The following is a 186456-nucleotide window of genomic DNA, read 5'->3' on the forward strand; positions in this document are numbered from 1 at the left end:
CGCGCTCAATCCGAGTTCCTCCATGGCCGTCATGTGTCTTGCCTTGGCGCATATCTGGAACGGCGACGCAGCCGGCGCGCTGGCGCCGATCGACATGTCGATACGGCTCAGTCCAAAAGGCCCGTTTCACGAGTTCAAGCATATGATGAAGTGCATGTGCCTTTACATGCTTGGCGACATCGACGAGGCGGCAAGAGTGGGCCATCACGTCGCGACAGGACAGCAGACCGGCCCCGTCGGGCCCATGATCTATGCGGCGATTCTTGTCCGGCAGAAACGGCTCCGTGAGGCCGCAGACATCATCGCCAGGCTGCACGAAGCCTGGCCGGGCGTCACGCTCGATCACCTGAAGAAGAACTGGAAAAGCATGCACCCGGATTATCTCGCCGCCCTTGTGACGGACCTCGCTGCGGCCGGCTTGCCGGAGTAGCCTGCAGCAAGGAGGAGCAGACAATGACCGTTAAGGGCAGGACGAGCGATTTTCGCGACGTCGTTGAAAGTCGGCGCAGCACGCGCAAATTCGTCAAGGGCAAGGAAGTCGGCCGCGACGTGCTCGAGCGGATCGTCGAGTGCGGCCGCTGGGCGCCCTCCGGCGCCAATGTGCAATGCTGGGACTGCATCGTCGTTCACGACCCGGCCATGAGCGAGGAAGTCCGCCAGGTCTTCCTGCGTCAGGCGCAGCGGCTTCGCGACCATGCAAAGGGATTTCCGGCGGTCTCCAAAAACTATCTGTCCAACACCGTCGCGATCATCATCGTGATCGGCGATCCACGCTGGAAGGTCTGCTTTCCCCAGGCGACCAGCCCCGAATGGGACGAGGAATACCAGGACAACAATGAAGCGATCTTTCTCTGTTCGCTCGGCGCCGTGATCCAGAACATCCAGCTTGGCGTCACCGCCGAGGGTCTGACCTCCGCCTGGCTTTCCGGCGGCGGCGAAGACGCCACCAACCGCGAGCTCAGCGCCCTGCTCGGCTATCCGGCGTGGATGAAAGCCTACGGGACCATTCCGGTCGGCTTTCCCGTCGCCGAACAGGACCGGCGCTACCGCCGTCCGCTGGAACAGCTCTGCCACTGGGATCGCTACGAGCCGCGGCAGTACCGGACCCATGAGCAGATCGATTTCTACGAAAGCACGCTGCGGCCATTTACGATGTATCGCGACGACGAGGACATGCGCGACTGGCCGGATTTCGCCGAAAAACTCGGCGACTGGGCGGACGCCTTCACAACGGATGAACCCAATCCGTCGGGCAAGCTGGAAGACGAAGCCGACTTTTCGAAGCCGCGCACAGTCGGAAAAGCAACGAAGGCGCGCAATCGGTCCTGATTGCGCGCCTTCGAGCGAAATGTCTGAACGTCGGTCTGCGTCAGTATCCTGACGGACAGGCGTCGACGTAACGTCGGCCATACCGGTCGCGGTAGTAGCACCGGTTCGAGCCTTCGGACACCCGTCCGATCACAGCGCCCGCAACACCGCCAACAGCAGCGCCGACAGCCGCGCCCTGTACATTGCCGGTGGCGATGCCGCCCACGACGGCGCCGGTTCCAGCGCCAATCGCAGCGCCCTTCTCAGTCGGCGTGCAGCCTGCAATTGCGAATGCGGCGAACACCAGTATCAGCCATTGTTTCATTTGTCGGAGTCTCCTTCTTATCGGTGGTGATAACGAAGGGAGCGCGAGAGAGTTCCACGGGAGTTTGGGAAGGTGGCGAATCGCTCGGAGCGAACCGTGCTGGTGAGGAAGAGTCACGCAGGCATGACAACGGCTGCAGTTCACTGATTGTGCTTGCTCCTCCAGTCCCGAGCCATTGCTTCGGCTCTGGAGATTTGCTCCGGCGTCATGGTCTCGGCAAGTAGCGCGCGGTTTAGAGCAGCTTCGGCGTGATCCTGATCGATCGCCAGGGAATACCACATGTAACCCTCCACGCGATCGGCTGCGACACCCTCGCCGTCCTCGTAGCGATCCCCTAGCGTGAAATAGGCTTCGGAATTGTTCTGCTCTGCCGCCTCGAGCATCCAATTTAGGCTTGACACGTTGTCCTGTTTGACGCCAGCGCCATACAGATACATGACGGATAGTGACATTTAAGCTTCAGGCGATCCTTGATCAGCAGCCAATCGAAACCAGATTGCGGCGGCAGTTTCGTTGGCCGGCACGCCCTTGCCCAAGTAATACATCATGCCAAGCGCCAATTGCGCGATTGGTAGACCCTGATTTGCAGCGTTTCGATACCAGCGGACCGCTGCCACATCGTCTTGCTCCACACCTCTGCCGATCTCGTACGACAGAGCGAGACCGTATTGCGCGCGGTCAAAACCCTGATCGGCCGCTTTGCGGTACCATTTCGCCGCCGCCTTGTAGTCTTTCTCCACCCCTGCGCCACGTTCATACATGGTCGCCAGATTGTATTGCGCCGGCATGTCTCCCTTCTCCGCCGCCTTTTGATACCAGAATACGGCCTTGCGGTTGCTTTGCGGTGCCCCTATGCCGGAACCGTACATGAGCGCCAATCCGGTCATTGCATCCGCCGAGCCGTTTTCAGCGCCTTCCTCATAGAGTTGTCGCGCCAGTTCGTAGTCGCCGCGATTATAGGCGTCCGTTCCCTCCTCAAAGCTGCCTGCAAAACATACGTTCGAAGCCAGAAGAACCACTGGTAGCCCGACAAAAACACGAGAAGTAAACACCTGAGTTTACTCCTTGATCTCAATCCGGTCGCAAATACAGCAGAACTCGGACGGCGTACTGAAATCCATCGCTATGAACAATTTGCCGATAATCTCTTCCCTGCTGAAGATATACCTGAACCGGGATTTGACTGCGTCAACGTTGGCGTGATCAATCTTGGCGTGGAAGCAATCGAAGATGACGTTCAGCGGGTGCTCGACGCAGAAGGCTATCGCATGGACGCCAAACAGATCCATTCGCAGTTTCTTCCTCTCCCCCAGTTCGAGTTGGAGAGACACTCTCTCAAATGATCAGAAAACCTGCCTGATCTCGAAATCATGCAGACTGGGATTACGGAATTTGGTCAACTCCAATGGTGCGCCGGCGGCGTCTGCGTTCATCCCTCTCCCTTTCCTCATGCAACAGAGCATGTCAGACGGATTTTTGGACTGTAAACCGCACGACGATTCTAATTCCAGCGCTTAAATCGACCCGGCGTCAGGCAATCTCCTCAGCGCATAACATGGAACATATACGGAACATTGTTGCTGCATAAGCGATGCATTTGTGTTATGATTCAGAGGAAGCACAGACGCCACGACGACCAGATTCAGCGGCCAAGGATGGATTTTCCGGATTCCCGAAACAAAGCCAGATTTCACCGATCCAGGCGTTTCGTCGGCAAGATCCGAAAAAACACGGATTCCCGAAACAAACCCAAATCAGCAGAGGCGTGAGAACCCCAGACAAAGCCTGAATCGCAAATTACCGAAACGAAGCCAGATTTCGGCGTCGCCGGACATAAACGAAGCCGAAAACACAGATTCCCGAAACAAAGCCAGATTGACAGGATTAGCGGATTGAACAGCGCCAGCGCCGCTCCAAACGCGGCATTCTGAATCCAAATACAGTACCGATTTCAATGATTTAGGATGTCTACTTGAGACATTGGTGCGGTCGAGAAGACTCCCAGGCAGCCTTCATTCTTTTATTTTCAATAAGTTAGCCCAGCTTTGGGTCTAAAATGTAGCACAAAAAGTGGCACAAAAAACAGAGACAAACTAGGGGACCTTCACTGATATGATTTCACCCGCTTGTCTAACTTCTGGAGCATTCCAGCTCACTCCGTTGGTACATCATCACTGATGGTCATTAGAAAGTTCCGGACGATTGGGAACTACAAATAAAATTGTCGTCTATATGAGGTCGGCACACCGTTCTAGTGGCACCCATTCAGGATTTGTACGAATTCGCGCTTGGTCTAGGGATTCGGATTTGTATTTTTCCTGCTTGGACAATTTCAGGGCTGTTGTTAGATCCTGATTTGCCTGTTCAAGATTGTCTGCCGCCAAACCGACTACAACCACTTTTGCTCCATTTGCTAACCAAAGTGTTGGTGTTCGGCCAAAAGCTTCAGACCCATATTTTTCAATTTCCTCTTGTGCAGTGTCGCAGTATTGCGGGCTATATGAAGCCATTTGTAAAATAATCTGAGTGTCGTTGGATGAAATAACTGAAGCTCGCGGCTTGCTGTCTCGGCCAGGCACTGCGTATTCAATTTCGTCGTAAAGCCAAGCTAGCTCTACCTCAAGTAACCCACGCTTTATTTCGTCCCCTGCTTGAATTTCGCTCACTGGTTTGGTCATTAATAATCTTACTTCTTCCTCTTTCTCGAGAATTAATTTCTCTATCTCTTCTTTTCGCTCAATCAATGCCTTGTAATACCGAGTCCAGTTACCTTGAGTGGCATCTGGTGTAGTATTCCTGCCTTCAACTCCGCTTTCCGGATCATACCCATCGACAGTAAATGCGTAATATTCAGCAAACCGGGATCGCAAATCCAAACTCTCATTGATCGCCGTATTGAAGTGCTTCGTAAGAAATTCCTGCTGACGCGATTGGCTCTCGAAATTCAGTTTTGCGTCGTATTGCAATTGTTGGAATACAAGCCCCCAACCCTCAATCGCCGCCGGTATCAGGACTCCGGCAAGTCCAACTATCATGGTGCCATAGACTACCTTAAGCAGTCCCATCCGCGCTTCGTATCTTCGTAGCTCAAACTCTTCCGATTTGAGTCTTTGCTCGGGCTCATCCCGATGCCCTTGCCCCCGCCTATCAGGCTCAATTCCTTCTTCGTGAGCCATATACTCCTCCTTCAGATCACCTTGTTCAAATACCTGATATTACAAAATAATATCAGCCGGAGAGAAAATACCCGGGCTATTCCTACCTTGGGTCGCACGGGCAAAGCGGCGGATTGCTTCCTCGGTCAATTCCAGTGGAGAGCCTGATGCGCTCTCATACAACACGCCCCTCAAACCGGCCTCCGTAATCTCTGATCTAATATTGTTCCGACGGTCAAATAGCATCGGATCATACTTTCTCAGCGTCGAAAACGTCAGACCTGACAATACTTCAACCGTGGTGATCCGGACCTGCTCTAGTACGGGAGCGAATGGAAGCGGCTCCTCGGTGTCATAGTCACGTTGCCAGACCAAGAAAGCAGCTGCGCGCACTTTGTCTGAGACTAGGACAACAATTATTTTCCAGAAGCCAGCTGGAATTTTCACCGGCTTTTGTCCTGGAGCATTGGTGATTTCGGGGTCATCCGGGGTAAACACCGGACCCGTAAATACGCAGGCTTGGCTGGAGTTATCGTTAGCTAATTCAAGCATCCAGTCTTCAATCTTACCCCAAGCAATGTCATGAAGATTCTCGTGCTGAGGGCAGATGTTCGAAAAGTAATCGCTTTCCAACTCGGCTTGGCGCGCATCGTCCGGATTCCCCCATGACATGCTCTTACGGCGTGCCATGTGGCCTCGATCCCAATCGTTTTTCCAATAGCCGCGTTTGTCTCCCACTTGGAGGCTCGTAGGTTTGATTTTCGGATCTAGCTTGAAGTTTCTTTTCGTCCACTGCCCTTCGGGCAATGAAGAGCCATCAACATTGTGAGCCGAACAGGCTGTGAATCCTCGCCGCTTGTTGAATAGAACTGAGATTCTTGAATGATGGACAAATTGTCCACCTAGGTACAAATCCTCAACGATCGACGTGCTTGCCGTCGGCAATGGAATCCTGTGCCCCTGTAAAAAATTCTCATCGTATCCCATTCGCGCCCCCACCAAAATCGGATATGTGGATGCTACATACGCATGGCAATCAAATCTTCATGCCCGTAAAGCGGCCTGAGAGTTGTAAACGGATGAACCAGCCGAATTGGCGTGCCGTTTATTTCCGTCAATGCGCCACTCCACACCAAATTGTATAACTTCTTCAGATCATCACGATCTGTCGCTGTCATGAAGCTATCTTTCCCATAATTCATAATGGAAAAAGGCTTATGTTCGTTATGTTCGCCGAATACCTCACTTGCCCAGGTTTGCTCTTCAATCTGCGCAAAAAAGTGCCTGAGACCGAATACATGGCCAATCTCGTGCGCCATCGTTTCCGCTTGCTCCTTCGGGCTTACATCGAATAGGTCAGGATACAGAGTCAGCTCATGACGTCCGCCATCTGGCAAGAATGCGCTTGCCAACGTACAGCCCACGTTAGGGACGCATTTCTTGTGAGGGCTAACGACCAGTTCGAAATCCCAGGCATCTCCTGGTCCAACTTCCTTGAACTTAACTGGAGCAGCATCCTCCCAAAGCAGAATTCCTTCTGCCAAGATATTTCTTAAATAATCTCGCGCCTGGTCCGGATTCCTAAAGATCGTCATTGACCGTTCATTAAATCTCCATTTCAGAACGACCTCCTTCGCCCAAAGCGGGATGAACCCGTCTCTGGCATGCACAACCAGTTCAGTCGGAGAAAGGCCTGTTTGAGGATCCGAATGACCCAGTGAATCTGTTTCACATACTGCACCGTTAGCGTATATGTGTGTCACATCCTTGAAGTCCTTACCCAACCGCTTGGAGTACTTCATACTTACAGGGTTAGTCGCCATGAATTCAGATCCTCCTTTAGAAATACAAATTCTATATTTGCCAATACGTTTCAGTTCGATAGCGTGTCCTAACAAGACTGTCGCTTTGTCCTAATCAGGGAGGACATCCCCTGGCCTATCAAACTGTTGGGCTTTCTCCTCAACCTCATCGATGTCCTGAGTTTGAATTGAGACATTCGACAGCATCGCCTCTTCCGAATGCTCTGATTGATTTAAGAAGCCACGAAGCACCGCCCGGATCGGCCGGTGATCTGAGTATCCTTTTGGATCTCCGTCACAGTACGCTTCTTCAGGAAATAGTATGGTGGCCTGAGTTGCTTCCGCAGCCATCCGCGGAACATAGATTTGGTCAAGCATAGAATTAAAATTCTTGCTGCATTGGGTAGGCATCGGATTGTCAGGCGTCGCCCACGTGAGACCAGCGAATTTGGTGAGATTGGTGAAAGTGTCTAGATTAGCTCCCGTCAGCGGACTGCCGTCCGGATCAATCGGAATATTGCTGTCGCCGAGTAGAATTGTCGGGAGACTCTGATTTCGCAGCTCAGCAGCCAATACCTTTGTTTGGTGGCGCCTTACGGCTGGTTTATTGCAGCACTTTAAATGCATCGTTGCGATCTGAAACTCGGTTCCAGATTCGTAGTGAAGTAAACGCAGCATCAAAACGCCTCGCAGAGACCAATATGGGTCGCCATATGTGCCTGCTGCGTCCTGAGAACGAACCATGTGAAATTCGGTTGTAGCGAGTTGTCGGAAATCATCCGTGTTGTAGATTATTCCGAGTAAGTCGTCCTTGCGTGTTCTGTTTACACCACTTTCGCTTATGACATAGCGCCAACGGCCGCCGCGCTCTTCAGCGAGTGCTTTGGTGTACTGGTAAAGAGCCTGAGGACCTTCGACCTCCTGAACTGCAAGTACGTCAAGCGCACCCATCTCCCTTATTTGCTGTGCCACCAAACTTGGAGACGTGTCGGCATCAGATTCAGTATTGAAAGTCACAACAGTCAAATCAGCCGATATCGCGAGACCAGCGCAACACATGACCCAGCAGAATACTGCAATTCTAATCATTTTGCCCCCCCGGACTTGTCGCTGCCGTATGACTGTATTTGGATGTGCAACCCGTGGCCGTGAAAAATTCGTGAAAAACACAACCAATATAAGAATATTCTAGGGGAAATGCCGCCAGCAAAATAATCTAAGGTTGCATTTTTATTAATACTTATTAATTTCAGCGTTGGATTGGGGGCAATTCAAATGAGATTTCTTATCTTTTTGGCAATTGCGGGCGCCTTGTCAGCCTGCACTTCAGGGACTGTCATTGAGACGTTGGATAAAGTCGATCCTGCTGATTACTTAAATGGAGCAGTTACAGAGTATTATTTACCGGAAGGCAGGATAAAATTAGCTGTTAAGTACACGGATGAAGCGGAGAAAAAGAAAGCAAGCATTGAAATTTCCAAATTTGAAATGGAAATTGTGCCAGATCCTGCAACGCTATATAGACTAGTATATAAACAGAAATATAATTTTTCAGACAAAATCGATATTAAGCTGACTTCAAATCGGTTACTTGAGAAAGTCTCGACAACCGATGACGATCAAACCGTACCGATAATCAAGAACTTAGTTTCGATATTAGAACAATATTCCAATGTTCAAAAAGCTATTGACCAAAAAAATGAGGAAAGGCGGGATCAAATCACATCGCTCGTTGAAGGCGGCGAGAAAGAAGGCAACAAGACCAAAAAACCTGGTAAATGTGGGGACTTCAGCTTTAATCTGTACTACAAGATTAATAAAACTACTTTCAATGAAAACAACAAAAAAGGAAGTGCAGTTGAACTTATAAATGTTGACCCATTCAAGTTGAAGCCTACCAATCAAGAAGGCTTTAGTAAATTTGACGGCTTTGAATATTATCTAGGTGAACCGAACAACTGCAATATAAAATATCAAGTCCGCATATTGAAAAGAAATACAAAATTTAATTACAAGCACAAAGAATATTCTGCAAATTCTAATATTACAAATGATTTAGATAGCGTTAAACTTTCACTTCAGAGTGCCAATGTAAATAATTGTAAAACTGCGGTTTGCTTCAAGATACCAGAAGAATATATTATAACAGTCCTACTCAAAGCATCGAAAACGAAGACTCAAGATTCAAAGTTTTCAGGATCGTATCATGGTTTCTCTCAGGTAAGCAGCCAACCCGAAGCAGGTAAAGAGCCTCGCACACCAGATAAGAAAACCTGTTCAGGTTTGCCTACCGGCCATATCATATTCCGTAAAACAGCTACTATAAAAATCAAGGGCGCTATTGAGGAGGACGTACCAATTGACTTGTGTGCGACAAAATCAATCGTAACAGGTAAATTAAGCGGCAATGGATGGGAAAGGAGAATACAGGGGGAATTAAAGCAGACTTCAATTGGAGCTTGGGACTCTGAATTGATATTTGTAAAGGCAGAGGCACAAAAGGTAGAGGAGCAAAAGGTAGAGGAGCAAAAGGCAGAGGAACAAAAGGGGGAGAAACAAGAGAAATCAATTAAAAGTCTAAATGGATCGCTATCTTTCAACTCTACAGGTGAGACAATTGTTAAAGTTGATGGTTCAATCGCTGCGGTATCCGACGATGAAGAAGTAGCAAATGCGAAAACCGTCGCCAGTGTTTGGGCGCCATCAGATCAAGCCCTTGGAGTACTCTTTTTTTGGCGGAAGCAGTTCGTGGCAAATAGCACAACGGCGAGCTTTCAAAATGGAATGTTGACGGGATTGACCATAGACAACCCGAGTCAAATATCGGCATTTTTGACACTGCCAATTGAATTGTTGAAAGCGGTGCCAATCATCATTGCTCTGAATTAATGCTGTTTCCATTCGGCTTCCACCGCCCGAAGAATCCGCTTAAGCGTCTCGTTCTGCTGTTGCTGAGTAACCTCGATACCCTTTAGCCTTACCCCAACATCTCCTGCCCGTTCTTTGACACGCTGAAGACGACCGGACATCTGCACGATATAAGCCGGCTGGGACGACAGGTTTGTCTCCAGCACGGTCACCCACTCGCCGAGTCCGAACCACATGCTCATACCGCCGATGATCATGCCAAGAATGGTGATGATGTTGCCGACGGATAGGTGCCAATCGAAGAACCGGCGCACGTTGCCATTCATTAGACCACAAAAGCTCCCAATTTTTGTACGTTAATTGGTATGCTAACTCCGCCTCAATGGAGCAGTGCGGGTCATACTCCTGCAGGGCATGGATGCCGGCGAGACAAACCGTCTCTCCACTCAACCAGATCGCATAACCGTCGACTAACCAGGTAAAACACTCGTAACTGTCGCAGAACGAACGGTCTGTGCGCTGGCCCAGATTCCAGTCCCGATTCCAATGCTAACCGCCGATGGACACGCTAGTTAGCATTGAAGGAGTTTTGGACAGCGCCGGCCTCGAATGCAGCAGCAGTTGTGCCTGCGGAATTTACCTGCTTGGTATTTCCTACTTACGGAAAAACACAAATGTAATCGATGGCTTGTCGAATTAATTAGCCGGAATATTTTGATATTTCAGAACACTGAGAGTGCCGATATTTCGGCATTTCTTCCCTAGTTGCGCTGTCGCGATGTTATTTTCTTCTGCTACTTATTAGATATTGACTATCTATTGCAATTTATACGTTACTGGTGTTTTTATGTGTAAATCACTTATGTTGCAACTTTTGGTATTGGCTTCATAGCTTGTGGCGATGAGCCGGGATTATGACGGCACAACTCGATGCATACATGACGGCTGTAAGTTTTATAGAAGTTTGCAGGCTGTTCGATCTAGAATCAAACCACCTTTAAACAGGGAGCTGAAATAATGGAAAATCAAGCGTCTGAGGAAAAGCCAACTCAATATCGAGCTTATTGCCGTTCAGAAAATCGCTTTATCGGTCAGCCAGGCTCGCATCAACATGCTACTCGGCAAGCAAATCAGCACCTTAGCGGCAATCCATTTCACAATTGCGTTCCAGTTCCATACCGCTCAGAACTAACAGAAACAGAAAATTTGAATAGCAATCAACAACCGTGAGTTAGGCTTGCCGTAAATCTTCAGTGATTCCGATGTAGAGATGGTCACAATGAAAACGCCGTTTATGACTTTGCCATTTTTACTACTATTTGTTTTTACTGCGCACGCAGACACTCCACGTCTACGGTATATCCAAACGTTTAATTACTACTGGGATATGAAAGGCGAAAGACCTTACATAAATTTCGATGCTCCGTTTTTTGGTCGATTTGCCATGCATCAACCAGCGCTCTTCTATGAATGTGAGATGTTTGGTGATCGAGGCGAATGTCATTTCGGCAAGGATCTCGCGTCTCTGAAAGAGAACTGGATGTATAACCCTAATATTCATGAATGGTCCGAAGACGATACACCGTGGTTCACTATCAATCCCTATACTACCGAAGAATTGTTCAATGAAGATTCTGATTGGGCATATGTACCAATGTGTAACGAGCCGTTTAAAACGCTACCAGATGACTCTGTTCATTTCTCTGATTTTGATAATCCAGATTTCATCAAGAAATTTAATCTTGAGCTGCAGGCGTCGGAAACCGTTTTTACCGATCAGTTCTTGTCATGGATAGAAGCTGACGATCAGCTCACAGCAGAGATAGGAGATGTTGGCCTGTTGTCTATTCGCGCCAACCAAGCGTTCAGGCATGCTTGGAAACAAGGGCGACTGAAACGACCAGCCATTGTTCTTGCCGTAGGAGAGTGTGGGGCTGGTGAGGTTAGTGTTGATATCAAATTTCGCGAGCCTACAGAACGACTACAGCTGATTACAGATTTTGATTATCTGATTTGCGAGAGAGAAGGTCTTGATCCTTGGAATAGCAATGAATGCCCAGATGTTCGCGACTCTGTTCAGGAAACGGAACTACTTGCTGGAAAATATCGCGCCAAAATCACAAGGAACTCTGGCAAGGTACTATTTAGAGAAATTGAAATAGACGATTTTGAAGATGAAGTAGTTAACTTCTAGATAATCACCAGGATCGCTACGATGAATGGCATCGATGACTTCTATAAATTTTTTAAAACTTTCATTGGTTTGATTGTAGCGGGTGTAGCTACTACAGCTCTAGTTTTGGTCACTGCACTTATAGACATTGCTCCGCCTTGGCCAGTAGCGATTGTACAAATCACTGCAATAGTTCAACTTATAGCCCTCGTATTAGTATATCAAATGCTATCAAAAGCTAATCGAAATACAATTAATCGAAAAATGAAGAATAATCTATTATTTCTATTGATCTTTGCCATATTATATTTCTCATTGTTTTCTCTTTTAATATTTAAAATGCCAAATGAGGATATTGGCGTTAAGGGTTTATTCTGCTCAGTTGATGCATATAATCTATTTGCGGATACATGTCCTTTCCTCCAAGAAGCACAAATAGCAACAGCCAATTACGAGGCAGAGAAACTCTGGACACCTCTCGGTATAACTGCTTCGAGGATTTTACTTCTTATTGCTTGGATAGGTTCCTTTGCTACTCTTGTGAACCTATTCGCTTGTTTTGTGGTATATCAACACAACCAAGCGTCGGTAAAAAAGGCCGGTTAGTTTGAGGCCTCCACTGCCTGCAATATCCTTTTCAACGTCTCATTCTGCTGCTGCTGGGTAACCTCGATACCTTTCAACCTCTCTCGCACATCTCCAGCACGCTCTTCAACGCGCTGAAGGCGTCCTGATATCTGCATAATATCGGCCGCTTGCATGTTCAGATTGGTCTCCAGCACGGTCACGCGCTCTCCAAGTCCGAACCACATGCTCAGGCCGCCGATCATCATGCCGAGGATGGTGATGATGTTGCCGACGGAGAGGCGCCAGTCGATGAACCGGCGTCCGTTGGCGTTCGTGTCATTGTTCGCCATCACGTGGCCCCTGTCGTCTTCTCTTTGGTGCGCTGGCCGACATAGTAGCCGACAACGCCGGCCCAGGCGGTCATGATCGGCACGACAATGCCAATCAGCGGCAGGACAGAGGCGTCCACCGGGACCCGCGAGAGAAGCATCACGGATACGGTCGCGACAATCATCAGACAGCCGACGGGAAACAGAAAGCCGTTCATCGGCCGCCAGACCCTTGTCAGAATATCCGCGCTGTCGCGGTCACCCTTCACGAGTTCGATATAGGCCAGGTGCGCTTCGGCGCCGGCGCGGGCGATGGCCGCATAGTCGGTCTCGATCGTCCGCACCGTTTTCGTGAAGATCTCCGGATCGGCCTTGTAGGCGTCCTCGATCGCCTGCGGCGTTGCATCCGTGCCGAGACGATCAGCCACAGCCTCGATGACGTCGCCGGCGATCGCGCCGCCCTTTCCGCCTTTTGTTTTCAGGATTCCCGCCAGGATCGGCGCGCCGACGCTGAGCAGGATGGAAACAAGCGCGCCCATTAGGCAAGCACCTCTCGATAGGCTTCGACCCGCGCGCTCGCCGCTCGCGACTGGACGATCAAAACGATCGCGACCAGCACTGCGGCCGCAGCCACGCCGCCAACAACCCAGCTCGTCAGCATATCGAAGTCGGCCGGATCAACCGCAACGCCACCGCCAGTCAGAGAGCCGCCCGCGCCGCTCGCGGCCGACACCTTCTGTTTGAATGCCGTCTCGTCCTTGCCGTCGACGACCTCGCGCCGGGCGATCTCCTCGAGCTTCTGCGCCGTGCGCTGCTTTGCCTTTTCTCCCACGCCCTTGGTCATCGCTTCGGCCGCCATGGCGACGGCCTTGACCTCAATGTCGGCGACGCGGTTCGACCAGCCCTTGCCGAAGGTCTTCCAGATCTTCAGGCTCTGCATAAAGGAAAGCCGCTTACGGCAGATCGCCCGCGCCGTCACCGTATGATCGCTGGAGCCGACGCTCGCCTTCAGCCATTTCAGCCCGCGCGACACACCTGAATTCACCGCCGCGTCATAGACGGCAAGATCGACGCCCGGGACCAGATTGTATTTTACCGCCGTCGGATGCCAGTATTCGTCGCGATAGAGCCGCAGCGCCTCGGAATAAGAGATTTGCCGCACCGGCTTTGCCGCCAGCCTCCGCTTTTTGAGCCAAGCCTGATAGGTCGCCTCCGTCACGCCATACATCGTCTTGCCACCCGGATCGGCCGCATGGTTCGACCATCCGCCCTCCCACTTGGCCGTGATTGTATGGCAGATGTTAAAACGTTCGCTCTTTGAAATGGACATAGTCGCCTCAAAATGATTTCTGATTTCTCGGTAGAATCCTAAGAGACGGCCCCGCTTTGTGTCGCGGCCGTCAAATCGGTAAGCGCTGTGTGTTGGGGGTTAGTTGGGCGTCAAACGGGCGCTATTTCAGAGCTCTGGAGCTCGGCAAAGCTCTAAAGATTCCTCAACCAAATGGGGAAATCTTTCGAGAAGTGCCAAAAGATCCCGAACCGACGGGCTATCCGTGCAAGCCATTATCCAATGCAAATTAATGCAACTTTTGGGTTTATTGAAAGCCGGCTGATCTGATACGTAGGACAAATTCCTTAATCGATACTCGAACTAGATATGAAATTTGATTTTCACCCCTACATTGGCGCAGGCCCTTTGCGCTTCGGCATGACGGCCCATGAAATCACACGCATCCTCGGCGCTCCGAACACGACCGAGATCTGTCGCGAATATCCAGAACAAATTGGTGTCTCCGAATACGCCTACGATGAGAAAGGCATTTTCGTCTATTTCAGCAAGGACTCCGGCGTAGACACAATCTCGTTCACGAATAACGTTATTAACTTCGCAGGAATGAACCTGAGAACAGTTCCGATCCGGTCGTTGAGAGAATGGGTCTAGGAGTATGACTGCGAAGTGGAGTTTGCCAACGGTTTTGACTTTTGCTCATTCAGGTTCGGCTTTTGGGCCTTTTCACTCAATGCCAACCACAATCCCGAAATCCCTGCAAAGGTAATCACGATTTTCAGGCGTGGCTATGTCGAGGACATGCGGACTGCCATTAGCTTGATGTGGTGACCGTCCCCAATATGGTTACGGTCACAGAAGCCGGCTCGACATAGGCGCCGGTCTCGTCGACGAACTGGACGCGCACGTTCCAGTCGTTCTTACCCCGGATCACCGGGATGACCACACCCGGATAGCTCACCGGCATTGTGTCGACGAGGATCTGATAGTTCGTGTCCACCATGTCCCTGTCGAAGTTAATCGCAAAATCCCAGTCTGCATGACGGGTGATGCTTTCGACATTGGTCGAGGAGGAAATCGTCGGGTCGGCCCCGGTGTTGGTGGTGAAGGAGACATGCACCTCCACTTTTCCGAGCCCCTGATTGCCGAACACGTTCTCGACATCGCTTTCGATATTGTCTTCCGTAACGAGCCTGGAAGTATCGCCGGCAAACCCGTTCACGATCTGGTTGTCGCTGGTGTAGCAGTGGAAGATATTGCTCTTGGCGGTGAGCGAGCTTCCAGATTCGAGATAGACGGCCGTTGTGGTTGTCAGGCCGTTGTTCGGCAGATTGACAGTCGAGTTTGTCAGCACGTTCATCTCGCCGTCGAAATAGAAGCCGAACAGCGCGCAGTCGTCGGCATAGCACTCAACGAAGACATTCTGGTTCCCGGATATTCGGAAGGCGCTTTCCATCTCGCCGTCAGTGGAGGGATAGCTCCAGCAGTGAACGCGGGCGAACATGCCGGAATAGATTTCGCCGGCAATGCCACGCCAGCATCCCTTGATGATCATATCCGAGATCAGACAGTCCGAATTAGGTGCAGGAAAGTCGAAATGGATGCCCTTCGGCTGGGTCGTATCGCCGTCGAACGGATTGCCTGGCTCTCGCAGGATCAGCCCATCATGGATGATCGCCTCGCCGCACTGCGATGTGCCGCTGCTGGAGCCCAGGTGGATGTAATTGCCGTCACAGTCGACGAACTCGAAATCCGAGATATGGACGTGCTTGTAATCGTGAAAATAGATGATCCGTTCGGCCAGATAGTTGGCGTCGATCTTGCCGCCCTTGAAGAACACCCGCTTGGGAAGATCGTCTCCGGTCAACCCCTCGAACATGGCGACCATCGTTGCTGTTGCCCGCAGGTGAAATCCGTCCTCGAAGGAGAACGAGACCTTGGGCATCCATGTCAGGCCGCTTGCAAGCGCATATTGGCCGGTCAGTCCGTAGACCGTGCCGCCGTTGGCAAAGCTCGCCGCATAGTCGATGGCGCTCTGCATGGCGGCGCTACAGTCGGTCGCATTATCGGCCACGGCGCCGAAATGGTCGAAGGTGATCATCTCGCCTGCCGGCGCCCAAAGCCGGCCGTCGCCGGTCGTCAGCGCCGGAATGTCGGCGTCCTCATCCTCGAGGTAGGAAAGCACCCTGCCATTGTGCGCCACAAGTAATGTTACAGTGGAGGCTGAGATTGTCGCCTCCTCCGCCAGTTCACGACTGGCAAAGAAGGCCTGCAACGCATTGAGCGAGTCCCGGAAATCCTCTTTCGAGATGGCGTGGCCGCCGGAGGATGGAACACCGTCGATTTCGAAATCACGCAGAACGGTGTCAAATGGCAAAACCGCCATAGTCGATATCTCCCTTTCAGACCACAACAACAGCGCCAGTTGCGACGGCGGTTGATTCCACGCCGGCCGCATTGGCTGCATAAATCCAGTAGTAGTAAGTCCCGGCGTCGAGCTCCTCTTCGACGAGGTCCATGACCGTCGAAACCGGGCCATAGACCGGCGAAGCGGTCACTTCTTCCGAGCCGCCCTCATCGTTCGTCGTGTTGCGGCGGATCACCGTCCGACTGAAGTTGTCGTTGCCCGGTGTTGTCCACTGCAGTGCGACCTCTCCTACGCCGGGCGTGGCAGCTACGGAAGAGACAGGATCGGGTGCGGCCTCGTCGGTCGTCGATGTGATCGTGATTGAATCGGTCCAATCGCTTGGCCGGTTGCGAGCAGTGATATGCCGAACCTGGAACTCGTATTCCGTTTCGTCACTCAAGTTGGGGCTTTCGGCTTCCGTCGCGCCGCTCGACACGGAGATCGGTATCCACTGACTCACGGCCGTTCTTTTGTATTGAGCCTCAACGGAGACAGATTCCGCCGGCGGCGCATCGAACCCGATCAGCGCATAGGGCAGGTTTGCGGAAATCCGCTTGATTGTGACGACAAATCCGGTTGGCTCCGGAACGGTTGTATCTTCATCGATATCGGTCGTTTCAGGCTTGTCGCCCTCTTCGGTTGCTGGTGACCATGCCTCGGATTCTTCAGGAAGCGAGATCACGTCCAGAACCACGCCGAGCAGGATGCCGCCCTCCCCGAAATTGAATTCAAGATCCTGGATTTCGAAGACGTGATCGATCCCGAAGGCCTCCAGTCGAATGCGAACCAGATCCTCTCCGATCAGCGCCAGACCTCTCATGTTCGCCGCGAACCGCCCTGCCCATTCGGGATTGCGCCTGTACCAGCGCTTCTTCATCAGTCTGCGGCACTGCCCATGGCTCGGCGCCATCGGATAGGTCACATCGTCGACTTCTATGCCCCGCGCAACGATATCGTCTTCGTCCTCCCACGGATCGGCGTCGCCTGTTGCGTAGTCGGCGTCCGGATCGAGAAAGGTCGCCCGGATCGTGTTCGGCCGCTGCTCAATGTCGAGCCCACGCGTCAACTCGATCACGTCGATGATCGAGTCCTCGTCGAGCGTCACGTCCGGTTCAGTCCATGTGCCGATCTTCAGCGTCACGCCGCCATCTGCGGTTGGCACGATCCGACCGTCGGTGCAGGCAAGCATTCGACCGATCACATCGGCCGGCCTTTCCTGAAGGGAATAGCTGCCCCACAGGCGATAACGCTCCTCTGTACCGCCTGCCTTCAGGGATACCGCCTCGGCGCACCGCTCAAAGGCCTTCTCCCAGCCCAGCTGCGCCAGAGACGTCGTGAGGGCTGATTCCGGCAGGCGCATACCTTCCGCACTGATCAGGTAATCGCGGATCACGCTCGCGCCGTTATCATCCCAGGCAGTCGCACCGGTTGTCGGATTTTTGATCTTTGCGCCACGCAGCACAACGCGAAACAGCGTGTTGATGCCGTTGGGGAAGATCTCAGCGTAGTCCTCTTCACCGACCGGAAGCTGCACCGAGTACAGCATGGCGATGCCCTCGCCTCTGTGATCCTCCGTGAATGCATCGAAAGGGGGCGTAAACGGCTCGTCAGTCGACGCGCCGAGCCTTGTAATGATGCTGCACCGCGATCCGCCATAGGACGTGAAATACGGATCGGATTGCACGAATTCGCTGTCGTCCAACGTGACCTGGTTATCGTCAATCCAGTACTGTTCGATCCCGTCGATCTCGCCGTGAGAGATGGCGATGATCTTGTGGAACCCGCCTTGTTTGGTGGCGGCGAACAGCCATGGTCCGGATGTTTTCACGCGGCCATAGTGACGCACGCGCGCCGCCGTGTTTTGCCGGGTGCTTTGCTGGACATCCTCCGGCCGCGGTTCCTGCGGCCTCGTCAGGATGGAGCTGACATAGCTGATCCCGACCGAGATACCGGTATAGGCGGCGATCGTCACACCCCAGAAGATCGCATTGGCCGCCGCAGTGGTGGTGGCGACCGAGGCCGCGATGGTGGCAATCGCGGTTATTGCTCCCGGCACGGCACCCTCCACGCTCTCGCAAGCCCATTTGATGAAGCCGCCATAAACCCGTTCACATCACGGCCGATCCATAACCGACCCGAACAGATCGTCATCACCAGCTTGTTTCTGATCCGCACTAGGCCGACGTCGCCCGGCTGAGGATTGCGCGTCCGCCTCAGATCGGCGTGTTGCATGACCGCAAATACGGCGCGCGCCAGGTTTCGGGCGTCGTCATCAATCCAGGCAATCGCGTCTGCTCGGCAGCGATGCCGACGGCCATAGAGGTCGAGTGGCGAGAACCCGGCGCGCAAGCTCACCCATCGATCAGCCATGGCGCAGCAATCCGTCTCGCCCCAGGCGAACGGTTTCGCCGTTTCGATTTCGAGAAACGTTCTGAGATCCATTGGTCGGGACGGGTCAGTAGTCGGGATAGGTGAAGACCTTGTTCCGCAATGACGGAACAAACTGACAGATCAGATCGCCGGGAACGCGCGCCTGCTGATCGGTGTCGGTGTAGCGGCCCGCTGGCGGCAGAGACCGATTGTACCAGATGTTTTCCGCTGCGATTGCAATGCGGCGCACGCCGCCGGTTTCCTCATCGTGCCGAGTCCAGGTCACGCGCGGCTTGCGCATGTAGCCCCAGGCAATTGCGATCGGCGATCCGTAGGTCTGCCATTCCGCGTCGATCAGCTGCAGGAACACCGTAACGACCTGCCCTTCAACTTCTTCCGTCTCGGCAAGAGCTTTCGCAAAGATGTCGGGCGCCACACCCGCCACACCGTGAAGATACAGTTCGAAACGTTCCGACACAGGCTCTCTTGAAAACTGGATGCCGCTGACCTGACCGGTCCCGTAGAGCGGAGTCCAAATCTCGGCGGCGGCCATCAAATCGCGCTCGCCGTTCCAGACCCGCACGGTCTCCGACACGAAGTCGAATTGAGTCAGGATCGCACAACGCACTTCAGTCTGCGACAGCGCCTCAATCTCGTCGGCGGTGAAGAATGCCAAGGCTTACAAATCCTCGATAAATTCGACCGACGGGTAGCCATAGGCGGGCATCTGAAGGTCGAGCCGCATCGCGTCGTCGGAGCGCAATCGCATCCGACAGGTCGGCCTGTCGAAATTCAGTCTGGCGCCACTGGCCACGGCCTCGCGGAGCGGCGGCCGAAACGTCATCGCCGCGGTGTCCTCGTCCCAGGACCTGATCTGATACCAGCGCGGGCCCTTGCCAGCATGATCGATCGAAAACACCTGTCCGGGCTGCAGCCGAGGAGCATTGGCGACCGAAGCCGTCATCGCTGTCGCGCCAAGCGCTAGATCTCCTGAAACGGTCACGTCAACAATACCGCCGACATAGCCGCTTCCATCCGAGAAATAGGAGTCATCGCTGTGCGGCACTGCCGAGAACAATGTGGTGTAATCGAGACCGCTCGCGAAGGGAGCATAGGCCTGCTCATAGGCAGGCAATGGGACGTCGATCGCATTCAGCCGGCCATCGCACCAGGCCTCGATAGCGCGCCAGGTGAGCAGTGTGTCGCGGTCGTAAACTGGAACGCTCGACAATGTCGCAACCCAGACGCCGGCGTCGCTTGCGACGATCTGCGTCCGGCCCGATACCGAAGCGCCGCCCGATAGTGTTCTGGGCGCGAGACGCGGCAGCGTCGCCGCCTGAGGTTTCAGAACCGCCGAAGGCCAGGATGGTTTGGTCACTGGTAGCGCCTCTGCTTCTCGGCCATAGCCTGCGGGAGCTGCTTGTTCGTCTGCTGCACAGATCCGCCGATGATCGCCGGCGCGCTGGAGCGGACGGTCTGCACCGCCTGGTCTTTCACGAAGGATCGGAATCCGGCGTCACTGTCGAAGCTCACACCGATACTGGAGTTGAGATCGACGGCGATACGCTGTGCGGCGCCAGACTGCAGCCGCGGGCCGACCAGTTTCGACATCGGGATGACAGTAGCCGGGCCCTTGATGATTTCGGGTTCCCCCGCCTCGCCGGCAATCCCCCACTGTCCGGCCGGGATTTCGCCGCCCTCGGCAAACAAACCCGCAAACAGACCTCCGCCTGTTGTTCCGAACAGGCCGGCAAGAGGTCCTTGTCCGAGAAGAAGGGCTTGGGCAGCGAGTAAAACAACTTGCACGCCCAGCCTTTTGAGCTGCTCTTCCATGTCTTCAGCGCCCGACTGCCAGATCTCAAAGGCCTGGACGCCGTAGTCTGCAAGCGCCTGTAGCGAACCCGCAAAAGCTCTCTGCTGTTCTTCAAGCCGCTTCTGTTCTTCGGCCACGGCCGCAATTGCCTGGCGCTCTTGTTCGAGCCGGTCGACGAGCGCGATAATCTGCTGGCCCTGTTCGGAGGAAGCGTCAACGCCCGCGGCGCGAAGCTGGATCAGCTTTTCCTGCTCGACTTGCGTACGGCCGAGCAGCTCGATCTCCAACGTCAACGCATCAATGGTTTGCTGGGCGCTGGACGCACTGGAGCCTGATGAAGATCTGGCCGATCCTGTCCGATTGTTATTGGCCGGTTCCGGGATCATCGTTCTGGGTAAATCATATTGATAGTCGCCCGCGCCACCGAAAGGTTCGAGCGGATTAGCGGCCATCTGTTGCTGTTGCTGAATCTGCTTGATCTCATCCGGATCGGTGACAATGCCCCTGCCCGGCACGAACACGGCGTCCTGATTTGCGCCTACGAGCTTACCAAGTTTCTCGAAGATTGATGCATTTCCAAGATTGCCCAGCTTCTCCTCAATCCAGTCGACAGCGTCTCCTATCTCGTAGAAAGCATCCACGACGGTGAGAATGGCCTGCTGCATGTTAACCTCAAAGCGACGGCTGACCCGTGTCCAGTCATCGTCGAATTCCTCGGCCCTCCGCAGTAGCTGCTCCTCAATGACGCCACCGGCGTTCGCGGCTTCACCGGCCAGATCCCGCACGCCCTTGGCGCCGTTGCGCATTGCGAGCACCATATCGCCACCCGACCGGCCGAAGGCTTCCGTGGCTAGATAAAGCTTGTTCTGGGAGCTTTCCGCGCCGGCGATCAGGTCGGCATATTCAGCCAGCAGCTGATTGACCGATTTCATCTCGCCGTTCGCGTCGAAGAGCGAGATGTTGTTGGCGTCGAGGATTTTCTTCAGGTTGCCGGTTCCTGTCTGCGCCTCCGTCAGTCGCTTGTTGAACTGCTCCATTGCCATCGTGAACTTGTCGGCCTCGACGCCGGCAAGACCAAAACCGAACTGCAGGCGCTGGAATTCGTCTGTCAGCAGTCCAACCTTGTCCGCGTCCTTCGCAAGCCGTGACATGTCCTCCACGACAGAACGCACCGCTCCTGCACTCACGCCGATCCCGGCGAGAGCCGCGGCAGCTCCGGCTATATTGGTGCGGGCAGCGCCGACAGCATTCATCGAGACGCCGAGCCGGCGCACCCCGGCGTCAGATGTCCGCACCCGGCGATCGAATGAATTGAATGCGGCGTCCGAGCGGTCTCGCGCACGGATGTTCCAGCTAAGATCCGGCATGTTCGGTCCTATGTTTCCTTCGGCGCTGTTTCGCGGATGTATTCCAGCCAGCCCTGGAATTCCTCGATTGTCATGGCGCCGACCTCATCGAGCGTCTTGTTCAGGCGATCCGCCACCACGAAGGTGTTCCACAGCGCCGGATCGCGTTTTAGTTTTTTCGGATGGCGCCCGCGTCGCCCCAGCGCATGATCTCGGCGACGATCGATCCGATCACCAGAGGATCGGCGTCATTGCGAAGCAGCTTGTAGTCGTCGGTGGAGGCGGTGTCGAAGATCCGCGCCTTGCCCTTCTCATCATGCAGCCGGTCAATCACCAGCAGCACGCGCTCTCCAGGATCGCCGTCTTTCAACCGTTCCGACCACGACTTGTACTCATCGAGCGAGAGCGTCCTGACCTTTGCGATCAGCGGATTGTCCGGCTCGCCCCAGGCGGCGATCTCCAGGGTGCGCCACTTGATGCCACTCCCCTGGTCGCGGATACGTTTCTTTAGGGCGCTCATGCCGCGACACCCCGTGTCAGCTCACCCTTGCCGGTGAACTGGATGGTGATGCGGTTATCGGATTCCTGATCAACCGGCATGGAGATGCTGCTGACGCGCGCCAAGCCCGAGATCTCCAGATAATCTGAGATGTCGCCATCCGGAAAAGCGCTGATTGTGATCTCGCTACCGACCCGAAGCGCCGGCGCTCCAGTCGTGTCGCTCTGAAGCAGACGACCGCTGAGCGAACCCGACCATTTGGTCTTGTGCAGGACGGTGTCTTCCGACGTATCGCCCATCCCGTCGACCCGGCTTGTTGACCCCTCTTCCTCGGTGATCTCGAAGGAGATGATTTTCTGCAACGCGTTGCCATCAATCTGGAACACGCCGTCATTGCCCGAATGGACAACGGATGATGCCGCCATGGTCTTAGCCTTTCAATGATGTAGTGAAGTGTCAGGCCCGAAGGCCGGGATTGCCGTGCGCCGTGATAACTTCGCAGACAAAGTTGAGCCGGATAACGCCGGATCGTTTTCTGCCCTCGCCGGAGAGGCTCTGTTCCGCGCCGTCATAGTGGCATTTCATCACCACGCCGCCGAGGTTGCGATCCGCTTCAATCGAGGCCTGCGCAACACTGGCCATTTCGGCGAGCCAGTCGGTCACATCTGCGCCGGCATACCAGCACTCGACCACGAACTGCGGAGCGCGCCTTATATCGTCACGGGTTCGATCGAGGATGGATTCTGCGTTCCAGTAGACTGCATAGAGCGGCAGATCGTCGGGGTTCGGTTCATGCACCAGTTCCGTTTGCACGTCGGGTACAACGGTTTCCGTGCCAATCGTTACATCGAGTCCGGTCAACCGGTCGACGAAGACCTCGCGGATCTGAATCCAGATATGGTCGGTCATGCTGTTTCCAGAAGCAGCGTGACAAAACCCGTACCGTCCGGCTCGGCCGTCTTGCGAACCCAATCCACGCCGTCGATCGTCAGCGTATCGTCATTTGCGTGACCGATCGGCAAATCGGCTTCCGCAACGATCACCTGAGGCCCGCTGTCGGACAAATCGACAGCGCCGCCGAGCGTCACCTGCAGCGCCTCGCGATCGAAGATCCCAGCGATCGTTGTCGATCCGCCGCCTGCAAGCGTGTAGCCGATCGCCGCGCCCCATTCGTCAGGATCGGTGAAGATCGCGCGCTCGATGTCGTCCTCGATCGTCATCAGCGGGTCTCCAGTTCTGTGTCTGATCCGTCGCTGCCGGGCGATCGATTGCGCTTGCTCTTTTGAGGCGCCGTCACTCGTTCAGCATGACCGGCCCGCAGCCAGGCGCGCGCGATCGCGTCCGGCACATCCTTGCCAACTTGGAGCACCGCGCCGCGGGCAATCATGCCAGCGGCGCCCGCCAGCGTTCGAAGTGTTTTGATTTCAAACATAGTGTATCTCCAAGGCAGCCCGGCTGGACGCCGGGCCGCCGGTGTGAGCGTCAGGCCGGGGCCTTCGTCTTCTTCAGCTTGTCGGCTTCCGCCTTGTCGGTTGTGAACTTGCCGAGGTTCTTCAGGTAGTCGGCGTCGCCTTCCGGCACCGTGCAGGCTTCACCCGGCTCCACCACCTCGCCATCCACAAACATGCGCCGGAGCGCATAGCCCTTCTTCAGTTTTGTCGACATGTCTCAGTTCTCCTTTTTGACTGTCTTGGTCGCTATCAGGCCGTCAGAGCATCAAGCATGGCCGAGAAGCTCTCGGGCCTGCGCGCCTTGACGTCGACGTCCTGGTGAATGATTACCCGCAAGCCTCCGGCGAGCCCCTTGGTGTAGGGATCGATCAGAATGTCGACGCCCGACCAGGTCGCAATAATGAGATCCGCCCAGTTGCCGAAGAACATGGCAGAAGCCACATTGGTCGAGCTTCCCTTCGAGAGTGTCGAGGAAACCTGATTGGAAACACCCGCCCTGTAACCGTTGAGCGAGCCGAAGCCGTCGGTGTTGCGGCCCTCCGGCCAGATAAAGATCCCGTTGGTGCCGGCAGCCTTTTCGGTTTCCTTGAGCTTGCCGCGGACCTTCGCATTGGTCAGGTAGCCGAGACTGCCGATATCGGCATTGTCGACCGAGACCTCCGTCTCCAGATTGACGATATCCGACCAGGTGGGCGCGGCCCCGTTGGTGCCGCCGACGACAGCGCCGATGCCGGTCATATTGGCAATGCCGGTCGGCTCGTCTCCTGTTCCGCTGCCGTGGAGCGCGGCATAGTCGATGCCGAGCGCCATGGCGGTCGCCAGTTCCGTACGGGTGAAGGATTCGGCCGCAATCGAGGACTGGATGATGAACCGGCGGGTCAGATCGATGTAGGCGCTCGCCGTCGTCGGCGCGAAGGACACCTGATCGAAGGTGTAGCCGGTCTCCGCTGCGTCATCGCCCTCGCTGCCCCAGAAGATTCCGGCAGAACCCGACTGTCTGGGCAGATCGAACGTGCCGGCCATGTCGTTCATGACCGTCGCGCCGAGTTTGCGAACCATCATCTTGTTGCGAAGGATCTCGATAAAGGAGCCGGACATCAGCGTATTGGCGACCACATTACCGCCCGCCGTGGCCGTAGCCACCGACTGTTCGCGCGTGCCATTCATCGGCGCACTCAAGATATCCGACGGGATAAGGATGCCCTTCGCTGTTCGACCCGAACGACCGGATTCGGCCTCCGAAACTTCGAACTCGAAGGACGCCTCCTCCTGGGCGCGCCGGTCGGTCGGATTGGCAAGAGCACGGATCGCGCGGAGGAAGGAATAGTTCTTCTTTTCCCTCGGCGTCAGGCCGACTTCGGTGCGCGCGCTCGCGACCTCCGGCGCGCGTTCGCCAAGTTCAGTAATCACAAGCTGATTGAAGGCGGCGACGCTCGTGCCGCCGGCGATTGCTTCATTGGCGCGGTCTCCCATATTGAAGCGCGAGCCGATCGCGGTGATGGTGGCGACCCGCTCGCGCTCGGCGCGGCGGATCTCGTCGGCATTCACCGGCGGTTCGGATCGGGTCTCGACGGCGGGAGCTGCAGGTACGGGTTCGGGCGCCGGAACGGGGTTCTCGTTTGGCATGGATTGGTCTCCGTTAATTTCGATTGATTTGTTGGATTGTGCGTTGCGGCCGATGCCGACCGTGGGGTCGGCCGGAATTGTCACGATGCTGATCTCGTGCGGCTTCCAGGACGTGACGCGGTAGGTCTCCTCACCCTCTTCCTCGCCTTCCAGGCGCATTCGGAGGATCTCGTAGCCGACGGAGATATTCTTCAACTCTCCGTCCTGTACGCGCTCCAGGATCTCGACCGCGCGTCTCGCCTTTCCAAAGCGCACGCGGGCACGGCCCTTGCCGTTTTCGATCCAGACCCTGGTGATAATGCCGATTTGACTGTCGACATCGCGTTTGTGGTCGACCAGCAACGGCGCGTTGCCGCTGCCGACGAAGCCGGTATCGACCTCTCCGTCTCTGTGGCCGAGTATCTCGGTGCCCCACCATCGCCGGTAGGGCTCTTCGGAAGAGAATGAAAACTCGATCTCGTTAGAGGCTTCGGCTTCGCCTTCTCTTGTCGCATGGGTAATCTCGCCGGAGCGGAAGACCCGCTCCGGCACATCGATCGTCTTGGGCATGGGATTGTTTCCGCTATTCGGATTGCTGCTGGTTTGTGTCGAATATGGACTGCACGACCGGAGTAAAGGCGATGCCGAGGCTTTCGGCCTTTTCCTTCGCCGCGGCGATCTCCTCGTAGATCTGTTCGATATCCTCACCGTTCTGGGCTGCGACCCGCTGCGGCGAGGTGAAGCCGGATTCGACATTGGTGACGTTCGCCGTCGCTTCCTGCAGTGGATTGACCGCCCGCCAGCCGCGCGGCTGCCACTCGCATTCCAAGAATTTTTCCAGCTTCGAGAAGGGAAGATTGATAGCACCGGTCAGGATCGCCATCGGCAGCCATTGCTTGACGATCTCGTTGTGCATCGCGTCAGCAAGCCAGGCCTGCAGGATCTGCCACTCGTCGCGTTCTTCGCTTTTTCCCACATGCAATGAGGAGAAGTTCGTGCCTTCGAGATCGTTGGCAATGCCGTTGTAGGAAACGCCGAGACCGGAAGCGGCGCCACGCAGGATCGCCTTGATGAAAGACGGCATCTCATTGTTCGGGAAATCTGGATCGAAGGACTTGAAGTCGTGACCGATCGGCAGCGTTTCGACGGTGCCCGGTTCGAGATCCTCGACCTCCGGTTCCTTGTCAGTCGGGATGTCATTAACGTCCGCATCGAGGCCGCGCACCACGAAGCCCATCTTGGAGGCACCGACACGGGCATTGGTGAGAGCCGCCTCCTCGAAGCCATGAAACATGTTGAGGCGGCGCACTGCCGTATGCGCCCATGGCATGCGGAGCTGCACCGAATAGTCTTCCGGTAACGCCAGATAGACGATGTCGCTTGCCGGCACACGGACACGCTCGCCGGAGAGCTGATAGCCATTCACCTGGTTGCGTTTCAGGAAGTGCCAGGCGACCGGCCGGTCGTAGCGATCACATTCAACACCGCCGTGGACGTAAGCGCCATTGCCCAGTTCCGCATTGAAGCCGACATCCAGCCGGTCGACAGTAAGGAACTGGATCTGAAAGCCGAACGGACCGAAGTCGCGGCCGCGGAAAAAGCGGATGAAGACGCCGCCATCGCGTGGCGCCACCATCGCCGCGATCCACTGCATCTCCAGCCAATTGAAACGGCCGCAGACCGTGGCATTGCCCCGCTCACCCCACTTGGCGAAAGCCTTTGCAAGAAGCTTGTTGTCGGCCTTGTCGAGCTTGCCGGCTGCGTTTCTTGCCTGCGGATTGTACTTGATGCCGCGCGCGCCCACCATGTGACGCCGGCACATCATCAGGAAGGCCCGCATATAATCGTTGTTCTGGGCAAGCAGACGCGAATGCTGGACCATGCCCATCAGGTCGATGCGATGCTCCTCGGCGAGCATCGTCGTATTGCGAAGACCGAAGCCGCCGGCAAGCCGGTCCGGCCGCGCGCCGTTGAAGCGGCGGATCTTCGGCACAGGCGATGGCCGCTGAACCACGGTTCGCACTTTCGGTTTGAACAGTCCGAACATCAGGAAAAGCTCATAAGTGTGATCTTGCGGCCGTTGCCGCGCTCGCGCGCGACCTCGGAGCGATAGAAGCGACGCCAGCGCTGCAGCTCGTCGACTGTCAGTTTCGTGAGGTTCCGGCCGGCGATCGCATAGGATTGCACGTCCTTGGACGCACGGTTTTCCAGAAGCGCCTCGATCGCATCCAGCATCCGTTCGGCATGCGAGCGCGGATCGGCGAGCGCCGGATCAGGCGCAACGGTGATCACGCCGCGCTCCACCGTCATAGCCACATCGTCGGCGAGGCGTGTCGCCTTGATCGCATAGTGAAGCGCGCCTGGCGTTTGCGAGATCTGGAGCGTGCCGGAGTGCAGCCCGTCCGCATCTTCCAAATCAACAGTCACCGCATCACCCGATCCGACCCGTAAGCTGACCGTCAGGCTGTAATCGTCGATCGGATAGAGCGCCGACAGTTCGTCGAGTACGATCGGGATCGCGTCGCCGGCTGTCGCCACCGACGGCATCGCATCCAGAGTTTCAAAGCCCGCCATTCATGCCTCTTGCAACATAATTCTGTTTGCGTTTGCGACGTGATGTCCGCTTGACCGGAGCATAGATCTCTTCCATCTCTTGCCCGTCAGTCCGACGCGAAAAGGTGTTTTCGTCGAGTGGTCGGGCGAATGCCGGTGGCTTATCCCAATCGGGAATCTTGTCGGCCTTCAGCACGATCGTCAGCGCCTTTCCGTAGACGGCGAGATCCAGCGCTTCGTTGCGAATGCCGTGGCGCTTCTTCTCCCAGCCGCTGGGCATACGCACTTCCGCACAGAATTCCTCGAAGACATGGTCAGGCAGTTGCTCCGGCAGGTGATAGGCGCCTGGTCCCGGATCTTTGCGGGTAAGCGACAGAGCGATCTCGTCCTTCAGCAGATCAGTTCCCGCATAGACGAGTTCGATATCAGTGCGCCGCGTCCTGCGGCGCTTTTCCATTTTCTGCGGCTGGCCGAAGCGGGCGCGGTCCTTATCGAGGCCGCCCTGCCCCTTGACCAGAAAGACCCGTCTCGCATTGCCAGCCTTCTTCTGCCGGCGCAGGAACAGATAGGCGTTTTCCGTAACGCCTGGCTGACCACCGGAATCAATGATCATGGCTGCCGGCCGAATCTCGTATCCGCCGCCGGCAAGCGGGTAATAGCGCTCCAGAAGCGGCGAAAGCACTTCCCAGTCCTCGACATAACGGCCAGGATCGATCGATCGCGCCGCATTGCCCGCCGCGTCGCGCTGGCCACCCGGCGCCAGTTCTGGCGGCACCATCAGATCGAAACGGTCGATCAGCCAGCGTTCCAGGCCAACGCCCCAGGCGTCGACCTGCACAACGAAGCGGTTCGCCTGGATATCGACCTGCACCGTCAGAAAGCGTGTCGCGGCCGGAGCCATCTTCATCGGGAAGCGCTGGGCAAGTGCTCTCAGCATCTCGTCGGAAAGCCCGTCGCCGATGGTCAAGACCTTCGGCAGATAAGGCTTGCCCTGATCGACGTTGACTGTCGTTTTCAGCGCCTGCTCATCACCCTTGGTCTCGAATTCTTCCTTGGCCCTCAGATAACGAGCAACAAGCTGCTCCCAGCCCTGCATGACCGCCACTGGTCCCTCGCACCAGTAGGAAACAATCTCCGTATCGCGGACATTCGGATCATCGATCTCTACCGGCTGCCCCTGCCCGCTTTCGTGCAGCCAGAAACCGGATCGGTTCAGATCGTTGCGCGAAGCGGCCTCGATCACGCACCCGTTCGGGCAGGTCATCACCACTGTCTTGGCGCTTTCTCCGGGCGTGTCCTTCGTCTCCCACTCCAGCCGGTCGAACAGCGGCTGAAACGGTTCGTTGCAGGACGGGCAATTCCAGTAGTAGCGGCCCCGCGTTCCCTGATTGTAGATCGCCATGATGCCGGTCGCGGGCGGCGCTTCGTGCGGCGTCGAGGGTTTGAAGTCCGGATTGAGGATCGGCCGGCCGGGTGAGCCCTCGACGATCGTCATGCCCATCGATCCAAAAGTCTGGTTGCGTTTGATCGACAGATCGAAGGGCGAGCCCTCGCCGCCGACGTCATCGACCATGCGATCGTAGTCGGTGAGCAGCATGTCCGGGATGTCGAACATGGAAAGTTCGCCGATCACCGGCCAGGCTATCCGGAGGTTCATGCCGCCCCGAAACTGCTTGTCGTGCAGCGCGTCGGCGCTGCGACCAGGCAATTGCCGCTCGGCGACGGTCGGCGTCGCCCGGATCATCGGCGAGACCTTCTTGCGCGAGAACTCCTTTGCGGTCGCTTCCGTCGGGCAGATGATCTTCATCTCCCTCGGCATACAGCACACGCGATGACCGAAGGTGTTGAGGATCAGGCTGTCGGACTTCACGGTCCGCGCTGGTCCGGTAAAGGCCACCGCGCCGAAGCGTCGGCTCGTCGTCATCCGTGACGGCTCGACCATGTATGGTGCGAAGTCGTTCCTCCACGGCCCGGAGTAGGACGGCGTGCGTAACCGCCTTTCCTTGGCGGCCCAGTCCGGAACGTCGATCCGTCTCGGAGGCTTCAGCGTAGGAAGCGCCTCGGTCAGGAGATCCACCGGATCGCAATAGTCCGGCACCGGCAATGCGCCGAGATAACGTTCGACATCCAGCATCAGTTGAACAGGTCCGCGCGTTCTTCTCGGGTGACGATCGGCCGGTCGGCAAAGTAGCGCTCGATCGTCTGGTAGAGCTCTTCGAGCACCGTGTCGCAGTGCTGGATCGCGACCGCCACGGCCTTCGGTCCGAGATTGACTTCGCGCTCCAGCACGTCCGGCAACTGGTTGACGCCATCACGGCAGAGCCGCAGCACCTCGGTCATGACCTCGCTGACGTCCTCGCGCTGTAGCGTCTGGTTGCGCTCCCGGCAGAGCTTGAGGTGCGCTGCCTCGACATCGTAGAGCTGCTGGCGTTCCTTTGGCGGCAACGCGCGGATCGTGTCGCCCACCTCCCCGCCAATCAGCTTCAGGCGCATCGCCTCGATCGCCGCACGGGCTTCACTGCGTTGCTGTTCCTCGCCCGCCTTTTTCGACTGCCGCCAGGCCCAGCACTGCGAGGCCATGAACTTGTAGGACCGGCCGTTCGTGCCCTCCTCGACGAACGGCATGCCGTCGCGAATCCACGCCGCGATCGTCGGCTCCGAGACATGGAAGAACTCGGCCACTTCCGTCTTGTTCAACACCGCGTCCGGCACGCCCTCCGGCAACGGATAGGCCTTCACCAGGGCTTCGATGTCGAGAGGCTGGTCGGACATAGGACAACAACAATCAAAAGATTAACCGGCCGCGGAGCTCACAAAACCGGACACCCCGCGGTCGCGAATTACCCGCGCGGCTTCGATGCCAGGAAGGACCCGCGAGGAATATGGAAATCAGAAGCGGTAGGCGTCAGATGTAGTCGGCGCTTTGACCATCTCGAAGATAGCCAAACACCCGAAAACCTTCCGGCGTCTCTTCGCCAGGCACATGAATTTTTCTGAGTGCGGATCGGACGAGGTCGCGCTGATCGGTTGTTTCGATCAGAATATCGACGTGAACGATATGGTCGTACCCGCCTTCCCGGAAGTGTTCGAGCCAGTCGCAGTCAGGTCCGTAATTGTAGCCATTCGTTGCAAGAGACTTCCAATAAGGGCTTGGGATAACCTCATCCATCGCCAGTCTGAGCTCGTCCCATTTCGTGTTGTTCATCACCGGGTTGAGCATCTAGGAGACCTGTCGGAAAGCAGCGCTAAGTTGGTTACGATAGTGAATGGGCATCATACGCTGCGCGGTGCGGCGAACAATACTATCCGGGTTCCAGCGCTTACGGTAACGGGCTTCCGATTCGAAGGCTACAAGCAGCTTCATGCGGCCCGACTTCATGCGTTGATAGACTCCAGCCACACCGTTCACCTTCCCGCTGAAGACGTTCGGTTTAGCAAGCTGGTTCTTCAGATAGTTCCGGCTCAGATTGCCGTAGCGGTTGAGCCTGGCATTGACCGGCATGACGAGCGCTTTGCCTTTCGGCGTTCGCACCCCGCCCCTTGCCTGATAGATCAGATAGTCCGCCTGCCTATCCTTCACGAATACGCGCGCTACCGGTCTCGACTTGAGCGCCGGTCGGATGGCGATGGCGTTCTGCGTGTACTTGACCGGCCGGTCGAACTCACGGTCAATCGACCGCTCCAGTGCCCGTTTACAGTCGCCAGCCGTCTTCGTGGCCGTCGAGGCCTCAACGAAAGCTATCTGGCGTTGCAGGCTCTTCATTTGGCGACGCGTTTTGGCTATATTTGAAACAATCAATAAATGCATTTCGCAAGAGCTATTGAATGTCTGAGCTTTTCAGCAACGCAGTTACGTCTATCAGACTTGGTATTGAAGATTTCGAAACTGATGACAGCGATCGCATGCTTAGCGCAGCGCGAAATTACTATGCGGGGCTACTTTTGCTAGCAAAGGAATGTCTGATACGCGCCGCTCCCGAGGCAGAACCATCTCAGATTATCGGCGCCCGATTTAAACCTATACCCAATGGCGATGGTGGTGTTGAACACGTAATCGAAGGTTACACTACAGTCGACCTTTCACAGCTGCGTAGTCGATTTAAAGACTTCGGTCTAACTTGGCCGAAAACTGATATCAAGAAATTGCAAAGCTACCGCAATGACTTAGAGCACTATCATTTAAAAGAACCGTCGAGCGCTCTAAGTGAAGCGATTGCATCTTCCTTTTCCATGATGGTGGAGTTTTTTGGCATTCTCGGCGAAAACCCACAGGAACTCCTTGATGAGGTTTGGGAGACCATTTTAGAGCAAAAAGCAGCCTTCGATAAGATTCAGGCTGACTGTCTTGCCTCGTGGGAGGCGGTTCAATGGAAAGAAAGCGTAGAACGTCTGGATCTATTAGCCTGCCCTGAATGCGGCTCCTCGCTCGTAGCACAGCTTGATCGGGAAAACACCGAACATCATGAGATTATGTGTAAGTGCTTTAGGTGTGGAAACGAATCCAATCATGAGAAATCAATAGAGATGGTCGTGGAAGCCTGCTTTGAAGTAGACGCGTACTTGATGGCTAAAGAAGGCATGAATTCGCCCATCAATACCTGCCCTTCATGCGGCCTAGACACCTATGTTGAGACTGGCGACATTAGCTTTTGTTACAATTGCGAGGAATCGGTATCGGGTACGTGTGCACGGTGTGGCAACGGAATAGATATTCACGAATACAGTCCGGACCATGAGGAATTGTGTAGTTATTGCGCCTACCAATGGGAAAAAATGCGCGATGAATGAGCCAGTCGAGTAAAATAGCTACTTATTGCAAGACACAAACCAAGAAAGGGAATGGGCGCTGAAAACAAAAACAAGCCGCTCCATTCAGGGCCTGTGTCGCGCTCGGCGTGGAGGCTTTCGCCTCTCTCGTGAGTGATCCGACGTCACTCCCCTCATACGCTGCGTCAAGAGATCCACAGGTCGTCCTGACAAGAGTCGCTATTCGATCTTCCGAAGTTTGTCCAGAGGGATATTCAGCACCGCATTTCCACCAAAGAGTGTGGCGACGCACTTGGCCGAGTTGCCTCCGTTGAACTCTTTCACGATGGCTTTCGTGAAGGCGAAAGCGCCCTCGGTTATCTCGACCGACACACCTTCGCGGATGATGCGCTGACGATACTGCTTTGCCGAATCCTCAAAGACATTGCGATCCAACATCCTATTGAGATTTCTGATATTTTTATCGAACACAGGAACCGGACCCGCCTCGTTTCCGAGGATGGAAAAGACATGCTTGAAGCTGAGCAGACCGGCAAAGGCGGCGTTGCCCGGCACAACATTCACCAGCACATATCCATCGAAAATTGGGACCCGACGACGCACTGGTTTGCGCTTGCGTCTGAGCTGAATCCAAGTCCAGCGAAGCGGCACCCAGGCGCAGATATTTTCCTCCTGAAGCGCCCGTTCGATGTCCCTTTCGCTGCGTTTGAGAACCGAAAGCACATACCAGGCCGAATCACCAGGTACTGATTCGCTTGCGGCGGACAACAAAACCTGCCGCCGTTGCCGTGCAGCGACCAGCCTTTCAATTCGGGAATGCGCAGAAACAGGGTCATGAAAGTTCAGATCATTCAGCCGCGCATTCATGCATCCGCTCCTCGTTTTCGATCAATCCTGCCGCCCGCAACGCTGTCACGAAGGCATCGAGAGCTTGTTTCGGATTCTCTCCGTCTGGCATCCAGACGAACTGCGGCAGAGAGCCTTCGAACCACGGCCAGCCTCGCCTTTCGTGTTCGTTGCGCCACGCCGCCATCAGCAGCGAGTCCGACTGCACCTGCCGGAATTCCTCGACGACGTTTTCGAAGGCCTTTGGAACGGCGTCGCCGCGGCCGATCTGAGCATCGGCATGCATGCGCTTCACTGATGGCCAACCATGCTGGGCGAGAAAGTGCCGCTTCCATTTCTCGCCGTCAGGTCCACCGCCCTCGATCTTCAGCCTGATGAAATCCGGAGGCTTGGGCAGCTTTTCCGTGGGCGGATGCAGCAACCGCGAGAAGCGCCTGGCGCCCCAAAGCTTGCCATAGGCGGCTGCCCCGACATGCGTGCGCTCTTGCGGCAGAGGCTTTGCCGGCAGCCCCTCCCAGAAGCGTTTTCTCAGATAGGTCGAGAATGCCGGTAGATAACTTCGTCCTCCCGATTTCCAGACAGCGAGCTGTTCCGTCATCCGGCCGATCGCGTGATCCTGCTGTTCATCGGTCAGCAAATACCACTCCCGCTCCGCTTCGGATGCAGATCCGCTTTTTTCGGGATAGGCTTCGAGACCCCTTCGGAAGAGACGACGCGATTGGTCACGGCTTCGCTTCGATTTTCCCTCTTCCTCTTTCTCGCGCGCGCCCTCTCTCTCAGATGGAGGGTTAATGGGAGGGTTCCTTGGAGGGTTAGTGTGATCCTCGATCACAACCTTATGTGACGGAGGATCACAACCTTCCTGACTCTCGATCACAACCTTTTCCGATAAAGGTTGTGATCCTCCGTCACTACCTTCCTGCTCGATGACGGTTGAGAGCAGGTCGCGTTCCGGCCATCTGGCGACATATTCGTTGCGCCGCCATTTCTGGCCACGGAAGCCAAACTGACGCACCTCGATCCACCCGGCGTTCCTCGCTTTGGAAATGTGCCGATTGACAGTTTCTCGGCTGTAACCGGTTTCGTTTGCGAGCGTCTGCTCACTTGGGTAGCAGCCTTCGCCATGCTCGTTCATATGAAACGAGATCGCGTGGAGCACATGGCGGGTTGTCGGCGGCAGTCCGGACTGCGTGATAGCCTGTCGCCAACTCCAGCAACGGGATTCAGGCATGGTGACCAACCTCCCCACCCCAGACGTCCGCCATGGCGTCGGCGATACCGATAAAAAACCGTGACCGCTCCTTTGCCCTGTTTGGTCCTGGTGATGCCCGGTGGACCTTCGACCAGGCTTTGTGTTCATCGGTGCCCTTGAGAGGCGGCGTAAGCCGTTTCGTCGGCTGTAGAGGGTCCAGGTTCTTCAAATACAAACCTGTCGCCTTGAACACCGGCTCACCGAACCACCATGGCTGTACAATTTGTGCCGGCGGCTGGTAGTTGCGGATCAGCGCCTTTGCGTATTTGTGCATGATCGGATTTTCGATCGCGATCCTATCGATCGGCGCATTCCAGAAATCTGAAAACAGGCTAGCGCCTTGCTCCAGTTCTTCCCACATTTCAGCCAGAGTGCGCCCGGCCGGAGGCTTCTTCAGCCACCGCACACCGGAATTGCAGAGCCGCGTGCAGGGCGGATGCGCCACCAAGAGCAGATCCCAGCCGTCTTTCAGCAGCTCGCGCGCATCACCAATGATATGCCGGTTGCTGCCATCGTCGGAGTGTTGGAGGTCGCACGACCAGGCGTCATGGCCTCTCCGAAGAAAAGCGTTGCGGACCGTTCCGGAAAATTCGCAAGCAACCAGAACTCGCAACGGATCCCGCCGCGGTCTCGTAAAATCAGAATTTTGAATATTCATTTGTTTTCAATTGGTTTGAGTTGAAAGCAAACGCAGTACATTCGGCCAAGAGTATGTTTGGTCGATCAGGTTTTTATTGAACGGAGATACACAAACTGCAGGCGGTGCGAGGCTCGACTACGAGGTATCGATCTCCACTTCATTGCCCCACGCATCCCATCCCTTGCGCGGCTTTCCACGGCGGTTGAGTTCGATCCTCGGCGTGTTCGGCCACTGTTCGTCGATCCAGTCCAGGACAATGTCTGGTTTGGCCGAGTGGCGTGGTGATTTGGCGGTGAAGCAGCTCGCCAGTTGATCGCCCTGCGCAGGCGCCACCGGGTTGCCGCGCGTTGCGATCAGCAGGACCTCGTGTTTGCCGCGGTTCCAATAGCCGGTAATGATCCTGCCTTTATCCCAGGCGAAGTGACTGACATATCGGCTGCGTCGCTTGTCCGGCGTTAGGAAGCCCGTCGCGCCGTCCCTGTCGATCGAGGCGAACCCCCATGCGTCCAGACAGCAGATCGCCTCGATGAGCATCGGCACGGTCGCCCAGAGAAACAGGATGCAGTCATCCGCAGCCAGTGCGCCGATATCGCGCCGCATCAGCGTCTGCAGATCGGATGTTGGATAGTGATTGTCGGCGGCGCGATCCATGCCGCTCTCCTGATCATACGGTTCAAAACGCCATTCCGGATCGGCATAGATGATGCCGTAATTTTTCTCCGGCAACGCAGCCTGCCCGTTCGCCAAATCGGCTTCACGCGCTGTTCTGCGATCTTTCTTTGCCTGCTGGTCGGCAACCCGCCACTTCTTCGCCGCGGCCTTGATGGCGCGAGGGTCGGCAAGCGCCACGATCTCACGCTGCTCGTCGATCGGCAGAGCAGCCAGTTGCGCGGCGAGGCTCACCGTCACAGTGCGCTGGTCGACAGCCGCCTGCAGTTCCTCCGCGCCGTCGCGAAGCACCTTTTTGGCGGTTTTTATCGACCGCTCGGAAACGTCCATCATCTGGGCAGCTTCCGGTGCATCGTGCAAATTTGCACGATGCTGTTTCGACCGATCTCCGCCATGGGGCATATTCACCAGTTTCGCCGCCACCATGGCTCGTTGGCTTTGGCTCAGGTGCCGGCGATGCAGGTTCTTCGACAAAACCCATTTGAGCGGGTCGTCGCCATCCTCCGGTTTCGAACCAAACCAGCGAAAGCCTTCATTAAGAACCGATTTCGAGGAATAAGCTCCCGTTTCGGAGTTCATCTGGCCGCTGGCCACCATGGCCCGGTAGCGGTTCCGCCCGTCGAGGATCTGCCCCTCGTGGATGACAATCAATTCGCGCAAGCCGTTATCGCCAACATCAGCCACGAGATCGTCAAAAGCATTCCCCTCGATCAACGGGAACAGATTGGCGATCGGGTGAAACGGGATCATGGCTGATCTTTACCCTCGTTCCGGTGCTCGTCCGACCAAGTGAACAGATCGAACCGCACCGCATTAGAAACCCGGCGGAGAGCCGCGAGACTTTCCGCCATCGCGTTCGCCTTGTCGTCCTTCCGCAGCTTGGCGATCGACTTCATCGCCTTGATCTCGACCGGCGAGAACATCGCCTCGCGGGCTTCGATAGTCAGTTCCTTGATGTCGTTGCGAACGGCGTCCTGATCGCGCATCAAGTTCTCGAAACGCTCGACGAAATCGCGCACCGCCTTGTGGCGGTTGAGGTCAAAGATCTCGGAAAGGTCCGGTCGCCTTTCGTTGGGAATATCGGCCATCTTCACCCCCACACCAGCCACGCAACAAGTGCGAAAGCACCGATGATCAGCACCATAGACGCGGCGCTTGCGGCAAAGAGCCAGAGCAAGGTGCGATGCCACCATTCATCCGGGAGCATGCCCATCATGACCGAGCCTCCCGCTTCGCTTCACAGTCGCGCTTGTAGTCTTTGTCGGCTTCCACCGCATGCTGTGCCGTGCGGCCGGTTCCGTCGGTTGTAGCGGACTGCTCGCGGTAAAGGCGATCGATGGTTTTCTCGTCCATTCATGCACCCTCCCCGTTGACCTTGGACTGAACGTTCCGAAGTTCGCGGATCAGGTCCTCGATCCGGGAGTTGGTTTCCCGGCGCTCGTGCGCGTCAAAAATCCGGTCTTCGAGCGCAGTCGCGAAACAGGTCGAGAAATGACCGACCTGGCAGAGGATCCGCGCAAGGTCGGCGAGTGTCGCGTTACCAGCGGCGAGCTCGTCGCCACGCACGAGTCGGAAAGTCTGGAGCTTCGCGAGCGTCTCGGTGATAACCGGAGAGCCAGCCATCTCCTCCAGCTGCGGCACGAGATCCATCCGCAGATGATGGTCCGCATAGACTGGCGAATGGCATTTTGAGAGATAGCCGGCGCTTATTCCGAGATCCTGCGAGACGAAACTCACCCCGCCTGCGAGTGTCACTGCGTGCCGCACCGCAGCCTTCAACATGTAGCCGGCCTTACCCGGCCCTGGCAGGTCGCCCATTCTGCCCCTCCTGAATCTGGGAAATAGCTAGGTCTCGATTTTCGGAGACGCCGTACTCAAATCGTGCAGACTGATGCGCAGTCCCAAGACAGGATGTGCTGATTTGGAAGCAGTCTGTATTTGATTTGAACCGTCGCAACACGAATATCCGCAAAGAATCAATATCTAATTTTTGTCGTTATTCGATATTTTTTGTCAATCGGCGAATTCAAGATAACTCGTATAACTTGCCGTCTATCGGCAATTCTATTTTTGACGAAAATCGCTATATTTGCGGCATGACCGAACAACTCAAAAGAATCCGCAAGTCTCGCGGACTGTCACAATCAGATGTGGCCGACGCGCTTGGAATAGTTGTTGCCAACTACAATCGACTTGAGCGAGGAAAGGTGGAACTCACACTTTCGCGCATGAAAGAACTCGCCATTCTTTTGAAGTGTGAGCCAGTAGACCTGATCACAAACAAGACGCATACGCGCTTTGTAAAAGTTCGGTCGAGTATCGAAGCCGATCAATGGATGAAACATACTGAGTGGCCTGAAGATCAATGGTATGAAATCACTGTGCCCGACGATGCAGAATTACAGACATATAGCTTAAATGCTGCTGAAGTGCGCGGCCCCTCGATGAATAAAAAATTTCCGCATGGTTCCGTGCTCGTTTACTCGGAGGCTGGGGATAACCCACTGCAACTGGAAGCTAACGCATCATACATTATCGAAACACGCCGATCAGACGGCATGAAGGAAGCTACTGCAAAGACTGCGATAACCGATAATTCTGGCAAATTCTGGCTGATGCCGGAGTCAACTGATCCGAGACATCAGCAGCCAATTGAGCTCGAAAATACAATAGCCGGCCAAGTCTCCATCCTCGGCAAGGTCAGATACTCCTTACGGAGAGAGACCTAACCATCCAAGACGCCTACCTGACGATATCTGACATAAATAGCCTGGTTTTGGTGCGCTTCTACAATTAGGATTTTTTGTCGTTTTTCATCATATTTTAGTATTGACACTCATTGTCGTTTTTCGACATCTTTTGGGGCGTTGTGAACAGAGAGGTCCGCAATAGGACACTCGCACGCCAGACCTTAAGTTTACTAATATTGATTGCACAGGGCGACAGAATGATCCCGTCAGAAAGAATGGAAGCGGCATCGGCAGCCGCTCACAAACTCAACAAATACCTTTCGTCACTTCGCGGCTGGCTGACGTTTCCGGACCAGGAAAACGCGATCGCAGCCGATCACATAGCCGACATTGAGCGGCGCGCGCGACGTGAGTTCGGCAAGCTAGCGGAGATCTTCGAAGACAAAGCCAGAAAAGGCTGATGTCGTGACAGTCTCAGCCGCCCTTCGCGCATCTTTACAAAGCCCTGATGCGAAGCGTCTGGCACGGCTTCGCGCCCAGGCGGACGCCCTGCCCTCTGAACTGGCGATGGCATACAGCGACGGCCTGCTGCTGATCGAATGGACCGACCCCGCAACGAAGAAGCCGGAGATACTCGCGAGCTTCTTGCCCTCCGCCCCCTCCGATCTGGTTGAGCAGCTTGCCGCAGCTCCGGAGACGATCCGATTTCTTCTGAACCTGATCGACCGGGCCACAACGAAGATCCGCGACCTACAGGGACGGCAGCAGGATCAGCTCCGAAAACTCAGACCGAATGGCAACTACGCCGCCAACTGCGCAATTGTTTGCGATGATCCTTTGTTCCGGGAATATATGGAGCTCTGGCACGGCCTGGAGCGGGATGCCGATAGGGATTGGCTTGTTGGCAAGTTGCACAAGGTGCTCGAGATCAGCTCACGTCGCGAGCTGAACACCAACCCGGCCGCGGCCGCCCGCTGGCTCGATTTACTTCACGCCTACAATGGATGGAAGGCGGACCGGTGAACTCTGCCTTCTCCCCGGTTCGAAAGTTTCCGCCAGTCACGCTGGAACGCCTTGACTTAGCTATGGCAATCATCGCCGAAGCGATCGAGACGTATCCGGGGGGAGAGGTTTACTGGCCGCTTTTCGAGCGGTTGGAAAGAGAGCGCGAGGCTCTGGTTTCGCGAGCTGGTCGGTTAACGGCTGCACGTAGACGTGTCAAAGCCCAAAAGTTGCCCGTTACGCTCCACCCCTGAAACGCCGAAGATGATTGGCCGGGACGATTTCATACCAAGCGTACAAACCGATCTGCCATTTCAGCGAGATTAATGCGGAATCCTTGCCATCCGGCTCGCTTTGCATTGGGCGATAATGGCTCTCGAGGGACAAACATCCTTTCATTCTGAAGGTCTCGTGACAGGAATAGTATTGAATATTCCGTCCGTTCTTCGGTAGTCAGAACCAAATACATAGAGAAGTAGATAGCCGCTTGCATGCGGTCTTTTTGCGGTCCCCAAGCTCCACCAAGGACATACTTCGGGATGCGATTCACGTCTTTAACCTTAGCTGTCTTTACCTGAGTAAGGTATCCGCAGAAATCACAAATCAAATCGGCACATTTGAAGTTGGCAGGAAGTAGCTTCAGAGTGTTGTGTTTTTTGCAGTTCGGGCAGAGGCAAGTTTTAGCGACGACCTTCTCGCCCCAATCTCCTAATTGTTGTCGACCAGTTCGCAAACCTGTACCTCGCTGCCGCCCGACTCTAGCTGTCTTCGAGTATGCCTAATGGCGATGGGTCAAGTTGTCTCGAAGGGCCGATTTGGGCCCGACAAGGAGTAATTTGATCCACTGACGGCAGTATTCAGAAACCACTGAGGTTTGACGAAATAATTCAACTTTTTAATCGGATCGCAGTTAAGTCTACATTTTATTGTGGTTTATTTCGACCTATAAGTGTGGTGATGTCGTAATCTTGGTTATCATTTGATTAGACCTGTATTTCGAAAGGATTCAAACTTTTACTTGGGAACATATCTGAATATCAAATTCAGTATCTGTCGAAAATTGGTTGCGGGGGGGACAGTGACAAGTGCAGATAACGTGACAGTTCGAGAAGTTCTCGACATGCTCGAGGGTACGTTTTCGAAAGTAGCTGAAGCAGTAGCAAACGGCGAGTTCGCCTTGTGGCTCGGAGCAGGCATATCTCGTAAGGCACCGAGTTTGGGCAATTTAATCGATCTGGGAATCGAGGCTCTTCGCTTACGTGCCATTGATCCTGAAACAAAAACAATATTTTACCCAAAACTGGAAGAAGCTCTTCTAATAGCTGAAGGTAATCTGAAGGAATTACAGCCTCTATATGGGCAACCTTTCGAATCCTGGCCTCAGCACAAAGTCATCCAAGGTAGACTCTGGAATAAATACTCTCGGTTTCTAGACATACGGATTAACTCTAAACCATCTGATTATATGTTGTGGGAAGCTATCGATATTCGGGCGGCATTTGCCGAACCAAATTCTCCCGCCGCAGAGCACTTATGCATCGCTGTTCTCATACTTGAGGGTTCCATAGGCGAGATAGCATCAGCCAATTGGGATGGCTTCATCGAAAAGGCTGTCGAAGGACTAAGTGGTGGTGCTGACGGGATACTTCAGGTGGTGGTTGATCCCAGCCAATTGCGTGGTGGTCGCGGAATAGCACGACTATTGAAGTTTCACGGATGTATCCTCCACGCGTCACAGGAACCAAATGTATTTCGACGTTTTCTGACAGGCAGTCACACTCAAATAGTTCAGTGGCCGCATAATCAACAGTTTACAGCTATGGTAGAATCGGTAACCGCACTAGCTACCAGCCATCGTACGTTGGTGATGGGGCTGTCTATCCAGGATGCAAATTTGCAAGGGGTATTTTCAAAAGCGAAGAAAGCAAATCCTTGGCCTTGGCCACCAGAACCGAATGCACCGGGTCACGTTTTCTGCGAAGACACAATTAAAGAGGGGCAACGTGATGTTCTGAAAATCGTCTATGGAGACAGCTACAATGAAAGCATGGCAGACATTGAGGCGGCCTCGCATATACGCTCTTGGGCAGAGCAGGTGTTAATCGCATTAGTACTCTATGTCATTGAAAAAAAACTATCCTTTCTTATGTGCGATAGACTCAAGGAGGTCGGACGTGATGGTGCTGAAACCGCAATTGTTGCCGCCTTGGAGGAGTTACGCAATAAGTTATCTGAACTCGCACAGTTTGACCCTGTCGATAAAAGCCGGACAGCTTCTGTAGTTCAGGCTATCGCGACCTGGTCACGAATTGTCGCGATTTTTCGAACGGGAACTCTGCCCCCTATCGACGATAGCTATGAACGTATTAGTTCCTCCAGCCTCAAACATATTCAGACCGATGCCAACGCAAAGGCGGCGAGGCTCGGTGATCTCGCAATCGCGTTGTCCTTGCTTCGTCATGGGCAAATTAGTGGACTCTGGTCCCTAAGCACGCTGTCGAAGGAACCGCTGGCACGAGGGGCGATAGCTGCAAAGGGATCCTGGGAGCAAGCCGACGTGAGACCTATGTTTATGGTCAAAGGAGCAGCAGAAGCGTTAACTCTAAACAAAGCGGGGGTACTGACAGACAACAGCGCAATCGTGATCCATGCGGATGATACATGGAGCCGCATGGTGGAAATACGGGGAGGTTCACGACGAGTTGGCGCTGCACCAGGCAGAATTGGGCGTATATATCCGCAACATGTAAGCATGCAAAAAATCATAGAGGACAATGAGAGTATGGATGCTATGATGAAAGCCTTGGTTTCGGAGATGCCACTATGAGCACCTCACCACTGGTTTCTGCGATTGCTAAACGTCTTAGAGCAGCGGGCTACTCCGATGTCGCAACTCCATTTAGAGTTGCTTCAGTCAGTTTCGATTTCACCCGAGTAATGCGAGGCCGTGACGGACGGGCGCATGATTTAGTCATCGTGATCGACACGGCTACCGGCGAAATGGGTGACACTGATTCAGTACAAGTCAGGAGGAGAATAGAGACGCTCAGCCGAGCACTTGATGTAGTCGGCTCGCGCCTTGTACTCACAGTGGTGCTTGCCGGTGCATCTACAGCTAATGATATTGAGGCGCTGTCAGAGACATGTCGCGTTCTCGTCGTAGAGCCCATTGGCGTTGGATTAGACGGTGTCCCCAAAGATAAACTGGCGAGGCAGCAACTCGATGATCGCATTCGCCTACTGTTACCATTGGAAATTCCTCCTCGGGATGAGGGGCTGGACGTCGAACCCGCTGCCGACGAGGCTTTAAAAACAAAACTTCCCAATACGATCGATAAAAATTTCCTTCAGGTACTTTTAAACAGCTCTAGGCACGGAGAAGATGCGGTTGAGCGAGAAATGAGGCGTGTATTTGATGACCGAATGAAAATCGAGGATGTGTCGTGACGTATGGGCATCTGCACAGTATTGATTTAGAAAACTTTCGCAGCATTCGTGGGCATGTCCATGCACCGCTAGACGCCAAAGTTGTGTTAGTGCACGGTGAAAACGGTGCAGGTAAAACCAGTCTGCTATCTGCCATCGAACTTGCCCTAACTGGTCAGATTGATGCCCTGCGCCGTGCGGATCCAAACTATGAAATGCAACTGCTGCATAAGCGAAAAACAAACGGTTATGCTGAAATCAATGTCTCATTGGATCATGATTTGGCGCGGTACCGTGCCGATTTGACTGAGCAAACTATCAGCTTCGAAGAACGGTTACCGGTTGAGTTGACCGAATTTTTCGTTGAGCGCGCTTACCTTCCACAATCTCTATTGGGTCAATTGCTTCAAATCTATCAGGAGGCTGGATCAGACGTTGACTCTCCATTAGCTCGTTTTGTCAGTAATTTACTGGGACTTGATCGCTTGGACGCGCTCGAAATTGGATTGAGTCCCCTTCAAGACCTGCGAAATGTTCGACGAGTCATTAACAGATGGTCAATAGTTGAAAACGAAATAAGCCGGTTAAAAACGATCATCCAAGATCAATTTCGGACTAAAGAACCTATCGCCGAGGATCTTGCTGCAAAGCGCAGTAACCTCGTTGCAATATATGCGGCTCTCGAAGTCGAACATGACGAAAAGTTGCCAGAAGAAGCGGCACCTACGCCTGATGAAATCCGAATTGAAGACGAAAATCGATTGGCCAAGGTAACAGATGAGCTACGACTTCTGGCGTCGATTCGCCGGGACATTTCGGATTCCTTGGATAGTGACACCCATGATATCGAAGTTAAACTTGCCGAGCATGTTGAAAATACTGAGGAAGCCCTTCGTATTTGGAGAGAGGCTCACGAAGATATCGCTTCAGATGTAAGATTGCGAGTAGAGGCTATATTTCCAAATGTCGATTTCGCGACTGACCTAGTTGCTTTTCGTAACGAGGCAAAACGTCTGTTATCTGCAGAACAGAATCAACTGAACAATAGAGTGCAGAGGGCCAGACAGGAGGCGAAACAGCTCACAGACGCAAGGGAGCAGCTTGAAGTAGCAAATGCACAATTAAGAACTATTGACAAGGAAGTATCAGCAATCGCCTCCAATGCTGGCGCACTGAGCACAATATTTGCTGAAATATCTAATTTCATTGTCGACGATAATTGCCCTGTCTGCGGCCGAGACTATGCTGAACTTGAGGAAGGTTCGCTTAGAGAACACGTTCACAACAGAGCGCTGGCGCTCTCGAGTTCCGCTGAGAGGTTGATCTTACTTGGGCGCTCACGAAATGATCATAAGGATTCAATCGATAGATTGGTTCAGACGATTGACGGTTTAGAATCCAGCCAAGTTCATATGGAAGTTTTAGCTCGGATGGACCGTCGGGCTGGTGCAATAACATTGACACTTCGTTTGCTGGAAGAGGTCGGGCCCAGGTTGGAGGATGGACAGCAACTTATAGAAGCCAATGTCGCTGCTCAACGGGCGTTAGCGAATGTCCGGCTTCGAAGCAGCCGGCGATTGGCTATACGGGAAAACCTGAACGATTTGGCGCGCAGTGCGGAGATTTCCTATGAAGGACAAAGCGATACAATCGAAGCTCTCGCCAGTCGAATAGAGCTGACATTGACAAAAACACGCGACCACACGTCAAAACGTGTCCGTAGTTGGGCGGAGGCACGTGGTATAATTCATGACATTCGCAACTCAAAGGAGCGAATAAGTGTGATCGATAGCACGATCGCAGAATACGAGTTCCAATTGAAGGATTACGAGTCCGCTCTTCAGCGTGGAAAAAATTTACGGACAGAGGGTCGCAGGATTCGGAATGCCGTTGATGAAGTACGGTCAGCTATCATTCGGCGGGAGTTTAATGACCGGCTAAACAAGCTTTGGCGTGACTTGTTCCTTCGTTTGGCCCCCAGTGAGGAGTTTGTTCCAGCTTTTCGCATACCTCAATCAGAAACCCGTCGACTTCAGCCCAAATTATATACGCCGCACAGGGACTTAGGTGATGAAGGCGCTGGTGGAACTCCAGGTGCCATGTTGAGTGCCGGTAATCTGAATACTGCTGCCTTAACTTTGTTTGTTGCACTACATTTATCGGTATCTGTACAATTACCCTGGCTTATTTTGGACGACCCTGTCCAATCGATGGATGACATTCACATTGCACATTTTTCTTCTCTACTACGCACTCTATCCAAAGAACATGCGCGACAGGTAATTATTGCGGTCCATGATCGTCAATTATTTGAATACTTACGACTTGAGCTAAGCCCAGCATTTGCTGATGACAGCCTAATCACTCTGGAACTTACTAGATCGAGTATTCGCGACACACAGTGCATTTCAAATCGCTATAGTTTTCAAGAAGAGACAGCGTTGAGGATAGCATGAGCGCAAGACATTCCTAATTCGCATCATGCAGAGCGATCTTCTCCAGTTGCTCGCGACGCCATTCCAGCGAACCACCATCTCCGTACTCCGGCCGCTCGATATGGTGCCCCATAATTAAACGCCGAAAATCGTCTGTAAGTCCCGCCTCCACCATCCGCTTCTCGAAGCTATGCCGCAGTGAATAGACACCGTGGTCCTTGGTCTCCAAGAGGCCATTAGCACGCAAATATTTCATGAGTACGGCCGATAGGTTGTCTTCCTTGTCACGATAGCGCGGAAATCCTTGTGGGTGCCTTTCCATGGCCTCCAGAGCTACACCGACAAGCGGAATCTCGCGCTCGCTGGACTCGGTCTTGAGGGCCCGATCATCAGCAAATTCGATGACCAAGTGCGGCACCTTCACATCCAGTTTGATGTTCCTCTCCGGAATGTTGCAGATCTCTGAAGGCCGAGCGCCGGTCTCAATCAGTGCAAGGAGAATATCCTTTGCTTCAACATTCAATCCCGAAAGCGCATCGGGAGCCAGAATGACATTCCGAATCCACTCGAGAGAGAATGGCGGACGCTTCTTCTTTTTCGACTTGCGTATCGTGAAGCTGAGATCGTTGAACGGATTGGGTCGGTCGACCTTGTGCCATTTACAGAATTCACGATGGAGCTTTCGCATGTTTCCGACATCCCGGTTGCCGGCGCTTGGCCCGACCTCCCCGGCACTGATCCGATCAAACCACCACCGCCAGAATGTCTGTGCCTGGTCGTTAGTGACATCCAGGAGAGGAATGTCGCTGATAACCCTAACGAAATTGCTCGAGGCACGTCGCTTCACCTTCTTCCAGCTCCTGATCTGCTTCGGGCTGTGGCCACGCACCTCCTCAATACCGATTGTGTCGAGGTAGAATTCCATGGCCTGACTTACAGACAGGTTCGGAAGGTCGGCACCGCCGAGCAGTGCTTCAGCGATGACCGGCCCTCGACTGGACACCCTAATGGCGCGCGCTATGATCTCCTCGGTCGCAACCACTTCCGCAAGGATCTCGGCCGGCCTGTAGACGAAGCCCATAGCGACAGCTCGTTTCACCGCTGCATAGTAGCGATCGGTCGCGCCAGCAGGCGCTTCGCCGGCGGCAAGACTCGCCCAGAAGAGGTTATCCGCCTTCTCAATCTCGTCCCGGCGCATACGGGCGATTTCAAGCGACGTGGTTTTCAGTGACTTGCGGATAAAGCCACGAGCATCAAATTCGCGGATATAGACAGGTACACGGCGCTGATAGTGCCAATGGCCGTGCCGTTTTTTCAGATAGCGATCCGGATCACGAGATTTGACCTCGTTCGGAATTGATTTGTGCCGCCCCAAAATACGCCCCTACATCGCAAAATGTAGCACGTTTTGTAGCACGGAATTTCACAACCAATCAATTTGTGAGATTTTGCAACTGGGTTTTATCCTGCAATTTCAATTACTTGTCAGGATTATTGCTGGTGCGGTCGAGAAGACTCGAACTTCCACGGGTTGCCCCACAGCGACCTCAACGCTGCGCGTCTACCAATTCCGCCACGACCGCACGTGGTAGAAGCCGTCACCGGCGCGCCGCATGTACCAAATCACTTTAGGCTATACAAGAGGCTTTTGCGCTTTTTCACTGTCGCTTCAATTACAAGGACATAGACTGCTCCGCCGGAGCCCCGCCCCCTTGCATGAACCGTGGAACCGTTCCAAATACACTCTGTCGAAAGCAGGACTGCGCAGCCATGAATCGTGACGCAATCGCATCGGGTTTCTTCGCACAACCGGGCTCCCCGCCCGTGCAGTGGAAAGTGGAGCCGGGCCTCGTCGACTATCAGCAGGCAATCCGCGTCATGGAAGACCGCGCCGCTGCGATCAGCGCGGGCGAAGCCGATGAACTCGTCTGGCTCGTCGAGCACCCCCCGCTCTATACCGCCGGCACCAGCGCCCGCGAGGCGGATCTCATCGCGCCGGACCGCTTTCCGGTGTTCCAGACAGGCCGCGGCGGCGAGTTCACCTATCACGGGCCGGGCCAGCGCGTCGCCTATGTGATGCTTGATCTCAAGCGGCGGCGCTGCGACGTGCGCGCCTTTGTCTCCTCGCTCGAAGACTGGATCATCCGAACGCTCGACGAGATGAACATCAGGGGCGAACGGCGTGAAGACCGGGTCGGCGTTTGGGTCGTGCGGCCGGACAGGCCGCCCCTGCCCGACGGCTCGCCTGCGGAAGACAAGATCGCCGCGATCGGCATTCGCCTGCGGCGCTGGGTAAGCTTCCATGGCATTGCGATCAATGTCGAGCCGGATCTGGAGCATTTCAGCGGCATCGTGCCCTGTGGCGTCGCCGATTACGGCGTCACCAGCCTGGTCGATCTCGGCCTGCCCGTCACCATGGGCGATGTCGATGTCGCGTTGAAGACGAGCTTCGAGACGGTTTTCGGCGGTACGACGCCCGTAGCGGAGCCGGAGCCTATTCGAATTCCATGATCACGGCGTCGACGGCAAGGCTCTCGCCGGGCGCTGCGTTGAGCTTGCTCACCACAGCGTCGCGCTCTGCTCTGAGCACATTTTCCATCTTCATGGCTTCGACCACGGCCAGCGTCTCGCCGGCCTTGACTTCCTGACCCTCGGATACCGCGATCGAGACGACCAGTCCAGGCATCGGGCACAGAAGCATCTTGGAGGTGTCCGGCGGCAGCTTCACGGGCATCAGCCGGTCCATCTCGGCGATCGACGGCGACATCACCCGCGCCCGCACCGACAGGCCGCGCCAGTCGACCCGCAAACCATTGAGAACCGGCCGCAGCTGGGCTGTCACGGACCTCTCGCCAACTGTACCGCGCCAGATGAATTCGCCCGGCCGCCAGGCGGTCTCGACCGTTATGGCCGGCTGTCCGTCGATCTCGACAGTCAGCGTCATCGGCATACCGATCTTGCTTTCGACCAGATGCGCCTTGAGGTAGCTGTCGCCGATGCGCACTTCCCAGTCTTGTCTTGTCTTGCCGGAATGGGGCGCCAGCCGGTCGGCGAACCGGTCGAGCCGTTCCTTGCGCAGAAGCTCGGCCGAAAGCGCGATGGCCGCGAGCGTTCTTTGCTGTTCCTCGTCGGGTTCGGCGGGATGAAAGCCGTCCGGATATTCCTCGGCGATGAAGCCGGTCGAAATGTCGCCGGAAAGCCAGCGCGGGTGCTGCATCAGGGCTGCGAGGAACGGGATATTATGCTCGATGCCTTCGACCAGAAACCCGTCGAGCGCGATGCTCATCGCCTCAATGGCGCGGGCCCTGTCCGGCGCCCAGGTGCACAGCTTCGCCACCATCGGGTCGTAGAACATGGTGATCTCCGCGCCCTCGAAGACCCCGGTGTCGTTGCGCACGACGATATCGCCGAATTGGCCTTCCTGCGGCGGCCGATAGCGCGTCAGCCGGCCAATGGAGGGAAGGAAGTTGCGATACGGGTCCTCGGCGTAAAGGCGGCTTTCGACAGCCCAGCCGTTCAGCGTCACGTCGTCCTGTCTGATCGCCAGCTTCTCGCCGGCGGCGACGCGGATCATCTGCTCGACGAGATCGACGCCGGTGATGAGTTCCGTCACGGGATGCTCCACCTGCAGGCGGGTGTTCATCTCGAGGAAATAGAAATTGCGATCCTTGTCGACGATGAACTCGACGGTGCCGGCGCTCTGGTATTGCACGGCCTTGGCCAGGGCGACGGCCTGCTCGCCCATCGCCTTGCGCGTCGCCTCGTCGAGGAAGGAGGACGGCGCCTCCTCGACGACCTTCTGGTTGCGCCGCTGGATCGAGCATTCACGCTCGCCGAGATAGATGCATTCGCCGTGGCTGTCGGCCAGAACCTGGATCTCGATATGCCGCGGCTCGACGACGAATTTCTCGATGAAGACCCGGTCGTCGCCGAACGAGTTGCGCGCCTCGGACCTTGCGCGGTCGAAGCCGTCGGCCACCTCCGATTCGTCCCATGCGATGCGCATGCCCTTGCCGCCGCCGCCTGCGGAAGCCTTGATCATCACCGGATATCCGATCTCCGATGCGATCTTTATCGCCTCCTCCGTGTCGTCGATCTCGCCGAGATAGCCCGGCACCGTGTTGACCTTGGCTTCGTTGGCGAATTTCTTCGATTCGATCTTGTCGCCCATGGCGGTGATGGCGTGCGGCTTGGGGCCGATGAATGTGATGCCCCGGCTTTCCAACGCCTCGCAGAAGCTCGCCCGCTCGGAGAGGAAGCCATAGCCCGGATGTACGGCTTGCGCGCCGGTTTCCTGGCAGGCGGCGATGATCTTGTCGGCGACCAGATAGCTTTCCGCTGCCGCCGCCGCGCCGATATGCACCGCTTCGTCGGCCATCGACACATGCAGCGCTTCCCTGTCCGCGTCCGAATAGACCGCGACTGTTCCAATCCCCATGCGCTTCGCCGTCTTGATGACCCGGCATGCGATCTCGCCACGATTGGCAATGAGGATTTTTGTGAACATAGACTTCTCCCGAATTCCGGCCGCGTCATGCGGCCATCGCGTTCGTGCACCCCCGCGACGCGAACTCTGTATTAGTCGGGAACAAATAGTAATGACAAGACCTTGCCCGGTCTATTTGCTGACCGCCCTTGCAAGCTGTCGCTCGCGATAGAGGATATACAGTCCGGACGCCACGATGATCGCGACGCCGATCCATTCAATGAACTCGGGGAATTCATTGAAGACGATGTACCCCAGGACTGCGCCCGACACGATCTCGAAATACTGGAAGGGAGCCAGGAGAGAAGCCGGCGCGAGGCGAAAGGCGCTGACGATGAGCAGATGCCCGAAGGACGAGACGACGCCAACGCCGATCAGGATAGCAACGGCAATCGCCGAGACCGGCGGCGTCCAGGCCAGATCGTCGACGCCGGCAGCCGAACCGAAGACCAGTATGGCTGCGGCGAACAGGCATCCTCCCAGCCCGGCCGAGCTCTGCATCACCATCGAATTGTCGCGAGCCGAAAGAACCTTGTTCAGGAGCAGATAGGTGGCGAAAGTTGTGGCTGTCAGCAACGGCAAAAGCGAGACCGCGCCGAATTCGAGGAAATTGGGGCGGATAACCAGCAGGGCGCCGCTGAAGCCGACAACAATCGCAAGCCAGCGACGCCAACCCACCTGCTCCCGCAGGAACACAGCCGACATGGCTGTGAGGATGAACGGTTCAACGAAAAATATGGCGAGCGCGTCGGCAAGCGGCACATACTTGATGGCGATCAGGAAGATACCGCTTGCAGCGGCAAGCAGCACGCCTCTCAACAGATTCAAAAGAAGCTGGTTGGGTCGAAGGGCCGCTACTCCGTCGAAAGCGACAATCACGGCGCCCGTCAGGATCATCTGGACGAGAAAACGGAAAAACGTGTTCGTTCCCGGCGATACGCCCTCATACAAGGTCAGGTATTTGCCCCCGACATCCATAAGCGGCATGGCCAGCATTGCGCAGGCCATGACGAAAGCCGCCTGAAAACGATGATCGGGAACGGAGAGCGCCGGATTGTTCAAAACACCACCGCTGTTACTGAATCCTGTCCGCTCAACCAATAGCGATGTTTGAGCGCGAGGCAAGGCGACAGTGACTGGACATGCCAGCGACAGTTTGAATAAAGTGTCCTGAAGTTTCTACTTCAAATTGCACGCATCACCGTATCCTTTATCAACCGAGTCCAGAGAAACGATGCACATCCTTGTCGCAATACTGGGTATCGTTGGCGCCGTCAGCTACTACTGGTTTTTTATCCGGCGGGCGAATGACGCAGCTTCCGAGGTCATCGACGCCGCCGGACGCGCGCGCGGCGCATACCGCCGCCGCAGTTTCAAAAAGAAGGTCGAAGGCTCGCCAATCACGGCGATCAAGGACCCGAGAACCGCCGCCGTCGTCATGGCCGTGGCTGTCGCTGGCGGCGACAGGCACTTGTCTCAGGCCCAGGAAGAGACGCTGACGCGATTGATGACCGACGTACTGGACATCGCGGAAACCGAGGAGGAGCTGGTGTTCGCAAAATGGGTTGTCCGGGAAATTCCCGACCCGAATAACATATCGCTCCGGCTTGGCCGACTGTGGACCGGGTCGCTCGACATGAACGAGCGACGGGAGCTCGTTGACCTCGTCACGGACGTGGCCGGCGCGGACGGGGGATTGAACCACCTGCAGGTCGAGGCGATCGACAGGTTGAAATCGCGGCTCGCGATAGAATGAGCAGCCTCAATCTTCGTGGATGACGACCAACCGTTTCGCTGATATCCGCGTCTCTTTCGGATAGCCGTAGGCGTTGTTGATATAGGTCACGCCGTCAATCGTGACATTGCGGTTGACGTGGCTGTGTCCATAGACGTGAATATGGGAAGAAAGCCGCCGGACCTGCGCGTCGATACTGTCGCTGCCGAGCACCGGATAAACAAACCTCCGGTGCGGCGGAATGCGTCTCGGCATCACGTCGATCCGTGGCAGAAAATGTGAAAAGCTGATGACTTTGTTGCCGGCCGGCATGTCGGGAAGCGGCTCGTTCATAGCCAGAAAACGCCGTGTCACCGACGCGTCGTCATGGCCCTGCGGCCATTTGCAAAGTCGGTAATCGCTCCAGGCGCTTTTCAAGATGTTGCCCGGCGCGCCGAAGGAATAGTCGTACCAGCCAAGAAGCGGAACAATCGACAATCCATCCTCGTGATGCGCCTCGGTCACAATTCCGACGTCGTCGGCCAGGTCATGCACAGCATCGAATTTGTCCAGCGACGATGCAAACTGCGTTTCATTGCGCAGCCAGAGATCGTGGTTGCCAGGCACGTAGAACACCCGCGCGAATTTTCGGCTGGCGCGATCGAAAACGGTTTCGATTTCCCCTAGCACATGGGAAACATCACCCGCCAGAATGAGATAGTCGTCCGTAAAATCCACCTCAGACAGGCCATTGAACCACCGCGCGTTGACCTCGTGATCGACGTGAATGTCCGAGACTGCAAATATTCGCACCGTTCGCCTTTCTCAAGTCAGCACTCGTCCCAAGCTCTGCAAACTGGTGTTATTTCTGATGAAATTCAATTGCTCCCCGCCTTTACTCAGGCAATTCGCGTTTGGGCGGATCACAGCGCAAACAAAAAACCTGGCGCCGCTGTTGGAAACGGCGAACCCATTTGTTAAGCGTAACCTGTTTTCTGAAATCAGACCTGCAAGGTGATCGCTATCTCAAATTCGCTGGCGGAGCAAATCGTGAATCAGTCTTTCGACATACATGACCAGGACGATACAATAGGAGGGCGGATCTCCCGGGCGCGCGACGCTCTTGAACTGTCGACGGCGCAACTGGCGCGTCGACTGGGCGTGAAGACTGAAACCGTCCAGGCCTGGGAAAATGATCGCTCGGAGCCGCGTTCCAACCGGGTCATCATGCTCGCCGGCATGCTTGGCGTGTCCCCGACCTGGCTTCTGACCGGCATCGGCGAATTGCCAAGCACTCCCGCCGTCAATTCGGAGCTTCATGTCATGATGACACAGCTTTCGAAGCTGAAGCGGGCCCACGCATCGATGGGCAAAATGATCGACACGCTGGAGCAGGAAGCCGAACGCATGTCCCGCCAGCTCGAGAACCAGTAATTCGGCAAAGCAAATCGGCTGAAAGAGAGCACAGGCATTGACACTGTACTGTTGCTTCTTTCTCCTTTATCGAAAATACCGGTAAAACAAACAGATTCAGTCAGCCAAGGGAGAGCCAGCCGATGGATGTACGCGCGGCCGTTGCCGTTGAGGCAGGAAAACCACTCGAAGTCACCACGGTGCAGCTCGAAGGACCTCAAGAAGGCGAGGTTCTGGTCGAAATCAAGGCGACAGGCATCTGTCACACGGACGAGTTCACGCTGTCCGGAGCCGATCCCGAAGGCATCTTTCCCGCCATTCTCGGCCATGAAGGCGCAGGCATCGTCCGCGAAGTCGGCCCCGGCGTGAAATCCGTCAAACCCGGCGACCACGTCATCCCGCTCTATACGCCGGAGTGCCGGGAATGCGAATATTGCCTGAACCCGAAAACCAATCTCTGCCAGGCGATACGCACCACCCAGGGACAGGGCCTGATGCCGAACGGCACGTCCCGGTTCTCTGTCAATGGCGAGAAGATCTTCCACTACATGGGCACGTCCACCTTCGCCAACTACACGGTGCTTCCCGAGATTGCGGTCGCCAAAATCCATCCTGACGCGCCGTTCGAGAAGGTCTGCTATGTCGGCTGCGGCGTAACGACCGGCATAGGCGCCGTTATCAATACGGCCAAGGCGGAAGCCGGATGCCGGGCCGTCGTCTTCGGTCTGGGCGGCATCGGCCTCAACGTTATCCAGGGTCTGCGCCTCATCGGCGCCGAGATGATTGTCGGCGTTGATCTCAACAACGACAAGAAGGAGTGGGGCGAGAAATTCGGCATGACCCATTTCGTCAATCCGGGCGAAGTCGAAGGCGACCTCGTTCCCTATCTCGTGGATCTGACGAAGGGCGGCGCCGACTACTCCTTCGAATGCATCGGCAATACCAAGGTGATGCGCGACGCGCTTGAATGCTGCCACAAGGGTTGGGGCGAATCGATCATCATCGGCGTCGCCGGATCCGGTCAGGAAATCTCGACGCGCCCGTTCCAGCTCGTCACCGGCCGTTCCTGGCGCGGAACTGCTTTCGGCGGCGCACGGGGCCGCACGGATGTTCCGAAAATCGTCGACTGGTACATGAACGGCCAGATCGAAATCGACCCGATGATCACCCACACGCTCTCGCTCGACGAGATCAACAAGGGCTTCGATCTGATGCATTCGGGCGAATCCATCCGCTCCGTTGTCCTCTACTGACGAAAACAGGGCCGCGTCCGCCTCGATCTATGTCGATGCGGACGCCTGCCCTGTAAAGAACGAGATACTCAAGGTCGCAGAACGACACGGCATGCCGGTGATTTTCGTCGCCAACGGCGGCTTGCGCCCTTCGCGTGATCCGATGGTGAGAAACGTCATCGTTTCAGATAAATTCGACGCCGCGGACGACTGGATCGTCGAGCACGCGCAAAGCAACGATATCGTCGTTACAGCGGATATTCCGCTCGCCTCGCGTTGCGTGGAGAATGGCGCGCTCGTGCTCGGCCCGACCGGCAGGCGCTTTGACGCAGGCAATATCGGAATGGTCTCGGCGATGCGCGATCTCAATCAGCATTTGCGCGAAAGCGGAGAAATCAAGGGCTACAACGCCGCCTTCTCGTCGCGGGACAGGTCGCAATTCCTGCAAACGCTCGAAGATGTCGCACGCCAGGCCCGGAACGCCTGAGCGTCGAATATGTTAAGCATATGGTCTGAAGTGTAATAAACTGGATTGGAGACAGTCATGGAAGTCGTATCGAAATGGAAGTCACACGGTGGAACGCAAGGCGTTTACCGTCACGCCTCCAACACCTGCTCTTGCGACATGACTTTCGCCGTTTTCGTTCCGCCCGAGGCCGAGGACGGTCCCTGCCCTGTTCTCTGGTATCTTTCAGGCCTGACCTGCACCCATGCGAATGTCATGGAAAAGGGCGAATACAGAAAAATGGCTGCCGAACTCGGCCTGATCATCGTCTGCCCCGACACGAGCCCGCGCGGCGACGCGGTGGCTGATGCAGAGGGCTGGAAGATGGGAACCGGCGCAGGGTTCTATGTCGACGCCCGCGTCGATCCGTGGAAGCAGCACTATCAGATGTACAGCTATGTAACCGGCGAATTGCCGGCGCTGATCGAGAAGAACTTCCCAGTCGACATGAAGAAACAGGGCGTCTTCGGTCACTCGATGGGCGGCCACGGCGCGTTGACCGTCGCGTTGAAGAACCCTGATATCTACAAAAGCTGTTCTGCCTTTGCGCCGATCGTTGAACCCACGACAGCGGACTGGTCCGTCAAGGCGCTTGGCGCCTATCTCGGCGGCGGCCCGGAAGACTGGAAAGAATACGACGCCTGTGCGCTTGTTTCCAGCGGCGCATGGTTTTCAGAGTTCCTGATCGACCAGGGAACAGCCGACGAGTTTCTCGACGACGGCCTGCGGCCCTGGCTGTTCGAGGAAGTCTGCAAGGATGCGGGAATCCCGCTCACACTGCGGATGCAGGAGGGCTACGACCACTCCTACTATTTCATGTCGACTTTCATGGCCGATCACCTGCGTTGGCACGCCGATCGACTGAAGTAGCGCCGACGGTTCATAGCGGAGCGATGTCTCCGCGCGCCCATTGCTCCTGAACCTCGGCGGTGAAATCGCCGTAGCGCGCTTCGCCAATGGCGCCGCGAATGCCGGCCATGAGTTGCTGGTAATAGTGCAGGTTGTTCCAGCTCAGGAGCATGCCGCCCAATGTCTCGTTCGACCGAACCAGGTGGTGCAGATAGGCGCGTGAATAGTCCCGCGCGGCCGGACAGGACGATTCTTCGTCCAACGGACGCGGGTCGTCGGCGTGACGCGCATTCCTGAGATTGACCTTGCCTCTGCGCGTGTAGGCAAGGCCGTGCCGTCCGGCCCGCGTCGGCATCACGCAGTCGAACATGTCGATGCCTTCCGCCACGGAGCGCACGATGTCGTCCGGCGTCCCGACGCCCATCAGATACCGTGGTCGATCCTCCGGCAACAACGGACAGGTGGCCTGCAGCATCGCAAGCATCACGTCCTGCGGTTCGCCGACCGCGAGACCGCCGACCGCGTATCCCTTCAGATCCATCGCCGCAAGCGCGCTGGCCGAACGTTCGCGCAATGCGACGTCGTCCCCGCCCTGGACAATGCCGAACATTGCCTTGCCGGGTTGGTCGCCAAACGCCGTCTTGCAGCGCTCCGCCCATCGCAGCGACAGTTCCATCGCCCGCTCGATCTCGTCGCGTTCGGCTGGCAGCCGCACGCATTCGTCGAGTTGCATCTGGATATCGGAATCGAGCAGTCCCTGGATTTCGATAGAGCGTTCCGGCGACATGTCGTGCCGGCTTCCGTCGACATGCGACTGGAATGCGACGCCCTCTTCCGTCACCTTGCGCAGCGCCGCCAGCGACATGACCTGAAATCCGCCGGAATCGGTCAGGATCGGCTCGGGCCAGCGAGCGAATTCATGCAGACCACCCAACCGCGCGACACGCTCCGCGCCCGGTCGCAGCATCAGGTGATAGGTGTTGCCGAGAATGATATCGGCGCCGAGTTCGCGCACCTGATCCATGTACATGGCCTTGACGGTCCCGCCGGTGCCGACGGGCATGAAGGCAGGAGTGCGCACCTCGCCGCGCGGCATGGTAATCTTGCCGCTACGCGCCTTGCCGTCCGTCGACGACACCGTAAACCCGAAACCTTTAGTCATGGTCCTGTTCCGCCCGCGAAAGCAGGCTCGAATCCCCGTACGAATAAAAACGATAACCGTTGTCGATGGCGTGGCGATAGGCCGCCAGCATCGTATCGCGCCCACTGAACGCCGAAACAAGCATGAACAAGGTCGAGCGCGGCAGATGGAAATTGGTCATCAGCATATCGACACAGCGAAATTGATAGCCGGGCGTAATGAAAATATCCGTCGCGCCCCGCCATGGCCGCAACACGCCGTCTTCGCCTGCAGCCGTTTCGAGCAGTCGCAATGACGTTGTGCCGACAGACACGATCCGTCCGCCCCGTCGCCGAACCGCGTTCAACGCCTCTGCGACGCTGTCGCTGACCTCGCCGATCTCGGCGTGCATGACGTGGTTTTCCGTATCATCCGCCTTGACCGGAAGAAACGTGCCGGCGCCAACATGCAGGGTCACGAAATGCCGCTCGACGCCATGACGCTCCAGTTCTTCCAGCAGATCCTCGGTAAAATGCAGTCCGGCAGTTGGCGCCGCCACGGCGCCGTCGTGCCGCGCATAGACCGTCTGGTAGTCCGCAAGGTCGCGGCCATCCTCCGGACGCTTCGAGGCGATGTAGGGTGGAAGCGGCACATGCCCTTCCGCGGCGATCGCCCTGTCCAGTTCAGGTCCGGAAAAATCGAATTTGAGTGTGGCTTCACCGCCCTCGCCCCGGCTTTCGATGACTCCGGTCAAGGTTCCGTCGAAACAGGCCTCATTGTCCTTGCCGAATGAAAAGCGGTCGCCCGCCCTGATGCGTTTCGCGGGACGAACGAAAGCCTTCCAGCAATCATCGGCGACGCGCATATGCAGTGTCGCGGAAATATCCGAGACCGCCTCTCCATCAGGCGTTTGCCGGTGTCGCGTCCCTTCCAGTTGCGCCGGAATGACCCGCGTGTCGTTGAAAACGAGAGCGTCGCCCGGCCTCAGGAAACCGACCAGATTGCGCACGGTGTGATCGGACAGTTCACCTTGGGGGTTGACCCGCAGCAGCCTGGCGCTGTCGCGCGGCGACGCAGGCCGCAAGGCAATGCGGTCTTCAGGCAGGTCGAAATCGAAAAGGTCAACACGCATATCGTATCAATCAAAACGCCCGCGTCGGAAACGCGGGCGCTCCACAACCTCGATGAATCCGGCGATCAGAGATCGGCTGCGACCCGCATCGACGTGATGCTGTCCGGATCGCGAACCGGTTCGCCGCGCTTGATCTGATCCACTGCGTCCATGCCTTCAATGACCTGGCCCCAAACGCTGTACTGACGATTGAGGAAAGGAGCGTCATCGAAGCAGATGAAGAACTGGGAGTTGGCGGAGTGCGGGTTCTGCGCGCGCGCCATCGAGCACGTGCCGCGAACGTGGCTCATGTTGTTGAACTCGGACTGAAGGTCCGGCTTGTCCGATCCACCCATTCCGGTGCCCGTGGGATCGCCCGTCTGAGCCATGAACCCTTCAATGACGCGGTGAAACACCACGCCGTCATAGAAGTTTTCTCTGCTGAGCGACTTGATGCGCTCCACGTGTTTGGGCGCGACATCGGGAAACAGCTCGATGACGACCTTTCCCTTTGTCGTTTCCATGACGATGGTGTTTTCAGGGTCCTTGTAGTCGGCCAATAGTACTCTCCTTGTCTTCAGGAACCGGTGCGAACGGTGATCATGCGATCGGGTTCCGCGACAACGCCATTTTGCGCCTTGTCGCCAAGCTTGATGTTTTCAACGTGATCCATGCCGTCGATGACCCGGCCAAATACCGTATAATCGCCGTTCAGGAAATGGCCATCTTCCAGCATGATGAAGAATTGCGAATTCGCGGAATCCGGATTCTGCGCTCGCGCCATGCCGACAACGCCCTTGTCGAATGGCACATCGGAGAATTCCTGCTTGAGATCAGGCATATCCGATCCGCCTGTGCCGGCGCGCCGGGGCTGGAAACCCTCTTCCATGTCGCCGAACTGTACGTCGCCCGTTTGCGCCATGAAACCTTCAATCACCCGGTGGAATGCGACGTTGTCGTAAGCCCCGTCAGCGGCCAGCTTCTTGATCCTCTCGACGTGGTTGGGCGCAACATCCGGCAGCAATTCGATAACGACATCCCCGTCCTTCAAGGAAATGGTCAGGGTGTTTTCCGGCGCGACCTGCGCGTTTGCGGCGCCGACAAGACCGAACGCAAACATGGCTGCGCCCACTGCAATACTCAAGAATTTCATGGTGACTCCTGTTTTGGATCAGACGGATGGATCTCCGCGAAGCCTCAAGAATGCTTTCTGGCGAACGCCCTGAAAACCGGGCCTGGCACAAAGGCTTCGACGTCTCCGCCCATGGCCGCGATCTGCCTGACCAATGTGGCGGTAATGGGCCGGTTGACAGGGCTTGCGGGAAGAAACACTGTCTGGACTTCCGACGCCATCTGGCGGTTCATACCGGCCATCTGCATTTCGAAATCAAGATCGGTGCCATCGCGCAAACCGCGCATGAGGATGGAGGCGTTGTTTTCGCGCGCAGCGTCAACGGCGAGTTTATCGAAAGACACCACCGAGACCCGTTCCTCCTGGCCCGGCAGGGCCTCGGAAAGGGATTCAACGATCAGAGCCGCGCGTTCCTCAAAATTGAATAGCGGCTTCTTGGTGTCGTGAATTCCGATACCCACAACCAGGTGATCAACGATATTGAGACACTGCATCAGAATATCGAGATGACCGTTCGTGATCGGATCGAAGGATCCCGGATAAAAGGCTGTGGTCATTGCATCACCCCGTTTAAGGTAGCTCGTTCCTGCTGAATAGCCGGCCACTTGTCAAGCCTGACGCCAATTCTTCAATGGTTTCAGACTGTTCTTAATATGAATGGAATATGAACGCGGGCTTCAGCCGGCCTTAAGAATGCTTTTCTATTATTTAGCCAGAAATTCGAGGAGTGTAGTTATGTTCATTCTGGCAATCACAGGCGCTGCTTTCATTGCAACCGTGTTCGCGTCAGCCTTGCTTCTGGCGGCGCCGCGCGAAGAACTGGCCCCCACGCGCCCCGGCAGGCGCGCCTGGCGCCCTTCGCCATGAAATTGCCGTCAACAAGTGCAATATCACATATTTGTTGATGCATATTGCAAGCCGTGACTTCGACACTACATTAGATCAAAGTTTGCGGCGAAGGTTGCTGAACAACAACGTAACCAAGGCAAGGATGAACAGGCATGATTACGGTACTCTCAGTCTCGGCAGTTTTGATCGCAGCCATTTTGCTCGCGAACATGAGTGGAGCCGTTCTCGCCATGAAACAGCAGCAATCACGTATTGCAGTGCGGAGCCAGAGCCGTCCCCCCCGAAATGCTCGTTAGTTCCCGCTGCATAGGGTAGTTTCTGACCTCCAGTTGAAACACCCTCTACCCCGAGCCCGGATGGTTCCCCCGCCATCCGGGCTTCTTCATTGATCGGTCGTCAATCAGCTTTCGCCTTCGCCTTCGCCATCGGATGGCGCGGCGGGAGACTGATCGCCGCCTTCGATCTCTGCCTCGGCGTCGGCCTCTTCGGCTTCCTCTTCCGGTTCGTTGATCCGTTCGACGGAGACGACTGCCTCGTCCGCCGCAGTTGAAAAGATCGTCACGCCCTTCGTCGCCCTGCTGGCGATGCGGATGCCCTCCACCGGCACTCGAATGAGTTGCCCGCGATTGGACACAAGCATGATCTGGTCTTCGTTCTCGACCGGGAAAGTCGCCACAAGCGGACCGATCTCATCCACCTTGGCGGTGTCCGTCGCGCGAATGCCTTTGCCTCCACGGCCGGAAATACGGAAGTCATACGAGGACGACCTCTTGCCGTACCCCTTTTCGCTGATCGTCAGGACGAATTGCTCCCGAGCCTGCAGTTCCTGCAATCGCTCATCAGACATTTCGGACTCGACGGCTTCGGTGTCGGCGTCCTCTCCGACCAGTTCGACATCGCCCGCCCTGCTCCATTTTATGTACTGCGAGCGTTCGGCCGGCGTCGCCTCGACATGGGCGAGGATGGCCATCGAAATAACCTTGTCTCCGTCCGCCATGGCGATGCCGCGCACCCCGATCGAATTGCGGCCGGCAAAGACCCGCACATCGGTCACGGGGAAGCGAATGCACTGTCCGAGCGCAGTCGTCAGCAATACGTCGTCGAACTCGTTGCAGGTTTCGACATTCAGGATCTCGTCCTGTTCGACGTCCAGCTTCATGGCGATCTTGCCGTTGCGATTGACCTGGACGAAATCGGACAACTTGTTGCGGCGAACCGTGCCGCGGGTCGTCGAGAACATGACGTCGAGTTCGCTCCAGCTCTCCTCGTCCTCCGGCAACGGCATGATGGAGGTAATGCGCTCGCCCTGTTGCAACGGAAGCGTATTGATCAGCGCCTTGCCCCTGGATTGCGGCGTGCCGATCGGCAAGCGCCAGACCTTGAGCTTGTAGACGATGCCGCGCGAGGAGAAGAACAGGATCGGCGTATGCGTATTGGCGACAAACAGCCTTGAGACGAAATCCTCGTCGCGCGTCGACATGCCGGACCGACCCTTGCCGCCTCTGCGCTGGGCGCGATAGGTGGCGAGCGGAACGCGTTTTATGTAGCCGGAGTGCGTGACGGTGACGACCATGTCCTCGCGCGCGATGAGGTCTTCGTCCTCCATGTCCGCGCCGCCTTCGAGGATCTCCGTGCGGCGCGGCGTTGCGAACTCGTCGCGCACGTCGGTCAGTTCCTGCTTGACGATTTCCATGATCCGGATCCGGGAGGACAGGATATCCAGATAGTCCTTGATCTCGTCGCCGATCGCGTTGAGTTCGTCCGCGATTTCGTCGCGGCCAAGAGCGGTCAGGCGAGCGAGGCGCAATTCGAGAATAGCGCGGGCCTGTTCCTCGGACAGATTGTAGGTTCCATCCTCGTTGATGCGATGGCGCGGGTCGTCGATCAGCAGGATCAGCGCCTCGACATCCCTGGCCGGCCAGCGCCGTTCCATCAACTGCGAGCGTGCGGTCGCCGGATCCGGAGCGCGTCTGATAAGATTGATCACCTCGTCGATATTGGCGACGGCGATTGCGAGGCCAACGAGAACGTGGGCGCGTTCTCGCGCCTTGTTGAGCAGGAACTTCGTACGGCGGCTGACGACCTCTTCCCTGAAGGCGATGAAGGCCTTCAGCATGTCCATCAGCGTCAGTTGTTCCGGCTTGCCGCCATTCAACGCCACCATGTTGCAGCCGAACGAGGTCTGCAGCGGCGTATAGCGATAAAGCTGGTTGATCACGACATCGGCGACAGCGTCTCGCTTCAGTTCGATAACGACGCGATAGCCTTCGCGATCGGATTCGTCGCGAATGTCGGAGATGCCTTCAATCCGCTTCTCGCGCACGAGCTCCGCCATCTTCTCGATCATCCCGGCCTTGTTCACCTGGTAAGGGATTTCGGTAATGATGATGGCTTCACGCTCGTTGCGAATATGCTCGGTGGACACCTTGCCGCGCATCAGCACCGAGCCGCGCCCGGTCTCGTACGCGCTGCGAATTCCTGAACGCCCCAGAATCAGACCGCCCGTCGGAAAATCTGGTCCGGGAATGATCTGCAGGAGTTCCATCAGATCGATAGAGGGGTTGTCTATGACTGCAATACAGCCGTCGATGACCTCTCCAAGATTGTGAGGCGGTATGTTCGTCGCCATACCGACGGCGATGCCGCCGGCGCCATTGACGAGCAGATTGGGAAACCGCGCAGGCAAAACTCGCGGCTCGTTTCCGGAAGCGTCGTAGTTCTCCTGAAATTCGACCGTTTCCTTGTCGATATCCTCAAGAAGCTCGTGCGCGACCTTGGCAAGGCGCGATTCTGTATATCGCATTGCCGCCGGCGGATCGCCGTCAACGGAACCGAAATTGCCCTGCCCGTCGATGAGCGGCACGCGCATTGAAAAATCCTGCGCCATACGCACCATCGCATCATAAATCGCCTGGTCGCCATGGGGATGGTATTTACCCATGACGTCACCGATGATGCGCGACGACTTCACATACTTGCGGTTCCAGTGAAAACCGCCTTCATGCATGGCGTAGAGGATACGACGATGCACCGGCTTCAATCCGTCCCTGACATCCGGCAAGGCGCGGCTGACGATGACGCTCATCGCATAGGAAAGATAGGAGCGCTGCATCTCCTCCATGATGGATACCGGCTCGACGCCGGAAGGTCCGGAAGGCGGTGTAAGCGAATTATCGTGTTCTGACAAAAACTGGCCTGCTTAAGGATTGCGAATCGTTGCTGTCATTTATAGCCGATCGGCCGCCTGAACGCCAATCTCGGGTCACTTTTGGTTACCTTTGGTTTCTTATTTATTTCAACGGGATAAATGGCGGATGGCGCTGGCTGTAGCTAAGTCCGAAGCTGTCGCCGCGTCAAATCGGGTGAATCCGGAAATTTCGTTGCGATGGGGCGCTTTTCACCAAGGAAAGATCGCTCTGCAAAAGCCTTGCATCAGGCGCCTCAGGCGCCCTGTGTTGACAGGTAGCGCTCGACCCATTGTTGGCTGGTTTCATCCGCCAGTTTCGCGACTTGCGGTACAATCCCCTCCGCAGCTGCGCTGTTCAGACCGAGCTGCTCGAGAAGGCGCACAAGGACAGCGACAGGGTCGTCGGAAAGCTCTTTATACGTCACGCGGACAGGTGCGATCCGTTCCTTTTCGAACCAGCGTTCCCAGTCTTCGTCATAGGCTGTCAGTTCCGCCAGATTTCGGGCTATCAGATCAGCGTCATAGACCGGTTCCCGGGGTGGCGCCGTCCGCTCTATTTCGGCGCCATCCGGCGCCCGGTGCCAAAGGCCAGTCTGATTAGCCCTGACAAGCGAAACCGCCTGTCCCAATTTGTCGCCGCGGGTCAGATGTATATAAAGGGTTCGTCCAAAGGCTGCCTGCAAACGCTCGCCATCGCCGTACCGTGTCGGATACAAAACCGCCAGTTTCTTCGTGAAGAAATCGAAACTGTGCCTCTGCAGTCGCAATCCAAACATACCGGTGTCGAGACTTCCCTGCTTGATTGCAGCGCGAAAGACAGCGGCCAGTATGTCGGGCTCCGACAATCCTGTCTGCGAAGGCAGGTCGAACGTCCTCAGCCAGTCGGAGATCGAGGGTCGGTGAAACCAGGAATGAGGATTTCCGGCGACGCCTGTTGCCGACAAGAGCTGGCACAAAAGGGTGCTGCCGCTGCGCGGCGACGTACAGATAACATAAGAGTCGAATTTCGCCATTGACGTATGATAGCCTTTTGGAATGTCGGGCGTTCTAGTCAGGTGATGTTGCACTTTGATGTCCGCATGGGAACTTGCGCTCACCGGAACCTTTTTGGGTGGCGGCATGCCTCACTTCTTTGTAAGTGGTCAAACAGAATCCCTGTCAGTTGTCCCGAGCACGATCATGACCATGCCTCAAAGCCCCGATCGAATCGAATATGCGGTAGAGGGCGGACACCGTCTGTCTGGCGCGATAGAGCCCTCGGGCAACAAGAACGCCGCGCTGCCGATTATCTGCGCCGCCCTGCTGACTGACCAGCCGGTCGAACTGTCCAATGTTCCCCGTATCCGCGACGTCGAAGCCCTGATCAAATTGATACGCTCTTTGGGGGTTGAAGCGGTCTGGACCGGTCCGAACGAATTGACGATTCATGCGCAAGTCGTGCAACCGACACAACTCGACCCCGATCTGTGTTCAAGGATCAGGGCGTCGATCCTGCTTGCAGGGCCGGTGCTTTCCCGTTGCGGACAATTAACGCTGCCGCCGCCAGGTGGAGACGTTATTGGCCGGCGACGACTCGACAGCCATTTCCTGGCGCTGCAGCAGCTTGGCGCAGAGATATCTCTCAATCAGGAGATCGTCTTTCGGGCTAAACGTATGACCGGCGCAGACGTGTTTCTGGACGAGCCATCTGTGACGGCGACAGAAAACGCGCTTTGCGCTGCAGTCTCAGCCAGCGGTACCACGGTTCTGCGCAATTGCGCTTCCGAACCGCACGTTCAGGATCTGGCGCATTTTCTGAACCGGATGGGCGCCCGGATTGAAGGAATTGGTTCCAACTGCATGACGATCGAGGGCGGTCGACCGCTCGGTCGGGTCAGCCACCGTATCGGTCCGGATCATATTGAGGTTGGCTCCCTGATTGGCCTTGCGGCGGCAACAGGTTCTGAAATTCGGATTACGAATGCTGGCGTTGACCAGTTGCGTTCGACCCTGATGGGATTCGAAAAGCTCGGGATCAACTGCGCGATCGAAGGCGACGACTTGACCGTCTCCTCGGAGCAATCAAAGCTCATACAGCCGGACTTCGGCGGGCATGTTCCAAAGATCGAGGATCAGCCCTGGCCCGCCTTCCCCGCCGATACAATGTCGATTGCGATTGTTACCGCCACCCAATGCACCGGCATGGTGCTGATGTTCGAAAAGATGTTCGAATCTCGCATGTTCTTCGTCGACAAGCTTATTGCAATGGGCGCGAGGATTGTGCTGTGCGATCCACACAGGGCGGTCATCTCCGGTCCGACGCGGTTGAAGGCGGCGCGCCTGGAAAGTCCTGATATCAGGGCTGGCATGGCCATGCTCATAGCAGCCATGGCCGCAGACGGAACGTCGATTATCAACAACGCCCAGCAAATCGAACGCGGTTACGAGCGGATCGAGGAACGCCTGAACGCCATCGGCGCACGGATCACGCGAACCCCGGCCCGTCCCGCCTGACAGGCTCTATTTGCCGGCTTGCAGATCAATGGTGAATTCAGCGCCGCCGAACCCGTGAACCTTGTCGTGGCCGCGCACTGTGACGCTGTTGACGCCTTCGGGAATCTCGACGCCGGACAGGCTACGCGTAAAGGGCTGTTCCTCGACATGAGGATGCAGCAAAACGCGCTCGCCATAAACTGTTCCGTCCGGACCAACGACGTCCCAGCGGTCCGCGTAATGATCCCATCCCTCATCGTCGTGGCGCAGCGTAACGGAAAACGTCCAGCTTCCATTGGCGGCCTGCCTGGCGTCGACCGCCTGGACATCGACCTCTCCCGCAGCCGCCGTCACAGTCGCAAGACCAACGGCCACAATTACAGCCGCGCCTTTGTAAAACAATCTTGCAAAGCCCATCGTCGCCTCCTTCGTCAGGTGACGCAATCTGGCATTCACAGAGGCTCGAACAAAATCAAAATCGTGCGATGACGCCTGTCGGTGCGATCGGCGATCAAAACGGAATGTCGTCGTCCAGATCGTTCGCCATGCCACCGCCGCCGCCCTGCTGCGACGGCTGTCCGTAATCCCGGTCGTCATTGTCGCCGAAACCGCCGCCGGACTGCCCCGGATTGTCGCCCCGGCCATCCAGCATCGTCAGCGAGGAATTGAAGCCCTGCAGCACGACTTCGGTGGAATAGCGATCCTGTCCGCTCTGGTCCTGCCATTTACGGGTCTGCAACTGCCCTTCGAGATATATCTTGGAGCCCTTGCGAAGATATTGTTCGGCGATCTTGCACAGGCCCTCATTGAAGATGACGACGCGGTGCCATTCAGTTCTTTCGCGGCGTTCGCCGGAATTACGGTCGCGCCAGCTTTCCGAGGTGGCGACGCGCAGATTTGCGATCGGCCGTCCGTCTTGCGTGCGGCGAATCTCCGGATCAGCGCCGAGATTCCCCACCAGAATGACCTTGTTGACACTACCCGCCATGACTTTTCCTCACTGGATTTTGAAAAGGTTCGCCGCGTTTGGCGCGCGGCCCCTGAAATTTCGCCCGACAATAGACCAATTGACCGGCCATTGCCGGATGGAATTGCTCTTTCCACAGGAGCTTTTTGTTCCTATTATGTTCTAGTTCGTGTAAAGCTGGCTGTCAAATGATTCCCCGGCGCTGAATTCTCGCCCTGTGGTCACAAAGCTATTCGAGATTACATCTCGACATTCGATGTTCAGGAACTAGATTATGGGGCTGCACAGGAAGCGGCACGAGCCAGACTTTGGCGCTTTTCAAGACAACCGGACGCATGACCGACGGAGCGCGGACGACAAGGCATGAGCGAACTGAAGACCATATCCATACGCGGCGCCCGCGAGCACAATCTAAAGAATGTCGATCTCGATCTGCCCCGTAACCGACTGATCGTGATGACCGGGCTGTCCGGCTCCGGGAAATCTTCACTTGCCTTCGACACGATCTACGCGGAAGGCCAGCGCCGTTATGTGGAGAGTCTTTCGGCTTATGCCCGGCAGTTTCTGGAAATGATGCAGAAGCCGGATGTCGACCAGATCGACGGCCTGTCGCCCGCCATATCGATCGAGCAAAAGACCACATCGCGCAATCCGCGATCGACGGTGGGAACGGTCACCGAGATCTACGACTATCTGCGCCTTCTGTTCGCGCGCGTCGGCGTGCCCTATTCGCCTGCAACGGGTCTGCCCATCGAGAGCCAGACTGTCAGCCAGATGGTGGACCGCGTCATGATGCTGGAGGAAGGCGTTCGGCTTTATGTCCTGGCTCCGCTGGTGCGCGGTCGCAAAGGAGAATACCGCAAGGAACTCGCCGATCTGATGAAGAAGGGTTTCCAGCGCGTCAAGGTGGACGGCGAGTTCTACGAAATCGCTGATGTTCCGGCGCTGGACAAAAAATACAAGCATGACATCGACGTGGTGGTCGACCGCGTCGTCGTGCGCGACGATCTGCCAACCCGGCTCGCGGACAGCCTGGAAACATGCCTGTCGATCTCTGATGGCCTGGCGATCGCGGAATTCGCCGATCGGCCGATTGAAAACGCCGGAGAGGGCGCCAACAAGTCGAAAAACGAAACCCATGAGCGGCTGGTCTTCTCGGAAAAGTTCGCCTGCCCGGTTTCCGGATTCACCATACCGGAGATCGAGCCGAGGCTTTTCTCCTTCAACAATCCATTCGGCGCCTGCCCGTCCTGTGATGGACTTGGCACACAGCAAAAGATCGATACGACGCTGGTCATACCGGAGCCCGGACGGACCTTGCGCGACGGCGCGATCGCTCCCTGGTCGAAGTCCTCTTCGCCCTATTACACCCAGACGCTTGAAGCGCTCGGCCGCCATTTCGACTTCAAGCTCGGCTCGCGCTGGAACGAACTTCCAGAAGCTGCGCGAAATGCGATTCTCCACGGGACCGATGAAAAGATCGAGTTCCGCTACGATGATGGCCTCCGCTCCTACAAGACAACGAAAACGTTTGAGGGAATAATTCCCAATCTCGAGCGGCGATGGAAGGAGACGGATTCCGCATGGTCGCGCGAAGAGATCGAGCGATACATGACAGCCGCCCCCTGCCCCGCTTGCTCCGGTTACCGGCTCAAACCGGAGGCGCTGGCCGTCAAGATCGGCGGATTGCATATCGGCGAGGTCACGGCGTTTTCTATTCGCGACGCCGCACGCTGGTTCGAGGAACTTCCCGGAGCCCTCAACGAAAAGCAGAACGAAATCGCCGTGCGAATCCTGAAAGAAATTCGCGACCGGTTGAAATTTCTTAATGACGTGGGACTCGACTACCTGACGCTTGCCCGCAATTCCGGAACGCTTTCGGGTGGCGAGAGCCAGCGCATTCGACTGGCCTCACAGATCGGATCCGGACTGACCGGCGTTCTTTATGTGCTCGACGAACCATCCATCGGCCTGCATCAGCGAGACAATGCGCGCCTTCTGGACACGCTCAAACGCCTGCGGGACATCGGCAACACCGTGATTGTGGTCGAGCATGATGAAGACGCCATCCTCACGGCCGACTATGTCGTCGATATTGGTCCGGCCGCCGGCATTCACGGCGGCGAGGTCATTGCCCAGGGGACACCCCGAGACATTATGGCGTCACCGAAATCGCTGACCGGCCAGTATTTGTCCGGAAAGATGGAAGTGGCAGTGCCTGCCGAGCGCCGCAAGGCAAACAAGAAGCGAATGCTTTCCGTCGTCGGCGCCACGGGGAACAATCTCAAGAATGTCTCAGCCGACATCCCCCTCGGTCTGTTCACCTGCGTGACGGGCGTTTCGGGCGGCGGCAAATCGACGTTTCTCATAGAAACGCTCTACAAGGCTGCGGCGCGCCGGGTCATGGGCGCGCGCGAAAACCCGGCCCCGCATGAACGGATCGACGGACTCCAGAATATCGACAAGGTGATCGATATTGACCAGTCGCCGATCGGTCGCACGCCCCGATCCAATCCGGCCACCTATACCGGCGCTTTCACGCCGATACGCGACTGGTTCGCAGGGCTGCCGGAATCAAAGGCCCGCGGCTATCAGCCGGGCCGTTTCTCCTTCAACGTCAAGGGCGGCCGCTGCGAGGCCTGCCAGGGCGACGGCGTCATCAAGATCGAAATGCACTTCCTGCCGGACGTATACGTCACCTGCGATGTCTGTCACGGCCAGAGATACAACCGCGAAACACTGGAAGTCACATTCCGGGGCAAGTCGATCGCCGATGTTCTGGAAATGACTGTCGAGGAGGGCTGCGACTTCTTTTCTGCAGTGCCCGCCGTTCGCGACAAACTGCAGACTCTGAAACGAGTCGGGCTCGGCTACATCAAGGTGGGCCAGCAGGCCACCACGCTGTCGGGCGGCGAGGCGCAAAGAGTCAAGCTCGCGAAGGAACTGTCCAAGCGTTCGACAGGGCGCACGCTCTATATTCTGGACGAACCGACGACAGGCCTGCATTTTCATGATGTCGCCAAGCTCCTCGACGTGCTGCATGAAATCGTTAACCAGGGCAATTCGGTCGTGGTTATCGAGCATAATCTCGAAGTCATCAAGACCGCTGACCACGTCATCGATCTTGGACCGGAAGGCGGTGACGGCGGCGGAGAAATTATTGCAACGGGAACGCCGGAAGACGTCGTTCTCGAACCCCGATCCTACACGGGGCAGTTCCTTAAAGACCTACTCGAACGGCGGCCCGGCAAGGACATCGAAGCCGCCGAATAATTGATGCTGTCCTGGAGGTTTCAATGGCGAAACACGGCGTGATCCGCACGGGTATCGGCGGCTGGACATTCGAACCCTGGCGCGGAACCTTCTATCCTGCGGATTTGCGACAAAAGGACGAACTCCACTACGCGAGCCGCAAACTCGGAACAATCGAGATAAACGGCACCTACTACGGATCGCAAAAGCCGGAAACATTTGCAAAATGGGCGGCAGATGTTCCTGAAGGCTTCGTGTTTTCAGTCAAGGGCATTCGCTATGTCTCTAACCGCAAAGTGCTTGCGGATTCCGGAGAGTCCCTCGAGAAGTTCCTGAATTCAGGCGTCACCGAACTCGGCGACAGCCTCGGCCCTATTCTCTGGCAGTTCGCGCCAACCAAGAAATTCGACCCGGAAGATTTCGGCGCCTTTCTCGCCATGCTGCCGAATGAATGGAATGGCGTGGCGTTGAAACACGCCGTCGAAGTCCGGCACCCCAGCTTCTCAACGCCTGAATACGCCGACCTTTGCACGCAATACGGCGTCGCCAACGTTTATGCCGACCACTTCACCTACCCGGAGATCGCAGACGTAACGGCGCCTTTTGTCTATGCACGCTTGCAAAAAGGCGATGATGCTATTCCAACGGCTTACGAGGATAGTCAGCTCGACGTCTGTGCGCAGCGCGCCAGGCAGCGGGCGTGCGGCGAAGCGCCTTCCGGTCTTTCCTGCGCCGCAGATCCCAAATCTGACGGCAAGACCCGGGACGTCTATTTCTATTTCATCCATGAGGGTAAGGTGAATGCGCCGCAAGCCGCCCTGGCTCTGGCTGATCGCCTTGTAGGGATATGAACATGAAAACCGCCGAAGATTGCCAGACGATGGTCGACATTCGTGTCGAGATCGATCGGCTAGACCGCGATTTGATGAAACTGCTCGCGGAACGCTCAACCTATGTTGATCGCGCCGCCGACATCAAGCGCGTGACGGGAGAAGCGCCGGACACCCAATGGCGGGTGAAAGAAGTGCTGGACAATGCGCGGCGCAACGCGTCGGACAACGGCCTCGACCCGGATTTCGCAGAAGCGCTCTGGCGACATCTTTTGAAACTGTCGATCAGCCAGGAAACCGATCGCCTCAATCAGAATTAGGCGGATAGTGAACGGCCAGCCAGACAGTCGGCGGACTGTCTTGCGTCCAGGTGACACGATGACGGCAATGCGCGGGTAGAAGCAGCCAGTCGCCGGCCGATAGGTCACGTTCGTCTTCTTCCCCCTCGACGAACAGGCGCGCCGCGCCTGACACCACCATCACCCACTCGTCTCTTTCCTGATCGTACCACTCGCCTTCCGGCGTCGCCTGCCCGGTTGAAACGATACGCTCTATAAGGACGTCCCGGCTGCCGGAAAGTCGCTCGAAAATCTCTTCAGCAATCGGTCCGGCCGGTAATTTCGCGCCAATATTTCCCTCTGAAATCGTCATAACCATCAATACTCCTGAAATTCGGAAAAGGCCGGCAGGTTGTTGGCGAGGTCTTCCGCAATCAACCGCGCGCCTGCGCGGTTGGCTGCTTCTCCATGCAGCCAGGCCGCGGCGCAAGCCGCCTCGAAGCCCGGCATGCCCTGCGCAGCGAGGCCGCCAAGCAACCCGGCAAGCGTGTCGCCCGATCCGGCGGTGGCCAGCCATGGCGGGGCGTTGTCGCAGATTGCCGCCCGCCCCGACGGATCGGCGACCACCGTATCCGCGCCCTTGTAAACAACGATCGCTTCCGTCTCCCTGGCGGCGGATCGCGCCTGCTCCACCTTGGAACGCGATGCATTGGACGCAATTTGCGGAAACAGCCGCGCGAACTCTCCCTGATGCGGCGTGATAAACAGAATGGCGTCCTGCTTGGCGGCAGCCTCTGCGAGTTGATCATGATAGCCCGCAAAGGAGGTAATGCCGTCCGCGTCGAGAACGAGAGCGCGGCCTGCGCCGAGAATGCGTTCCGCAAAATCCCGCGCCTTTTCTCCCACCCCAAATCCGGGTCCGAGCACGAAACTGTTGAATCGCATGTCTTCAAGCAGGCCGTCGAGATCGGCGCCGCCATCGATTGTTCGCAGCATGATTGTCGTCAGATGCGCTGCATTGGCGGCGTTTGCGGAGGCTGGCGAAAGCACGGTCACAAGGCCCGCTCCCACGCGCAATCCTGCAATCGCCGCCAGCCGGGCGGCGCCCGTCTGGCGATAGCCACCGCTGAAAACACCGAGATGCCCGCGCGTGTACTTGTGGGAATTCGCGGCAAGCCGCGGCAGGGCGTCTCGCCACAGCGGCGGCCTGTTCAGCCAGAGACCTTCAGTCTCCGCTTCGATGCAACGGGACGGTATGCCGATGTCCGCGATTTCGAGCACACCGCAAAGGTCGCGTCCCGGCAGGAGAAAATGTCCGGGCTTGGGCGCCGCGAACGTGACGGTGCGACTTGCCCTCAAGGCCGTTCCTCTGACGCGTCCACTCTCCCCCGACAGACCGGAAGGCAGGTCGGCGGCAATGACGGGGATATCAAACGCGTTGACCGCTTCGATCACACGCACAGCAACCCCTTCGACATCCCGCTGCAAGCCGGCGCCGAACAGCGCGTCGATAACAACGCGCCCGTCAGTCGGAACATAATCCTCGAGAGAAAGGATTTCATCGCCCCAGTCGTCCCTGGCGCAGGCTGCGTCGCCCGCAAGTTTTACAGGATCGCCCAGGCTGTAACAGGCCGCACACATGCCCGACGTTTGTAGCATTTTCGCAGCGACGTAGCCGTCACCGCCATTGTTGCCGGGGCCGCACAATACGTCGACGCCCGCCGCGTCGCCGTAGTGGCGCAGGACCGACGCCGCAATGGCGGCGCCCGCCATCAGCATCAGGCGATATCCGACAATTCCGGAGTCGATTGCGCGCCGGTCGATTCGGCCCATCGCCACCGGTGTGACGACTGGTTCAAGGGCAGTTCTCATCTCTCCCGCGGTCCTTTGGACTCGGTCCGTTCCTCCCGTTGAATAGACACCAGAGCGATAACCTCTTCAATCGAATTAAGACGAGCGAAATGAAACCGATATGATTATCTTTTATGCATTTGCACATAAATAATGCATAAGCCATTGTCCTATTTATAGGACTGGCTTAGCCTGAATGTGCAAAACCGGATGCATAAGTCGGGCCATTGGGTCCAGCGCTCCCGAAACCGAGGCAACGGAGGCGGCAGCGCCCTTTGGCTGAGTTATTTTTAACCGGGCAGCTCTAATTGGCACGGCTTATGCATTCGGCTGGTGAGGTGGAGGCGAATCCGAAAAAACAGGATTTCATTCGCTTAGAAAATCAAGCAGCGAGACATTTCTGATGAAGAAGATCGAAGCAATAATAAAGCCTTTCAAGCTCGATGAAGTCAAAGAAGCGCTTCAGGAAGTCGGCCTGCAGGGCATAACCGTGACGGAGGCAAAGGGTTTTGGCCGGCAAAAGGGTCATACCGAACTCTATCGCGGGGCGGAATACGTCGTAGACTTCCTGCCGAAGGTCAAGGTCGAGGTTGTCCTTTCGGACGAAACGGTCGACGCGGCCATCGAAGCCATACGCAATGCGGCTCAAACAGGTCGTATTGGCGATGGCAAGATTTTCGTTTCGAATGTAGAGGAAGTCATCCGTATCAGAACTGGCGAAACCGGCAACGACGCCATCTGAATCGCACCGTTTCAAACCGGTGCAAAACTGCAAACCATCTCTGAAATGAGGAAGTATACATGACAACTGCTTCAGATATTCTCAAGCAAATCAAGGACAACGACGTCAAGTTCGTCGACATTCGCTTTACCGACCCGCGCGGCAAGATGCAGCACGTCACCATGGATGTCGCTGTTGTCGACGAAGACATGTTTGCTGACGGCATCATGTTCGACGGATCGTCCATTGCCGGTTGGAAGGCGATCAACGAATCCGACATGGTTTTGATGCCTGATACGGAAACCGTCCATACTGACCCGTTCTTCGCGCAGTCCACTCTCGCGATCATGTGCGACGTTCTCGACCCGATCACGGGCGAGCCCTACGACCGCGATCCGCGCAGCACGTCGAAAAAGGCCGAAGCCTACGTCAACGCATCCGGGATAGGCGACACGATCTATGTCGGTCCCGAGGCCGAGTTCTTCGTCTTCGACGACGTTCGCTTCTCCGTCGACCCCTATGACACGGGCTTCAAGCTTGACAGCTCCGAGCTTCCGTCGAACACCGGCTCCGAATACGAAGTCGGCAACCTCGGCCACCGTCCGCGCACAAAGGGCGGCTATTTCCCGGTTCCGCCGGTCGACAGCGCTCAGGACATGCGTTCCGAAATGCTGACCGTCATGGCTGAAATGGGCGTCACTGTTGAAAAGCACCACCATGAAGTGGCCGCAGCCCAGCACGAACTCGGCCTGATGTTCGACACCATGACCCGCAACGCCGACAAGATGCAGATCTACAAGTACGTCGTCCATCAGGTCGCAAACGCTTACGGCAAGACAGCGACCTTCATGCCGAAGCCGGTCTATGGCGACAATGGCACGGGCATGCACGTTCACCAGTCAATCTGGAAAGACGGCAAGCCGACCTTCGCCGGCGACGAATATGCAGGCCTGTCGGAAAGCTGCCTGTACTACATCGGCGGCATCATCAAGCACGCCAAGGCGCTGAACGCCTTCACCAACCCGTCGACCAACTCCTACAAACGTCTGATTCCGGGCTTCGAGGCGCCTGTTCTGCTCGCCTATTCGGCGCGCAACCGTTCAGCATCCTGCCGTATCCCGTTCGGCAACTCGCCGAAGTCGAAGCGTGTGGAAGTTCGCTTCCCGGATCCGACAGCAAACCCGTACCTCGCCTTCTCAGCCATGCTGATGGCCGGCGTCGACGGCATCAAGAACAAGATCCACCCTGGCGACGCCATGGACAAGGACCTTTACGATCTGCCGCCGGAAGAACTGAAGGACATTCCGACCGTTTCCGCTTCTCTGCGCGAAGCGCTTGCGGCTCTGGAAGCCGACTACGAATTCCTGACAGCCGGCGGCGTGTTCCTGCAGGATCAGATCGAAGCCTATATCGATCTGAAGATGGAAGAAGTCATCCGTTTCGAACATACGCCGCACCCGGTCGAGTTCGACATGTACTACTCCTACTGACCAACACCTGCACGACGATCAAGAAGCCGGGCCTCACGCCCGGCTTTTTTGTCCGTTTCAAGCACTTCTTTGACATGCGCGCGCAAGCGCGACGTGAAAGGATCAGGCAGGATGGAAACTCTTCAAAGGAGTGACGTCATGCTGATTGCAATTGTCGAATTCGAAGTGAACCCCTCACGCCGTCGCGCCCTGCTTGAACAAATCGAAGAGGAAGCGCGAAATGTACGCGGCATGGAAGGCAATATGGCCTACCAGGCGCTTGTCTCCGCCGCATCCGAAAGCGGGATCGTCCTTGTGCAGGAATGGCGGGATGAACCTGCTTTCGCAGAATACAGGGCAAGTGACAGTTTTTCAGCGCTGAACCAATATCTGAAGCCCGAAATGACCGGACCGCCATCGAGCCGAGCCTTTAACGCTTTGCCTGTTTGAAGATCCGCGACATGAGCCTACTATCCGGCATGTCTGTTGCGCCGTCTTACTGTTTCTACCGAACTCTCGATCCCTCTCCGCCGAGTACGATCACATTCGACCGGCATTATCTGCTCTATTCCGTACGTGGCGCTTTACGCCTGATAGACGAGGACCGTGCATGGTCGCTCCCGCCGTCCCGCGCCGCCTGGATTGCCGCGGACACGCCGATTCACTTCGAAATCAAGCACCCGGTGACGTGTTGTTCGGTGCTCTATTCCGTGGATGCAATCGACGCTCCGAACCAGGCGTTGCGTGTCTTCGAAATGAGCCCGCTTGCCCGGGACATGGTTCACGCCTGCCGGAAATGGAACGCCGACCGGCCTTTTCCCCATACCCTGGCCGACAGCATGTTCCAGACCCTGGGGCTGCTTTGCCGCGATCTTGCGGCAAGTCCGTCGAACTGCTGGATACCGCGCGGCCGAACCGATCGACTGAAGAAAGCGATCGAATTCACGGAAGCCCGTCTGGACCAATCGATCACCATTGACGAGGCGGCGTCGGCCGCGGGGCTTTCCCCGAGATCGCTGGCGCGTCGCTTTGCTGACGAAACCGGCATGACCTGGCGTCAGGTTCAGCGCCGCATGCGCATGATCAGGGCCATCGAAATCCTCGCGAACGAGGCTGATCCGGTGACCCAGGTCGCCTTTCGCACGGGGTACAATTCACTCAGCGCATTCAACGCGGCCTTTCGCGCGTTCACCGGCTGCAGCCCGAGCGAATATAGAGCGATTTCAGTCGATTGACGCGGTTATCTCTGATTTTGATTCCGCTGCCTCAGTGCGCGATCATGACATGGCGAACGGCAGTATAGTCTTCCAGCGCATAAAGCGACATATCCTTGCCGTAACCGGACTGTTTCAGGCCGCCGTGGGGCATCTCGTTCACGAGCATGAAATGCGTGTTGATCCAGGTGCAGCCGTAACGGAGCGCGGCCGCAGTCTTCATCGCCCTGGAGATATCCTTCGTCCAGACCGAAGACGCCAGACCATAGTCTGAATCGTTCGCCCAGGTTACGGCCTGTTCCACGTCGCTGAACCGCGTGACCGACACCACAGGACCGAACACTTCCCGGCGGACGATTTCGTCTTCCTGCAACGCGCCGGCGACAACGGTGGGCTGGTAGTAGAAGCCGTTGCCGCTGTGCACGGCGCCGCCGGTGGTGATTTCCATGTGCTTTTGTTCCGAAGCGCGCTGAACGAAGCTCGCGACCCGATCACGCTGGCGCTGGGAGATCAACGGCCCGATCTCGTTCTGCGCGTCGTCGTCCTGGGCGTAGGTGATCTTCGAGACCTCGCTGGTCAAATCTGCGACGAGATTGTCGTAAACCTTGTCGCCTGCATAGATGCGGCAGGCGGCGGTGCAGTCCTGCCCGGCGTTGTAATAGCCAAAGGCGCGCAGCCCTTCTACGACGGCGGATATATCGGCGTCGTCATAAACGATGACGGGCGCCTTGCCTCCGAGTTCCAAGTGTGTCCGCTTGACCGAACGCGCCGCAGCCTCAAGCACTTTCTTGCCGGTGGCGACGTCGCCGGTAATCGAGACCATATCGACCTTCGGATGATTGATGAGCGCGTTGCCGACGGTTTGTCCCCTACCGGTCACGACATTCACCACGCCTTCCGGCAGGATGTCCGCCAGTATCGTGGCGAGCTTGAGCGCGGTCAGCGGCGTCTGCTCGGAAGGCTTGAAGACAACCGTATTCCCGCCGCCGATTGCCGGCGCGAGTTTCCACGCCATCATCATCAGCGGATAGTTCCAGGGCGCAATTGAGGCGACAACACCGATCGGGTCGCGCCGGATCATCGAGGTGAAACCCTCCATATATTCGCCCGCCGCGCTTGCCGGCGTGCAGCGCACCGCCCCCGCGAAGAAACGATAGCAGTCGACGATCGCCGGAATTTCATCATCTCTGGCCGCATTGATCGGCTTGCCGCAATTGAGCGCTTCAAGCGCAGCGAAGCCGTCGGCTTCCTTCTCGATCCGGTCGGCGATCTTCAGCAAATATTCGGAGCGTTCCGCAGGCGTTGTCCGCGACCAAGTCCTGAATGCGTTCGAGGCCGCCTGCACCGCCCGGTCAATCTGCCCGGAAGATGCTTCCGGCACCTCCAGTATCGTTTCCCCGGTGCGAGGGTTCAGCACCTGTTCCGGCGTTTCCGTTCCGTCTTCAAAGCCGGATCCGATGAGCAGACTTGTATCCATGATTTCGGTCTCCCTGAGTTGCGCTATTTTCCATGTCCGGCCGGGTTGTCGCCGTCTCGCGTGAAATAGTAGGCGGCCAGTATCGGCAGAAGCGTTACAAGCACCACGACCATGGCGACGACATTCGTCACCGGCCGCTGGCGCGGACGAACCAGTTCCTCGAGCATCCAGATCGGCAGCGTCGCCTGTTGTCCCGCGGTGAATGTGGTGACGATCACCTCGTCGAAGCTTAGCGCAAAGGCGAGCATGCCGCCGGCGAGCATCGCGGTGGCGATGTTCGGCAGCACAACGTGGCGCAAAGTCTGAAAGCCGTTGGCGCCGAGATCCATCGACGCCTCGATCAACGAAGCCGATGTTCTACGGAAGCGCGCCACCGCGTTGTTGTAGACAACGACGACGCAGAATGTCGCGTGACCGAGGACGATAGTCCAGACCGAAAACGGAATGTCCATGAGGTTGAAGGCGGAGCGCAGCGATATGCCGGTGATGATGCCGGGCAGCGCGATCGGCAGGATCACGAGCAGGGATATGGTCTCGCGGCCGAAGAACCTTGTTCGCGCAACTGCCGCCGCGCACAAAGTGCCCAGAACCAACGCGATGATGGTCGATATCGTCGCCACCTTGACTGAAAGCCAGAGCGCTTCCCAGACATCGGGCCTGTTCCAGGTGACGCCCAGCCACTTGAGCGTGAATCCGGGAGGCGGCCACTGATAGCTCTTGTCCTCGGTGGTGAAGGCGTAGACGAAGATAAGCAGAATGGGCAGGTGCAGGAACAACAGGCCGGCTGCGGCGGCGATCTTGAGGCCCAGAGGAGCCCGGTTTTGCAGATCAGAGCGCATCGAACGCCCCCTGTCGTTTGGCCATCCAAAGATAGAAGCCCATGATCACGATCGGCACCACGGTGAAGGCCGCGGCGAGCGGTATGTTTCCGGCTGTTCCCTGATGCGCATAGACCGCCTGACCGATGAACAGTCGTGACGAACCGATGATCTGCGGAATGATGTAGTCTCCAAGCGTCAGGGAAAACGTGAAGATCGATCCGGCGACCACGCCAGGCAGCGCAAGCGGCAGCAGCACATGCCGGAAGGTTTGCGCCGGATGCGCGCCGAGATCCGAAGACGCATCCAGCATGCTCGACGGAACGCGTTCGAGAGCTGCCTGGATCGGCAGGATCATGAAGGGCATCCAGACATAGACGAAGACGATGAAAGTGCCGGTGTAACTCACGGACAACGAATTACCGCCGATAAGAGGCAGAGAGAGATAGGCCTCCAGCAACCAGTTCAGATAGAGTTTGTCGAGAAGCCAGCTCAGAATTCCCTCTTTCGCGAGGATCAGCTTCCAGGCGTAGATCTTGACGAGATAGCTCGACCAGAGCGGTAACATGACGCCGAGATAAAACAGCGCTTTCCAGCGGCCGCGGGCATAGCGGGCGGCATAATAGGCGATTGGAAACGCGATCATCGCCGATGCGATCGTAACGCAGGCCGCCGTCAGGACAGTGCGCAGTATTATGTCGAGATTGGCGGGACTGGTGAAGAGTTCGCGATAGGTCTTCAGCGTGAACTGCCGGTTGATCAGGCCGGTGAACTCGTCGATCGAAAAAAAGCTCTGTACGAGCAAGGCGACCAGCGATCCGACATAGACGACGCCAAGCCACAGCACGGGCGCCGCCAACATCAGGCCGATAAGCAAAGTCGGTCGCCGCCAGAGCACATCCGACAAGCGGTCGCCAAATCCCGAAGGCCGGATGATGATGGCGTCCGACATCACACTTCCTCCAGCGGATGAAGGCTCTCATTGTCCCACGCAATGCGAATTTCAGCGCCGACGGGCGGCGTGTCCACCTGGTTCGGAAGCAGAACGTTCAATCGCGTTCCGTCCATTTCGACTGTGAGGCGGCGCGTTGCGCCGAGAAAGCTCTGTCCAAGCACGGTCGCCGGATGACCGCCCTCCCCGACTATCCTGATTGCTTCCGGGCGCAGGCTTGCCGGGCTCTCGCGGCCGTTCAGTTTGCTGGCGAGCGACGCCGGCAGGATATTCGAAGATCCAACGAAGTCAGCAACAAAGAGATTGCGTGGGTGGTGATAGATTTCCGTCGGCGTTCCAGTCTGCACCAGCTTCCCGAGATTGAAAATCGCGATCCGGTCGGCCATCGAAAGGGCTTCGCCCTGATCGTGCGTCACGAACACGAAGGTGATGCCCAGCGAGCGCTGAAGTTCCTTCAGTTCCTCCTGCATCTGCTCGCGGAGCTTGAGGTCAAGCGCGCCCAGCGGTTCGTCGAGCAGCAGGATCCTGGGCTTGTTTACAAGGGCTCTCGCAAGGGCCACGCGCTGGCGTTGACCGCCGGACAATTGCGACGGCTTGCGCTTTCCGTAGCCGGAAAGTCTGACAAGCGATAGCGCCTCCTCGGCCTGCCGCATGCGCGTCGCCTTGTCGACGCCGCGTATCATGAGCCCGTAGGCGACGTTGGCGGCGACGTCCAGGTGCGGAAACAGCGCATAGTCCTGGAATACGGTGTTGACGTTGCGGCGGTATGGCGGAACGCCGACGACCGACTGGCCGAACAGGGAAATCTCGCCCGAAGACGGATGATCGAAGCCTGCGATCATCCGCAAACAAGTGGTCTTGCCGGAACCGGAAGGTCCAAGCATGGCGAAGAATTCGCCTTCCGCTATTTCGAGATCGACCTCGTCGACCGCGCGCACTTCCTCGAAGTGGCGCGAGACGCCCGAGAGCTTCACCGCTACCTGCATTCGTCCGGTCCCGTCTGAGGCCCGCCTTGCGGCGGGCCATCCTCATTTACAGATATCAGCGACCGCCGATCACGCCGATATAGTCGGAGACCCAACGATAATAGGGCACGCATTCATCCTGGCTCGCACACTTTGAAACCGGCGTGGTCCAGAAAGCAACCTTTTCGAAATCATCGAAACCATTCGTCGCGCAGCCTTCCGCAGTCTGCATTCCGCTGCCATCCGTGCAGGCGTCAGGCACACTCGGATTGGCGCCGAACCAGACAGAAAGATCGCTCTGCAGGTTCGAGGACAATGTGTGCTCCATCCACATGTAGGCGCAGTTCGGATTTTCCGCATCCGCGTGCATCATGGTGGTGTCGGCCCAGCCGGTCACGCCTTCTTCCGGGAAGGTCGAAGCAATAGGCTCATCCTCACCCTTCAGTAGATTGACCTGGAATGGCCAGGAACCAGAGGCAACAACGCCTTCGTTCTTGAAGTCGTCGATCTGGATGAAGGCGTCGTGCCAGTAGCGGGCGACCAGTTCGCGCTGCTGACGCAACAGGTTGAGCGCGGCGTCATACTGTTCCTGGTTGAGCTCATAGGGGCTCTTGATGCCAAGATCGGGATTGTGATGCATCAGATAGTTTGCTGCATCGGCAATGTGAATCGGACCGTCATAGGCCTGAACCCGGCCCTTGTTCGAGGCGCCGTCTGGCAGGGTCGTTTCTTCAAACACGACGCTCCAGCTTGTTGGCGCTTCCGAAAACACCTCTGTATTGTACATGAGCACGTTCGGGCCCCACATATACGGCGTTCCGTAATGCTTGCCGTCGACCGTGTGCCAGGGCGCGTCCTTCAGTCGGTCGTCGATCTTGCTCCAGCTCGGAATCAAGTCCGGATTGATTTCCTGCACACGCTTGCCGGCGATCAGGCGAAGCGAAGCGTCGCCGGAAGCCGTCACGAGATCGAAACCGCCTTCGTTCATGAGGGCGACCATTTCATCGGACGTATTGGCCGTCTTTATGTTGACCTTGCATCCCGAGGTCTCTTCGAACTTGGTGACCCAGTCAAACGCCGGGTCGGTTTCTCCACGCTCGATATATCCGGGCCAGGCTACGATGCTGACCTGACCCTCTGCAGGTCCGACTTCAGTCAACATATCGCCAAATGCGTGATGAGTGGTCAGCGCCGTCGACGCCGCGATCAGAATGCCCAGTTTCATTCGCTTTTTCATCTTGCTCTCCCGAATAGGGGTTGAATTGCAATTCTCTCGGTTGCCGCCGCAATTACAGAATGTATGCAGGCTCAAGAGTTCGCAAATTCAAAGATCAGAATGACAATATCGGAAAAACCGAATTCATAGACATTAACGCAGCGGTCCGTATGTCTTTGAATTGGCGATGAAGCGTTTCGCGGTTTCGGAGATTTCGGCGCCCTTGCGCCAGACGACGCCGACCTGCACCACCGGCAGGCTTGCGGATACATCACGGGCTTCGATGCGATCGCCTTCAAGCGACCAAGGGCGATAAATGAGTTCCGGCAGCAAGGCGATGCCCGCTCCTGTCGCAACAAGGCTTCTGACGGCCTCGACCGACCGGGTTCTGAAAGCAACGTTGGGTGGTTTTCCAAGCACAGCGAGCAGTTTTCCTGTCATCTCCTCGATTTCATCCACCGTAAGCAGGATCAGCGGTTCATCTGCCAGATCGGACAGGTTCACGCTTTGCACCGTCGAGAGATTGTGCCCGAGCGGTAGCCAGAGCTTGTAGGACGAGATGCCGAGATTTTCCGCTTGAAGCGCGGAGCGGTCGCGCAGGTTGGTCGTCACCATCACGGCGACGTCGAGTTCGCCGCCGATGAGCAGATGTTCAAGATATTCGCCCGTGTCCTCAATCGCATTGACCGCGACGCCCGGATAGGTGCGTCGATAGCGGGACAGGAGATCGGAAAGCACATAGCCGGCAACCAGAGAGGTGACGCCGAGGTTCAGACGTCCGCCCATCCTCTCGGAGGGATCGGAAAAGGCGCGACGGGCGTCCGCCACCCCGGACAGGATGCTCGTCGCGTGACGCAAAAAATTATGGCCATTATGCGTGATGTTGAGGCCGCGAGAATGCCGCTCGAACAGGCTGACGCCAAGATCCGCTTCAAGCTCCTTGAGGGCTTCCGTAATCGCCGATTGCGATATCGACAACAAATGGGCGGCGCGCGTCACCGAGCCGTTTTCGGCCACCGCAACAAAATACTGCAATTGTCTGAGCGTGAAGGCCATTTGCGCAACCCGTCCGGAACTCGATGTCAGGACTGTGACAATATCCAGTTCAGCGAGGTGCGCCAGTCTATCATGCGAATGGGCGTGCCGTGGCCGCCTGTTTCGAACAGGACAAAGCGCACAGGATAATCCGGTCTTGCCTGTCTGGTCCTGTCATAGAGATGATATTGCTGCCGCCACGGATAGACGCTGTCCTGGCTTCCATGGGCCAGCAGCAGGGGTCTGGAGTAACGGAAGGCCTCGCTTTGCAGGAAACGGTCATCGCGCTGGCCGCCAAGGATGATCATACCGGCGAGCCGTGGCGCGAGAGCTGCTTCGTGTGCGGCGCGCCAGCAAAGCTGGCTTCCCATCGAGCCGCAGGCCAGCACGATCGGCGCGTTGGGAGATGTCTTCGCAATATGGTCGACCAGCGACAACAGCCCCCGATAACCGCCGTCGGAAAAATCGGAGAAACTGGGAGCGTAATAGACGCCGCCATTATTGACGGCGAGGTTCTTCAGCCTGTTGAAATTGCCGCCGAAGGACCAGTCATTCACGCCGAGCCGTCTGTCCCCGCCCCTGCCATGCACGAAGATAACAGCGAACCGCGCGCGCGAGGCCTTTCCAATCTCGTATGTCTCAAGGGTTCGGCCGTCTGACTTGAGATCGAACTTACGCTGTTGCCGATTGGGTTTCAGCGAAACATATCGGCGCTGGACGCGGCGCTCCGGCACCTGATCTCTTTTATTGATATCCCGTAGTTCCTGATAGTCGACTTTCATGAAGCCGCCATTGTCCTGCAATTCCAGAACGCCGGGATAGGCGAAGAGATCATCCTTGTACGGTTTCAACGGCCCAGATGCCGCCTGGGTGTCCGTAACGATTCGAACTGCAATGAGAAAAGCCGCCGCCAAGAAAGCGAGCGCAGGAAAATTTCCTCTCTTTTTCAGTTTCATAGCCAAGGAATTGACCAAAATGCGCAACGTTTCTCGTTGAAACTTCCCCTCAGTGGATGACATCCCCTGATTCCTGCTTTACTTTAACCAGCGTCAAGAGATCGTCGCAAGGCGGTCTTGCATCATCCGCGGGAGAGAGCGCCGCTGGCCGGCGCCGCCGAAGGGGAAAATGCCCATAATCTCTCAGGCAAAAGGACCGTGGAATGATTGACACTCTGGAAAGTCGGAACTGCCGTTCCGCGCCGAAGGTGTAAGCGCCGCCGACAGAGATCCGGTTGCGCAAGTCTCTCAGGCTCCAGACAGAGGGGCACGTGTTCCATGCATCTGCATGGGGGTGTGCAACTGTGTCCGGAGTCGGAATGACCAAAACGCTACCACTGTCTGCTTTGCATGAGGCGGCCTCCGCCCGATTTGGCCCGTTCGCGGGCTATTCCATGCCGATTTCCTATCCTCTCGGTGTGATGAAAGAGCATTTGCACACGCGATCGGACGCTGGACTGTTCGACATATCACACATGTCGCACATCGAGGTCGAAGGCCCGGACGCTGGTCGGTTCATTGCCCACGCCTGCCCTTATCACGCTGGCGATCAAGCTATCGGCACGGGACGCTACACCTACATGCTGAACGAGACAGGCGGCATGATCGACGATCTCATCGTCAGCCGCCTGTCGGAATCCGGCTATCTCGTCGTTGCGAACGGCGCCTGCGCCGACAAGGATCTTGCGCACCTGAAGGCGCTTGCAGCGGATTTCGACGTTTCAGTGCGCCCCAGACCGCGCGTCTTTCTTGCGCTACAGGGACCAAAGGCAGCGGAAGTCCTTTCGCGTCATTTGCCGGAATCAGGCTCATTGACCTTCATGCAGGTGCTCGTAACCGATGCGTCCACGTTTGTGTCCCGATCAGGCTACACAGGGGAAGACGGGTTCGAAATCGCAATCGATCCGGGCGCAGACGCAGTTGCATTCGCCGAGAACCTCGCGAACGAACCGGAAGTCGAATGGATCGGGCTTGGGGCGCGCGACAGTCTGCGTATCGAAGCAGGTCTGCCGCTCTATGGACAGGATATGGATGAAACCGTGAATCCGCTCACGGCTGGCCTCGTATGGGCCATTCCGAAGGATTTGCGGACTGACGGAACCTTTATCGGCGCCAAGGCGATCGCCGAACGCGTCGAACTTGGCGCGGACCGAAAGAGAAGCGGCTTGACGCCCGAGGGCAAAGCGCCCGTGCGGGGAGACGCGCTGCTCTTTGACAGCGACAGCGATGGCGCCGCAGAAATCGGCGTCGTCACTTCGGGCGGATTTGGGCCGTCCTGCGGGCATCCCGTCGCTATTGCCAGCGTCGATCGCACCTTCACTATCGGCGACACGGTCTATGCAGACGTTCGCGGACGAAAACTCGCCTGCACTCTTCAGAAACTTCCATTCGTTCCACACAAATACAAAAGGGGAAAAGAGCAATGAGCAAGGTCTATTACACGGAAGATCATGAATGGATTCGCCTGGAAGGCGACGAGGCCGTGGTCGGCATCACCGACTACGCACAGGATCAGCTTGGCGATATCGTATTTGTCGAACTGCCTGAAGCCGGCAGCAAGGTTGCGAAGGAAGACCCCTTTATCGTGGTTGAGTCTGTGAAGGCGGCTTCGGACGTCTATGCGCCGGTAAGCGGCGAAGTTCTGGCCGTTAATGAAGCCCTGTCTGGCGAACCGGCGCTGATCAATTCCGGCGCGGAGGGCGACGGCTGGCTGGTGCGTATGCGGATCGACGACGCCTCGCAACTTGAAAACCTGATGGACGCTGACGCCTACAAGGCGTCGGTCGCTTAAGGAGCCAAACCGACATGCTTTCCACGACTGGCGCACCCGCCAAAGACACACGTTTTGCGGCCCGACATATCGGTCCGGACGACAACGACATACGGAAAATGCTGGCAACCATCGGCGTTCCGTCCATCGAGACCCTGATTGGCCAGACCATCCCGGAAAGCATTCGGTTCAAGGGCGCGCTCGACCTGCCCGCGCCCGCTTCAGAACAGGACGCCCTTCTTGAACTGAAAACGCGGATGCAAAGCAACGTTGTCGCGCGGAGCAATATCGGACAAGGATATTACGGGTGTCATGTGCCGCCCGTGATCCAGCGTAATCTCTTTGAGAACCCGGCCTGGTACACAGCCTACACGCCTTATCAGCCCGAGATCAGCCAGGGCCGCTTGGAAATGCTGTTCAATTTCCAGACGCTGGTGAGTGAGTTGACGGGGCTTCCGATCGCCAATGCGTCGCTTCTTGACGAGGCGACCGCAGTCGCCGAAGCCGCGGGCATTGCGTGGAGACACCACCGAATGAAGCGCCAGAAGATTGCGGTCGCCAACCGCCTGCATCCGCAATCGCGCACGGTGCTGGAAACCAGGATGGCGCCGCATGGAGTGGAAATTATCGATGGCGCAATTTCCGAGGATATGGCCGCGGTGATTATCTCGTGGCCGGACACGCTGGGCTGTTTCGACGATATCGGCGAAATCGTCAAACAGGCCAGAGAAATGGATGTGGTTGTTATTGTCGCGACAGATCCGCTCGCCCTGACCGTGCTCGATCCGCCGGGTCACTGGGGGGCCGACATCGTGATCGGGTCCGCGCAACGTTTTGGCGTGCCCATGGGTTTCGGCGGCCCTCACGCCGCCTATATCGCGGTGACAGAAAAGCTCACGCGACTGATGCCGGGCCGGCTTGTCGGTGAATCCGTCGACACTGCGGGCCGTCCCGCCTATCGTCTTGCGCTGCAAACACGCGAACAGCACATTCGGCGCGACAAGGCTACCTCCAATATCTGCACAGCCCAGGCGCTGCTGGCGAATATGGCCGCCGCCTTCGCTATCTGGCACGGCCCGGACGGACTGCAAGCGATCGCCCGGCGCGCCGCCTCAATGGCTAGCCGCTTTGCCGATTCCGTAACTACAGCAGGTTACGCGCTATACGGCGCAACGTTTTTCGACACTGTCACCGTGCACGCGCCGGGCAAGGCGCAGGCCCTGTGCGATGCGGCGGAAGAACACGGCTACCTGCTGCGCTTCGTTGATGCTGATCACGTCTCTGTGGCCTTCGATGAAACGAGCAGCGACCGCGATCTTGATGCGCTGTGCCAGGTATTCGAATGTACGACAGTTGAGAGCTCTGATTCACGCTTGCCAGACGCCCTGCGTAGTCAGCCATGGCTGACACAGCCGATCTTTCACGCGATTCGTTCCGAAACAGACATGATGCGCTATCTGCGCAAACTTGCAGACAAGGATCTCGCGCTCGACAGGGCGATGATTCCCCTTGGATCCTGCACGATGAAACTCAACGCCGCGGCTGAAATGATGCCTGTCAGTTGGGAAAAGGTCGCCAACATACATCCCTTTGCGCCCGATCGGCATGTCGAGGGATACCGCGCCATGGTCGACGACCTCGACCGGTGGCTGTCGGAGATTACCGGCTTTGCTAAGGTGTCCTTGCAGCCCAATGCCGGCAGCCAGGGAGAATTCGCCGGACTCCTCGCCATTAGCAAATATCACCAGTCCCGTGGCGAGGGGCGCCGGGAAATATGTCTAATCCCCTCCTCCGCACACGGAACGAACCCTGCCAGCGCTTCCATGGCCGGCATGCGGATTGTCGTCGTCAAATGCACAGACGGCGGGGATATCGACCTTGAAGACCTGAAGTCGAAAGCAGAACAGTTTTCTGACAATCTTGCTGCGTTGATGATCACCTATCCATCGACCCACGGCGTATTCGAGGAAAGCGTCAGGGAGATCTGCGAAATTGTCCATTCTCACGGCGGTCAGGTTTATTTCGACGGCGCCAATCTGAATGCCATGACCGGTCTTGCGCGGCCCTGTGATATCGGCGCCGATGTCTGCCACATGAACCTGCACAAGACGTTCTGCATACCGCATGGCGGCGGAGGACCAGGGATCGGCCCGATCGGCGTCGCCGGGCATCTTGTTCCTTTTCTGCCAGGCGATCCCCTCAACGACGAGAGCGGCGCCGTTGCGGCGACGCGTTACGGCAGCGCTTCCATACTTCCTATTTCCTGGATGTATATCCGCATGATGGGCGCCGAAGGGCTGAAATCGGCGGCCGAGACAGCCATTATATCGGCGAACTACATCGCGAAAAGGCTGGATGACGGATACAAGGTTCTGTTTCGCGGCAAGCGCGGAAGAGTTGCGCACGAATGCATCGTCGACACCCGCCCCTTCAAGGACAGCGCGGGCGTAAGCGTCGAGGATATCGCCAAGCGTCTGATCGACTACGGCTTCCATGCGCCGACCATGTCATGGCCGGTCGCAGGCACGCTGATGATAGAACCGACCGAGTCCGAGCCGCTAGGAGAAGTCGATCGGTTCTGCGACGCCATGCTCGCGATTCGCGAGGAAATCAGGAAGATAGAAGATCAGGAGTGGAGCCGTGAGGATAATCCGCTCGTCAATGCGCCGCATACGGCCCAGGGAGCATTGGCCAATGATTGGGTGCACGGCTACGATCGTCAGTTCGCAGTAGCGCCCGCCGGCGTGGATCAGCTCGCCTCAAAATACTGGCCGCCAGTGTCCCGTGTCGACAATGTCTATGGCGACCGCAATCTCGTTTGCACTTGTCCACCGCTGGAGCAACTCGCAAGCTGAGGAGCACGTTCGTCGCCTGTCCGGTCAGTCCGCGCGATAACTTTCGCCCAGACGCCCGCAATCTGTATTGCGGTTGCTCTTTCGGCGTCGTTATATGACGACGAATTGCGGTTCCGGCGAGGAGGTTGACGAATGACTGCGAGAACAGACCGTGTGCGGGCGGTCGCTCAACGCTATGTCGAATTGGGCGCCTATCCATCAATCGAATGGCTGGTGCGGCTCGACGGTCAGGAGTGGATCCGCGGAAGCGTCGGACAGGCGGATCCGCATAACGGCGTGGCGGTTCCGGATAAAGCGATCTACAGGCTGTATTCCATGACGAAGCCGGTGATTGCGTCTATTGCAATGATGCTGATCGAGGAGGGCAAACTCCGACTTTACGACCCGGTCGCCAGATACCTGCCTGATTTTGCGTCAATGGACATCATTGATCCGGACGGCGCCCTGCATCCTGCAAAACGGGTCATGCTGCTTGAACATCTTCTTACCCACAGGTCCGGACTCACCTATGGTTTCCTGCCGGGCTGCGCCGCCGCCAAACGCTACCGTGAGGCCGGCCTCGGCGTTTCCGCGCCACCATTGAAGGAGATGATCGACACCATTGCAGGTCTGCCTCTAGCCTTCGAACCCGGCAGCGAATGGCGCTATTCCGTGGCGACGGACGTCGTGGCGCGGATCATCGAAATCGTCGAGGGAAAGCCGTTACAGGACATTGTATCGGACAGGATAATCGAACCTCTCAACTTGTCCGACACCGGTTTTAAAGTGCCGGAAGACGAACTTTATCGCTTGATGCCGGTATTCGGTTGCGAAGATCTCGACGGACTGGTGAACTTTCCCGATGGACCGCAACAGCTTACTCCGGTGGATGTTTCGCCGCATTACCCGGTTGACGATCCGAACTTCGCCCGCGGCGGCTACGGGCTGTATTCGACGGCCGACGATTACGCGCAGATTGGCGAGTTCCTGATGTCGGGCATGAACCAGTCCGGAGACACGCTCCTGTCGCGACACATGATCGACATGATGTGGACAAACCGTATTCCTGCACGCCAGATGCCGCTTTCCATCGGGCCTATCCCGCTACCCGGCTACGGTTTCACGCTCGCCGGCCGCGTCATGGCTGATCCGATGGGCGCCATGGGGCTGACTGGACCAAAGGAATGCGGCTGGTCGGGCGCTGCTGGCACATTCCACTGGAATGATCCGGACGAGAAAATGGTAGGCGTCGTCATGACCCAGTATCTCGGTTCGAGATATCCACTTGCGGACGAAATGCGAACGGCCGTCTATCAGGCGCTTCCCTGAATATTTCCATTCACCAGTTCACAGACCACCTCGGCGGCCAGGTCCGCCGACGGCCGGTCGGTTCGCATCCTCTCGCGCACCAGATCGAAGTCCCGGAGCATCTGGTTTCTCTCGGCCGTATTGTCGATGAGACGCTCGATCCTGCGTGCGATCAAACCCGGCCGGAGGCTTTCATTGATGTATTCATTGACCACCGGGTAGTCGGCTATAAAGTTTGGCAGCGCCGCAGTCCACGCCGTGACCCGATTGATGAGAAGCCGCGCAACCCCGTCGAGCCGGTAAATGGAAACACAGGGAATACCGGCAAGCGCGAGTTCCAGGAGCACGGTGCCGGAAGCTGCGATCGCCGCATCGGCGCGCGCAAGGGCCATGTTCTTCGCTTCAGAATGAAGCACCACTTCCGGCGACGTGCTCCAAGTTTTTGTCTGTCGCTCGATTTCATCGGCGATACGCGGCAGGGTCGGAATGACGAAGCGGACGTTATTCGTGCGCGAAGCCAGGATTTCTGCGCAACGCTCCAGATCCGGTAAAAGCGCGCGGACTTCGCCTTTTCTGGAACCAGGCAGGATCAGGCAGACTTTCTCTTTTTCCTCCCCGCCGGACACAGTCCCACTCTCTACCAGATGTCGTCTTCCTGCCTGCTCCGAGGCAATCGCCAAAAGCGAAGGATCATTGGCCAACCTGTGTCCGACATAGGTCAGAGGCGGACCGCCAAGATCAGCGAGAAAATCCTTCTCGAACGGATAGACCGCAAGAACATGGTCTACATACGCAGTCATGGCCTGTGCCCGCTCAGGCTTCCAGGCCCAAACGGTCGGGCAGACGTAATTGACGATGGGCAGGTCGGGCAACCGTTTGCGAACAGCGGCGGCAACCCTGTGAGTGAATGCGGGACTGTCGATGATGACAAGCACATCGGGGCGCGCGGCGACGATGGCGGCGATCGTTGAGCGTATGCGCACGGCAAGCCGCGGCAAGCTGGAGAGGACCGCGCTGTAGCCGATTATCGAGAGCTCCTGGAAATCAAAAATGGACTTCAGTCCCTGTTCAATCATGGCGGGGCCGCCAACCCCGACAAGCTCTACAGGCTTTTCCAGTCGTCGTTTGACGGCGGAGATCAAGTCGGCGCCCAGATTGTCTCCGGAGACCTCGCCAGCAACAATTGCAAGCTTGAACGGCGTCGCTCCCATGGTCATTGCGATCCATCAACACGGCCGTCGGGCGTTTCCTCCCGGCCAATTCCGATGATGAAAACGCCGGTCCTGTTCGCCAGATCGACCGCCAGCTCTCTTTCCAGCACCAGCGAGCGACCTGCTTCCACGGCCACACCTGACAAGCCCGCCCGTGTGATATTCTCGATAGTGGTTGTCCCGATGGACGGAAGATCAGCGCGTTCGTCCTGCTGAGGCTTGCAGAACTTGACCAGCACGCCCGTCTTCGTCGCCGATATGCGTCCGGTTCTGCGAAGCTCCGCAACGCGGTCGATCATCGCATCAGTTCCTTCCGCGCCTTCCAGCGCTACGATCCGCCCGGACACAGCGACAGCGCCCTGTCCCACATCCAGCCTGCCGAGCGCGAGGGCTCCCTTTCGAGCGGCTTCAATGTTTTTCCAATCGGTCTTGTTCGGCTTCTTTGTCGTCAATGGGCCGGTCGTGGCGAGCAGGTCGGGGATGACCTCCTGCGCGCCGACGACCCTGCAGTCTTCACTCTCGATGAGGCGGATGACAAGGCGGAGCAGTTTGTCGTCGCCCCCGCTGAAAAGCGTCTTCACCATGGCCGGCAATTTCGACACCAGCCGGAACGGTATTCGTACTTCGGAAAGTTCGGGGCGGCGGTTGACGCCACCCGACATCACGACGCGGTCAATAGCGTTGTCCCGCAAGATCTGATGCAGTTGCGCGACGCTCGCAAGGCCAATGAAGGTGTGATCGTAATCCGAAACCTGTTCACCCGTCTCGCCCGTGAGGGCAATGATGTAAGGGTCTTCGCCAGCGCGGCGCGCGGCGGCGGCAACATCGAATGGAAGACGTCCGCTCCCGGCTATGATAGCCAGGCGTCCACTTGGCGCGGCCTGGGTATCGGTCGGGGACACGATGATCAGTTCCTTCTGGCTTTCGCCGCCGACGACAGTCCTCGATGACTGTCAGCCTCGATAAACTCAAAGAGATCTTCCAGCACTTCGACGCCCTGGTACTCGGGCTTGATGCGTTTCAATACTTCATTGATCGGCGCATCACCGCTGAACAGCATCTTGTAGACGCGGCGAACCGCGTGAATATCCGACTTGGAAATCCCCGATCGGGTCATTCCAATGACATTCAGCCCGCCCAGAATGCCTGGATTTCCGTTCAACATACCGTAGGGAATGACGTCGTTCGAACAGGCGGCAAGCCCGCCGACGAATGCGTGATGACCGATCCTGCAGAACTGATGGGCCGCCGCGCCGCCACCCATGATCACCCGGTCTCCGACAACGACATGTCCGCCAAGCATGACGTTGTTGGACAGGATCACATTGGAGCCGATGTGACAGTCGTGAGCAACATGGGAGTAGGCGAGAAACAGGGAATTGTCGCCAACCTTCGTCTTGCCGCCAGCGTCGGGCATTCCGGTGTGCATCGTAACGCCTTCACGGATCGTGCACCCACTGCCGATGATCAGTTCTGTATCTTCGCCCTTGTAGTGAACATTCTGAGGCTCGGCGCCCAGCACTGCGCCGGGAAAGACACGCGTTCCGGCGCCAATTGTTGTTCGGCCGAGGATCGAGACATGGCTCATGACCTCGATATTGTCCGCCAGCGTAACGCGGGAACCGATATGACAGAAAGGTCCAACGCTCACGTTGTCGCCGATCGAAGCCCCGTCCTCGACGATCGAGGACGGGTGAATTTTTGCAGATGCCGAAATCATTATCTGGGATTGTCCTCTGTGACCAACATGGCCCCGACATCGGCCTCAGCGACTTTGGCTCCACGGACAATGGCGTCGCCGTGGAACTTCCAGATTGTGCCGCGCTGCTTTTGTTTGGTCACGTGATACTCCACAATGTCGCCCGGCACGACCGGTTTACGAAAGCGCGCGTTGTCGATCGTCATGAAATAGACCAGATTGGATCGACTGTTCTGCGATCGGGCGCAAATGGCGCCGGCGGTCTGGGCTATGCCTTCGATAATCAACACGCCCGGCATTACCGGGTTGCCGGGAAAGTGTCCGTTGAAATGCGGCTCGTTGACGGTCACATTCTTGATGCCGACTGCGGAATTGTCATCGTCGATATCGATAATGCGATCGACCATCAGAAAGGGGTAACGATGCGGCAGAACCCGCATGATCTCCGCAAGATCGGCGGTCTCCAGCGCGCTCTGATCAGTGTCACTCATTTCCTGCACCTTTTTTCCTCCGGCCGAATGCTCTTGCGTTCATCTCTGCCACATCCTTCAGAAAAGCCCTCATGGGTCTCGCCGGAATGCCACCCCATCTCGCGCCTGCAGGCACATCGCCTGCGACTGCGCTCATGCCGGCTATTTGCGCTCCGTCGCCGATTGTAAGGTGGCCGTTGACGCCAACACTGCCGCCCAGCATAACGCCGTCGCCAAGGATGACGCTGCCCGATATGCCGACCTGACTGACCAACACGCAATGGCGTCCAACGGTAACATTATGTCCGATCTGGACGAGATTATCGATCTTTGTCCCCTCGCCGATCACAGTATCGTCCAGCGCGCCGCGATCGATGGTGGTGTTCGCCCCGATCTCCACATCATCCTGAATGATCACCCGCCCAACCTGAACGATCTTCGTCAAACCGGTGGCGGATGGGGAATATCCGAACCCGTCCTGACCAACGCGCGCGCCAGGATGCACTATAACCCGATTTCCGAGAAAGGCGCATTGAAGCGTGACATTCGGCGAAATATGACAATTGCGGCCGATCGAACACCCCGGACCGATGACAGCGCCAGCCGATATGACGCTTCCGCGGCCGATCTCGACATCGTCGCCGACGATTGCGCCGGCTTCAATCGTCACGTCGTCTTCAAACCGGGCAGAAGCAGAGACAACCGCCTTTTCTGAAACGCCAGGCTCGCCAAGAACAAGAGACGGCCGCATCGCGTCCGGATAAAGCATTTGACCGGCGATTGCGAACGCAAATTGCGGATCTTTGCAGACCAGCGCCGCACAGCCTTCCGGAACACGATCTACCAATTCCTGCGTGCACAAGATAGCGGTGGCCTTTAGCCCGGCAAGCGCGTCGGCGCGTCGACGTGCATTGATGAAGGTCAGTTCGCCCTGCTTCGCCCTCGATAGCGGAGCCAGTCCGTGGATGAGGACCTGAGCAAACGCCGGATCGGGCAATTCCGCTTTCAGCGCGCTCGCGAGCCGCTCAAGTTCGATGCCCTCATGTTGAGGAAAAAATCGAAAATCATCCATCTTTAAGACATCAGGGCCCACCTTCTCAGGCAGGCCCTTACCAGTTTCATGTCGGTTGCGGTCGTTCCGGCTTAAGGGAAACGGGCTGCGATCAGAACCTCGCGGACGTTCCGAAACGGAAGATCTGGGTCTTGTCGTAGTCTTCCTTGAGGATCGGGAAACCGAAATCGAAGCGCAGCGGACCGAATGGGGAGGCCCATATCAGGCTCGCGCCGACTGATGCGCGCCAGGCCATATCGATGCCTTCAACATCGCCCGGAGACGTCGCCCAACTCAAATCGAGATCAGATCCGTACAGGGTCGCTGCGTCGGCAAAAAAGGCGCCTCTAACTCCGAAGTCGCGAGGCAACAGCGGAAGCGGGAAACCGACTTCCGCCGTGGCGTTGAAGTAGGTCGTGCCACCCAACGCATCGCCGTTATAGTCACGCGGGCCGATACCCTGGGATTCGAAACCGCGAATGGTTTCGCCGCCAATATAGAACTGGTCGAACACGCGCAGATTGTCGCCTGTCGGAGCGATATATCCACCACCTATAGCCAACTGTCCTATGATGTCCTGCGAATCCGACAGAGTGTGGAAATAGGACGCCTTACCGGTGATCGACACGTAGTCGGCATCTCCGCCAAGTCCTGCATAGGTCGTCTCCACGCTGGCGACGATGCCTTCGCGAGGCAGCGACCGGTCATCGATCGTATTGTAGATAAGCGCCCAGGAAATCGCGGACGTCGTCCACGGGCTTTGATCGAGCGCCTGCTGAATCGGCGGACTCGGTGGCAGGAAGAAACTGCCGTCCTGGTCGTACTCTTCCACACTATAAGTATAGGCAAGCTTGGTCGACAGAGAGTCAGTGATAGGCGCAGTGACCCGAAGCGTGCCATAGGTTGTCGTGGTATTATAGCCTTCCTGAGAACTATCTGTATTACGGCCAATGTCGAAACCAGCCGCCAGACGGTAACCGAGGAAATAGGGCTCGGTGAAGGACAGCGTGTAGTTCCTGGTGTCAACGCTGCCGCCGACGGCAATCTTCAGATATTGACCGCGGCCGAGGAAGTTGCGCTCCGAGAGCGCGATTTCCGCTGTCGCTCCGCCGCCGCCGGTGGAGTAACCGGCGCCGATCGAGAACTCGCCGGTGGACTGATCCTTCACATCCACGAAGAGGATAACCCTGTCGGGCTCCGTGCCGGGTGACGTCGTAACGTTGACGGCTTCGAAGTATCCAAGCGCTTCCAGTCGCTTCTTGGCTTCCTGAACCAGCACGCGGTTATAGGCGTCGCCTTCTGCCAGGTCGAATTCACGACGGATAACATAGTCCGACGTCCGGGTGTTGCCACGGATTTCGATGCGCTCGATATAGGCGCGCTGCCCCTGGTCGATGAGATAGGTGACGTCGATCGTGCGATTAGCGAAGTTGCGATTGCCGCGCGGTGTGATATCGGCGAAAGGATATCCCTCGCCCGCAGCCGCTTCAGACATCGCCACGATCGAGTCCTCGACTTTCTCGGCGCTATAGACGGCTCCGGATCGCGACTCGATCAGACGGCGCATTCTCTCGACGTCGATGCCGGGAACGGTGCTATCCACCTGGATGTCGCCGAACTGATATCTCTCGCCCTCATCCAGCGTGAAAGTGATGATCCAGTTGCCAGTTGCAGGATCCACGTCCGCAGTAGACGAAATTATCCGGAAATCGGCGTAGCCGCGATTGTAGTAGAAGCGTCGAAGCTCCTCCTCGTCTGCGCGAAGCTTGGCCGGATCGTACAAGTCCTTCCGCGTCAGGAAGGACAGGAAATTTGACTGCTTTGTACTAATGACTTCCTTGAGACGGCCGTTGGGATATGCCTGATTGCCGACAAAATTGATGGACTCGATCTTCGTCCGTCCGCCCTCGTTGATATTGAAGGCGACGTTCACACGGCCGTTGGGAAGGGAAACGACTTGTGTCGACACCTCGGCTTCGCCGCGGCCGATACGATCGTAGGCTTCCTTGATCGCCTCGACGTCATATTCGATGATCGTTTCGTTGTAGGGACCGAGCGACTTGGCCTGAACGACCGCCTCGAGTTGGCGATCCTTGAGCTTCTTGTTGCCGTTGAACACGACCTGATTGATGATCAGGTTTTCGTCCACGGTGACCACAAGGGTGCTGCCTCGACGGGTAATCTGAACGTCACTGAACAGCCCCGTCGCAAAAAGGCGCTTGATGGACGCGTCAATATCCGAATTATCGAAACTCTTGCCAGGCTCGATCGTAATGTTTCCGCGCACCGTATTGGCGTCCACGCGCGCATTACCACGAACTTCGATGACACTTACAACAGCCGCATTTGCCGTTACTGTCGATGCGATAACGGCAGCCCCCACGCTACCGACCGCCATAAGCGTTGCAAGTGCGAGCGCACGAACAGCGCCTAGTACTCTAGAACCGGCCTTCATTGGCATTTTTACCCTTAATCTCAGCGTCCCCACGAGCGGACAGAACACGATTCTGTCTCCCCGCCGTTTTACAATGTTTTCAGCTACAAGCAAGTGATTGAGTTAATTTCTGTTTACTTGCCCTCCATTCGTTGCCGATAAGCAACTACCGCGGTGAGTTTATGGATAACAAACAGTTATCCCGACAATACACCGACTGAACGTACTCCAGATATCCACAGAACCGACTCCGGATCGTCACACTCGGTTTCAGAACCCTATTTCTGTCAGCTAGGTGACGTCATTCCAAGTCGCGTAAATCATCAACATTAGTAACAGAGAGAGACCAATCTTGAAAGCAAACTCCTGACCTCTTTCCCCTACCGGTTTGCCGCGCAAAAATTCGATCAGATAAAACAGGAGATGGCCGCCATCGAGTATCGGAATCGGAAGCAAATTCAGAAAGCCTATCGAGACCGATATGAAGGCTATGAACGTGATAGTGGAGACAAGTCCGACGGAAACCATCTGACCGCTGATCTTGGCAATGCCGATAGGACCGCTGATCTGATCCGGCTTGGCTCTGCCGATGATGATGTTCTTGAAGTACTGAACCGTTTGGCTGACGATGAAAAAAGACTGCCCTACGCCTTCAGCCAGCGCTTCAAGCGGCCCCATCTTCTCGTATCTGAACGTATCCTCGTTTGCAGACGCGACGACGCCGATTTGTCCGACTTCGATCATGTCTCCAAAACCGTTGTCGACTTCCGCCCGTTTCGGAACGAGTACGAAATCCTTGTTTCGGCCGTCGCGTTCGACAATCAGTCGCAATTCAACGCCGGGCCTCGTCGAAACGTAGATGCGCAGGTCGTCAAAGGAGTCGATGGTTCTACCGTCTATCTCCAGAATACGGTCGCCAGGCTCAAGACCGGCTTCGGCGGCGGCGCTTGCCGGCTGGACAGACGCCACGACGGGATCCAGCACGGCTTTTCCGAAATAGCTGTAAACCGCCGTAAAGATAACAATGGCAAGTAAGAAGTTTGCGATCGGACCCGCTGCCACTGTCGCCGCGCGACGTCCGAGAGACGCGCCCTGGAAAGTTTGAGACTGTTCCGCCTGGCTCATTTCCGCAATCTTGTCTTCGTCGGGGAAGCTGGCGGCGTTCTCGTCGCCAAAAAACTTAACATAGCCACCGAGTGGAATGGCAGACAGCTTCCAACGCGTGCCGTTTCTGTCAGTGAACCCGGCGAGCTCCCTGCCGAAGCCGATTGAGAAGGTGACGATCCGAATTCCGCACCACCTGCCGACGAGATAGTGGCCCATCTCGTGCACGAACACCACGATGGTCAGTACGATGATGAAAGGCAGAACCGTGCCGACAATGATGCTGTAGATATTCCCAAGTACGTCCATAAATGTTCCCTGCGGCTCTGTCGCCGCCCAGAGTTTTCTCGCTCCTAGACCGATATCACCCGATCCGCGTCAGATCGAGCCCCGTCCAGGTTATGCTGAGCAAATAGGCCGCGACCACCGCGAAGACCAGACTGTCCACCCGATCCATGACGCCGCCGTGGCCAGGAATAAGATCGCTTGAATCCTTGACGTCAAAATGGCGCTTCAAGCCGGATTCGAACAAATCGCCGATCTGCCCGACAATCGAAAGGGCGCCACAAAGAAATGCGAGCAGACGAATTTCCGGCGCCCCCAATATCCAGCCTGCAACAATGCCGCAGACGACGCCGCCGGCGAGACCGCTGAGAAAACCCGACCATGTCTTCTTGGGCGAGATTCGCGGCGCAAGTTTCGGACCGCCGATACTCCTCCCTCCGAAAAACGCAAAAACGTCGGTCGCCCAGATAACGGCGAACACAATGATAATGGCCATCCATCCGGTAGGCTCGCTCCCGCGCAACGCGGTAAACGCGATTCCGAAAAATCCGGCGTATAGCAAACCGAGCGGCGCATAGAGATCATGTCCCTCTATCCTGCGCAGCACGGCGAGGATAATCGCGCCTGCTGTACAGCAGGCCAGCGCGATCAGCGGCATGGTGATCATGATGGCGACAGCAGTCGCCAACATTGTCACGCCGCCAACAAGGCGATCTGTGGCGCTCAGATGTTTCTTTTCGACGATGCGAAACCATTCATAGAACAGCAGCAACATGATCGTCACCGCCAGAAAGCGGAACGGAACGCCGCCAATCCAGGTCAGCGCCAGCACAAGCACTCCGAGGATCAAAGCGGAAACTGTCCGGACGAGAACCTCGTTCTGCATCAAGTCGCCGCCGCAGCGGCCCGATCCGTCGTGGCGCCGAAACGGCGATCGCGGCATGCGTATTCTTTCAGCGCCTTGCGGAATTCCTCTTCGTCGAAATCCGGCCAGAGACACGGCAGAAAGATGAATTCAGAATAGGCCGACTGCCAGAGCAGGAAATTCGAGATTCTCATCTCGCCGCTCGTGCGGATGATCAGATCCGGATCGGGGATGTCCGCCGTATCGAGACAATCAGAAATCGTCTGCTCGGTGATTCTGGCCGGGTCCACAAGCCCCTGGGCGACTTTCTGGGCGATCGTCCTGGTCGCGCGCGTGACGTCGTCGCGACCACCATAATTGAAAGCGATAACCAGATTGAGAGCCGTATTTTCGCGGGTCAGATCCTCGGCTTCGGTCAGCAACGCCAATATGTCGGCTGAAAGACCACGCCGGTCACCGATGACATGGACGCGCACATTCTCATTATGCAGTTCAGCCAGATCGCGTCGAACAAAAAACTTCAGCAATCCCATCAGGTCGCTGACTTCCTGCTGAGGCCTGTTCCAGTTTTCGGAGGAGAATGCGAAGAGAGTCAGGTATTTGACGCCGTTTTCTCCAGCAGCCTTCACGGCGTTGCGGACGGCTTCGACACCCTTGCGGTGCCCGATGGCGCGCGGTTGGCCGCGCCTTTCGGCCCAGCGCCCGTTTCCATCCATGATGATTGCCACATGTTGAGGCTTGTTCAATATGTCGCTCCAAAAACCCCGTGTCGAGTTGCCGAAACTCGCAGTGTCAGACCTGCATTATCTCAGTTTCCTTGTCGGTCAGCAGGCTGTCGATCTGGGATATCATGTCGTCGGTCAATTTCTGCACGGTTTCAGCCTGGTCATGGCTTTCGTCCTTGCTGATATCGCCGTCCTTTTCGGCTTTTTTCAGGTCGTCCATCCCGTCTCGCCTTACATGGCGAACTGCAACGCGCGCATTCTCGGCGTAATTATGGGCCACCTTGACGAGTTCCTTGCGGCGTTCCTCGTTGAGTTCCGGCAAGGGAATGCGCAAATTGACGCCATCGGTAATCGGATTCAACCCCAGATTGGACTCTCTGATGGCTTTTTCAACAGCCGACACCATCGACTTGTCCCAGATCGAAACCGAGATCATGCGCGGTTCCGGAACGGAGATATTGGCGAGTTGGTTGAGAGGCATTCTCGATCCATAGGCCTCGACCGTCACCGGATCGAGAACGTTCGCCGATGCGCGTCCCGTGCGAAGCGCTGCAATATCACTCTTGAATGCGGTAATCGCGCCTTCCATCCGCCGCTTCAAATCAACAAAATCAGCACCGTCGCTCATGCGGGTTTGCTCCCTGTTCTAATGGTCTTTTGATCGTTTCGCCGAATTACTACTTTTCTGTTGAAGTAATTCACTCCGTACTATTCATCGCAACCGATACAATAGCAGAACGCAACATCGCCCTCACCAGCTTGTTATACGTAGCATCTTTACGCATCCTTTACGATAGTCGCTGTTCCGCCTCCACCGAGAATTGCGGCAAGTTGTCCTTTTTCGTGAATCGAGAATACGATTATCGGAATTGAGTTCTCTCTGGCAAGCGCTACGGCGGCCACGTCCATTACGGCCAAACCCTTGTCCAGTATTTCATCATGCGTCAGTTCATCATAACGCTCGGCGTCCGGAAATTGTTTCGGATCCGCCGAATAGATGCCATCGACCTGGGTCGCCTTGAAAATCGCCTGTGCGCCTAACTCCGCGGCGCGCAGGGCCGCAGCTGAATCCGTCGTGAAAAACGGATTGCCAGTGCCGCCGGCGAAGATGACGACACGTCCCTTTTCGAGATGGTGCAAAGCCGCGCGCTGGGAAAAACTCTGGCATATTTCCGGCATGGCGATTGCGGAAAGCACTTCCGTGTTTATCCCGAGTTTGCGCAGCGATGTCGCCAGCGCAAGCGCGTTGATGACAGTGGCCAGCATTCCCATGTGGTCGCCGGTCACACGATCGCCGCCCTTCGATGCAACCGCTACTCCGCGAAAAATGTTGCCCCCGCCGACGACGACGCCGACCTGAACCCCCATTGCCCGCGCTTCGGCGATATCGGCGGCAATGCGGTCGGCCACCGTTACGTCGATCCCGAAACCCTGCTTTCCCATCAGGGCCTCTCCTGAGGCTTTCAGAAGGATTTTTTTGTAAACGGGAGCGTTGGGCATCTGGCGTTCCATGTGCGGTTTGCAGAGCCGGATACACGAAGGGCGCCGCGATGTCACGCGGCGCCCTTTCGAATTTCTCAATTTTGTTTCACCCGGAAAGCCCGGGCGCAGACTGGTTGAAATCAGCCCTGCGCGGCGGCGGCGACTTCGGCTGCAAAATCGCTTTCTTCCTTTTCCACGCCCTCGCCCAACTGGAACCGCACAAATCCGGCAACCTCAACCGGCGCACCGGCCTTGCCTTCCGCTTCTTTCAGCGCTTCGGCGACGGTCTGGTCAGGATTCATGACGAAGCTCTGCGACACGAGAGCAACTTCCTCGAAGAACTTGCGCATGCGTCCCTCGACCATCTTTTCCACAATGTTCTCAGGCTTACCGGATTCGCGAGCCTGCTCCATGAAGATAGAGCGTTCGCGTTCGGCGACTTCGGCGTCGACGTCGGCCGAAGTCACGGCGAGCGGGTTGGACGCAGCCACATGCATTGCAATCTGCTTGCCCAGGGATTCCAGAGCAGAGGCGTCGCCGGTCGACTTCAAGGCGACAATAACGCCCAATTTGCCAAGACCATCGGCCACGGAGTTGTGGATATAATTGGCGACGATCCCCTGCTCCACGCTCAACATCGCCGTACGACGCAGATTGAGGTTTTCACCGATTGTTGCGACTGCATCGGTAATCGTCTCTTCCACCGACTTGCCGGTCGCCGGATAGACCGCCGACTTGACGGAAGCCAGTTCGCCGTCCGTTCCAAGGGCCACGTCCGCGACGCCGCTTACGAGTTTCTGGAATTCGTCATTGCGCGCGACGAAGTCGGTTTCCGAATTGACCTCGACGACAACCGCGCGGGCGCCGTCCGCGGCGATGCCGATAAGGCCTTCCGCAGCCGTACGGCCAGACTTCTTGTCGGCCTTGGCGATGCCCTTGGCGCGCAGCCAGTCGACAGCAGCTTCCATGTCGCCGCCTGTTTCAGTCAGGGCTTTTTTACAATCCATCATGCCTGCGCCTGTCTTTTCGCGCAGTTCTTTAACCTGAGAAGCTGTAATGCTCATCCTAGCCTCTTGATATATTTGCGTGACACACCCGCCATCGGGCGCGCACGGTATTGCTCTCTGTTATGATTCGTGTGTCAGCCGAATGAAAAAGTTCATCCGGCTGGCAAGACCTAGCTCGCGGGCGTCTCTTCAGTTGAAGCCGCAGCCGCCTCGGATGATTCCGCAGGCGCCTCTTCGGCAACGGCTTCTTCGACAACTTCTTCTACCGGCGCTTCCTCTGCGGCTCCGACATCAACGCCGGAGGCGCCCTGCTGGCGCGCGATGCCGTCGATGGCGGCGCGAGCGATCAGATCGCAGTAAAGCGAAATGGCCCTTGAGGCGTCATCGTTTCCGGGAATCGGGAACTCGACCGTGTCGGGATCGCAGTTGGAGTCGACGATTGCGACGACGGGAATTCCAAGCCGCTTGGCTTCCTGGATAGCGATCGACTCCTTGTTGGTGTCGACGATGAACATCAGATCCGGCGTTCCACCCATGTCGCGAATGCCGCCAAGAGCCCGTTCAAGTTTGTCCCGTTCGCGCTCGAGATTAAGACGCTCCTTCTTCGTGAAGCCTTGCGCTTCAGCAGCCAGGAGTTCGTCAAGCTTGCGAAGACGCTGGATCGAATGGGAAATCGTCTTCCAGTTGGTCATCATGCCGCCAAGCCAGCGCGAGTTGACGTAATACTGCGCGGAGCGCTTGGCAGCATCGGCGACGACTTCGGAAGCCTGTCGCTTGGTGCCTACGAACAGAACGCGGCCGCCGCCGGCGACAGTGTCGCTGACGATCTGGAGCGCCTGCTCAAGCATCGGAACAGTCTGGCTCAAATCGATGATGTGGATGTTGTTTCGCTCACCAAAAATGTACTGTTTCATCTTCGGGTTCCAGCGGTGAGTCTGGTGGCCGAAGTGCACGCCTGCTTCAAGAAGCTGGCGCATGCTGAAATCTGGCAATGCCATGCCTTTTCTCCTTTCCGGTTATACCTCCGTGGCGCTACAGCAGGCCTGTTCGACCCGCCACCGGCGGAAACGCCCGGATTTCTCCCGGACAATCCCATGCTCCACGTGTGGAATGGGCGGCTCATTACATCGTAAGATCAGGAATTGCAACCCTGTCCAACAGACCGCCTTTTGGCGACCTGTTACACAGGATTAGTGGTTTGGCGTAAAACCGAGGATCAATTTCGCAAGATCGGGTTCGTCCACGCGCTTGGCCGCCCCGCTGACAGAGAACCAGCGCCGTACGCGTTGCTTGCATTCCGGGTAGGACTTCTGGAGCTTTGTAACTTCCAGCGGATAGACCTCGACTTCGCATTCGATGGCCGTGTTCTTGTCGAAAACTTTGTCGTAGCAATAATAGCCGATAGGTTTTCCGTCGGTTTTCCCGATGACGCCAGCCTCTTCCCAGGCTTCACAGGCCGCAGAGCCTTCGCCATCCTGCTTCTTTACCGGCCACCCCTTCGGCATGACCCAACGTCCGGTGTCCCGGCTTGTCACCAACAGAACCTTCAAGCCGCTCTTTTTCACGCGGTAGCAAAGCGCCGCATACTGATGCGGCCTTGTATCGCTAATTTTGAACTGTTTAGTCACTGTATCCAGGTTTCGGTGCTGTATTCCAATAGATCGCGTCTGCCGCTAATCACGCAAATCGGGAGATTAACTGTTATTAACGCTTACTGTGGAAGTTGGTTCCGTGATGATTCCCACACAATAATAACATGAAACCAGTAAGCGATAAGCGGTAGACTTGCGTTATTTGCAACTTTCACTGTCGAACACCTCTAGCAAAGTCAATTTGCCTTTGAGTGTGAACTCGCCATAGTCCATCACGAGATCGCGTGTGACGCCATTCTCGTGAAGCTTGAACGATATGCGATAGATCGGTACGCCATCACCTTGTTCAGACTCATCGAAATAGGCGACGGACACAGGCCATACCGGATCATCCTTGAGCGAACCGATGGCGTCCGCCTCATCGTCGTCCTCGATCAGACGCGGCGATCCGACAATATTGGAGGTCAGCATGATTTCCCTGCCCTCTTCGGTGCCGTCATAAAGGCGTGACTGGAAAAATTTTTCACCGGCCTTGGCCTTTTCGATCAAGGTGATCATCTGCGCAGTCGGAAACTCCGAAGCCGCCAGCGTCAGATCATCCGGTTCGGGAAGCTTCAGCCGGACCGAGGTGGCGTCTCCTTCCAGCGCTGCATTTCCCGAAACTTCCTTGTCGAGCTTGTCGTTGACGTATGTCCGCGTCATGAAACTGAATGTGGCGTTCTCGATGTCCTCATAGGTTTGGGTCTGCTGGTCGGTCACCCGAACAGACGCGCCCGTATCCAGTTGCGACACGAAACGAAAATCGACAGTGTAACCCTCGCACGGCGAGCCGCCGAACTCGTAGACCATGCGACCGAACATCGATTCAATGCGAGACCTTTCCGATACGTCCGCAAGTTCTATGTCATAAACAGCCCGATGAGGCGCCAGTCCTTCGGTAACGCCCGCCAAGGCGACGCCGCTTTGCTGGATGATTGCGAAAACAGAAAAGGCTGCTATCAGTCGCACTATTAAATTCCTTCCCGAACAACGGGCGCTACAGGATCGCACATCGCCGTTACGCCTATCTGTTCCTATCAGCTTGCGCCGCCACGTTCCAATCCCTTTCAACCGGAGACATCAATGAACCAGACGATCACCGAGAGACTCGCCGAAAAGGGCCTTGCGCTTCCAGAGGTCGCCTCGCCTGCCGCCAACTATGTCCCTTATGTCATCAGTCAATCGATGCTCTATATTTCCGGCCAGCTTCCGCTCGTCAACGGGTCGCTTCAGGTCGCCGGCAAACTTGGAGACAATGTTGATCTGGACTCCGGGGTGAAGGCTGCTGAAATTTGCGCGTTGAACATACTCGGATGCGCGAACGCTGCGCTCGAAGGCGCGATGGAGCGCATCACGAGGGTCGTGAAAATTCAGGGTTTCGTCGCATCGACGCCTGATTTCGTCGAACAGCATCTGGTGATCAACGGAGCTTCGAACTTTCTGGTGGAAATACTTGGGGAGAGAGGTCGTCACTCCCGCGCCGCCGTGGGCATGTCGGCCCTGCCGATGAACGCCGCCGTCGAGGTCGACTGTCTGATAGAAATCGTCTGACAATGTCGACGCTTGCCTGGATGACGGCGAGGCCGATCGCGCATCGCGGCCTCCACGACATGAACTCATGCGTCTGGGAAAACACATCGACAGCCTTCGATCGCGCGATCGCCTCCGGATACAATATCGAGTGCGACCTCCAGATCACTTCGGACAACATGCCGGTGGTTTTTCACGATTATAAAACGGATCGGCTGTGCAACGTCGAAGGCGTCGTGAAGGAGATGACAGCCGCGGAACTCAAAAAGCTGACAATCGGCTCGTCCGGAGAACATCCGCAAACGCTGAAGGATATGCTCCGTCAGGTCGATGATCGCACGGGCCTGGTGATCGAGCTCAAGCCTCAGTCAGACTGCCTCACCACAGTGTTTGCGACTGCAGTGCTCGAAGATTTGAACGAATATATCGGGCGCGTCGCCTTGATGTCCTTCGATGCGAATCTTATCCTTGAGTTGATCAGACTTGGATCGCCCTGGCCGGTGGGATTGACCGCGGAAGCGCACAGCGATTACGGGCTTCACCTTGACGAGGATATTTTGGACAGCGGTGTTCGTTTCGTTTCCTTCCATGTCGCTGATCTTCCGCATACGTTTGTCGATCATGCGAAAGCCAGGGGATTGCCGGTGATTACCTGGACGGTCAGGACCGAACAGCAACTGGAACTGACCTACCGTCACGCGGACCAGATTACCTTCGAAGGATTTGATCCCGATATGCAACACTCGCGAGAACAGCGCGCTTCAGGATGACGCAGGACCATTCGGATTGCAGGGGAGATAGCGGGAGGAACAGTGAGGAAGAAGCGACATTCCGTATTCGGGTGGTCGATTCCTTTTCGGACATCGATGAAAACGCCTGGCAGGGACTGGCGGGCGCAGCGCGAGGGGCGGAAGGCTACAACCCCTTCGTCTCCTACGCTTTTCTGAGCGCATTGGAAGACAGTGGATGCGCGACCGCCGAGACTGGATGGCTTGGCCAGCATCTGCTTCTGGAGACCGAAGACGGCGGGCTGCACGGCGCCCTGCCCTGTTACCTGAAGAGCCACAGCCAAGGCGAGTATGTTTTCGATCATGGCTGGGCCGACGCATTCGAGCGAGCCGGCGGGCGCTACTATCCGAAACTGCAGGCTGCGACGCCCTTTACTCCCGCCACGGGTCCACGACTGCTGACAACTGTTTCAGATCGCAGTCCTGCGATAATGGAGGCTTTGGCGGCCGGACTTAAACAGCTGGCGGAAAGGCTTGGCGTTTCCTCGGCTCACGCCACATTCGTGCCAGACGCCGAAATGCAGGTTTTCATGGCGCAGGACTATCTGCACAGGACCGATCAGCAATTCCATTTCCACAACCAACACTACGCGCAATACGCCGATTTCCTTGAGTCCTTGGCGTCGAGAAAACGCAAAACCCTGAAGAAAGAGCGAAAGACCGCGCTTGAAAACGGAATATCCATCGAGTGGCTTACCGGGAGAGACCTGACCGAGGACGTGTGGGACCGGTTCTATGAATTCTACATGGACACAGGATCACGCAAATGGGGCCGCCCTTATCTCAACCGTCAATTCTACTCGCTCATCGGCGAGCGCATGCCGGACGATGTCCTGCTTGTGATGGCGAAACGTGAAGGGCGATACATTGCCGGCGCGATCAACTTCATCGGCTCGAATACGCTGTTCGGGCGGCATTGGGGCTGTATAGAAGACCACCGGTTCCTGCATTTCGAGGTTTGCTATCACCAGGCGATCGATTTCGCTATCGCCAACAAGCTGGCGACGGTGGAAGCCGGCGCGCAGGGAGAACACAAGCTGGCCCGCGGATACATGCCTGTCACGACACATTCCGCCCACCATATTTGCCATCCGGGTCTCAGGCGCGCCGTCGACGACTACCTCTCGGGCGAGCGGCGGGAAGTCGACCACATGTCACGGATACTCAAGGACCACGGCCCTTTCCGGAAGGGCTGACGCTTCGAAAAAACAGGCGAGCGCATCACCGTGCAGGCTAAATGCTATTGCGCGTCGCCTTGACACACCTGTATTGCGCGCAGCCTGATCTTCAGGCTGTCGCCATCGGGATTTGCTTCTTCGAGCAGTTTTCTTGCTTCATGGAAACAAGCGTCGAATTCCGTCGAACGCCATAGTATGGACGCTGCAACCAGCAGCAACCCGACAAAAATTGCAATAGCTGTAAATTCGTTCGATCGCATGAAACTACCTTCTTGGATTTTGTCAGATGCTCGGCGCACAAGTGATTCATTCGCCCCGATAAAGCATTCGAAACAGTCATTGTAAAGCATGGGGCAAACAGGAAAAATACTCTTCAACGAGCCTCCACAGCATCCAGGATTCTCTTGAGCGTTTCATTCTGTTGCTGCTGGGTCACTTCTATGCCGCGTAGTCGCTCCCGCACATCGCCCGCGCGCTCCTCGGACCGTGTCAAACGGTCGGCGTTTTCGGCGATATCAACGGCGTGTGTCGCCACTGCCTGTTCGACAATGGTCACCCGTTCACCAAGCCCGAACCACATGCTCAGGCCCCCGATGATCATCCCGAGAATGGTGATGATGTTGCCGACGGACAGGCGCCAATCGATGAACCGGCGCGCGTTGCCATTGATATCGTTGTTCGCCATCACGTCGCCCCTGTTGTCTTCTCTTTCGTGCGCTGGCCGACATAGTAACCGACAACGCCGGCCCAGGCTGTCATGACCGGCACGACAATCCCGATCAGCGGCAGGACGGAAGCGTCCACGGAGATCCGCGACAGCAGCATGACGCACACGGTCACAACAATAATCAGACAACCAACAGGAAACAGAAAGCCGTTGATCGGCCGCCAGACCCTCGTCAGAAGATCGGCGCTATTCCGGTCGCCATTCGCAAGTTCGATATAGGCCATGTGGGCTTCCGCGCCGGCGCGAGCAATAGCCGCGTAATTCGTCTCGATCGTCCGCACCGTCTGTGTGAAAACCTCCGGATCGGCCTTGTAGGCCTCCTCGATCGCCTGTGGTGTGGCGTCCGCGCCGAGCCTCTCGGCCACGACCTCGATGACGTCGCCGGCGATCGCGCCGCCCTTGCCGCCCTTTGATTTCAGGATGCCTGCCAGGATCGGCGCGCCGACGCTGAGCAGGATTGAAACAAGCGCGCCCATTATGCCGTCACCTTTCGATAGGCCTCGACCCGTGCGTTTGCGGCCCGCGACTGGACGATCAGCACGATCGCGACCAGCACTGCGGCCGCAGCCACGCCGCCGACGATCCAGCTTGTCAGAATATCGAATCCGGTCGAATCAATCGCGACCCCGCCGCCGGTCAGCGAACCGCCCGCGCCGCTCGCTGCGGCCGCTTTCTGCTTGAAGGCCGCCTCATTGGCGCCGTCAGACATCTCCCGTCTGGCGATCTCTTCGACCCTCTGCGCCGTGCGCTGCTTCGCCTTTTCCCCAACGCCCTTCGTCATCGCCTGGGCCGCCATGGCGACGGCCTTGACCTCGATATCGGCGACACGGTTCGACCACCCCTTGCCGAAGGTCTTCCAGATCTTCAGGCTCTGCATGAAGGAAAGCCGCTTGCGGCAGATCGCGCGCACCGTCACCGTATGATCCGACGAGCCGACGCTTGCCTTCAGCCATTTCAGCCCGCGCGACACGCCCGAGTTGACCGCCGCGTCATAGACAGCGAGATCGACGCCCGGAACCAGATTGTAATTTACAGCCGTCGGATGCCAGTATTCGTCGCAATAGAGCCGCAGCGCCTCGGAATAGGTGATCTGCCGCACCGGCTTGACCGCCAACTTCCGCTTTTCAAGCCAGGCCTTATAGGTCGCCTCGGTCACGCCATACATGGTCTTGCCACCCCGATCGTCCGCATGGTTAGACCATCCGCCCTCCCACTTGGCCGTGATTGCATGGCACGCGTCAAAGCGATCGATTCCGATAGAAATCGTCATGGGGAACCTCGATTGTTTTGATTTAGGGATTTGGGAGCAGGCCGCGTCGGAATCTTGACGTTACGATATGCGTCGACAATTAACGGACTGCACCAAACACCAAATTACTTCCGAAATCGCTTGATTTATATTTTTTCGTCGAATGTTTTTGGTTAAATTACTTGAATTACTGCTTTTCTTATATTGAATTACATCAATAACTCATTCTTACCAATAACCTGCCGATATCATTTCACGGCCGCAGATTTCTTTGAACTTAGTTTGCTCGTCTTCAGTCCATCCAGTATCGCCCAAACTTGGTTCTGTGCGGGGCACATAATTAAGCTTGGAACTTTTACTGGTCGTAGAGAAAAAATCTTCGACTACAGACCTATCGATGTCACTACCGTAACCCTCTAGGAAAGAGGTAATTTGGGAATGAACATTAAACGGATTTTCAGCTAGTTCTTCCATCGTCAATGAAAGAGTACGATCTTTAATCACCGGGTAGACCACGTCAAAGGCGGAGATCACCTGGGACCAAGTCTTGCAGGCACTTTCGAATGAACGCCCCTCGTCCTTGCGTAGAAGAGATTCCACATTGCCGATTCCACTTCTTGTGAGATGTATGAACCTCGCGGTTTCATCGAATTTGGCAATCTGTTTGCAAGCATTTACCATCTCAAATCCAGGCGTTTTGTCGTAAGCAATCTGCGGCCAATCTAAATAATCAAGATATGTCGACTTGTAGGCATGGTAGGACATTCTGAGGAGACGGTCGGCACCGACCTTGTTCAGTGAATAGGCGTTTCTAGGGATGGTACGTTGTATCTCGGACACCCCAACTTCCAAGTGATGCATCAGCCTGAAAATATGACTCTCCGCATGTCCAGGAATTCCGAGTATTTCTCTGAAATAGGACGCGACTTTGGTTGTGCCGGAACGCTGAGCACCAATGATAAAAACAATCAAAATTCACACCGCATTTGCTACTTTAAGACGGACTAAGAATGCAATTATTTGATGCATTATTGTACGCAGATCAACCCACCATCAAAGGCAAACTGTACCCTTCACCGTCACGGCCACCGTCGCCGGCTCAACAAACTCTCCGGTCTCGTCGAGAAACTGCACGCGCGCCATCCAGACTGACTTGTCACGGATGACCGGAATGACGATCCCCGGATAGGATGACGGCGTCGCCTCCACGACGACCTGAAAAGCCGTGCTCGCCATCTGTCGATTGAAGGTGATCGAGAAGTCCGTGTCGCTGTTGCGCGTGATGCTGTTGATGTTCGTCCCGGTCTCGATCGTGGGATCCGCGCCGGTGTTCGTCGTGAAGGCAACATAGGCCTCCGTCTTGCCAACGCCCTGATCTCCGAACACCGAGACGATGTTCTGTGTCTGGTTGGAGTCGGCGATCAGGCTGGAGGTGTCGCCGTCAAACTCTTTCGAGATCCGGTGGTCGGGGCTGGACGAACGAAACACATTGCCGGTCGCAAACAGCGAGGAGCCTGTCGAGAGCAGAACACATCCGCCCGTATCGTCGTCATGATAGCTCGAGGCGTTGGTGAGGGAGTGGTTCAACACGTTTCTCACCCCGTCGAAATGATAGCCATAGAGCGAAAACGAGTCGGCGTAGCATTCCGAAACAATGTTGTTGTCGCCCACCAGGCGAAACGCCGTTTCCATCGTGCCCGTGGTCGGCACGTAGCTCCACGGATGCACCCGGGAAATCATCGAACCATAGATCTGCCCCTGAACGCCGGTCTTGCAGCCGAGGATCACCACGTCGGAAATCAGCGCGTCCGAGTTCGACCCGGTGAGGTCAAAGTAGATGCCGCGCGGTGAAGTGCCGGAGACGTCGAAATTGTTGTCGGCCGAGCGCTCCAGCAGGCCATCGTGAATGCGCGCCTCATAGTTGTTAGCGTTTTGTCCCTCAGTGCCAAGATGGATGTAATTGACGTCGCAATCGGTGAAATGGAAGTCGGCGATTTCCACCGCCTCGTATTCCTTGAGAAAGAGCACACGCTCCGCCAGATAGTTTGCGTCCAGCTTGCCGCCGCGGAAACGGACGCGCTTGATGCGGTTCGACGCCCCCGTGGCGACGTTCAGCATCGCAAACATCGCGGCCTTGGCCCTGACAACGCATCCGGCCTGCAGCTCGAACGACACACCAGGCAGCCATTCGAGCTGCGAAGCAATCGCGTACTTGCCGGGCAAACCATGCACGGTCGCGCCATCATCAAACGCGGCCGCATAGTCAATCGCCGCCTGCATGGCCGCGCTGCAGTCGGTCGCATTGTCCGCCACGGCGCCGAAATGGTCGAAGGTGATGAACTCGTCGGCGGGAATCCAGAGCCGGCCGTCCGCAGTCGTCAGCGCCGGCGTAGCCGCGCTCGCGTCTTCCACATAGCGCAGCGCGCGGCCGTTGTGGGCCACCAGCAATATCTGCGTGAAGTCGGAGATCGCCGTCGCCTCGGCGAGCTCACGGCTGGCGAAGAACTTCACCGCGATCGAGGAGGCGTGCGCAGCCGCCTCAACAGAGGCCGCCAGCGCCACATCGGCGCCTTCGGAAGCGATCGCCGCATTTGCTTCCGCATTCTCGATATCAAGGGCCGTTGGACCATTTTCCAGGTCCGCGGCGTATCCATCCCATCGCAACAGCGCTTTCGCCTCCGGCTCCGGCAGAACAACATCCGTGTTTCCGGAGCTTGCCTTCACCCTTGGCGCGCGGCGGATGCGACCGTCCAGCGTCTGCAGCGCCCGCGCGAACCGGTCGAACTGGCTCTCGAACGCCTGCGCGCGGAACGTGCCGATATCGGAGACTTCCGTCGCCTGTGTCAGCGGTTCGTCCCGGATGATGGTAACCGTGTCCGTCGCAAGAGGCGCTTCCAGAAATGTCACCACGCCGCTTGAAGTTCCCTCGCCGGCCACCGTGTAGTCGACGGCGATGGTCTGCAGGCCCTCCAGACCGTCCTTATCCGTCAGATAGACTGAAAGGTGGCTCTCCTGCTCGAAGAAATACGGAAAGGAGAAGGCAGTCGTCGCGCCGTCGCCGGAATAGCGGATACGGCTTTCCGTAGTCGAAATGGTCATCTTTGTCCTCGATCGCGCACATGGAGACAACCGGCCCCCCGGAAGAGCGCCGAACTGCCTCGTTTGTCCTGTGGAATGAAAAGATCAGCCGAAGCAGATCATCCGAGTGGAGAGTGTAAAGGAGCGGGAGAGAACGTTATTCTTCCGTTTCCTCGCATTGGATCTCGTAGCCGCGACCGTTCCAGTGGATTTCGCAAGTCTCGGTCTCGGCGGCTTCCTGGTCGGGCTCGCCGCCGCAGGCCTTCGGCAAAACGACGAACACGAGGAAAGCAAGGAACGCGGCAATCGTCGCCTGCTGGAACCCGCTACCGAGCATGTCTGGCCTCTCGTTTCAGTCGTTGTTGCAATTCAACTCGTATCCGATTCGATTATCGCATTGGCGGCGTGAATATTTCGTTGCTCCGCTTTGGAGCGCCGCGCGATATGGTCGATTGCCTCATGCGGCGTGTATCCACGATCAGTCAGGTCCACAAAGCGGTCGAGTTCGGCGCGCCAGGCGGCTGTCGAGAAATTCCTGTCGAATTCCCCCGGCGCCGTGCTCAATAGACCCTTGGCCCGGCTCATCGCGTCTGCGCGCAGTTCGCGATCTTCGCTGTCCATCCCGATTTCCAGGCCAATCCTCACCCGCGCGGGCAGGTAACCCGTCGCCTGCAGGAAGGAGAGTTCGGCGCGTCGCAGGTTTTCAGGTTTCAGGCGACTTTCCATTTCGGCCCAGACCTGATCCGCGACCTCGGCCTGACGCGGATCTTTCCCATCCGTCGCCGCGTGCGCCATTGATAAGGCCTCACGGAATTCGCGGCTACGCGCCTGACTTTCAAATCGCTTGCTCAGTCTGGCGTCGAGCCGCGCCCGATCAGCGGGCGTCAGGTCTTCCAAAGCAACGTCAGACCCGCTCGCAAGGTCGCCGCGATCAATCGCGCTTTCGATACGCCGCGCGTTTTCGGTCCTCTTGTCGAATTGCGCGATATCCTTTAGGGCCTTGCGACGCGCAACGAGACCCCTCGCCCTTGCCTCCTCCCGCAGTCGCCCCGTGAAGCCGAGGAAAGCAACGCGAGAGTTGGGCTCGCCCGCAATCACGCCCGTTCCATCCTCCATCTCGTTGGCGAGCGCCGCCTCGAAAAGGTCACCCTGTTCTTTTTCCGGCGCGCGAAATGAACCGGTGACGCCGGAGGCGTCGATCTCGGCAGCGGACGCCGCTTGCCCGGCGCCGGCCTCCAGCAGGCGCGCTTTTTCACCTGTCCTGTCGGCGACAATACCCAGGCCATTTTCAAATACGACGATATCTCCCCTGTCGCGGCGTCCAGCAGGTCTGGCGAATGCGCGCAGGCTGTCGCTGTACGCGCTCACGCCTTCAGGAGAAGCACCAAGCCATCCTTGGGCGAAGGCCGTCGCCTTTGCGCCTTCGTCAAAGTTCATTCTGGCGGAGAACATCTTTCTGAACATCTGATCGAAGACACCGGAAACAAACGCGTCGCCCTCTGAAACAGACTTGGCAAGGATCTGGCTTTTCAGGTTTTTCCTGCCGTCGCCTTTAAAAAGTTGCTGTCGCGAGACTCCCAGCAATTCGCCCACCTCGTCGGGACGATGGTCGACATAATTGTCGACCAGGGCTGTCGCGAGGCGCTGGCGGATCTTCCCGCCCAGCGCTTCTTTTGTCTGATCCGGCAACCCGGAAAGCGCGACCTTTTGCAAATACCCCTGCATGACGTCGTCATAGGCCGCAGGTTGTTCTCTCACGGCGGTCGCGGCCCTTTCGCCGGCGTCTGCGAGCGTCGTCAGCCTGTGGCCGCGCATGATGTCGGATTGCGCGACGGCCGCTGCATTTCGTACGGGCTCCATGGCCCGATCGGCGACAGCGGCCGCCGCCGGCTGCATATGCTCCGGCTGTTTCGCCCGCAAGGCGGACAGGCGAGGCTCGACGATGCGCTCGACGACACTTGAGTAGAAGTCGCCCGGATCGCCTTCATGCTGCCGAGCCGTCTGCGCCACGTCGACGCCGGCCTGCCCAACAGTTTCTTCCAGTTCGGTCAGGAAATCGAACCTGGCTGCTTCTTCGAGACGAAGGTCGCGAAGCTGTCCGACTACGGATTCCTCTGCGACGTCCACTCCGTCATCAGCAGCATTCTCCGCCGCTGCATCGCCAATCGTATTCTGGTCCAGATTCAACCGGATTCGGCTGATGACCGCGCCCAGTTGCTGAAGGCCTTTTCCAGCCGCGTCGTCCACCGGCGCGCGCGGCATTCCGCCCCGGTCTGTATTCAGCGAAGCGTTTGAGAAATATGTCGGTATCCTGGCCATTGTATCGTGCTAGCGCTCCGCTCAGATGGTCGCCCAGTTGGTCTTTGCAACGCCGCCGATCACGGGCGAGAGAAACCCGTAGATCGCGCTTTGCCGCACTGCGGCGGCATTCTGCTTCTGGTATCGGGCATTGGTCATAAGGTTTCGCGTGCGCGCCTCGCTTCCATAGCGGATCGCCCGTATGTCGAAAGCGGCTTCCGCAGCCGTGTCGTCGATCACAGCCGCGGCGCTGCCCGTTGGCTTCACGCCGGAGGCGGCGTAGTTGGCCACCTGGCGTCCGGCGAGCATTCTGGCTTGACGGGTGATCCTGTCGGCTTCGTAGCGCCCCCGTTCGGCTTCCATTTCCGCCTGGTTCTCGTAAAGATCGGCCTGTGTCTCATACGCATTGGCCTGCGCCCGCGACGCCGCCAGGCTGCCGAGGCCCGACAACACGCCGCCAACCAGCGGCAGCAATTGAATGCACATTACGGTTCTCCTTCTATGCCGACCATGACGCTGCGTATCGTGGCGGGGTAAGCCCTGTCCGAGCGGATGATCGTCACGCCGGAATTGCTCCAGTTGTCCTCCGCCGAAAGCTTCTTGCAGCCGGTGAACAATTCAGGCGCGGAGCCGAGATGTTCGGTGCTTTTCCTGAACAGGTATTCGAACTGTCTTGCAGCTGTGCCGGCTCGGATGTAGCCGGCCTCCAGCAGGTCGAGACTGACGGAGACTGCACGCATCCGGCGTCCCAACCCTGCGCCGTCCCGGTTGCCCGCCTGCGGCAATCGCAGTGTCTCGGCATAGCTTTCGAAACGCAGCCCGTAGGTGACTTTCAGGGCAGACGCGTCGCCCGGCAGGGTGAACGCCCCGCCGGAAATGACCGCATCGCCGATATCCACGCCGTCGGCGAACACGCCGACAGTCTCGCCTTCAAGATGCTCGGCGCCGGTAATTTCCGACGCCGCCTCCTCGAACTCCACCGTCCGGCTGCCGTCAAGAAACACCCCTTCGCCGATCGACTTGCCGTCGAACGGCATGTCCAGATATTCGACGCTGCGTTTCACCGCGCCGTCGATCGTGCGTTTCACGATCAGCCAGAGACGATCGCCGGTTTCCACCGGAACCACGCATCCGCTTTCGACCACGGCGCCCTCGTCTGCATGACCGCCGGCGACGATATGCCTTGAAACGCCGACAACCTTCTGATGGCGGTCATAGGTCGTTGCGACAAGCACGCCGTCCGTTCGCCCGCACCATATCAGGCTATCCGGCGTCTCCTGGTAGCTCAGAAAGGCGATCCCCGGTTTGAAGGCGTGATCCGACAGAACAGTCAGTTCCGGCGAAAGGTAACCATTGGCGTCGTAATTGTATGAAAACTCGTGCAGCGTGGCCTTGTGAAACCCGGCGTAGATCAGTGTGTTGGACACCGTCACCGGCGCAATGGAAGCCGATCCGGTCGTCGTCTGCTGCTTTTGGCGCACATTGCCCGGAGCCAGCGCCTCGGTGCTTGCGGCCGGTCCAAGCGTCCGCATCGAGCCGTTGGTCCCGATCACGAGATCTCCGCTCTCCTCTATGAAGGAAATGGCGTTCAACCGGCCGCCGGTCATTGAGATGGACAATCCGTCGGAGTCCTCGACAGGAACCGATTGCCCGAAATTGCCGAACTCCAGCGACTTCGAAAGCCAGACCGTTCTGGGCATCGTGTCGTTCCGACCGAATGCAAGTCTTGCCTGGTAGAAGCCCGCGCAGTGCGGCCACCCGCTTTGTTCCGACCATGCGCCAAGCGACCAGAAGACGATCGGATTGAGATCCGGCAAAGCGTGGCCGTGCAGGCGGATCCGGACGACCGTCGTGGACACGACCTCCGTGATTTCCGCCCACCTGTAACGGCTGTCGGATCCGAGCAGTCGTATGTGCCGGCCCAAGTCCGAGGACTGAAAACCGGCGTCCTGGTTGATGCCCTCGGTGGAAGACGCGGTGAGGTCAAAGGGCGTCTGATCGCTGGCCTTGTGATGAATGGCGAGTTCTGCGCTGCGCGAGTACTCGCCATCGCTTCCGCCGCCGCCGGAAAACTTCAGCTGGTAATAGGCGTATGCGGCGTCGTTCTCGAATTCATAATAGCGGGTTTCGCTTCCGCTCCACGCCGTCTCGCCGTCCCGGCTATCCAGCGTGGTCCAGTTTTCGCCATCATTCGATCCCTGGAATTCCCATTGGGTGAAATGGTCGTTGAATTTCGGTTCGTTATCGGCGGCCGTGATCCAGTAGGCGTCGGCGACTTTCCGGGCGTCATCCGCGAACTGAAACCGTATATATCCGCTCGACCCCTCGGCAAGCGCAACCTGGGCGACCTTTTCCCTGTCGAACATGCGGAAGGCGTCCGTCGATCCGTTGCTGGCGCTCGCCGCTCCATCGGATTCCGTGTTTGCCGACATCTGCGGCGTGATGTGACCCGATTTTTCAGGAGTCAGCGTCGTCGCGGTCGCGTTTTCCTCCAGGTAAGGCCCGTCCTCGAATTCGAATGCCGAAAACGACCAGTCCACCTCGCCGGCACGGATCAGCCTGTAGGGCGGATAATTGCCGTGAACCATGTAGAGAACGTCGGCGCTTTGGGCGTAGCTCACAGAGGCGACGTCGGAAACATCATACGGAGATTCGATTTCGTAGGCCTCGCCGTCAATCTGGATTTGACCGTCAAGCGCAAAGAATCGGCAGTAGCGATCACCCTGTTCAACGACATAGGCTTCCGTTTCATTGAAAGCGAACGGGAACAGGCGAGCGACGTCCGAGCTGTCCTTGATTTCCGCAACGAATACCGTTCCGGACCGGCGCCGGATGCCGCCCTGCCGCAGGACGTAGAAGTTTTCACACTTGGCGAGCCCCATGGCGTAGTGATCGGTGTCAATGCGTCCGTGCAACGCCGGCGACAACTCACCGCGCGAAAACGTCGCCTGAATGGGATAGACAGCCATTGCGCCTAACCTCGCACCGCTATCACGTCATTGGTGTCGGCGCGCTCGGTCATTCCCTGCAAACCGTCGATCCGCTGTCCGCGTTTGAGTTCCTGCTCGAAGCGGTCTGCGGCAAGTTGGGCGAAGCTCGCCTTGCCGGTAATCGCATGAGCGAGATTGGCAGCCAGAAATGCGGCGAACGCGGTTGTGGCGACAGGCGACCAGAGCCCGAGTTGGGTGACGCGCTTGATGTAGCGGCATTTGATGGGCGGCGCGGCGTCCGTCAGGATGTTCCCGTTTTCAATTTCGTGCGCAATCGTTCCGCCATTGAACAGACCCTCTTCGCGCAGCGGCAAAACACGCAGACAATCGTCCGGAAGCGGATAGCTGTAGTCCCAGCCGAAGAAGGGTGCGTCGGCGCTGGCCGCCAGTTCCGTCCGCGCAATGGCGAAGTTCCAGGGATGCGTTGCGAGAAAGGAATCCCGCAACGCTTCGAAGTTTCTCTTGAACCGGCGCGCATTCGGCTCGTCATCGTCGATGGACCCGATCGGCCCCTCGTGCAGCATGTCCAGCGCCATGTTGCACACGCCGGTTTCCGTCATCGCGGACGTCATGCTTTTTCTCCCGACACGGCGCTCGTGGAGCCGCTTCCGGACTTGCTTCCCGCAAGTGCTGGCCGGCTGTTTTCTCGGCCGATGGCGACCACTTGTTCCGCCAACTCCCGGCGTTTCAAAGCCGCGGCGTCGTCAGTCTTGACCAGGTTGGTCAGTCCTTCTGCTCCGGCGGCGAGCCTCGCCAGATGGTCGCGTCGAACGATTTCGGCTCCATTGCGGAGCCGTTTGGCTTTCGTCATCTCGATCTCCTGAAAAAGAAAACGGGGGCGATCGCCCCCGTCGCTGAGCCGGTTATCCGGCGTTGACGTCAAGCTGGGCGAGCTTGATGTTTTTCCGGTCGTAGACACGGTCCCAGTTTGTCGCGAGAACCAGTTCGGATTCGGTTGGAGAAATCCCCGAACAGGAAGCGTCCGTCCACTTCACGCCGCGCGGGTGCAGCACGCAATGCCGCCGCGTGACCATGTTGGTCTGGCCGCCGCCATTGCCCTTCAGCGGAGACCGGTCATATTCCAGCGCCTGGTCCGCATCCAGCGACGCCGACGCATAGGCGAAGGCGCCGCGCCCGAACAGGTAGCAGGTATACTTGTCGGAGTTTGTCCCCGAGGTCACCGGCATCTGATCGTCGATGATCACCAGCCGTCCCTTGTAGTAGGGAATGTCCTTCTCAAGCTTGGAGTCCTGGACATAGTCGATATCGTCATTGTCCTGAACCGACAGGAACACGGACGAATGCATGGCGATGGCCACGACGTCGCCGAGGCGGTCTCCCATCGTCTGGCAAGCCCTGTCGAACGCCGATCGGGAGAAACGGTTGGCTGCCGTAGGCGAGGCGATATCCTGATAGACGGAGAAGATCATGTCGGAGTCGTCGTTGGCGGCGTTGTCGGCAAACAGACCCTGGCAGGACGCGATGAGCATTGTCTGTTCTGCCCCCATCCAGTCTTCCGCAAGATGCTGCAGCACATGTCCGGCCGGATCCTTTCGGTGTCCACTCGCCATGATCCCGGCAATGTCCATGTGCGAATAGGCCTTGGCCCAGTAGTGCTTGACCGCCTGATCCTTGCTGGCCGTCACCTTCCTGGGCGTGATCTCCACCGTGTCGTCGTCGGATACGATGTCCGGCGCAGTGCGCGAGAGGTAGTCCCAGAAAGGCATATTGATCAGGCGTCCGCCAGCGTTCAGCTGTGACTGAACTTCCTGCGGCGGCGTTTCAAGTATGCCGGACCGGACGAACAGGTTTCGCTCCGGGAACTCCTCCTTCATGTAGCCGAGATAGACCTCGGGCGTGATGATGTCTGACTGATATGTAATAGCCATGCGAATCCTCTTTCATTGGCAAAAAAGTGCGCTCACAAGCGATAGGTCTTCGGGTCCTTTCCCGCTGACTGGATGAGTTGGCGCGCAAGGGTCGGGTCGTCGCGAATGATGGAGTTCTGTTCGTCCCAGTTCCGGCTCTCGTCCGAAAACGGATTGCGCGACGCCGCGCCTCCGGAGACAAGCCGGTCTTCGGCAAACATCGCCTCCCCGGCTCTTGCGAGAGCCATCACGATTCTGGGCGCCAGGACGCGCTGCTCCTCGTCGATGACGCCCGCGTCCACGAGTTCGGACATCAGGGTTTCACCGCCGAGACCGTCGATCGCTTTCGAGAAGTGCTCCCGATTGGTCGCATAACGCCGGGAACCCTTCGGTCCCCAGGCCTCCTCGATCGCTTTCGTGGAGTCGTCGGCGAGCTGTTCGAAAAGCGCGTTGTTTTCCGATTGCCGGGCCTGAATGGCGGTCGCAGCATGCTGCAGAAACCAGTCATGGGCTTTCGACGACACATGCGCCGGCAATTTCGCATCGTGCGAGAAATGCCGCCAGGCATCGGCGAATTCACTGTCGTAGGGCATGTCTTGCGGCAGTCCCTCAGGCAACGAATATTCGTAGCCGGCCGCATCCTCTGGTCGAAGGCGCGTAGTCAGACGATCGTAGAATGTATCGACTTCCTCCGCGCTTGCATCCTCGGCCGGAAACCGGACGGACCGGCCGATCAGGCTTTCCATCTCGCGGGATTTCGTGACGAGACCGGAGAGCATCTCCGCCGGATCGTCATCACTGATCCCGTTCGCGTTGATCCATTCCCGGCTGTCTCTGTCGAGACCGGAAAGGAAATTCGATGCGGAAGGGTTTGACCCGTTGTCACTTCCGCCTTCAGAGGCGTCAAGGCTGCCCGCATGAGTTGCGGACCCGTCGAGCGTCGTCATATGATAATTCCTTGTAGGTGTTGGTTTGACCGGACAGGTCACATGCGAATGCACGCGGAAACCCGCCCCTGCGGTGTCGCAGCGGTTGGCGGAATTCCGTTTTGTGTTGAAGTCACGACCCGGGGTCCGAAGCCTTGCCCCGGACGCACGAAACCGATCGTAGTTGCTGATGTCTCTTTATAGAGGATTTTCGGCAAAATTTCCATCGCGCCGAAAGGCTGCAAATGCGTATTGCAGCGCAAAAAAGACTTTACCTTGCTGAACTCATTGGTTATTTCTCCTGCGTAGACTTACGATCATCATCTTTCCTTTCGATTGAAACGTAACGCGCTACCGTCAGCGCGAACGACGGATAAAACTGCCGTCAACCGCTATCTCCCGACAGGCAAACAGCTCTTTTGAACAATCCACTGAGTTATCCCCTGTGGAAACATCGCGCTCGACAGGGCGCCGTCTTTGGATGATTATTTCCTTGCAAGCCGGGGACATTCCCAACTGCCAGATGGGTAAAAAAACCGGAACACCTTGCAACCCCTGCGTGGCATGTCGGCACGCGCCCACGGCGATTGCAACTTGCTACACCTGGCGCAAGGGACGCACTGGAAACGGATGCATACGCGATAAAGTGTACCGATACTCCGGAAAACGGCGGTCTAATTCGTTAAATCCGGCATGTTTGTCAGACCTTCGGTCGCGACAGATCATGGGTCAGGATTTCAAAAGAGGTTCTGGTTGTCAGATGAGCCGGCAATTCGATTGCAGCAGAATGTCAAAGGCAATCCGTTGCAAAGGGATTTCAGGTTCCATTTGAACAGGGAGGCGCTGGTCGAGGCCAGCGTCTTTTTGTTGTGCCCCGCTCATTCGTTTTCCCGATCACTGTTCACGAACTGCACGGTGAAATCGAGCTTGAAGGTTCCGCCTTCATGCCTGACTTCCTGCATGGCGAGGACCTTGCCCAAGAGCGTCATGAATCCGCCCGGGTGCTTCTGCGCCTGCACACGGAGATATTCGACCATGCTGCCGCCGCCGGCTTCCGTCGCAGCCTGCAGGACGGCGTCGCGTATCATCGGAAAATTCGATCCATTTTCCAGCAGTTCTATACCATTGCCTCCGGCGCCTTCGGTCACCTTCGCCTTGTTGCGCCTGGTCATGCGCGCACCGGCACATGCGTCACGGGCAGTTTCGATGGCGCGCGATGGACCCCCGCGTTGTTGTTCCCAGCCGGCGCTTTCGGCGCAGCGAAACCGTTTGCCGCGCGCCAGGCCTGCCATCCGGCCCGTGAAGGCTTGCGCGGCGAATAGCGGTTCGAGGCATACCCGCTTATCTGCATCAGATAGCTCCATGGAGTCGGCGGCTGATCAGTAATGGTCCACCTGAAGGCCCGTCTCGATCCGGACAGATGCACGAGCATCCCCTCCCTGTCGAAACCGCTATCCGCGAGATACGCCACATAGCCAATAGTGCTGTCCTGGCCGTCCCTCGTGATAAATCTCTGACCGAGACGCGCTGTGTGCACCGTGTCCAGGTCCGCCGTCGCGCCAGTACGCGAAGCCAGCGAAAGACTGACGAAACGATCATGGATGGTCTCGATCGGATGTCCATGCGACGAGCGGATCAAATCGTCATCGCCGTTCAGGAAAACGCCGTCCCTGAACAGAATTTCGGCAAGCGTGACCGGCCTCGGTCGAGGTCGGCTCGGTGACGTGCTCTCCCTGGCAGAATAGTCATCCGGAAAGTAGCTGACGCCGCCCACATCCGGATCTCCGATGATCCGGTCGCCAAGCTTCAGGGTGTGTCCCCAGAAGTTTATTTCGGTGTCCGGATCGAAACGAACACGACGGCGCTCGCGATCGACAATGGCATCCACGAACGTTCTCTTGCTCACGGCTTCGGCGGCGTGCGCCTTATTTTTTGCGTTCAAAGCGTTACACCTTCTTCCTGATCGGCGATCAGTTCCGCCGCCGCGGCGCGATAAAGCGCCGACAGGTCGCCGTCCGGCGACAGGCCAAGCCGAATGATGCGGGCGAAGACGCGTCGCATGGCGTTGGCCTCACGGAGCGCATCCGCGCTTTTTTCGTGCGTCTGCGCAAAGAAATAGCCGCTGTAGGCTGCAAGATCCGAAAGCACGATCTCCTGATCCCTGCGCGTCGCGCCGGTTTCGAAGAACAGTCGGCGATAGGAGGCCTGCAGTTCGGCGAACGCCCGCCGGTCGCGCCGCTCACCGCCATCTTTTCCAGTCGATAGGGAATGATATGCGGGCGTCATGGCTGGACACCGGCGTTTTGCGCCATCGCAAGCATGTCACTAAAGGCTGCGCTTCCTTCACCAACGGCTTTCGCCGCATTGCCGCCGTTCACAGCCAGTTCCGTCAGTGTTTTGATCTGATCAACCTGCTGCGACGCCGCTTCGGCCTGCCCTACGTCCTCGAGGGGCTTGAACATGGACCGCGGGGCGCCGTGAATGTCCTGCGCTATGTCCAGCATTTCGTCGAGATCGAATCGCTCCAGAACCTGTGGCTTGCCGAATTTGGCCATAGCGCCGGCCAGTTCGAGAACCCGCTGCATGCCAACGATTTCCCCGGCCCGTCGCAATTTGTCGAGCGGACCGGTAAAAGTGACGCCGATCTCATGACCCTGCAATCCGCCGGGCGCCGCAAGAGGCCGACCCGGCCGAAAGACGCCGCGACCTTCGAGAAGCGTGAACTCGCGATCGATCATCCGCGCCAGGCCTTCCTGCAAGGAGAGACCGGACGGACCAAGCAGATCCCCCTTCTCCTGCGCGCGTATCGAGGCTTCCGTCGCCGTCATTTGTGGGTTCTGGATCAGGATCTGCCACAAATTGACGTAAAGACTTTCGCGCAGCTGGTTGTGCTTCGCCTCGATGATGGCCCGCGCAAAATCCGGTCGCTGTTGCGTAACAATCGGCCGGATGAGCAATTCGCCCGTTTCACTCAGCAATCCCGGATTTGGCGCTCCCGGGTTGAGATTCGGAGGGTTGGTTGCGTCGTCACGCTGGGCTGTCGGCGGGTTCACCCATTGCTGGGTAGCGATGTATTCCTGCTTGGAAAGCATGTTGACGGATTTGATTTCAGCGAGCGCAAGCGCCACCGGCCCCTCGCAATAGGGGCCCTGATTTTCACGGTTCCAGTGAAACACGATATAGGGAAAGCTCCGGTAGCCGCCCTTGCCGAGCAAATGCCGCTCGTCTCTCTCGACATAGTAGGAGACGAAATCCATCCCATGGCGATCGTCATCCGGCTTTGGCATGACGCCGTGGAGAATGGTTACGGCGTCGTCCTGTCTCTTCGGATCGCGGGCGCAGTCACGCACCTTTGTCGAGCATCGCTCGCCCCACCGTTCGACGCATTGTCGCGCGGTGCGCGTGAAGACGCGGAAATTGGTGTCGACCACGCCTTCGAAATTCGCCGCGAGATAGTTTTCAAGCAATGGTATGTGGCGATAGGTCACCGGTGCGGCGAGCGTTCGCGCCGGCGCGTCTTCCACGTAGATCACGCTTGTCCCGAACGCCGCCCTGCCCTTCACCGCCGCCTTCCCGGCCAGCGCGAACCCGGATGATGGATTGTAGCGCATCCTGAACATGTAGCGTGTCAGTTCGTCGAACCATCGCAACTCCGCATCGCTTGCCGCGCTCGCAAACGGTTCGCTGCTGCGAAGCGTATGCCATGTAGCGCTCGCCGGCATCACCAGCGAGATTTCACCCGCGGCCAGACGATCGATCGCCATCAGCGATGTATGATCGTAGATGTTTGGCGCATTGTAAGACCCATAGGGCCTCGAGGCACCTCCCGCTTCGATCGCCGAAAGGATCGCCTGATGTTCAAGACCGGGCGCGACATAGCGCGAGATGTCGCGCCAGTGGCTTTCCCATGGCCGTCTCGCATTGGCGAGTTGTTCCAGACGCGCAAGCAACGTCTCGACTGTCGGATCCTCTGACATCAAAGCTCCTCTTCAGAAGAGTGGTTCGTGCGCGCAGGCTCCACGAAGGACCCGAATGCGCTGTCGCCGAGCGCGGACGTGAATATGTTGGCGCTGGAGCCGCGGGCGCGTCGCCGGCGTCGGCGGGCTTCAGACAACAGGCTCGCGTCCGCTTCACGCTTGACCGGTTGCGGCGTGGTTGTCTTCGGTGTTTCGATTTTCGTGCTGAAGCACATGGCCCCATCTCCTGTAGACTGATGCAGGCACGCCGCCGCGCACCCATTCGTAAAGTAAGAAACGCTCGCCATTTCTGCCCCATTGCTCGAGGGCGCATCGTCGCCTGGCGCCGGTTGCCTCCAGCCAGCGATGCGCAGCGGTGTGGCTGTCGATCGATCGCGCCTCGATGCGGCGAATGCCGCCTGCGTTCCAGGCGTCGACCAGTTCGCGAAAGACGAAACGCGTGACGGCGGGAATGCAGCGTTCGAAACCGCATGCGCCATAGGCCCAGGCGCTCAGAACGCCCTCGCTGATCGGCGCAAACCCGAACGCGCCGGATGGCTGGCCGCCTCGCAGGACGACGAAGGCTTCACCAGCCGCGAGGCCGCTTGCGGCAATCGCCGCCGGCTTGGCGTCTGGCGGAACCTGACATCGGATTTCGCTTCTGTCGTCTGGCCGCAAATTGGCGACGATATAGGACACATCGCGCAATGTGGCCGGAACGATCGCTACCGCGCCTCTCGACATGGCCGCTATCGCCTGCGTTTTTCCAGCACCTGCACATCGCAGGATCCGGAGGCGACGTCCACGCGCACCCAGCACGGCGCGCCGACATCGATTGGCACAAGTCTTTCGTCGGTGATCGTCGCGCCGTCGCCGGATTTGACGTAGATGTCCTCGCCAATGCTCAGCTTGATTTCGCAGGACAGGCCGGCGGCGTTGCTGATCGCCACGGCGCCGACGCCGTCGGCCAGTTCCACCGGCAGGCTTTGCGCGGTGACGCCAGTTTCATAACTCATTCTTGATTCCTTCCCGTTGAGAACAGTGTCTTGTCGGACGAAAGTCGCCTACCAGCCTTGCAGGGGATCGAATCCCGAAGGACTGACCTGCAGGCCGGCGCTTGCCTTCAGTCGCTCGTGATGGACGGTTTCCGCAAAGGTCAGCGCCAGCGCGTCCGCTATGTCGGGCGACAAGAGCCCGCGCCGCTTCATGTCTTCCTTCTTTTCTATCTGGATCCGGTTTCTCGCGTCGAAACTGTATTCTGGAGACTGCAGGTCGATCATCAATTCGTCATCATCCGGTATGTCTCCGATATCGCGCAGCCAGTCGCGCATGCGCGACCACATTTCGGCGCGCTTGTTCCTGAAACGGAGACTGTTTGAAGCCCGCGAGCCTCCGTTGACATCAATGACTTTCAATCCCAGTTGACGCAGTCGGTCGACCACCCCGCCTCCAACGCCCACGCCATCAACGAAGATGGCGTTCGGTTTCTCCAAAACGGCGATCTCGCTGACCTTTCCCGCCGTCTGCATCAGGTCGAGCGTCGACCAGCGCCAGATCCGGGCAAGCTTGTAGGCGTGGCGCGCCACCAGCACGGTTCTGTCGTCTCCGAAGCGCGCGACGTCCAGCCCCATGATCCTTGGACCTTCAGGCGAGGCGCTTTGCCTGTCTCGCGCAGCAGCGACAGTCTCGCGAGCAATGAATTGCATGTCAGAGAGGTTGCGGTAATCGCCCAGCCACACATGCTCGTATTTGTTCTGGTCAAACGCCCGGTCACGCTCCATGTCCGCCCTCAAAACGTCCGGAAAGAACGGATTGTCGGTGTAGTTTGCCCGAACGACGACGGCGTCTTTCGGCTTTTGCCGACGCAGGAAGCGGTCGATCGGATCCGTCGGACTTTCAGGGTTCCAGGAAAACCACAACTCGCTCCCCGGACTGCGGATCGTTGGAATGAGCAGATCCAGGCTCTTCTGGCTGACGGTTTGCGCCTCCTCGATCCACGCAATGTTGAACCCTTCCAGGGACTTGATGGAATGGGCGTTGTGGTGCTTCAGTCCCCGGAACGCAAACAGGCTGTCGTTGGGACCCCGGATTTGCGTTTCGGTGACGTCGAAAAACGCCTCAAGCCCGAAATCCGCTATCTTGTCTTCGATCAGTTGCTTGACCGAATCCCGGATCGAGTTCTGTGTTTCTCGCAGGCATACGGCCCTCACCTTTCCGTCAAGCGCCCTGAGGCACAACAATCCTCCAAAAAAATGTGACTTTCCGCTGCCACGTCCGCCCCACGCGCCTTTGAAACGCGACTGACCGACGAGGGGCCGAAACACCTCGGGAAACTTGATTTTCATTGCGCTGACTGGGTGTGCGGATCACCCCTGATGTTGGGAGAGCGCGTTGCGTTTGCGCATTGATCCGATGTTACTTTCGATGAGGAACTTATACGGTATTTTCGGACAAAATGGAATGGAAGCTGCGCCGCTGCAAACCGGGATCACAGCAAACCGTACCTGCAACCGAATGAAATCACGACGTTATTCTTGATGTTTCTTTACGGTGTGGATTGCAGATCCTATGGAGTCAGTGCATTTTCATGCCCGAGCGAGGCGATTATCTCGAACTGTAACAGGGAAATAAGAGTTGATTTTTACCGGTCTGTCTGGAAGTGAACGTGCTGTCTGGGCCGGATGACTCGCCGATGAACATGCAATCAGGACGCCACGGAGATAAGCAAGCGCAGTATTCTGCGGAAGCGCGTCGGCGTTTCGTCAGCGACAGGGTCGCTACGCGACTGGTTCTCAATTTTTCCGGTTTCGAAAACACCAGCGTTCATGCGCTCGTTGATCGCCTCGCCCGTTGCGCGGAAAAGACCGGCAGCGTGTTCGGATTCACGGTGGAGCGTTCGCCCAAGGACGCGCGCGAAGCCGATCATATGAGCGTCACGGATTTCCGCTCTCAGGGATCGGATTGGCGCGTTGACACGAGGCTCGTGCAGTTCGGATGGTTCGACATCGTGGCGGAATACGAGAACTCGCCCTATCCGGCGGGTTTCCTGGCGAACTTTGTCAAATATCTTGCTTTCTTCGCAGATGGCACGGTGCTGCGATACATGCGCACCAGCAAACTGTACTTTCTCTTCTCCATCTATCCGCTTGTCCTGGCGGTTATTCTTGCTGCGGCAAGCCTTATGGCCGTGCGTTGGATCGCAGACTGGCTGGGGCTGACGAACTGGCTGGTCCCGCCAGCAGCCATCGTCTTCTGGCTTATTATGTGCCGCTGGCCTGGACGCTTTTTCTACATGCCGCTTACGATCAGCGACTGGGGATTCGCCCGGGATATGGTCAACCGAAGCAATCCCAAGATCGATGATCGCATGGGTCTGTTCGCCAGACGCGTCGCCGAGGAAATCGCTTCGTCCACACATGATGAAATCGTTATCTCCACCCACAGCTTCGGGAGCCTCTGGGCTATTGGCGCGCTCACACGCGCGCTTGAAGAAAACCCGTCGTTGCTGGAAGGCAAGAAACTGCGATTCCTGGCGCTCGGCTCAAGCCATCTCAAGATTGCGCTGAGCCCCAAAGCGTCATGGATGAGAGATCAATTGAAAAGGGTGCTCTCGGAGCCCGCGCTTTTCTGGCACGAATTCCAGTCGAAGGACGACGCCATCGCCTTCTACAAGTCAGACCCGTTCAAGCCCGCCGGTCTGTCTGGCGACCCCGATCGATACAAGATTGATCGCGTCCGTTTCAAGCGGGGCATGACGCCGGCCCGCTACCGGCACATGAAACGCTCGCTCTATCGCACCCATGGCCAATATGTGCGCTATTACGACAATCCCGTCGATTTCGATTTCGGGATACGGCTGTTCGGACCGTTTGACACAAGGTCACTTGCCGCAACGCCGCACATCGTCAAATTGCTCGCATCTGACCAAAAGGCTCGGCCGGGATAGCGCATATGTCATCAATTGACTGGTCTTTGGCGGGCAAAACCGTCTGGTGGATATTCATCGCCGTATGGGTGGCCTTGAGATGGCGGCCGAACGTCCGCGCGCGTCGTCATCGCGTCAAGCAAAGCAAGCGTAGCCTGAGGGAGAATATTTCCCTGGTGATTTCCTTCAGCGGCCTGTTTCTTGTGCCGGTCATCTGGATGTCGACGCGGTGGTTTCGGCCCTTCAATCATGACATAGGGCCGTTTTCGATCGCCGTCGGGACGATCCTTTTGATCGTGTCGCTCATACTGTTCCATATGACCCACAAGGCGCTCGGCACGATGTGGTCGAACAGCCTTGACCTGCGGACCGGCCACCAACTCATCACCACTTCGATCTACACGCACCTGCGCCACCCCATGTATACGGCCTTCTGGGTCTGGGCGCTTGCGCAGCCATTCCTCTTCGCGAACTGGATTTCGGGACTATCAGGAATCGTCGGATTCGGCGCACTGTTTTTCCTGCGCGTCGGCACTGAAGAAGAGATGATGGAGGCTGAATTCGGGGAAGAGTATCGTTCATACGTTAAACGAACAAAAAAGATCATTCCTTGGATCTACTAAGTCCTTAAACAAGCGGACTGCCTTCTTTCAATTTTGATGACAATTGTATAATAAATACCAGCCCGGGACTTACAAAATCCCGCTCTGATAGTAGTTCTACAACCGCACTTGCGCTATTGTCGAAGCAATGCGCGGTAAGTCATGCCGTCACGTCGGGGGACGATTGAGAGGGGTACGCTCTATGCTTGGCATCGTGAAGACGATGAAATCTGTGCTTGGCGCCATTTGCGCTGCAACACTTGTGGTTGCACTATCTATACCTGCAAGCTTTGCAGAGAACGACAGCAACTACACAAACCGTCAGACCCGTGACACCACAAATCACAGCTACAGCAGCGCCAAGAACCGGAAAGTGGATCCCCGCACCGGCGAAGTGTATCTGCTGCGTGGTCTCGCCAACATCTTTTCCCTCGGCATGGACGAAATAGAAAAAAAGATGGAAGCCCGCGGGCTGAACGCCAGGACCTTCAATCACAGCGGTTGGAAATCCGTTGCAAACGATATTGTGCGTCGGTCGAAAGACAAGAAGGTGTCTTATCCTATTGTGATCGCCGGCCACTCGCTTGGCGCCAACAGTTCCGTATCGATGGCCAACTACCTTGCCGATAACGGTCTGGAGGTTGCCCTTGTTGTCGCCTATGATCCGACGATCAAGCGGACCGTCGGCAAGAACATTGATAACGTCATCAATTTCTATGTGCCAAACGCCACCGATTCCAACGCCATCACCAAGGGACCGGGCTTCAAGGGAAGTCTGAAAAACGTTGATATCTCCGACATGAAGAATGTTGGCCACATGAATCTGGAAAAGAATCCGAAGCTGCAGGACGAACTGGTGAACCGTGTCCTGAAAATAACACGCGCCAAAAAGTAGCTTCTACCCCCCTTCGCCCTTTCCGGCCATGAACCGCAACGCTGCGGCATGGGGCAAAGCGTCGTCGGCATAGGCGAAGGTTCCGCTGTTCAACACCTCTTCCGCCGCGCGAACCAGTCCGCCGAGGGCTGCGCGCGCAAAAGATCCGCCGACGCTGATGCGCTTGACGCCGGCCTGCGCGAGAACGCCAACCGACCATGTCGGACCTGACAATCCCATGACAACATTCACAGGTTTGTTGACGGATTCGCAGACGGCGCGAATGGCGGCGAGATCGGGCAGCCCCGGCGCGTAGAGCACATCGGCGCCGGCTTTCTCGAAAGCCTGCAGACGCCGGATCGTATCGTCAAGTTCCGGCCGTCCATGAAGATAATTTTCGCTGCGAGCCGTCAGGAGAAAGTTCTGTCCCCTGCCCGCTTCGACACAGGCGGAGATTCGATCAACGGCCAGTTCGAAATCGTAAATGGGTTTGTCGGTATTGCCCGTCGCGTCCTCGATGGTGCAACCGACGAGGCCCGCGGCGATAGCCCCTCCGATGATCGATGCGCAGTCTTCAGGGGATTCGGCAAAACCGTTTTCCAGGTCCGCGGAGACGGGCAGCGACGTCGCATCGACGATCTCTTTGGCGTTGGCAAGCATCGTTTCCCGATCGAGACGATTGCTGGAATCGCGTTCGCCGATCGCAAAGGCCAGTCCGGCGGATGTCGTGGCGAGCGCTTTGAAGCCAAGTGCGTCCAGTATTTTCGCGGATCCGGCATTCCATGCATTCGCGATGACGAAGCACCCCTCCTGGGCGTGCAATCTTGCAAAAGCGTCGAATTTTTCCTGACGTGTCGGCATGCCTGCACTCTCCGGTTGCAATACGCACCTGAACATATCAGGAACATCTGAATGCTGCAAGCAGGAACGAGACAATAGATTACATGGCTTGCGTCGTAGAAATATGTCAAAGAAGATTTGCCTGTCCTATTGTACGCGACGATAGAAAGGGACAGCTACTGTCTTCTGCTGTGAGTTGCCGGTACGCAAATGGATTTTACCGACCTGATACAATTGCTGCACCACATCTGGTCCGGGGCGTTGCGGTTTGACCCGCAAATCTACGATCCGTCCGGCATGGATGACGCAACGCGTTTCGTATCCGTTCTGATCGTCATCCTGGCGGGCGCGTCGATTCTCATCGGCCAGTGCTTCGCCCTGTTTCTTGTGTCGGCGTCCCCCGTCGGATTTCTGCTCGGCCTTCTTTTCAATGGACTGTCGCTGGCCATACGTCTCGGCGTCTGGATGGCCGCGTCAGTGATGGTCGCCAGCCTGTTCTTCGATACGGTTCTGCCGCCCTGGAACTTCATCTCCATCATCTTCATAGCGACGTCGCCTCTTGTGTTCGGTTTTCTCGCGGTCTTGCCGAGCGTCGGCAACGTCGTTCTGTTCGTTCTGTACGGCTGGACGACGCTGAACATGATGTACGGCATGTTTTACGCCGCGAAGGTGCCCTTCCTGTCCGGCGCGCTGTGCGCGCTTTCCGGATGGATTGTGATGAGCCTGGTCGAGCGCCTGTTCTTTTCCAGGAGCCGCGCCGCACATAGTGGCGGGTTCCTTTTTGCAAGTCGAAGACTGTCGCGTTATTCGTCAGAACAGATCGCCGACTACGTCAAGCAACGGATAATGAACCGATGAGCGATCTGCAGGAACTGCTGACAGGAATTCTGCTCGTAGCTGGCGCAACCCTGTTCGTGGCGTTATTCACCGCGCCCTTTGAAGCGATGACGTGGTGGTCGCGCTGGACAACCACGGATGACGGCGACCTTGAAAACGTCGACGGGCTGCCAATCGACAAGCTCTCCGAAAATCCAGCGGCGATCAACGAAGCCGACGATAAGGCGGTCGTGGTCTACGTCACAGGCATCGGAACAATCACGGGTGACTCGCATCCGCCTCTGGAGGCGAATTTTCTGGACGAACTGAAAAAGGCGATGCCCTACGCGACCATCATCCAGGACTTTTTCCCGTATTCCCCGATGGGCATTCCGCTTACCGGCCAGCGCATCTTTGGCTGGTTCTGGCGCTATCTCGGCGGCCACAGCGCCAACGTAGCCAAGAACCTGATCCGGTTGCGCAACATGTTTCAGGTGCTTGTGGCCGCTGACGGCAGATATGGTCCGATCTACAGCGCAGGCACCTATCAGGTCATCCGCAAGAAACTGTACCAGTCAGGTCAGACGCCGGGCTCCCACCGTCCTGTGATATTGCTGGGCTACAGCGGCGGGGCGGAAGTCTCGGTCGGCGCCGCCCCCTTTTTGCGAACGGCGTTCAAGGCAAGGCTCTCGCTACTTTCGCTTGGCGGCGTGCTTTCTTCCCATTCCGGGCTTTCCGCGCTGGATGACATTGTCCATATACAGGGCACGGCCGATCGCGTCACTCGCATCGGCGCCGTCGGGTTCATTCACCGCTGGCGAATTTTCGCGAAATCCTACTGGAACGAGGCGCGTCGCGAGGGCCGTATAACGCGGATCACATTTCCTGGAGTTGGACACAACGGACCCAATGGCTATCTCGATGACGCCAGCAGCCCCGCAGAGGGGCAGCCGAGCAATATGCGGATGACGGTCGACGCAATCAAACGCATGGTCGACAACGAGATCGCGGAAAGCGAGAGAGACCGAAACTACAAGTCCTCAACGGTCTGAAACCACACCGAACAGTCAAAGCAGAGACGAAAGAAGGAGTGCAAGAATGCAAACCGAACAACTGGGCGACACGGTCTTCGAAACCTGGACGCCGGAGGAGGTTTACGAGGCCTTGACGCAACATCGCATCGTGCTGATCGACGTCAGAACGCCCCAGGAGTTCATGTTCGAACATATTGAAGGCGCGCTTCTTTCGCCGATGGCGTTCTTTTCTGCGCAAGACCTGCCTTCGCAGCAGGGCAAGCCTGTCGTGCTCCACTGTGGCTCCGGCGTCAGATCCGGCCGCGTGGCGAAGATGTGCAGCGAGGCAGGCGTCGACAAGATAGCGCACATGGATGGTGGTTTCGGCAAGTGGAAGGAAGCACGGCTTCCCTATATCGGCACGGAAATGAGCACTGGCTCCCCAAAACGCATGCAGATGGAATGAATGCGGGCGAACGCCGCTTCTTTGTTCTGTCCGGCTGTTCGGGAGGCGGAAAGTCCACGCTGTTATCGGAACTCGCCGAAAGAGGATACGCCACCGTTGAAGAACCTGGGCGCAGGATAGTCCGTCAGGAACTGGGCAATGGCGGAGCAGCCCTGCCCTGGCGCGATCCCGCAGCCTTCGCGCGCAGGGCTGTTGCGCTGGCGCAGGAGGATTGGCAGCAGGCGCAGGCGGCCGATGGACCGGTATTCTTCGACCGCGGCCTTGTCGACGCAGCAGCCGCCCTGGAACATGCCACAGGAAAACCTTTCCTGGAATCCATGTGCAGTCCGCGACACTTTCATCACATGATGTTCCTCGCGCAGCCCTGGCCGGAGCTTTTCGGTCAGGACACGGAGCGCAGACACGATTTCGGCGAGGCCGTCGCCGAGTTTGAGAGGCTTGTGAAAGCCTATCGGTCATTGAACTACACGGTCGTTCCTCTGCCCAAGGCGCCGGTTCAAACCCGGGCGGATTTCGTCGTCTCGATGACAGCGGTCTGATCCGTTCGGTGATCCAACCGCCGTTGATGGCTTTCAGATTTGGAGACTGGCGGCGTCAAATCCATAGAGCCCTCTGCCAGTTATCACGTTGTCATTGTTCGGCCCCGCAACAAAGACGACAAAACTTCTGCACTGTCGCCATGGCCTATGAACTGGTCATTCCCTTCCTGTCCGCCGCTTCCGCAAAGGGTTGTTTGGCCCAGTCCTTGCCGATGCGCCCGTCACTCGACAGCAGTATGGCGATTGGTCGCGTCGGCTCGAACGCCGCTAGAACGATAACCACCACAGACGTCATCGGAACCGCCAGAATGGCGCCTGCGACGCCCCAGATCGCGTACCAGACAGTCAGCGAAATTAGAATGATGAACGGACTGAGGTTGAGGGATCGGCCAAAGAGGCGTGGCTCCACGACGCCGCCCATGAACATTTGCGATGCTGTCAGCGTGACAAAGACGAAAAGCAGCGAGGGGATCGAGCCGAATTGTGCGGCGGCGAGAAGGACGGGAGCGGCTACGCCGACCATCGATCCCACATACGGGATGTAGTTGAGAACGCCAATGAAAACAGCGAAGAAACCTGCAAAATCAAGCCCGATCGCCAGCATTGCGACATAGCTGATCAATCCCAGCATAACATTGACGAGGGTTTTCAGCGTCAGATACTCGCCAATGCGCTGGTTGACGCTTCCAACGACATCCATTGCGGTCTCGGCGTCATTTCGACTACCGGCCGCAAGCATAATCTTGCGCGGCAGATGCAACCGCTCGGCAATCAGGAAAGTCGCATAGAAGATCACGACGAAAATCTGCCCGGCGAAGGAGCCGACGGATGTCACGGTCGTGCTGATGACCCTCTGTAGATTGACATTTCCAAGGAACAGATTGCGTATCGTGTCCCAGGAAGGCTCGTCGTCGATACCCAGATAGTTCGCGACGTCTCCGATGAACAGCAGCAAGGTCGACTGGTATTGCGGCGCAAGCGCCACAATCCGCTGAACGTTTTCGGCGAACAGAAAAATCATCAAAACGGCAAGAAAAATGAATAGCAACAAGGCGGTGACGTTGCGCAGCCAGAGCGGAATCAGCGACCCAACCACAGGAACCCGCCCCAGCGCGGACGCGATCGTCGACAGGATATAGACCGAAATGATGCCGGAGATGATCGGAATGAATATCGGCTTTCCGATGTGCAATATGTAACCGATCATGATGGCGAAGGCCAATCCATAGACCAGATTACGAAAGCGGTCGTTCATTCAGCGGCTCCTGCTTGTGCAGCTTCTGGTGCGAAGTAGACCTGCATTCCTGTATGATTACAAGCCTCCGCCTCGTCTTCGACAGCGCCTGTTCGGAAGTCACGGTCCATTCCATATACTACCGTTATTGATTGGTTTTTTGACAAGGAAACATACACTGTGAGAGCGATCGATAGAGACACATTGAGGGACCCGGAAAGCGCGCGATGACCCTTGGACTGACCAGGTTGGCATCCTTTCTTCGCCGGGTGGATCCCGGCGGCCTCAACCTGGTTCGCGGACTGCATTTCGGTCTTGCAACCATCCTTGCAGGCTGCATCGGTTATGGGCTCCACCGCCTCGCCCCGCCTGGCGTCGTGCCGAACCTGACGATATTTTGCGCCGCAAGCGCCGCCTTCAGCCTGCTGTTTCTGACGCCCGGGCCGAAACCGACAGAGTTCAGGCTGATCTTGCGCAACGGCGCCGTAGTCCTGGCGGTGCTCCTCGTCGGAGCAATCGTCGGCTGGGGCAGCCTCGATCCAAGCGGCCGGCTCGTCACCTATATCTGGGTACCGGTCATAGCGTTCGGGTTTTACCTGCGGCGTTACGGCGTCGACGGAACCCAGGTCGGAAGACTGATGTCGATGATGTTCATGTTTCTCGTCATCGAGAACCCGGATCGGAGCGTTTCATGGTGGCTTCCCCTTGCCGCTCTGATCGGCGCGGGATCGGCCATTGTCGTGCGTATTCTAGGCTGGCGGCCTTCTTCCCTCAATGCATTTGCGTCCGAGGAGCACTCAATTCTGTCAGAGTTTGCGCGAAGATTGAGAGACAACGATGTGGCGGATCAGCTGGAAGTCGATGATTTACGGGCGCGCTGGACCGAGTTCGCACGCCTCTCCAATACTGTCGTTTTTCAAAACCCCCAGCTCAGCGACGATGTCCAGACGCGGGTTCTGCGCGTTCTGCGCATTCTGCTTTCCGGTCAGTACATCGGCGACCTTTACCAAGAGATCGCCGCGTCGGGAAATGGCGATGTGATCGCTCGTCCGGATCTTGCAGCGTTGCGCAAGGATGTCGCGCAGGTTTTGCTTGGCTCCGATCGCTACAGCGTGAAAACCCCTGATGAGGTCGAACGCATTCGCGAGCGCCTCCTCTCATCCGGAGGTGGGAACGATCAAAAAGACTTCTACGAATTCAGATTGTTCGCCGCCTACGCAAGAATTTTCGAAATATTGCAGACAACGGGAACCGGCAAGCCGACGCCGGAGCCTCGCCGCGTCTGGCAGGTCAACGCAGCAGACTCAGAAGCTGCAAACCGAATGGCTATACAGGGATTTGTCGCCGCAAGCGTCACGATTTTCCTGACCTCATGGTTCAATCTCGCCCACGGTTTCTGGGCCACGATGACAGTCTATATGGTGCTCAGCGGCACCGCGGGCGCAACGCTGCAGAGGATGACCGAAAGAACCATCGGAACGGCCGCCGGCGCCGCCCTGGCGATCCTGGTTGAAAACACAATTCCTTTGACGTCGGTTCAGGCCGCAACTGCTTTGTTGGCGTTGGGACTTGTCGTACTTGCGCTTCCCGGAAACTACACAATTGCATCCGGCCTGATTAGCTACACCGTACTCATCGCCTTCCATCTTCTGGCCGACGCTGGCAGCGGAAATGCACTTGCGCGCGTATATGACACCTTCATCGGCGCATTCACCGGGCTCGCCGCCGCGCTGCTGATTTTCCCGGTCAGGTCGGTCGACAAGATCGACCCCTTCTTGGTGGATATCAGAAGCAAGGCGTTGGATCTCGTACACACCGCGACCGATGTTCAAAAGCAGCAGCTGAACGCGTCCGTGGCGGCGCTTGAACAGTCCTCCAGGAAGCTCGCCGAGATCATTCCCGAGATTGAGGCCGAACGTCTGCTCGACCTTCAGCCGCCGAAGAAACTCAGGAGACGCCTGGCTTATGCCGACGCGCTGGTCTCATACGTCACCCTCTATGTCGATACGCGCTCGAAGACAGAACCGTTTCAACTCTCCAACGAGACAGCAGAATTTCTTCGCACCGTTCAGGAGCAACTGGAAAAGGCTTTGCTGCCATCCCCCGAGGCGCCCGGAGCGGCAGCCGACACGCTGAAAAAGCTGGAAATACCCCGTCTTGACGTGGACAGCCGTCGGCTCACGATGATGCTCATCGGAATAAGATATTACGCCTACAAGACAGCCACGGTTCTGCACGAGTTGAATACGCTCAAGCCCTGAGGCCAAACCGCTTCGGCGATCGGGTGCGCGCCGGAGGTCCTTATGCCGCGCCTTGCTCCGTCCCTGTTTGTTCGGGCTGGTTCCGGCGACGGCGCCAATTGTTCGCCTTTTCGCGCATCGACTGGAATACGAAATATAGTACCGGAACCATCAGCAGACCCAATGTGCTGTCCACCAGCATCCCGGCGAACACCGGCACGCCGATCGACAATCTGGCGCTCGCTCCCGGCCCGGAGGCGAAGATAAGCGGCAGGACGCCGATGACGAAGCAGAGACCGGTCATCGTGACAGGTCTGAACCTGAGCTTTGCAGCGCTCAGCGCCGCATGGGCGATGCTGGCGCCTTCGTCGCGGCGCACCTTGGCGAACTCCACGATCATGATCGCCTTCTTTGCCGCGAGCGCAATCAGCAGCACCAGCCCGATCTGCGCGTAGATGTTGTTGTTCAGAAAGGAGATAAAATACAGCGGCAACAAGGCGCCGAACACCGACATCACGGTCGACGTCATGACGGACATCGGCAGTGTCCAGCTTTCATATTGGGCGACCAGAAACAAGTAGGCGAATATGACTGCAAGGATGAGGATGTAAACGACAAGGCCGCCTGCCTGGACCTCCTGCAGCGTTACGCCGCTCCAATCGATGCGATAGCCATCCGGCAGGGTTTTCGCCGCAACCTCTTGCATCGCCTTGATCCCCTCACCCGACGCAACGCCGGGCTCGAGCAACCCGGTGATCGATGAGGCTTGGAAAAGATTGTAGCGATAGATCTGGTCCGTTCCGAGAATCGGGCTCTCCGTTATGAGCGCGCTGAGTGGAATCATCTCGTTCGAGTTGGTTCGAACATAGATGTCGCGGACATCGTCGATCGACTGGCGGAATTTCGACTCGGCGGTGAGGACGACCCAGTAGATATTGCCGTCAATCACGAAATTGTTGACGTAATACTCGCCAAGATTGGCCTGGAGCACCTCGTAAATATTCGAAATATCGACACCCAGCGTCTGCGCCCGGTCACGATCGATCGCGAGATAATATTGCGGCGTCGTCGCAGCGAAATTGCCAAACGCCTGTTTGTATTCCGGCGTCGCGTTCAACGCTGTCAGGAACGCGCGCTGGACGGAGTCGAGCTTCTGCAGACTGCCCGAATTGAGATCCACAAGCTCGGCGGCCGTTCCGCCGCTGGAGCCAACGCCCTGGATCGTCGGCAAAGGAAATACGACGGCTGTCGCGGAAGGCAAAGCGTTGAACTCGCTGTTGAGCGTGGCGAGGATGCTGTACCATTGGGTTTCCGGCGTTGTTCGCTCGCTCCAGTCCTTCAGGACCGCGACGATCATGCCGGTGTTCGGACGCGTCCCGTTGATGAGACTATCGCCGCTCACTCCGATGACGTTGAGAACCCCCGGCGTCTTTGCGGTGATATCACTCAGCTGAGTGATGACTTCCTCGGTGCGCTGAATGGAGGCTCCGTCGGGCAATGTTATGCTCGACATCAGCACGCCCTGGTCCTCCTGCGGAATGAAGCCAGTGGGCGTTGCCTGGAACAGATAGACCGTTGCGCCAATGAAGCAGGCGAATATCACCAGCGTTACGCCGGCGTAACGCAGCATTCTGAACGTCAGCCACATATATCCGCGCCGCAGCCGATCCACCGTCCAGGGTATGACTCTCAGCGGCCCCATCGCCTGGCCGGTGTTTCTCTTCAACAGGAGCGAACACAGCGCTGGACCCAGCGTCAACGCGTTGACTGCGGAGAGCGAGAACGCAAAAACGATCGTAAGTGCAAATTCCAGATAGATTTTTCCGGTGATTCCCGGAAAAAAGCAGACCGGCACGAAAACCGCCGCCAGCACAAAGGTTGTGGCGATAATCGGTCCGGTGATCTGCGACATCGCCTTGAGCGTCGCCTCTCTGGGCTCCAGTTCCTCCTCTTCCATGATGCGTTCGGCGTTTTCGATGATGACGATCGCATCGTCCACCACGAGGGTGATGGCAAGAATGATTGCAAACAGCGTAATCATGTTGGCGCTGAAGCCGATGAGGTAGATCAGCGCCACGGCGCCCAGAAGCGAGACGGGAATTGCAATCGCCGGAATGATCGTCGCCCGCCAGCTCAAAAGGAACATGAAGGTCACTGCGATGACCAGAAGAGCGGTAATTCCCAACGTCTCCATGACTTCCCGCACCGAAGCGCGAACAGCCTTCGTCACGTCATAGGTGAGATTGTACGCAACGCCTTCAGGAAAGGATTTGGCCAGTTCGTCCATCTGCTTGTAGACGCCGTCGGCGACGTCGAGAGCGTTCGCGCCGCTTTCAAGCAGGATCTGGATCGCGGCCGCCGGCGTGTTGTTGAAGGTGGCGTTTGAATTGTAGGTTTCCGAACCGAGTTGCAAGCGGGCGACGTCGCTCAACCTGACCAGCGATCCGTCCGTATTGGCCTGCACGATGATCTTTTCGAACTGCTCGACCGTATCCAGCAAACCCTCGGCTTGCAGCGTGTACTGAAAGTCGACCTTGCCCTCGCCGAACGGCGGGGCGCCGACCGAGCCGGCGGTCGCCTGGACGTTCTGGGCTTTGATCGCATCGACGACATCCGACGCCGTCAGGTTGAGGTAAGTCAGCTTGTCTGTGTCCAGCCATACCCGCATGCTGTAATTCAGTTGGCCGAACTGGGCCGTGCCGCCCACGCCCGGAATGCGGCTCAAGGGCTCTTGCACATGGTTTGCCGCATAGTTGCTGAGAAAGAGTTCGTCCCGCGACTGATCCGGCGATATCAGGTTGATCACCTGAATCATGTTGCTGGACTGTTTGGACGTGATTACGCCCTGCTGGACCACCGTGGCGGGCAAAAGCGCCGTCGCCATGGCGACCCGGTTCTGCACGTTGACGGCCGCGATATCCGGATCCGTGCCGATGCGGAAATTGACCGTCAGGACATAGTTGCCGCTGTTGTCGCTGGTCGACGTCATGTACAGCATGCCGTCGACGCCGTTGACCTGCTGCTCAATCGGCGTGGCGACGGTGTCCTGGATCACCTTTGCGCTGGCGCCGGGATATTGCGCCGTCACCGAAACCTGGGGCGGCGCAATGTTCGGATAGTCCGCAATCGGGATGAATATGATGCCGATCGCTCCGACGAGCGAGGTGACGATAGCGATGACGACGGCGAATTTCGGCCGATCGATAAAGAACTCGGAAATCATCAATCGCTCCCGTCAGCTCTGCTGCTCGACAGGCTTGACGACGATTCCAGGCTGCACCTTCTGAAGGCCCTGTACGATGACTTTCTGACCTTTTTCCAAACCTGACTTGACGACCCACATGCCGGCCTGTTGCGCGCCAACCTGGATGTCCTTCCGTTCGACCTTGTTGTCATCGCCGACGATGAAAACGAAGTGGCCCTTCTGGTCGAGTTGCACAGCAAGCTGCGGCGCCACGAGTTCCGGCTTGGCAGCCGGATCCATCGTCTTCGCGGTAATGAACTGACCGGGAATCAGAATGCCGTCGGGGTTGTCGAAGGTCGCTCTGATTTCCGTAGTGTCCGTCGACTGTTCGATCGCGACCCCGACATAGTTGATCTTGCCCTTTTTGGGATAAACGTCCCCGTTCGAGAGCGTGATTTCCACGTCGAGTTTCGCCTGGTCTTCTCCGATCAATCCCTTCTGTCGCGCGTCGACGAGGTCGGCTTCGCTCATGTAGAACCGGACATAGATGGGATCGACGCTCAGAATGGTCGCCAAAGGGCCGCTTTCCGGAGTTACGAGGTTGCCCACGTTGATATTGGTGGTGCTGATCCTGCCGTCGATCGGGCTGGTGATCGTCGTATAGCCGAGATTGATCTGGTCCAGTTCCAGCTGAGCCTTGGCTTCGCCGAGCGTCGCCTGACTGCTCTGCAGGTCGGCTTCCGCCTGATCCACCGCCGATTGCGGCTGGTCCTGCTTGTCGCGCAGGAACTTCATGCGTTCGAACGTCTTCTGGTTGTCCGTTACCGTGGCCTGCGCGCCCTTCACGGTCGCCGACGACTTGTCGACATTCGCCTTGTAGGTGTCCTTTTCTATCTCATAAAGGACATCGCCTTTCTTGACGATCGCGCCTTCCGTGAAATTGCGCTTTTCGAGAAACCCGGTCACCCGGACCTGCAGATCAACGGTGCTGACTGCAATCACCCTGCCAACATATTTATTCAGGGCGGCGGGAGACTGCTCCGTCACCGTCGAAACCACGACAGCGGGCGGTGGCGAGGAGCTGGCGGTTTGCGCTTGCGCCGCTAATGGCGCCAACGCCATGGACAGTCCTGCTAACGCCACTCTGAAAATCATGAAACGAACGCCCCCATTCTATTGGAGCCGCTATTCTAGCCGATATTATTCTTGAGATCAGTAAACTATTCCTGATTTTCATCGCGCCATCATATCGTCTACTAATGGTAGAAATATACAAATACTCTTATAGGTTGTATTTCTTTACGCGAGACAATCTATGTATTATATTACTATGCAGTATTTCCGCGTTGCGTATCGGAAGTCGCGCGTGGTTAGCGAACGCCAGCGAGGTGGTGAACCGTGAACACGCACGCCATGACGATGGAGGATTTTCGACAGGAGTTCCTGGCCGATCACCCGGATTTCGACAATCACGAACAGGTCGTTTTCAGGCGGCTTCCCGAGTTCGGCGTGGACGTCATAATCGCCATTCACAACACGGTGCTCGGACCTGCCCTTGGCGGCGCGCGACTCTGGAAGTACCCGACCAAAGCCGCAGCCTTGACCGATGTCCTGCGCCTTTCCTCAGGCATGACCTGCAAGAACGCCCTGGCGGGTCTGGAATTCGGAGGCGGCAAGGCTGTTGTTATCGCCGATCCGCAACGTGACAAATCACCCGCTCTGCTCAGGGCTTTTGCAAGAACCGTCAACGACCTCGAGGGACGATATATCAGCGGTGAAGACGTGGGCCTGACCCCGCCCGATATGGATATTCTCGCGGAAGTCACCCCTTATGTCCGGGGTGGAACAAAAGGTCCGGCGGGAGATCCCTCCCCGTTTACGGCGCTGGGCGTGTTCGAAGGAATGAAGGAGGCCCGCCGCTTCAAGTTCGATGACGAGCGGATCGCCGGTTTGACCGTATCCATACAGGGACTGGGCAATGTCGGGTGGCGGGTGGCGGAAATGCTTCACGAAGCAGGCGCTAAACTCGTTGTATCTGATATCAGAGGCGACCGCGTCAAAGAGGCCGAAACCGCGTTCGGGGCGACTGCCGTCGACCCTGAAAAATCGCATCGCGTTGAAGCGGACATATACGCGCCATGCGCGCTGGGCGCCATCATCAATGACGAGACTGTGGACGAGATTGCAGCGCCGATTGTCGCGGGTTCGGCGAACAACCAGCTTGCGGCTTCGTATCACGGTCAACTGTTAGCAGAACGCGACATTCTTTTCGCGCCAGACTACGTGCTCAACGCCGGAGGCGTCATCTGTTTGGCGCGCCAGGATGAAACCGGTCCCGAGATCGAAAGCAGGGTGCGCTCGATCGCGCGCACACTCCGCAAAATCTTCGAAACCGCCGCCAGGGAAAACCTGCCGACCAGCATGGTGGCCGGTCAGATGGCGCGCAGTCGCCTGAAACACCGGGCCGGGTGAAATCAGCTGCTATCGCCTTGTTTGAAATATGCGACGGAGCCGGAGCCGGACATCAATGATGCATCGCAAGAGTATCTAAATATTCTGGTTACAGTGCGTTAGTAATGTCGACACAATTGCAACTTTCGAAGTGCCAATGACCTACTTCTGTGTATATTGGCGCCCGTTGAAACTCTACACGCTAGGAGGTGAGTATGAGGAAATTGCTACTGTGGGGATTGGCGGCGCTCTGCCTGCCGTTTATGACTGTTACCGCGCTGGCGCAAACGCCAGGCTATACCACTACCGGTGTGCACCTTCGCGCAGGTCCGGGAACAAACTATCCGTCCGTCGCCGTCGTGCCTGCGAATTCGGCAATCAAGATTTACGGCTGCCAGTCCGGTTACGACTGGTGCGACACCAAGTGGGGCGCAGCCCGCGGCTGGATCGACTCCCAATACATAGTCACTGTCGACAATGGTCAGAAAACACAGCTGACACCGGCTGTCGCCACCGCAGTCGGCATCGGCCTCGCGACGTTTAGCCAGGCGTACTGGAACAGCTACTACGTCGGATACCCCTGGTATAACCAGTGGGCTCACTACTATCACCCCTATGGCCCTTATGGTCCGCATCACCCCTACGGACCACCCCCGCCGTATCATCCATACGGCCCCTACGGCCCGCATCACCCATACGGCCCCTACGGCCCGCATCACCCATATGGACCACCCCCGCCGCATCACTCCGGCTATGGGCCTCATGGTGGTCCGCCTCCCGGAGTTCCCGCACACTATGGCGGCGGCGGAATGCCCGGAGGTATGCCGGGCGGCTTTGGCGGTGGAATGCCGCACGGCGGGTTCGGCGGCGGAATGCCACATGGTGGATTCGGCGGCGGCATGCCCGGCGGGTTCGGCGGCGGGATGCCCGGCGGCTTTGGCGGCGGCGGATTCGGCGGCGGCCACATGGGCGGCGGCTTTGGCGGCCATCGCTAGAACAACGCGGGCGTCAGCCTGAACATGCAGCGGGGCCGTTCATCGGCCCCGTTTTTTTTGTATCTGCACGACGGCGACATCGCCACATGGATCTTTTCTTTTCGCTGCGAACCAGCCGCGCAAAAGATCCGATCAGACACTCGCAGGCAATACGGCGCTTACGATTTCAGTATTGTCAGGCTTACATTTCCACAAATAGAAGCATTCGATATCTTCTGCAAACACACCAACACTAAAAATTGCAATATATAACATAATAATAATATCGTAGTAATTTATAGAGAATATCAATCATAGTTATTCTCAAAACTCGATTTTTTATCTATATTGATTATTTGATGACCCCAAGCTGCTTCGATAGTTTCATTGAAGAAGACAGTGCGCATGTTCGGCGTCACGCTGGACATCGCTTCACTGCCCGATCGCCTGCAGATTCAACAACTATCAGTAGATTTTGTTGTTCTTCCATTTGCTTTACTTCCGTCGAGCGGCAACCACCCCAAGACATCAAAAACATCAAATCAGATCGCGACAGCTTCGCCTCGTGGAGCCTGGAGGCGCGGGCCGTGGGAGTGGCGCCCTGATGACCAACCCGATCAAAGACCCATATGAAAACCCCAAATCGATAGAGTTCGGTTTCAGGAAAAAACGCTTCGCCCCTTTTGAAGAGATGATTCACGACCTGATGCCGGAAAGACGGCCGGTTCGCATACTCGACCTGGGGGGCACGGAAACTTACTGGATGATCGCGCGTGACCTGCTCGAAGAATATCACGGTCGGATTCACGTCACGATCGTCAACAATGAACCGATGGAGATCAAAGACCACAAGCATTTCTCGTTCGTGTGCGCGGATGCGAAGGACAAAAGCCTGCTTGTTGGAGAAGAGTTCGACATTGTGCATTCAAATTCGGTTATCGAACATGTCGGTAATTGGGAGGCGATCCTTAATTTCAGGGACAATGTGCACCGGCTCGGCAAGCGTCACTTCATCCAGACGCCAAACTACTGGTTTCCCATCGAACCCCATTTTCGTTTTATCGGCTTTCATTGGCTGCCGCTTTTTCTGCGCGCATGGTTGCTGCGGAACAGAAAGTGCGGGTTTTACCTGCAGGAGCCCGATTTCCTGAAATCGAGAGAGATCGTCGACAGCATCAAACTGATGACTGGGAAAGAAATGCGTCATCTGTTTTTCGACTCCCGGATTGTCAGTGAATCCTTTGGCGGCCTCACAAAGTCTTTCATAGCCATCAAGTAGCAATCGGATGCCGGCGCATCGCGCATCGGGATCAGTCAATCTTCAACCCCGCGCTTTCCAGTATCCACCTCGGCAGGCAGTCAGCGTAAGAAGCACCCTGGAAAACGCCTCCACAGGCGATCCGTTTTGTCCTATCGTGCCTGGATGGATGTGATCCTTTCATTCTTGCGCGGAGAACGGGCTCTCGGTCCGTCCTTCTGGTTTTTCTTCGTCGCGCCCTGCATCATCGTCTACGCAGCGCTGGCCGGCGTGATGACCTTGCCCTACGTCCCGCTCATTGTTTTCGTTTGCCTGCTTGTCGCCTCTCTTTCGATTTTCGCGACGCTGTCGATCGGCGTCATCCGCGCCGGAGAGGCCCATGTCGCCGCGCGCGGCTCGCTGGCGCCCGTCTGGGGCAGCTACGTCGCAATCATAATCGTGCTGTTCATCTTCGGCACACAATGGCTGGGTCTCTATCAGCGCACGATCTGGAAACCCGAAGAAGAGCTGTTCACGACGAAGATGGACCGCCTCCACGCTTCAACCTACGACTTGTCGCTGTCCGAAGACGGCCGCGTCCTGACGCTCGATGGCGACGTCGCCCTCGGTTCGACCAAAATCATTCGGAATCTGTTGTCGGAGAGTTCAGGCGTCGAAGCCCTGGCGCTCAACAGCAAAGGCGGAAATATCTACGAAGCGAGGGGCATCGCGCGACTGGTGTCGGAAGGAAATCTCGACACCCGTATCGATGGCGAATGCAGTTCGGCCTGTACGATCATCTTCATTTCCGGCGCCAACAGATCGATGGGCCGCAGCGCCCGGCTCGGCTTTCACCAGTATCGTCTGGACAGCACAGCCAATATTCCAAACGTCGATATTGCCGAGGAGCAGTCGCGCGACCGCGCATTCTTCGAAAATCAGGCAATTGATCCGGAGTTTCTGAAAAGGATCTTCAACAGTCCGCACAATGCAATCTGGTATCCTGAACGATCGGAACTCGAAACCGCGGGCGTGATCACGACACCGGACTGATCTGCGCGTCCGGCTGCTCGACATCCGCATCGAGATTGCCTGCCGCGTAGATCTCCTGGCTTGATTCAAATCCGTCGAAACGATGCGAGCCGATCGAAAAGACATTCTGCGGCAGGCTGTCGCCGTTGCTTTCCAGCGCGTGAACGAAGTCGCGCGACATGATGATCTTGTTGCCGGTCGCCTTGCAAAGTCCCTCCATCCTCGTGGCGAGATTGACCGCGGGGCCAATGACCGTGAAATCGAGGCGATCATGGCTGCCGATATTGCCGTAGGTCACATCGCCGATATGCAAAGCGATGCCCATGTCTATCGGCGGACCATCTTCGGTAAGCCCCTTCTCAAGGTTTTGCTCGACGACCTTCATCGCCTGGCGGGCCGACCGCAGGGCCAGTTCCGCCTGCCCTGCCCTGTCGTCGGCGAGATCGGAAACCGGAAAGACGGCGAGAACCGCGTCGCCGATGAATTTGAGCACTTCCCCGCCATTTTCGCTGATCGGCGCCAGAACCATGTCGTAATAGCGATTGAGCATCTTCAGATAGTCGTCGCGCGGAAGTTCTTCTGCGAGCCTCGTCGAGTTTCGCAGGTCGCTGAACAGGATCACGGCCTGGATATCCTCGCCTAGGCCACGCCGAATGTCGCCGTTCAACACGCGTATGCCGGTGCGACGTCCGAGATAGGTGTCGAGCAGCGTCTGCGTGTTCTTGCGTAATGTCAGAACTTCGAAATACCGCCCAATCGCCCCGACGATTTCGAAGATCTGTCCCAGGTCCGCCGTTGAAAATCCGTCGACGCTGTCGCTCGCGAGCGTAATCACGTTGATCTGCCCGTCCGAAAACGGAAGCGGCATAGCCACATAATCCGTCGCGCCGGCGGCCTTCAGTTCGTGAATGATCGGATAGTCGAACTCGAAGACGTCGACATTGAGAGGCTGGCGCACGCCGCCTTTGGCCATACTGACATAGTAGATCGGGCTGTTGACGAATTCGGGATCGTCGAGGAGATCGTAACTCGCTTCGGCCAGGATGGCCTCGTCTGTATCGCGCTTCCAGATAATATTGGTGCCTGCAATCTCGGGATGCAGCGACCAGAGCACGACCGACATGCGGCTGACGCCGATGCCGGCCTCCACGAGTTTGTGCCCGAGCATGCGCGCAAGCTCCCGGCGCGTCTTGCAATTGCCTGCTCCGCGCAACACCCAATCGCTCAAGGGACTGCTGATATGGGCTTCCTCGATCCGGACATCCGGAGGTGAAACCGAAAAGTCATAGTCCTGGGCGACCGCATCCGTGAAACAGAGGTACCCGCCTATCCCGCGCGCTTCCGCGAGAGGACGCTGATACGACCAGGCGCCGTTTTCCTGAATGCCGGACGGAGTTTTGACATGCCAATAGGAGGCTGTCCCCTTGAACGGGCAGAAGGTCTTTTGATCGGAAGGAATCAGGATATCGGGATCGACCGCGTCAACTGGAAAGTAATAGCAGTCCGCCAGGCGCGTTTCCCGCAGCACGCGCGCCCGGTCTGAAAAAGCGACAGTCTGCCCCTCATGAAGGACAGCGACCTCGCCCGCCACATCTCCGATCTCGATGCTGTATCCGTTTTCATTCATGCAGCGAACTTAAGCCGCTTCGATGCAGTTTCAAGTTCACTGTTCAGTGAACGGATTGTCTGCTGAAAAACGCACCATGCTTTGCGCTCCCTCCTGCCCTAGATCAGGGCGAAGGTTTCGATGTCCTGATCCAGACCGCGGATCGCATGCATGCCCGTCGAGCGGAAAAGCGACGGAACGAGATCCGCCACCGCGCTGGTCGCAAGAACCGTATCGCCCGTCGCCTTGCAAAGCTGTTCGACCCTGCTCGCCAGATTGACCGCCGGTCCGATGACGGTGAAATCCAGCCTGTCCCTGCTGCCGACGTTGCCGTAGGTCACCTGCCCCATATGAATTCCCGTGCCGGTTTCCAGCGGAGGCTTGCCCTCCGCCAGTCGGCGCTCGTTCAATGCATGGAGATTGGCGCGGATTTCAATGGCGGTTTCCGCAGCGCCAATACAGCGTTCCTCCTGGTTCTTCTCACCGGAGACCGGAAACACCGACAACACGCCGTCGCCCAGAAATTTCAGAATATCTCCGTCGCGGGCCTGTACCGCCTCCGCGACGATCTCAAAATAGTCGTTCACCGCCTCGATCAATTCGGCCTCGCGCCAGTAAGCGGATTTTGCGGTGAAATCCCTGAGGTCGGAAAACATAACAACCGCGTCCATATGGACAAGATCGCCTCTGCGTATCGCGCCTTCGGCGACTTCTTTCGCCGGGCCTCGGCCGAGATAGGTCGCAAGCAGGCTGCGCATGGACCGCCTCTGCGCGCAGGGCTCCATCGCCGCTGCGATCGGAGCCCTGAGTGACTCCAGCAATTCCAGGTCGCGCTCGGAGAACCCGCGCGGATCTTTCGTGACAAAGCTCGCGCCCTGGGTGGAACCGTCGCTGAACGAAAGCGCCATCGCGAAAAAATCGGTCCCCCCTGCGTCGGCCATTTCGTGCAATACGCCGTGGTCGTCCGCGGGATGCAGATTGTCGAGCCGACGTCGGAATGTGGCTCGGTTTTGCACGACATGCTGAAAGGGCGAACCATGCCAGGCCGATGTCTGCAGAACACTTGCCGGTATTGGATTTTCGACCGCCCCGTCCGGCGTCCAGACCGTGCTCCAGCCGACGATCAGCGGATTTGCAACCTGATGGTTTATGCGCATGCGCGACAAGGGAACGCCAGAAGCCGCCAGGCGAGTCGCCAGACCCTCGACAACCTTCAGTCCGTCGCCATACAACCTGCCTTCGCCGATGAGCCAATTTGCGATATCCGGCGCACTGTCCACAGAATTGGTCGTATGATTACCCACAACGCTATCGCCCGAATGAAACATTGTCCGGATGCAAAGACCCTCTCAGCAGACCGGACCGGAAATTACCTCCGATATGGTAACCGTTTCGCTGGAAATCAAACAGCCGGCAATCCGGCCTGGAAATCGAATGGATCAGGCGGCGGATCGCATGCGCGCCGAAGAAGCGGCGTCCGCTCCTTCAACCCGTGCGATGTGACGCAGGATGACCGGATTGATCACATCGGGATTGAAGACCGGCGCCATGTGGCCAAGCGCGGGAAACGCTTCGGTGCGAACGTCGCGAAAGGCGCTTGTTATATGTGACGTCACGCGCTCTGCAATGTCGGGTGACCGCCCGCCGCTCATCATCAGCGTCGGCAGATTGATCGCCCCCAGATCCTTCAAAGACCAGCTTTCAGCAAACCCGCCGTTGAAATCGGCAATGATCGAACGCGCCTGGGACGCGAATTTGTTGCGCGATTTGTCTGGGAGCGATTCCCAGGCCCCGTCTCCGTTCCAGAAATTGATAAAGGCGCGCATGCCCCGGTCGGGATTGCCGAAAGCCAGTGACACCGAAACCAGCCCCGCCAGCCTGCTGATCTGCCGGAAGAGCGCACGATCAATCGAGCATCCATGGTTGAGGAAGTGAAACGTCGCCGGCTCGTACAACGCCAGGCTTTTGACCAGGTCGGGTCGAACCATTGCGATTTTAAGCGCGACGCCCGCGCCGTTCGAATGTCCGACGAGATGAACAGGCTTCCCGTTGCGCTCGATCAGCTCGATGACGGGCGCCGCAGCAGCCGCGACGCCCTTCTGGGAAATATCTCGTGTCAGGCTGGCTTGACCGTATCCTGGAAGGTCAGGCGCGATGACCTCCATTTGCCCCGCGCAGTCAACGGCCAATGTCCGCCACTGGGCGCCGCTGGAGGCCGACGAATGGAGCGCGACCACCACGGGCGCGGACGAAATCTGGTCGTTTTTGAATTCTGGCATCGCAGTTCATCCCGGCTTGCTTGATAATCCGGTTTTGAACGCCTGATGTTTCAGTCGATTTTCGCAGGTTCGGAATTAATGTTTCAATTGTTTAGGGTTGCCGTTGCCTAAAGATCGTAAAGCGCGCCGAATTTTGTTTCCAGATAATCGATCAGCGGGCGTGTGGACGGCGCCTTTCCCGTCGCCTCGGCGATCAGGTCCTGCGGCGCCAGCAATCTGCCCCGACTGTGGACGCGCTCGCGAAGCCAGTCGAGGATCGGCGCGGTCTCGCCTGCCCGGACCATGGCGTCGCGATCGGGCAGATCCGCCCGCATCGCCTCATCAAGACAGGCCGAATAGATGTTGCCGAGACTGTAGGTCGGAAAATAGCCGAACAAGCCGGCGGACCAGTGGACATCCTGCAGAACACCCAGCCGCGCATCCGGCGGCGCCTTGCCGAAGTCCCGTTCAAAACGCATGTTCCAGGCTGCCTCCAGATCTTCAGTCTCGAGACTTCCGTCGATCAGTTCGAGCTCCAGTTCAAAACGAAGCAGGATGTGCAGGTTGTAATGCACCTCGTCAGCCTCCGTTCTGACAAAGCCGGTTTGAACATGGTTCACCGCGGCGTAAAGCTCCTCCGGCCCGCGGAGGTTGAGAGTGTCGAAGCGAGTCTTCAGCGAGGGGAAAAACCATTCGGCAAACGGTTGCGAGCGCCCGATCTGGTTTTCCCAGAAACGCGACTGGCTCTCGTGAACGCCCATCGAACAATAGTCGCCGGCCGGAAGATAAGGGTGCGCCGCGCCCTGGGTGTAGAGAGCGTGGCCAACCTCGTGCATGGTCGAGAATAGGCAGTCCTGGATATCGGCCTCGTCGATCCTGGTCGTGATGCGGGCGTCGCTCACCGTGCCGCTGCTGAAGGGATGGACGGAAATATCGAGGCGTCCGGCCTTGAAGTCGTAACCCATGGTCTCAGCGACGAACCGAGCCAGATCGAGCTGATCGGATTCCGGAAACGAGCCTGAAAGGGCCGTCGGAGCCGGCTTTTCCTGAATGCGCTCGCGTAACGAGACCAGCGCCGGGCGAAGGCTTTCCAGCAAAGGTTCGACTTCCGCCGTTTCTGCGCCCGGCTCGAAACTGTCCAGCAGACTGTCATAAAGGCCGCCGTCTCCATCGGTCAGGCAGGCGGCTTCCTCACGCTTCAGAGCGACATTTCGTTTCAGAGCCGGCGCGAACACCGCATAGTCGTTTTGTTTGCGCGCTTCGGTCCACAACACCTGGCCCTCGGAGGCGGCTTTGGCGCTCGCTTCGGCAAGGGATTTCGGAATGCGGGTCGCCTTGTCGTATTGCCGGCGGGCCTCGTCCACGTTGCAGCGATCGAAGGGCGTAAGTTCCGCCTCGTTCAATGCCGATATCCATTCCATCACTTGCGGGTCGGACTGGCGCGTGTGAATGGTCGCGGCAAGCGCCCCGATCTGTTCGGCGCGCAGGCTCGCGCCCTTCTCCGGCATCACGGTTTCCTGGTCCCAGTGGCTTGTCTCGGCTATCTGCAAGAGCAGCGAGGTCTGGCGGAGATGATCAAGGACGAGGTCAAATGTCATGACCACGCAGTTAGACAGGAATTCACCGAATGGCAACCGACGCGTCTGCGCGGACTTCGTTCAGTCGGATATCCGCGCCAGTTCGGCATGGGCGTCCGCAAAGTACGACATTGGCCAATGGCGGGAGTGGATGTGCCCGGCGCCGTCGGCGACATTCCAGACGAGGGTCAGTTCGTCGGCCGTTTGATCGGAGAATATTTCGATCAGCGCATGGGCGGAAGGGCCCGTGAAAACACAGAGGTTCTGACTGGCGCACGCCTGCGTATCCAGGTTCCAGACCGGTTTGCCGTCGCGTTGAAGATACGCGCCGCTTTCCGCCGAAATCAGGTCTTCTCCCAGATAAAACGCAACCTGCGTCCCTTTGCCGTCTGCTCCAACCGTCGCAGACAGCGTTACCTGATAGGGTGAATAGTCGATGGCGTCGTAGGCTATAAAGGAATCGGCGAGACGCATGTAACAGCGCTGCTCTGATGACATCGCCTGCCCGTCTCCGGGATTGTCCGAAACCGGTTGCTTGCAGAAAGTTTCCCATTCATCGAAACGGGCGTGGTGATTGTACCTCCAGCCGACGTCATCTTCACTGTGTATTCTCTCCCTGGCCTGCCCAACTTCCTCCGAAGTCATGGTGACAACAGCCAGCGCTCCGGCAAGCAACGCCGCAGCGGCAATCGTAAACGGACGCATATCGTTTCACCGTTTTTTGTTACAGGTCGAATGCTCAGGAAATGGTTCTACCATCCTGATTACGAAGGATTTTTCGGTTCGATGGATGAAAATATGGTGATCGGTTTCCTGAATGCAATACATGTCAGAAAAACGTGATCGCCCTGCATCCAGCCATCTGGTCGCGCCGACCATCTCAATCTATAGTAGTCGCAAGGGTGAGCGGCAATTGACGGTTTTCGACTGCCCGAAATAGTTTTCGGATGTTATTTTCCGCCGAATACAATAATGGAATTGCATTAGCGACATGTCCAAGGCGCCGCGACAGGGAAACCCCCGCTTTCTGATGATTCTTGTGGCTGGCGTCCTTGCCTTTCTTCTCTACTCGGCCTGGATCGGCGGACCCTATCTCAGATCCGTTTTTATACGAGACTCGGCGATCACCACCTGGAAACAGCTTGCAACCGCGCCAATAGCAGGCGACATCGCTACGCCCTTGCCCGATATTGGAACACAGGTTGGTCCGGACACATCTGCAATTCTGATACGCAACGATCGACTTTTCACGCAGAAAAATCGTGTCGATGACCTCGAACAACGGGTCAATGCAATTCGGGAACAAATGGCCGAGGCCGGGCAGTTTCTCGATCAGTTACACGAGATGGAAAGCGCACGTCTGGGACGTCGACAGGCCTATGCGCGCATTTTTCGCCAGCGATTGCGCAGGGAAATCGCCGAACTCAAGCAGGACAACGCAGCGCAACTGACCCAGATAACGGTGCTTGAAGAACTGCTGGAGCGTTTGAAATCCGCAGGAAGCGGCACAATAGTGCCGCAGACGAGAATTGACGAAACGGCCCTGCGTCTCTCAGAGCTCCGCCAGAACCAGGCAAGCAAGACGGCGCATTTGGCCAGGGCCGTTGAGCAGCTCAAATTCGCTGATTCGGGGCATTACCAGAACTATGACGGCGAGGTTCCCGCCTGGGCTCTGGACGATGCGAGCGATCTGCGTCTGCAACGTTTGCAAATGACGATGCACAGGCAGGAGCTGGACTCTCAAGCGCGCTTTCTGGAGTCCGAACTTCAATCGGCGCGCGCAGACCTTGCGCGCTTGTCCGAAGCTGAAGTGCATGTACCGGCTGGCGCAACGATTCTCAGTATAGAGTCGAGAACCGGCGCAGTCGTTCAGCCCGGACAGGTGGTGCTCACCTGGGTGGATTGCTCGGAGCTTTTCGTTGACGTTCCGGTTTCCGATGCCGAGACGCCCCTGATCCATCCAGGCATGAACGCGCGCGTCGTCATCGAAGGTTCTGGCGCGCCTGTCGGGGCGAGCGTCATTCTCGTCCGCGGTTCAGCGGCGAGTCTTGGCCCTGACGACCTCGCCGCAATAGCCAAGGGACGAGACCCGGGTCGCGCCCAGGTTCTGCTCTCACTCGAGCCCGACGATCTCGAGGTTGAAACCTGCCCGATCGGCCAGGCCGCCTATGTCGAATTTCCCGATATTGGTCTCATCGACATCATCAGGGCGCGAATGAGACTATGAGGCTACTTTCTGAAAGGACACGCGACCCCACCAGGAAGGAAATTTCCCACGAACGGGCTGTCATATACTCAAGTCTGGCTGATTCTTCCGCCAGCCTGCTGCAGCTCGTTTTCGCGGTCACCACCGGTTCGCTAACGCTTCTCAGCGAATTTGCCCGTTCAAGCTTCATGCTGATGATCGAAGTTTATTCCCTGTGGCTGCTGGCGGGCATCCATCGGGGGCGCATGACGCATTTTCAGTACGGCGTTGGAAAGATCGAACAGTTTTCGTGGCTGATCATCGGCCTTGGCATGACCGCCAGCGGCGTCTGGGTCGCCGAAAAGGTCGTCCGTTCCCTCGTTGAAGAAAGCGTGCCTCCGACGCCGATGGGGCTGGCTTTCGCTGCAATCGTCAACGCCTTCAACCTGACGATCAACTGGGTTTCCCTGTTCGCCCTTGTTTCCGGCGATCGAACGGAAGAATCCGAAATCTACAAGGCGCAGATCAAATCCCGGGTCGTCAAATGCGCAAATTCCACTTTCCTGCAAATAACCCTAACAGTGGCCACCCTGGCGAAGGATCCGGTGGTCGGACTTTTCATGGACGGTCTCGGCGCTGCGTTCGTTGCGGTCATTATGGTGGTCAATGGACTCATGATGATTGCAAGGAGCCTCCCGGATCTCCTCGATGCGCCTCTGTCAGGGATTGAACTTTCACAAATTTCGGAAACGGTTCGCGCCCTGGATGCACCACATGTCCAGATACTTAATATTCGGTCACGGCGCTCGGGGCAGTTTCCGCATGTCGAAATTCTTGTATCGCCCGTCGGCGGAGATTCAGCAGGCAAACTGCTTGAAGAGATCGGGCGTCTGCGTGATGCGCTTCGCGCGCTCGACAGCCACATAGACGCGACTTTTGTTGTCGCGCTGCAAGACAAGGCTGCAACCTGAGCGGGATTAAGCATTGACAATATATACCATTATGGTATATATTGAGACCCTATTCCTTGTTCATCCCCTTAAGCCATCTTCAATGTTTACAACTCAATATTCTTTCGACGAATTGCCTGTGTGCATCGGCGCAACGGAAATTGCGCAGTGCTCCGGCACAGCCCTGCTTGAAGGCGAATTCGGTCCCCATGATTATGGATTTCGCGTGATTGGCGTTGAATTGCAAGGCAACCTTGCCGGCGATTATCGCGACAAACGACATGTCGTCCTGAACGCTGGATCCGACGACGCTCTTGCCCTGATCCTGTTTCGCAATATCGCCCGCGCAATCGAGCGCGACCGTTGCGCAGCGGACCATTACTACGACGAAATGAATGACCTGATGCACAACGCCGCTTAGGAAGCGCGCTGTGTCAATCCGGTCCGCGCCAATGCGGCTTTCGCCATCCTGACGCCTCATAGTTGGTTTAGAAACGAACTTCTGGATGGTGGCTCTGCGCCATTGTTCGGCACGGAGGCGGTTGCGGCGACGCAACCGCCTTTCCCGGTTTTAAACATGCGCGGACTTCCCCAAATCCACCAAACTGGTTTATCAGTCCTGCGATCAGACAACTATTCGCCGGGACAAGTCAGTATGCCAATTCCGCAAGGCCCCCTGAAAATAGCCTGTGTCGGCGAGGCCATGATCGAACTCCTGTTGAACAGCGACGGAACCGCCGCCAGTGTCGGATACGCGGGCGATACGCTCAATACCGCAATCTACTTGCGACGACAGATAGCGGCTGAAAACGAAGTGGCGTTCGTTTCCTGCATAGGCGCGGACCCGTTTTCCGAACGCATGGCGCATTTCATTGAATCACAGGGCGTCTCGACACGGTCCCTGGCGCGCATCAACGACAGGTTGCCTGGTCTCTATTCCATCAGCACCGACGAGAATGGCGAACGATCGTTCTTCTACTGGCGGGAAAACTCCGCCGCCCGTCAGATGTTCGCAGGAAGAGATTTCAGCACCCTGGAAAACTACGACGTCATCTATCTGTCAGGCATCTCGCTCGCGATCCTGCCGGAGGATATACGCGAGGCGCTGTTCCTCTGGATCGAGCGCTTTCGCGAGGCCGGAGGACTGTTTTCCTTCGACTCCAATTATCGACCGCGCCTTTGGGGAAGCCAGGATGCGGCAAGAAAAGCCGTCGCCCGCGCCTGGCGAATGGCGGATATCGCGCTCCCGTCCATCGATGATGAAATGGTGTTGTTCGAAGACAAATCCGAAACGCAAACGCTTGAGCGTTTGCGTAGCTATGGCGTTCGTTCCGGGGCGCTCAAACGCGGTCCGCTCGGCCCTGCGCCGCTCGGCGAGGCGGACATTTCGAAATGCGTGTTCAAGCCGGCGAAATCAGTCGTCGACACGACCGCGGCGGGCGACAGCTTCAACGGCGGGTTTCTTGGCGCCTTCCTTTCCGGCGCAAGCCTTGAAGCCGCGATGCAGGCCGGCCACGACCTTGCGTCACGCGTCGTCGGACATCGGGGCGCGATTATTCCGAAGGACTGAACGCGGCGTTCGTCACTCAATCGGTTCGAGACTTTCCTCTAGCTGCTCACGCCTGGATTCGTGCTGCTTGGGAAGCATGAACCCCTGGCCCAGTTCACTCAGCTTTTCGTCCGTGTTGAAACCCGGCTCGTTCGTGGCTATCTCGAAAAGCACGCCCCCCGGCGAGCGAAAATAGATCGCGAAGAAATAGCTGCGATTCTTGACCTGCGTCACGCGATAGCCGTTGTTCAGCAGGGTCTCGCGGACCTTTTCCTGTTCCTTGCGGCTTTCCACGGCGAAGGCGATATGGTGGACTGCCCCTGCGCCGGCCTTGGCCGGATCGGCGTGCGGCAATTCCTGTATGTCGATGCAATCGGCGCCATTGCCCTTCGCAAGCTGGTAGCGATGGTGATTGCCTTCCTTGCCCTGGAACTCATAGCCCATCAACTTCAGAAATTCCGCGGTCGCCGCCGCATCCGCAAGCCGCAGGCTGACGGAGTGAAGACCACGAATGCCGATGTCGGTGGAAAGGTCCGATCCGTCCCAGGCCTTCCGCTTGTCACGAGGGTTCTCGATGATTGCGATTTCCTCGCCGTCCAGCCCCTGAAACCTCAGCCGTTTCTGTCCGAAATACTCATCCGAGCTGACGAGCCTGAGCTTCAGTTCCTCGACATGCGCCTCCCAGAAGGTCCGCGCGCCCTCCGGCGCGGAAAAGGCCACGCAGCCAACCTCTCCCGATCCCATTCGGCTGCCGGAAAGGCTCGGAAAGGGAAAATAGGTGATCAACGTGCCGGGCGCGCCAATGCGCGTTCCGTAATAGAGATGATAGGCGTCGGGAACGTCGAAATTGATCGTCTTCTTGACTCTCCGCAATCCGAGCCACTTCGTGAAGAAACGATTATTCGCAGACGCATCGCGCGTCAGGGAGGTGACGTGGTGCAAACCTCTTACCTCTGAAATCATTTCCCCTCTTTCCGGACGCCGTGCATGTCACTTGTATGGATCGGTTGTCATAACTGTCGAACCGACAGCAACGCAAGCTGCAATACTGTAGTTATACCCAATCACAATTCGAACTGACCCTTTCCTCTCAAGTTCAGGAAAGACTGAAACCGCGTCCGCTGGACTTCACCGTCCGCCCCCGAGATGCTCCAGCAATTCGTCGCGCACGCTTGAAATATGTTCCCGCGTCAATCGCGCCGCCAGTTCGGCGTTTCCGTTTTCACAGGCCTCCAGAATGGCCAGGTGCTCGCGATGCGCCTTTTCAACGCCATGGGATATCGACAGTTGGGTGTCAACATATCGCTCCGTCCGGTCCAGAGCATTGTCGATCATGTCCAGATGATATTTCAGTCCGCTGTCGCGATACAGGCTGTAGTGGAACTTGCGGTTAAGCTTGCTCCAGCTTTTCGAGTCATCCGTGCGGCGGAATTCATCGCAGTAGGCGCGCGCCTTGGACAGGGACGCCGACGTCATTTTCGGAACGGATGCAGCGATCACCTCGCTCTCCATCAGAATCCGGAAATCGAAAATCTCCGAAGCCTCCCTGTGCGATATGCCCGCCACGACCGCGCCCCGATAACGCCGGTTGGTGACGAGTCCTTCCTGTTCCAGCTTCGAGAGAGCTTCCCGGACAGGGATACGGCTTGTATTGAACTGGCAGGCGATATCATCCTGCCGCAACGGCGTTCCATCTTCCAGCTCGCCGTCGATGATCGCTTTTCTCAGAGAATCATAGACGATCGAACCCGCGGAGGCGCGGTTACCGATATCGATCGATTTCAGCTTCAGATTCGACGCCATCTGCGGAGTTCCGGGGGTAATCCAAAGGGTGCAAATACCTGCGTCCATCACTATCTCACTTCCTCCAGATTGTAAATTGGATCCAATTTCATTGACCACTTAAACTGATGTGGTATGGAATTGTGGCGATCGGAATAGCGCGGCGGCCTTGAGCAGGCGGAACCGGAGATTCTCGGCGCCGCGCCCGGTTCGCTCAGAGCCGCGAATTTTCGATCATGATATAAAACAATAGGTTGCGCTGTATCTTTATCTCACTGAAAACGGGCGGAAAAAGATTAAACTTTCGCAATGCTAGGATTGCTGCCGCGGGCAGCCTGAAAGGACGATGAAATGTGGCAAGGCGTCATACCTGCGGTCACCACCAAATTCACCAACGATAATGGTCTTGACCATGCGGAGATGGAGCGCTGCTACGCCCTTATGATGGACGCCGGCTGTCATGGTTTGATAGCCTGCGGCACATTGGGCGAAGGCAACATGCTGTCGCATGACGAGCGGCTCGAAGTCCTTCACCTTTGCAAGCAGGCGACCGGCGACAAGCCCGCCCTTCTCACGATTTCGGAACCCGGAACGAGAGAAGCCTGCGACCTGGCGAAGCGGGCGGCGGGCGCCGGCGCGGACGGATTGATGATCGTCCCCTCGCCGCTCTACCACAGCGGCCGTGACGAGACGATCGCCAATCTCAGGGCGATCGCCGAGGCTGGCGACCTTCCTGTCATGATCTACTCCAATCGCGTCGGATACCGCGTCGACGTGACACCGGACATGATGGAGGAACTGGCCGACGACCCGCGCTTCGTCGCGATCAAGGAAAGCTCGGACGATATCCGGCGCACGACCGAGATCTTCAATCGTCTCGGAGATCGATACGATGTTCTTACGGGCGTCGACAATCTTGGATTTGAAGCCATGACGGCGGGCGCCGTGGGCTGGGTCGCAGGACTGGTCGTCGCCTTCCCGCGCGAAACGGTCGCGATCTACGACCTGATCCGCAAGGGCCGATATGCGGAAGCGCTCGCCATCCATCGCTGGTTCCGTCCCCTGCTCGATCTCGATGTTTCGACCTGGCTCGTGCAACAAATCAAGCTTGCGGAAGTTATTGAAATAGGGTCCAATGATCGCGTGCGCATGCCGCGTCAACCACTCCGGGGCGAACATCGCGAAAGGGTGGAAAAGATCGTAAGGCTGGCAATCGAAAGCCGGCCTGTATTGCCGCGAAACTAATCCATACGGACCCGCGGCAGATTAGGCGGAACGAACCTTGGCGCGGTTGCCCGGTTTGAGTTGAAGTAAGTTATGACTGAACTGGGCGAATCCAAACCGAACGTCATCGTCATCGGCGCAGGCATTGTCGGCCTGTCGACCGCGCTCAGCCTGCAGATGCGCGGGCAGCGAACACTCGTGATCGATCGCGAAGGCTTTGCGGCCGGCGCATCGAGAGGCAATGCCGGCGCATTTGCGTTCTCTGACATCATTCCACTCGCGTCACCGGGCGTGTTTCGCCATGCGCCCGCCTGGCTGATGGATCCAGGCGGCCCACTGACGATTCCGCCGGCCTACGCCTTCAAGATATTGCCGTGGCTCCTCCGCTTCAGTCGCGCGTCACGCCCATCCGAGATGACGCGCGGCGTCGCCGCGCAATCCGCGCTCATGAATCACTCAAAAAAGACACTTCTGGATTTCCTCAGGGACGCCGGCCTCGGGAATATGTTGCGGCGCGAGGGCAATCTTCAGGTCTACGAAAGCGACCGCGAGTTCGAGGCGTCGCTTCCGCATTGGCAAGCGCGGGAGAACCAGTTGATTCCGTTCAGGCACATCGAGGGCGTGGACGCGATCGCGGAAGTGCAGCCGGGCCTTTCGTCCCGGTTTACACGGGCGACCTTTTCGCCGGAATGGTACAGCGTCGACGATCCGCTCGACTACACGCTCAATGTCGCTGAAAAATTCCAGGATCGCGGCGGCAAGTTCGCCATCGCCGAAGCAACCTCCGTGACAGCCGACCACGAGACGGCGAGCATCCGCTGCGCAGACGGTCGGGTTCTGGTTGCAGACAAGGTCGTAATATGCGCCGGAGCATGGTCGCGACCGTTGGCGCGCTCGCTGGGCGACCGCATACCGCTTGAAACCGAGCGCGGTTACAACACCACCCTGCCGCCTGATGCACTCGATCTGCGAATGCAGATAACCTTTGGCGGACACGGCTTTGTCGTCACCAGGCTGTCAAGCGGAATACGCGTCGGCGGAGCGGTCGAACTCGGCGGTCTGGACCTGCCTGCGAATATGCGCCGCGCCGAAATTCTCTTGAACAAGGCGAAAGACTTCCTGCCCGGTTTGCGCATCGGGGACGGCGTTCAATGGATGGGGTTCCGCCCTTCCCTGCCTGATAGCCTGCCGGTCATCGGCATGGCCAGAGGCACGAACAGGGTCATATATGGTTTCGGCCACGGGCATCTCGGCCTCACGCAGTCGGCCGGCACGGCGAGCCTCATCACGGAGCTTGCGCTTGGCGAGCCGGCTTCGATCGACCTGACCCCGTTCCGCGCCGACAGGTTCTGAAGGAAACGCATGGCAAGTCACAGCTTCTTCTGCATCGATGGCCACACCTGTGGAAACCCGGTTCGCCTGGTCGCCGGCGGCGCGCCGCAATTGTCCGGCGCCACCATGCTTGAGAGGCGAGCGCACTTTCTGGCCGAATATGACTGGGTTCGCACCGGTCTGATGTTCGAGCCGCGCGGACATGACCAGATGTCCGGCTCCATACTCTATCCGCCCTGCCGCGACGATTGCGACGTTGGCGTGCTGTTCATCGAAACATCGGGCTGCCTTCCGATGTGCGGCCACGGAACCATTGGAACCGTCACAATGGCCGTCGAGCACGGCCTGGTCACTCCGGCTACGCCCGGGCAATTGCGACTGGATACGCCGGCGGGACGCGTTCTTGCCGATTACCGCATGGAGGCTGGACGCGTCGAAGAGGTCCGATTGCGCAACGTGCCGGCGTTCCTCCATTCGACGGAGTTGACGGCGGAGTGTCCGGGCCTTGGAGAAATCGTTGTCGACGTCGCCTATGGCGGCAATTTCTACGCTGTCGTCGAGAGTCAGAAAAACTTCTCCGACATTGCCGATTTCAAGGCGATTGACCTGATCCGCTACAGCCCGCTGTTGCGAAAAGCGCTCAACGAGAAATACGAATTCAGGCATCCCGAACACCCCGAAATCAGCGGTCTCAGTCACATTCTGTGGACAGGCGCTCCAAATCACCCGGAAGCCAGCGCCCGCAACGCCGTCTTCTACGGAGACAAGGCGATAGACCGTTCGCCCTGCGGAACCGGCACATCCGCACGTATGGCGCAATGGGCGGCCAAGGGGCGCCTTCAGCCCGGAGACGACTTCATCCACGAAAGCATCATCGGATCGCTGTTCAAAGGACGCGTCGAAGACCGGGTGAAAGTCGGCGCCTATGACGCGATCGTTCCATCCATCGGCGGATGGGCCAGAATGCATGGTCTGAACACGATATTCATCGATGATCGTGACCCATATCGCCATGGATTCGTCGTCGAGTAAGACCACAGAAGTCACATGACTGTAACATTTCACTACATATCAATGGTTGCATTGCGCGCCATATCTCCGCCCGGGCAGCGGCCCCTGCCGTGACGAAAGGTCGTCACACCGGCTCGCTGCCGCAACGGTCCGACGCAGCGAATCAATTGCGGCGCAACATGTCCCCACAACTGCGAACTTCAGCCTGCGGCCGCAGGAACAGAGGCGGATATCGACCAATATTTTATTTCGAATGAATATTTTTTGTGACAGGCAGGATATTTTGCGCCGCATCCGCGTCCCGTCTCTTATCCCATTGATTTCGAAGCGTTTTATTCGGAGTAACGCCCTAAAAACAACCGCCGCCAGATTGCGCTCGCATCTGTATCGAACGCGCGGATATCATGGCCTTTCCTGCATATGCGCTTATCCCCACCGGCGACGGCCGACATTGCTGGCGTATCGTTTTTTCCCATGGTATTCAGGGGGATGGCGAAATGGTGGAGACTGAACCCCTGTCAAAAGACATACAGCAACGGCGAGGTTATCGGGACAGTTTCCTGCATATGACTAGATTTGTTGAGGCGACACGAATGAATATTACCGGACATGCTAGCGCATGGGTTGCGGGCGGCGAACGCTTGCACACACAGATTCCAGCAGATTTGATCTATCGCAGCCTATCGACTGAATTTCCGCGCGGCTTTATTCGCTTTTCGGGCGACAACCCCTCTATCGCGCCATGACGTTCGCAATGCAGTTTTTCGAAGGGCCGGCGCTTCAACCGATATCTCCCATGCGGGAAATCGGCGCCTACGAGTCGCTCTGGCTCGAGCCTGGATGCAATTTCACGTCCATCGCCGGACAGTTCGCCAAGAACCCCTCGGCGCTCCCCTCGAATTTCGCCAGCCTCGAAAATCGCGAAGAATGCGCCGCCGGCGTTCTGGAATATTTTCGGCTGGCCGGCATCGATCGCTACGGCGTGCGAATCCATCGCGCCGGCGACTATCCCCAAAAGCTGAGAGAAGCGCGCACGCCAGTCGAACTCCTTTACTACCAGGGCACCTGGGAACTGGTCGAAACGGACTGCATCGCTGTGATCGGCGGCGAGAACGCTTCCTGGTCAGGCGTCAATCTCGCCGACAAGATGGCGCGCGTCCTCGCCATGATGGATTATACCGTCGTATCCGGCCTTGGAACAACCGCGGACATGACGGCTCACAGGGCTGCGATAGACGCTGGCGGCAATGTCATCGCCGTCACCAGTTCACCGCTCGGCGACATGACCGGCCTCGTCAGTCAGGAAGTCTACGAGACGATTGCCCGGAGCTATCTCATCGCGACGCCGGTTCCCGTTTTGCGCTACCAGAAGCGCAAACAGAGCGACATGAAATCGTTCAGGTCCCAGATGTACGAGATGATGAGCGCGCTGACAGCCGCAACGATCATCGTCGACGCGGAAGATGATTCCGATGTCCTCATCCAGGCAAAAGCTGCGCTGTACCAGGGACGCAAGCTGTTCATTCCTGATTTCTGCTTCCAGCGCCGGGACATCAGATGGCCCCGGTTTTACGAGGATCTTGGAGCCATCCGAATACGAGAACCCGCCGATATCTGGAGGAATCTTGAATAAGATCAGGTTCCGCGAAATCGACAGTTCCAATATCGCCGACTACGATTTCCTGAGGAACGACGACAAATGCCTCTTCCTCTTCGAATATACCTCCGGCAGTCATTTCAGCGGCGGCCAGACAAACCAGCTCATTGCTGATCTGTCGATTTCTCCGAAACACCGCTTCAAGCCGGCTTACGCGCGCAAGCAGGAAGCGCTGCGCAAATGCAGCGCCTATTTGCATAACGCCATCAACTGGGCCGAGATCGGGAAGATGACCTTTGTGCCCGTGCCGCCCGCGCGCGAGGCGAGCGATCCCGACTTTGACGACTACATCACGCGAATGTGCCAGAACATCCATCCCGACGCCGATCTGGACATTCGCGACCTCATCATAAAATCGCGCCCGGAGCCTGTTTCGGAAGAACCCCCGCTGCCGGACATTCTTCGCAATATCCTCGTTGTAAACCAGGAAAGGCTAAAGCCAGCGCCAAAGCAGATCGTCATCGTGGACGACGTGCTGAAAACCGGAAGTCATTTTCGCGTGATGCATGATTTGCTGCAGGACCAGTTTCCTGCTGCTCTGATCTATGGCGTATTCATAGCGAGAAGAATTGTTTCACAGATAGACGCACACTAATAAAGATATATTCTTCATCGATTTAAAGCTCTAACGTGTATCAGAAGCAAATATTGCGACCTCCCGGTATCTTGCGTTATTCACGACAATATGTTTCCTGCAAAACATCTAGTGAAGGTGGGCTTTGCATGATACTCGACAGATCGTCGGTGACCGAATGGCTTGAGGCAATCAAAGCCAATGGTCAGACCGGTCAGGAAGCGTTTGCGCATTGCGAGCGGCTGTGCCGGCTGATCGATCCGTCGCGTGAGAATCATATTCCGCTAAGACATGCGGCCCCTGCCTCCTATCCCGATGACTCGTCGAGCACCGCGATGGAGGCTTTCGAATCCTGGCGCCGCCGGATCAACGACCAAATTGCCGACGCCGGCGGTCAATTCCGGCTCGAGGTCACGGATCACGAGGGCGTTCCCTTCAATCAGGTTCTGTGCTGGTTCGAGGGCGAAGACCTGCCTGAAACCGCCGCCTCAGCGTCTACTCCGGAACCTGAAGTAAAAACACAAAATCCCCTGCCCCCGAAACACGTCCAACCGTCCAGCGCGCCCAAAACCTCGCCTGCCGTTTCGACGAAAGGCGCGATGCAGCACCTGACGGAATGGCTGTCGGACGAAGATAAGTCCCCTGTTTTGCTCCTTTTGGGCGAATACGGAACCGGCAAATCGACGCTTTGCCGTGATATTTCTGAACGCCTGTCGCGGGAGGATTTCGACTACGAGACGGTCTATCTGGACCTGAAGCAGGCGCGACAACTTTTCTACAGCGAGACGCCCAGTCTGCGAAGCCGCCGTTTTCGCGCCGACGACATACGTCTGTTGATCGATACGCTCGCCGAAATCGACGGTTACGCGTCCGAAGAGGTCTATGCGAAGATCAACGCCGGCAATTGCGTCGTCATTTGCGACGGGCTGGACGAGATCGGAGCAGCGCTCCACCCGGACGAAACCGCAAGCCTGTTTCAGGCGCTTGTGGCGTTTCTCTCCATCGGCGCAGCGCACTCGACCTCCAATCGTCTGCTTGTGTCTTGCCGCAGCCACCATTTCCGCAATAAACGCCAAATCGCCGCGCTGATCGGCAATTTGAAGAATGTCTCTGCGCCGGAGATCGTGTCGACCGAACTTCTGGAGCCGGAAGACCTTCGCGAAGCCCTGATCGAGCTGACCAGCGACGCGGAGCAGTCCCAACAGACGCTCCAGGCTCTCAACGGGCTCGCCGTCATGGCCCGGCGGCCATCCTGGCTGCATGCGATCGCACAGCGCCTGGAGGCCCTGGACGCAGAACGGCGAAACACCGGCTCCGTTAATCTTGCAAGACTGTTTGACGATCTGATCGACGACGCTCTGGCGGCGGAAGAAAACCGCCAGATTTTCGACTCGGACATCAAGAAGCAGATGATGGTCACTCTGGCCGGAGAAATGTGGGATTCGGGCCGCGCCGCCTGGTCAGCGTCGGAGCTCAACGCGTGGCTGGACGCGCAGTTGCGCACCGACGAGCGGATGAACGATATCTACGCCTCTTCCTACAAGGGCAAGGCGCGTGAATTGCTTTACGAGGATCTGCGCACCACGACGTTTCTGGTTCGTGGCGACGATGATCTCTTCCGGTTCTCGGACACTCCGATCAGGGCGTTTTTTCTCGCCGCGCATCTGTTCAAGTCAACCGGCGAAGGACGTTTCGACGCCTGGGAGGCCAACGATACGGACCATGACGTCCAGATTTTCATTACGGATCTGATCTTCAACAAGGCGTCGCAGAAAGAACGCAAGGCGTTTCTGCAAAGCATCGGGAAGATCCTGTCGGAACCCTACAAACCGATGTCGTCGGACCTCGCATTCGGCATTGCGCTCCAGGCTCAGGAGCGCGGCGATCCGGATGCGCCCAAGGGCGGCTTCCAGATGCCGGGCGTGGATCTTTCCCATCTCGGCAAAAAATCGCGCCTGTCAGGATACGACTTCGCCGGATCGAATTTTGCGGGCGCAACCCTGTCCAACGCGCACATAGCCAACGCCAGTTTCCGGGATTGCGATCTGCAGGGCGCGCGTTTCGAGAATTGCCGGTTCGATGAAGTGGATTTCTCTTCTGCGAAGCTGGATAAAGCGGCCATAACCGAATGTACCTTCCGGCGTTGCGAACTGAAGGACGCAGATCTGCAGAAAGCCACCTGCACGCAAAATCTGGTCGTCCATTGCGATGGCCTTGAAAAGGAGGCGCGCACGGAGCTGATCGCCGGCGGGAACAGCGTTGCGCCTGCAACGGCTGCAGAATGGCGCAGGATAAATGTGCGGCGCGAACATCTGGCGAGGCGTCCGGAAGCAGACCGCAACATTACGACATGCATCTATAGCCCTGACGGAAAACTGGTGCTTTCGGCTTGCGACGACGGCGCAATGCACATCTGGAACAGCGAGACCGGAATAGAGCTCGTGTCCCTCAAAGGGCATGCCGCGGCCGTCCGAAGCTGCGCTTTCAGCCCTGACGGACGCCTTGTCGCATCCTGCTCCGACGACGCCACGATCAGGCTGTGGGACGCAGGCTCCGGAAAGGAGAAAACCGTCTTTCGCGGCCATACGCTCGCTGTGACCTGTTGCGCGTTCAACAAGGCTGGCTCGCTGCTCGTCACGGGCTCGCAAGACACGCTGCTGAAAGTTTGGGACTGCAAATCGGGAAAACTCGTCCGCACGCTCGCCGGGCACGATGAAGCGATTACGGATTGCGACATCAACGCCGCCGAGACAATCATCATCTCGGCGTCAGCCGATCGCACTCTGCGCTTCTGGGACACCGCCTCAGGCGAGGAATGTTTCCCGGCCGGCGAACATGAAGCCGCAGTCATGGAATGCGCCTTTTCCTCGACGGGCGGCCGCGTCGTCACGTCCACGGAAGACAATCTGCTGCACCTGTGGGACGGCGCCACCGGCAAGGCCATCGCCATCCTTCCTGACCATGAGGACAGCATCACCAGGGTAGCGTTTGCTCCGGGCGACAAGTCGATCGTGTCCGCATCAAAGGATTCGACCATTCGAGTCTGGGACGCGGATTCAGGTGAAATCTCGAAAGTGGTGACCGACCACTCGTCGTCGGTGACCTGGCTCGATTTCAGCAATGACGGCAAAACCGCCATCACGTCCACGCAAGACGGCATGTTGCGGTTGTGGGACACCAAGACATGGCGATCGGTGTCAGCCTTTCCAAGGCAGGAGTCGATGATCCTCGGCTGCTCCATCAGCGCTGACGGCCACCATATCATTTCCTGGTCCGACACCGGCGTCATGTGCGTCTGGGATGCGGCGAGCGACCCGGAACTCGCCTGCCTGGAAGGGCACGTCGACTGGATTCACGCCTGCACCTTCAGCCCGGACGGCACGCGCATCGCGTCGGCTGCCCGAGACAACACTTTGCGTTTGTGGAACGCCGAAGACGGCAGCATGATTGCAGTTCTCGGCGGTCATGACAACTGGGTTCAATGCCTTGATTTCAGCCCGGACGGCACCCGGATCATATCCGGGTCCGACGACAATTCCCTGCGCTTGTGGGACGGGGCGACGGGGGATCCGATCGCAAGACTGGAAGGCCACGGCGGATCGGTCAACATCTGCGCCTACAGCGCGGACGGTTCGCGTATCCTGTCCGGCTCCGACGACGGAACCTTGCGGCTGTGGCATGGAACGACCGGCCACCAGATCGCCGTCCTGCAGGGACATTCCAACTGGGTCAGAGCCGGCGCCTTCAGCGAAGACGGCAAGCGCATCGTTTCCGGCTCCTACAACAATGGCTTGAGAATCTGGAATGGCGAGACGGGCAAGCAGATCGCGACGCTTAAAGGCCACTCGGACTCGATCACCTGCTGCAAATTCAGCCGCGACAGAAAGAAGATCGTGTCGGGATCGAATGATCGCACCGTGAGGATCTGGGATACGAAGAGCGCCACCGAATTGCTCGTTCTGGAAGGGCACGAAGCCGCCATCACAGCATGCTGTTTCAGCCCTGACGGTCTCCTGGTTCTGTCGGCTTCGCAAGATTCCACACTGCGCGTATGGAACGCCGAAACCGGAGAACTCGCCTATGTTCTGAGCGGTCATGAGGGCATCGTCAGCGATTGTTCCTTCAGCCCGGACGGAGGCAGGATCATTTCCTGCTGCGACGACAGAACGCTCAAAATCTGGGACACCCGGTCGGGCACGATGATCACCACCCTCAGGGGACATACAGGCTTTGTTAAAGTCTGCGCCTTCAGTCCGGACGGCGCGCGCATCGTGTCAGGCTCCTACGACAATACTCTGCGCGTGTGGGACGGCAACGCAGGATGCGAAATCGCAAATTGTCACCATGTTCCGGATGGCGGCCACCTCACCTTCTCACGCTCCGACGACTTGGTGCTTTCCGCCTCGGCGAACGCCTGGCGACACTTTGAATGGCGGCTGCCGGAAGGCGCGAGCAAGCCCGCCGTCATGCCGCTGGAAGCGGACCCGGAGATCGGCATGATGTCCGACGAGGGATTTCACAGGACATGAACGGTCCCTCTCCCGCACCCGCGGGACAGTGAGTGCGAACAATGTTCGCTTTCTTCAAGAGGCGTGAAACGTCAATAACGCAGTCCAATCTGGCGATCGTCATCCTTTGCGGTCTGTCAGGCATGACGGCGCTCTCCATCGAGATCATCCTGCCGACGCTTGGACTGATTGCGCGCGATCTCGATGTGCCTCCCGCCCGCGGCGCCTATCTTATCAGCCTCTACTTCGTCAGCTTCGGCGCTGCCCAGCTGTTCTGGGGCGCCCTGTCTGATCGCCACGGCAGGCTGCCGACGCTTTATCTCGGGCTTGTCCTGTTCGTCCTGGCCAGCATTGGCTGCGCGCTCGCGCCGACATTCGAGATATTGCTAGCCTGTCGCTTGCTGCAGGGTGCGGCCGGAGCCGCGCCCATTATCGCGCGCTCGATTGTGCGGGACGTCCTCACCGGACCGAAAGCGGCGCGCCAGATGGCGGTTCTGACGTCCGTGAGCGCCGCTGCGCCGCTCATTGCGCCTTCCATTGGCTCCGGCCTGCTGATCCTGTTCAACTGGCGGGCCTCATTCTATCTGCTGGCCGCCGTCTCCGCGATCTTCCTGCTGCTTGCCTGGCTGCGTCTTCCGGAGACGGTCGGCGAAAAACAGCCGAACGCGACGCGAATACCGTTTATGCTCGCAAGAGCGCGCATCCTGTTCACAAGCCGCGAGTTCGTTGTGGGAACGATGGTGTCCGCGCTGATGTTCGGCGCGTTTTCGACATTTCTGTCACTCGGTTCGCTCGTGGCCGAAAACTACGGCATTGCACCGGAATCTTTCGGCTCTGTTTATGCGATCGCCGCAGCTTTCTTCATAGCCGCAATCCTGCTGACGCATCAGTTTGTCGAGCGGCTCGGATTAAGGGGCATCGGCAGCCTCGCCATGGCCATCCTGTGCGTCGCCGTCGCAATGCATGCGGTTTTCCTGTTCTGGGAACCGGAATTCACCATATTCTGGGCTGCTATTGCGGTCTATCTTTTCGCCTTCGGATTTGTCGTTCCAACCGCCACGACATATGCGCTGCAACCTGCGCACAATATGACCGGTTTTGCCTCATCGCTGCTCGGATCGACGCAAATGCTGGTTGGCGCAGCCGCCGCCAGTCTTGCGACGCTGTTCTTCGATGGAACGGGTTTCGCCATCAGCCTCTCGATTGTCGTGTGCGGCGCAGGCGCGCTGCTGGTATTCGCGACCGGAAGAGTCATCAGCTACATTCATTGACAATTAAAAGAAAAGCTGGCTCTTCCTGTCTCTCGTTCAAGGAGGCGCGTCGTGTCCAACGCTATCAAGATCCGCGCGGCATTGGTGTCGGTTTTCGGCATAGTCGCTCTTGCCACCGTATTCTTTCACTATATGGAGGGGTGGAACTGGATTGATTCCTACTATTTTTCAGTGGTCACAATGGCGACCGTTGGATACGGCGACTTTGCGCCGAAAACAGATCCCGGAAAAATCGGCGCTACGATCCTGATCTTCACCGGCATCGGCGCGCTTGCGGTGCTGATAAGGCTGTTTGCGGATCAGTTGATCGATATGCAGGCGCGACGGATCGCCCACTCCGCCGAGCGTCACCCGCATCTGCACCGATATTGAATTCATGCATCCGATGCGTAGAGATCGGTCGCGGTCACGGTGTGGTGGATGATGCCAGGCTCATTGAAAACATGGCCGGCGTCATCAACGATGAAGATTTCCGATTCAGGCCATAGACGATACAGTTCCCAGGCTGTGCGTGCGGGCGTCACGACGTCATAGCGTCCCTGGATAATCGTTCCCGGAATACCGCGCAGATGATCGATGTCCTGGAACAGCTGACCTTCCTCAAGGAAGGCGTTGTTCATGAAATAGTGAATTTCGATGCCGGCGAATGCGAGCGCAAATCGCGCGTCGCCATAGTGGGCCGCTGTCGATTCGTTTGGCAACAGCGTCGAGGTTTCGCCTTCCCATAGCGCCCAGGCCTTCGCGGCCTCCTCCCGTACGGCTTGGTCCTCGCTGTTGAGGCGACGGCTGTAGGCCGCCAGAAGATCCTCGCGCTCGGAAACCGGGACAAGGCTTATGAACTTCTCCCATTTATCGGGAAAGAGCAGAGAAGCCCCTTCCTGAAAAAGCCAGAGTATCTCAAACCGTCGCGCCGTGAATATACCGCGCAGAACCAGTTCGCTGACCCGTTCGGGATAGGTTTCGGCATAAGCCAATGCAAGCGTGCTGCCCCAGGAGCCGCCCAGAACAAGCCATTCCTCGATATCGAACATGATGCGCAGTTTCTCGATATCGGCGACCAGATGCCAGGTCGTATTGTTTTCCGTCGACGCATAGGGCGTGGAACGCCCGCTTCCGCGTTGATCGAACAATACGATGCGATATTTTTGAGGATCGAAGAGGCGCCTGTGATCCGCCGAGCAGCCACCGCCTGGCCCGCCATGCAGAAAAAGCGCCGGCTTTCCCTTTGGATTGCCGCACACCTCCCAATAGACATGATGGCCGTCGCCGACGTCCAGCATGCCTGAATCATAGGGTTCGATTGGCGGAAACAGTGTTCTCGAATAGCCATTTTGCGGGCGGTGCTCGGTCTGCATCGCTTTCCTCGTAACCGGCTTGTCGCTGAGCCTGATCCGAAACTACCCTTGTCCCGTCAATCGGGCAATGGTTTGCCGGCGGTCTCCTTCAAGGTGTAGACGGCGATGGTCGATATCGCTGCAGTTATCATCAGATAGTAGACGGGCGCGAAGTCGTCGGACGTGCGCGCCAGGAGGTAAGTGGCGACAAGCGGCGCCGTGCCGCCGAACAGGCCCTGGCACAGATTGTAACCGATCGCCACGCCGCTGCATCGCACATGGGCGGGAAGCGCTTCCACCATCGCGGAGGACAATGCCGCATAGCCGATGGCGAACAATGTTGCGAAACCGGCCTGCCCTATGAAAACGAGATAAACGTTCTCGTGATGCATGACGGACCACAGCGGCCAACTCAGGATCAATGTGCCGATGCTTGAGGTGTAGAGCAGCGGCTTTCTTCCGATGCGATCGGAAACATGGGCGCCGAAGCCGATTATCGGAATCATGATCATCAGCGCATAGGTGTTGATGTCAAACGCGCTGGACGTCGAGATATGCATGTATTGCGTCAGGTAGCTGCTTGCAAAGACGAACAGCAGGTAGAAGCCGACGGCCAGCGAGAGGGTAAGACAGATGATTTGCAGGATTTGCCGCCAGTAGTCGCGAACGGCCTCTACGAAGGGTATGTCGCCATGCACCTCAAGGCGGCCAAGCGTCGGCGGCTCGCTCATGTGACGTCGAAAAACGACTGCGCCCACGGCTATGAGCGCGCCGAGAAGAAACGGAATACGCCAGCCCCACTGCTCCAGGGCGTCGTCGCCGATGAGCCCGCCCAGGATCGCCGCAGCGCCGTTTCCGATCAGAAAACCCATGAACGCGCCGATCACCGGCCAGCTGGTAAAAAGCGCCCGGCTTTTCTGCGGCGCATGTTCGGCAAGAAAAACCACCGATCCGGGGTACTCCCCTCCGACGGAAACGCCCTGCATCAGGCGCAGCAGGATGAGAAGAACCGGCGCGGCCAGGCCAATCTGCTCATAGGTCGGCAACAGACCGATGAGCGTTGTGCCGACGCCCATGAGCGAAACCGAAATGATGAGCGTGGTCTTGCGGCCGATCCGGTCTCCGACGTAGCCGAGAATGACGCCGCCGACGGGCCGCGCAGCGTATCCCACGGCAAAGACGCCGAAGCTCGCAAGCAGCGATGTCAGGGGGTCGCCCGACGGGAAGAACAGATTTCCGATTATTGGCGCCAGAGATCCGTAGATCGCAAAATCGTACCACTCCAGCGTATTGCCGACTGCGCCCGCAAGCGCGTTGCGCAGACGCGCGGTCTGCGTGCTGATTTCCGTATCGCCCACTTGAAATATCGCCCGTAAACGCAATTAAAAAATTGATAAGAGTTCTGGACCCTGCTCGTCTAAATTGCAACCCGGCAATGCAAGATGCAGCTATAGGGCAATTGCTTTCCTGCGGTCTCCTTCAACGTAACGGCCGCCAGTACATCGACCGCTTTGCTTCAAGCGCCATTAGGACTTGCCACATCGCGCAATTCGGCATAGGAGAGCGCGCAGAGGCGCCGGGCGCCTGCCGCCTGCAGACGAAAGTCACGGTGAAGCCCGGAATTCGAAGACACCTCACCCTCGAAGCATTTCGCAGGTGGGCAATGCAGGCTCCCTTCCGTTTCGAAATGCTCTTTGACAGGAGTGAGCGATGTCTGGTGGACTGACCTCCAGAAATGCGGCGTGTCGATGTTGGACACCTCTTGCAGGAGTCCGCCTCCCTTCTTCGCGCCGCGCTCTGCAATCCTGCCAATGTCCGATACAGGAATAATGGCATGACCCAACCAACACTTGAAGCAGTCAAGGCACAGGCCAGGGCGCTGCGCAAGGCCCTCGAAGCCCAGGGCTCCGCCATCAGCCACGCCCAGGCGCTTGAACTCGTCGCCAAGCAGTATGAAGCGCGGGACTGGAACACGCTCCACGCCCGCATCACGCGCAGCAACGCCCCGCCCGAACTCGCTTTCGGAGACCGTGTCGAGGGGCGCTTCCTCGGACAGGCCTTTACCGGGGAGATCATTTCGATGTCCGGATCTATGGATCACCGGGACGTGGAAATTCGCCTCGACGAACCCGTTGACGTAGTCACCTTCGAGAGTTTCTCGAACTGGCGTTCGCGGATCAGCGGCACGATCAACGCTGACGGACGAAGCCATCGCAAGACGTCCGACGGCGCGCCGCAACTCACCGTCGCGAAGCTGCGGTGATGAGACTATGCGAAGACGGGTCGCGACGATCCGTCTTCGCGGCCGCCCCTCACCCGCGTTCGAACAATTTCTCGGCCATGATCCCGACGCGGCTTTCGATCGCCTCGCAGGCGTCGAGGATCATGTCTTCCCGGAACCGGCGACCGACGATTTGCACGCCGACAGGCAGTCCGTCGTTGTAGTTGGCCGAAACATTGCCGGCGGGCAGTCCCATATAGTTCATGGAGCCGACATAGTAGGCGCTCCCGAGCATGTCGACGACGCCGTCAATGCCTTGCGCGTCGCGATCCCACTCGAGAGTGGGCTGATGCAGGAACGGCGTGAGAACCAGCGGATATTCGTTCAGGAACAGAAGCCACTGCCGAATATGGTGAGACCGTTTTGCCATCGCCTGGATCAGCTCGGTCTCGTTATACGGCTTGAAATATTCGTAACAGTTTTGGAAAATTTCGCAGATCGTCTCGCTGCCATATTTCAGGATATCGTCGCCGAGCAGGATCTTCATTTCCCCGAACAGCGCGCTGCCCATCTCGCGGCCGATAACGTCAACTGCGGGCGGCTCCGCGTCCGTCACATCGTAGCCGGCGTCGACAAGCGCCTGCCTTGCGGTGTCGAGGGCTTTTTCGACGGCCGGGTGAAGCGGAAACTCGTATGTGTTTTTGGTGAAGGCGACTTTCACCTTTCCGTCCGGCTTTTCCCCCTCGAACGGCATCGGAACCATCCAGGGATCGTGCGGGTCGTAGCGGATCAGCGACTTCATCGCCAGGCGCACGTCGCGCGTTTCGCGGGCGATGACGCCCTGCACGGACATGATTTGCGCAAGCATGCCCCGCTCCGCCGTTGCAGACGGATTGTAGGCCGGCGTGCGTCCGAGCCCGGGCTTCACGCTGACGGCGCCAGTGGCGGCCGGCGGAAAACGCAAGGATCCGGCGATATCGTTGCCGTGCGACAACGGTCCCATGCCGGACATGACCGCCGACGATGCGCCGCCCGATGAACCGCCGGACGTCGCCCAGTCGTTCCATGGATTAAAGGTGCGTCCGTGCAACTCGTTCGACGTCGTCGCCCGCATCGAGAATTCCGGCGTGTTGGTCCGGCCGATGATGATTGCGCCGGCCTTGCGGAAACTGCGCACGATCGGCGAATCCTCCGGCGCAATAATGTCCTTGAACGCCGTCACACCGTTCGGCGTGGCCTTGCCCTTCTGGTCGACATTTTCCTTCACCGTCACCGGCACGCCGTGCAGCGAACCAATCGGGCCGCTCTCCCGCAGGATACGGTCATACTCGACAGCCTGCGCAAGCGCCTCGTCCGAAAGATCGTCCACCACAGCGTTGATCTCGGGATTGCGGTCATGCATCCGGTCGACACAAGCCTGTACGGCCTTTGCCACGGAAACGCCACCACTTGCGATGCGCTCGGACAATTCGCAGGCGCTCAATTGCCACAACGGACGGTCGGTCATGATTTCACTCTCGCTCATTCAGGCAGGACTAAAGGGAAAACTGCTCCAGGAACGCCTTTTCGCCGCTCGGCGTAAAGGCGACAACTCGGGAGCCGTCGATCCGCCGCGCCCATCCAAGATCGTAGATGCGCTGAAGAAAGGCGGCTCCGAGTTGACCGGCAAGATGCGTGCGGCGGGAACTCCAGTCAAGACAGGACCGGCACACCGGACGGCGTGACGCAGAGAACGCGCCCTCTTCGATGCCGAAATTGGCGATGAACGCTTTGCCCGGCTCTGTCAGGTGGATATCCCCGTCCCAACCAACATGTCCTTGGCGGACAAGGCTGTCATAGAGACGCACGCCCAGATCGCCGGCCAGATGGTCGTAACAGACGCGAGCCTTGCGCAGCGCCGGATCCCTGGGACCGGTGCGGGTCCGGACATGGCCGAGCCTGGCGGCCAGTCCCATCAGCGATTCCAGCGCGTCGCCGATCTCGTTATCGCAAAGCTGGAAATAGCGGTGCCGCCCCTGCTTTCGTTGCTGGAGAAGTCCGGCGTCCATCAGCTTCGCCAGATGCGAACTCGCCGTCTGGGCGGTCACGCCTGCTTCAAGCGCAAGCTCAGAGGCCGTCAGCGCCTTGCCGCTCATCAGCGCGGTCAGGATGTTGGCGCGCGCCGGATCGCCTATCAGCGCGCCGATCCGCGCAATATCAGGGCCTTCCTTCATGGTTCGACACTAATCGAACCATGCATGACTGACAAGCAGTCTACCGCTTCGACCACCGCTTGATGTCGTCGAAAATCTTGCCGCCGATCAGGATGCCCCGGTTGAAGAAATCGCCGGTGGTGTGGATCGCGATCACGTAGCGCTGGTCCTGCTTCTTGTCGTAGAAATAGATCGGGCTGCCGCTCTGACCGCCTTCGGTGTCGACCATGTATTCCACGAAGCAATCGTCGAAGGCGGACGTTCGTCCGGCATTGTACCAGAGCGTGCCGTAGGGTTTGTCCGACGTTTGCGGAAAGCCGGCCGTATTGACGAACAGCATATCGCCGTCGAAATCGTCCTCCGACAACACGTCCTTGACGCCGAAATAGCCGAGCCGCTTGCCGAGGTCTGCTTCCTGGACCTGGTCTGGTATGCGGATAGCAGCGTAATCCTTGCGATGCGCCTGCTCTTCCTTCTCCCTGCCGATTTCCATCCAGATGGCGGGTATCATGCAGTCGTCGGCCTTAGGATCGTGACACGGCACATCGCAGACAAAGACGCCGTAGGGCGCCAGGCTGCCGTTGCGGCCCGGCACCACGCGCACCCGCGTCGCCCGCCTCGGCGGCTCTTCCCATCCGTAGTAGCTGCGGTCGACCAGCACGTGAGCCGCCGTCACGATCAGGTCGTCGCCGACGAAAAACCCGGTGCCTGCGCCCACCGGCCCCCGGTCATACTGGACCTCAAGGTGACAGATGCAGCGCCACGGCGTCATCGCGGTGTCGTTGACGCGAACCCTGTTGTCCGCGCCGATCACGTTTTCGGGTTTCGCGGAGAAAGCCGGCGCATCGCCCACCGACACCATGGATTCGCTGGAATAGAAGCCACCGTCCGGCCGCGCGTTCAGCACGGTCGGGCCTGAAACGTAGCTGGTGTCGAAGCCGGCGGTCGCGGCCCGGAAGACATTGAACCCCGGAACGTTCTCCGGCGAGCCGCCGCCATTGGTCTCCGCCATCAGACTGCCGAGCACCCGCGGCGTCTTCTTCGATTTCGATCCTGTGGTTGATTTGGCGGCCATCAGCTTTCTCCCAGATATTCGGCAAGCGAAATGCGGCGATAGCCCGCCGGCGTTGCGCTCTCCGCTCCCGGCGTGACGAAGCGGACAGACCCGAAAGCCGCCTCGCCGCGCCAGCGGTTGCGGGCGAGCTCGCTCCAGTCATATTCGAACAGCGAGGCGAAATAGGCGTTGGCCCTGGCGTTGCGAATGACGAGGCTCGCGTCCCGGTTCGGGCCGGTTCCCCCCGCGGTGAAGTTCTGAGAGCCGAGCATTACCGAGTGATCGTCGACGATCATTCCCTTGGTGTGGCAGGTGTCGAAATACCGGATATGGTCGGCGTCCGTGCGCATGCCGAATTCCTTCAGGCGGCGCAGCGTTGTCTTCTCGCTGCCGAAAAGGTTGCGGAAGATGATGCGCACATCAAGGCCGGCCTGCTGTTTCTCCCTGATTGCGCGGGCAATGGCGAGAAAGTGCTCTGGCGTGTTGTCGATCTTTGACCAAAGGTTGAAAGACTGGTTTTCGATCAGCAGCCTTTCACGCGCGCTTTCCACCAGCTCCAGCACGACCTCGGGGTAGTTGTCGGGCGTCAGCAGCGGCTGAACCGTCATCTCCTCATCGAGCTCCAGCGGCGCGAATACCTGGAACCGCGTCGGCTCGGGCGGTCGTTCGGCGACAGCCTCGGGAACCAGAACGTCCGGTGTCGCGCCGACCGTCTCGCTCTCGGTCAACAGCGCTGCTTCGCAATCCTCGTAATCCTGTTCGAGATGACGTCGGAAGGTCGCCGCCAGGTCTTCGCGCCACACCACGGCGTGCCATTCGCGATTGAAGTCGCGCACATCGCGCCAGGTCAGGTTTTCGAACGGCTTGTCGATATTCGCCTGGTTGGTCGACTGCCAATTGCCGCTTGAGAGCCAGAACGCCTTGTCGGCCCTCTTGTTGCCGCGCAACCGGTCCGTCCAGACCGCCACCTTGATGTGATAGGCCTGGGCGAACAGGCTGTTCGCGCCCAGCGCGGCTTTCGCCCATTTGAACCGCTTCTCCATGGTCGTCTTGAGCGACTTGATCGTATCGCGTTCAGGGATGTCGTCCTTCTTCTTCTCACCTGATGTGTCGTCGGGATTCTCTGCCTTGTCACCGCGCTGGCGGTCCAGCGTCAAGGTGATCCGGGACCGGCGGCGGCGCGCTATGTCCTCGATGGCCTCGACGACATGCGGCGCGGTCATGTGATACATGCCGATGGTCAGCTGTTCGTAGTCATCGATCGCCAGAAACTGCTTGAGAACCGGCCACCCGCATTCCGGGCTGACATGAAGCGTCATCCGGATCCTGCCGCTCACCGGATCGAGATTGAACTGCGGGTCGCCAAGGTCGCGGCTGTAGCGCGCGCGTCTGTCCGTAAAGGCTTCGACCGAGTAGCCCAGCACTTCTTCGGCGACGGCCTCCGGATCGGCGAATTCGGCCACCACCTCCACGCCGTCTACAATCGGCTGCAGACCGTAGGCGGCAAGATCCAGACTTGCGCCGGGCCGCAGGCCGATGATGACGCCGTAATCGTCGCTGAGCTGGCCATCCTTGAAAAGGAAGCCGGCGTTGACCTGCAGAATGCGATTGTCGTCCGGATAGGACGCAAGGTAGACCCGAATGGCGTTGGCTGCGGCTTCGGCGCTTTGTTTGTCCGTTCGTATCGGAGCGTCGCCGACAACGGTTTGCGGCGCCGTCGCTGCGCCAAGCTTCACCGTGATTTGCAGCGGTACGGTCAGAGTTATCGCGCCGTCGCCCGAAACGGACGGCGCCGCGACAGACGCGCCGCCCTGCCCGACTGTCATCGGCGGCCTCGCCGTATCGGCGGACATCGGCGCGCGCGGCGCTTCACCCTGCCAGGGCCTTTGCCGAGCCAGCTTCTCGAGTTCGCCTGAGGGCACCGCGTAATTGTTCTTGAACATCGCGCCCGCATAGTGCAGGCCGATCGCCTTTTTCTTCTCCAGGTCCCACACGATGGACCCCGAATTGCCCGGCAGCGTCGAGCAGTCATGGGTAATGGAGGCGTGCTCGGGATCGGTCACCCTGCCCAGCGCCAACCGCTTGATGCCGAATTCCGTGCCGAACACCTGCTTGAACCTGCGCGCGTCATAGGAGCGCGAATCGTCGCCCGGATAGCCGATGACGGCGACTACCGCTCCGGTTTGCGCGTCCGTCGTCAGCGGCAAGGGGCCAGAAAGACGATCCGTTCCGGCGTTCCTCGAAACCCGCAGAAACGCGACATCGAGTTGCGATGTCTGGGAAATCCAGATGATTTCCGTGACGGGAAACTCCCGCGCAATGCTCCCTCCGAGCTCCTCGCGAAAATCGATCTTCGCGCTTTGCGGAAGGTTGAAATTGGGGATGCCCGGCTTGAAGACGAAGCCGGCCTGGCCGCGCTTGGCGAACAGTTTCGCGACATGGGCGTTCGTCACGACGATATCGGACGCGCCGTCGAAATCGATGACCCAGCCGGTTCCCGCCCATTCGAAATTCGCGTTGTCGGCAATCTCGATGCGACCGATGGAAGGCAGCGCCCGTTCCAGGTCGCTCCTGTTTGTGGGTTCGTTGAGCGCTTCCATCAGGCCCGGCATTCCAGGACCATTGGCGTCGACGGACCGGTCGTCAACGGCGTCGTTCGTGACCCAGAAGACGGGCCGCGACCATCGGATCACCGCTTCGAGTTGCGCCGATTCCGAAACTTGCCCGAACGCTGATTCCAGGGAAGGGCCGAGGGCGGGATCGCCGATTATCTGCGCCGATGTCGCTTCCTTGACGAGCTTTTCCGGTTTGGCGCCCTCAGCCGCAGCAAGCGCGGCCACTTTCCTGCGCAGCACATCCAGGTCGTCTTTGCTGTCCGCCATGGTCGCCTCCCTGCGGTTCGCAGCCTGTAATCCGGTTAGGGATTACAATCGCAGTGTACCAAAAGTTGCTCGTAGAGGTGTGACAAAAACCACAAAGTGTTAGTATTGGGCGTTTTCTACATAAAATATACTGCGCAGCTGGAGACACTCATGATCATCGACAGTCCAAAACGGCGCGAGCATCTTCTCGCGATCGCCAGTCGCCTGCCGGAGCATGTGGCGAGGCTCGACTGGTCCGCCCAACAGATCGCGCGGAAGCGGCAGGTTCTTCTGCGCGAGACCGTCGCATGGGCCAAATCGCATTCCCCCTGGTACGCCGAAAGGCTGGCGGAGATCGATCCGGAAACGATGACGGAGGATACGCTTCACGAAATCCCGGTGATGACCAAATCCGACGTGATGTCGAACTGGGACGCCATCGTCACCGACAAGAGACTGACCCTTGAAGGCTGCAACGCCCACATCCAGGACAAATTGCGCGGCCGGACCAGGGACTACTACTATCTCGACGATTACGAGGTGTTTGCGACCGGAGGATCATCCGGCTCGCGCGGCGTGTTTGTCTGGGGCTGGGACGAATTCATCGAAATCGCCTGCGTCACGTTCCGCTACCAGTATCGCGATGAATCCATGCATTTCAGCAGCGGCAGGCGGGTGCTGGCGGTGATCGAAGCCGGCGAGATCGTGCATGGCAGTCCGTTCCTGTTTTCCGTCACGCCCCACCCCGACGCCGACATTCACTGGTTTCCGGCGCAGACGCCCATGTCGCAGCTCGTTGATGAACTCAACAGCGCGCAACCGACGCACATCAACTGTTTCGCCTCTTCGCTGCAGGAGCTGGCGGGAGAAGCGCTCTCCGGACGGCTTAACATCAGGCCGAGGCACGTCGCCACCAATTCGGAACCGCTGATGCCGGAAGCCCGCGAGGCGGCCAGCAAAGCCTGGGGGCTGGAGATCAATAACATGTGGGGCTGCGTGGAGGTTGGTCATGTCGGCATCGAATGCGATCGGCACGAAGGCATGCACATGTCGGACGACGCGGTCATCACCGAGTTCGTCGACGCCGACGACAGGCCGACCGGCGATCCGGAGAAAATCGCAAAGGTCCTCGTAACCTCGCTGTTCAACCGCGTACAGCCGATCATCCGCTATGAACTGACGGATATCGCCATTCCCTCGGACCGGCCTTGCAGTTGCGGCGCCGCCTTTCCCCTGATCAGGGAGGTCAGGGGACGCAGCGACGACGCTTTCCGGTATCCTGCAGGCGTCTCCGTCCATCCGCTGGTTTTCCGAACCCCTCTCGGCCAGCATCCGATGATCGAGCAATATCAGGTGCAGCAGACGCCAAACGGCGCCGCGATCCGCGTTATCAGTCGCGGGGAACTCGATCTCGGTATTCTGAAACGCGACTTGTCGGAAGCGTTGAAAGCAGCCGGGCTTGAAAACCCTGACCTCGAATTGGACGTCGTCGAGGCCCTTGAACGGCACGCCGAAACCGGCAAGCTCAAACGCTTCATTCCCTTGAAGCCGTGACCGCGCCGCGGATCAGCGCCGCAAGCCGCTTCAGCGGTTCTTCCATTTCTTCGGGCGCAAACGCGCTGAAGCCGGTCAGAAGCCCCTGTTTCGGGCGCGGCCCGTCGTAATAGGTGGAGAGCGGCGAACACGCGATGCCGGCCGCCTGCGCCGCCTTCGACAGGCGAACGTCGTCCACGCCGTCGGCCAGTTCCAGGGCGATCTGCATGCCCGCCGGATTGTCGGAAAAGCGCGCTGCATTTCCCAGTTCCTTGTGCAACATCCCGACAAAAGCCTCGCGGCGTTCGCCGTAGATGCGGCGCATCCGCCTGATGTGACGATGGAACTCCCCCTCCTCGATGAAGGTCGCCAGCGGCAATTGCGGCGCAACGGACGCGCGTGAGCCGTATTTGCGCAAGGCCGTGTTGAAATCGCCGACCAGATGTTCGGGCAGCACCATGAAACCGATCTTCAGGCCGGACGAGAATATCTTTGAGAAACTGCCGACATAGACCACCCGTCTGCCGTCATCCAGCGAAGCCATGGCGGGAATGGGTCGGCCCGAGAAACGAAACTCGCTATCGAAATCGTCCTCGATGACGATGCTGTCATTGCGCGCGGCGTATTGCAGAAACGCGAGCCGTCTGCCGGTCGACATGGCTCCGCCCAGGGGAAACTGGTGAGAGGGCGTCAGAATGATGGTTTTCACTCCCGCGGCCTCGCCCGGCAGCGCGGCGCCCTCTTCCTCGACGTCGAGCCATTCAGGCCGAAGATTGTAGAGTTGCGCCAGGTTCAGCATCGGCCTGTAACCCGGTCTTTCAAGCCCGATCCCGTCGCCCGGCGAAGCCAGAACCCGAAGGGACAGATCCAGCGCGTCGCCGGCGCCTGCGGTGATCAGTATTCGGTCGGGATCAGCCGCAATGCCCCGCCATGAAGCAAGGTGTCCGGCGATCGCCGCGCGTAGTCGCGGGTGCCCGAACCCGTCCTCTTCGGCAAGCATCGCTTCGGCGGATTGCTTTGCCGTTCGCGACAGGTGTCGCGCCCACTTCGCATGCGGAAAAAGGCGCATGTCCGGAACCCCCGGCGTAAACGGCCGCGGATGCAGTGGCCGCGAACGGTCGGGTTCCGGCTGCGTCGCAGGCGCGCGACCTTTAACATCCGGCGGCCGCACAGGCTCGATGTCGCACACATAATAACCGGACCCTTGCCGCGCCCGGATATAGCCTTCCGCCGCCAGCTGATCATAGGCGGAAACGATGGTCGATCGCGAAACGCCAAGTTCGCGCGCCAGTTCGCGCGATGGCGGCAGACGCGCGCCGGACGCCATTTCTCCCGACATGATCTGCCGTCCAAGCGATTCATAGACCTGTTCGAACAGAGGCGCGGATTTTGTGTAGTGAATCTGGGTTCGCATAATTGGACGGTTATTTTTTTCCATAATTGGATATTTTTCTTATACCAATTTTTCGCTATCCGGCAATGAGAACGAATTATTCAGGTGCGAACCCATGACCACGGAACAACTCGAACAAACGCCGCGAACCCGTCTCAGGCGCAGTCACAAGCGCGGCGATTTCGATCGCGAAACGATCAATTCGATCCTCGACGCCACGTCGCTTTGCCATGTCGGATATCTGGTCGACGGAAAGCCGGCCGTCACCCCGACGATCCACTGGAGAGAGGGCGATCACATCTATTGGCACGGGTCGAGCGCGAGCCGCGCGCTGAAAAACAGCAACGGCCATGACGTTTGCCTCACCGTTTCCTTGCTCGACGGCATGGTGCTTGCGCGTTCGGCGATGCATCACTCCGCCAACTATCGCTCCGTCATGATCTACGGCCACGGAACCAAGGTCACGGACGTCGATGAGAAGAAGGAAAAGCTCCGCACCTTTCTCGAGCAGCTTTTCCCGGGACGCTGGGACATGCTTCGCCCCATGACCGACCAGGAACTGAAGGCGACGATGATCCTCGGCATGCCGATCGAAGAGGCATCTGCAAAGGTGAGAACCGGCGGCCCGATCGATGACGAGGAAGACTACGAACTCCCGATATGGGCGGGCGTATTGCCGCTCGTCCACGCCATGAAGCGCCCGGAGGCGGATCCGCGCAATCTGAAAGGCCTTGCAATTCCCGACCACGTATTTTCTTTCGCGCGTCCATGAAACGGCGACGAACCCGGTTGATCCCCTCGACCGGGTTCGCTAGCGTCCAGCGCAGGCGCCGCCTGACCCGTGATAAGCATATGTAGATTTCGGCGACGCCCGTGCTGCAAACGCATCACATCCAGAAGAACGGGCTTGTCATGTCCTCTTCAACCACTCTCAAACTCGGACGCGTCGCCGTGACGCTTCCGGTCGGCTTCGTGATTCTCGGGAAAGACGACGCCGAAATACATCTGACGCTGCAAAAGGCGCATCGCGCCCCTCCCTTCAACATCGCGCACATGATGGTTTCCGACGCGGCGGAGACCTGTCGTCGATGCCAGGAACACGGTTTTCGCATCATCCCGAAACTGGAGGACAAGGACTACGGCCTCAGATCCTTCGTATTTGCCGATCATGACGGCAACCGCATCGATGTCGGAGAGCTCCTGTAGAAGACAATCGGGCTATCTCCAGCCTCCCCCGCGTTCGCTCGGTTTTGACAGACTGTCCTAGAGGATGTCCGCCGAGCGGATGTCCTCCTGGGCGAAGTCGATCAGCGCGCGGATCTTGCGCGGCAGCGTGCGTCCCTCCAGATAGACAGCGCTGACCGGACCCGTCGCGCCCGTATACTCGGCCAGCAATGGCACAAGCCTTCCCTTCGCCAGGGCGTCATAGAGCGCGAAACGAGGCGCATAGGCGATCCCCAGCCCGTCGATCGCAAGATCGACTGCAACGCGCGCCGAATTCACCTGGAACTGGCCCTCGACGTTGACCGTATGCTTGTCATCGCCCCTGTGAAACGTCCAGCGACGGAGCGAGCGGCGATTGCTGTCCAGAATACACGCATGCGCCTGCAGGTCATCCGGCGTCGTCGGCGCGCCGTGCGAGGCGACATAGGCGGGGCTCGCCACCAGCATCGAATGAAATTCCCCGAGTTTGCGCGCCTTCAGCGACAGCATCTCGGACTGCCCGATGCGAATGGCCAGGTCGATCCCTTCACTCGCGAGATCCGCATAGCGGTCGTTCAGCCTGAGGTCGAAGCTCAGAGCCGGATTCCGCTCGCCAAACCTCGCGAGCATACCGCTCACATAGATTTCTCCGAATGTGACCGGGGCGGAAATGCGGATGACGCCGGAGAAACCGCGCGAACTGTCGGCCACACCGGCCAGCAGATCGTCGAGATCGTCGAGCACGGCCGGCGCCCGCGCCAACAGTTCCTCGCCTGCGGGCGTTAGCCCCACCCGACGGGTGGTTCTCTGCAAAAGCCGCGCCCCCAGCCGCGCCTCCAGTTCGGCGACGTATTTCGAGGTCAGCCGGTTGGATACGCCGAGTTGCTCGGCGGCGGCCGTAAAGGAGCCAGTCTGCGCCGTCGCCACGAAGGCTCTGAGTACGTCGGTGGTGTCCATGTCTTTCCTATTGAGAACAAATTGGAGATAGTCATTCTTTAAATTCTCCATTTTGTTGAAAGCATGCAAGACCTAATTTCGTGCCGCGCAACAATACGCGCCCATCCCGAAAGGACACCGCAAATGACAAACCCAACCAATGCCGACTACGCCGCATTTATCCTGCGCGTCACCAGCGGCATCCTGTTTCTCGCCCATGGCCTTACCAAGGTTTTCGTTTTCACCATTCCCGGAACCGTCGGCTTCTTTGAAAGCCTCGGACTGCCGGCGATTTTCGCCTACCTGACCATTCTCGCCGAAGTCGGCGGCGGTCTTGCCCTGATCCTTGGCGTGGCCACCCGACTTGTCTCCGTACCCCTCGTTTTGGTACTGCTCGGCGCAGCCTGGGCCCATGCCGGCAATGGCTGGAGCTTCTCCGCTCAGGGCGGCGGATGGGAATATCCGATTTTCTGGGCTGCCGCTCAGGTTGCGATTGGCCTGCTTGGCGCCGGCGCATTCGCCCTGCGCTTGCCTGTCGTCGAAAAGAGCCTCGGCAAATTCGCCTGAACGAACGGGCCGCCATACCGGCGGCCCCGCCTGCCTGACCAAGGAGTAGCGATATGAGCATAGCCAACCAGTTGCAGAACCTTCGCGACCGCCTGTCGCCATCCGACCGGATGCCGCTGGTCTTCCTCGGCCACGGCAGTCCGATGAACGCCATCGAGGACACCGCCTTCAGCCGCGCCTGGTCCGAACTGGGCAGGACGCTTCCCCGGCCAAAAGCCATCCTTGTCGTCTCCGCCCACTGGATGACCAGCGGCACGACGCTGGTCGACGTCTCGCAGATGCCGCGGACCATCCACGACTTTTACGGTTTCCCGGAACAACTCTACCGCCAGAATTATCCGGCGCAGGGAGCGCCCGACCTCGCCCGCGAGGTGGTTACGCTGCTGTCGAGCCATCATGCGGAGGAAGACGAGACATGGGGCCTGGATCACGGCGCCTGGACCGTGTTGAAGTTCCTTTATCCCGCCGCGGACGTGCCGGTTTTCCAGATCTCGATCGACATGACGAGCGGCCTCGATCATCAGCTTGGCGTCGGACGCGCCCTTTCGGAGCTGCGGGATCGCGGCGTGCTGATCCTCGGATCAGGCAACATCGTGCATAATTTGCGCGCCATGCGCCCCGGCGGCGCACCGCAGGATTTCGCCCTGGAGTTCGACAGTCTCTTCGCAAACCATCTCGCCAATCGCGATATCACTCCGCTGGCGGATCGCCAGCATCTGGGATCGTTGCTGTCCATGGCCCATCCGTCCGTCGACCACTACCTGCCGGCGTTGACCGTCGCCGGCGCTTCGGATGGCCGCGACGAACTGACCTTCATGACCGACACGATCGACCTTGGGTCGGTTTCAATGCGGTCTTTCGTGTTCCACTCAGCCTGAGGAGACGTCACGATGCTCGTCGATGGCAAGTGGATGGAAAACTGGCAGCCGGTCCAGAAATCCGACGATAAGGGACGGTTTGTCCGTCAGGTCTCGTCCTTTCGCAACTGGATCACGCCGGACGGAAGCCCGGGGCCGACCGGAACGGGCGGCTTTGCAGCCGAGGCCGGACGCTATCGGCTCTATGTCGCGCTGATCTGCCCCTGGGCCTCGCGCGCGCTGATCGCGCGGAAGCTCAAGGGCCTCGACGCGCTTGTTCCGGTCACCGCGGTGAACCCGTCGCTGACACCGCAGGGTTGGCAATTTGGCGGCTATCCGGGCGCAGACGAGGACCCGCTCTTCGGCGCGCGTCACATCCACGAACTCTATACCCGCGCCGACCCCTGCTTCACTGGCCGCGCCACCGTGCCGGTGCTCTGGGACATGAAACAAAACGTCATGGTCAATAACGAGAGCGCCGACATTCTGCGCATGTTCGACACCGCGTTCGAGCATCTCGCGCCTTCGGACCTCCGTCTTTACCCGCAAGATCTCGCCGCCGAAATCGACGCGCTCAATCCGCGCATTTACGACTTGCTGAACAACGGCGTCTACAAATCCGGCTTCGCCTCCTCACAGGAAGCCTACGACGAAGCAGTGGACGGCGTCTTTGCGATGCTGGAAGAACTGGAAGACCGTCTGACCGGCGATTTCCTCTTCGGCGATCGCCTGACAGAAACCGACATTCGCGCCTTCGTCACACTGATCCGCTTCGACGCAGCCTATCACGGCGTCTTCAAGACCAACCGCAAACAGATCAAGGACTACCCGCGGCTCTCTGCCTATATGGAGCGCATCCTGAACATTCCGGGCGTCGCCGAAACGGTGAACATGGATCACATCACCTGCGGCTATTACTCCATCAAGGCGCTGAACCCGAGCGGCATCAGACCGGTCGGGCCCAAACATGTGTACGACATGCTGGAAGCGGCGAGACAAAAGCTCTGAAGCAGCCTGCTGCTGAACTGCACGGCAGACCCAAAGTCTCGACTGGCGGCAACCTGCGGTTCCCCAGACAAAGCCAGAGTGAGAAACAGACTCACCTCCCACCCTTGTATGCCTTTTCGGAAGATTTGTGTCAGACAAGCGTCTTGGTGACTGGAGGGGATGGCCATCCCCTCCAGTTCCCGGCGAAGTCGCCCGTCCTCCCTCCGGTTACAACCGTCGATGAGT

General features: G+C 57.5%; 185 protein-coding genes, 1 tRNA gene and 1 riboswitch (1 of these 187 running past the window's edge). Of the genes, 67 read left to right on the forward strand and 119 right to left on the reverse strand.

Going from position 1 to position 186456, the window contains the following annotated elements:
* On the forward strand, window positions 1–430 hold the 3' end of the coding sequence (locus K1W69_RS24415; RefSeq protein ID WP_220231091.1) for a hypothetical protein. It extends 2069 nt beyond the left edge of the window; 430 of the gene's 2499 nt are visible here — the last part of the coding sequence; its start codon lies beyond the left edge, outside the window; it ends in the stop codon at window positions 428–430.
* A 23-nt stretch (window positions 431–453) separates the two neighbouring features.
* Complete coding sequence (locus K1W69_RS24420) at window positions 454–1329, forward strand: nitroreductase family protein (RefSeq protein WP_220231092.1); 876 nt, start codon at window positions 454–456, stop codon at window positions 1327–1329.
* A 40-nt stretch (window positions 1330–1369) separates the two neighbouring features.
* Here K1W69_RS24420 and K1W69_RS24425 read toward each other — a convergent pair whose 3' ends face one another.
* From K1W69_RS24425 to K1W69_RS24460, 8 genes are all read right to left on the reverse strand, one after another.
* Window positions 1370–1633 (reverse strand): YMGG-like glycine zipper-containing protein, encoded by a 264-nt coding sequence (locus K1W69_RS24425; RefSeq protein WP_220231093.1) that lies wholly within the window; start codon window positions 1631–1633, stop codon window positions 1370–1372.
* Window positions 1634–1773: 140 nt separating this feature from the next.
* Complete coding sequence (locus K1W69_RS24430; protein ID WP_220231265.1) at window positions 1774–2085, reverse strand: tetratricopeptide repeat protein; 312 nt, start codon at window positions 2083–2085, stop codon at window positions 1774–1776.
* Window positions 2086–2685, reverse strand: a complete 600-nt coding sequence (locus tag K1W69_RS24435) for a tetratricopeptide repeat protein (RefSeq protein ID WP_220231094.1) — start codon at window positions 2683–2685, stop codon at window positions 2086–2088.
* 6 nt (window positions 2686–2691) lie between these two features.
* Window positions 2692–2922, reverse strand: a complete 231-nt coding sequence (locus K1W69_RS24440) for a hypothetical protein (protein WP_220231095.1) — start codon at window positions 2920–2922, stop codon at window positions 2692–2694.
* Between the two features lie 939 nt (window positions 2923–3861).
* Window positions 3862–4809: a hypothetical protein gene (locus K1W69_RS24445; protein ID WP_220231096.1), complete on the reverse strand. Its 948-nt coding sequence runs from the start codon at window positions 4807–4809 to the stop codon at window positions 3862–3864.
* A 39-nt stretch (window positions 4810–4848) separates the two neighbouring features.
* On the reverse strand, window positions 4849–5775 hold the full coding sequence (locus tag K1W69_RS24450; RefSeq protein WP_220231097.1) for a DNA/RNA non-specific endonuclease: 927 nt from the start codon (window positions 5773–5775) through the stop codon (window positions 4849–4851).
* A gap of 32 nt (window positions 5776–5807) precedes the next feature.
* Complete coding sequence (locus tag K1W69_RS24455) at window positions 5808–6611, reverse strand: zinc metalloprotease (protein ID WP_220231098.1); 804 nt, start codon at window positions 6609–6611, stop codon at window positions 5808–5810.
* Window positions 6612–6701: 90 nt separating this feature from the next.
* Window positions 6702–7679 (reverse strand): endonuclease/exonuclease/phosphatase family protein, encoded by a 978-nt coding sequence (locus K1W69_RS24460; RefSeq protein ID WP_220231099.1) that lies wholly within the window; start codon window positions 7677–7679, stop codon window positions 6702–6704.
* A 186-nt stretch (window positions 7680–7865) separates the two neighbouring features.
* On the opposite strand from K1W69_RS24460, the gene K1W69_RS24465 reads away from it, so the two are divergent.
* A complete protein-coding gene (locus tag K1W69_RS24465; protein ID WP_220231100.1) occupies window positions 7866–9479 on the forward strand; it encodes a hypothetical protein in 1614 nt (537 codons plus the stop codon).
* Here the strand turns inward: K1W69_RS24465 and K1W69_RS24470 are convergent.
* Window positions 9476–9784, reverse strand: a complete 309-nt coding sequence (locus K1W69_RS24470) for a hypothetical protein (RefSeq protein WP_220231101.1) — start codon at window positions 9782–9784, stop codon at window positions 9476–9478. The genes K1W69_RS24465 and K1W69_RS24470 overlap by 4 nt on opposite strands.
* Window positions 9785–10737: 953 nt before the next feature.
* On the opposite strand from K1W69_RS24470, the gene K1W69_RS24475 reads away from it, so the two are divergent.
* On the forward strand, window positions 10738–11652 hold the full coding sequence (locus K1W69_RS24475) for a hypothetical protein (protein WP_220231102.1): 915 nt from the start codon (window positions 10738–10740) through the stop codon (window positions 11650–11652).
* A 21-nt stretch (window positions 11653–11673) separates the two neighbouring features.
* Window positions 11674–12237, forward strand: coding sequence for a hypothetical protein (locus K1W69_RS24480; RefSeq protein WP_220231103.1), 564 nt, complete (start codon window positions 11674–11676; stop codon window positions 12235–12237).
* Here the strand turns inward: K1W69_RS24480 and K1W69_RS24485 are convergent.
* From K1W69_RS24485 to K1W69_RS24495, 3 genes are read right to left on the reverse strand one after another with little or no spacing between them, the layout of a single operon-like run.
* Entirely contained in the window at window positions 12234–12548 is a 315-nt protein-coding gene (locus K1W69_RS24485; protein ID WP_220231104.1) for a hypothetical protein, read from the reverse strand. The two genes, K1W69_RS24480 and K1W69_RS24485, sit on opposite strands and share 4 nt — an antisense overlap.
* A complete protein-coding gene (locus K1W69_RS24490) occupies window positions 12548–13066 on the reverse strand; it encodes a 3TM-type holin (protein WP_220231105.1) in 519 nt (172 codons plus the stop codon). Before K1W69_RS24490 ends, K1W69_RS24485 begins: the two co-directional genes overlap by 1 nt.
* Window positions 13066–13857 (reverse strand): glycoside hydrolase family 108 protein, encoded by a 792-nt coding sequence (locus K1W69_RS24495; RefSeq protein WP_220231106.1) that lies wholly within the window; start codon window positions 13855–13857, stop codon window positions 13066–13068. Before K1W69_RS24495 ends, K1W69_RS24490 begins: the two co-directional genes overlap by 1 nt.
* 327 nt (window positions 13858–14184) lie before the next feature.
* Between K1W69_RS24495 and K1W69_RS24500 the strand changes: the two genes are divergently transcribed.
* Window positions 14185–14469 carry a DUF7738 domain-containing protein gene (locus K1W69_RS24500; protein WP_220231107.1) on the forward strand — a complete coding sequence of 95 codons (285 nt, stop codon included), beginning with the start codon at window positions 14185–14187 and terminating at the stop codon, window positions 14467–14469.
* A gap of 160 nt (window positions 14470–14629) precedes the next feature.
* Here the strand turns inward: K1W69_RS24500 and K1W69_RS24505 are convergent, their stop codons facing one another.
* From K1W69_RS24505 to K1W69_RS24595, 19 genes are all read right to left on the reverse strand, one after another.
* Window positions 14630–16201 carry a glycoside hydrolase family 55 protein gene (locus K1W69_RS24505; protein ID WP_220231108.1) on the reverse strand — a complete coding sequence of 524 codons (1572 nt, stop codon included), beginning with the start codon at window positions 16199–16201 and terminating at the stop codon, window positions 14630–14632.
* 16 nt (window positions 16202–16217) lie between these two features.
* Window positions 16218–18278, reverse strand: coding sequence for a phage tail protein (locus tag K1W69_RS24510; protein WP_220231109.1), 2061 nt, complete (start codon window positions 18276–18278; stop codon window positions 16218–16220).
* The gene (locus K1W69_RS24515) at window positions 18263–18664 is read right to left on the reverse strand and encodes a DUF6950 family protein (protein ID WP_220231110.1); all 402 of its coding nucleotides are present in this window, start codon (window positions 18662–18664) and stop codon (window positions 18263–18265) included. The genes K1W69_RS24510 and K1W69_RS24515 overlap by 16 nt, the downstream gene beginning before the upstream one ends.
* 13 nt (window positions 18665–18677) lie before the next feature.
* Complete coding sequence (locus tag K1W69_RS24520) at window positions 18678–19268, reverse strand: hypothetical protein (protein WP_220231111.1); 591 nt, start codon at window positions 19266–19268, stop codon at window positions 18678–18680.
* A gap of 3 nt (window positions 19269–19271) precedes the next feature.
* Entirely contained in the window at window positions 19272–19970 is a 699-nt protein-coding gene (locus K1W69_RS24525) for a hypothetical protein (RefSeq protein WP_220231112.1), read from the reverse strand.
* The gene (locus K1W69_RS24530) at window positions 19967–21772 is read right to left on the reverse strand and encodes a hypothetical protein (protein ID WP_220231113.1); all 1806 of its coding nucleotides are present in this window, start codon (window positions 21770–21772) and stop codon (window positions 19967–19969) included. The genes K1W69_RS24525 and K1W69_RS24530 overlap by 4 nt, the downstream gene beginning before the upstream one ends.
* 148 nt (window positions 21773–21920) lie before the next feature.
* The gene (locus K1W69_RS24535; RefSeq protein ID WP_220231114.1) at window positions 21921–22271 is read right to left on the reverse strand and encodes a hypothetical protein; all 351 of its coding nucleotides are present in this window, start codon (window positions 22269–22271) and stop codon (window positions 21921–21923) included.
* Entirely contained in the window at window positions 22268–22675 is a 408-nt protein-coding gene (locus K1W69_RS24540) for a hypothetical protein (protein WP_220231115.1), read from the reverse strand. Before K1W69_RS24540 ends, K1W69_RS24535 begins: the two co-directional genes overlap by 4 nt.
* A 31-nt stretch (window positions 22676–22706) precedes the next feature.
* Window positions 22707–23159, reverse strand: coding sequence for a hypothetical protein (locus K1W69_RS24545; RefSeq protein ID WP_220231116.1), 453 nt, complete (start codon window positions 23157–23159; stop codon window positions 22707–22709).
* Entirely contained in the window at window positions 23156–23470 is a 315-nt protein-coding gene (locus tag K1W69_RS24550) for a head-tail joining protein (RefSeq protein WP_220231117.1), read from the reverse strand. The genes K1W69_RS24545 and K1W69_RS24550 overlap by 4 nt, the downstream gene beginning before the upstream one ends.
* Window positions 23470–23682 carry a hypothetical protein gene (locus tag K1W69_RS24555; RefSeq protein WP_220231118.1) on the reverse strand — a complete coding sequence of 71 codons (213 nt, stop codon included), beginning with the start codon at window positions 23680–23682 and terminating at the stop codon, window positions 23470–23472. The genes K1W69_RS24550 and K1W69_RS24555 overlap by 1 nt, the downstream gene beginning before the upstream one ends.
* Window positions 23683–23732: 50 nt before the next feature.
* Window positions 23733–23915, reverse strand: a complete 183-nt coding sequence (locus K1W69_RS24560) for a cupin domain-containing protein (protein ID WP_220231119.1) — start codon at window positions 23913–23915, stop codon at window positions 23733–23735.
* Window positions 23916–23950: 35 nt separating this feature from the next.
* Entirely contained in the window at window positions 23951–25876 is a 1926-nt protein-coding gene (locus tag K1W69_RS24565) for a phage major capsid protein (protein ID WP_220231120.1), read from the reverse strand.
* 13 nt (window positions 25877–25889) lie between these two features.
* Window positions 25890–27353 (reverse strand): phage portal protein, encoded by a 1464-nt coding sequence (locus K1W69_RS24570; protein ID WP_220231121.1) that lies wholly within the window; start codon window positions 27351–27353, stop codon window positions 25890–25892.
* Window positions 27353–27880: a hypothetical protein gene (locus tag K1W69_RS24575; protein WP_220231122.1), complete on the reverse strand. Its 528-nt coding sequence runs from the start codon at window positions 27878–27880 to the stop codon at window positions 27353–27355. Before K1W69_RS24575 ends, K1W69_RS24570 begins: the two co-directional genes overlap by 1 nt.
* The gene (locus K1W69_RS24580; protein ID WP_220231123.1) at window positions 27867–29993 is read right to left on the reverse strand and encodes a phage terminase large subunit family protein; all 2127 of its coding nucleotides are present in this window, start codon (window positions 29991–29993) and stop codon (window positions 27867–27869) included. The genes K1W69_RS24575 and K1W69_RS24580 overlap by 14 nt, the downstream gene beginning before the upstream one ends.
* Window positions 29993–30631, reverse strand: coding sequence for a DUF1441 family protein (locus K1W69_RS24585; RefSeq protein WP_220231124.1), 639 nt, complete (start codon window positions 30629–30631; stop codon window positions 29993–29995). The genes K1W69_RS24580 and K1W69_RS24585 overlap by 1 nt, the downstream gene beginning before the upstream one ends.
* Before the next feature lie 133 nt (window positions 30632–30764).
* Entirely contained in the window at window positions 30765–31079 is a 315-nt protein-coding gene (locus tag K1W69_RS24590) for a DUF6678 family protein (RefSeq protein ID WP_220231125.1), read from the reverse strand.
* Window positions 31080–31622: a hypothetical protein gene (locus K1W69_RS24595; protein WP_220231126.1), complete on the reverse strand. Its 543-nt coding sequence runs from the start codon at window positions 31620–31622 to the stop codon at window positions 31080–31082.
* Between the two features lie 62 nt (window positions 31623–31684).
* On the opposite strand from K1W69_RS24595, the gene K1W69_RS24600 reads away from it, so the two are divergent.
* Window positions 31685–32647 carry a hypothetical protein gene (locus K1W69_RS24600; RefSeq protein WP_220231127.1) on the forward strand — a complete coding sequence of 321 codons (963 nt, stop codon included), beginning with the start codon at window positions 31685–31687 and terminating at the stop codon, window positions 32645–32647.
* 198 nt (window positions 32648–32845) lie between these two features.
* On the opposite strand, the gene nusG is transcribed toward K1W69_RS24600, so the two are convergent.
* From nusG to K1W69_RS24635, 8 genes are all read right to left on the reverse strand, one after another.
* On the reverse strand, window positions 32846–33493 hold the full coding sequence (gene nusG / locus K1W69_RS24605) for a transcription termination/antitermination protein NusG (RefSeq protein ID WP_220231128.1): 648 nt from the start codon (window positions 33491–33493) through the stop codon (window positions 32846–32848).
* Window positions 33474–34703, reverse strand: a complete 1230-nt coding sequence (locus K1W69_RS24610; protein WP_220231129.1) for a helix-turn-helix domain-containing protein — start codon at window positions 34701–34703, stop codon at window positions 33474–33476. Before K1W69_RS24610 ends, nusG begins: the two co-directional genes overlap by 20 nt.
* Window positions 34696–35382, reverse strand: a complete 687-nt coding sequence (locus K1W69_RS24615) for a hypothetical protein (protein WP_220231130.1) — start codon at window positions 35380–35382, stop codon at window positions 34696–34698. Before K1W69_RS24615 ends, K1W69_RS24610 begins: the two co-directional genes overlap by 8 nt.
* A gap of 117 nt (window positions 35383–35499) precedes the next feature.
* Window positions 35500–36783, reverse strand: coding sequence for an MT-A70 family methyltransferase (locus K1W69_RS24620; protein ID WP_220231131.1), 1284 nt, complete (start codon window positions 36781–36783; stop codon window positions 35500–35502).
* Complete coding sequence (locus K1W69_RS24625) at window positions 36780–37121, reverse strand: GapR family DNA-binding domain-containing protein (protein WP_220231132.1); 342 nt, start codon at window positions 37119–37121, stop codon at window positions 36780–36782. Before K1W69_RS24625 ends, K1W69_RS24620 begins: the two co-directional genes overlap by 4 nt.
* A 2-nt stretch (window positions 37122–37123) precedes the next feature.
* Complete coding sequence (locus K1W69_RS27215; RefSeq protein WP_258571345.1) at window positions 37124–37249, reverse strand: hypothetical protein; 126 nt, start codon at window positions 37247–37249, stop codon at window positions 37124–37126.
* Window positions 37246–37386 (reverse strand): hypothetical protein, encoded by a 141-nt coding sequence (locus tag K1W69_RS24630; RefSeq protein WP_220231133.1) that lies wholly within the window; start codon window positions 37384–37386, stop codon window positions 37246–37248. Before K1W69_RS24630 ends, K1W69_RS27215 begins: the two co-directional genes overlap by 4 nt.
* Complete coding sequence (locus K1W69_RS24635) at window positions 37387–37851, reverse strand: phage regulatory CII family protein (protein ID WP_220231134.1); 465 nt, start codon at window positions 37849–37851, stop codon at window positions 37387–37389.
* A gap of 95 nt (window positions 37852–37946) precedes the next feature.
* Between K1W69_RS24635 and K1W69_RS24640 the strand changes: the two genes are divergently transcribed.
* The 3 genes from K1W69_RS24640 (at window position 37947) to K1W69_RS24650 (ending at window position 39746) form a co-directional block, all read left to right on the forward strand.
* Window positions 37947–38762: a helix-turn-helix domain-containing protein gene (locus K1W69_RS24640; RefSeq protein ID WP_370688310.1), complete on the forward strand. Its 816-nt coding sequence runs from the start codon at window positions 37947–37949 to the stop codon at window positions 38760–38762.
* Window positions 38763–38872: 110 nt separating this feature from the next.
* Window positions 38873–39184, forward strand: a complete 312-nt coding sequence (locus tag K1W69_RS24645; RefSeq protein ID WP_220231135.1) for a hypothetical protein — start codon at window positions 38873–38875, stop codon at window positions 39182–39184.
* Between the two features lie 4 nt (window positions 39185–39188).
* Window positions 39189–39746 (forward strand): hypothetical protein, encoded by a 558-nt coding sequence (locus K1W69_RS24650; protein ID WP_220231136.1) that lies wholly within the window; start codon window positions 39189–39191, stop codon window positions 39744–39746.
* Window positions 39747–40008: 262 nt separating this feature from the next.
* Here K1W69_RS24650 and K1W69_RS24655 read toward each other — a convergent pair whose 3' ends face one another.
* Window positions 40009–40458 (reverse strand): DpnI domain-containing protein, encoded by a 450-nt coding sequence (locus K1W69_RS24655; RefSeq protein ID WP_220231137.1) that lies wholly within the window; start codon window positions 40456–40458, stop codon window positions 40009–40011.
* 285 nt (window positions 40459–40743) lie between these two features.
* Between K1W69_RS24655 and K1W69_RS24660 the strand changes: the two genes are divergently transcribed.
* Genes K1W69_RS24660 through K1W69_RS24670 form a run of 3 tightly spaced genes read left to right on the forward strand, consistent with a single transcriptional unit; the run spans window position 40744 to window position 45607 of the window.
* Entirely contained in the window at window positions 40744–42552 is a 1809-nt protein-coding gene (locus K1W69_RS24660) for an SIR2 family protein (protein ID WP_220231138.1), read from the forward strand.
* The gene (locus K1W69_RS24665; RefSeq protein WP_220231139.1) at window positions 42549–43172 is read left to right on the forward strand and encodes a hypothetical protein; all 624 of its coding nucleotides are present in this window, start codon (window positions 42549–42551) and stop codon (window positions 43170–43172) included. The genes K1W69_RS24660 and K1W69_RS24665 overlap by 4 nt, the downstream gene beginning before the upstream one ends.
* A complete protein-coding gene (locus K1W69_RS24670) occupies window positions 43169–45607 on the forward strand; it encodes an AAA family ATPase (RefSeq protein ID WP_220231140.1) in 2439 nt (812 codons plus the stop codon). The genes K1W69_RS24665 and K1W69_RS24670 overlap by 4 nt, the downstream gene beginning before the upstream one ends.
* 13 nt (window positions 45608–45620) lie before the next feature.
* On the opposite strand, the gene K1W69_RS24675 is transcribed toward K1W69_RS24670, so the two are convergent.
* Complete coding sequence (locus K1W69_RS24675; RefSeq protein ID WP_258571346.1) at window positions 45621–46961, reverse strand: DUF6538 domain-containing protein; 1341 nt, start codon at window positions 46959–46961, stop codon at window positions 45621–45623.
* 123 nt (window positions 46962–47084) lie between these two features.
* A tRNA-Leu gene (locus tag K1W69_RS24680) sits at window positions 47085–47169 on the reverse strand.
* 187 nt (window positions 47170–47356) lie between these two features.
* Here K1W69_RS24680 and lipB point away from each other — a divergent pair.
* Complete coding sequence (lipB, locus tag K1W69_RS24685; RefSeq protein ID WP_220231141.1) at window positions 47357–48097, forward strand: lipoyl(octanoyl) transferase LipB; 741 nt, start codon at window positions 47357–47359, stop codon at window positions 48095–48097.
* Here lipB and K1W69_RS24690 read toward each other — a convergent pair.
* Complete coding sequence (locus K1W69_RS24690) at window positions 48081–50093, reverse strand: acetyl-CoA carboxylase biotin carboxylase subunit (RefSeq protein WP_220231142.1); 2013 nt, start codon at window positions 50091–50093, stop codon at window positions 48081–48083. The genes lipB and K1W69_RS24690 overlap by 17 nt on opposite strands.
* A gap of 111 nt (window positions 50094–50204) precedes the next feature.
* Window positions 50205–51134 (reverse strand): DMT family transporter, encoded by a 930-nt coding sequence (locus tag K1W69_RS24695; protein WP_258571347.1) that lies wholly within the window; start codon window positions 51132–51134, stop codon window positions 50205–50207.
* 172 nt (window positions 51135–51306) lie between these two features.
* Between K1W69_RS24695 and K1W69_RS24700 the strand changes: the two genes are divergently transcribed.
* Window positions 51307–51828, forward strand: coding sequence for a tellurite resistance TerB family protein (locus K1W69_RS24700; protein ID WP_220231143.1), 522 nt, complete (start codon window positions 51307–51309; stop codon window positions 51826–51828).
* A 6-nt stretch (window positions 51829–51834) separates the two neighbouring features.
* On the opposite strand, the gene K1W69_RS24705 is transcribed toward K1W69_RS24700, so the two are convergent.
* The gene (locus K1W69_RS24705) at window positions 51835–52599 is read right to left on the reverse strand and encodes a metallophosphoesterase (protein ID WP_220231144.1); all 765 of its coding nucleotides are present in this window, start codon (window positions 52597–52599) and stop codon (window positions 51835–51837) included.
* Window positions 52600–52836: 237 nt separating this feature from the next.
* Here K1W69_RS24705 and K1W69_RS24710 point away from each other — a divergent pair, with 237 nt between their 5' ends.
* The 4 genes from K1W69_RS24710 (at window position 52837) to fghA (ending at window position 55806) form a co-directional block, all read left to right on the forward strand.
* The gene (locus tag K1W69_RS24710) at window positions 52837–53220 is read left to right on the forward strand and encodes a helix-turn-helix domain-containing protein (RefSeq protein WP_370688311.1); all 384 of its coding nucleotides are present in this window, start codon (window positions 52837–52839) and stop codon (window positions 53218–53220) included.
* 122 nt (window positions 53221–53342) lie between these two features.
* Window positions 53343–54452 carry an S-(hydroxymethyl)glutathione dehydrogenase/class III alcohol dehydrogenase gene (locus K1W69_RS24715; RefSeq protein ID WP_220231145.1) on the forward strand — a complete coding sequence of 370 codons (1110 nt, stop codon included), beginning with the start codon at window positions 53343–53345 and terminating at the stop codon, window positions 54450–54452.
* Window positions 54439–54918: a YaiI/YqxD family protein gene (locus K1W69_RS24720; protein WP_258571348.1), complete on the forward strand. Its 480-nt coding sequence runs from the start codon at window positions 54439–54441 to the stop codon at window positions 54916–54918. The genes K1W69_RS24715 and K1W69_RS24720 overlap by 14 nt, the downstream gene beginning before the upstream one ends.
* Window positions 54919–54975: 57 nt before the next feature.
* Complete coding sequence (fghA, locus tag K1W69_RS24725) at window positions 54976–55806, forward strand: S-formylglutathione hydrolase (RefSeq protein WP_220231146.1); 831 nt, start codon at window positions 54976–54978, stop codon at window positions 55804–55806.
* A 10-nt stretch (window positions 55807–55816) separates the two neighbouring features.
* Here fghA and tgt read toward each other — a convergent pair whose 3' ends face one another.
* The 5 genes from tgt to coaD form a co-directional block, all read right to left on the reverse strand.
* Complete coding sequence (gene tgt / locus K1W69_RS24730) at window positions 55817–56947, reverse strand: tRNA guanosine(34) transglycosylase Tgt (protein ID WP_220231147.1); 1131 nt, start codon at window positions 56945–56947, stop codon at window positions 55817–55819.
* Window positions 56940–58037: a tRNA preQ1(34) S-adenosylmethionine ribosyltransferase-isomerase QueA gene (gene queA, locus K1W69_RS24735; RefSeq protein WP_220231148.1), complete on the reverse strand. Its 1098-nt coding sequence runs from the start codon at window positions 58035–58037 to the stop codon at window positions 56940–56942. Before queA ends, tgt begins: the two co-directional genes overlap by 8 nt.
* A 65-nt stretch (window positions 58038–58102) precedes the next feature.
* Window positions 58103–58576 (reverse strand): peptidylprolyl isomerase, encoded by a 474-nt coding sequence (locus K1W69_RS24740; protein ID WP_220231149.1) that lies wholly within the window; start codon window positions 58574–58576, stop codon window positions 58103–58105.
* Window positions 58577–58593: 17 nt separating this feature from the next.
* The gene (locus tag K1W69_RS24745) at window positions 58594–59169 is read right to left on the reverse strand and encodes a peptidylprolyl isomerase (protein ID WP_220231150.1); all 576 of its coding nucleotides are present in this window, start codon (window positions 59167–59169) and stop codon (window positions 58594–58596) included.
* Between the two features lie 44 nt (window positions 59170–59213).
* Complete coding sequence (coaD, locus tag K1W69_RS24750; protein ID WP_220231151.1) at window positions 59214–59705, reverse strand: pantetheine-phosphate adenylyltransferase; 492 nt, start codon at window positions 59703–59705, stop codon at window positions 59214–59216.
* A gap of 178 nt (window positions 59706–59883) precedes the next feature.
* On the opposite strand from coaD, the gene K1W69_RS27220 reads away from it, so the two are divergent.
* The gene (locus K1W69_RS27220; RefSeq protein ID WP_258571349.1) at window positions 59884–60015 is read left to right on the forward strand and encodes a hypothetical protein; all 132 of its coding nucleotides are present in this window, start codon (window positions 59884–59886) and stop codon (window positions 60013–60015) included.
* A gap of 382 nt (window positions 60016–60397) precedes the next feature.
* On the opposite strand, the gene gyrA is transcribed toward K1W69_RS27220, so the two are convergent.
* Window positions 60398–63118, reverse strand: a complete 2721-nt coding sequence (gyrA, locus tag K1W69_RS24755) for a DNA gyrase subunit A (RefSeq protein WP_220231271.1) — start codon at window positions 63116–63118, stop codon at window positions 60398–60400.
* A gap of 320 nt (window positions 63119–63438) precedes the next feature.
* Window positions 63439–64305, reverse strand: coding sequence for a Stf0 family sulfotransferase (locus tag K1W69_RS24760; RefSeq protein ID WP_258571351.1), 867 nt, complete (start codon window positions 64303–64305; stop codon window positions 63439–63441).
* Window positions 64306–64363: 58 nt separating this feature from the next.
* Between K1W69_RS24760 and murA the strand changes: the two genes are divergently transcribed.
* The gene (gene murA, locus K1W69_RS24765; RefSeq protein ID WP_258571352.1) at window positions 64364–65677 is read left to right on the forward strand and encodes a UDP-N-acetylglucosamine 1-carboxyvinyltransferase; all 1314 of its coding nucleotides are present in this window, start codon (window positions 64364–64366) and stop codon (window positions 65675–65677) included.
* Between the two features lie 6 nt (window positions 65678–65683).
* Here murA and K1W69_RS24770 read toward each other — a convergent pair whose 3' ends face one another.
* Window positions 65684–66112 (reverse strand): hypothetical protein, encoded by a 429-nt coding sequence (locus K1W69_RS24770; protein WP_370688312.1) that lies wholly within the window; start codon window positions 66110–66112, stop codon window positions 65684–65686.
* Window positions 66113–66167: 55 nt separating this feature from the next.
* Window positions 66168–66644 carry a single-stranded DNA-binding protein gene (locus K1W69_RS24775; protein ID WP_220231152.1) on the reverse strand — a complete coding sequence of 159 codons (477 nt, stop codon included), beginning with the start codon at window positions 66642–66644 and terminating at the stop codon, window positions 66168–66170.
* Between the two features lie 342 nt (window positions 66645–66986).
* On the opposite strand from K1W69_RS24775, the gene uvrA reads away from it, so the two are divergent.
* The 3 genes from uvrA to K1W69_RS24790 are packed head-to-tail and all read left to right on the forward strand — an operon-like array spanning window position 66987 to window position 71025.
* On the forward strand, window positions 66987–69896 hold the full coding sequence (gene uvrA / locus K1W69_RS24780) for an excinuclease ABC subunit UvrA (protein ID WP_220231153.1): 2910 nt from the start codon (window positions 66987–66989) through the stop codon (window positions 69894–69896).
* A gap of 23 nt (window positions 69897–69919) precedes the next feature.
* On the forward strand, window positions 69920–70726 hold the full coding sequence (locus tag K1W69_RS24785) for a DUF72 domain-containing protein (protein WP_220231154.1): 807 nt from the start codon (window positions 69920–69922) through the stop codon (window positions 70724–70726).
* 2 nt (window positions 70727–70728) lie between these two features.
* Window positions 70729–71025, forward strand: coding sequence for a chorismate mutase (locus K1W69_RS24790; protein WP_258571353.1), 297 nt, complete (start codon window positions 70729–70731; stop codon window positions 71023–71025).
* Here the strand turns inward: K1W69_RS24790 and K1W69_RS24795 are convergent.
* Window positions 71012–71356: a cupin domain-containing protein gene (locus K1W69_RS24795; protein ID WP_220231155.1), complete on the reverse strand. Its 345-nt coding sequence runs from the start codon at window positions 71354–71356 to the stop codon at window positions 71012–71014. The genes K1W69_RS24790 and K1W69_RS24795 overlap by 14 nt on opposite strands.
* A 5-nt stretch (window positions 71357–71361) precedes the next feature.
* Entirely contained in the window at window positions 71362–72855 is a 1494-nt protein-coding gene (locus K1W69_RS24800; RefSeq protein WP_220231156.1) for an NAD(P)H-hydrate dehydratase, read from the reverse strand.
* A 382-nt stretch (window positions 72856–73237) separates the two neighbouring features.
* On the opposite strand from K1W69_RS24800, the gene K1W69_RS24805 reads away from it, so the two are divergent.
* The 4 genes from K1W69_RS24805 (at window position 73238) to K1W69_RS24820 (ending at window position 76259) form a co-directional block, all read left to right on the forward strand.
* Window positions 73238–73576 carry a P-II family nitrogen regulator gene (locus K1W69_RS24805; RefSeq protein WP_220231157.1) on the forward strand — a complete coding sequence of 113 codons (339 nt, stop codon included), beginning with the start codon at window positions 73238–73240 and terminating at the stop codon, window positions 73574–73576.
* 59 nt (window positions 73577–73635) lie between these two features.
* Complete coding sequence (glnA, locus tag K1W69_RS24810; RefSeq protein ID WP_220231158.1) at window positions 73636–75045, forward strand: type I glutamate--ammonia ligase; 1410 nt, start codon at window positions 73636–73638, stop codon at window positions 75043–75045.
* Between the two features lie 138 nt (window positions 75046–75183).
* Window positions 75184–75474, forward strand: coding sequence for a putative quinol monooxygenase (locus K1W69_RS24815; RefSeq protein ID WP_220231159.1), 291 nt, complete (start codon window positions 75184–75186; stop codon window positions 75472–75474).
* 11 nt (window positions 75475–75485) lie between these two features.
* On the forward strand, window positions 75486–76259 hold the full coding sequence (locus K1W69_RS24820; RefSeq protein WP_220231160.1) for an AraC family transcriptional regulator: 774 nt from the start codon (window positions 75486–75488) through the stop codon (window positions 76257–76259).
* A 31-nt stretch (window positions 76260–76290) separates the two neighbouring features.
* On the opposite strand, the gene K1W69_RS24825 is transcribed toward K1W69_RS24820, so the two are convergent.
* The 7 genes from K1W69_RS24825 to K1W69_RS24855 all read right to left on the reverse strand — a co-directional run bounded on the left by K1W69_RS24825 (window position 76291) and on the right by K1W69_RS24855 (window position 83552).
* The gene (locus K1W69_RS24825) at window positions 76291–77715 is read right to left on the reverse strand and encodes a gamma-aminobutyraldehyde dehydrogenase (protein ID WP_220231161.1); all 1425 of its coding nucleotides are present in this window, start codon (window positions 77713–77715) and stop codon (window positions 76291–76293) included.
* A gap of 23 nt (window positions 77716–77738) precedes the next feature.
* Window positions 77739–78554, reverse strand: a complete 816-nt coding sequence (locus tag K1W69_RS24830; RefSeq protein WP_220231162.1) for an ABC transporter permease — start codon at window positions 78552–78554, stop codon at window positions 77739–77741.
* On the reverse strand, window positions 78544–79485 hold the full coding sequence (locus K1W69_RS24835) for an ABC transporter permease (protein WP_220231163.1): 942 nt from the start codon (window positions 79483–79485) through the stop codon (window positions 78544–78546). Before K1W69_RS24835 ends, K1W69_RS24830 begins: the two co-directional genes overlap by 11 nt.
* On the reverse strand, window positions 79485–80471 hold the full coding sequence (locus K1W69_RS24840; protein WP_220231164.1) for an ABC transporter ATP-binding protein: 987 nt from the start codon (window positions 80469–80471) through the stop codon (window positions 79485–79487). Before K1W69_RS24840 ends, K1W69_RS24835 begins: the two co-directional genes overlap by 1 nt.
* Window positions 80472–80526: 55 nt before the next feature.
* Window positions 80527–81612 (reverse strand): ABC transporter substrate-binding protein, encoded by a 1086-nt coding sequence (locus K1W69_RS24845; protein ID WP_258571364.1) that lies wholly within the window; start codon window positions 81610–81612, stop codon window positions 80527–80529.
* Window positions 81613–81819: 207 nt separating this feature from the next.
* Window positions 81820–82722 (reverse strand): LysR substrate-binding domain-containing protein, encoded by a 903-nt coding sequence (locus K1W69_RS24850; RefSeq protein ID WP_220231166.1) that lies wholly within the window; start codon window positions 82720–82722, stop codon window positions 81820–81822.
* 26 nt (window positions 82723–82748) lie between these two features.
* Window positions 82749–83552 (reverse strand): alpha/beta hydrolase, encoded by an 804-nt coding sequence (locus K1W69_RS24855; RefSeq protein ID WP_258571354.1) that lies wholly within the window; start codon window positions 83550–83552, stop codon window positions 82749–82751.
* A 224-nt stretch (window positions 83553–83776) separates the two neighbouring features.
* Window positions 83777–83866, forward strand: a riboswitch (glycine riboswitch).
* Between the two features lie 135 nt (window positions 83867–84001).
* On the opposite strand from K1W69_RS24855, the gene gcvT reads away from it, so the two are divergent.
* The 4 genes from gcvT to K1W69_RS24875 all read left to right on the forward strand — a co-directional run bounded on the left by gcvT (window position 84002) and on the right by K1W69_RS24875 (window position 89630).
* A complete protein-coding gene (gcvT, locus tag K1W69_RS24860; RefSeq protein WP_370688313.1) occupies window positions 84002–85123 on the forward strand; it encodes a glycine cleavage system aminomethyltransferase GcvT in 1122 nt (373 codons plus the stop codon).
* Window positions 85120–85488, forward strand: coding sequence for a glycine cleavage system protein GcvH (gcvH, locus tag K1W69_RS24865; protein WP_220231169.1), 369 nt, complete (start codon window positions 85120–85122; stop codon window positions 85486–85488). Before gcvT ends, gcvH begins: the two co-directional genes overlap by 4 nt.
* Before the next feature lie 14 nt (window positions 85489–85502).
* On the forward strand, window positions 85503–88322 hold the full coding sequence (gcvP, locus tag K1W69_RS24870) for an aminomethyl-transferring glycine dehydrogenase (RefSeq protein WP_220231170.1): 2820 nt from the start codon (window positions 85503–85505) through the stop codon (window positions 88320–88322).
* Between the two features lie 132 nt (window positions 88323–88454).
* Window positions 88455–89630: a serine hydrolase domain-containing protein gene (locus K1W69_RS24875; RefSeq protein ID WP_220231171.1), complete on the forward strand. Its 1176-nt coding sequence runs from the start codon at window positions 88455–88457 to the stop codon at window positions 89628–89630.
* Here the strand turns inward: K1W69_RS24875 and lpxB are convergent.
* From lpxB to K1W69_RS24950, 15 genes are all read right to left on the reverse strand, one after another.
* Window positions 89615–90820: a lipid-A-disaccharide synthase gene (gene lpxB, locus K1W69_RS24880; protein WP_220231276.1), complete on the reverse strand. Its 1206-nt coding sequence runs from the start codon at window positions 90818–90820 to the stop codon at window positions 89615–89617. The two genes, K1W69_RS24875 and lpxB, sit on opposite strands and share 16 nt — an antisense overlap.
* Window positions 90821–90822: 2 nt before the next feature.
* Entirely contained in the window at window positions 90823–91722 is a 900-nt protein-coding gene (locus K1W69_RS24885; protein WP_220231172.1) for an LpxI family protein, read from the reverse strand.
* Between the two features lie 5 nt (window positions 91723–91727).
* A complete protein-coding gene (gene lpxA / locus K1W69_RS24890) occupies window positions 91728–92540 on the reverse strand; it encodes an acyl-ACP--UDP-N-acetylglucosamine O-acyltransferase (protein WP_220231173.1) in 813 nt (270 codons plus the stop codon).
* Window positions 92540–93010, reverse strand: a complete 471-nt coding sequence (fabZ, locus tag K1W69_RS24895; RefSeq protein WP_220231174.1) for a 3-hydroxyacyl-ACP dehydratase FabZ — start codon at window positions 93008–93010, stop codon at window positions 92540–92542. The genes lpxA and fabZ overlap by 1 nt, the downstream gene beginning before the upstream one ends.
* Window positions 93003–94061, reverse strand: a complete 1059-nt coding sequence (gene lpxD, locus K1W69_RS24900; protein ID WP_220231175.1) for a UDP-3-O-(3-hydroxymyristoyl)glucosamine N-acyltransferase — start codon at window positions 94059–94061, stop codon at window positions 93003–93005. The genes fabZ and lpxD overlap by 8 nt, the downstream gene beginning before the upstream one ends.
* A gap of 91 nt (window positions 94062–94152) precedes the next feature.
* Entirely contained in the window at window positions 94153–96495 is a 2343-nt protein-coding gene (bamA, locus tag K1W69_RS24905; protein WP_220231176.1) for an outer membrane protein assembly factor BamA, read from the reverse strand.
* 270 nt (window positions 96496–96765) lie between these two features.
* Complete coding sequence (gene rseP / locus K1W69_RS24910) at window positions 96766–97887, reverse strand: RIP metalloprotease RseP (protein WP_220231177.1); 1122 nt, start codon at window positions 97885–97887, stop codon at window positions 96766–96768.
* Between the two features lie 55 nt (window positions 97888–97942).
* Window positions 97943–98749, reverse strand: a complete 807-nt coding sequence (locus tag K1W69_RS24915) for a phosphatidate cytidylyltransferase (RefSeq protein ID WP_220231178.1) — start codon at window positions 98747–98749, stop codon at window positions 97943–97945.
* The gene (locus K1W69_RS24920) at window positions 98749–99444 is read right to left on the reverse strand and encodes an isoprenyl transferase (protein WP_370688317.1); all 696 of its coding nucleotides are present in this window, start codon (window positions 99442–99444) and stop codon (window positions 98749–98751) included. Before K1W69_RS24920 ends, K1W69_RS24915 begins: the two co-directional genes overlap by 1 nt.
* 76 nt (window positions 99445–99520) lie before the next feature.
* Window positions 99521–100081 (reverse strand): ribosome recycling factor, encoded by a 561-nt coding sequence (frr, locus tag K1W69_RS24925; protein ID WP_220231180.1) that lies wholly within the window; start codon window positions 100079–100081, stop codon window positions 99521–99523.
* A 149-nt stretch (window positions 100082–100230) separates the two neighbouring features.
* A complete protein-coding gene (pyrH, locus tag K1W69_RS24930; protein ID WP_220231181.1) occupies window positions 100231–100953 on the reverse strand; it encodes a UMP kinase in 723 nt (240 codons plus the stop codon).
* 122 nt (window positions 100954–101075) lie between these two features.
* A complete protein-coding gene (gene tsf / locus K1W69_RS24935; protein WP_220231182.1) occupies window positions 101076–101999 on the reverse strand; it encodes a translation elongation factor Ts in 924 nt (307 codons plus the stop codon).
* Window positions 102000–102112: 113 nt separating this feature from the next.
* Complete coding sequence (gene rpsB / locus K1W69_RS24940; RefSeq protein WP_220231183.1) at window positions 102113–102940, reverse strand: 30S ribosomal protein S2; 828 nt, start codon at window positions 102938–102940, stop codon at window positions 102113–102115.
* A gap of 192 nt (window positions 102941–103132) precedes the next feature.
* On the reverse strand, window positions 103133–103570 hold the full coding sequence (locus K1W69_RS24945; protein WP_370688314.1) for an NUDIX hydrolase: 438 nt from the start codon (window positions 103568–103570) through the stop codon (window positions 103133–103135).
* Window positions 103571–103732: 162 nt separating this feature from the next.
* On the reverse strand, window positions 103733–104542 hold the full coding sequence (locus K1W69_RS24950) for a cell envelope integrity EipB family protein (RefSeq protein WP_370688315.1): 810 nt from the start codon (window positions 104540–104542) through the stop codon (window positions 103733–103735).
* Window positions 104543–104656: 114 nt separating this feature from the next.
* On the opposite strand from K1W69_RS24950, the gene K1W69_RS24955 reads away from it, so the two are divergent.
* The 3 genes from K1W69_RS24955 to K1W69_RS24965 are packed head-to-tail and all read left to right on the forward strand — an operon-like array spanning window position 104657 to window position 107087.
* Window positions 104657–105124, forward strand: coding sequence for a RidA family protein (locus K1W69_RS24955; protein ID WP_220231184.1), 468 nt, complete (start codon window positions 104657–104659; stop codon window positions 105122–105124).
* Between the two features lie 2 nt (window positions 105125–105126).
* Window positions 105127–105873 carry a glycerophosphodiester phosphodiesterase family protein gene (locus tag K1W69_RS24960; protein WP_220231185.1) on the forward strand — a complete coding sequence of 249 codons (747 nt, stop codon included), beginning with the start codon at window positions 105127–105129 and terminating at the stop codon, window positions 105871–105873.
* Window positions 105870–107087 carry a GNAT family N-acetyltransferase gene (locus K1W69_RS24965; protein WP_220231186.1) on the forward strand — a complete coding sequence of 406 codons (1218 nt, stop codon included), beginning with the start codon at window positions 105870–105872 and terminating at the stop codon, window positions 107085–107087. The genes K1W69_RS24960 and K1W69_RS24965 overlap by 4 nt, the downstream gene beginning before the upstream one ends.
* A gap of 44 nt (window positions 107088–107131) precedes the next feature.
* Here K1W69_RS24965 and K1W69_RS24970 read toward each other — a convergent pair whose 3' ends face one another.
* The 22 genes from K1W69_RS24970 to K1W69_RS25075 all read right to left on the reverse strand — a co-directional run bounded on the left by K1W69_RS24970 (window position 107132) and on the right by K1W69_RS25075 (window position 126506).
* Complete coding sequence (locus K1W69_RS24970) at window positions 107132–107446, reverse strand: hypothetical protein (RefSeq protein ID WP_220231187.1); 315 nt, start codon at window positions 107444–107446, stop codon at window positions 107132–107134.
* Window positions 107443–107754 carry a hypothetical protein gene (locus tag K1W69_RS24975; protein ID WP_220231188.1) on the reverse strand — a complete coding sequence of 104 codons (312 nt, stop codon included), beginning with the start codon at window positions 107752–107754 and terminating at the stop codon, window positions 107443–107445. Before K1W69_RS24975 ends, K1W69_RS24970 begins: the two co-directional genes overlap by 4 nt.
* On the reverse strand, window positions 107754–108272 hold the full coding sequence (locus K1W69_RS24980; protein WP_220231189.1) for a 3TM-type holin: 519 nt from the start codon (window positions 108270–108272) through the stop codon (window positions 107754–107756). Before K1W69_RS24980 ends, K1W69_RS24975 begins: the two co-directional genes overlap by 1 nt.
* Window positions 108272–109066 carry a glycoside hydrolase family 108 protein gene (locus K1W69_RS24985; protein WP_220231190.1) on the reverse strand — a complete coding sequence of 265 codons (795 nt, stop codon included), beginning with the start codon at window positions 109064–109066 and terminating at the stop codon, window positions 108272–108274. Before K1W69_RS24985 ends, K1W69_RS24980 begins: the two co-directional genes overlap by 1 nt.
* Before the next feature lie 207 nt (window positions 109067–109273).
* The gene (locus K1W69_RS24990) at window positions 109274–110017 is read right to left on the reverse strand and encodes a sulfotransferase (RefSeq protein WP_220231191.1); all 744 of its coding nucleotides are present in this window, start codon (window positions 110015–110017) and stop codon (window positions 109274–109276) included.
* 81 nt (window positions 110018–110098) lie between these two features.
* Complete coding sequence (locus tag K1W69_RS24995) at window positions 110099–112144, reverse strand: hypothetical protein (protein ID WP_220231192.1); 2046 nt, start codon at window positions 112142–112144, stop codon at window positions 110099–110101.
* 136 nt (window positions 112145–112280) lie between these two features.
* Window positions 112281–112460, reverse strand: a complete 180-nt coding sequence (locus K1W69_RS25000; protein WP_220231193.1) for a hypothetical protein — start codon at window positions 112458–112460, stop codon at window positions 112281–112283.
* Between the two features lie 32 nt (window positions 112461–112492).
* Complete coding sequence (locus tag K1W69_RS25005; protein WP_220231194.1) at window positions 112493–114442, reverse strand: hypothetical protein; 1950 nt, start codon at window positions 114440–114442, stop codon at window positions 112493–112495.
* Window positions 114443–114463: 21 nt separating this feature from the next.
* Window positions 114464–114907, reverse strand: coding sequence for a hypothetical protein (locus K1W69_RS25010; RefSeq protein WP_220231195.1), 444 nt, complete (start codon window positions 114905–114907; stop codon window positions 114464–114466).
* Window positions 114907–117390 carry a phage tail protein gene (locus K1W69_RS25015; protein WP_220231196.1) on the reverse strand — a complete coding sequence of 828 codons (2484 nt, stop codon included), beginning with the start codon at window positions 117388–117390 and terminating at the stop codon, window positions 114907–114909. Before K1W69_RS25015 ends, K1W69_RS25010 begins: the two co-directional genes overlap by 1 nt.
* Window positions 117391–117395: 5 nt before the next feature.
* Window positions 117396–117983, reverse strand: coding sequence for a phage connector family protein (locus tag K1W69_RS25020; RefSeq protein ID WP_220231197.1), 588 nt, complete (start codon window positions 117981–117983; stop codon window positions 117396–117398).
* Window positions 117980–118222, reverse strand: coding sequence for a hypothetical protein (locus K1W69_RS25025; RefSeq protein ID WP_220231198.1), 243 nt, complete (start codon window positions 118220–118222; stop codon window positions 117980–117982). Before K1W69_RS25025 ends, K1W69_RS25020 begins: the two co-directional genes overlap by 4 nt.
* Window positions 118223–118274: 52 nt before the next feature.
* Complete coding sequence (locus tag K1W69_RS25030) at window positions 118275–119300, reverse strand: major capsid protein (protein ID WP_220231199.1); 1026 nt, start codon at window positions 119298–119300, stop codon at window positions 118275–118277.
* A gap of 32 nt (window positions 119301–119332) precedes the next feature.
* Window positions 119333–120226: a hypothetical protein gene (locus K1W69_RS25035; RefSeq protein WP_220231200.1), complete on the reverse strand. Its 894-nt coding sequence runs from the start codon at window positions 120224–120226 to the stop codon at window positions 119333–119335.
* A gap of 857 nt (window positions 120227–121083) precedes the next feature.
* The gene (locus K1W69_RS25040; RefSeq protein ID WP_220231201.1) at window positions 121084–121377 is read right to left on the reverse strand and encodes a hypothetical protein; all 294 of its coding nucleotides are present in this window, start codon (window positions 121375–121377) and stop codon (window positions 121084–121086) included.
* On the reverse strand, window positions 121374–122147 hold the full coding sequence (locus K1W69_RS25045) for a hypothetical protein (RefSeq protein ID WP_220231202.1): 774 nt from the start codon (window positions 122145–122147) through the stop codon (window positions 121374–121376). Before K1W69_RS25045 ends, K1W69_RS25040 begins: the two co-directional genes overlap by 4 nt.
* Window positions 122144–122491 carry a hypothetical protein gene (locus tag K1W69_RS25050; protein WP_220231203.1) on the reverse strand — a complete coding sequence of 116 codons (348 nt, stop codon included), beginning with the start codon at window positions 122489–122491 and terminating at the stop codon, window positions 122144–122146. Before K1W69_RS25050 ends, K1W69_RS25045 begins: the two co-directional genes overlap by 4 nt.
* Window positions 122488–124182 (reverse strand): portal protein, encoded by a 1695-nt coding sequence (locus K1W69_RS25055; RefSeq protein ID WP_220231204.1) that lies wholly within the window; start codon window positions 124180–124182, stop codon window positions 122488–122490. Before K1W69_RS25055 ends, K1W69_RS25050 begins: the two co-directional genes overlap by 4 nt.
* On the reverse strand, window positions 124182–124319 hold the full coding sequence (locus K1W69_RS25060) for a hypothetical protein (RefSeq protein WP_220231205.1): 138 nt from the start codon (window positions 124317–124319) through the stop codon (window positions 124182–124184). Before K1W69_RS25060 ends, K1W69_RS25055 begins: the two co-directional genes overlap by 1 nt.
* 16 nt (window positions 124320–124335) lie before the next feature.
* The gene (locus K1W69_RS25065) at window positions 124336–124905 is read right to left on the reverse strand and encodes a hypothetical protein (protein ID WP_220231206.1); all 570 of its coding nucleotides are present in this window, start codon (window positions 124903–124905) and stop codon (window positions 124336–124338) included.
* A 5-nt stretch (window positions 124906–124910) separates the two neighbouring features.
* A complete protein-coding gene (locus K1W69_RS25070; RefSeq protein WP_220231207.1) occupies window positions 124911–125177 on the reverse strand; it encodes a hypothetical protein in 267 nt (88 codons plus the stop codon).
* A 48-nt stretch (window positions 125178–125225) separates the two neighbouring features.
* Window positions 125226–126506, reverse strand: coding sequence for a PBSX family phage terminase large subunit (locus tag K1W69_RS25075; protein WP_220231208.1), 1281 nt, complete (start codon window positions 126504–126506; stop codon window positions 125226–125228).
* Window positions 126507–126853: 347 nt separating this feature from the next.
* Here K1W69_RS25075 and K1W69_RS25080 point away from each other — a divergent pair, with 347 nt between their 5' ends.
* From K1W69_RS25080 to K1W69_RS25090, 3 genes are all read left to right on the forward strand, one after another.
* Window positions 126854–128107: a hypothetical protein gene (locus K1W69_RS25080; protein ID WP_220231209.1), complete on the forward strand. Its 1254-nt coding sequence runs from the start codon at window positions 126854–126856 to the stop codon at window positions 128105–128107.
* A 5-nt stretch (window positions 128108–128112) separates the two neighbouring features.
* Window positions 128113–128709 carry a protein-S-isoprenylcysteine O-methyltransferase gene (locus K1W69_RS25085; protein ID WP_220231210.1) on the forward strand — a complete coding sequence of 199 codons (597 nt, stop codon included), beginning with the start codon at window positions 128113–128115 and terminating at the stop codon, window positions 128707–128709.
* 181 nt (window positions 128710–128890) lie between these two features.
* On the forward strand, window positions 128891–129583 hold the full coding sequence (locus K1W69_RS25090) for a lipase family protein (RefSeq protein ID WP_220231211.1): 693 nt from the start codon (window positions 128891–128893) through the stop codon (window positions 129581–129583).
* Between the two features lie 3 nt (window positions 129584–129586).
* On the opposite strand, the gene K1W69_RS25095 is transcribed toward K1W69_RS25090, so the two are convergent.
* Complete coding sequence (locus K1W69_RS25095) at window positions 129587–130423, reverse strand: isocitrate lyase/PEP mutase family protein (protein ID WP_220231212.1); 837 nt, start codon at window positions 130421–130423, stop codon at window positions 129587–129589.
* A 189-nt stretch (window positions 130424–130612) separates the two neighbouring features.
* Between K1W69_RS25095 and K1W69_RS25100 the strand changes: the two genes are divergently transcribed.
* The 4 genes from K1W69_RS25100 to K1W69_RS25115 are packed head-to-tail and all read left to right on the forward strand — an operon-like array spanning window position 130613 to window position 133236.
* Complete coding sequence (locus K1W69_RS25100; RefSeq protein WP_220231213.1) at window positions 130613–131260, forward strand: hypothetical protein; 648 nt, start codon at window positions 130613–130615, stop codon at window positions 131258–131260.
* Entirely contained in the window at window positions 131257–132270 is a 1014-nt protein-coding gene (locus tag K1W69_RS25105) for a hypothetical protein (protein WP_220231214.1), read from the forward strand. The genes K1W69_RS25100 and K1W69_RS25105 overlap by 4 nt, the downstream gene beginning before the upstream one ends.
* A 46-nt stretch (window positions 132271–132316) precedes the next feature.
* Window positions 132317–132697 (forward strand): rhodanese-like domain-containing protein, encoded by a 381-nt coding sequence (locus tag K1W69_RS25110; RefSeq protein ID WP_220231215.1) that lies wholly within the window; start codon window positions 132317–132319, stop codon window positions 132695–132697.
* A complete protein-coding gene (locus tag K1W69_RS25115; RefSeq protein WP_220231216.1) occupies window positions 132694–133236 on the forward strand; it encodes an AAA family ATPase in 543 nt (180 codons plus the stop codon). Before K1W69_RS25110 ends, K1W69_RS25115 begins: the two co-directional genes overlap by 4 nt.
* A 145-nt stretch (window positions 133237–133381) precedes the next feature.
* Here the strand turns inward: K1W69_RS25115 and K1W69_RS25120 are convergent, their stop codons facing one another.
* The gene (locus tag K1W69_RS25120; protein WP_220231217.1) at window positions 133382–134491 is read right to left on the reverse strand and encodes an AI-2E family transporter; all 1110 of its coding nucleotides are present in this window, start codon (window positions 134489–134491) and stop codon (window positions 133382–133384) included.
* 206 nt (window positions 134492–134697) lie between these two features.
* On the opposite strand from K1W69_RS25120, the gene K1W69_RS25125 reads away from it, so the two are divergent.
* Window positions 134698–136731, forward strand: coding sequence for an FUSC family protein (locus K1W69_RS25125; protein ID WP_220231219.1), 2034 nt, complete (start codon window positions 134698–134700; stop codon window positions 136729–136731).
* 40 nt (window positions 136732–136771) lie between these two features.
* On the opposite strand, the gene K1W69_RS25130 is transcribed toward K1W69_RS25125, so the two are convergent.
* Window positions 136772–139933: an efflux RND transporter permease subunit gene (locus K1W69_RS25130; RefSeq protein WP_220231221.1), complete on the reverse strand. Its 3162-nt coding sequence runs from the start codon at window positions 139931–139933 to the stop codon at window positions 136772–136774.
* A 12-nt stretch (window positions 139934–139945) separates the two neighbouring features.
* A complete protein-coding gene (locus K1W69_RS25135; protein ID WP_220231223.1) occupies window positions 139946–141049 on the reverse strand; it encodes an efflux RND transporter periplasmic adaptor subunit in 1104 nt (367 codons plus the stop codon).
* Between the two features lie 243 nt (window positions 141050–141292).
* On the opposite strand from K1W69_RS25135, the gene K1W69_RS25140 reads away from it, so the two are divergent.
* The 4 genes from K1W69_RS25140 (at window position 141293) to K1W69_RS25155 (ending at window position 145609) form a co-directional block, all read left to right on the forward strand.
* Window positions 141293–142366 carry a Leu/Phe/Val dehydrogenase gene (locus K1W69_RS25140; protein ID WP_370688316.1) on the forward strand — a complete coding sequence of 358 codons (1074 nt, stop codon included), beginning with the start codon at window positions 141293–141295 and terminating at the stop codon, window positions 142364–142366.
* A 194-nt stretch (window positions 142367–142560) separates the two neighbouring features.
* Window positions 142561–143340, forward strand: coding sequence for an SH3 domain-containing protein (locus tag K1W69_RS25145; RefSeq protein ID WP_220231224.1), 780 nt, complete (start codon window positions 142561–142563; stop codon window positions 143338–143340).
* Window positions 143341–143797: 457 nt separating this feature from the next.
* On the forward strand, window positions 143798–144598 hold the full coding sequence (locus K1W69_RS25150) for a methyltransferase domain-containing protein (protein WP_220231225.1): 801 nt from the start codon (window positions 143798–143800) through the stop codon (window positions 144596–144598).
* 126 nt (window positions 144599–144724) lie between these two features.
* Window positions 144725–145609 (forward strand): hypothetical protein, encoded by an 885-nt coding sequence (locus K1W69_RS25155; RefSeq protein ID WP_220231226.1) that lies wholly within the window; start codon window positions 144725–144727, stop codon window positions 145607–145609.
* Here the strand turns inward: K1W69_RS25155 and K1W69_RS25160 are convergent.
* The 5 genes from K1W69_RS25160 to K1W69_RS25180 all read right to left on the reverse strand — a co-directional run bounded on the left by K1W69_RS25160 (window position 145593) and on the right by K1W69_RS25180 (window position 151734).
* On the reverse strand, window positions 145593–147215 hold the full coding sequence (locus K1W69_RS25160; protein WP_220231227.1) for a DUF427 domain-containing protein: 1623 nt from the start codon (window positions 147213–147215) through the stop codon (window positions 145593–145595). The genes K1W69_RS25155 and K1W69_RS25160 overlap by 17 nt on opposite strands.
* 98 nt (window positions 147216–147313) lie before the next feature.
* Entirely contained in the window at window positions 147314–148498 is a 1185-nt protein-coding gene (locus K1W69_RS27355) for an adenylate/guanylate cyclase domain-containing protein (protein WP_220231228.1), read from the reverse strand.
* A 135-nt stretch (window positions 148499–148633) separates the two neighbouring features.
* Window positions 148634–149473, reverse strand: a complete 840-nt coding sequence (locus K1W69_RS25170) for an alpha/beta fold hydrolase (protein WP_220231229.1) — start codon at window positions 149471–149473, stop codon at window positions 148634–148636.
* Window positions 149474–149580: 107 nt separating this feature from the next.
* Window positions 149581–151050, reverse strand: coding sequence for a carboxypeptidase M32 (locus tag K1W69_RS25175; RefSeq protein ID WP_220231230.1), 1470 nt, complete (start codon window positions 151048–151050; stop codon window positions 149581–149583).
* Between the two features lie 60 nt (window positions 151051–151110).
* Window positions 151111–151734, reverse strand: a complete 624-nt coding sequence (locus K1W69_RS25180; RefSeq protein ID WP_220231231.1) for a hypothetical protein — start codon at window positions 151732–151734, stop codon at window positions 151111–151113.
* Between the two features lie 286 nt (window positions 151735–152020).
* Here K1W69_RS25180 and K1W69_RS25185 point away from each other — a divergent pair, with 286 nt between their 5' ends.
* The 4 genes from K1W69_RS25185 to K1W69_RS25200 all read left to right on the forward strand — a co-directional run bounded on the left by K1W69_RS25185 (window position 152021) and on the right by K1W69_RS25200 (window position 155734).
* Window positions 152021–153256: an HlyD family secretion protein gene (locus K1W69_RS25185; RefSeq protein WP_220231232.1), complete on the forward strand. Its 1236-nt coding sequence runs from the start codon at window positions 152021–152023 to the stop codon at window positions 153254–153256.
* Window positions 153253–154185 (forward strand): cation efflux transmembrane domain-containing protein, encoded by a 933-nt coding sequence (locus K1W69_RS25190; RefSeq protein ID WP_220231233.1) that lies wholly within the window; start codon window positions 153253–153255, stop codon window positions 154183–154185. The genes K1W69_RS25185 and K1W69_RS25190 overlap by 4 nt, the downstream gene beginning before the upstream one ends.
* 82 nt (window positions 154186–154267) lie before the next feature.
* Window positions 154268–154585, forward strand: a complete 318-nt coding sequence (locus K1W69_RS25195) for a hypothetical protein (protein WP_220231234.1) — start codon at window positions 154268–154270, stop codon at window positions 154583–154585.
* 234 nt (window positions 154586–154819) lie between these two features.
* Window positions 154820–155734 (forward strand): sugar kinase, encoded by a 915-nt coding sequence (locus K1W69_RS25200; protein ID WP_220231235.1) that lies wholly within the window; start codon window positions 154820–154822, stop codon window positions 155732–155734.
* Between the two features lie 12 nt (window positions 155735–155746).
* On the opposite strand, the gene K1W69_RS25205 is transcribed toward K1W69_RS25200, so the two are convergent.
* Both K1W69_RS25205 and K1W69_RS25210 read right to left on the reverse strand, forming a co-directional pair.
* Complete coding sequence (locus tag K1W69_RS25205) at window positions 155747–156676, reverse strand: VOC family protein (protein ID WP_220231236.1); 930 nt, start codon at window positions 156674–156676, stop codon at window positions 155747–155749.
* Between the two features lie 165 nt (window positions 156677–156841).
* Window positions 156842–157516, reverse strand: a complete 675-nt coding sequence (locus K1W69_RS25210; protein WP_258571355.1) for a GntR family transcriptional regulator — start codon at window positions 157514–157516, stop codon at window positions 156842–156844.
* A gap of 330 nt (window positions 157517–157846) precedes the next feature.
* Here K1W69_RS25210 and K1W69_RS25215 point away from each other — a divergent pair, with 330 nt between their 5' ends.
* The 9 genes from K1W69_RS25215 to K1W69_RS25255 all read left to right on the forward strand — a co-directional run bounded on the left by K1W69_RS25215 (window position 157847) and on the right by K1W69_RS25255 (window position 169444).
* Window positions 157847–158740: a dihydrodipicolinate synthase family protein gene (locus K1W69_RS25215; protein ID WP_220231237.1), complete on the forward strand. Its 894-nt coding sequence runs from the start codon at window positions 157847–157849 to the stop codon at window positions 158738–158740.
* A 72-nt stretch (window positions 158741–158812) separates the two neighbouring features.
* Entirely contained in the window at window positions 158813–160072 is a 1260-nt protein-coding gene (locus K1W69_RS25220) for an NAD(P)/FAD-dependent oxidoreductase (RefSeq protein WP_220231238.1), read from the forward strand.
* Window positions 160073–160081: 9 nt separating this feature from the next.
* Entirely contained in the window at window positions 160082–161083 is a 1002-nt protein-coding gene (locus tag K1W69_RS25225; RefSeq protein WP_220231239.1) for a 4-hydroxyproline epimerase, read from the forward strand.
* Between the two features lie 383 nt (window positions 161084–161466).
* On the forward strand, window positions 161467–161808 hold the full coding sequence (locus K1W69_RS25230; protein ID WP_220231240.1) for a hypothetical protein: 342 nt from the start codon (window positions 161467–161469) through the stop codon (window positions 161806–161808).
* A gap of 8 nt (window positions 161809–161816) precedes the next feature.
* Window positions 161817–162695, forward strand: a complete 879-nt coding sequence (locus tag K1W69_RS25235) for a DNA-processing protein DprA (protein ID WP_220231241.1) — start codon at window positions 161817–161819, stop codon at window positions 162693–162695.
* Window positions 162688–163314 carry a hypothetical protein gene (locus tag K1W69_RS25240; RefSeq protein WP_220231242.1) on the forward strand — a complete coding sequence of 209 codons (627 nt, stop codon included), beginning with the start codon at window positions 162688–162690 and terminating at the stop codon, window positions 163312–163314. Before K1W69_RS25235 ends, K1W69_RS25240 begins: the two co-directional genes overlap by 8 nt.
* 128 nt (window positions 163315–163442) lie before the next feature.
* Complete coding sequence (locus K1W69_RS25245; protein ID WP_220231243.1) at window positions 163443–167822, forward strand: NACHT and WD40 repeat domain-containing protein; 4380 nt, start codon at window positions 163443–163445, stop codon at window positions 167820–167822.
* 41 nt (window positions 167823–167863) lie between these two features.
* On the forward strand, window positions 167864–169072 hold the full coding sequence (locus K1W69_RS25250; RefSeq protein WP_220231244.1) for a Bcr/CflA family efflux MFS transporter: 1209 nt from the start codon (window positions 167864–167866) through the stop codon (window positions 169070–169072).
* A 51-nt stretch (window positions 169073–169123) separates the two neighbouring features.
* Window positions 169124–169444 (forward strand): potassium channel family protein, encoded by a 321-nt coding sequence (locus tag K1W69_RS25255; protein ID WP_220231245.1) that lies wholly within the window; start codon window positions 169124–169126, stop codon window positions 169442–169444.
* A 2-nt stretch (window positions 169445–169446) separates the two neighbouring features.
* Here the strand turns inward: K1W69_RS25255 and pip are convergent, their stop codons facing one another.
* The gene (pip, locus tag K1W69_RS25260) at window positions 169447–170427 is read right to left on the reverse strand and encodes a prolyl aminopeptidase (RefSeq protein ID WP_220231246.1); all 981 of its coding nucleotides are present in this window, start codon (window positions 170425–170427) and stop codon (window positions 169447–169449) included.
* A gap of 56 nt (window positions 170428–170483) precedes the next feature.
* Window positions 170484–171764, reverse strand: a complete 1281-nt coding sequence (locus tag K1W69_RS25265) for an MFS transporter (RefSeq protein WP_220231247.1) — start codon at window positions 171762–171764, stop codon at window positions 170484–170486.
* 476 nt (window positions 171765–172240) lie between these two features.
* On the opposite strand from K1W69_RS25265, the gene K1W69_RS25270 reads away from it, so the two are divergent.
* The gene (locus tag K1W69_RS25270) at window positions 172241–172669 is read left to right on the forward strand and encodes a glyoxalase superfamily protein (RefSeq protein ID WP_220231248.1); all 429 of its coding nucleotides are present in this window, start codon (window positions 172241–172243) and stop codon (window positions 172667–172669) included.
* Window positions 172670–172718: 49 nt separating this feature from the next.
* On the opposite strand, the gene K1W69_RS25275 is transcribed toward K1W69_RS25270, so the two are convergent.
* From K1W69_RS25275 to K1W69_RS25290, 4 genes are read right to left on the reverse strand one after another with little or no spacing between them, the layout of a single operon-like run.
* Window positions 172719–174134, reverse strand: coding sequence for an amidase (locus K1W69_RS25275; protein ID WP_220231249.1), 1416 nt, complete (start codon window positions 174132–174134; stop codon window positions 172719–172721).
* A 28-nt stretch (window positions 174135–174162) separates the two neighbouring features.
* Window positions 174163–174840 (reverse strand): ArsR/SmtB family transcription factor, encoded by a 678-nt coding sequence (locus K1W69_RS25280; RefSeq protein ID WP_220231250.1) that lies wholly within the window; start codon window positions 174838–174840, stop codon window positions 174163–174165.
* Between the two features lie 40 nt (window positions 174841–174880).
* Entirely contained in the window at window positions 174881–175894 is a 1014-nt protein-coding gene (locus tag K1W69_RS25285; protein ID WP_220231251.1) for a trypsin-like serine peptidase, read from the reverse strand.
* A complete protein-coding gene (locus K1W69_RS25290; protein ID WP_220231252.1) occupies window positions 175894–178755 on the reverse strand; it encodes a phospholipase D-like domain-containing protein in 2862 nt (953 codons plus the stop codon). The genes K1W69_RS25285 and K1W69_RS25290 overlap by 1 nt, the downstream gene beginning before the upstream one ends.
* A gap of 150 nt (window positions 178756–178905) precedes the next feature.
* Here K1W69_RS25290 and K1W69_RS25295 point away from each other — a divergent pair, with 150 nt between their 5' ends.
* Entirely contained in the window at window positions 178906–180288 is a 1383-nt protein-coding gene (locus K1W69_RS25295) for a phenylacetate--CoA ligase family protein (protein ID WP_220231253.1), read from the forward strand.
* Here K1W69_RS25295 and pdxR read toward each other — a convergent pair.
* Complete coding sequence (pdxR, locus tag K1W69_RS25300; protein ID WP_220231254.1) at window positions 180269–181681, reverse strand: MocR-like pyridoxine biosynthesis transcription factor PdxR; 1413 nt, start codon at window positions 181679–181681, stop codon at window positions 180269–180271. The genes K1W69_RS25295 and pdxR overlap by 20 nt on opposite strands.
* A gap of 94 nt (window positions 181682–181775) precedes the next feature.
* Here pdxR and K1W69_RS25305 point away from each other — a divergent pair, with 94 nt between their 5' ends.
* Together K1W69_RS25305 and K1W69_RS25310 are read left to right on the forward strand one after the other, a co-directional pair.
* Window positions 181776–182432 carry a pyridoxamine 5'-phosphate oxidase family protein gene (locus K1W69_RS25305; protein ID WP_220231255.1) on the forward strand — a complete coding sequence of 219 codons (657 nt, stop codon included), beginning with the start codon at window positions 181776–181778 and terminating at the stop codon, window positions 182430–182432.
* Between the two features lie 140 nt (window positions 182433–182572).
* Entirely contained in the window at window positions 182573–182866 is a 294-nt protein-coding gene (locus K1W69_RS25310; RefSeq protein ID WP_220231281.1) for a VOC family protein, read from the forward strand.
* A 57-nt stretch (window positions 182867–182923) separates the two neighbouring features.
* Here the strand turns inward: K1W69_RS25310 and K1W69_RS25315 are convergent, their stop codons facing one another.
* Window positions 182924–183820, reverse strand: coding sequence for a LysR family transcriptional regulator (locus K1W69_RS25315; protein WP_220231256.1), 897 nt, complete (start codon window positions 183818–183820; stop codon window positions 182924–182926).
* A 123-nt stretch (window positions 183821–183943) separates the two neighbouring features.
* Between K1W69_RS25315 and K1W69_RS25320 the strand changes: the two genes are divergently transcribed.
* The 3 genes from K1W69_RS25320 to K1W69_RS25330 are packed head-to-tail and all read left to right on the forward strand — an operon-like array spanning window position 183944 to window position 186231.
* Window positions 183944–184366 carry a DoxX family protein gene (locus tag K1W69_RS25320; protein WP_220231257.1) on the forward strand — a complete coding sequence of 141 codons (423 nt, stop codon included), beginning with the start codon at window positions 183944–183946 and terminating at the stop codon, window positions 184364–184366.
* A 53-nt stretch (window positions 184367–184419) separates the two neighbouring features.
* Entirely contained in the window at window positions 184420–185244 is an 825-nt protein-coding gene (gene ygiD, locus K1W69_RS25325) for a 4,5-DOPA-extradiol-dioxygenase (protein WP_220231258.1), read from the forward strand.
* 12 nt (window positions 185245–185256) lie between these two features.
* Entirely contained in the window at window positions 185257–186231 is a 975-nt protein-coding gene (locus K1W69_RS25330; protein WP_220231259.1) for a glutathione S-transferase family protein, read from the forward strand.
* Window positions 186232–186456: the final 225 nt, after the last annotated feature.

The organism is Flavimaribacter sediminis (genome assembly GCF_019492055.1).
GTDB classification, from domain to species: domain Bacteria; phylum Pseudomonadota; class Alphaproteobacteria; order Rhizobiales; family Rhizobiaceae; genus Flavimaribacter; species Flavimaribacter sediminis.

Bases quoted from the DNA above. Each gene is read 5' to 3' on its own strand.
- K1W69_RS24785 (WP_220231154.1), top strand. From the start codon at position 69,920: ATGGCGAAACACGGCGTGATCCGCACGGGTATCGGCGGCTGGACATTC.
- K1W69_RS24850 (WP_220231166.1), bottom strand. From the start codon at position 82,722: ATGGCCTTCACGCTCAGACAATTGCAGTATTTTGTTGCGGTGGCCGAA.
- K1W69_RS24805 (WP_220231157.1), top strand. From the start codon at position 73,238: ATGAAGAAGATCGAAGCAATAATAAAGCCTTTCAAGCTCGATGAAGTC.
- K1W69_RS24760 (WP_258571351.1), bottom strand. From the start codon at position 64,305: ATGCCGCCACCCAAAAAGGTTCCGGTGAGCGCAAGTTCCCATGCGGAC.
- gcvH (WP_220231169.1), top strand. From the start codon at position 85,120: ATGAGCAAGGTCTATTACACGGAAGATCATGAATGGATTCGCCTGGAA.
- K1W69_RS24470 (WP_220231101.1), bottom strand. From the start codon at position 9,784: ATGAATGGCAACGTGCGCCGGTTCTTCGATTGGCACCTATCCGTCGGC.
- K1W69_RS24440 (WP_220231095.1), bottom strand. From the start codon at position 2,922: ATGGATCTGTTTGGCGTCCATGCGATAGCCTTCTGCGTCGAGCACCCG.
- K1W69_RS24615 (WP_220231130.1), bottom strand. From the start codon at position 35,382: ATGAATATTCAAAATTCTGATTTTACGAGACCGCGGCGGGATCCGTTG.
- K1W69_RS25010 (WP_220231195.1), bottom strand. From the start codon at position 114,907: ATGTGCATTCAATTGCTGCCGCTGGTTGGCGGCGTGTTGTCGGGCCTC.
- K1W69_RS24555 (WP_220231118.1), bottom strand. From the start codon at position 23,682: ATGTTTGAAATCAAAACACTTCGAACGCTGGCGGGCGCCGCTGGCATG.
- frr (WP_220231180.1), bottom strand. From the start codon at position 100,081: ATGAGCGACGGTGCTGATTTTGTTGATTTGAAGCGGCGGATGGAAGGC.
- K1W69_RS24465 (WP_220231100.1), top strand. From the start codon at position 7,866: ATGAGATTTCTTATCTTTTTGGCAATTGCGGGCGCCTTGTCAGCCTGC.
- K1W69_RS25170 (WP_220231229.1), bottom strand. From the start codon at position 149,473: ATGCCAGAATTCAAAAACGACCAGATTTCGTCCGCGCCCGTGGTGGTC.
- tgt (WP_220231147.1), bottom strand. From the start codon at position 56,947: ATGACTAAAGGTTTCGGGTTTACGGTGTCGTCGACGGACGGCAAGGCG.
- K1W69_RS24915 (WP_220231178.1), bottom strand. From the start codon at position 98,749: ATGCAGAACGAGGTTCTCGTCCGGACAGTTTCCGCTTTGATCCTCGGA.
- K1W69_RS25305 (WP_220231255.1), top strand. From the start codon at position 181,776: ATGACCACGGAACAACTCGAACAAACGCCGCGAACCCGTCTCAGGCGC.
- ygiD (WP_220231258.1), top strand. From the start codon at position 184,420: ATGAGCATAGCCAACCAGTTGCAGAACCTTCGCGACCGCCTGTCGCCA.
- K1W69_RS24700 (WP_220231143.1), top strand. From the start codon at position 51,307: ATGCACATCCTTGTCGCAATACTGGGTATCGTTGGCGCCGTCAGCTAC.
- K1W69_RS24505 (WP_220231108.1), bottom strand. From the start codon at position 16,201: ATGGCGGTTTTGCCATTTGACACCGTTCTGCGTGATTTCGAAATCGAC.
- K1W69_RS25130 (WP_220231221.1), bottom strand. From the start codon at position 139,933: ATGATTTCCGAGTTCTTTATCGATCGGCCGAAATTCGCCGTCGTCATC.
- pdxR (WP_220231254.1), bottom strand. From the start codon at position 181,681: ATGCGAACCCAGATTCACTACACAAAATCCGCGCCTCTGTTCGAACAG.
- K1W69_RS24875 (WP_220231171.1), top strand. From the start codon at position 88,455: ATGACTGCGAGAACAGACCGTGTGCGGGCGGTCGCTCAACGCTATGTC.
- K1W69_RS25225 (WP_220231239.1), top strand. From the start codon at position 160,082: ATGGCAAGTCACAGCTTCTTCTGCATCGATGGCCACACCTGTGGAAAC.
- K1W69_RS25160 (WP_220231227.1), bottom strand. From the start codon at position 147,215: ATGAATGAAAACGGATACAGCATCGAGATCGGAGATGTGGCGGGCGAG.
- K1W69_RS24460 (WP_220231099.1), bottom strand. From the start codon at position 7,679: ATGATTAGAATTGCAGTATTCTGCTGGGTCATGTGTTGCGCTGGTCTC.
- K1W69_RS25270 (WP_220231248.1), top strand. From the start codon at position 172,241: ATGACCCAACCAACACTTGAAGCAGTCAAGGCACAGGCCAGGGCGCTG.
- K1W69_RS25135 (WP_220231223.1), bottom strand. From the start codon at position 141,049: ATGATTTTCAGAGTGGCGTTAGCAGGACTGTCCATGGCGTTGGCGCCA.
- K1W69_RS25275 (WP_220231249.1), bottom strand. From the start codon at position 174,134: ATGACCGACCGTCCGTTGTGGCAATTGAGCGCCTGCGAATTGTCCGAG.
- K1W69_RS24585 (WP_220231124.1), bottom strand. From the start codon at position 30,631: ATGTCCGACCAGCCTCTCGACATCGAAGCCCTGGTGAAGGCCTATCCG.
- K1W69_RS24835 (WP_220231163.1), bottom strand. From the start codon at position 79,485: ATGTCGGACGCCATCATCATCCGGCCTTCGGGATTTGGCGACCGCTTG.
- K1W69_RS25065 (WP_220231206.1), bottom strand. From the start codon at position 124,905: ATGTCGAGAGGCGCGGTAGCGATCGTTCCGGCCACATTGCGCGATGTG.
- K1W69_RS25290 (WP_220231252.1), bottom strand. From the start codon at position 178,755: ATGGCGGACAGCAAAGACGACCTGGATGTGCTGCGCAGGAAAGTGGCC.
- fghA (WP_220231146.1), top strand. From the start codon at position 54,976: ATGGAAGTCGTATCGAAATGGAAGTCACACGGTGGAACGCAAGGCGTT.
- K1W69_RS24665 (WP_220231139.1), top strand. From the start codon at position 42,549: ATGAGCACCTCACCACTGGTTTCTGCGATTGCTAAACGTCTTAGAGCA.
- K1W69_RS24425 (WP_220231093.1), bottom strand. From the start codon at position 1,633: ATGAAACAATGGCTGATACTGGTGTTCGCCGCATTCGCAATTGCAGGC.
- K1W69_RS24965 (WP_220231186.1), top strand. From the start codon at position 105,870: ATGACGCAGGACCATTCGGATTGCAGGGGAGATAGCGGGAGGAACAGT.
- K1W69_RS24980 (WP_220231189.1), bottom strand. From the start codon at position 108,272: ATGGGCGCGCTTGTTTCAATCCTGCTCAGCGTCGGCGCGCCGATCCTG.
- K1W69_RS24775 (WP_220231152.1), bottom strand. From the start codon at position 66,644: ATGGCGGGTAGTGTCAACAAGGTCATTCTGGTGGGGAATCTCGGCGCT.
- K1W69_RS24820 (WP_220231160.1), top strand. From the start codon at position 75,486: ATGAGCCTACTATCCGGCATGTCTGTTGCGCCGTCTTACTGTTTCTAC.
- K1W69_RS25080 (WP_220231209.1), top strand. From the start codon at position 126,854: ATGAACATGCAATCAGGACGCCACGGAGATAAGCAAGCGCAGTATTCT.
- K1W69_RS25110 (WP_220231215.1), top strand. From the start codon at position 132,317: ATGCAAACCGAACAACTGGGCGACACGGTCTTCGAAACCTGGACGCCG.
- K1W69_RS25075 (WP_220231208.1), bottom strand. From the start codon at position 126,506: ATGAAAATCAAGTTTCCCGAGGTGTTTCGGCCCCTCGTCGGTCAGTCG.
- K1W69_RS25245 (WP_220231243.1), top strand. From the start codon at position 163,443: ATGATACTCGACAGATCGTCGGTGACCGAATGGCTTGAGGCAATCAAA.
- K1W69_RS24600 (WP_220231127.1), top strand. From the start codon at position 31,685: ATGTCTGAGCTTTTCAGCAACGCAGTTACGTCTATCAGACTTGGTATT.
- K1W69_RS25295 (WP_220231253.1), top strand. From the start codon at position 178,906: ATGATCATCGACAGTCCAAAACGGCGCGAGCATCTTCTCGCGATCGCC.
- pip (WP_220231246.1), bottom strand. From the start codon at position 170,427: ATGCAGACCGAGCACCGCCCGCAAAATGGCTATTCGAGAACACTGTTT.
- K1W69_RS24715 (WP_220231145.1), top strand. From the start codon at position 53,343: ATGGATGTACGCGCGGCCGTTGCCGTTGAGGCAGGAAAACCACTCGAA.
- K1W69_RS25005 (WP_220231194.1), bottom strand. From the start codon at position 114,442: ATGGCCAGGATACCGACATATTTCTCAAACGCTTCGCTGAATACAGAC.
- K1W69_RS24985 (WP_220231190.1), bottom strand. From the start codon at position 109,066: ATGACGATTTCTATCGGAATCGATCGCTTTGACGCGTGCCATGCAATC.
- K1W69_RS24790 (WP_258571353.1), top strand. From the start codon at position 70,729: ATGAAAACCGCCGAAGATTGCCAGACGATGGTCGACATTCGTGTCGAG.
- K1W69_RS25200 (WP_220231235.1), top strand. From the start codon at position 154,820: ATGCCAATTCCGCAAGGCCCCCTGAAAATAGCCTGTGTCGGCGAGGCC.
- K1W69_RS25050 (WP_220231203.1), bottom strand. From the start codon at position 122,491: ATGACGCCCGCATATCATTCCCTATCGACTGGAAAAGATGGCGGTGAG.
- K1W69_RS25000 (WP_220231193.1), bottom strand. From the start codon at position 112,460: ATGCTCGGTAGCGGGTTCCAGCAGGCGACGATTGCCGCGTTCCTTGCT.
- K1W69_RS24840 (WP_220231164.1), bottom strand. From the start codon at position 80,471: ATGCAGGTAGCGGTGAAGCTCTCGGGCGTCTCGCGCCACTTCGAGGAA.
- K1W69_RS24550 (WP_220231117.1), bottom strand. From the start codon at position 23,470: ATGACGATCGAGGACGACATCGAGCGCGCGATCTTCACCGATCCTGAC.
- gcvP (WP_220231170.1), top strand. From the start codon at position 85,503: ATGCTTTCCACGACTGGCGCACCCGCCAAAGACACACGTTTTGCGGCC.
- K1W69_RS25330 (WP_220231259.1), top strand. From the start codon at position 185,257: ATGCTCGTCGATGGCAAGTGGATGGAAAACTGGCAGCCGGTCCAGAAA.
- K1W69_RS24535 (WP_220231114.1), bottom strand. From the start codon at position 22,271: ATGAGCGCCCTAAAGAAACGTATCCGCGACCAGGGGAGTGGCATCAAG.
- K1W69_RS25020 (WP_220231197.1), bottom strand. From the start codon at position 117,983: ATGACGTCCGCGATGACGGAAACCGGCGTGTGCAACATGGCGCTGGAC.
- K1W69_RS24495 (WP_220231106.1), bottom strand. From the start codon at position 13,857: ATGTCCATTTCAAAGAGCGAACGTTTTAACATCTGCCATACAATCACG.
- K1W69_RS25095 (WP_220231212.1), bottom strand. From the start codon at position 130,423: ATGCCGACACGTCAGGAAAAATTCGACGCTTTTGCAAGATTGCACGCC.
- K1W69_RS24500 (WP_220231107.1), top strand. From the start codon at position 14,185: ATGAAATTTGATTTTCACCCCTACATTGGCGCAGGCCCTTTGCGCTTC.
- K1W69_RS24620 (WP_220231131.1), bottom strand. From the start codon at position 36,783: ATGATCCCGTTTCACCCGATCGCCAATCTGTTCCCGTTGATCGAGGGG.
- K1W69_RS25250 (WP_220231244.1), top strand. From the start codon at position 167,864: ATGTTCGCTTTCTTCAAGAGGCGTGAAACGTCAATAACGCAGTCCAAT.
- K1W69_RS25145 (WP_220231224.1), top strand. From the start codon at position 142,561: ATGAGGAAATTGCTACTGTGGGGATTGGCGGCGCTCTGCCTGCCGTTT.
- K1W69_RS25220 (WP_220231238.1), top strand. From the start codon at position 158,813: ATGACTGAACTGGGCGAATCCAAACCGAACGTCATCGTCATCGGCGCA.
- K1W69_RS25015 (WP_220231196.1), bottom strand. From the start codon at position 117,390: ATGGCTGTCTATCCCATTCAGGCGACGTTTTCGCGCGGTGAGTTGTCG.
- K1W69_RS25210 (WP_258571355.1), bottom strand. From the start codon at position 157,516: ATGGCGTCGAATCTGAAGCTGAAATCGATCGATATCGGTAACCGCGCC.
- K1W69_RS25120 (WP_220231217.1), bottom strand. From the start codon at position 134,491: ATGAACGACCGCTTTCGTAATCTGGTCTATGGATTGGCCTTCGCCATC.
- K1W69_RS25090 (WP_220231211.1), top strand. From the start codon at position 128,891: ATGCTTGGCATCGTGAAGACGATGAAATCTGTGCTTGGCGCCATTTGC.
- K1W69_RS25235 (WP_220231241.1), top strand. From the start codon at position 161,817: ATGCAGTTTTTCGAAGGGCCGGCGCTTCAACCGATATCTCCCATGCGG.
- K1W69_RS24690 (WP_220231142.1), bottom strand. From the start codon at position 50,093: ATGTTCACAAAAATCCTCATTGCCAATCGTGGCGAGATCGCATGCCGG.
- K1W69_RS24540 (WP_220231115.1), bottom strand. From the start codon at position 22,675: ATGGCGGCATCATCCGTTGTCCATTCGGGCAATGACGGCGTGTTCCAG.
- uvrA (WP_220231153.1), top strand. From the start codon at position 66,987: ATGAGCGAACTGAAGACCATATCCATACGCGGCGCCCGCGAGCACAAT.
- K1W69_RS25175 (WP_220231230.1), bottom strand. From the start codon at position 151,050: ATGACATTTGACCTCGTCCTTGATCATCTCCGCCAGACCTCGCTGCTC.
- K1W69_RS25085 (WP_220231210.1), top strand. From the start codon at position 128,113: ATGTCATCAATTGACTGGTCTTTGGCGGGCAAAACCGTCTGGTGGATA.
- K1W69_RS24920 (WP_370688317.1), bottom strand. From the start codon at position 99,444: ATGGATGGAAACGGGCGCTGGGCCGAAAGGCGCGGCCAACCGCGCGCC.
- K1W69_RS24795 (WP_220231155.1), bottom strand. From the start codon at position 71,356: ATGACGATTTCAGAGGGAAATATTGGCGCGAAATTACCGGCCGGACCG.
- K1W69_RS24545 (WP_220231116.1), bottom strand. From the start codon at position 23,159: ATGACCGACCATATCTGGATTCAGATCCGCGAGGTCTTCGTCGACCGG.
- K1W69_RS25315 (WP_220231256.1), bottom strand. From the start codon at position 183,820: ATGGACACCACCGACGTACTCAGAGCCTTCGTGGCGACGGCGCAGACT.
- K1W69_RS24580 (WP_220231123.1), bottom strand. From the start codon at position 29,993: ATGCTGGATGTCGAACGTTATCTCGGCGCATTGCCGGTGCCGGACTAT.
- lpxB (WP_220231276.1), bottom strand. From the start codon at position 90,820: ATGGGAGCGACGCCGTTCAAGCTTGCAATTGTTGCTGGCGAGGTCTCC.
- K1W69_RS24610 (WP_220231129.1), bottom strand. From the start codon at position 34,703: ATGCCTGAATCCCGTTGCTGGAGTTGGCGACAGGCTATCACGCAGTCC.
- rseP (WP_220231177.1), bottom strand. From the start codon at position 97,887: ATGGACGTACTTGGGAATATCTACAGCATCATTGTCGGCACGGTTCTG.
- K1W69_RS25025 (WP_220231198.1), bottom strand. From the start codon at position 118,222: ATGACGAAAGCCAAACGGCTCCGCAATGGAGCCGAAATCGTTCGACGC.
- K1W69_RS24630 (WP_220231133.1), bottom strand. From the start codon at position 37,386: ATGGACGAGAAAACCATCGATCGCCTTTACCGCGAGCAGTCCGCTACA.
- K1W69_RS25105 (WP_220231214.1), top strand. From the start codon at position 131,257: ATGAGCGATCTGCAGGAACTGCTGACAGGAATTCTGCTCGTAGCTGGC.
- K1W69_RS24445 (WP_220231096.1), bottom strand. From the start codon at position 4,809: ATGGCTCACGAAGAAGGAATTGAGCCTGATAGGCGGGGGCAAGGGCAT.
- K1W69_RS25195 (WP_220231234.1), top strand. From the start codon at position 154,268: ATGTTTACAACTCAATATTCTTTCGACGAATTGCCTGTGTGCATCGGC.
- K1W69_RS24815 (WP_220231159.1), top strand. From the start codon at position 75,184: ATGCTGATTGCAATTGTCGAATTCGAAGTGAACCCCTCACGCCGTCGC.
- K1W69_RS24575 (WP_220231122.1), bottom strand. From the start codon at position 27,880: ATGGCGGGCTTTGAAACTCTGGATGCGATGCCGTCGGTGGCGACAGCC.
- K1W69_RS24485 (WP_220231104.1), bottom strand. From the start codon at position 12,548: ATGGCGAACAATGACACGAACGCCAACGGACGCCGGTTCATCGACTGG.
- K1W69_RS25180 (WP_220231231.1), bottom strand. From the start codon at position 151,734: ATGCGTCCGTTTACGATTGCCGCTGCGGCGTTGCTTGCCGGAGCGCTG.
- gyrA (WP_220231271.1), bottom strand. From the start codon at position 63,118: ATGGAGGAGATGCAGCGCTCCTATCTTTCCTATGCGATGAGCGTCATC.
- K1W69_RS24530 (WP_220231113.1), bottom strand. From the start codon at position 21,772: ATGCCGGATCTTAGCTGGAACATCCGTGCGCGAGACCGCTCGGACGCC.
- K1W69_RS24830 (WP_220231162.1), bottom strand. From the start codon at position 78,554: ATGCGCTCTGATCTGCAAAACCGGGCTCCTCTGGGCCTCAAGATCGCC.
- pyrH (WP_220231181.1), bottom strand. From the start codon at position 100,953: ATGCCCAACGCTCCCGTTTACAAAAAAATCCTTCTGAAAGCCTCAGGA.
- K1W69_RS24960 (WP_220231185.1), top strand. From the start codon at position 105,127: ATGTCGACGCTTGCCTGGATGACGGCGAGGCCGATCGCGCATCGCGGC.
- K1W69_RS25030 (WP_220231199.1), bottom strand. From the start codon at position 119,300: ATGGCTATTACATATCAGTCAGACATCATCACGCCCGAGGTCTATCTC.
- K1W69_RS24955 (WP_220231184.1), top strand. From the start codon at position 104,657: ATGAACCAGACGATCACCGAGAGACTCGCCGAAAAGGGCCTTGCGCTT.
- K1W69_RS25035 (WP_220231200.1), bottom strand. From the start codon at position 120,226: ATGACGACGCTCGACGGGTCCGCAACTCATGCGGGCAGCCTTGACGCC.
- K1W69_RS25205 (WP_220231236.1), bottom strand. From the start codon at position 156,676: ATGATTTCAGAGGTAAGAGGTTTGCACCACGTCACCTCCCTGACGCGC.
- K1W69_RS25310 (WP_220231281.1), top strand. From the start codon at position 182,573: ATGTCCTCTTCAACCACTCTCAAACTCGGACGCGTCGCCGTGACGCTT.
- K1W69_RS25125 (WP_220231219.1), top strand. From the start codon at position 134,698: ATGACCCTTGGACTGACCAGGTTGGCATCCTTTCTTCGCCGGGTGGAT.
- K1W69_RS24515 (WP_220231110.1), bottom strand. From the start codon at position 18,664: ATGGATCTCAGAACGTTTCTCGAAATCGAAACGGCGAAACCGTTCGCC.
- K1W69_RS24800 (WP_220231156.1), bottom strand. From the start codon at position 72,855: ATGAGAACTGCCCTTGAACCAGTCGTCACACCGGTGGCGATGGGCCGA.
- K1W69_RS24625 (WP_220231132.1), bottom strand. From the start codon at position 37,121: ATGGCCGATATTCCCAACGAAAGGCGACCGGACCTTTCCGAGATCTTT.
- K1W69_RS25280 (WP_220231250.1), bottom strand. From the start codon at position 174,840: ATGAAGGAAGGCCCTGATATTGCGCGGATCGGCGCGCTGATAGGCGAT.
- K1W69_RS24975 (WP_220231188.1), bottom strand. From the start codon at position 107,754: ATGGCGAACAACGATATCAATGGCAACGCGCGCCGGTTCATCGATTGG.
- lpxA (WP_220231173.1), bottom strand. From the start codon at position 92,540: ATGATTTCGGCATCTGCAAAAATTCACCCGTCCTCGATCGTCGAGGAC.
- rpsB (WP_220231183.1), bottom strand. From the start codon at position 102,940: ATGGCATTGCCAGATTTCAGCATGCGCCAGCTTCTTGAAGCAGGCGTG.
- glnA (WP_220231158.1), top strand. From the start codon at position 73,636: ATGACAACTGCTTCAGATATTCTCAAGCAAATCAAGGACAACGACGTC.
- murA (WP_258571352.1), top strand. From the start codon at position 64,364: ATGACCATGCCTCAAAGCCCCGATCGAATCGAATATGCGGTAGAGGGC.
- K1W69_RS24595 (WP_220231126.1), bottom strand. From the start codon at position 31,622: ATGAAGAGCCTGCAACGCCAGATAGCTTTCGTTGAGGCCTCGACGGCC.
- K1W69_RS24480 (WP_220231103.1), top strand. From the start codon at position 11,674: ATGAATGGCATCGATGACTTCTATAAATTTTTTAAAACTTTCATTGGT.
- K1W69_RS24570 (WP_220231121.1), bottom strand. From the start codon at position 27,353: ATGTTCGGACTGTTCAAACCGAAAGTGCGAACCGTGGTTCAGCGGCCA.
- K1W69_RS27220 (WP_258571349.1), top strand. From the start codon at position 59,884: ATGTTCATTCTGGCAATCACAGGCGCTGCTTTCATTGCAACCGTGTTC.
- tsf (WP_220231182.1), bottom strand. From the start codon at position 101,999: ATGAGCATTACAGCTTCTCAGGTTAAAGAACTGCGCGAAAAGACAGGC.
- K1W69_RS24490 (WP_220231105.1), bottom strand. From the start codon at position 13,066: ATGGGCGCGCTTGTTTCCATCCTGCTCAGCGTCGGCGCGCCGATCCTG.
- K1W69_RS24450 (WP_220231097.1), bottom strand. From the start codon at position 5,775: ATGGGATACGATGAGAATTTTTTACAGGGGCACAGGATTCCATTGCCG.
- K1W69_RS25215 (WP_220231237.1), top strand. From the start codon at position 157,847: ATGTGGCAAGGCGTCATACCTGCGGTCACCACCAAATTCACCAACGAT.
- K1W69_RS24565 (WP_220231120.1), bottom strand. From the start codon at position 25,876: ATGCCCAAGACGATCGATGTGCCGGAGCGGGTCTTCCGCTCCGGCGAG.
- K1W69_RS25115 (WP_220231216.1), top strand. From the start codon at position 132,694: ATGAATGCGGGCGAACGCCGCTTCTTTGTTCTGTCCGGCTGTTCGGGA.
- K1W69_RS24635 (WP_220231134.1), bottom strand. From the start codon at position 37,851: ATGGGCGACCTGCCAGGGCCGGGTAAGGCCGGCTACATGTTGAAGGCT.
- coaD (WP_220231151.1), bottom strand. From the start codon at position 59,705: ATGACCACAGCCTTTTATCCGGGATCCTTCGATCCGATCACGAACGGT.
- K1W69_RS25055 (WP_220231204.1), bottom strand. From the start codon at position 124,182: ATGTCAGAGGATCCGACAGTCGAGACGTTGCTTGCGCGTCTGGAACAA.
- K1W69_RS24825 (WP_220231161.1), bottom strand. From the start codon at position 77,715: ATGGATACAAGTCTGCTCATCGGATCCGGCTTTGAAGACGGAACGGAA.
- K1W69_RS24845 (WP_258571364.1), bottom strand. From the start codon at position 81,612: ATGTTGACTGAAGTCGGACCTGCAGAGGGTCAGGTCAGCATCGTAGCC.
- K1W69_RS24475 (WP_220231102.1), top strand. From the start codon at position 10,738: ATGAAAACGCCGTTTATGACTTTGCCATTTTTACTACTATTTGTTTTT.
- K1W69_RS25185 (WP_220231232.1), top strand. From the start codon at position 152,021: ATGTCCAAGGCGCCGCGACAGGGAAACCCCCGCTTTCTGATGATTCTT.
- K1W69_RS25040 (WP_220231201.1), bottom strand. From the start codon at position 121,377: ATGACCAGGCGCAACAAGGCGAAGGTGACCGAAGGCGCCGGAGGCAAT.
- K1W69_RS25100 (WP_220231213.1), top strand. From the start codon at position 130,613: ATGGATTTTACCGACCTGATACAATTGCTGCACCACATCTGGTCCGGG.
- bamA (WP_220231176.1), bottom strand. From the start codon at position 96,495: ATGAAGGCCGGTTCTAGAGTACTAGGCGCTGTTCGTGCGCTCGCACTT.
- lipB (WP_220231141.1), top strand. From the start codon at position 47,357: ATGAATCGTGACGCAATCGCATCGGGTTTCTTCGCACAACCGGGCTCC.
- K1W69_RS24995 (WP_220231192.1), bottom strand. From the start codon at position 112,144: ATGACCATTTCGACTACGGAAAGCCGTATCCGCTATTCCGGCGACGGC.
- K1W69_RS24560 (WP_220231119.1), bottom strand. From the start codon at position 23,915: ATGTCGACAAAACTGAAGAAGGGCTATGCGCTCCGGCGCATGTTTGTG.
- K1W69_RS24455 (WP_220231098.1), bottom strand. From the start codon at position 6,611: ATGGCGACTAACCCTGTAAGTATGAAGTACTCCAAGCGGTTGGGTAAG.
- K1W69_RS24745 (WP_220231150.1), bottom strand. From the start codon at position 59,169: ATGAAATTCTTGAGTATTGCAGTGGGCGCAGCCATGTTTGCGTTCGGT.
- K1W69_RS25070 (WP_220231207.1), bottom strand. From the start codon at position 125,177: ATGAGTTATGAAACTGGCGTCACCGCGCAAAGCCTGCCGGTGGAACTG.
- K1W69_RS24420 (WP_220231092.1), top strand. From the start codon at position 454: ATGACCGTTAAGGGCAGGACGAGCGATTTTCGCGACGTCGTTGAAAGT.
- K1W69_RS25320 (WP_220231257.1), top strand. From the start codon at position 183,944: ATGACAAACCCAACCAATGCCGACTACGCCGCATTTATCCTGCGCGTC.
- K1W69_RS25190 (WP_220231233.1), top strand. From the start codon at position 153,253: ATGAGGCTACTTTCTGAAAGGACACGCGACCCCACCAGGAAGGAAATT.
- K1W69_RS25285 (WP_220231251.1), bottom strand. From the start codon at position 175,894: ATGGCCGCCAAATCAACCACAGGATCGAAATCGAAGAAGACGCCGCGG.
- fabZ (WP_220231174.1), bottom strand. From the start codon at position 93,010: ATGAGTGACACTGATCAGAGCGCGCTGGAGACCGCCGATCTTGCGGAG.
- K1W69_RS27215 (WP_258571345.1), bottom strand. From the start codon at position 37,249: ATGATGGGCATGCTCCCGGATGAATGGTGGCATCGCACCTTGCTCTGG.
- K1W69_RS25230 (WP_220231240.1), top strand. From the start codon at position 161,467: ATGGCCTTTCCTGCATATGCGCTTATCCCCACCGGCGACGGCCGACAT.
- K1W69_RS24430 (WP_220231265.1), bottom strand. From the start codon at position 2,085: ATGTCACTATCCGTCATGTATCTGTATGGCGCTGGCGTCAAACAGGAC.
- K1W69_RS24590 (WP_220231125.1), bottom strand. From the start codon at position 31,079: ATGCTCAACCCGGTGATGAACAACACGAAATGGGACGAGCTCAGACTG.
- nusG (WP_220231128.1), bottom strand. From the start codon at position 33,493: ATGAATGCGCGGCTGAATGATCTGAACTTTCATGACCCTGTTTCTGCG.
- lpxD (WP_220231175.1), bottom strand. From the start codon at position 94,061: ATGGATGATTTTCGATTTTTTCCTCAACATGAGGGCATCGAACTTGAG.
- queA (WP_220231148.1), bottom strand. From the start codon at position 58,037: ATGCGTGTTGACCTTTTCGATTTCGACCTGCCTGAAGACCGCATTGCC.